Genomic DNA, 222,452 nt, shown 5'->3' on the forward strand with positions numbered 1-222,452 from the left:
CGATCTGCGCCGACTACGACGCGTACGTGGCCGCCGGCGTCATCGTCGAAACCGCCGACAAACTCGTCTCCGCCGAACACGAACGCACGCCCGCGCAATACCAGCTGCTCATCGGGGCGCTGCACGCGCTTGCCAGACATGCGCACGCGCCGGCCATGATCGGCGATTCGTACGTGCTGCGTGCGCTCTCGGTGGCCGGATGGATGCCGCGGCTCGCCAGTTGCGTGGTGTGCGGGGAGCCTGTGGGTGCGCCGGCGTACCTGTCCGTGGCGTCGGGCGGCGTGATGTGTGCGGCCGACCATACGCCGGACGCACACCGGGTCGAACCGGCGGTGCTGCGGCAGTTCGCGGCGCTGGCGCACGGGGACTGGACGGTGCTGGACGCCGGCGGTGCGGTCGGCGCGGCTGGCGTGAGCATTCCAACCGGCTCGACAGTCCCCACCGAAATCATGACCGGGAGCGTGAACGGGAGCGCGAACGTCGGTTCGACTGGTCCGTCCCGCCCCACCGGTCCGACCGAAATTGTGACCGGGAGCGCTCCCAGTCACGTTCCCGGTGCGGGCGGCGGCTCGGTCAACGGTGCGCTGCTGCCGGCCACGCGCCGCCTCGTGGAGGAGTGGAGTGAGTACTACATGGAACGGCCCATTCGTTCACTGCGCTTGCTAGATTAGCGTCTATGGCTTTTGAGAACGTCGACTACACGTCGCTTGACATTCCGGCGGCGCCTTTTTCCGACCCGTCCATCATCCCCGATTTCCCGAAGAACAAGGTGCCCCGCCATGTGGGCGTGATCATGGACGGCAACGGCCGGTGGGCCAAGCAGCGCGGCATGATCCGCACCAACGGGCATCAGGCCGCTGAGCCGGTGGTGTTCGACACGATCGCCGGCGCGATCGAGGCGGGCGTGCGCTACCTGTCGCTGTACACGTTCTCGACCGAGAACTGGAAGCGCTCCCCGCAGGAGGTGCGCTTCCTGATGGGCTTCTCGCGTGAGATCATCCACCGCCGCGTGGCGCAGATGGACGAGTGGGGCGTGCGCGTGCGCTGGTCGGGCCGCCGTCCGAAGCTGTGGAAGTCGGTGATCGACGAGCTTGAGGTGGCGCAGGAGCGCACCAAGAACAACAAGACGATCGACGTGATATTCTGCATCAACTACGGCGGCCGGGCCGAGATCGCGGACGCGTGCGCGGCGATCGCCCGTGAGGTGCGCGACGGCCGCATCTCCGGCGACCGCGTCACCGAGAAGATGATCGCCGATCACCTCTATCTGCCCGACGTACCCGACTGCGATCTGGTGATCCGCACCTCCGGCGAGCAGCGCACGTCCAACTTCCTGCCGTGGCAGGCCGCCTACGCCGAGTTGGACTTCGTGCCCGAGCTGTTCCCCGACTGCGGCCGTCAGGTCCTGTGGCGCTCCATCGACCACTATGTCCACCGCGACCGTCGCTTCGGCGGCGTGACCAAGTAACGCCCCTCGACTCCCACATCCTTACCGTATTTATGACGCGGAGCGTGACCGGGAGCGGGGTCGCAACATGGGACGAGCTTCAAAACCATTGGTAAATAAGGGTTTTGAAGCTCGTTGGTTTATTGCGGCCCCGCTCCCGGTCACGCTCCCCGTGCGGTGTTGGGTTCGTGCCTACTCCAGTCCGATGGACTTGAGGTGGTGGATCTTGAGGCTGTCGACCTTCAGCGACCCGGACTCGGCCACCAGCTTGACGGCGCGCGGGCCGTCGGACGCGTAGGAGTAGGAGCTCAGCACCTGATGACCGTGGTTCACATACACCTCGACCGAGCCGCGGTCCACGAACACGCGCAGCTCCAGCTTGCCGGTCAGCTCGTCCGCATCGAGCGGTGCGGCACGGTAGCCGCGGTCGCCGTGCTTCATCGCGCCGCGGTCGACCACCACGCGGCCGATCTGCTCATCGAAGCCGATCGCCGTGTATGCGCCATCCTCGGTCGCATGCACGCGCAGGCCCGCACGCTCGGCACTCGAGGCGTCCAAGTCGATCGTCATCTCGATCTCCACGGCCTCGGCATCGTCCAGCAACACCTTCTCGCCGTCCTGCTCGAGTTCGATCGCACCGAAGTCGATCGTGTCTTCGCGAAGTCCCTCGATCTCGGCAGCCGGCGCGGTGTGGATGTCGCCGCAACGCGAGCCGAGCGTGATCTCGCGGGGGAGCGTGAGCTGGCCGCACCAGCCGTCGTCCTCCATCGGGATCGGCTGGATGAACGGGCTCATCCAGCCGTACATGATCTGCCGGCCGTCACGGCCTGGCGCCTCGGTATCGCCGGCGGCGGTATTGAACGACTGCGGCGCGTAGTAGTTGTGGCCGCAGTCCCACAGACGGAACTCGGTTTCCGGCACGAACGCCTCGCCCGGCGTCCACGAGCCGATTTGGTAGCCGGCGGCTGACGTGCTGTGGCTGTCGAAACCATGCTTCTTCGCGCCCATCGCCGAGTAGCCGATGACCCACTTCTCGTTGCCTTCGGCGTCGCGGATCGGGAAGAAGTCGGGGCATTCGAGCATGAACACGTCCGGGTCCGGATGCTGGAACAAGACGGTCTCGAACGTCCAGTCGACCATGTCGCTGGAGGAGTACAGCCACATCTGGCCGCGCTGCTCGGCGGAGGAAACGCCGAACGTCATCCACCACTTGCCGGCGGTCTTCCAGACCTTCGGATCGCGGAAGTGCCAGTGGACCTGCTCGCGCGGGCAGTCGACCACCATGCCGCGCTTGGTGATGTGCGTGAGCGTGTCGTCGTCCGGCTCGGCGAGCATCTGCACCTGCCATTCGCCGCCGGTGTTGTCCACGCCGTTGGCCCAGCGGTGGCCGGTGTAGAAGAACTTGACCTTGCCGTCGTCGCCGATGACCGCGCCGCCGGAGAACACGCCGTTCTTCTCCTGCTCGAGGCTCGGGGCGAACGCGATCGGCTCGCGGCGCCAGGTCACCATGTCGGCGGAGGAGACGTGGCCCCAGTGCATCGGGCCCCACTGGGTGCCGTACGGGTGCAGCTGGTAGAAGACGTGCCAGCGGCCTTGGTAGTAGCACAGGCCGTTCGGGTCGTTGATCCAGCCGCCGTTCGAGGCGATGTGGAACTTCGGGTACCAGCGGTCGTTGCGGGTGGCGGCGAGCTTGGCGACGCCGGCTTCGGCCTTGGCGAGTTCGGCGTCGTGGTCGGCGATCGGGGTGAGGATGGGGGTTGCGCTCATCGTTGAGTTCCTTTCTGAAGTATGTGATGGTGAGGTGCGGATGGTGAATGCCGAGATACGGAATATGCGAGAAAGGGTGCCCGGAGCGAAAAAAGGGGAAAACGCCGCCGGGCACCACGATGATGTCGATCCGCCGTGCTGGCTGGTGCCGTCCGGCTGCGTGGCGTGTCGCAGGTGGAGACTCGCCACGCAGGAACCTGGTCGGGTTCGGTCAGATCAGTGGATGAGGAGGGGGAGAGGATCAGGCCTTAGCCGCTTCCATCTGACGCAGCTGCTTGTCGGTGTAGAACGGGTCGCCGCCGACCTCCTGATCGTCCTTCTTGATGATGAAGAAGCCGTAGATCAGCGCCGCGAGCACGATCGCGGAGATGACCCAGAAGGTGACGCGCGAGCCCATGTCGTTGTTCGGCAGCAGCTCCTTCATCTGGCCGTGGAACCAGCCCAACGGCGTGGAGAAGACGATCTGGCCGACCTGCGAGGCGATCTGGAAGCCGACCATGTACAGCGTGGCCGACAGCTTGGTGTCGAAGTGCAGGGTGAAGTAGCGGAACGCCGGCAGGCAGAACAGCGGCACCTCGATGGAGTGGAACAGCTTGACGATAGAGACGGTGACCGGATCGTGGAACACGCCGCACAGGCCGATGCGCAGGAACATGACGGTCGCGCCGAGCAGCAGGGAGTTGCGCACGCCGATCTTTTTCATGATGATCGGCACGACGCCCATCATCGCGGACTCGAGGAACACCTGGAAGCCGTTGAGCGTGCCGTAGGTCGCGTTGCCGATGGCGGCGGTGGGGAACAGGCCGGCGTAGTAGACCGGGAACATCTGCTGGTCGAACACGACGTAGAAGGTGTTGGTGAACAGCATGAAGACGATGAGCACCCACAGGGTCGGCATGCCGAGCACGTCCACCATCTCCTTGAACGTCGGGCCGGACTTCTCGGCCTTCGGATCGGTGGCCTTCTTGAGTTCGTCCTTCTGCTCGGCCGGAACCCAGAAGGCGTAGACGCCGAGCATGATCAGGCCGCAGATGGAGCCGACCCAGAAGTTGATCATCGGGTTGATGTTGAACATGAAGCCGGCGCACAGGGCGACGATCGCGTAGCCGAAGGAGCCCCAAGCGCGTGACTGGCCGTATTCGAAGTTGAACTTGCGCGAGTAGCGTTCGGTGACGGCCTCAAGCAGCGAGCATGCGGCCATGAAGCCGGCCGACAGCACGATGGAGCCGATGAGCGCGCCGACCCAGCGGATGGAGCCACCGGCGGCGATCATCGGATGGTAGACGAACTGGACGAACGGGCCGACCAGCGCGGCGATGACGGAGGTGACGATCACGAGGTTGCGCTTGATGCCGAGCTGATCCTGGATCGCGCCATATGCGAACATGATGATCATGGTCGCGGTGGAGTTGATGGCGTAGATGGTGCCGATCTCGGTGTCGTTCAGCTGAAGCGATTCCAGCCAGATACGGAAGAAGGACCACCAGACGCCCCATGAGCAGAAGAACATGAAGATGCCGAAGGAGCTTTGCAGGTAGGAAGGATTCTTCCATGCTGCGGTCTTGCCTGCTGCCATTGCATTCCCTTTTCTCTCGCGGCCGCTGCCATGCGGCCGTCTCTGTTTGATGTTGTGCTGTGTGTTGTGGTTATGGGGATTTCTCTCCGAGCTGCCGTGCCCTTGCGAGGAATCGTGATTTGAGTATAAAGCGTCAATCGATTTACGTCAATCGATTGACAAATATCGGCGTGTCGAGTCAATCGATTGACGTTTGGGTAACGTTAACAGTGATTCAGCAAGCGGGGATCGCGGCGGTTCCGGCATTGGTGCAGTGGGTCTCCGATGGTGCGTGGCGGTTCGTTCGCCGCCTTGGATGGGGTGAACGAACCGCCACGGGGTGTGAATGCAGGTCTTAGTCGATCGCATGGGCCTGGTCGCCCCGCACCGACTCCTTCTCGATCAGCGTGCAGTGGATCTTCGCCGGAATCGGTGCGTCGAGCGGCGGGATCGCAGCCGTCGTCTGCGGTCGGGCGAACGAACTCAGATCACGCTTCGGCTCAATCAGCGACACCAGCTTCAACGCGGCCCAGTATCCCATCTCGTAATGCGGCAGCGCCACCGTCGTCAGCTGCGGCGAGAGCGTCTCCGCCAGCACGCGGTGGTTGTCCACGCCGACCACCGACACGTCGCGCCCGATCTCGAGTCCTCGCCGAGCCGCGCACTCGTACACGTACCAGGCGCGCGCGTCGTTGAAGCAGAACACGCCGTCCGGCCTCGCCCGGTCGAACAGATCACTCACCGCACGCAGCGCGGGTCCGTTGTTGAGCACGTTCGCGACCAGCGACTCGTCGAACGTGCGCCCCGCATCCTCCAACGCCTGACGGTAGCCGGTCAACCGCCGATCCTGCGCAAGCAACGGTTCCGAACAGCCGACGTATGCGATGCGCTCGCGTCCCGCGTCGATCAGCCGCTTCGTCGCGTCGTACGCGATGAGGATCTCATCCGGCTCCACGCTCGGATACTCGCCCTTGTTGTCGGTCGCGTCCACCAGAACCAGTGGATAGTCGGTGAGCGTGTCCGGCACATCGATGTGCCGGTTCGACATCTTCGCGTACATGAACCCATCCACGCCGTAGCGTTTGAGCGTGGCGATCTCGTCGTTCTCGTTCGACGCGCCGTCCGTGTTCACCGTGAGCAGCATGTAGCCGAGCTGACTGGCCGCGTCCTGCGCGCCGAGGATGATGCCGCCCGCGTATGGCGTGGTGGCGACCTCCTCGCTGATGAAGCCAAGAATGCGCGTCTTGCCGGTACGCAGCGAACGCGCGAGCGGATTCGACCGGTAGCCGAGCCGTTGGGCCGTGGCGCGCACCTTCGCCGCGATCTCGGACTTCACGCGTCCCTGATCGCGGTTGTTGAGCACCAGCGACACCGTGGACACGGACACGCCCGTCTCGAGTGCAATCTCCTTCATCGTCGTCATACCGTCAAACGATACACCCGTTGCGGTATCGGCACATCATTTGGGCAAACGCTTTCCGTTTTTGCTTCCATGAAGAACTATTTCGTTGAAAAAATAGCATAAGAAGCGCCAAATCGCGGTAGCGACACGCCGAGGTCTCAAAAAAAGCGTTTTCCGGAGGAATGCGCGGGATGGGTTTCCCTTAATCTGATAGTGGCCCCTCCCTTTTTGGGCTGTGCTGGGGCGAGTTGTATGAGAGGGAGGTGTGTGGTGTCCTATATGGAACCGGTTCGAGAATCCGTGGTGCAGACGGCTGACCGTTTGGGCGCAATGTCGCGTCAGCGGATGTCGAGCACCCTGCACTGGCGTTCGATGATTAATGCGTTGCTGATGACGGTGGACGCCGTGATGTTCATGATCGCCGAGTTCTTGGTGCTGGGCTTGCGTCAGGAGACACTGCCCGCGTATTCGATTCGGCTCGACCGCCCGGTGATGGTGTCCGTCTGCCTGATCTGCTCCGCCTCGATCTGGATGGTCTGCCTGAACGTCGTGGGTATCTATCACCGTCATGTGATGGGCGACGGATACCGCGTCAACCTGATGATCGTCCAAGCGGGGGCGTTGTGCTGGTTGACCCTGTGCGCCCTGTGCTTCCTGCTTGATATGAACCTTTCGCTGACCGGACTGACCCTGACGGTGACTGTGGGCGCGGCGCTCACGATAATCGGACGCATGGTGGCTCGTCCGCTCATCCAGCGGCAGCGCGGCCGCGGCATGTTCACCTATAACACGGCGGTCGTCGGTTCGCCCGCGGGCATCATGGAAACCCTGCGATTCCTCGGGCAGCGGCAGCAGCTCAACTACAACCCGACCGTCATCTGCCCGGTGCGCTGGGATGAGGCCGGCGAATGCGTCGCAGCCGATCACGACACCAACCGGCTGATGACTTACCTCGAAGACCTTTCGGCGGGAAAGGGACGGTTCTCGCTGATCGAATACGGTGACGCCGGTCTCGCTGAGCGGTTCGTCGACATGGGCGTGCAGACCGTGATGGTGTGCGACGTGTTCCACCGGTTCTCAGACCAGTTCAACACGTTCTCGGTGCGCATGGAATCGATGGGGTTGGAGATCGCCCTCATCACTTCCGCGGCCGATGCGGCCGGCCATGAGACCCAGATCCGATCGATTCAGGACACGACCATCCTCACGTTGCGTCTGCCGCAATATTCCGCGGCGACCCGCATCGTCAAACGGCTGTTCGACGTGCTGCTGTCCTGCATCGCGCTGCTGATGTCGGCCATCGTCACCGTGCCCGTCGCCATCGCCATCAAGCTCACGGACGGCGGGCCGATCTTCTACACGCAGCGCCGTATCGGCTTGCGCGGCGAACCGTTCGACATGATCAAATTCCGGTCGATGGTGGTCAACGCCGACGAACTCAAGGCCGAACTGGCCAGACAGACCGGTCAGGAGGACCGTTTCATCTTCAAGATGAAGAACGACCCGCGCATCACGCCCGTAGGCCGCTTCATCCGGCGGTTCTCCATCGACGAGCTGCCACAGTTCCTCAACGTGCTCAAGGGCGACATGTCGATCGTCGGCCCGCGGCCGCCGCTGCCGGAGGAACACGCGCGGTACAACCAGATCTACGCCACACGCATGCTCGTCAAACCCGGCATCACCGGCCCCTGGCAGGTCTCCGGCAGATCCGATCTGTCCGCCGAGGAAAGCGAGCGGCTCGACGTCGCCTACGTACAGGACTGGTCGATCACCGGCGACCTCATCCTCATGCTGCGCACGGTGTCGGCCGTGCTCGCGCAGAAAGGCGCATACTGACGCTCCCGGTTCGTGCCGGCCAGCAACTCTCTCGCACTTCTCTCGCATACGACCCCAGAATAACGAAGGAATACACAGTGACCATAGCGGATATTCTCGGAACGTTGAAGAAGCACCTCGTCACGGAACTCGCGGTGCTGCTGGTCGTCCTGATCGGCGGGTTCGCCGTCGTCAGCCAGCAGACGCCCCAGTACACCGCCACCACGCAGATGTTCGCCAGCTTCAACCACAACGTGAGCGGTTCCGGATCGGATGACGCGACCACCGGCCCCGGATTCAACCAGATCCAGACCGAAAGCACGTACGTGACCTCCATGCTCGGCACGCTGCCGACCCTGGTGACTACTCCGGCCGTGCTGCAGCCGGTCATCGACGATCTGAAACTCAGCACGTCGGTCGCCGCACTGGGCGGCCAGATCGCCATCAGCACCACCTCGTCATACTTCGTGAACATTTCGGTGAACGATACCGATGCCGCACGCGCCGCAGCCATCGCGAACGCGGTCGGCGAGAGCCTCAAGACGCAGCTGTCGGACGACTCGTACTCGTCCGAGAAGACCTATGTGCTCAGCTACCTCAACCTGTCCGTCGTCAAGGAAGCGACCGCGCCTACTGCTCCGAGCTCGCCGAACGTGAAGTCGTTCATGTTCAAGATGGCGCTCATCGGACTCGTCGCCGCAGCCTGCGCCGGACTGCTGGTGGACGTGCTGGACAACCGTCTGCGCCAGATGGCCGACCTGCAGCGCCTCGTATCCGCCCCTGTGCTGGGCACGATCATGAAGGACGCCGTGTTCCGCGACAGCAAGCCGGTCGTGGTCAGCGAGCCGTCAGGCAACGCCGCGGAAAGCATCCGCCGACTCGCGCTGAACCTCGCGTTCATCTCGCCGGACCGTACCAGCCGCTCCAACGTGATCGTCATCACCTCCAGCGGCGCCCATGAAGGCAAGACCACCGTCGCCGTCAACCTCGCCGCCGCGCTCGCAGAACAAGGCGAGAAGGTGCTGCTCATCGACACCGATCTGCGCAAGCCTTCGGTCGCCCGTCACCTCGGCATCAACGGCGCGGTCGGCCTGAGCCATCTGATCACCGGACAGGTCAAGTCCACCGACGCCATCCAGCAGTACTGGAAGCCGAACCTGCACATCCTGCCGGCCGGTGACCAGACCACGAACCCGAGCATTCTCATCAACTCCAACGCCATGAAGACGCTGCTGGACGAGGTATCCGGCCTGTACGATCACGTGATCGTCGACACCACACCGCTGCGCGTGGCCAACGACGCCGCCGTGTTCGCCAAAGACGGCGCCCGTCTGCTGGTTGTTGCCAGCCAAGGCGTCACCATCAAGAAGCAGCTCAAGGATGCCATGCAGGAGCTCGCCATGATCGACGTGACGGTGGTCGGCAGCGTGTTCAACCAGATGCAGGTTCGCAAGGGAGGCAACGACTACTACTATTACGGCGGCTATGGCGACAAGCACGATCATGGTGCGCGTCGCGCGCGATCGACGTCGAGAAAGGCCCTGGCATGAGCCGAACCCGAGTATTGATCATTCAGGAGGCGATGGGCGGCTGCGGCCGCCATGTCGTCGATCTGGTCAACGGACTCGATCCGAACCGATTCGACGTCACCGTGATCTACGGTACGTCCCGCATCGACGATTACTATCGTGCCGCACTGCCGGCCATGTCCCGTCGTGCGCGGATGATCCCCTGCGCCGATCTGGTGCGCGAGATCAATCCGAACCACGAACGCCGCGCTCTGCGTATGGTGACGCGCGTGATGCGCGAGGTACGTCCGGATGTGGTGCACTGCCACAGCTCCAAGGCCGGTGTGATCGGCCGTCTGGCCGTGCTGCGCCGCGGCAGACGTTACGGCGTCAAGCGCGTGTTCTACACGCCGCACGCGTATTCGTTCCAGGCACCGGAGTTCGGCGGCGCCAAGCGCACGGCGTTCATCGACGTGGAACGATGGTTGAGCCGCAAGGTGACCGACATGACGTTCAACGTGTCGGCGGGAGAGCGGCAGGCAGCACTCGACGTGCGTCTTGACGATCCATCGAAGTTCGAGGTGGTGTACAACGGCATCGCCGACGAACCGGTGCCTACACGCGCGCAGGCGCTGGATTCATTGGGATTGACGGATGCCGTTCCGGCCGAAGCACCGATCGTTGGCGTGACCGCCCGGCTGGTCGAGCAGAAGGATCCGATGACGTCGCTGGCCGTGGTGCGGCGCGTGCTGGAACTGCGGCCCGATGTGCACGCGGTGTACGTTGGCGACGGGCCGTTCGAGGATCGGATGAGGAAGTACTGTGCCGAGGCCGGCATCGCCGACCGCGTGCATTTCACCGGGTATCGCACGGACGCCGAACGCATCGTGGCCGCATTCGACGTGTACCTGCTCACCTCGCTGTACGAGGGCATGCCGTATTCGCTGGTCGAGGCCCTGCGAGCCGGCGTGCCGATCGCGGCGACCGATACCGCCGGCAACGACGAGATCGTGCAGCCGACGATCAACGGACTGCTGTTCCCGGTGGGAGATGTTGAGGCCGGCGCCGGCATGGTGGTCGATCTTCTCAACTATCCGTTACCTGCCGAGCAGGTGCGGCGGACCTATCTCGACCGATTTACCGTGGATCGGATGTTGGATCGCATCAGCGCATATTACGAAGGCAGGGCAATGACCGGAAAGGAGACCGAACGATGATCTTGTTCAAAATCTGGTATCGTTTCACCGGTTTCCTGCTCAAGCTGATGTACCGTCTGGCCTATGGACGTCATCTGAGCTGGGGGCGTAACTTCCATGTGCGCAGGGGGTTCCTGGCGACCTGCGATCGTGCTGGGAACGGGAAGACCGGTGACATCGTGATCGGCGACAACGTGTTCTTCAACAACGACTGCGCCGTGCACGCGATGGACCTTATCGAGATCGGCGACGAGACGATCTTCGGCGAGAACGTGCGCATCTACGATCACAACCACCGGTTCGCCGATCCGACCCTTGCGATCAAGGAGCAGGGATATTCCACGGCTCCGGTACGCATCGGCAACCATTGCTGGATCGGCTCGAATGTGACGATCCTCAAAGGGTCGACCATCGGCGACAACTGCGTGATCGGCGCCGGCTGCGTCATCAGCGGCGACATCCCGGCCTATTCCGTGGTGCGGATGGACTCCTCGCTGCATATCGACCCGGTGCGTGTCGAATCGGCCGGCGAGCCGGCTGCTTCCGCGCATACCGTACGGGAGAAGCAGTCAGCGGATCCGGCTGAAGGATCGATCGAAACCGTAGCATCCGCCGCTTCCGTTTCATCAGCTGCACCCACCCGCGTCCTCGTGCTCGACACCGTCATGGACCGTGGCGGCGCGGAGACCATGATGATGAACTACCTGCGTCACATGGACCGGTCCAAGGTCACCTATGATTTCCTCGTCAACCGTGACTATCGTGCGGCCTACGAGGACGAGATCGAGGCGCTCGGCGGGCGCGTGTTCCGCATGTGCCCGATGTACCCGCAGTACTTCGGCCGGTACAAGAAGGAGATCCGCGCCTTCTTCAAGACGCACCCCGAGTATCGCATCGTCCACTCAAATCTCGAGGAGCGCAGCTACTTCGGTCTGCGTGAGGCCGCGAAGCTCGGCGTACCGGTGCGCATCGCCCACGCGCACAACCGTCCTGTCGGCTTCGACGTGAAATCCGTGTTCCGCGAATACTTCCGCCTACGTCTGCCGCGCTACGTGACGCATATGTTCGCATGCGGCGAGGAGGCTGGCGACTGGCTGTTCGGCGTCAGGAACCGCAGCCGCGTCATCCAGCAGCGCAACGCCATCGACGTGTCGCTCTACCGGTACGATCCGACTGTCGCCGGTGAGGTCCGCGCCGAACTCGGGACGTCCGACGACACGTTTGTGCTCGGCCACGTCGGTCGGTTCTTTCCGCAGAAGAACCATGAGTTCCTCATCGACATCTTCGCCGCGCTGCACAAGATCCGTCCGAACAGCGAACTGTGGCTGGTCGGCGGCGGCGAGCTGAACGACGAACTGAAGAACCGCATGCGCGAGAAGGTCGCTGGGCTCGGTCTGAGCGACGCGGTGCGGTTCCTCGGCGTGCGTTCGGACGTGAGCCGCATCATGCAGGGCATGGACGCGTTCGTGCTGCCGAGCCTGTTCGAGGGACTGCCTGTCACCATGATCGAGGCACAGGCCGCGGGACTGCCGTGCACGATTTCCGACCGTGTGCCGGTCCAGTGCGACGTCACCGGCAACGTGCAGGTCGTATCGCTGGACGCGACGCCAGATGAGTGGGCGAAGCGCATTCTTACGCAGGCCGAGACGTATTACGGCGGCAATGGCGTGGTCGCGGCTGACGGCGGTGCTGCGTATGCGGCCAAGCGCGAACAGGGGCCGGAACTGGTCACCAAGGCCGGATTCGATATCGTGGCCAATGCCGAGTGGTTGCAGCGCTTCTATCTAGACGAACTCGCCAAGGCGGAGCGTAGCGTGACGCCGGCACGAACGGGAACGGGCCGCCGATGAGCGCTACGGTTACCTCCGCCGCCATTCGCGGCATGACTCGTACGGAGCGCCGCCAGCGCAAGCTCGCCCTCGAGCTGCGCAACAAGAACACGCTCCTCGCGCTCGTCGTGCCGGTGATGATCGCCGCCAAGGTGATGGTGGCGTATGTGCTGCCCGACAAGTATTTCTACGACAACAACCGCATGCTCAACATGATGCTCGGCTCGGCTGGCGACAGCGCATGGGGCGGCAACTACGAGATCGCCGCGAACCTGTTCCGCAGCATCAACTTCGCCGATCTGGAGACGATGGTCGACTGGTCGATCTGTTTGGGCATTGTCTTCACCGCGCTGGTTGTATTGATGATCCTGCGGGCCGACGCTCCCGATTTCCTGCAATCACTGTTCATCCTCGCTACCGTCGGCCTGCTGAACATCTACATCTTCACGATCGGCAAGGACATCATCCAGTTCTCGTTCTTCCTTGCCGTGTACGTTATGCTGCTGCTGCCGATCAACAATTCGCTGGTCAAGATCCTGCTCAGTTGCGGCGTACTGTATTACGAAAGCACGTTCTTCCGCGAATACTATATTCTCATCGCCGCGCTGACCCTTGCCGTGTATGTGATCCTTGAGTTCTTCCGCAGCCGGCAGCAGCTGGGCATCGGCTCGATGCTGATCATCATTGCGCTGATGTTCGCCGTGATCTATGCGATGATGGTGACCGCGCAGCGCATCATGCCGGATGACTACCAGCAGATCATGGACTTGCGTGCCGGCTACGATATCGCGTTCGGCGACAGCGCCGATTCGGCAACGCTGATGCTCAACCTGATTCCCGGCGACGGGCTGCCGCTGTTCATGGTCAATTACGTCATCAACGCGTTCCGCATGATGATCCCGATCGAACTGGCCATGCGCGGCGCCTACTATCTGCCGTTCTTCGCGTTCCAGTGCATGGTGACCGCATACATGGTGAACCTGTTGCGTCAGATCAACAAGATCAACGAGCCGACGCTGTTCCTCGCGCTGTGCGTGTTCCTTGGCTACGTGCTCGGCTCGTTCATTTTCGAGCCGGATTTCGGCTCTTGGACCCGCCATGAGGCCGCCACATTCCCTGTGCTGCATTTGCTGGTGCTTAACAATTACCAAAAAGTACCGCTCACTCAGGAGGAACGTCTGCTGGTGAAAGGACTTGACTCATGACCCACGTTGCTTTTTTCTCCGGCGACATCACCCGTTCCGGCGGCACCGAAAACGTATCCATCATGCTTGCCAATGCCCTAGCATCCTCGGCACCCTCGGCTGGACCGAGCCGTAAAGAAAACGCCGGAGGTGTTGTTAGGCGAGGAACGAGCGACAGCGAGTCAGACAATGCCGCGCGTAGCGCGTCCGGAATTGCAGGACGGGCTGTCAGCCATAGGCTGACTGGGGGAGCGTGCACTCAGCCGGCCTTAAAGGTCAGCTTCATCAGCCTATTTGAGGAAAACTCGGAACCGTTCTTTCCGATCGGTCTGTGCATCACCCGATACACGGTGTACCCGACCATCACCCACGGCATCCAGCACTACTTCGACACGGTCCGTCGTCTCAAACGCATCGTCAAGGACCAGCACATCGATATCCTCGTCGACATCGACGGCATCCTTGACATGTACTCGCTGCCGCTCAAGCGTTCCACCGGCGTCAAGGTCATCTCGTGGGAGCATTTCAACTACCATCAGAACCCAGGAGTGCCCTACCGCAAGCTCACCCGCCGCTGGGCCGCCCGCAAGGCCGACGTCATCGTCACGCTCACCGAGGCGGATAAGAAGCTGTACGAAACTAATGCGCATCCCAAGTGCCCGGTCATCGCTATCCCCAATCCGATGCAGCAAGTCACGCCGGAACCGGTATACGAGGCCAATTCCCACACCATCATCAGCTCCGGCCGACTCACCCATCAGAAGGGTTTCGACATGCTGGTGGACGTCGCCGCACGCGTACTGCCGCAACATCCCGACTGGCAGTGGCTGGTTCTCGGCGAGGGCGAAGACCGTCCGATGCTCGAACAGAAGATCGAGCAGGCCGATCTTGGCAACCAGCTCATCCTCAAAGGCCGCGTCGACAACATGGCCGATTACTACCGTCAAGCCGCCATGTTCGTCATGACCTCCCGCTTCGAGGGGCTGCCGATGGTTTTGCTTGAAGCCAAGGCCCATAAGCTGCCCATCGTCAGCTTCGATTGCGAAACCGGCCCCGCCGAGATCGTGACCGACGGCGTGAACGGCGATCTAGTCGCTCCCGGCGACATCTCCGACATGGCCGACCGAATCGACCTGCTGATCGACGACGAAGAACGCCGTGCACGGTATGCGGAGCGATCAGAAGATGGAATGACACGTTTCGACCTTGATGCCATCGTCTTGCAGTGGCTATGTCTGTTGAAAGGAGATGAATAATGCAGAGCGCCGAGGTTTCTGGACCTGTCAAGCGGAGAATAGCTTGGGTTGATTATGGAAAAGGATTGGCGATATTGCTGGTCTTCTGGGGGCACACCATATGTCCCGAACCGGCTCTGATCTTCTTTTATGCATTCCATATTCCGTTGTTCTATGCGCTTTCGGGATTCGTCTTCTCCGTTCGTCGGTACCCGTCATTCGGATCCTTCGTATGGCGTAAATTCCGCACGCTTATTGTTCCCGGTGCCTTCTTTGGATGCATTATCAAAATATGCCAGTATGTACGGTCTTTGATTCATGGTGAAACTCCCATATCTCCCGTCAAGACGCTGATTGGTGTCTTCGTGGAGTTGAGAGGCGGGGCTTACGAGTTTTTGCCTTGGTTCTTTGTGAGCTTGTTCATCATCGAGCTTGTGGCATACTGGGTCATACGTGCGGGCATATCTCAGACACACATGCTGATAATGGCGTCGCTTGCGGCGCTGGTCGGTTATTGTTATGGCACTTATGTCGATCGTACGTTTCCATGGTGCTTGGACACCGCTTTGACGGGATCGTTCTTCTTCGTCATAGGATTCATCGCAAAACGTCATTGGTCATACATGGAAGAAAAAGAACTATTTGGGAATACCCTCCTCCTGTGTGCTGATCTGCGCGCTGTTGTTCATTTGCAGTGGTGTCATGAGCTGGGGCAATGTCACGTTCAGCGGAGAGTGGCTGGACGTGTACTCAAACACATTCGGGTGGATCGTGTTCTATATCCCCGCGGCACTATTCGGGATTGGTGCCGTCGTGACAGGATTGGTGGCATTATCGCGCTCGCCAGGATGGTCCGGTCTTCGTAAATCGTCGGATTACTTGGGAAAGAACTCCCTTGTATTCTATGCCATGAACCATGTCATGATTCACGCGTGGACGGATCTGTTCGACTATCTAGGCATCACTGATTCCAGTGGGACAACTGTCTGGTATACGCAATTGTGGCAAGGATTGCTGATCGTGACGTTGTCCGTCCTCTGCTGTTGGCCGATCGCCATGCTTATGAATCGCTATTTGCCGTCGGTACTTGGCAAATAAAACGTAGAACATTCTTGAAAGGAAGAATATGAAATCGGCTGCTTTGATCACCTATCATGCCGCTCATAACAACGGTTCGTTCCTGCAGGCATTCGCCACACAGCGTAAGATTCAACATCTCGGATACAAATGCGACATCATCGATTTTTCCACTCCCCGACAGCAGTATCTGTATGACGTATACAAAAAGGTGTCCGGACCGAAGGACGTAATGAAGAACGTCTATGCGCTGTTCCACCACAAGTTGATCCAACGCCGACATGACGACTTCGATCGGCTTATCCATTCGGCACTGTCGCTGACGCCGAAGTTCTACGAGAATCCCTTGCAGATGGGTGACTTGGAAGGTCAATACGACGTGTTCGTCTCCGGCAGCGATCAGATCTGGAACATGGATGCTTGGGATTACAGCGATGCATACTTCCTATCGTTCATCCAGAACAAGCCAAAAATCTCGTATGCGTCCAGCATGGGCGGACATATCCTTGACAAGCGTGGTGACAAGGCGCTCGCTGACCGGTATCGTCGGCTGCTGTCCGGTTATTCCGCGATTTCCGTACGTGAAAAGACCGCCCAAGAATATCTCACGCCGATCATCGACAAGACGGTCACTCAGGTCATCGACCCGACTCTGTTGCTGGAACAGCGGGATTACGCGGACATCACCGCGCCCCGACTGGTGGATGAGCCGTACATCTTCTACTATGCGATCGATTCGATCGAATTGAACGACAGTGCCGCTAAGGCCGTGCAACGATACTCCCAAGCCGTTGGTCTGCCGGTCTATGTGATGTTCACCGGCAATAAGTCGTATGGGCTGAAGAAGTATGGCTTCCACTTGTTGGAAGTCGCCGCGCCAAACCATTATCTGAGCTTGATCAAGAACGCCGAGCACGTGCTCACTGCATCTTTCCATGGCACCGCGTTCTCGATCCTGTTCGAAAAGCAGTTCCATGTGGTACGTGGCAAGCATAATGGCAAGGTCAACATGGATGACCGCATGAGCTCGCTGCTGTCCACCTGCGGTCTGGATGACCGCAACCTCATCGAGGGTGAAGCGTGGAGCAACGCCGTTGTCGACTACGCCGAAGTACGTCCGCGTCTGGATATCGAACGCCGGCGTTGCGCTGTTTTCCTCGAAATGGCGTTGAACAGCTGAACGATTGAACGGATGACGAAGGAGATGATGATGAAAAACATGCTGAAACAGCTGACTCCAGAACCGGCCATCGCATGGCTGCGCGGAGTCGAATCCGATCTGAAACTGTATCATGAGACGATACGTCAGATGCGACGATTCCGGCGCAGTTATGCGCGGCGTGGAACCACCGGAAAAACACAAGTGGAGAGCCGCCTCATCTTCTTCACCCATCAAATCGAAAAGGGTCTGAGCCATGAGCATTTCCGGTATGGATTCGGCAAAACAGTGCTGGCCCAATTCGCTCCGTTGCTCAAACAACTGAAGGATATGGATGCCAATGTGCAGTCCAATCCTGTGTGGATATCGGCACTTGACACATTGCATGAATACCGAGTTCGACATGAGAACGCGAACAAGGATCTTGCGTATGCCAGTAAGCTGTTCGATCCTGCCATCTGGGACGAGATCGGAGAAGCGGACGGTACACATGGCGGTATTATGGTCATCAAGGCCTCCGATAAGGTCGACAATGCATCCCGAACGTTCCGTGAGCTGTCCGAAAGCCGTCATTCGCTGCGTGAATTTGCTGATGAGCCGGTGTCGGCAGATGAGATCATGCGATGCATCGATGTCGCCATGCGCACGCCGTCCGTATGCAATCGACAGCCAACCCGTGTGCATGTCATCACCAACCCTAGTGTGATCGCAAAAGCCATGCCCCTGCAGGGTGGTTATCGTGGCTATGCCATGCCGCCGGCGCTCGTGCTTATCACCGCCGACAACCGTGCGTTCATGAGCCAGGACGAACGCAATGAAGGATTTGTGGATGGAGGCTTGTTTGGCATGTCATTGTTGTTGGCGTTGGAGGAAGCAGGATTGGCTGCATGCCCGCTCAACACCATGCTTCCTGCCAAGCGGGATAATGCGACCCGTAAACTGCTGCATATCCCTGACGGCGAATTCCTCGTCATGTACATCGCTGTCGGTCACTTTCTGCTCGAATCGAAGACCTGCCGTTCGCAGCGGTTCAAGGCTGCTGACATCACCACAGTGATAGCATGAACGGAGACGCGAACTTGGACACGGACAACCATCGGACTTATCCGCTGATCAGTGTGGACGTGCCGGTGTATCAGGGCGAACGATGGTTAGACCGGTGCATGGGCAGCATCGTCGACCAGACGTATCGGAATCTGGAGATCATTCTCGTTAACGACGGTTCGTCGGACGGATCGCCGGTAAAATGCGATGAGCGGGCGCAACGAGATTCGCGCGTTGTCGTATTGCATCGCGCAAACGCCGGCGTATCCGCCGTGCGTAATGCCGGTATGGATGCGGCGCAACGTCATGATGCGCAGATCGTGTTCTACGCTAACACGGACGACCATCAGTGTGAAGACGGCATGGTGTTGGACTCCGTGCCGCAGCCGGGGGTGGCGTTCGTGGCGACGACGGCATCTGAATTCACGGAACATTTTATTCAGCTCAGTCATGCGGAATACGTGTGCCCTCCGTGGAACAAGTTGTTGCTGACCGCGTTCGTGCGTGAAGTCGGCAGTCGGTTCTCGGAAGGCGTCATTGCCGGAGAGGATTCGGCGTTCAACTTCCCTCTGTATGCTTCTGCCGAACGCGTTGTGTCGCTGGACAGACCACTGTATCGGTATTCGATACGTTCCGGCAGTGCCATGAGCACGTATGATGCGCGTCTGCTGCATGATCGCACTGCCGTGTACGCGATGCTGCTGCCTATCGTCAGATCTTGGAATCCGGCGTATCTCAACATACATGAGAACCGTCTGATTGCCAACGTGTGGATCATGCTGTCGCTGCTTTACTCCGATGAACGGACGGCAGTCAAGATGAAGCGAGGCGTGATCGCCCGTACGATTCTCACGGACCCGGTTGTGCTCGATTGTGCGCGGAGAGTGCGGGGCATCGGCAGGCGTAACCAAATCATTGCCGCTCTGGTACGCAGTGGGAATGTATGGATGACACGCATATTGATGCGCGGCATCGTTCTGATCAAACGTATCGTAGCGAAACGAGCGACACGATGGTGAATCGGGATGCGCGTGCGTCTCTACTGGCGATCGTGACAGCGAATACGCTGGATTGCGGTCGTGAACGGTATCGCGATCCTGAGATCGTGCTCTAACCACGCGTGAATATACGAGAGGAGTATCTATATGGTTTCGCAGCGTAGGGCTGGTGCGGTTCTTGGATATGTGAATGTGTTTGCGAAAAATCTGGTGAATTTGCTGTATGTGCCTTTGCTCCTGCATTTTTTGGGACAGGGTGATTACGGCGTGTTCCAGATGACCAATTCGGTGGTTTTCGCTTTGGCCTTGCTGAGCGCCGGTTTCTATGGCAGCTATGTGCGCTTCTATATGAGAGAACGGGCACAAGGGAATGAGCAAGGTGTTCTTCGGCTGAATGGCATATTCTTGCTGGTCTATATCGTCGTCGCATGTGCGTGTCTTATTGGCGGGCTGCTGCTGGTCGTAAATGTGCATGCTCTGTTTTCCGGAGGCCTGACCGACCGCGAGGTGGGGCTGGCACGCGGACTGTTGCTGATCATGAGCATAAATGTTTCCGCGCAGTTGATGTCCACTCCATTCGATTCATATGTCGTGGCGCATGAACGGTTCACGTTCCAGCAAACCAGACAGTTGTTCACCACATTGGCGATGCCGTTGCTCGCGATCCTGCTCCTGTATGCGGGGATGGGCGCCGTGGGTGTGGCTTGCGCGCAGCTCGCCGTCAGCTTGGTGCTGTTGTTCCTTAATATTCGATATGCGGTGTTTTCCCTCAGCATGAGATTCACTTTCACCGGATTGCAGTGGAGCATGTTCAAGGCGATTGCCGCGTTTAGTTTTTGGATTTTTCTGAATCAGATCGTCGACATCGTAAACAATAACGTGCCTAATTTCCTGTTGGGCGCTATGGCCAGTTCCGGCGTGGTCGCCACGTTCGCCATCGCCTTGCAGATCAGGAACATCTTCTTCTCGATGAGCACCACCATGTCGAATGTGTTCGTTCCCCAGATCAACAGAATCGTTGCCGAGCATGATGACAATGGCGAACTCACTGAACTTATGACGCGGGTAGGCCGTTACCAGATGATCCTGTTTTGGTTCATTTATGGAGGATTCGTGGTCGTTGGTCAGAATTTCGTGAGAATCTGGGCGGGCGATGCCAATTCGGATGCCTATTGGCTGTGCCTGGTAATGACTTTGCCGGTTATGATTCCCTTGGCGCAGACCACCGGCATCGAAATACAGCGGGCGAAGAACCGGCACAAGGCGCGTAGCCTCATGTATATTCTTGCGGCCATAATCGATATCGCCATCAGTGTCCTGTTCATTCCAACAATCGGATACTGGGCTACTGCATGGGGATATGCGGTGAGCATTCTGCTTGGCACAGGACTGTTCATGAACTGGTACTACCACTACCAGATCGGTCTGGATATGAGGTATTTCTGGAGAACCATGATGCCGACGATCATTACCAGCGTCATGGTGATTGCATTGTGCTGGTTTGCCGTCCATATGATCATACTGCCCGATTTGGTGAGTTTGTTGGCGTTCGGTCTGCTGTATTGCATAGTCTATGCGGCGGCGACTTGGCTGTTTATCATTAACAGTCAGGAGCGAGACGCCATTCGGGACAAGGTCTTCCGACGGATGTCGCATAAATAACTGCTTCCTTGGACTTTACCTACTTGTAAGCATCATCAGATCAACAGACAGAGAGCTGTATGTTCCATGCTTGCACGTCCATCCCCCACCCATGAGTGCACCGCTTATCAGCAAGGCCCCCTATTATGATGTGGTTAGGAGTGTCCGACGTGTGCGACGGTAAGGGGTCGATGTGCTGGATGATGAGTGGAAGCCGGGAGAGAACGGTTTGGATGCCGATCTGCGGGCCGGATCGGCGGCGGGATTGAACGACGATCCTTCCGATGGGCGACTGGACGGTCTGGCCGATCTGGCTGATCTGTCGTCCGATGCGCTTGGGAAGACCGTGCCGATCGATCTGAGCTTCCCCTCCATTGAGTCCGATTCTGAACCCGGACTGATCGGTGGCCTGTCGTCCGGCGATGACGCGCCGGTCATCATCCCCGCAGGTCAGTCGGACGATGCTGATTCTGCTGATGATGAGTCCGACGGGGAATCGTTACCGGCGGCCAATTCCACGGCGACCGCTGCCGTGCCGCAGCCGTCCGCGCGTACGGCGTCGTCCGGCCGGGCATCGACGTCGAACGGTTCCGTCGTGGCATCGACTTCCGCGGCGAATGCCGGTGATCCGGTGCTTGCGGACGCGCCGACGATCACCATGCCGCTCGACCGTGAACCGTCCACTGATATACCCACGATCACGATTCCGCCGGTTTCGGGAACGTGGAACGCAAGTGACGCGTTGCCCGGCATTGGCCGGCATGACGGCGAGCCGCGGCACGACGCCGGTGATGCTGCAGCCGTCGCTTCGGCCGATGCACAGGATGCCGTCGAGGACGGCCAGACCCAGCTCATGCCCCCGGTTCCGCCGGTGCCCAACCCGCCCATCCCCGAATCGCTGCCGCTGAATCCCGTATCTTCGGACGCGGCCGGCGAGGCTCCGACCGTGGTCGGCGGCCCGACGATTCCGGTCGACTCGCTGGAGGATTTCTCCGAGATCTCGCAGACCGGACCGATCGCCGCGATCCCGTCGCTCAACGGTGCAGGTGCCGATGCGAGCGCACCCGCGAATGCCAATGCAACGGCCTCCGTCGCTGGCAAGCCGTTCAACGCCAAGTTCGTGATCGGCGGCATCGTGGCGGTCGCCGCCGTGGTGGCGCTGTCCGCCGGCGGGGCGTTCGCGTGGAACAATCATCAGGCCGGCCAGACCCAGGCGCAGAAGCTCGTGGCATGCCAGGCCGCATACCAGAAGTACCAGGATGCGGCGGACGCGCTGCAGTCCGCGCTCAGCAAGACTGCCAGCGCACAGAAGATCACCAAGAGCCAGGTCGCCGACGCGGCGACCGTCACGACCCTCGCGAGCGCGGTCAAGGACGCCAAGGCACTGGACGCGGTCGACGAATGTGGCACGAACGCCACCGTAAGCGTGCTGACCACGCAGACGGCCGCCGCCAACGACGCCGCCGATTCCGCGACCAAGCTGGCCAGTTCGCTTACCAAGGCGGCGGATGCGGTGACCGCCAGCCAGACCAAGAAGACCGACGCGGACCGCGACAAGGCCAAGAAGGATCTGGAGACCGCTGTGGCTGACGCGCAGACGCTGCTCGACAACACGGCCGGCGCGGTGATGGATGAGAGCACCCGCGACGCGTTGCAGACCGCGCTTGACACGGCGAACGGGCTTCTGAAGGAGGACAAGCCGAACATGCAATCGTTGCAGGATGCGCTCAAGGCGCTGCAGACGGCGAGCGACGATGTGAACGCGTCCGCCGAGGCGCTGACCGCATACAATGCGCAAGTGCTGCAGAACAACGGCACTCAGGATACGATGCCGATCACGCCGCAGAGCAACAATACCGGTACGGCGAACAACAACAATACGGGCAACACCGGGGCCGGGAACACGACGAATAACGGGAACTCCGGTAGCACCGACAACAGCGGTAATAATGGCGGCAGCAACAGTGATTCCGGCAATACCAACGGCGGGAATAATAGCGCCAATAACGGCAACAACGGCAATAACGGGAGCAATAACAATAACGGCAGCGACCAGAACAACCAAGGTGGCGACAACGGCAACTCGAATGATTCCAACGATTCCGGTGACACCAACGGGAACACCAGCAACGACGGCGACACCGGCGGCCAGTCCGACACCACCACTCCGTCCGACGGTCAGTGATCCGAAGCGGTAATGAATGGGCGGGGAAGACGTACGTCACGTTCTTCCCCGCCCATCGTTTATATAGCCGCTACCGAGCCGATTTGGCATGGCTGCGCACGCCTCGGACGATCAGCCGCACGATCAGCACCACGCCGTAGCCGAGATAGCCGGCGACGAGATACAGCACGAGGAACGACGGCACTGTATCGACCAGTGCGGTCCAATCGATCAGCCAGTTGCCGCCGATCGGCGTGCATACGCCGTTGATCGGGCATTCGTCCTGATACGGCGCAGCCAGCACGAACGTCGTCGCCGCGCCGATCAACGTACCGATCGCCGGGAACGTCAGCGAACGCAGCCAATCGGGCAGACCGTTGCCATGTCGGCCGGCCGATATCGCCGCGTCGCGGGTCGCGTACGCGCCGCACGCCACCAGCAGCACCGGCGGCACCACGAAATTGATCATCAACGCGCCGGCCATCGCCAGTTCGCCGCGTACCAGCGAGAACGTAAGCACCAATCCATAGGTGATCGCCAGTGTCAGCCAGCAGCCGAACCGTACCGCGTCACGCCGCGCCCACGCGACCATCCGGCCGCTCGCGCTCGTCTCGGACGGGGCGATGAACAGCCGGCGCAGCCCGTACCGGCCGATCGCGAAGCAGCAGAACGCCACCGCGGCGTACGCGAGCAGCAGTATCGCGCAACCGCCCAACGTCTGCACGGCCAGTTCGCCGCCGTGCTCGCGCATCAGCGTCAGCCAGTCGCCCCAACGGTAGTATTCGACGTAGCCGAGCATGCGCAGATGCGCCCAGCCGAAGCCTAGCGGTCCCATCAGCGCGCTGACCAGCGGGAACGAGAGCGAGCCGGATCGGATCGAACCGAGGACGAGGTTCGCGACGCCCAATCCGACCGGCCAATAGCCTGCCGTCATGACGGGCACCCATGTGAAACCGTCTGGAATCGGCCGGCCGTTGAGTTCGGGCAGGAACGTGGCGAGGCGGGAATACGAGATCAGCAGCAGGAGGACCGCAAGGGCGACGATGCCGATCCAGTGGGCGCGGTTCCATGTGCACTGCCGAGTGAAACGGCGTGTGAAACTATGCGTGAAAAGATGCGGCGTGCGACGGTCGGTGCCGTCGTCGGGAGTCATGTTCGGGCCTTGTGGGGAGGGACCGATGTGTACCGAGGTCATGATGGCCTCCTTTCCGGCCGGTTGAGACGACCGTCCAAGCCGGAGCGTGTATCGGCGGTCATGTATCGGCTGATCGGTACGATGACCGTCCGTTCGCTCGGCGTGTTGTGGTGATTCCAGTATGGAACAGACGCGATCGGTGGAATGATGGATGTCATAGTCCGTATGACGCGGTGCGACGAAGTGGCTGCGCGGACGCGCAAGATGGCAGGGAGGTGCGCATGGGCGGGAGACTTGGTGATTCGGTTGCTGCTGACAATGCAAACGCGCGTATTCACATCGGTATCGTCGACAACGATCCGTACGCGGTGGCCGTGCTGTCGACGATGATCGCGCGCATGGACGCGCGGTTCGACGTGGTCTGGACGTGCGAGCTCGGCGCGGTCGCGATCAGTCGATGCCTGAGCCGCACACAACGGCCGGACGTGCTCGTGACCGACATGTCGATGAACGACGTGCCCGGCATCGAGGTCTGCCGTGCGATCCGCGTCAAACGCGCGGATGTGGGCGTGGTCGGCGTGACCTCGTATGCGGTCGATTCGTTTCGTGATGAGGCGGTGCGCTGCGGCATGCAGGCGCTCGTCGGCAAAACCGATCTCGCCGGCATGGCCGTGGCGATACGCCGTGCGGCGCAAGGGCTGGCGACGAACGGCGACGACTATGAGACGGCGCGAACCGTTCCCGGTGACGCGAGCGCGGTGGCTGGTGCTGTTGCGCCGGACGACGCCGGATCGGGTACGCGGGCCGTGCCTGATGGGAGCGCGACTCATGCCGGGATGAGATTCCTCGATGCGGCCGAAGCGCACACCTTGCTGGAGGACGCGTCCTACGACGCCGGCCGCGGGGCGCTATCGCCCAAGGAACGGGACGTGCTGCGGCTGTACGCGGACGGGTTGACCACGCGCGAAATCGCGGACCGGCTCGGCGTCGGCACGCCCACGGTCGCCACATTCGAACGGCGTGCGCTCGCCAAACTCGGCGCGCGAAGCCGCGCCCACGCGATTTCGATCTGCGTGCGACGGCACGTGTTCTGATGCTTCCGTCATTTCGAGAGGATGCCAGATGAACGTGCCGTTCCAAGCGAGGATAACCTTACGGATGTGTCATTTCGAGCGAAGCTAACCCCATGAATGTGTCATTTCGAGCGAGGCGAAGCCGAGTCGAGAAATCTTTCTTGTCGTTGTCGCGCTGGAAAGATTGCTCCGCTCGCTTCGCTCGGTCGAAATGACATATATGTGAAAGCGAGGTGACGGATGATTGATACGTGGCTGGAACGGTTGGACGACGCCGATCGGCGGGCGGGCAACGCTTGGCTGCTAACCGCGGTGCTGGTCGTGGCGCTGGTCTGCGCCGGCGAAACCTTGGGAGCCGTGACCTCCGGCACGATACCGGCTGTGGACGCGGCGTGCGTGTTCGCGGTCGTGGCGGCGACGATACTCATGGCGTTCCGGCCGGTGACGGGCGCTTGCGCGGTCACGGTGCTGTGGTCGGCGCTCAGCGTCGCCTCGGTCGCCATGCCGTCGGCCATGCTGCTGTGCGTACTGATCGCTATCGGCATCCTCGGTTATGCCTGTCGTCGCGCGGCGGTGGCCGTCACCATCATCGCACTGTCGGTCTGGATCTTCACCCAAGGCGGCGTTGATCTGCCGGCGTGGACCACCGGAACCGGATCGTCGACAAGCAGCGTGCCGGACTCGTCGTCATCGGCGGACAGCCAATCGAACGAATCGGATCAGTCCGATCAGTCGGATCAATCACATCAAACAGATACATCGTCGCCGGACGATACCGCCAATCCGTCGAACAAGCCAGCCGAACCAAACAGTCACGTCCTGCTCGGCACCGTCGCCATGTCCGGCATCGCTCCGGTCGCCGTGTTGTTCGCGGGATTCCTGCTCGGCGGCATGGCGGCACGCTGGAACCACGAGCGGCACAGCGAGCGCATGGAACTCGCGTACCGCCGTCAACGCGCCCGCGCCGCGCAGGACATCCACGACTACGTGTCGAACGATCTCGCCTACTTGATCCTGCGATTGGACAAGGATATCGCCGACGGCAAGTCGCCCGGCGTCGAGGAGCTGCGCGAATTGCGCGACGTGGCGGCCGGCGCGCTCGACCGCACGCATCAGGTCATCGGCGTGATCGAGGGACGGGATGACGAGCATCGGGCGTCGGCGGCGGGCGGACGATCGGATGCCGATGCCGGAGCCACCGTGTCTCCGGCATCGGCATCGCCGGCCGACAGACGACCATCCGATGATCTCGGTTTGGCAACGTCGTCCATGAGCCGTCATGCGTGGCGCTCGTCTGTATCCGCCGGATCATCCGTCGTCAAACCGAACGCCGAACGTGACGACTGCCCGCTCGCCGCACAACTGCGTACGATTGCGCATGCCGGCGATCATCGGCTTGCGGAACTCGGATTCGACGGTCAGACGATCGTCACGAATGCGAACGATAGCGCCGAACCGGACGCACTGATCGCGGGCTTGCTCGAGGAACTCTACGGCAACATCGCCAAACATGCCGACCCCGCCGGCGGCTACGTGCTTACGATCGGCATCGGCCGCGACGCCGTGCAGATCGCGCTCGTGGACACAGCGCTGGACGGCGCGCAACACGCACGGCAACTGTCCGCCGGCACCGGTCTGCAACGCTACCGCGCCCGCATAGCCGAGCGCGGCGGCGCGCTGCGCATCGACCGCCACACCGCCGAATGGACCCTCAGCGCAACCATCCCATTGACTTGGCCATTGACCGGGCTAACGGCTTAGGCCGCTGAGCCCAAGCGCAGACGGCTACCAGCTCGATACGCTTACGGGGGTCGGGGATACCCCCTCAGCTGGCGTGATATTCCCGCTAGCAGGGGTTCTTACTGGCAGGATCATCACGCAAAAAGCCTTCTTTGCATGATGTTTTCGCTAGGCAGGGTTCTTACTAGCAAAAATGTCACGCAAAAGGGGTCTCTGGCGTGACAAATGGGCGAGCAGCGGCAAAGTGCTAGCGGAAATATCACGCGGAAGGCCCTACTGGCGTGATGATTTTGCTAGGAGAGGGCTGGCACTAGCGGAAACATCACGCTATAGGGAATAGGCGGGAGACGGTCAGAGGAGGAGAGAATATCTGCTTATCAAAGAAGAGAGGAATCTGCTGATGCAGAGAGAGGTGTTTGCCTATAGATATTCGTCTATGAGGGCGGCGCGTGGCGGTTCCTGCCCAGTCCGCTGTTCGTATGGTGAGGGTACATGGGCCGGGCGGCGGACCGATATTCGATCGGGCCGCCGGACAGCCCGGCCGGAAACCAGCAAAGGAGCGGATCATGGAGCGAGACACGGGCAGACTCGGATTCAAGAGCATCATCGCGGCGACCGTGGCGCTCGCCGTCATCGTGGCGGGCGTGGTGTGGATGAACCGCGGCCGCATCTTCGCCGCCAACAGGCCGCTGGTCATCGCGGTCAAACATAGCGCGAGCCAGCAGAACGCGGCCGGCAGCGCATGGGCGACAACCATCGCGGAAGCCTGCGGCTGCGAGATCGAATGGCATGACGTGACGCCCGGCACCAAGGAAAGCCAATACGCCTACCACATGGACAGCTATTCGCCCGACATCCTGCCCGGCGTCAACAAGCCGGACGTGTTCGTCAGCTTCGATGGCATCACCGACCGGTATTCGACGATCACGCAAGGAGCCGGCAACTATCTGAACCTGCGCGAATATCTCGCCGACATGCCGAACGTGAGTGAGTACTTCCGCACGGTGCCGGCCGCGTTCGTGGCCGCGCAGGAGGAGAACGGCGATATCCTGTCGATTCCCGGCGACTCCGGCGAAGACTTCGACGGTGCCGCAGCGTACATGTTCATCAACCGCACGTGGCTCGACCGGCTCGGCCTAGCGGTGCCGACGACGTGGAACGAACTGAAGGCGGTGCTCGTCGTGTTCCGCGACCGCGATCCGAACGGCAACGGCAAGGCCGACGAGACGCCGTTCGCGATCCGGCCGACCGTCGCGGATTCTACGCAGGATGACGATCCGCTGACCGCGCGGCCGGACGGTTGGCAGCTGCTGCTCAACTCGACCGGCATCGTCACCCAGCTGAACGAGTACCCCGGGCGGCAGGGATACGCCGTGCATGACGGCACGGTGAGCAGTTACGTCGATTCCGACAACCTGCGTCGCGTGGCCGCGTATCTGGCCGACTTGTCGGACGAGGGGCTGATCACGAAGAACTCGTTCCTGGCGACGTACATGCGCAAGCAGCGCAATGATCAGATGGCCGAACAGGTGCAGTCTGGCGGGTCGGTGGACGGCATCGCGTTGCGCTCGGCCGGGAGCGCGGCCGTCGGCTCCGCGCGCGACGTTGCCGATGATGACCGGTCGGCTGACTCGGTACGGACGTCGGCTGACTTGATCCGGATAGGTGGGGCCAGTCGGCGTGCCGATTCCGTCCAGACGATTGCCGATGATGAGCCGGTCGGTCTGACTGATGCGGCGTACTACCGGCTGTTGTCCGGCGATACGCCGACCGTGGGCGTGGCGTTCGCCGCGGACGCGTCGGCGTTCGGCGCCAACGCCGACCAGTATGAGGCGATTGCGGTGCCGGCCGAGAAGACCGGAACCAAGGCGACGTGGGATCGCACCGGGCGCGCGCGGTTCAACTTGACCGGCGTGTCGGTGCGGGCCGACACGCGCAAACGCGATCAGGCGTTGAAGGCCGTGGACGCGATGTTCCGCGAGGACGTGTCGCTGGCGCAATATTACGGCGATCGCAACGTCGACATCACCCGGGCCGGCGACCATTACGAGGTCACGGTGCACGACGGCGAGTCGAACGGATACGGCTACGGGTTCGCCGGCTGGATTCGGCCGGGCACGGTCGTCAACGGCGAGTCGCACCGCGATCTGCATCGCAAGGCCGACGCGCAGTATCGGGAACTGTACCGCAACGTCGGCGACGATGATCTCATGCCGTTGGGGTTCAATTTCCGAACGCAGGATTTCCTTGATGCCACGGCCTATGCGAGCGCCGACGACAACGCATACGTGGCGACGGTGCTCTACGAGCACGCGACCGGGGACGAGGCGGACTCTGAACCGCTGCCGGCCACGAATACCGACACCACGGGCATCCTGCAGCGGCAGTACGACACCTACGCCAAGCGCGATCAGACGTTGCCGTAACAGGTAGATGGTTCAGCAAGGCAGTTCCACGAAGACGCTGAAGACGCCGTGATCGCTGAACGTGTCCAGTGAGCCGCCGCGTTGCTCCACGGCGGCCCGCTGCCGATCCAGTCCGGTGCCGGAGCTGAGCGCTGCATCCATTCCGCGTTGCGGCGCGATGTCGTTTTCGCAGCGCACGCGCAGCTCATGGCCGCCGACGGCGACGGTCATCGCATACCAGCCGCCGTCTGACTGGCCGTGCGCCGCGATATTCGCGTACAGTTCGCCCAGCAGCGCGCGCAGGGTGTCGTAGAGCATGCCGTCGGTCGCGGTATCGGCGGCAGTGTCGATGCCGGCAGCGGTGCCGGTGTCAGCGTCGGCGTGCGGTGGAAAGCCGGTGTGGATGATGGTCGTCTCGCCGCGGAAACCGAGCGCATGCAGATCACGATCATGCCGTTGCGTGAACCGCGCGAGCGAATCCGGCGACGCGTTGCGGACGGACCGGCCATGCTGATCATCTGAGGATGCATCGGATAGGGCAATCGTCTGTTGGACAATACCGGCCGGCGTGGTCGACTGGCTGGATGTTGCCGACTGATTGGACGCCAACAGTTCGATGGCCTGACGCGTGGCGGTCAGCGCGGCCATGACGTGCTCGTGGATGATCGGGATACGCGGATCGGACGGTGTGGCTGCGGTCGCGGACGATGCCGAATCATGCGCTGGTTCGGCTGTCGCGGCGGATTCGGCCGGGCTGTCTGGCCGATACGACGGCCGGGTGATCAACGCGATGTACGTCAGCTCGCCGGTCACCGTATCATGGATCATGCGCTGCAGCGCGGCATCGTGCCGCATATGCCGCAACGCCTGCGAATCGGCGCGCAGCTGCGTCACCTCGCGTTCCGTCTGCGCCTGCCGCCGCAGTCGCTCGTTCAGCCGCAGCGCATATCCGGCCGCATAGGCGGCCAGACACATGACCACGCAGTCGTAATCCGGAAACATCAGCCCCGCATCCAGCAGATAGTGGCGGCGCGGAATGATATACGACAGGCAGACGATGACGACGCACGGCACCGACACCGCCGGCTTGGCCCGCTTCGCCAGCAATCCCATCGACCAAGCGATCGGCCAGGTCATCACGTACGAGATGAACGGTGACATGCCGTTCTTCCAGAACACCGCCACGGACGCGGCGCACAATGCGGTCACGAGCACGCCGCCGGCGATGGGCAGTGCCGCGCCGAGCGCGATGAACGAGGCGAGCAGCGTGTACGCCCACTGCAACGGCACGTTGGAGCCGATCATGGACGGCCAGTTGCTGGCGAACAGCGAGAACAGCCAGATCGCGATGCCGGCGCTGACCGTCATGCGGACGATGTTGCGGCGCAGATAAGCCGCGATACGGCGGGGCAGGGGATCGCTTGACTGTTGCTGGGATGCTGATTCGGCCGATGATGCCGCGGTATCGGGTGCCGATGAGGAATCTGCGGGAGATGATGCGTGCGGTGCGGCATCGTGATCGTCGTGGTGTCTCGCACCGGACCGATTGTGCGGATCGAACGGTGCGAATGGACGGCGTTGCGGAGCCGTCGCGCGATGCTTAGGCATGATCGATGCTCCTTGCGCGTTCCTGCCATGCGATGATCGCGGCCGCGGTGCTGACCGCGCCGAGCTTGGCCTTGGCGTGGGCCATCGTGTTGCGGGCCGTCGAATCGCTCATGCCGAGCGCTTTCGCGGTCGCCTTGTACGAGCCGGTGCGGGCGTAGCTGCGCAATACGGCCTCCTCGCGCTCGGTCAGTCGGGAATCGGCTCCGTCGCCGGTGGATGCGTTCGCTGCCGTATCGTCGTGCGCGGCACGGAACGCTTCGGCCGGCGTGCGGAACCGCACGGTCGGTACGGCCGGGCAGTAAGTCTGATTGGCGGCCACAGCGCGGATGCCGGCGAGCAGTTCGGCGTTCGCGTCCTTGGTTACGAGTCCCTGCGCGCCGGCGGCCGCAAGATCGGCCGCGTACTGCGACGGCGGGAACGCAGTGATGCCGAGAATGCGGATGTCGGCCAGTTTCCGTCGGATCGCACGGCACACCTCGACACCGGTCGTATCGGTCAGCGACATGTCGAGCAGCAGCACGTCCGGCCGGGTATCGGGCTGCAACGCCAGTCGCTGCGCGACATCCGCGTCCGAGCGGTCCCAGATCACCGGATAGTGCCCGTCCTGTTCGATGATCTGCCGCAACGCCTGCCGCGTGAACCGGTCATTGTCCACGATCGCCACCGTCGGCCGTGTCCCCTCCATCAGCGCCCCCTTGCCATTCGCCGTGATCTGCCATCCCCTTATTCTTTGCTCCCCCTGAAGGGGGAGCTGTCAGCAACGCTGACTGAGGGGGTGAAACGCCAATCGCGTTCAATCCGGCAGATCGATCTTCCAATGATTCTACCAACTGAATCGTATCAGTACAAGGATTGAGAAGGACTATATCAGCCAATAGACGTTCGTCTATCGACCGGCAGTACAGGGCGCACGCGAAGCGGCGACCGGATATCGTGAAGCCATGTGTTACGTGGATGTGCGCGATGTGGGGCACCGGTTCAACGGGACGGACGTGCTGTTCGAGCATGTGAGTTTCCGGATCGCGGCGGGGGAGACGATGGCGGTGTGCGGGCCTTCGGGCTGTGGCAAGTCCACGTTGCTGTCGATTCTCGCCGGATGGGTGGAACCGATGGCCGGCACCGTGGAACGTGTCGGCGTGGCCCGTACCGGTTGGGTGTTCCAGAACCCGTACGGCGTGCCAGAACGAACCGCACTGGACCACGTGACATTCCCTCTACTGGCGAAAGGCATGCTGCGCAGCGCCGCCGAACGCGAGGCATCGGAGGTGATGGCCATGTTCGATCTGCACGACGTGGCCGACCGTCCGTTCTTCGCGCTGTCCGGCGGCGAGGCGCAGCGGCTCATGCTGGCCCGTGCCGTATGCTCGCATCCCGACATGCTGCTCGTCGACGAGCCGACCGCGCAACTGGACACGCGCACCGCCAACGGGGTGAGCCATGTGCTTGGCGCGCTCGCTGGGCAAGGCATGATCGTGGTCGTGGCCACGCACAACGAGCAGACGCGCGACGCATGCCAGCGCGTGCTCGATCTGGAACAGTATGCGCCGTTGTCCTGAATGACGAGGTGATAGACATTCGTCTATCACCCGCCTTATCTCGCGTACAAGTCGGACAGGACGCGTCTACCGTATAAGCAACATCTCACAAGGACGGTGATTGCGATGAAGCACATGGCAGAACGCAGAGTATGGAGTTGCGTGCTCCTCTTAGTGGTACTTGTTGGCATTGCCGGATGTGATACTGCAGGAAATATCACGACCGGTACAGGTACGAACGATGCTTCGTCCGAACATATTGATCAACTATTCGCGCGTGATCGAGGACAGAAAATAGCGTCGTCATTTGATGAATTTATTAGCCAGACCATCGATAATGTCAACAATGACGGTGAATTGCAGCAGCTTGATCCCACTGGCGAATACAAGGAACGTAAGCTGCAGATTTTGGACCGAGCTAAACAGGACGGTTCGATGTCCGCCGCCGATTATGAAAGCATCTGGGCGAATTATAAACAATGCATGTTGGACCGTGGATATAAACAGATCATTCTTCTCAAACAAACGAATGGCGTATACATGGAAGCGGGCCATCGTTTCGAGCAGGGAAATCCGAAGGAACGAACCTATCAAAAGGACATGATGGAATGCGGCATCCTGAATACCGGATATCTAGACGGACTGTATAAGGTTCAGCAAGGCAACCCCAATCTGTTCAAAAACCAGTATGAAGGTGCACTGGATTGCATGCTCCGTAACGATTATGTTCCCAACGATTATTCCTTGGATGATCTTAAACACGATTTGTACGGTGTGAGAGATAAGAGCGAGATGAAAGCCGACATCTACAATGCGCGGATTCCCTCCTGCCTGATTGCGAACAATATCACCGTATTGCCTGAAAACAGCCCGCAAGAGGAATTGTGGTAATCATGTTGCGCCTGATATCACGCCATAGAGAGCATCCTTCAATCCACATCGGAGTCGCCTGTCTGGTGCTTGCGGTCACGCTGTCCGTCGCACTGACCGCGACCGCATGCGCACTGCTGCTGCCCGACCGCGAACCGGCCATCCTGTCGAATCCCGGCGAAGTGACCACGGTCACCGTAGCCACGCAACGGTATTCCGGCAGCCGGCAGGTCTCGCTCACGCCGGTGATCAGCGAATCGCAACAGTTGACCACGCAGGCGGCCGGCACCATCACCGCAACCATGTTCACGGGCGGCAAACTCGACAGCGGCACCGCGGTCATGCGCGTGGACGACAATCCGGTCGTCGCATTGCACACCGACATGCCGTTGTACCGCGATCTCGCGCTTGACATGACCGGCGCGGACGTGCAGGCGCTCAACCGCGAACTCGGCCGGCTCGGACTGTTCTCCCAGCATGGCGGCGACGCCGAATCCACGCAATACTCGTGGAGCACGCAGATGGCCGTACAGACGATGATGGCCAACGCCGGCCTCGCGGGCGACTATGACGGCAAGACCCTCGCCTTGCGCAACGTGCTGTGGCTGCCGGACCAGTCGGACACGGTCAGCGGATGGCAGCCCCGACGCGGCGGCACCGTGACGCCGGGCGCGACAGTCGGCACGATATCGGGAACGTTGACGAGACTCGACATGAGCGGCGTTGCGGCCGCGGATCAGGACCGGGCATTGTCCGTCGCCGGCGTGACCGTGACGTTGCCGGCCGGCAAGACCGGCATCGACGACCGCGAGGCGCTCGACCGGATTCAGGCCAGCGACCAGTACCGGCAGCAGATCGGCAACGCCACGGCGGTGGGCGGTGACGGTTCCGGCGCGTCCGGCGTGCAGCCGCTGACGGGCACGTTGAGTCTCGACAAGCCGATCGACGTGCTGCGGGTGCCGGCCGGCGCGGTATTCGGACTCGACGGGATGAACGGGTGCGTCGCCTCGGGCGGACGGTCGATCCGCGTGTCGGTCGTCGGCTCTGAGCTGGGCGTGAGTCTGGTGACGCTCGCCGGGAGCAAGGATGGCGAGGTTGCTTCGGCGACATTCCCGACAAGCGTGGACATCGGTTCGGCGATCGCCGGAAAACGATGCGGTGAGTAGCACTGTTGTCGGGTTTACACTGACTTTTTATTCTTGGCTCCCTCGGTTGAGGGAGCTGTCGGCAAAGCCGACTGAGGGAGCGTCAGGACCCATCACATTAGGCCAGTAGTGGCCTGTGGATGTGCCAGATGAACGCGGGGAGGTGTGTGATGCGACTGCGTATCCTGATCTCGGAAAGCTGGCGGAACATCGCCGCCGGCACCAGCCGGGCCGTCGTATTCATGCTGGCCGTCATGCTGTGCTCGCTGCTTGGCGCCGGATACGATCTGGTCACGATACTCGGGCAGGAGCGTGACGCGGCGGCCCGCATCGGCTCGCTGGCCGACGGCGTCAACATCACCGGGGCAAACAACATCGACGGCGCAGCATGCGATGCGCTGGCCACATTGCGCAACGGTCCATATGCGGCAGGAGCCATGCGCGACGGCACCGCGGTCACGCCGCTCGCCGCGCCCGGCAAATCGTTGACCCGATATCAGGTCTCGCCCGGCATGATCACGCTGATCGCCGGCAGTATCGCTGGCGGCAGTATTTCCGGCAGTGATACTGCCACGTCATCCGCGCGACGAGCGGACGTCTCCGGCATCTGGCTGCCGTCCGAACTCGCCGAGACGCTGGGAGCGCTCGCCGGCAGCGAGTTGCCGACCGATGCCGGCACGATGCGCGTCGCCGGCGTGTTCGACTGGCCCAACGACGGGCGGGACACGAGGTTCGCCTATTCGATCATCGAACCGGTGAGCGAGTCGGGCATGTTCGACGAATGTTGGGCAAGGCAATGGCCGGCGTCGTCGCAGACCGAATCGCTGCTGTTCTCCACGCTGGTGCTCGATAATGTGGACTCGGCCGCCGATCTGGGCGCCGTGGCCGCCACGCGTGCGATCAATGCGAATTACGGGCGGGACTATGACGCGCTGAGCCGGTACCGGCAACGGGTGACGCGGTGGATGCCGGTGGTGGGCGTGATGGTCGGGGCGCTGATCGGGGTGATCAGCGTGCGCCGGCGGCGGCTTGAATACGCGGGAGCGTTGCATTGCGGGCAGCGCAAGGCCGACATGCTGGCGGTGCTGGGATTGGAGACCGGCGTGTGGGCGGGCGTTGGCTCGGTTGCGGCGGGGTGCGTGGCGGCCGTGATCGCGTTGCGATGGGCGAATGATTCCGTCGTGATGGTGGCATTGGGCGTGGCACGCACGCCGCTCGCCGTGTACGGCGGGGTGATGCTGGGCGCGATGCTCGCCGGCGCATGCATCCGCGAGCGCTCCCTGTTCCGCTACTTCAAGAACCGGTAATCTCTGCGCAAACCAACGCGAATAGGCCTGCTGGCATTGGTTTGCGCAGAGAAGGGCGCAGATACTGTGCGCAAGCCGACGCGAATATAGGGATTTGCGTCGGCTTGCGTGATGTTTTGGATAGTTAGGGGCCGTTGTTGGCAGAAACATCACGCAAACAGGACCTTTTGCGTGATATCCGTGCGGGCATTCCTTTTTTACTATCAGAAATATCACGCAAAAAGCCCTGCTGGCGTGATATTCCCGCTAGTAACCGTTGGGTGCTATCAGAAATATCACGCAAAAAGCCCTGCTAGCGTGACATTTCTGCTAGTAAGGAAGATGATCTAGCGGAAATATCACGCCGGCAGGGCCATGAAGCCTTGGTTGTTCGGAAAGGATCAACGACCAGATCGGATCAGCAGACAGAACCAACCAGCCAGTCGGAGTGGATCAGCCGACGGAGCGCTGGGAGGTTTCGGCTCCGAAGAAGCCGACGATGAGCATCGAGAAGATGGCGATCACGCTGATCGACACGAAGATCGAGGTCGCGCCGAGCGCGGTGAGCATCCAGCCCACCACCATCGGCATAAGCACGTTGAGCAGCTTGGCGATCGCGTTCGCGAGGCCCACGCAACGGAAGCGGACCTTGGTGGCGAACAGTTCCGGCGCATACACGGCCACGACCGACGCCATGAGCGTGTACAGGCACATCATGAGCAGGAATCCGACGATGATCGCGCCGGCGGTCGAGGTCTGGAACGCGTACGCCATGCCGAACACGCCGGTGAACAGGAACGCGGGCACGATCGTGCGCTTGCGGCCGATGCGATCGATGAGCAGGGACCCGATCAGGCAGCCGACCGGGGCGCCGAGCATCATAAGCGTGGACGTGGTGAGCGACGAGGACAGGTTGATGCCGCGCTTGACGAGGATCGTCGGCACCCACGAGGTGAACGCGTACGAGCACACGTTGGTCGCGCCCACGGCCACGATCGCCACGAGCAGGCAGATGCCGAGCGAACGGCCGCCCGCGTTGCGGTTCTGTGCGGCCGCGTCGGCGGCGGTGTCGAATGCGGAGGCCGGTTCGGAACCGTTGGCCTCCATCTCCTTGACGATCTTGTCGGCCTCATCATAACGGCCGTGCACGGCGAGCCAGCGCGGGGATTCGGGGATGTCGCGACGCAGCCACCAGATCACGGCGGCCACCACGCCGATGCCGACGAACAGCGGACGCCAGCTCCAGCGCGGGATGATGAACGCGCACAGCAGCATGGCGATCGGCACGCCGCAGTTGGCGACGAGCGAGACGATCGCACACCAGTGGCCGCGGCGGTTCATCGGAGCGAACTCGTTGACCATCGCGAAGCCGGTCACGATCTCGGCGCCGAGGCCGAGGCCCGCGCCCAAGCGGCACAGAGAGAGCACGGCCATGTTCGGGGCGAACGCGCCGAGGAACGTGAAACCGCCGAACAGCAGCAGGTTGATCTGGTAGGCGGTGCGACGGCCCTTGAGATCGCCGACGAAGCCGGCCAGCAGTGAGCCGATGAGCAGACCGAGGAATCCGGCCGACATGAACGTCGAATTCTGCTTGACGGTGGACCAGCCGGTGGCCAGCGCGCTGGACGCGACGGCGGAGCCGATGTACACGTCGATGCTGTCCATCAGCATGCCGGCCGCGACGAGCGCGACGATGCGATGGAACATCGTGGTTTCATGGGCGCGGTCCACGCGCGAGATGATGTCCTGCACTTGTGCCGGGTCCGCGGTCGCCTCGCTGGTGCGGGTGGCCGCGGCGGCGGAAATCTGCTGTTCTGCAGCAGTCATGATACAAACCTCTACTTGGGAATCTTGGCTGGCGAATCGGCGTCCTAACGGTCCCATTGTGTGGGATGCGCGGTGTGCCTGAAAGCCGGCCTTGAACCCGGAACGCCCGCCTATTGTGTAGGCGAGCGTTGTCCTTGACGATAGATTAGGTTTGTGTGCGCCGGATGCCCGGCAACGGTCACATAGTGGACGCCGGTTCCCGGGATGTGCGGCGAACAATCCCGGGAACCAGCCGTGTGCGGTTTGGCCGATGACAGTCCCGGGATATCGCGGAAGATGAATGTGCGATTGTTTGATATTGTGCGTTTCGCGGTTCCCGGGATGATTACGGCAAATCCCGGGAACCGGCTATCGGACTACTTGCTTAAAATCTCGTCGACGATCTTGGGCTTTTCCGTCAGCTGCCCGGAGAATCCGGGGCGGATGTCCATGTGCAGTACGAGGCTCGTACGATACCCTTGCTCGGCGAGCTTCTTGGCGGCCTCGCCGGCGACGTGCAGCACCTCGTCAAGATCGCCTTCGACGTCGGTGAACAGGGCGTTCGTCTCCTGCGGAAGGCCGGATTCGCGGATCACCTGAATGGCCTGCGCCACGTATGGCGAGACTTCGGAGCCGGCGCCGGAGACGGACACCTGGATCGCGGCGACCGTGTTGAGGTACGGCTTGCCGGTCTTCGGGTCGATGGGGACCTCCTGCTTGACGGCATTGCGGTCAATGGGCATGATGATTGCTCCTTATATGCAAGGGTCATTTCGACCGAGCGCAGCGAGCGGAGAAATCTTTGGAAGAACTAGCTTCGGAAGATTTCTCCGCTCGCTGCGCTCGGTCGAAGTGACAAGAACTGCACGCGTTTAACGGCTCGGTCCTGCGATTATGGACGCGCCGTTGGCGCGGCTGGTTGTTGCCTTCGCTTGGCTTTCGCCTTGCTCAGGGCTCGCCTACAAGAAGCCCACTGGGCTTCTTGCTTAACGGCTCGGTCCTGCAATTGTGGACGCGCCGTTGGCGCGGCAGATTTTTTACCTTCGCTCGGCTTTCGCCTTGCTCAGGGCTCGCCTACAAGAAGCCCACTGGGCTTCTTGTTTAACGGCTCGCCCATGCATGGTCCATCGGGCCGGAACCGTGGCCGAGATCGAGCTGCGCGTTGAGCGCGCCGGTCAGATATTCCTTCGCGTGCCGGATCGCGTCGGGCAGCGGCTCGCCTTTGGCGAGGTTCGCGGCGATGGCCGACGACAGCGTGCACCCGGTGCCGTGCGTGTTCGGATTGTCGACGCGCGTTCCCGGGAACCATGTCGCGGTGCCGTCCGGCCCGACCAGCAGATCGTTCGCATCGGTCACGCCGTGACCGCCCTTGACGAGCACCGCACAGCCGTATCGGGCGGCCACGGTGCGGCCGGCCTGTTCCATCGCCGCATGCGTGTCATCGGCCTGTGCGAGCGGCGAGACGGCGGGGGAGGACCATTGCGCCGCGTCGAGCGCGGCGGACTGATGCTGGATCAATCCGACCAGCTCCTCGGTTTCGGGGATGTTCGGCGTGATCAGCGTCGCCAGCGGAAACAGCCGTTCGGTGAGGGCCGCGATCGCGTCATCGTCGATGAGTTTCGCGCCGGACGTGGCGACCATGACCGGGTCGAGCACGACGTTGCGCGCGTGATGCGCGGCGAGACGGTCGGCGATCGTTTCGATGATCTCGGCCGACGAGACCATGCCGATTTTGATGGCCGCCGGCGGGATGTCCTCGAACACCGCGTCGATCTGCGCGGCGACCATGCTCGCCGGCACGTTTTCGACCGCGGTGACGCCCATCGTGTTCTGCGCGGTGAGCGCCGTGATCGCGGACATGCCGAACACGCCGTTGGCGAGCATGGTTTTGAGATCGGCCTGCATGCCCGCCCCGCCGGACGAATCCGACCCGGAGATCGCAAGCACGGCGGGAAGCGTGGTGGGCATGCAGGTTCCTTTCATTAGTGTGGTGCGGGGCGTCGCTCCACCGGATGATTGCGGTGGCATTGTCACCCCCTCAGTCAGCTTCGCTGACAGCTCCCCCTTCAGGGGGAGCAGAGGTATCCATGTGTGAGGAGTTATTCCACCATAAGACCCCAGGCACGGGGCAGAGGAAGCGGTCAGGACGGATCTCACTCCGCGGTGGTGTAGAGCTTGCCGCCCTGCTCCTTGAACTTCTCGCTCATCGCGGCCATGCCCTTGGCGATCTCCTCGGCCGACTCGTTGACGATCTGCTCCTGCTGAGCGGCGTTGCCGAACTGCTTGCGGATGTTCTGCGAGATGGCCATCGAGCAGAACTTCGGGCCGCACATCGAGCAGAAGTGCGCCATCTTCGCCGGCTCGGCCGGCAGCGTGTCGTCGTGGAACGCGATCGCGGTGTCCGGATCGTAGCTCAGGTTGAACTGGTCGAGCCAGCGGAACTCGAAGCGGGCCTTCGAGATCGCGAGGTCGCGGTCCTGCGCGTGCGGGTGGTGCTTGGCGATGTCGGCCGCGTGGCAGGCGATCTTGTACGCGATCACGCCCTGCTTGACATCATCCTTGTTCGGCAGGCCCAGATGCTCCTTCGGCGTCACGTAGCACAGCATGGCCGTGCCGTAGCGGGCGATCTCCACGCCGCCGATCGCGGACGTGATGTGGTCGTAGCCCGGAGCGGTATCGGTCGTCAGGGGTCCGAGCGTGTAGAACGGCGCACCGTTGCAGATCGCCTTCTCCATCTCGATGTTCATGCGCACCGTGTCGAACGGGATGTGGCCCGGGCCCTCGATCATGACCTGCACGTCCTTGGCCCACGCGCGCTTGGTCAGCTCGCCCAGCGTCATCAGCTCGGCCAGCTGCGCCGGATCGTTCGCGTCCGCGAGGCAGCCCGGACGCAGGCCGTCGCCCAGCGAGAACGCGACGTCGTACTTGGCGAAGATGTCGCACAGTTCGTCGAAGTGCGTGTACAGGAAGCTTTCCTGATGATGCTGCAGGCACCATTCGGCCATGATCGAACCGCCGCGCGAGACGATGCCGGTCACGCGGTTCGCGGTCAGCGGCACGAAGCGCAGCAGCACGCCTGCGTGGATGGTCATGTAGTCGACGCCCTGCTCGCACTGTTCGATCACGGTGTCGCGGAACAGCTCCCAGCTCAGCTTCGACGCGTCGTCCTCGACCTTCTCCAGCGCCTGGTACATCGGCACGGTGCCGATCGGGACGGGGGAGTTGCGCAGAATCCACTCGCGCGTGGTGTGGATGTCATTGCCGGTGGACAGGTCCATGACGGTGTCCGCGCCCCACTTGGTGGCCCACGTCAGCTTCTCGACCTCCTCGTCGATGGACGAGGTGACGGCCGAGTTGCCCATGTTCGCGTTGAGCTTGGTGAGGAACGCGGAACCGATGATCATCGGCTCCGCCTCCGGGTGGTTGATGTTGCACGGCATGACCGCGCGGCCCGCGGCAAGCTCGGAACGCACCAGCTCGACGTCGCAGTTCTCGCGCTCGGCCACGTACTTCATCTCCGGGGTGATGATGCCGTGGCGGGCGTACCACATCTGCGTGATCGGGTGGTCCTTGGCCTTGAGCGGGTTGTGCTTGCGGCCGCGCCATTCCTTGGTGGCCTTGCCGCGCTTGATGGCGCGCTTGCCGTCGTCCGCGAGGTTGCGGCGGCGACCCTCGTACTCCTCCACGTCGCCGCGGTCGAGAATCCAGTCGAGGCGTAGGGGCTTCAGGCCTTCCTTCGGATCGCACTTGGGGCCTTCAGTGTTGTAATCGTGGAACGGCGGGTTCGGGCCGACGCCGGGCGTGTCGGACAGCTTGATCTCGGTGTACGGCACCTCGAGGTCGTAGGAGCCGAACTGGTTCTCGAAATGCACCGGCTTGGTTTTGCGGATGTGCGCCTTGTCGCGCTGCTTGGAACCGCGGGCGGCGATGTCGACGCGCTGCTGCTTGGCGAGCTTCTGCGCTTCCTTCGCTTCCTTCGCGTTGGTGAACTTCGGCTCGGCGGACTCGGCGGCCGCGCCCTCGGCCGGTTCGGCCTTGGCGATCACACGCTTGGCGTAGCCGTGCTTCGCGTCGCCGCGCACGGCCTTCCATCCCTCGACCATCGCGCGGGTCGCGGCCTGCGGATCATCCGCACCGGCGATCGCGGAGACGGCAAACCAGCCGGCGGCCTTGGTGTGCGCGAGCATGTCCATGTCGGCCGCGGTCACGCCGCCGCCGACCACGACCGGGAAGTCGCAGGCCGAGCAGATCGTGTTGATCTGGTCCGCGTCGAGCGTGCGACCGGAACCGTCGTTGCCGCCGACCGAAGCCTCGGGCTTGGTCGTGGAGACGTGCAGCGGGCCGGCGCCGATGTAGTCGATGCAGCCGTCGGGCAGCTCGTTGATGATCTTGACGAGGCTTTCGGTCTCGGCGGACAGACCGACGATCGCGTCGTCGCCGAGCATCGCGCGGGCTTCGCGCGGCTCCATGTCGGTCTGGCCGATGTGCACGCCGTCGACCTTGAGGCCCTTGTTGCGGCACTGCCACACGACATCCACGCGGTCGTCGATCACGAATGCGACCGAATCGGACTTGTCGTTGTCCTCGATGATCTGCGCGATGTCCTGCGCGAGCGAGGTGATCTCCTTGGCGTCCGCGTCCTTGGCGCGCAGCTGGATGAACGTCGCGCCGCCGCGCAGCGCCTCCTCGATCACGTCGGTGACCGGTCGGTCGTGCGTGTCCTGCGGGCCGACGACGAAATACGCGGACAGGTCGAACGAGTCGCGCATCGATGCGAATGGATAGTTGTTCATGTGGTTTCCTTTTGGGTTGATTAATAGGAAAGTCTTATATGTACCGATGTGATGCTGGCGGAGCCTCGGCTCCCTCGGCTGAGGGAGCTGTCAGCGAAGCTGACTGAGGGAGCGTAGACGGGGTGGCCTTAGGTTGCTTCTGACTGCCGGAAAACCGTTATCCCGTCACGATCTCAGACCCCGCCACCTGCTCGGGCGTGAGGTTCCACAGCGCGTCGAGGAAGTGCGGCTGGAACGTGCCCGGCCCGTCCGACTGCGCCTCGGCGATCTCGCCGGCGCGGTTGAACAGCAGCGAGGCGGCCAGCGCGGCCGTCAGCGGTTCGGCGACCGCCAGATACGTCGCGGTCACGCCGCCCAGCGAGCAGCCGGCGCCGGTGATCTTCGCCATCAGCGCGCTGCCGCCCGGCAGACGGTAGACCCGCTCGCCGTCGGTCACGAGATCGACCTTGCCGGATACGGCCACCGCCGCCGTACCGTTCGGCGCACTCTTCGCAAGGAATGCCGCCAGCGTCTTCGCCGGTTCGACCGCCGCGTCGACCTCATCCACCGACTCCACGCCGGCCGGCCGGCTCGTCTCGTCGGGGGAGGCCAGTCCCCACATGGTCGCCAGTGCGATGATCTCGGACGCGTTGCCGCGCACGATCGTCGGGGGAGCGGCGCGGAACGAGCGAAGGATCTCCGTGCGCGTCTTGCCGATGCCGGCCGCGACCGGGTCGAGCACCCACGGATGGCCGGATTTGCGGAACGCGCGGGCGATCTGCGGCAGCGCGTCCTTGTAGAACGGCAGCAGCGTGCCGACGTTGATGTAGTCCGCGCCCGAAATCGACGCGGTGTCGATCACGTCGTCCGGCAGGAAGCTCATCGCCGCGGTACCACCGGCCGCGAGCTGTGCGTTCGCGACGAGATTGATCGTCACGAAATTGGCGAACGACTGTGCCAACGGCGTGTGTTCCCTGACGTCACGCACGGCCTGTGCGATACGCTCGCGCAGATCGGCCAGATCGGTCGGCTCGGTGGCAGTTCGGTCGGTGACGGACTGATCAGTGCCTGACTGATCGACGCAACCGCAACAATGCGACTGCGTGTCGGTATGCGAATCATCGCTCATATCGCTGCTCCCTACGATGGTCTTAACCAACAGGTTCTAAGGGTCAGGCTCGCGCCTCTCTCAACCCGCCATACCGGCCGGGTTCCCCTGCATTACGTTCCCGACGCTATGCCCCAACGTGGACATATCCCCGTTCTTTCGTGTCCTTCCTCTGGCGTTTCTTGCCCGCCTGTGGTATTAAGGCGCACCTTATATCACTGTCACGCTGTGCCTATAGACTCGGGAACGCTAACTAGTCCCCAAACCGTTCAAACCAGAAGGTGCATTGTGGCTGTATCCAAACTCGATGAAGTCGTGTCCCTCGCGAAGCGTCGCGGGTTCGTGTTCCCCGCCGGAGAAATCTACGGCGGCACCCGCTCCGCGTGGGATTACGGTCCGCTCGGCGTCGCGCTGAAGGACAACATCAAGCGCGAATGGTGGCGTTCGATGGTCGTCACCCGTGGCGACGTGGTGGGCGTGGATACGTCCATCATCCTGCCGACCCCGGTGTGGGTCGCCTCCGGCCACGTGGCCGTGTTCAACGACCCGCTGGTCGAGTGCCTCAACTGCCACAAGCGCAACCGCGCCGACAAGCTGCAGGAGTCCTACGCCGAGAAGCACGGCGACAAGCTGCCGGAGAACGGCATGGCCGACATCGTGTGCCCCGACTGCGGCACCCGCGGCAAGTGGACCGAACCGCGCGACTTCAACATGATGCTGCGCACGCACCTCGGCCCGGTCGAGGACGAGAACAGCCTGCACTACCTGCGCCCGGAGACCGCGCAGGGCATCTTCGTGGACTTCAAGAACGTCATGACCTCGTCTCGTTCCAAGCCGCCGTTCGGCATCGCCAACATGGGCAAGTCCTTCCGTAACGAGATCACGCCGGGCAACTTCATCTTCCGCACCCGCGAGTTCGAGCAGATGGAGATGGAGTTCTTCGTCGAGCCGGGCACCGACGAGGACTGGCACCAGTATTGGATCGACGCGCGCACCCAGTGGTACCTCGACCTCGGCGTCAAGCCGGAGAACCTGCGCCACTACGAGCATCCGAAGGACAAGCTCGCCCACTACTCGAAGCGCACCGTCGACATCGAATACAAGTTCGGCTTCCAGGGCTCCGACTGGGGCGAGCTCGAAGGCATCGCGAACCGCACTGACTTCGACCTGTCCGCGCACGCCAAGCACTCCGGCGAGGATCTGAGCTACTTCAACCAGGCCACCGGCGAGAAGTACGTGCCGTACGTCATCGAGCCGGCCGCCGGCCTGACCCGTTCGCTCATGTGCTTCCTTGTGGACGCGTACGACGTGGACGAGGCCCCGAACACCAAAGGCGGCGTGGACAAGCGCACCGTCCTGCGCCTCGACCCGCGTCTGGCCCCGATCAAGGCCGCCGTGCTGCCGCTGAGCAAGAAGCCCGAGCTGCAGACCGTCGCGCAGAACCTCGCGTCCGACCTGCGCCAGCACGAGTGGATGATCGACTACGACGAGGCTGGTGCGATCGGCCGCCGCTACCGTCGCGAGGACGAGATCGGCACCCCGCTGTGCATCACCGTCGACTTCGACACGCTCGATGACCAGGCCGTGACGATTCGCGACCGCGACACCATGAACCAGGAGCGCATCGCCCTGGACAAGGTCGCCGAGTACGTCGACGCCCGCATCGGCGAGAAGCGCACGCACGTGCCGCAAAAGCCGGTCGCGATGGGCGGCGAGGCTTGGCCGGACTCCGTGAAGATCAACGAGGCCGGCGGCCTGTACTGATCCGCGCGGATACCGCAGGTACGTGAACAGCTGACTGAGGGGGTCGTCTGCCGTGGATGGCCCCCTCAGTCATGCCGTGGATGACAGCCGGTTATGTCAGGCTGTCAGACGCGAACGGGGTGTGCGCCCCCTCAGTCAGCTGCGCTGACAGCTCCCCCTGACGAGGGGGAGCAAAAGAATGGTGACAGTGGTCTTATGGCCGCTAACGACCCTGATGAGGGCCAAGAGGACAGGAACAACATATCGTGACGAACGTCAAGGATGCCGAAACCGTGATCGCCGCGCATGATCGCGAGCGACTCGACCCGCGCGGCGACATGGCCGCGGCGGCGACGACTGATGGATCGTCGCAGCCGGCGGCCGAACCGTCCGCGCCGGCCGAACCGGTGACGATCGCGCCGGTCAGGCTCGGCCCGATCACCGTGCCGACGCCGGTCGTGCTCTCGCCGATGGCCGGGGTCACCAACTGGCCGTTCCGCGTCATCTGCGAGGAATACGGTCCCGACGGCCTGTACGTGGCCGAAATGATCACCGCCCGCGCTCTGGTCGCCCGCAATCCGAAGGCGCTGCGCCTGTGCCGGTTCGCGCCGAGCGAGAAGATCCGCTCATTGCAGCTGTACGGCGTCAACCCGGCCATCGTCGAACAGGCCGCGCGCATCGTCGTCGACGAGCACATGGCCGACCATGTCGACCTCAATTTCGGCTGTCCGGTGCCCAAGGTGACCCGTCGCGGCGGCGGTTCGGCCCTGCCGTGGAAGACCGACCTGTTCCGCGAGATCATCCAGCGCGTCGTGCGCGTGTGCGGCGAGGCGGACATCCCCGTCACCGCGAAGATCCGCGTCGGCATCGACCACGAGCACGAGACGTTCATGGAGGCCGGGCATATCGCGCAGGAGGAGGGCTGCGCTGCCGTGACGCTGCACGCGCGCACCACCGCCGAATACTACGGCGGACACTCCGATTGGAGCCGTATCGGCGAGCTGGTCGAGGCGCTCGACATCCCGGTGTTCGGCAACGGCGACATCTGGGGCGCCGACGATGCGCTCGAGATGGTGCGCGAGACCGGCTGCGCGGGCGTCGCGATCGGGCGCGGCTGCCAGGGCCGTCCGTGGCTGTTCGCCGACATCAAGCATGCGTTCGCGGGCGACGGCACCCGCGTCAACCCGACGCTCGGCGAGGTCTGCAACGTTATCGAACGTCACGCCGAACTTCTGACCGAGTTCTACGACGGCGACGAGCGCATGGCCGTGCACGACCTGCGCAAGCACATCGCGTGGTATCTCAAGGGTTTCCCGGTCGGCGGCTCCACGCGCAAGGCGTTCATGGAATGCGAGAGCCTGGACGACGTGCGCCGCGAGATCGGCCGTCTCGACCCGGCGATGACCTTCCCCGAGCGGGTCAAGGACAAGCCGCGCGGCCGTGTGCGGTTCGCCAAGAAGGTGCATCTGCCGTATGGCTGGCTCGAGTCGCGCGAGACGACCCACGAACAGCGCGAGACGCTGTTCGGAGACGATCCGATGGACGCGAGCTACTGACGTTCGCGGCGGCCTTGCGGTGACGTCCCCGGCGAGTATCGTGTGGGATTGCGAAAGAATGGTGTATTCTGTGCGCGAAACGCCGATACACGATGAGAAAAGTGCCTTATTTATCAGGGGTTCTGCGATACAGTTATGCGTAACCGTGTGAGTGACAGGAGACAATGGTGAGCGAAATCGCCCAGAACGAGCAGCTTAGCGACAAGATCAACATCAAGGTCGTCGGCGTCGGTGGTGCGGGTGGCAATGCAGTCAACCGCATGATCGCCGAAGGTCTGCAGAACGTCGAATTCGTGGCGGTCAATACCGACGCGAAGGATTTGCTGCGCTCGGACGCCGATGTGAAGATTTCCCTTACCGATAACACCAGCCGTGGCCTCGGCGCGGGCGCCGACCCGGAGAAGGGTGCGAAGGCCGCGCAGGACCACCAGTCCGACATCGAGGAGTCGCTCAAGGGCGCCGACATGGTGTTCGTGACCTGCGGCGAGGGCGGCGGCACCGGCACCGGCGCCAGCCCGATCGTCGCGAAGGCCGCACACCAGCAGGGCGCACTCACCATCGCCGTCGTCACCCGCCCGTTCTCGTTCGAAGGCCCGCGCCGTTCCGCGTCCGCGAACCTCGGCATCGAGAACCTGCGCAAGGAAGTCGACGCGCTCATCGTCATCCCGAACGACCGTCTGCTCGCGCTGGCCGACCGCAACGTCAGCATCGTGGACGCCTTCAAGACCGCCGACAGCGCGTTGCTGGCCGGCGTGCAGGGCATCACCGATCTGATCGCGTCGAACGCATACATCCGCGTCGATTTCGCCGACGTCAACACCATCCTGCGCGGCGCCGGCACCGCGCTGTTCGGCATCGGCTCCGCCCGCGGCGAGGACCGCGCGACGCAGGCCGCCGAAATCGCCATCAGCTCCCCGCTGCTCGAGGAGAGCATCGAGGGCGCCCACGGTGCGCTCATCAACATCTGCGGCCCGACCGATCTCGGCATCCAGGAGGCCGCGGCCGCGGTCGAACTCGTGCGCAAGGCCATCCACCCCGAGGCCCAGATCATCTGGGGCCAGTCGCTCGACGACGCGTTCGGCGACGAGGTGCGCATCACCGTCATCGCCGCCGGCTTCGGCCCGACCGAAGGCCAGTCCGATGCGTCCGCCACCGCGACCCCGATCATCACGAAGTCCGCGGCGACTGCGGTCCAGCCGATCGTCCACACCGCTCCCGCAACGGCCGCCCCGGTCAACACGACTCCGGTCCAGCCGGTCACGCCGGTTCAGCCTGTCGCCGCCCAGCCCGCGCCCGTCCAGCAGCCGGTCTCCCAGCAGATTCCGGTCCAGCAGACCGCCGCACCGGCCGTCACGCCGCTGTCCAGCTACGCTGCCGCCGCCGGCAACCCGTCGCGCTCCTTCGACGAAACGTCGGAACACGAGGTCGTTTCCTCCAACGACCCCGGCGATCTCGACATCCCGGACTTCCTGCGCTGAACGGCCTGAAGACGAACCGTCGAGACTGACCGAAAGGAACTTTCATGGCAGGGTTTATGAAGAACGCGATGACCTACTTGGGCATGGCGGACGTGGCCGAAGACGACGACCAGTACGACGAGGAGCCGGAAGAGGACGCCTCGTTCGACTCGGATCATACCGTGGCTCCGATGGCCACGACCACGCCGGCCGCGTCAAGCACGTCCACGAGCGCATCGTCCTCGCGTGAGTCGAATCCGTTCCAGAGCCGGGTGACGCGCATCACGACGATCCACCCGAAGACCTATGACGACGCGCAGCTGGTCGGCCGCGCCCTGCGCGACGGCGTGCCGGTAGTGCTCAACCTCACCGGCGTGCCCGAGGCGATCGCGTATCGCATCGTGGACTTCTCCGCGGGCGTCGTCTTCGGCGTGCGCGGTTCGATCGAGCGCGTGACGCCGCGCGTCTTCCTGCTCAGCCCGGCGCAGGTCAACATCAAGGTCGAGGAGCCGCAGACGCCGTCCTCGGCGCACGACCTGTTCTCCGACTGACCTGTACACGGTTCCGGCCCGCCGCTCGCGCGATTCGTCATGATTCACCGAACGGCCGTTCGCGTTCAGCATGCCCCCAGCCTGCCTGATAGGCTGGGGGCATGCTGTTATATCTGCTCTCGTATGTCGTCAACCGCGTCATCGACGTGTACATCGCGATCCTGTTCATCCGCATGATCCTCGACTGGGCGTTCGTGCTGGCACCGCGATGGCGTCCGTCCGGCGTGGTGTATTCGCTGATCGACGTGATCTACCGGCTGACCGAGCCGCCGCTGAGATGGCTGCGGCGCTACATCAAGCCGATTCCGATGGGCGCGGTGTACTTCGACGTGAGTTTCATCGTGCTGTACTTCGCGCTGATCGTGCTGCGTATCCTGATCTGAGCGGGGCCGGCCGGGCATCGTGCGCTGGCCGCCGTGCCACCCGAAGTGCCTGTGTGCCGGCCGGCCGCCGGACCGTGCCGGTAACGCCCACAATGCGCCCAAAATGGCGTGGATCATACATGTTGGCATGGGGTCCGTGATAGCATCGTGAGTTGATACCAACACAGCGAGGCATGGCCCCAAAGCGAGGTGTAAAGATTTATGGCTTTGTTGACTCCGAAGGACATCAGGGAGCATACCTTCCAGACCGTTCGATTCAAGGAAGGCTATGACGTCGATGAGGTCGACGATTTTCTGGATCAGGTGACCGAGACCGTCGAGGCGCTCGGCAAGCAGGCCGTGGCGGCCGGTGCGGCGACGCAGTCGCTCGGCCCGGACGTGGCGAACCTGAACAAGAAGATCTCCGATCTGACCGCACAGGTGCAGACTCTGCAGAAGGAGAACGCGGACCTCAAGTCGCAGTCCGGCAACGCCGCCGCGCAGGGCGATCAGGCCGCCAAGGTCGCACAGGCCAAGCTCGGTGAGGCCGAGGAAAGCAACCGTGCGCTCACCGCGCAGAATGAGCAGCTCAAGGGCCAGGTCGATCAGCTCAACAAGCAGATCGACCAGCTGACCGCGCAGGCCGCCAAGGCGTCCGACAACGACGCGCTGGCCGAGCAGCTCGCCACCATCCAGAAGGAGCGCGACACCTTCCGCGCCAACAGCGAGGACCTGTCCCGCCAGCTCGCCTCCGCCCAGCAGCAGGTCGTGGCCGCCCAGCAGGCCGCCGCCCAGGTGCGCGAGCTCACCAAGCAGCTCGAGGAATCCAAGCAGCGCGAGAACCAGCTGCGCGAACAGGTCTCCAAGGTCGAGCCGAGCACCGAGACCGGCAGCCTGCAGAAGATCGCCGGCGCCGCGGCCTCCGCGAGCACCGAGCCGGAGCGCGCCACCGCGATGCTCACCCTCGCCATGCAGCTGCACGACCAGTACGTCGACAAGGGCAAGGCGCAGGCCAAGGAGATCACCGAAGCCAGCCAGGCCAAGTACAACGAGCTGATCACCAAGGCCAACGACTACTCCAGCCGCACCCGTTCCGAGGCTGACGAATACGGCAAGCGTACCCGTTCCGACGCGGACGCCTACTCCGATCGCGTGCGTGCGGACGCCGACGGCTACTCCGTCAAGACCCGTCAGGACGCTGACCTGTACTTGAAGAACAAGCACGAGGACGGCGACGCTTACGAGGCCGAGGTCCAGCGCCGCGCTTCCGACTACGACAAGAAGAAGCGCAACGAGGCCGACGAGTACAGCAAGAACACCCGTTCCGCCGCCGACGACTACGCACAGCAGGTGCGCGACAGCCTCACCGAGCAGTCGAAGGTCATCGAGGGCAACATCCAGGGCCTCAAGCAGTTCGAGAGCGCCTACCGTACCCGTCTGACCGAGTTCCTCACCGGTCTGATGAACCAGGTGGCCGATACGAACAGCTACAACAAGACCGAGCAGTCCGGCCAGTGATTCATAGGGCGGGTATTCGAATATGACTACTCGACAGGGACGGCCGCGCACGCGCGTGGCCGTCTTTGCATGTGTGGCGCTCGTCGCGCTGGTGATCGACCAGCTCACCAAGTTCTGGGCGCAGACCGCTCTTGCGGACGGCCGGACGATTCCGGTCGTGCCGCCGTTGCTGTCGTTGACGCTCGTGCATAACCCCGGCGCCTCGCTCGGGCTTGGCTCTTCGATGACGTGGGTGATCTCGCTGCTCGCGATCGCGGCCAGCATCGTGCTGATCGTGTTGGGCGTGCGCACCGTGTCGACCCGATGGTCGGTGATGTTCGCGTTGGCGTTCGCCGGCGCGTTCGGCAACCTGATCGACCGCGTGGCCTATGCTGACGGATTCCTCAACGGCAAGGTCGTGGACTTCCTCAACTACGGCTGGTCTGTGGGCAATGTGGCAGATATCTGGCTGATGGTCGCCGGTATCGGCATCGTCGTGCTGATCGTGCTGGGAACGCCGCTCGACCGTGAAGACGATGCCGTGGCGGCCACGGTCTCGGCCGCGGATGACGGAGCCGACGTGGCCTTGAGCGATGACGCGTCTGCATCAGCCACCGGATCGGATGCGCCCGCCGGCGCTGACGGGAGGGATGCGTCGAAAGGCGGCACCCTATGAGCCGCCTTGTTCCCGCACCCGACGCGCTGGTCGGCAAACGATTCGACGTGGCCGTCGCCAAAATGCTCGGCATCTCCCGCGCCAAGGCCGCCGACCTGATCGAAAGCGGACAGGCCCGCGTGCTCAACCGCGACATCGCCAAATCGGGAACGCTGCTGGCAGGGGAGACCGTCGAATTCGATCTGGTCGAGGAGCAGACGCAGCCCGAACCGGTGGCCGACGACATGGCCATCGTCTACGAGGACGACGACGTGGTCGTGGTCGACAAGCCGGTCGGCGTCGCCGCGCACGCCTCGGTCGGCTGGACCGGTCCGACGGTGCTCGGCAGTCTGCTGCAACGCGGCGTACACATCACCTCCTACGGGGCCGCTGGCCGTCAGGGCATCGTCTCCAGGCTCGACGTGGGCACGTCCGGCCTGATGCTGGTGTGCAAATCCGATCTCGCCTACGTCGAGATGCGCCGCCAATTCGCCGAGCACGAGGTCGTCAAAACCTATCATGCGCTGGTGCAGGGCGGTCTGAAGGAAGACAAGGCGACCATCGACGCACCGATCGGCCGCGCCAAGGTATCTGACTTCCGATTCTGCGTGACGCCGGCCGGCAAGCCCGCCATCACCCACTGGGATGTGATGGAGCGCTTCGGCAACGAGGCGACGCTCGTGTCCGTCAATCTGGAAACGGGACGCACCCATCAGATCCGCGTGCACTTCTCGTCCATCGGGCATCCGCTTGTCGGCGATCCGATGTACGGCGCAAACCCGGTACTCTCCGACGAACTCGGTCTTGACCGGCAGTGGCTGCACGCCATGAAACTCGAATTCCGCCATCCGCGCACCCGCGTATGGACGACCGTCACCTCGCAGTATCCGGCCGATCTCTCGCACGCGCTCGACCTGATGCGCTCACGGCATGAGGAGCGGTCGGCGGCTGCATAGACGATAGCGGTGCGGCTGCGACCGCCTGACGTTGGCGCCTGACTATAACCGCGGCGATGATCTGCAATACGACGCCGGTCGCCAGACACAACGGGCATCCCGCGATCAGGAGACATGCGGCCAGCAGCACCAGCGCGTCGAGCGGATTGTAGGTGCCGCGATCCAGATAGGTCATTGCGGCCCATCCGGCCAGAGCAAGGACCAGTCCCAGACACAGCAGCACGTCCCCTATGGTCCGCAGCACACGCGCCGGCGATGTGCGTGACGGCGTTCCGAAAGGCGGCTGCGTGTTCGGAGGAGCAGACGGCACCGAAGGCGAGGCCATCACCGGAGAGCCTTGCGGCGGCGGCGCGTGCGGCGGCACAGGCGATTGATGTTGCGGCACCGTCATCCTGACGAATGAGGTCGGTTTCAATGGCGGGGGCATCGTCGCTCCTTTCGGTGGGCGGGTATCGCACCATCATCCAGGACCATATGCGGGCAGCGCAAGCCGAACCGGGGTATGTGGACGCAACCTAAGGTTTCGGGCGTGTTGTGGATAACCGGTTGTCCACAACACGCCGGATACGCGGACGCCATCGTCCCGCTCGGATCTCACCGCAGCCGTCGCCGGCCATCATCCGTCAATTCATTCTCGCGAACGAACGCGCATGTGAAACACATACCCTACAATCGTGCATGAACTGTAGGGAAACGTCACGGAATCATGGGGAGATGGCGGTGCTGACACGCAATCAGATACGGGCATTGGTGAACGAGCACGGACACGACATCATCGAACACGAGCACATGCACATCGAACGCGGCTGCTACCAGCACGGCTGCATCACCACGTTCGCCCATTCGCTGCGCGTCGCGTGTCTCGCCGTATGGTTCGCCGACCGGCTGCACCTGTGGAACCGCGTCGACCTGCGCTCGCTCATCCGCGCCGCGCTGCTGCACGACTACTTCCTGTACGACTGGCACGACTGGGACAACGGCGACCACCGCCTGCACGGCTTCACCCACGGCAAGACCGCGCTGCGCAACGCGATGAGGGACTTCCGGCTCAACGCGATCGAACGCGACAGCATCGCCTGCCACATGTTCCCGATGACCCCCACGCCGCCCAGCTATCTCGAAGGCTATCTGGTGACGATGGCCGACAAGGTCAGCGCCACCCGCGAGACGGTCAGCCTCAAACGGTTCGGCCGCCCGCCCAAGCCCATCGTCGCGACATGCACATTCGACGCGCCTCACGGACACTCACATGACGAGCAAAGGAGCTGAACCATGCTGCTGATCGCGGAGAAACTCTTCCTGTGGTTCCTGTTCTACAGCTGCTGCGGCTGGGTATACGAGTCGATCCTCGTTTCGGTGCAGGAACGCCGCCCCGTCAACCGAGGCTTCCTCAACGGCCCGCTGTGCCCGATCTACGGCACCGGCGCGGTGCTCGGCGTCGTATTGCTCGGCCGTGTCCATAACCCCGTCGCGTTGTTCCTGCTGTCCGCGATCGGCGCGTCCGTACTCGAATACGCGACCTCATGGGCGATGGAACAGCTGTTCCACGCGCGATGGTGGGACTATTCGCATTTCAAATTCAACCTCAACGGCCGCATCTGCCTGCTCGGCGCGGTGGTGTTCGGCATCGGCGGCGTCGTGATCGTCGACGGCGTCCAGCCGCACGTCGCCGAAATCACCGACATGATGCCCGAACCGGTCATCCACTGGCTGTGTCTCGTGCTGTTCGTGCTGACCGTACTCGACACGGTGATCACCGTGGCCGGCATCGTCGACTTCGAGGACAGCCTCGACCAGCTGTCCGCGACCGTCGCCAAATACGGCGATGCGATGCGCGACCGGCTGGGCGACGCGGCGGACGCGGTCAGCGATGCATCCGGCAAGGTGAGCGAGCTGGTCGGCGGCGCGGTCAACGGACCGTTGCACTCCGGCCGTGAGATGTCGACCGAGCTCATGCTCAAGGTCAAGGAGACGGCCGACGGCATCTTCAACCGCCAGCAGCGCCGTATGATCGCCTCGTTCCCGCGTCTGCGCACCGACCGCAACAACGAGACGCTGCAGCAGCTGCGCGAGACGTTCGAGAAGCTGTACCACGGCCGCAAGTGACCGTTCGACGTGGGCCGGGTTCAGGTCGAGCCGTTCTGCGAGACTGATAGACGCATAAAACCCACAATTTGATAGGGAGAAACCACAGTTATGGCTCACGTCATCGATTTCAAGGAGGCCGGATTCGACTCCGTCCTCGATGAACTGGAATGGCGCGGGTTGATTTCGCAGTCCACCGACCGCGATCAGCTCGCCGCAGCGCTGAACGGAGAGCCGATCACCTATTATTGCGGGTTCGATCCGACCGCCGCGTCCCTGCACATCGGCAACCTCGTCCAGCTCATCAACATGCGCCACCTGCAGATGGCCGGGCACCATCCGATCGCGCTGGTCGGCGGCGCGACCGGCCTGATCGGCGACCCGCGCCAGTCCGGCGAGCGCACGCTCAACCCGAAGGACGTGGTGGCCGGCTGGGCCGAGCGTCTCAAGAACCAGATCGGCGGCATCCTCGAAACCGGCGGCGCCAACCCGGTGCGTTTCGTGTCGAACTACGACTGGACCGCGCAGATGTCCGTCATCGACTTCCTGCGCGACGTCGGCAAGAACTTCCGCCTCGGCACCATGCTCGCCAAGGACACGGTCGCGCGCCGTCTCAACTCCGAAGAGGGCATTTCGTTCACCGAGTTCAGCTATCAGGTGCTGCAGGGCAACGACTTCCTGCACCTGTTCGACGAGTACGGCTGCACGCTCGAGATCGGCGGCTCCGACCAGTGGGGCAACCTCACGTCCGGCATGGACCTGATCCGCAAGGTGCGCGGCGCCACGGTGAACGTGTTCACCAGCCCGATCATCACCGACGCGAACGGCAAGAAGTTCGGCAAGTCCGAAGGCAACGCCGTCTGGCTCGACGGCACCATGCTGAGCCCCTACAAGTTCTACCAGTTCTGGTTCAACCGCCCCGACGTGGAGATGGAAAGCCTGCTGAAGGCGTTCACGTTCCTGCCGAAGGCCGAGATCGAACGTCTGGTGGAGGAATCGAAGACCAATCCGGGCGCCCGCGAGGCGCAGCGGACGCTGGCTTGGGAGGTCACGAGCTTCGTGCACGGCGAGGCCGCGACGCAGGCCGCGATCGACGCGTCCGCCGCGTTGTTCGGCCGTGGCGGCGACCTCGGCACGATCGACGAGAGCACGTTGGAGGCCGCGATCGATGGTCTGAAGGTCGAAGACGAGGACGGTGTCAAGTCGTTCGCGGCCGTGGCGGCCGGCGACCGCGTGATCGAGGCCGGCGTGAAGGCCGGGCTGTTCAAGTCGATTTCCGAGGCGCGTCGCGCGGTCAAGTCCGGCGGCGTCTACCTCAACAACAGCCGTGTGGAGGACGAGGAGCAGACGCTGGGCGACGCCGACTTCCTGCACGGCCGTTTCGCGCTGATCCGCCGCGGCAAGAAGGCCCTCGGTGCGGTCGAAAAGCACTGATTCCGGTATTTTTTAGAGCACAGTAAGACAGTAAGACACAGCAAGGATCCCGGCTCTCCTGATTGCGGGGGAGCCGGGCATATCAGTGAAGGACATCAATGGCAGAAGAACAGGGCCGCTCGGGCGGCAAATCATACGGCAATCGCAAGTCCTACGGCTCCGGTCGTCCGGGTGGCCGCGGCGGCAACGGCGGCGGTCGTTCCTTCGGCGGCTCGCGCGGCGGCTACCGCAAGGACGGCAACGGCAAGTCCGGTGGCTTCCACAAGGGCGGATTCCATAAGGACGGCGGCTTCCGTCGCGACCGCGAGGGCACCGGCGAAGGCCGCGAATTCAACCGCGAGGGCGGCGAACGTCGCGACTTCCACCGTGACGGCGAGCGCGGCGGTTTCCGCGGCGGCAAGTCGGGCGGCTTCCACAAGGGCGGCTACCGCAAGGATGGCGAGCGCGGCGGCTACCGCGGTAACGGCGGCTTCCGTCGTGACGATGATCGCAAGGATTTCCATCGCGACGGTGAGCGTCGTGACGGCGATCGCCGCGATTTCAAGCGTACCGACGGCGAGCGTCGCGACTTCCACTGCGATGGCGACCGTCGTGATTTCCGTCGTGACGACCGTCGTCAGGGCGGCGACAATCCGCGCTACCGTCGCGATGACCGTCGTGACGGCGGCCGTTCGTTCCGCGGCGGCGATGACCGTCGTGACTTCCACCGCGATCATGATCGTCGTAACGATGGCGAGCGTCGCGACTTCCATCGTGACGGCGAGCACAAGGACTTCCGTCGCGATGATCGTCGCGACTTCAAGCGTGACGACCGCCGCAGCGAGCGCGGCGCCGAGCGTCGCGGTGACGGCGAACGTCGCGAGTTCACGCCGGAAGAGAAGCGCGAATACCGCGAGACGAAGCGCCGCGAATACATGGAGCGCGGCCCGCGCCGCAACTCCGACGGCACGATGAGCTTCCCGTCGCAGAACCCGTACACGGCGCGTCGCCCCGATGAGCCGAAGATGCCCAAGGGCATGGAATGGTCGATGTTGTCGACCGACGAGCGAGAACGTCTGCGTGGCCTGTCCAAGGAGCACGCCGAGAACATCGGTCTGCACATCCTCGCCGCCTACGCGCTCGAGGAGTCCAACCCGGAGCTGGCGCTGGCACACGCCAAGTGGGTGGCCCGTCAGGCGTCCCGCATCGACTTCGCCCGCGAGACGCTCGCATTCGTCGCGTACCGTCAGGGCGACTACAAGCTCGCGCTGCGCGAGTTCCGCACCGCCTACCGCATGAACGGATTCCCGGACTACCTGCCGTTCATCGCCGACTGCGAGCGCGGCACCGGCAACCCGAAGAAGGCCGTCGAAGTGGCGACCTCCGACGATGCCAAGCAGCTGCGCGGCGAGTCCAAGGTCGAGATGTTCCTCGTGTACGCGGGCGCCCTCGCCGACCTCGACCAGATCGACAAGGCCATCGAGATCGTGCACACGATCGGCCGTTCCAAGGGCCTGCCGGGCGAGTACCGCATGCGTGCCATCCAGGCCGAGCAGTACTTCCTCGAGGAGGCCGGCCGTGGCGAGGAAGCGGCCGATCTCGATCCGCTGCTCGACAAGCTCGAACTGCAGTACGCGGATGATGACGAGGCCGTCAACGACGCCGTGATCGACCACGATCTCGAACGGTTCAGCGACGACGAGCTCGACATGCTCGGCATCAGCGAGGACGACGCGCAGTACGCGCCGGCCGATGATGACGAGGATGCCGACGAGGCCGAAGGCGAGTCCGAGGACGACGGCACCGCTTCGGGCGACGAGGACTCGGACGATGCCGAGGACGTGAAGGAGGTCGCCGGTATGAGCGAATCCGCCGAGCACGAATCCGAGGATGCCGCTGACGCGGACGACGAGTCCGTGCTGCCGGCCCAGGAGGCGCAGGACGGCTCCGATTCCGCCGTCGAGCCGGAAACCGGCATCGATGACGCCGCCGACGCGGATGAGACCGCCGACGCTGACGAGGCGAACGATTCCTCCGACGCCGAGTGAGATGACGGGTATGCTCAAATCCACCGACAAGCCGATCGCGCAAGCCTATCGGCTTGCGCTGCTCGACCTCGACGGTGTGGTGTACCGGGGCAAGAACCCGGTCGAACACGCCGCCGAATCGATTCGCCAAGCCGAATCGGCCGGCATGACCATCGAATACACGACGAACAATTCGTCGCGCTTCCAGCGTGTGGTCGCGGACCAGCTGCGCGGTTTCGACCTTGAGGTCGAACCGCATCAGGTCATCACCTCATCGGTGGTCGCCGCGCGCATGGTGCGCCGTCACGTGCCGGCCGGCTCCAAGGTGCTGGTATTGGGCGCCGAGCATCTGCGCGAGGAGGTCTCCAAGCAGGGGCTGATCGTGGTCGACGGCGCGGCCGACGAGCCGGTGGCCGTGATCCAGGGCTGGTATCCGGACATGCGCTGGCAGGAGATGGCCGAGGTCGCGTTCGCCGTCGAGCGCGGCGCAACGTATTTCGTCACCAACCGGGACCTGACGATCCCGCGCGAGCTGGGCATCGCGCCCGGCTGCGGGTCGATGATCCAGGCCGTCATCAACGCGACCGGCGTCGAACCGGTCGCCTCGGCCGGCAAGCCCGAATCCGCGATGTACGACGAGGCGCGACTGCTCGCGGCCGGAGACGATACGGAACCGGTGGCCAAGGATGCGTGTCTGGCGATCGGCGACCGTCTCGACACCGATATCGAAGCCGGCAACCGCGGCGGCTACGATTCGCTGGCCGTGCTCACCGGCGTGACCAATCCGCACGAGCTGATGCTCGCGCCGGCGCATCTGCGACCGACCTACATCGTCAAGGACCTGCGCGGACTGCTCGAAGCACAACCGGCAGCCGTCGCCGCAGGTGACGACGGATCGTCGTGGACGTGCGGAGGGGCGTCCGCCACGCTGCGTGACGACGTGCTGACGGTCAGCGACACGACCAGCATGGACGTCCTGCGCGCGGCCTGCGCCCTCATGTGGGCGTACGCCGACAACGGCGGCGATACGGCGGCCGTCACGTTGCCTGATTTCGCGCTCTGACACTGGTTGGACTCTGATTGTGTTCCTCGCTGCTTTTGTCTCGGCTCCCTCGGTTGAGGGAGCCATCGGCAAAGCCGACTGAGGGAGCGTCAGACCCATCACATTAAACTCGACCAAGTATGAGGTCGGCAAAGCATTAAGCGGCCTCCTCCCCGTGAGGAGGCCGTCTGCGATGTTCACTTGTTCACTCGAAGGAGTTCCTCATGCCCGACGACCTGACCCAACGGCTGCCCGAACTGGCCGATCTGGACGCCAAGGACATGCCGCAGCGCATCGCCGCATTCCAAGACGTGCTCGACCGGCTCCAGCACGAACTCGACGACAACCGGTGACCTATGGCACGACTTGACTCCCTGCTGGTCGATCTCGGACTGGTCGACAGCCGTTCCAAAGCGCAGAAACTCATCAAAGCCGGCCATGTGACGGTCGGGGGAGCGGTCGCGTCCAAACCGTCCATGAACGTCGACGCGGATGCGTCGATCAGCGTCGACAAAGGCGACGACTACGTCTCGCGCGGCGCATACAAGCTGGTCGGCGCATTCGATGTGTTCGCCGCCGACGGGTTGCCGGCTCCGGACGGATTGCAATGCCTTGACATCGGTGCGTCCACGGGCGGATTCACGCAGGTGCTGCTGCGACGCGGCGCCGCACAGGTCATCGCGCTCGACGTCGGACACGACCAGCTCGACCCGCGCGTCGCCGACGATCCTCGCGTCATCCGCATGGACGGCGTCAACATCCGAGACGTGACCGCCGACAGTCTGCCATACCGTCCGCAGATGATCGTCTCCGACGTGTCGTTCATCTCACTGACCTACGTGATCCCGGTCATCGCACGCATAGCCGCACCCGGCGCGCATATCGTGCTGCTGGTCAAACCGCAGTTCGAGGTCGGGCGCGAGGGACTGGATCGTCACGGCATCGTGGAGGACCCGGCCCTGCGCGAACAGGCATTGCGCAAGGTCACGCAATGCGCCGCCGAACACGGACTGGACGTCGTCGCCACGGCCGACTCGCCCATCGAAGGCACCCACGGTAACGCCGAATACTTGCTGTACGCGTGGGTCTCGCTGTAATGCAGTGATCAGCAATGTTTCGATAGTGCGGTGTCCGGGTCGATCTGGCGTATGCGATGTCCGACACGCTCCGGGGCGCTCGCCCAAGTCTTACGGTCTGACATCGCATACGCCAGACCGACCCTCGCTGGGCTGGGTCAACTGTATCCAGATGGTGTTCGTGATGTTTCGTTAGAGGATGTATCTGACCAGCTTAGATACGCCAGTTTTGCTTGTCTTGGGTGCTTAACGACTGGTGTGGGGAGGCATCTGTGATGATCGACCGTAAGACTTGGGCGAGCGCCCCGGAGCGTGTCGAACATCACAGATACCGCCCCACACCAGCGACGGGATGACCGTGAAAAAATCAGCCGCGGATGAATTTGTCGATCTGGTCTTCCTTGCCCATGATGATGAGCTCGTCGTTGCGGTGCATGACCAGTTCCTTGGAACCGTACTGGAACTCCTTGCCGGGGGATTTGATGCCGACCACGGTGATGCCGTAGCGCTCATGCACCTTCGCGTCCTCGATGCTGTAGCCGACCACATGCTGCGGCGTGTGGATCTTGACGACCGTGTGCGCGCCCTCGATTTCGATGTAGTCGAGATAGTTGCCGGACACCAGATGGCCGACGCGTTTGCCGGCGTCCGTCTCCGCGTTGATGATGTGCCGTGCGCCGATGCGCTGCAGGATGCGCGCATGCTCCTTCGACACCGACTTCGCCCAGATGTCGGAGATGCCGGCGTCCAGCAGGTTGCCGGTGGCGATGACCGATGCCTCGACGCTGTCGCCGATCGCCACGATGGCCGTGTTGAAGTCGGACGCGTTGAGCTGTTCCAGCGCCAGCACGTCGGTCATGTCCGCCTGCACGGTCGGAATCTGCGACGACCAGCGGTTGACCAGTTCCGGGTCCTTGTCGACGGCCAGCACGTCCTGGCCCATCGCATCCAGCGTGGTCGCCACCGAACTGCCGAAACGGCCCAGTCCCACCACCAGAATGCTTCTGCCGTTGACTGCCATGACTGTGGTCCCTCATTTCCCGCGCACGCGCATCACTGATGAACAACTAACTTCCGGTTATGAATCATACCGTTCTTTTGGCGGTAGGCGAGCAGGCCGCGGAAGTTGCCGTTCGGCCGGATCAGCCCACCACCAGCGGTTCGGTGGGGTAGCGCACGGTTTCCAGCGCGCGCGGCCGGCTGATCGAATACGCGATCGTCATCGGGCCGAGACGGCCCACCACCATCGTGAACGCGAGGATGCCCAACGCGGCCGGATTGTCCTCACGGGCCACACCGACCGTATAGCCGCCAAGACCGAACGCCGAGCACGCGTCGAACAGCGCATTCGTCAGCGTCGCGTCGGACACGAGCATCAGAGCCATCGCCGCACCGAGCACCAGCATCAGGCATGTGGTGGTGATGCTCACGGCCGTCATCGCCACATCGGTGTGGATGCGGCGGCGAAACGCGTTGATGTCTTTATGACCGGTGAACGAGGCGCGGCACACCAGCAGGATCACCGCGAACGTGGTGACGCGGATGCCGCCCGCGGTCGACGTGCTGCCGCCGCCGATGAACATGACGATGCTCATGAACACCTTCGTGGCCTCGCTGACCTGCGGCACCCACGACAGATCGAATCCGGAGCTGCGCGGCATGACAGCCGCGACCACGGCGTGCCGCAGACGCGTTTCCACGTCGGCGTCCTTGAACAGGTACGGATTGTCCCATTCGACCGCTAGGAACCATGCCAGCGAGGCCGCGACGATCAGGAACGTCATCGTCAGCGTCACCTTCGTGTGCAGACTCCACCGGCGCGGCGGCACATGTTTGCGGGCGCAGCGCATGAGGTTCAGGATGACGGGGAATCCGAGCGTGCCGCAGAACGCGGACATCATGATTGGCATGCCCACGGCCCAGTTGTTCACATGCAGTCCCGCGCCGTCCGCCGTGAACCCGGCGTTGTTGTACGACATGACGGCGAAGAACAGCGCCTCCCACGCGGTTCGGCCCCAGTCGCCGCGGTTGATGGACCACAGGCCCGGGAACAGGGCGAAGAACGTGATCGTTTCGATGACGAACGTGGTCGTGATGACCACGGTCAATACGCCTCGGATCTCGGACAGCTTCGTGGTGCCCAGTTCCGTGGCGGTCAGCAGTCGTTGCGTCGCCTTCATATGATGGTTGATCGCCAGAGCGATCATCGAGGCGAAGGTCATGACGCCGAGGCCGCCCATCTGCACCGACACCAGCAGGATCGCCTGTCCGAACTCGGTCCAGTGGGTCGTGGAGTTGACGATCGAGATGCCGCAGGTGGACAGCGCGGAGATCGCCGTGAACAGTGCGGTCGAGAACGTCGTGGTCTCGTCGGGCGGCGTGGCCATCGGCAGCATCAGCATGCCGGTGGCGATGACGACCAGCACGGCGAAGTACAGGATCGTCAGTCGTCCCGGATGCGAAGTCATATGCTGGCGGAACGTGTGCTTGCGCGTGGCGCGACGTTCGTCGGCCGCGGCCTTCTCGAAGGTGTCTCCGGAGAACCACCAGGCGTAGCCGCGCGAGGATTCGCGGTTCGAGGAGGACTCGTCAAACACGAGATTCGACATGGCGCCCTCCTTATTCGCTAAATATGGCCTATGGTCCTGCTGCGGTATGCGTGAGGACATTCTATGCCCTGCGCGTGAGAACGAGGCGCGGCGAACCGGCCTCGCACGGCGTGGCGCAAGGTGGGCCGCGGCGTGTCATGCGAACATGTGTTCGATTTTTTCGGTCGGTTCGGTTAGGATAGGACCTGTTCATAGTTCCTGCGGGCAAGGGGGATGCGATGGTTGGCGTTCGACACGCGGTGGTGGTGACGCACACCCGTCTTCGCGAAAGCGGCACGGTCGTGGCCGAGGCCGTGGCGCAGCTGCGCGGTGCCGGTTTCGAGGTCTCGATCATCGACAACACGGAGGCTCCCCAGTTCGGCACGCGCCCCGCCGTGGTGCCCGACAACACGGAGATCGTGGTGGTGCTCGGCGGCGACGGCACGATCCTGCGCGCGGCGGAACTCGTGCATTGCACGCAGGTGCCGATCCTCGGCGTCAACCTCGGGCACGTCGGGTTCCTCGCGGAATTCGAAAGCTTCCAGATGAGCGAGGCGATCCGCCGCGTGGCCGCCCACGACTATTCGATCGACGAACGCATGATCGCGCACGTCGACGTCTGGCTGCCGGGAGCAGGCGAACCGCTGGGGGATTGGGCGCTCAATGACATCACGGTCGAACGTGCCGACCGCGGCAAGATGGTCGAGCTGTCGATCCGAGTCGATGACGTGGAGATGAGCTCGTTCGGATGCGACGGCGTGATCGTCTCCACGCCGACCGGTTCGACCGCCTACGCGTTCTCAGCGGGTGGCCCGATCATGTGGCCGAACGTGCAGGCCCTGCAGCTGGTGCCGTTGGCGGCCCACGCGCTGTTCGCGCGTCCGCTCATCATCGGGGCCGGCTCGACGTTCGCGATGGACATCCTCGACGATTCGATGTCGGACGGGTGGATCTGCTGCGACGGCCGCCGCCAGCGCGCATTGCCCAAGGGCACGCGCATCGAGGTGCGCCAGTCCAAGGACACCCTGCGTCTGGCGCGACTGTCCGGCGTGCCGTTCACCAACCGTCTCGTCACCAAATTCGATCTGCCGGTCGTCGGCTGGCGCGAGCAGGCCCGCGGCGGCCAGCCGGTGCATCACGGTCACGTCTTCCCGGACGGCGCCGACCATGCCGGGGGGAGCCGCTGATGCTGGAGGAACTGGAAATCCGAGATCTGGGGCCTATCCGGCACGCATTGCTGACGCCGGCCCCGGGCATGACCGCCATCACCGGCGAAACCGGTGCCGGCAAGTCGATGCTGCTGAGCGCCATCAAACTGATCTCCGGAGGCGCCGCTGATTCGGGGCGTGTCTCGCCCGGGGCGCAGAAGGCATGGGCGCAGGGCGTGTTCGCGATCGGCGGGGCTTCGCAGGCCGAGGTCTCGTCATCCGACGGTTCATCGGACGGTGCGGCCGATCCGGCGGTGGCCCGCATCTGCCGCGACGCGGGCATCGAACCGGAGGACGGGGAGCTGTTCCTGTCCCGTATCGTACCGGGATCGGGCCGTTCCCGGGCCGTGGTGAACGGGCGCAGCGTACCCCGTGCCCTGCTGGGAGACCTGTCCGGCGAGCTGGTCACCATCCATGGCCAGGCCGACCAGCTGCGCATCGCATCCGCGGCGCGACAGCGCGAATTCCTCGACATGGTGGCCGGCGACGGCAAGGAACTGGACGACTACCGGCGGGACTGGGACGCCCTGTGCTCATTGGACGAGCGTCTGCGGCGCATGGAGCATCAGGAGGCGTCCGCCCGTCAGCAGGCCGATTACCTGCGCGAGTCCATCGAACGCATCAACCGCGTCGACCCGCAGCCGGGCGAGGACGACGAGCTCAAGGCCAAGCGTTCCCGCATCGAGAACGCCGCCGACATCGCGCAGGGCGTGTCGGGCGCGCTTGCCGCACTGGACGCCTCGCAGGTGGGCGTCGACGGTGATGAGGCCGGTGCTGCGGAACTCATCAACCATGCGGCGCAGGCATTGCGTTCGATCCGCGCCGACGGCGATTTCGGCGAACTGGCCACCCGTCTCGAATCCATCAACGCCGACCTGTCGGACGTCGTGTATTCGCTCAGCCGTGAGCTTGACGTGGAAGACGACATGGACAACCTCGACGAGATCAACGCCCGCATCCACGAACTGGGGGAACTGACCCGCCGATGGGGGCCGACGCTGACCGACGTGATCGCATGGCGCGACAAGGCCGTGTTCGACATGGAGGACCTTGACGCGTCGCCGGAAAAGGTGGCGGAACTGCAACAGGAACGCGCCGAACTGTTCTCCAAGGCGAAGTCCGCCGCCGAACGGCTGCACGCCGCCCGTGCCGCCGCGGCCAAGTCCCTGGCCGCCACGGTGAGCGCAGAACTGACCTCGCTGGCGATGGACGGCGCCGAACTGAACATCACCGTCGTCGAACGCGCGGGAACCGGGAAAACGGCCACATGGCCACTCGATGCGACCGGCTGCGACGATATCGCGTTCATGTTCACCCCATATGAGGGCGCGCCGGCGCTGCCGATGGGCAAAAGCGCGTCCGGCGGCGAACTGAGCCGTCTCATGCTTGCCATGGAACTGTCGGCCGCCGACCGGCATGTCAACCAGACGTCCTCGATGACGTTCATCTTCGACGAGGTGGACGCCGGCGTGGGCGGCAAAACCGCCGTCGAACTGGGGCGTCGTCTCGCACGTCTCGCACGGACCTCGCAGGTCATCGTCGTCACGCATCTGGCGCAGGTCGCCAGCTGGGCGGACACGCAGTTCGTCGTCACCAAGGAGCCGCCGGACGCGGACGACGATGCGGTCGGCGTCGTCACCACCGTCGAACAGGTGCAGGGCGACGCGCGCGTACGCGAAATCGCCCGTATGCTCTCCGGATCGGAATCCGAAGCCTCGCTCGACCACGCGCGGGAACTGCTCGATTCGTCGACCCTATAGCGCCATGGACGGTTGCGCCAGCGTTTGAAACCATGACCGACACATGACATAGAGAAAGACATCCCAATGACGGTACAGAATACGACCGATAACACCGGCAAGGCCGCCATCTTCGACCTCGACGGCACGCTGCTCGATTCGATGGGCGTGTGGGATCAGGTGGACATCGACTTCCTTGCCCGCAGAGGCATCGAGGTCCCGGGCGATTACATGATCAAGGTCGCTGCCATGCAGTTCCGACAGATCGCCGAATACACGATCGCCCGGTTCGGCCTGACGGATACGCCAGAGGAACTGATGCAGGAATGGGACGACATGGCACGCGTCGCCTATTCCACCGTCGTGGAGGCCAAACCCCACGCCGTCGAATACCTGCGGTATCTCAAGGGCACCGGCGCCAAGCTGGCGGTCGCCACTTCGCTGCCCCCGGCGCTGCGCGAACCGGCGATGCAACACGTCGGCATCCTCGACCTTTTCGAGTGCGTCGTCAGCGTCGACGATGCGGGCGACGTCGGCAAGGACAGGCCGGACGTATACCTGCTGGCCGCGAGCCGGCTTGGCGTGCAGCCCGAGGACTGCACCGTGTTCGAGGATCTGCTGGTCGGCGTGCAATCGGCGAAATCCGCCGGCATGAGCGTGTGGGCCATGCACGACGACTCGTCGGACAGGGACTGGCCGGCTATCTGCGACATCGCGGACGGCGTGCTCTTCGACTTCGCCGACGCGCCGAAGAGACTGCAATCGTCCGGCCGGCCGGGCGACGCACGGGAATCCGGCGAACGCACGACGGTAAGGTAGGGTAGCGAATATGCCGATTTCCGCTGAAGTACTGGCCAATGTCAAGGCCGAACGCATCCGCCGCGCCGCGGATCTGACCAACCGCAAAACCCGCGAACGCTCCGGGCGGTTTCTCATCGAAGGACCGCAGTCCGTACGCGAAGCCGTGCTGTGGCATCCGGACGTGGTGCAGGACCTGTACGTCGAGGTCGACGGCGACCAGCCCGACTCCCCGTTCGCCAACCCAACAATCGCCAAGATCGCCGGCAAGGCGCTGCAATCCGGCGTCTACGTGCACAAGGCGACCCGCGCGGTCATGACGAAGATCAGCTCCGACGCGCAGGGCATCGCCGCCGTGGGCGATCTTCATGCCATGCGGGAGGCGCTGCGATACGACGACGTCAGGCATGACGACGACGGCGAGCCGTTCGTCGCCGCATTCTGGCAGGTACGCGACCCGGGCAACGCGGGCACGGTGATCCGTGCGGCCGACGCGGCCGGATGCGATGCGGTCGTGCTCGTCGACGAATGCGTGGACCCGTTCAACCCGAAGGTCATCCGTTCCACCGCCGGATCGCTGTTCCACCTGCCCATCGTGACGATGGGAACGGACGAATTCCTCGCATGGTCGCGCGAACAGGGCATGACGGTGGTCGCGGCCGACGTGTACGGCACGGATCGGCGCAGCCCCGAATCCTTGCCGGACGTGCTCGCCGAACGCCGCGACGCGCTGGCCTCCGGTGCAAGCCCGGCCGGCGAGGCGATCCTGTTCGGCAACGAGGCACGCGGACTGCCGCAAGCCGTGCTCGAACAGTGCGACCGTATCGTCTCCATCCCGCTATACGGCAAAGCAGAATCGCTCAACCTCAGTACCTCCGCCGCGGTGATGCTCATGAGCCTCGCCATGACCCGGTGACACGGCAGGGTGGCGGCAACACAACGCATGTGAGCCTTCACACGCCCCTATGTCGAGTCATATAGGGACAATGTGAAGTTGGTTTAATGCTTGAAAAATGCATGTTTTCGAACATGCGATGATGCAAGTCAAGGAAAGGGTGCTCGTGGCAGAAGTGCAATTCGATGCCCAAGCGGTGACCGACGCGGTCAACGACGGCATAGCGAAAATCGAGAACGCCTCCAGCTCGGAGGAACTGAAAGCCATCAAAAGCGAGGTCATCAGCGCGCTGACCCAGTCCAGCAAGGCCATCGGCTCGCTGCCGGTCGACCAGAAGAAGGACGCCGGCAAGCTCATGAGCAAGCTGCGCGCCGACTTCGGCCGCGCGTTCGGCGCGAAGGACGCACAGGTCAAGGCCGACGAGGAAGCCAAGGCGCTCGCCGCCGAAACCGTCGACATGACGCTGCCCGTCGAGCGCAAGCCGCTCGGCGCGCGCCACCCGATCTCCCGCGTGATCGAGGACATCGAAGACTTCTTCACCTCGATGGGCTGGCAGATCTCCGCCGGCCCCGAAGTGGAAACCGAATGGTACAACTTCGACGCCCTGAACTTCGGCCCCGACCATCCGGCCCGCCAGATGCAGGACACTTTCTACGTCAAGGGCAACCAGGCCAAGGACGCCGCCGGCTTCGTCGGAAGCAACATGGTCGTGCGCACGCAGACCTCCTCCGACCAGGTGCGCGCCCTCATCACCCGCGGCGTGCCGCTGTACATCGCGTCCCCGGGCCGCGTGTTCCGCACCGACGAACTCGACGCCACCCATACGCCGGTCTTCCACCAGTGCGAGGCGCTCGCCGTCGACAAGCACCTGACGATGGCCGATCTCAAGGGCGTGCTCGACAAGCTCGCCGTCGCCATGTTCGGCCCCGAAGCCAAGACGCGTCTGCGCCCGAGCTACTTCCCGTTCACCGAGCCGAGCGCCGAGCTCGACCTGTGGTTCCCCGACAAGAAGGGCGGTCCGGGCTGGCTCGAATGGGGCGGCTGCGGCATGGTCAACCCGAACGTGCTCAAGTCCGCCGGCATTGACCCGGACGTATACACCGGCTTCGCGTTCGGCGTCGGCGTGGAACGCACGCTGCTGCTGCGCCACGACATCAACGACATGCACGACCTCGTCGAAGGCGACGTGCGATTCAGCGAACAGTTTGTGATGGGGGAGTGAGATAGCCCATGCCCATGATTGATATCGATTGGCTCAAGGACCACGTCGAGGTCCCCGAAGACCTGACCTACGAGCAGCTCGCCAAGGACCTCGTCAAGGTCGGCCTTGAAGAAGAGGAGATCCACTCCTCGCAGGTCACCGGCCCGATCGTCGTCGGCTACGTCGTCGACGCGACCCCCGAACCGCAGAAGAACGGCAAGGTCATCAACTGGTGCCATGTCGACGTCGGCCCCGAATACAACGAGACCGACGAGAACGGCAACAAGGTGCCGCGCGGCATCATCTGCGGCGCGCCGAACATGGCAGCCGGCGAGAAGGTCGTCGTCACCTTGCCGGGAGCCGTGCTGCCCGGCGACTTCAAGATCGAACCGCGCAAGACCTACGGCCACATCTCCAACGGCATGTGCGCCTCTGAGCGCGAGCTGGGACTGGGCGACAACCACGACGGCATCATCCTGCTGCGCAACTACGGCTTCACCCCGGCCGAATACGAGGCCTTGAAGCCCGGCGACGACGCGATGCACCTGCTGCACCTCGACCAGCCGCTGCTCGAGATCAACATCACCCCGGACCGCGGCTACGCGTTCTCCTACCGTGGCGTCGCCCGCGAATACCATCATTCGACCGGCGCGACCTACGTCGACCCGGCGATCGAACTGAACGAGAAGGCTCCGGCCGTCACCGGCGACCCGAACGTCACCCCCGACATCGAAGTGCAGATCGAGGACGACAACCCGATCCACGGCGTGCCCGGCTGCGACCGCTACTACGCGCGCGCCGTGCGCGGCTTCAACCCGGCCGCACACACGCCCAACTGGATGCGTCGCCGTCTCGTGCGCGCCGGCATGCGTTCCATCTCGCTCGCCGTGGACGTCACCAACTACGTGATGCTCGACCTCGGCCAGCCGATGCACGCCTACGACCTTGACAAGATCGAAGGCCCGATCGTCGTGCGCCGCGCCCGCGAAGGCGAGAAGCTCACCACGCTCGACGGCAAGAACCACGATCTGAGCACCGAGGACCTGCTCATCACCGATTCGCCGAACGGCGACCGCGGCTCGCGCATCCTCGGCCTGGCCGGCGTGATGGGCGGCCTGTATGGCGAAGTCACCGCGGACACCAAGAACATCCTGCTCGAGGCCGCGCACTTCGACCAGGTGACGATCGCCCGCTCCGCGCGCCGCCACAAGATCCCGTCCGAGGCGTCCCGCCGCTTCGAGCGCGGCGTCGACTCGCAGCTGCAGCCGGCCGCCGCCCAGATGGCCGCCGAACTGCTGTCGCGCTATGGCGACGGCGAGCCGAGCGAACATCCGACCGACGTCAACAACGTCGTGTTCCGCCGCCCGATCCACTTCAAGGCGAGCGAGGTCGCCCGCGTGGCCGGCCTGAACCTCGACGTCAACCGCATCAGCGACATCCTCACCGACATCGGCTGCCGCGTGGCCGGCGGCGGCAACGGCGAATTCTCCGTCACCGCGCCGAGCTGGCGTCCGGACCTCAACGAGCCGTGCGATCTGGTCGAGGAAGTGGCCCGACTTGTCGGCTACGACGAGATCCCGATCACCGTGCCGCCGGCACCGGTCGAAGGCACCGTGGGACTGACCTCCGAGCAGCGTCATCGCCGCGAGGTCGCCAACGAACTGGCCGAATACGGCATGGTCGAAGCGCTGAGCTACCCGTTCGTCGGCGACGAGGAATACAAGGAGTTCTCGTACGATCCCGAGGCCATCAAGCCCGTGAGCGTCGAGGTCGCCAATCCTCTGGCCGGCAACCGCCCGTACCTGCGCCGCGACATCCTGCCGACCCTCGCCGGCACCGTGCAGCTCAACCTGCGCCGCGGCCTCGAGAACATCGCCCTGTACGAGATCGGCCACGTCTACCTGTGGGACCCGAACGCGCCCGCCATCCCGGCGCTGCCCGGCGGCGTCAAGCCGACCGACGAGCAGCTCGCCGCGCTCGACGCCGGCCTGCCCGCACAGCCGATGCACGTGGCCGGCATCCTGACCGGTCTGGCCGAGAACTCCGGCTGGCTCGGCGGCAAGCGCGCCGTCGACTGGAGCGACGCCGTCGAAGCGGTGCGCCGCATCGCCGACCGTCTGGGCGCCGACCTGACCTTCGACCAGCCGGCCGCCGCCGACGTGCCCGCCCAGTGGCATCCCGGCCGCGCCGCCCGTGTGATGGCCGGCGGCACGTTCGTCGGCATGGTCGGCGAACTGCACCCGCACGTCAACGAGGCGCTCGGATTCCCGGCGCACTCCGCCGCGTTCGAGCTTGACCTCGACGCGCTGTTCGCCACGCTCGACGGTAAGCCCGTGCAGGCCAAGCCGATCTCCACGTTCCCGCCCGTCAAGCAGGATCTGGCCTTCACCGTGCCGACCTCGGTGAGCGCCGCCCAGCTCGAGGCCGTGATCCGTGAGGCCGCAGGCGACGCGCTCGAATCGATCGAACTGTTCGACGTGTTCACCGGCGACCAGATCGGCGAGGGCCTGAAGTCGCTCGCATTCGCCGTCGTGTTCCGCGCGCCCGACAAGACGCTGACCGCCGACGACAGCGAGGCGATCCGCAAGGCGATCGTCAGCAAGGCCGCCGAACTCGGCGCCCAGCTGCGTGCGTGACCTCTAGACGCAAGGGGCTTCCCCGCCAACGGGAAGCCCCTTTTTTCAACCGACAGTAAGGACATCCCAGACCATGACCGATTCCCAGAACAGCACCGGCGACCAGCCGAACGACCAGCCGCAGTACGGGCAGTACCAGCAGCCGGAATACGGTGCTATGGCCAACCAATACCCGTCCGGATACGACCCATATGTCTACGGCAAGCCGGAAGCCAAGCCAGTCACCGACCAGCAGCAGACCCCGGCCGCGGCGAACGGACAGACCCAGCAGCCGGCGGCGAACCAGTATCCGGCCAACGCCAACCCGTCCGCACCGTACGGCCAGCCATATGGCCAACCGAACGCGCAGCCCAATCAGCAATACGGCCAGCCGAACCAATGGCAGCAGCCATACGGCAACATGCCCGGATACCAGCAGCCGGTTCCGCCGCATACGCCGCGATACGTCAACGGCATCGACATGGACGACCCGAACCAGAACCCGTTGTACGGGCACTGGGACATGCTGTCGGTCGTCTCGCTCGTATGCGCGCTGTTCTTCCCGCTGCCGGTCCTACCCGCCATCATGGGCGCCATCTCGATGCGCCGCACGCGACTGTTCCATATGAAGGGCTTCTGGCTTGCCTTCATCGCCGTGTTCGTCAACGTGTTCTTCACGATCATGGAAGTCTGGCTTGCGATCAACGGCATGAGCATGTTCGACTACTACCAGCAGATGCTCGACATGATGTCCGGCGGCTACAGCGGTAATTCGGACGGTTCGATCCGCGCCTGAAATGCCGGCTTGCGGACCGGCGAGCGATCTGGACATGCGGGGTGTCGCCTTTCGGACACCCCGCATTGCATAATTATGCAATGTACTGCATAAAGTGTATAGTGGCCTGTTGTTGACGTACGCAGAAGAAAAGAGCAACGATATGGCGAACTATACCGTGGCCGTGGCGGGGGCGACCGGATACGCGGGCGGAGAGGCGCTGCGCATCCTCGCGACGCACCCCGACTTCGAAGTGACCTGCGTGGCGGGCCACTCATCGGTCGGCGACAAGCTCGGCAAGCACATGCCGCATATTCCGCAACTCGCCGATCTGACGGTCGAGGATACGACCCCCGAAGTCCTCAACGGCCATGACGTGATCATACTCGCGCTGCCGCACGGCGCGTCGGGCGCACTGGCCGCGCAGCTCGACCCGAACGCCGTGGTGGTCGATCTGGGCGCGGACCACCGGCTGGAATGCAAGTCGGCATGGGACGAATACTATGGCGGCGACTTCTACGAGCACTGGACGTACGGCATGCCGGAACTGCTGCTCGGGCGAGCCTCCGACGGCTCCTACCGTCGCCAGCGTGAGCTGCTGCCGGGAACGAAGCGCATCGCCGGCCCGGGCTGCAACGTGACCGCCACGACGCTGGCCATGCAGCCGGGCGTCGCCGAAGGACTGGTCGAGCCAAAGGGACTGGTCGCCGATCTGGCGGTCGGCTATTCGGGCGCCGGCAAGAACCTCAAGCGCACCAACCTGCTCGCCGCCGAGGCATTCGGTTCGGCCGTGCCGTACGGCGTGGGCGGCACACACCGGCATATTCCCGAGATCCTGCAGAACTTCGCCCATGCGTCCGGCGAGGACGCCACGGCCGCCGATGGTTTCACGCTTGGTTTCACGCCGATTCTCGTGCCGATGTCGCGCGGCATCCTCGCCGTCGTCTCGGCTCCGATGACGGCCAAGGCCGCGGCGATGAGCGATGACGAGATTCGCAAGGTCTGGCTCGACGCCTACGCCGGGCAGGAATTCATCTCCGTGCTGCCGGAAGGCACGCTGCCGGCCACGGCCAACATCATCGGATCGAACGCGGCGCACGTCCAGGTCGTCACCGACCGCAAGGCCGGACGCCTGATCGCCTTCGCCGCCATCGACAATCTCAACCGCGGCACCGCCGGGCAAGCGGTGCAGTCACTGAACGTCGCATTGGGTCTGCCGGAGGATGCGGGCCTGACCAAGATTGGAGTAGCACCGTGAGCGTCACTTATGCACAAGGATTCTCTGCGGCCGGCGTGGTCGCCGGCATTTCCGCCGTCGAAGGCAAGAAGGATCTCGCCCTCGTCGTCAACAACGGCCCGCTGGATGCGGCGGCCGGCGTGTTCACGTCCAACCGCTTCTGCGCGGCGCCAGTGCAGTGGAGTCGCAAGGCCGTGGCCGACGGTCATATCAAGGCCGTGATTCTCAACTCGGGCGGCGCGAACGCATGCACCGGCGAAGCCGGATACCGCCAGTCGGAACAGACCGCGCAGACCGTCGCCGCACTGGTCGGCACTGAACCGGCCGATATCGCCGTCTGCTCCACCGGTCTGATCGGCGAGCTGCTGCCGCTCGACCACGTGCTCGCCGGGGCCAAGGTCGCCTATGAGACCTTGGCGAACACCGCCGAGGCCGGCTCGGACGCGTCCCACGCCATCATGACCACCGACACCAAGCCGAAGACCGTCACGCTCGACAGCAAGGCCGGATGGCGCATCGGCGGCATGGTCAAGGGCTCGGGCATGATCGCCCCGCAGCTGGCCACCATGCTGTGCGTCATCACCACCGACGCCGTCGTCTCCGCCGGCCAGCTGCAGGCCGCGCTGAACGCCGGCGTGAACACGTCGTTCAACCGCATCGACGTGGACGGATGCATGTCCACCAACGACACGGTGCTGCTGCTCGCCTCCGGCGCGTCCGGCGTCGAACCGGACCCCGACGAGTTCAACGACCTCGTCGCGGCCGTCTGCGCTTCGCTCGCCCGCCAGATCATCGGCGACGGAGAAGGCGCCAGCCATGACATCCGCATCACCGTCACCGGAGCCACCACCGAGGAAGCCGCACTGGCCTGCGGCCGTGCCGTCGCCGCATCGAACCTGCTCAAGTGCGCGATCAGCGGCAACGACCCGAACTGGGGCCGCATCGTCTCCTCGCTGGGCACCGTGCCGGTCGACGTCGCCCCGTACGACTCGACCAAGGTGACCGTCGACGTCAACGGCGTACGCATCTGCGAGAACGGCGGAGCCGGACGCGACCGCTCCGAAGTCGACATGACCCCGCGCGAGGTCCACATCGACATCGACCTGAACGCCGGCGACGCCGAGGCCACGGTCTGGACCGACGACCTGACCCACGAATACGTCCACATCAACGCCGACTACGAAAGCTGACGGGTCTGCCGGTTCGCCGGACGGTATCCGGTGCTCGACACGCTCCGGGGCGCTCGCCCAAGTCTTACGGTCGAGCACCGGACACCGTCCGACGAACCTCCGAGATACCAAGGGAAGCGCAAAAACCAGAAAGAAGACAATGGCTGATATCAAGGGACCTGGGTTCCATTTCGACGTGCACACCGATCTGCGCGCCGACCAGAAGGCCGAAGTGCTCATCGAGGCGCTGCCGTGGCTCGAGGAGTTCGCCGGCCAACGCATCGTCGTCAAATACGGCGGCAACGCGATGATCGACGACCATTTGAAGCAGTGCTTCGCGGAGGACATGGTGTTCCTGCGTCAGGTGGGCCTGCATCCGGTCGTCGTGCATGGCGGCGGCCCGCAGATCTCGCAGATGCTCAAGGCGCTCGGCATCAAATCCGAGTTCAAGGGCGGTCTGCGCGTCACCACGCCCGAGGCGATGGACGTGGTGCGCATGGTGCTCACCGGCAAGGTGTCGCGCGAGCTGGTCGGCCTGATCAACGCGCACGGCCCGCTTGCGGTCGGCCTGTCCGGTGAGGACGGCGGCCTGTTCTCGGCCATGCAGCGCAAGCCGGTCATCGACGGCAAGCCCACCGACGTCGGCCTTGTGGGCGACGTGGTGAGCGTCGACGCGTCGGCCGTCGAGGATCTGATCGCGGCCGGCCGTATCCCGGTCGTCTCCTCGGTCGCCCCGAACGAGGACGATCCGCGCGAGGTGCTCAACGTCAACGCCGATTCCGCCGCCGCCGCCCTTGCCGCGGCGCTCGGCGCGCGCAAGCTCGTGGTCCTGACCGACGTGGACGGCCTGTACGCCGACTGGCCGGACCGCAACTCGCTGATCGGACGCATCGGCGTGGAGAACCTGCGCGACATGCTGCCCGACCTTGAATCCGGCATGAGGCCGAAGATGGAGGCCTGCGTGCGTGCGATCGACGGCGGCGTGCCGCAGGCGCACATCATCGACGGGCGCAAGCCGCATTCCATCCTGAACGAGATTTTCACCAGCGCGGGCATCGGTACGATGGTCGTGCCCGAGGACGGTGTCGAAATGAGGAGTTCATATGGCTACTGAACAGAAGGAAACGCTGGGGTCCGAGGACTCCAAATGGCTGGGTGAGTACTCCCAGGTGCACATGAACGTGTTCGGCACGCCGCTGCGCGTGCTCGACCACGGCCAGGGCGCGCACGTATGGGACGTCGACGGCAACGAATACCTCGACTTCCTCGCCGGCATCGCCGTCAACTCGATCGGCTACGCGCATCCCAAGTGGGTCGAGGCCGTGAGCCGTCAGGCCGCGAAGGTGGCGCACACCAGCAACTACTTCGCCACCGAGCCGCAGATCACGCTCGCCGCCAAACTCGTCAAGCTCGCAGGAGCCCCGGAAGGCTCGCACGTCTACTTCGGCAACTCCGGCGCCGAAGGCAACGAGGCGGCCATCAAGCTCGCCAAACTGTACGGCCGCACGCTTCCGGGCGCGACCCCGTCGATCGGCGGCAAGCCGGCCCGCATTATCGCGATGACCAGCGGCTTCCACGGCCGCACGCTGGGCGCGCTGTCCGCGACGTGGAAGCCCGCCATCCGCACGCCGTTCGAACCGCTCGTGCCGAACATCGAATTCGTCAAGGCCGGCGACGTGCAGGCACTGCACGACGCGTTCATGCAGACCGGCCAGGGCAAGTACGGCAAGGGACCGGTCGCCGCCGTCATCATGGAACTCATCCAAGGCGAGGCGGGCGTGCGTCCGCTCGGCGCCGACTATGTCAAGACGGCACGCCAGATGTGCGACGAGCACGACGCGCTGCTCATCATCGACGAAGTCCAGACCGGCATGGGCCGCACCGGCGCATGGTTCGCGTTCCAGCGCGATGATCTGTCCGGAGGCGTCGTACCCGACATGGTCACGTTCGCCAAGGGCGTCGCCGGCGGTTTCCCGATGGGCGGCATGATCGCCTTCGGCCAGAAGCTCTCCAGCCTGTTCACGCCCGGCTCGCACGGCTCGACCTTCGCCGGCAACCCGCTCGGCGCGGCCGCCGCGCTCGCCACGATCGGCGTGATCGAGGACGAGCATCTCGTTGCCAACGCCGAGGAGCGCGGCAAGCAGCTGCGCGACGGCATCGCGGCATCGGGCAACCCGCTGTTCGCGTCTGTGCGCGGCAGCGGTCTGCTGGACGCGATCCAGCTGGCCCATCCGTGCGCCCATGCGGCGATGAACTGGGCGCTCGAACATGGCCTGATCGTCAATGCCGTCGCCCCCGACGCGCTGCGTCTCGCGCCGCCGCTGATCGTCACCGCCGAAGACGTCGATGCCGCGGTCGACATCCTCTCCCGTATCCCCAACGATCTTCCCAACGACTGAAACGAACCGAAACGAACGATAAGGAGCACACTCCATGACCGGTCAGCTTCGCCACATGCTGCGCGACGACGATCTTAACCATGAAGAACAGAAGCAGGTACTCGAACTCGGCATGAAGTTCCGTGAAAACCGCTTCTACAAGCAGCCGTTCGCCGGTCCCCAGGCCGTCGCCGTGCTGTTCGACAAGCCCAGCACCCGCACCCGTTCCAGCTTCTCCATCGGCGTCGCGGAACTCGGCGGCTACCCGCTCGTCATCGACAAGTCCGGCTCCCAGCTCGGCCGCGGCGAGCCGGTGGCCGACACCGCCCGCGTGCTCACCCGCATGGCGTACGGCATCGTCTGGCGCACCTTCGGCCAGGACCGTGTCGAGGAGATGGCCAAGTACGCCACCTGCCCGGTCGTCAACGCGCTGACCGACGACTTCCACCCCTGCCAGGTGCTCGCCGATTTCCTGACCATCGCGCAGTTCCGCGGCGGCGTGGACGCGCTCGCCGGCAAGACCATCGCCTACGTGGGCGACGCGGCCAACAACATGGCCAACTCGTATCTGCTGGCCGGTGCGGTCGCCGGCATGCACGTGCGCGTCGCCGGCCCGTACGGATACCTGCCGCGCAAGGACATCGTCGAGGACGCCGAGCGCATCGCCGCCGAGAACGGCGGTTCGATCCTCGTCACCATCGATCCGCGCGAGGCCGTGGCCGACGCCGACTGCGTCTTCACCGACACGTGGGTGTCGATGGGTGAGGAGGCCGAATACGCGATCCGTTCCAAGCCGTTCTGGGACTATCAGGTCAACGACGAGCTTATGGCGCTCGCCAAGCCGGACGCGCTGTTCCAGCACTGCCTGCCCGCCTATCGTGGCAAAGAGGTCACCGAGTCGGTGATCGACGGACCGCAGTCCGTGGTGTGGGATGAGGCCGAGAACCGTCTGCACGCGCAGAAGGCGCTGCTCACCTGGCTCGTCGGCCAGCAGCGCGGCGACGAAAGCCTGCTCGCATGAGTGACTCCAACACGCCGGTGCAGCGTCCCGCGACGCGTGCGGCGAGGTTGAGCGTGATCGAGGAGATCCTGCTCAACCACATCATCACGTCGCAGTCGCAGCTCTCCGGCATCCTTTCCGACGAGGGCATCGACGTGACTCAGGCCACGCTCAGTCGGGACCTCGACGAGATCAACGCGATGAAGACGCGGCTCAAGGACGGCACGATCGCCTACACCGTGGGCGATCATGCCGTCCATCAGGCCGCCGGCATCGGCGAGAAGGCCGAACAGCAGATGGCGAAGGTGCTGGGCGGCTTGGTCACGTCGGTCGCGGCGGCGAAGAACCTGATCGTCGTGCACACGCCGTCGGGCGCGGCCCAATATGTGGCCAGCGTGGTCGACAAGCAGCCGATCGACGGCGTGCTCGGCACGATCGCCGGAGACGATACCGTGATGGTGATCTGCTCCGACGACGACATCGCGGCCGCACGCGCGCAATGGCTGTTGTCCATCGCGTCCAAAAACTGAACTTGTTCGCCACGCCAATGCATAAATATACAGACTTGCGCATATACTTGCATCAGCTGACGTTTACAGAAAGGCAATCATGAGCGATAACAAGCGCATCGTACTCGCATACTCAGGCGGTCTAGACACCTCCGTCGCCATCTCGTACCTCAAGGAGCGCACTGGCAAGGACGTCGTGGCGGTCTCCCTCGACGTCGGCCAGGGTGGCGAAAGCCTCGAGACCATCAAGCAGCGCGCGCTCGCCTGCGGTGCCGTGGAATCCTACGTGGTCGACGCCCGCGACGAATTCGCCAACGAGTACTGCATGAAGGCCCTGAAGGCCAACGCCCTCTACGAAGGCGTGTACCCGCTGGTCTCCGCCATTTCCCGTCCGCTCATCTCCAAGCACCTCGTGCGCGCCGCCCACCAGTTCGGCGCCGACACGATCTCCCACGGCTGCACCGGCAAGGGCAACGACCAGGTCCGCTTCGAGGTGTCCATCGCTTCGATCGACCCGACGCTCAAGGCCATCAGCCCGATCCGCGACCTGTCGCTGACCCGTGACGTGGAGATCGCGTTCGCCAAGGAGCACAAGCTGCCGATCACCCAGACCGAGAAGTCGCCGTACTCCATCGACCAGAACGTGTGGGGCCGCGCCATCGAGACCGGCTTCCTCGAGGACCCGTGGAACGGTCCGACCAAGGACTGCTACTCCTACACCGACGATCCGGCCTTCCCGCCGGTCGAGGACGAGGTGACCATCGAATTCAAGCAGGGCATCCCGGTCAAGATCGACGGCCGCGACGTCACCCCGCTGCAGGCCATCGAAGAGCTCAACCGCCGCGCCGGCGCGCAGGGCATCGGCCGCATCGACCTGATCGAGGACCGTCTGGTCGGCATCAAGTCCCGCGAGCTGTACGAGGCCCCGGGCGCCATCGCGCTCATCACCGCCCACCAGGAGCTCGAGAACTGCTGCCTCGAGCGCGAGCAGCACCGCATCAAGCGCGACATCGACAAGCGCTGGGCCGAACTGGTCTACGACGCGCAGTGGTTCTCCCCGGCCGTGCGCTCGCTCAACGCGTTTATCGAGGAGACGCAGCAGTACGTCTCCGGTGAGATCCGCATGACCCTGCACGGTGGTCGCGCGGTCGTCACCGGCCGTCGCTCCGACGCCTCGCTGTACGACTACAAGCTCGCCACCTACGATTCCGGCGACACCTTCGATCAGAAGTCCTCCAACGGCTTCATCGACATCTACGGTCTGCCGTCCCGCGTCGCCGCCGCCCGCGACGTCCGCTTCGGCAACGGCATCGAAGTCCCGGACAACACCGTCGAGTGATGTGACGGCGATTCGCTGATCGGTCGTTCGGCTGATCGGCGGATCGCCCGAATATGAGTGAAGGTCCTCTCCACACATCCGTGGAGAGGACCTTCACTCATATCGCCGCCGTTGTGCCGTCGATCATGGCAACACCACGGCAGCGCGGGGTTGCCATGGCGCGGCTCAGCCGAGCGCGATCTTGTCGATGGCGGCGAGTTCCTCGTCGCTGAACGTGGTGTTCTTCAGGGCACCGATGTTGTCGAGGATCTGCTGCGGCTTGGACGCGCCGGCGAGCACGCTGGTCACCGTGTCGTCGCGCAGCAGCCACGCGAGGCTCATTTCCGCCAGCGTCTGACCGCGCTGGTAGGCGATCTCGTTGAGCGCGACGATCTTGTTATGCACGCGCTCGACGCTGTCCTCATGCAAGAAGCGCGGATCGTGCGCCACGCGCGAATCGGCCGGAATGCCGTTGAGGTAGCGGTCGGTGAGCAGACCCTGCTCGAGCGGGCAGAACGTGATCAGACCCTTGCCGAGCTTCTTGGCCGTGTCCTTCAAACCGTTGCGCTCCACCGTGCGGTCAAGAATGTTGTACTTGTTCTGGTTGATCACGAACGGCACGTGCAGCTCGTCGAGAATCGCGCTGGCCTTGGCGAGGCGCTCGCCGTCGTAGTTCGACAGGCCCACGTACAGCGCCTTGCCGCTTGCCACGATCTGCGCGAGCGCGCCCATCGTCTCCTCGAGCGGGGTGTCGTTATCCGGACGGTGATGGTAGAAGATGTCCACGTAGTCGAGGCCGAGCCGTTCGAGGCTCTGGTCGAGCGAGGCGATCAGGTACTTGCGCGAACCGCCGTCGCCGTAAGGTCCGGCCCACATCTCGTAGCCGGCCTTGGTGGAGACGATCAGCTCGTCGCGGTGCTTGGCGAAGTACTGATGGATCAGCCGGCCGGCGCTCTTCTCGGCCGCGCCCGGCTCGGGGCCGTAGTTGTTGGCGAGGTCGAAGTGCGTGATGCCGTTGTCGAACGCGGTGAAGACGAGCGACTTCATCTGCTCGTACGGCGTGATGTCGCCGAAGTTGTGCCAGAAGCCGAGCGAGATCGCCGGCAGCTTGAGTCCGCTGGTGCCGCAGCGGTTGTAGCGCATCTCGTTGTACCGGGTGGTGGCCGGTGCGTAGTCGTTGGTCGGTTCGAACATATCATCCTCCCATTGATGATCGCGGCGGTGATGCCGCGGTTGGTGTACGATCGTCGGCCGTCGTTCGCACGGTCTGCATCACGGTGGCAATTGTCATACGAAACGTGCGTCGGACAGCTGTTGGTACTATCATTACGCTTCAAGTGCGCTTGAACGCAAGTTCGGGCACGTCGACCGTCGATCAGCGTGTCGCAACGTTGCGGATAATGGTGTGCGTTACGGCAGATCGGTGGAACGGTCCGGCGGCGGCCGATCGCGGAGGATGCCGCGACGGTGCGCGTGCCGGATGCGCGGGGCGACGTACCGCGGACGATGATCGGAAGGACGAACGACGATGGGCGATGCCGGCAAGGACGAGACGTACACGATTCGGCAGATGGCCGACCGGTTCCACATGGAGCCGTCGACGCTGCGCTACTACGAGGATCAGGGCCTGCTGCCGAACGTCGGCCGCACCGCGACCGGCCAACGCATCTACCGGCGCGAGCACGTCGACCGGCTCGGCTCGATCTGCTGTTTCAAGGACGCCGGCATGACCATCGACGAACTCAAACGGTTCTTCACCTACGAGGCCGACGAGGCCGGCCACATCGACGAGATGATGGACCTGCTCGAGCACCGCCGTGAGGCGATCGAGGAACAGCGGCGCGCGCTCGACGCCGCCTATGATCACGTGCTGCGCAAGCTCGACTTCTACGGCGACGTGCGCACCAGCATCCGCGAGCACGAGCCGCGGCCGGATTGGGGCGTCTACGCGCGCCGCCGGTACGTGCAGTGAACGGAGTCGGGCCGCGTGCCGTGCGGTGACGCCAAAGATGTCTCCGCTCGCTGTCGCTCGGTCGACATGACAGGAACTGCGGCAGATCAGCCTGCATGACAGGAACTGCGGCGGATCGGTCGACATGACAAGGATCGCAGCACGCTCGTCAGGAAGAAACAAGGGGAAATGGGACAGTTCGAGATCGTGGTCGGCCAGTTGGTCGGCTTCTTCATCATGCTCATGGTCGGCTATATCTGCGTGCGATTGCGACTGTACGGCCAGACCGCGCTCAACGGCATGTGCTCGCTGCTGCTGAGCGTGCTCATTCCGCTGCTCGTGTTCTCGAACGCGGTGGACGGCACGACCCGCACGCAGCTCATCGACAACCGCGGCGACATCGTGCTCACGATCATCATGTACGCGCTGCTGATCGCCGTGTTCTTCGTCGTCGCGCACGTGCTGCGATTGCGCGGCAATCGTTCGCATATCTTCCAATGCTCGATGATCTTCGGCAACGCCGGCTTCATCGGCATTCCGATCCTGCTGTCGCTGTTCGGCAAGGAGGCCGCGCTGTTCGTCGCGCTCATGTCGTTCGTGGACCAGACGATCCTGTGGACGTACGGAGTATGGCTGTGCGAGCCGGTCAAGGACGACGATGGCAGCGCAAAGACGGCGCATGATGGTCAATCGGGCGCCGGGCGCGATGCGGACACCGGTGCCGGCAATGCGCGCGATGTTCGTGATCATTCCGTGACCGGGAGCGTGACACGGCGGCATGACGCCGCATCGGCAGATCGGCCGTCGATCGGCCGCCGCGTGCTCGCCCTGCTGCGACGGTTCGTCAACCCCGCGTTCATCGGCAACATGACCGCGCTGGCGCTGATTCTCATCGGCGTTCAGATTCCGCAGATCGTGCTCGCCCCGCTGCAGAGGATCGGCGCGATGGCGACCCCGATGTCGCTCATCTATCTCGGTGGCCTGTTCGCGCTCACGCGTTGGTGGACCGTGCTTACGCGCTACGAACTGTACGTGGGCATGCTGGTCAAGATGGTCGTGTTCCCGCTCGGCTTCTACGCGCTGCTCAACGCGATCGCCGGCTTCCTGCCCATGCCGATCACGCACGACATGATCCTCATGATCACGCTCGTCTCCGCCCTGCCGACCATGACCACGATCGCCATGTTCACCGGCCGCACCAACAACATGCCTGAATACGGCGTCGGCTTCGTGCTCGTGACCACGCTGTGCTCGCTGCTCACGCTCACCTTTGTTTCCGCGATCATTCTGTAGATGGGGCATCGCGCTTTGCGCGATATGGTGTTGTTGGCGGCCTAATGGCTGGGATGCTTGATTTGTCTGTTGCTGCGGATGTTGGTTTTGTTTGTGGGCTTGTGGATGGGCTTTGTCCGCGTTGGCGGCGGCGGATGGCGCCGCCAACGCCTCGACCTGTTCGGTCTGCAATTGTGGACGGCCTGACAGCCGCGTTATTTAAGCGGCTTCGCCGCGAGTACCCCATCCCGGCGCTTCGCGCCACCCGTCCTGCAATTATGGACGGACTTCGTCCGCGCTGTTGCCGGCTCGCCTGTCGGCTCGCACTTCGCCTACAAACGCCGCCGGCGCTTGCTTTACGGCGAAGTCCCTAAAGAGGGGAGGGAAAAACATACGAAGAGCAGGGACGCGTCGCGAAGCACCCCCTGAAAAGGAGGGAGATGTTCCGCCCTTTCTCCCCCCTGAGTGTTCCGTTCTTTCCCTCCCCTTTCAGGGGAGGGTGGCGCGAAGCGCCGGGTTGGGGTACTCGCGGCGAAGCCGCCAATAGAATGGCATCGCGCGAAGCGCGATACCATTTCTCACGGTGTGGACGTGCTCGATCAGGATTCGATCTGGCCGGAGTCGGTGCCGGTGTAGCTGCTTGAATCGTTGGACGAGCTGCTGCCGGACTGGCCGTCAGAGCTGGAACCGCCATTGGAAGACTCGCTGGAACCGTTGGAATTGCTCGAATCGCTGCCGGGCATGCTCGGCGGTTCGCCCATCTGGCCGTTGGAGTTGTCGGACTGGCCGCCGTTCGACTGTCCGCCCTGGCCACCCATGCCGCCTCCCGGCATCTGCATCTGCTGGCTCGAACCGCTATCGCCGTTGCCGCTGACCGCGTTCACGATCGCCGCACCGGCCGCGCCGCCGACCAGACCGCACACCAGCGACACGCCGGCCACGATCGCCCAGAACTTGGTCTTCGGATTGGTCTGATGCGGGGCCGGAACCTGACCTTGCATCGGCTGGCCGGGCTGGCCGTACTGCTGGCCGTTCGGCGCGAACGGGTTACCGCCGTTCGCCTGACTTGGCTGCGCATACTGCTGGCCATACTGTCCGTATGGCTGCTGGCCGTAGGCCTGACCGTACTGCTGTCCGTACGCGTTGCCGTAAGCCTGATCGGACGATGCTGCCTGGCCGGGCTGCGCATACTGCGGCGTGGACTGCGCATGCGGATCGGGCTGGCCGTACTGCGTCGTCTGCTCGGCCGAGGCTTCGGTCGCGGCGGCGGTCTGCGCGGCCGGCTGCTGGACCTGTGCCTCCTCCTGCTGCCACTGCCAATCGGTGCGCTTCGCGGATTCGATCGGGGTCGTGGCCTCGGTGTCGGTGGTGGCGTCGGTGATCTTGGTGGTGTTCTCGTTGCTCATGATGATTCCTTTGGTGTGAAACAGTGTGATGGGGTGCGTTGAATACTGTGTCATTTCGAGCGGAGCGAAGCGGAGTCGAGAAATCTTGCGGATGCAGTACCGTCGTATAGATTTCTCCGTTCGCTTCGCTCAGTCGAAATGACAGGGGAAGCCGTGTAGCTCAATCGAAATGACAGGGGAGGGGCATTCGGTCGAATGACAGAGGGAGTCAAGATCTCTGCTGACTAGTGCTTCGTCGGGCTTAATGTGATGGGTTTGACGCTCCCCCAGTCGGCTTCGCCGACAGCCCCCTCAGCCGAGGGGGCCGAGAATAAAGACGCGTCAGTTTAGGTCCGACAAAGTACTAGTGCTTCGTCGGGCTTAATGTGATGGGTTTGACGCTCCCTCAGTCCGCTTCGCGGACAGCTCCCTCGGCCGAGGGAGCCGAGATCGCCGCGGACTATGCCATCGTCCAGCTGGTGCTGGTGCCGAACTGGCTGTCGAAATCGGAGCGGTCGATCGTCTCGTCCGCAAGCTCCGTGTCGGAGTCGGCGTCCACGGTCGTGGAATACGAGCTGGTCACGGTCACGGTGATGTCGCTGTCGCCGGACACCACGGTCTTGCCGTTCGCGACGATCGTCACCGTCTTGCCGTTCGAATCGACGATCTTGCCGCCGGACGCGACGTTCAGCGCGGAGATCGTCGTATCCTTGGTGACCACCCAGACGGACGTTCCGTCAACGTTCACGGTGATCGGCGCGTCGCTGGTCGAACCGTTCGCCGCCGACGCGTTCTCGGTGATCGAAGCCGCGCCCGTCCACGTCGAACCTTCCAGCAGGTACAGGTCGACCGACGAGATCGTGTCCGCCGTCACGTCGCCCTCCAGCGTCTGGTCTCGCCCGGTGAACGTGACCGTCGCGCCGTTCGAGCCGGCCGAACCCCAGTTGTTCGCGTCGTTGCCGGACGCGTTGATCAACGTGGCCTTGCTCGTGTCGAAGTCGAGCGTCGTGTTGGACAGCACCACGTCGGCCGTCGTGTTCGTGAAGTAGAACATCGAACCGGATTCGATCGCGGACTTCAGCGTGGAGTCCTTCGCCTGGAACGTCGCGTGCTCGCCGGTGGAGGACTCGGCGTCGCCGGACGTGGACTGGTAGATGATCACGCCGTTGGCGATCGGATCGGAGCCGGTTTTGCCGGTGTTCGTGCTTTCCAGCGTGGAGTTGTTGATGAGAATCGTGTTGTAGCCCTCCATGCCGGCGATCTGGCTGCCGGACGCGGTGCCGGTCACGTTGTTGACCTGCACGTCGCCGGTCGAGTACAGCAGCGGCGAGCCGGAACCGGCCGTGCTCAGTTCGGAATCGGTGACGGACACGTTGCCGCCGCCGCGGTCGGTCGCCACGGTCGCGCTGTGGTCGCCCTGCGTGTCGGCAGTGACCTTGCCGGCGAGGATCGTGCCGGAGTAGGTCGCGTCGAGCGCTCGCGAATTGTCGGACGTGGTGCTGATCGTCGTGTCGTAGACGAGCGCGGTGCCCGAGTCGGTGGCGAACACGCCGTTCGAACCGGAGCTGGACGCGGTGAGCTTGCTGCCGGAGATGACGGTTTTCGAGCCGTCGCCGACGGTCAGCGAGATCGAATTGGTGCCGTAGAAGTTGTTGTTGTCGGCGTTGTCGGAGTCGCCGGACTTGGTGAGCGTGGCGCCGTCGATCGTAAGCGTGCCGCCGTTCTGGGCGAGGGCGACGTTCTGGTCGGAATCCGTGGCCGTGACGTCGTCGGAGGAGGTGACCTCCTTGCCGTCCGCGGTGAGCGCGGCGGTGTAGGAGCCGGCGTAGTCGTAACTCATGGTGTTCGCGCCGCCGCCCATGCCGCCGGGCGCGTTCATGGTGATGCTGTTGGCGGAGGAGCCGTTGGAGCGGCGGACGGCGTATGCGGTGCCGGCTCCAGCGGCCATGCCGCCGGCGAGCGAGACGGCCGCGGCGATGGCGATGAGTTTATAGGTGGCGAGCGTCGGTCGTGCGGCAAGTGCTGCGCGGGTTGCGGTGCCGTTACGACGGGCTGCTGTGCGCTTGATCTTGTTCATGATCGCATCCTTTCGCTTGGATGACTCCAGTAAACGACGCTTTCTGTGGAGCGCTCTGGAGTGTCGCGAAAGGACGGCTGACGGCTGTGGCAACAGCCTCTGGAAGTTTTCTGGACGCTTCCTGAATGTGATTACACGAGCGTTGTGTTCGTTTCGACCGAGCTTGGCCTTGTTCTATCGTTTCGACCGAGCAATGCCTTCACATGTCATTTCGACCGAGCACAGCGAGCGGAGAAATCTTGCGGCGGGTGTGGCTTCTTAAGATTTCTCCACTCGCTACCGCTCAGTCGAAATGACGGGAAGGGGAAACGCCGTCGATGCTGTGATTACTGTGCCAACATGGCTCGGATGCGGGCGGTGACGTGGCTGACGGTCAGGCCGTAGCGCTCGTTGAGTTCGGCGAGCGGGACACGATCGGTGAACTCCTTGGTCGCACCGAAGTTGAGCACGCGCATGGGCGCGGTCGCGGGGGAGCCGGCGTGATTCGCGTACCATGCGGTGATCTTCTCGCCCCAGCCGCCTTCGAGCTGGCCATCCTCCAGCGTGACGACGAGACGGTGATGCTCGGCCAGTGCGGTGAGCGTTGCGTCGTCGATCGTGGAGAACTGCTGCGGGTCGATCAGCGTCGCGTCGATCGGGGAGCTGTTTGTCTCGCGACCGTCGGCCAGTGCGGAGACGATCCGCCGTCCCAGCGGATACTCGTTGCCGAGCGCGAGAATCGCGACCCCGGAACCCGCATGATCGATGCGGTACCGTTCCCACGGTTGGGTTGCGTTGGGTGCGGTCAGACCGTTGCGTTCGGCGGCGAGGATCGTGTCGCCGGGCACGCGGATGACGACGGGGGAGTCGTTGGCAGCGCTTGTGGACCATGCGAGCATGTCGAGGAACGACTGGCCGGAAGTCGGTGCGAGACAGGTGAGGCCGGGGATGTTGCCGAACATCGCGATGTCGAACGCGCCCGAATGCGTGTTGTCCGCACCGGACAGGCCGCCGCCGAAGTCGAGCAGCGTCACCGGCGTGTGGTTGAGCGACAGTTCCTGCTGCAACTGGTCGAACGTGCGCTGGAAGAACGTGGCCGACGTGGCCAGCACCGGGCGTCCGCCCGCGCGGGCGATGCCGGACGCGAACGCAACCGCATGCTCTTCGGTGATGCCGGTGTCGACGTAATGCGCCCCGGCACGGGCGCGGAAGGCGCGCGTGATGCCGTTCGAGCCAGGCGTGGCGGGGGAGATGACCACAAGGCCCGGTTCGGAGGCGAACCGGCGTTCCAGCTGGGCCATCGCCAGCTGGCCGTAATGTTTGCGCGCGCCGAGCGGACGGCCGGCGGCGCTGTCGGGGTTGATCCAATGGTTCGCTTCGCAACGGCCTTCGGTGATCGCCAGATCCTCGGCGGCCACGATGGCATCGCCGGAATCGCTGTCATCGTCGTCATCGTCGGACGTCAGCGCAGCCGACGAATCCGTCGTATTCGTACCGTTCGCAGTCGCATCGTCCGTGGTCGCATCGGCAACATCGGCAGTATCAGCTGTATCGCCGGCACTGTCCACAGCGTCCGTCGCACCGTCGGCAACCGGCAATCCCAGACCTTTACGCGTATGGATATGCACGACGACCGGATGATCGATGTCACGCACCGCAGCGAACGCATCCACGAGCGCGGCCACGTCGTTGCCGTCCTCCACATACCGGTAGTCCAAGCCGAACGCCTTGAAAATATTCGGTTCCGCGCTGCCGCCGGACTCGCGCAGACGCGCGAGCGGACCGTACATGCCACCGTAATCCTCCGTGATCGACATCTCGTTGTCGTTGAACACGATGATGAGATTGCCGCCCTGCACAGCCGCGTTGTTCAGTCCCTCGAACGCGATGGCCGAGCTGAGCGAACCGTCGCCGATCACCGCGATCACGTTCTCACGGCCGCCGTTCATGTCGCGTGTCTTCGCCAGACCGCACGCGAGCGAAATCGACGTGCCGGTGTGGCCCAGCACGAACTGGTCGTGCGCGGACTCGTCCGGATTGGTGAAGCCGGTCACCTCGTCGCCCCGGGCCGGGTCAAGATATGCGTCCGCGCGGCCGGTGAGCATCTTGTGCACGTAGCTTTGGTGCGACACGTCGAACACGATCTTGTCGCGTGGCGAATCGAACACGCGATGCAACGCGACCGTGGCCTCCACCATGCCGAGGTTCGAGCCGATATGGCCGCCGTGATGATGGCCGTATGCGATCAGCGTGCGTCTGATTTCCGCGCACAGGGCGGGCAGTTGCGAGGCATCAAGGGCATGCAGGTCGGCGGGTCCGTGAATCGTATGCAACATCCCACCACGCATAACGCAGTTGCCCCTTTCTCGCTGTTCCAAAAGCACCACCCTAACGCATGGTCTGCCATACGGCCCGGCGATTCTCGCAAATACCCGCAACATCTCCGTATATTCGTGCGGTATCCGTGCGTCGCATTCGCTAGACTGGTCCGTGACTCGTGGAATACCGACGACAAGGAGGGCCAATGAAGGCCGTATATGCAGCAGACGTCAACGCCGAACATCCGCTGGACGCGCTCGCGGTGGGCGAGCGCCCCGAACCCGAGCCGCGCCCGTTCTGGTCGACCGTCTCGGTCAAGGCCGCCACCGTCAACCATCACGACATCTGGAGCCTCAAAGGCGTGGGACTGGCCGCCGAGCAGACGCCGATGATCCTCGGCACCGACGCGGCCGGCATCCTCGACGACGACATCCCCGTGCGCAAAGGACTCAAGGCCGGCAGCGAAGTCGTGCTCTACACCGTCGTCGGCACCGACAACGCCGGCGTCATGCCCGGCGAACGCCGCACGATCCTCTCCGAGCACTATCAGGGCACGATGGCCGAGAAAACGCAGGTGCCCAGCGCCAACGTGTTCGCCAAACCCGCCAACCTGAGCCTCGAAGAGGCCGCCGCGCTCGGCACAAGCTGGCTGACCGCCTACTCGCTCGTGTTCACATCCGCAAACGTCAAACCCGGCGACACGATCCTCGTGCAGGGCGCGGGCGGCGGCGTGTCCACCGCGGCCATCCAGCTCGCGCATGCGGCCGGACTCGAGGTGTTCGTCACCTCGCGCGACGCCGGCAAACGTGAGCGCGCGCTCGGCCTCGGCGCGGACGCGGCGTTCGAGGCGGGCGCGAGGCTGCCGCGCAAGGTCGATGCGGTCATCGAATCGGTCGGCGCGGCAACGTGGAGTCATTCGGTCAAATCCGTGCGTCCGAGCGGCACGATCGCGATCTGCGGTGCGACGACCGGCGACCAGCCCGGCGCCGAACTCACCCGCATCTTCTTCCAGGACATCCGCGTGCAAGGCACCACGATGGGATCGCGCGACGACTTCGCGCGGCTGCTGCGCTTCGTGGAACACGCCGACCTGCATCCGGCGATCGACTCGACATATGCGCTCGCCGATGCGCCGGCCGCGTTCGCCAAGGTGGCCGGCGGCGACGTGTTCGGCAAGGTCGTGCTGCGCGTGTGAGCGACGGACGCTGGGCGCGCTGCGCTCGCGGTTGAATATAGCGAGGCCCCGAATCTGAATCGATTCGGGGCCTCACCGGTCATATGCGTGAATTACGGGGCTTATCGCGAACCTATTGAGGTTCGTGGAGCGCGCCGCGGCTAGCGGTCCAGACGGAAGCCCTGCGCGGCGACCGGCTTTGCCATCGCGTGACCGGCCATATCGGCCGTCGCATTCTTCGCGATCTGGTCGCTGAACGCGTCCACCGGGCGGTCGGCGTGACGCAGATCGTAATACTGGTGCACCGCGGCGTCGAACTCGGCGAGCGGTTCGAGCGTCGCCTCATCGTCGGACGGATACGTGTTCTCAAAGAACTGCATCGAACGCGGCATGCGCGGCTTCAAAGCCGGCTCCTGATCCGGCTTGCCGATCGCCAGACCCAGCACCGGGTACGTGTATTCGGGCAGGTTCAGCGAATCGATCAGGCCGTTCACGTCGTTGAGCAGCGAGCCGAGGATCACGCAACCGAGACCGAGCGATTCGGCCGCCGTTTCCATCGTGTGCAAGGCGAGCACGGCGTCGTTCTGCGCCTGCGCGAAGCGGTAGCTGGTCTTGAGCGTGAACTCGTCGGCATCCGTGTCGATGCCCTTCGCCTTGGCGATGGCGGCGTTGCGGTGCTCGTCCAGCACGAACACGTACAGCAGGGGAGCGGTGGCGATGTACGCCTGATGGCCGTATTCTGCCATCTTGCGCTTGAGATCGGGGTCGGTGATACGGATCGCGGACCAGTCGTTGAGGAACTGGCTGGACGCGGCATGCTGCGCGACCGTCTCGAGCGTGGCGATGGTCCGCTCGTCGATCGGCTCCGGCTTGAACGCGCGGATCGAGCGACGGTTGAGGAGGGTGTCGATGGTGTCGTTATGGATCAGATCTGTGGTCATGACTGTATTGTCACGCGAGCGTTGGGCGACACGCCATAGGTATGCTGTGAGGTAACTTCCAGCCGAACGTTTCGCATCGTTGCGAGCTGGATTAGACTGGTACGTGCGATGGACTAGTACTTTGTCGGACCTAAACTGACACGTCTCTATTCTCGGCCCCCTCGGCTGAGGGCCGAGCCGTGAAGCAAACGCCGGCGGCGTTTGTAGGCGAGGTGCGAGCGACAGCGAGCCGACAGAACGCGGCCACAGGCCGTCCACAATTGCGGGACGCTGTCGGCGAAGCCGACTGGGGGAGCGTCAAACCCATCACATTAAGTCCGACAAAGTACTAGGTGCGGTTGTGTCCGCTGCCTTGTTGTGGCGTGATGAAGTTGGCGGAGGACCTGTCGCCCTGAGTTCGATCGCATGCTGATATCGCGGATGATCGCATGAATGAAGGGGATGTGATGGCTGATACGACTGGTGATGCCAGGATGCAAGTTGCCGAAGCTGCAGGCTCGCGTGACGATTGGCTGCTGCCCGATCCGTTCAAGGGGCCGGACGGCGAGCGGATTCGGACACGGGAGCAGTGGCCGGTGCAACGCGAGTACTTGGTCGGCCTGGTGTTGCGGGAATTGTATGGCACCATGCCGCCCGCGCCGGCGGCTGGCGGTATGGCGGCCGAGTTTGTGAACCGTGCGCCGGTGCTGGACGGGGATGCCGTATTCGAGTTGGTGCGGTTGACGATCGTGGACACGCCGGGCGGGGTTCCGATCGCGTTCAACGTGCGCGTGTGTCGGCCCGCGGATGGCAGGGAGCCGGTTGGCGCGCTGGTGCTGCCGAATTATCGCTCTCCCGACCATTGTTGCGGACTGTGCGTCGAGGAGAGCATGCTGCGCGAGGCGGTGCGCCGCGGGTATGCGGTCGCCGGATTCGAGATCGACGAGGCCGCGCCGGACGATGCGGAACGATTCTTCGTGAGTCCGTGCCTCCGCGCGTATCCGGGGTATACGTGGCATGCGTTCGCCGTATGGGCGTGGCTGCAAAGCCGGGTGATCGACTGGTTGACGACCCGGGATTGCATCGATGCGAATCGGATCGTCGCCACCGGACACTCCCGGTTCGGCAAAACCGCGTTGTGCTGCGGTCTGACCGACACGCGAGTGGCCGTGACCGCTCCGGCCGGCTCCGGCTGCGGCGGCATGGGATCGATGCGCTTGCAAGGCAACCGGTTCGGTGAGGGCCATGGTCATTTCGAACGCATCGGGCGCATGGCGAACTGGTTCCCGCACTGGGTCGTGCCCGAAGCGGCCGCGTACGGTTCCTCGGATGGCGAGCGGCCGTATCGTGAGTGCGAGATGCCGTTCGATGCGAATACGCTCGCCGCATGCACCGCGCCGCGAGGGCTGATCGTGGTGGAGGGGTTGGATGACGGCGCGGCCAACCAGTTCGGCACGCAGACGGCGTGGTTGGCGGCCAGCGAGGTCTACCGGTTCCTCGGCGTGCCCGAGCGCTGCGGCATCCACTACCGCGAAGGCGGCCACGCCTACACGCCCGAGGATTGGTCCGTGATACTCGACTTCTGCGATGCGGTGCTCGGCGGCAAACCGGTCCACACCACTTACAAGACCCGCTGCGACGGCGACGCCCCCGTCGGCTACGCGTGGATCGCTCCGGATGCCGAGTAGTCATTTGGCGGGGTGGTTCGTCGGCCTCTTCCGCGTTTTGCCCCGCTATAGGAGCATGGAGCGAGGCGATTCGCTGGATTCTTCTGCTATGCGCCTCGCGGGGGAACTTCTCAGCGGGGCGAGTTGCGAGGTATTCCGCGTTTTGCCCCGCTATTGGCATGCTGAGTGGGGCGATTCGTAGGGTTTTCCGTGATTTGCCCCACTGGGAAGCCGCCAGCGGGGCAGAACGCGGATTCCTCTGGATTTGCCTCGCTGCAGAGGCGCTTAGCGAAGCGGAAGGTGGGATTCTTCCGTGATTGACCCCGCTGAAGGTGTGCTTAGCGAGGCGGGAAGAGGGGTTCTTCCTCGATTTGCCCCGCTAATGGTGCTGCTTGCGGGGCAGAACGCGGAACTATCAGATGAATGGCAACGCAACCAGCGCGGCGATATATATCACGGTAATCACGGCAAACGTCACATCGGCCGGCTGAATACGCAACTCATGCCAATGGGTCCGACGCACGCCCTCCTCATAACACCGTGCGTCGAGCGCAAGGCTGAGATTATCGGCGTGCCGTATCGCGCCGGCGAACATCGGCACGCACAACGCGGTCATCGCCTTGAGCCGAGCCGCAGGAGAACCGGTCTCAATGCTACCGCCACGGGCCGCCTGCGCGTCGGCGATCGCCTTCGCCTCCGCACCGAGCGTCGGCAGGAACCGCAATGCCAGACTCATCACCAGCGCGATCTCCTGCGTATGCAGACCGATCTTCGACAGCGGCGAGAGCAGCGAACCGAATCCGTCGGTCAGTGCGGTCGGCGTGGTCGTCTCCAGCATGACCGCACCGAGGATGATCACCAGCGCGAATCGCAGCGCGTACAGGATGGCAATCGTCACGCCGTCGTCGGTGATCGGTATCGGGCCGAGTCGTGCGAGCGTGGTGCCGGTGCGCACGAAGAAGATGTTGAGCGCGCCCATGACGACGAACATCGCGAGGAACATGTGCACGGATGCAAGCAATCGCAGCGGATTGATGCGCGACGCCGCGACGATGCCCGCGACCAGCACCGCGCCGAGCGCGAGCTGTGCCGGCGTGTTGATCGCGAATGCGGTGAACATCATTGCGAGGAAGGTCACCATCTTCACACGCGGGTCGAGTTTGGCGATGAACGATGATGCCGTTCGTGCGGGATGCACGGACGATGAAGGTGCGGTGGGCTCTGTGGATGCAGGGGGAGCGGGATGAGAAAGATTTCTCCGCTCGCTGCGTTCGGTCGAAATGACAGAGGATGATCGCTCGGCCGGGACGATAGAGGGGGATTGCTTGGTCGGGCCGACAGAGGATGGTTGAGTGGCTGGGGCCGCGGAAGGGTACTGTTCCGGTGATGCTGTGGAGGAGACGTGTTCCTGACGTTCCCGGTTTTCCTGCACGGGAAGCTTGTTGGCTGTACTCGTTGAAAGGATGGCTGATGGCACGGTTGAACTGTGACCGCTTGCATGCGCGTTCAACGTGATGATGCGGTCGGCTACGGCGTGGGCTTCATCGAGCGAATGGGTGATGATGAGCACGGTCACGCCCTGCGACTTGAGCGTGCGGATCAACTCGTGAATACGCGCGTTTGCATCGGCATCAAGACTCGCGGTCGGCTCATCCATCACCAGCACGCGCGGTCGGCATGCGATCACACCGGCGATCGCCGCAAGCCGCTGCTGGCCGCCCGACAGACTGAACGGCGAACGATCGGCCAGATCCTCGATATGCAACATTCGCATCGCCTCGTCCACGCGGGCGGCGACTTCAGGTTCGCCCAGCCGTTGATTGCGCGGCCCATACGCCACGTCTTCGGCAACCGTATCTGCAAACAATTGCCGTTCAGGATGCTGCATCACGAATCCGACCTCGCGGCGCAACGCCTCGCGCTGCTTGCGGCCGAGCGTGCGAGACGAGCGACGCGTATGGATATGGCGAGACCGGCTGCCGTCAGGACTTTCCGCAGTGATTGTTCGTGAATCGGCTGGAACCGACGGATCGGTTGCCACGGGAATCCCGACGACGCTGATCGACCCGTGTTGCGGCTGCTCGAGTGCGCAGATCAGGCGTGCCAGCGTGGATTTGCCGGCACCGTTCTCGCCCATGATCGCCACGACCTCGCTGGCTTTCACCGTCAGCGACAGGTCGTCCAGCGCGGGGGTGTCGGCCCCCGGATATTGGTAGGTCACATGGCTGACGACGATGGCGTTCCCGGTACCTTTGGATGAGGCCGTGTCGTTGTTCGATGCTTTATCGTTGTCATTTCGAGCGGAGCGCAGCGAAGTCGAGAAATCTTTTGGAGTGGTTGCCTGTGAAAGATTTCTCCGCTCGCTTTGCTCGGTCGAAATGACAGGAGGGCGGTGCTCGGTCGAAATGACAGGGGAGGGCGGCAACGGAGCCGCATCGGCGACAATCCGTCCGCGCTCCAGTCGCACTACGCGGGTCGCGCGCGCCACCTCGTCCTCATGATGCGTCACATGCACGATCGTCGTGCCCTGCGCATGCAGCTCGTCCAGAATCCGCATCACTTCGGCCCTCGCGGCCGGGTCGAGCATCGCGGTCGGCTCGTCCAGCACCAGCATGGACGGGTGCATCGCCAGCATGCCGGCGATCGCCACGCGCTGCTGCTGCCCGCCGCTCATCCTTGTCGGATCATCGAACCGATGCGCGGTCATGCCGACCGCATCCAACGATTCGTCGATCCGCGAACCGATCGTCGGACGGTCCAATCCCAGGTTTTCCGGGCCGAACGCCACGTCGTCCTCGCTCACGGTGGTGACGAGCTGGTCCTCCGGATTCTGGAACACTGCGCCGATGCCGCGCCGGGCCGCCCGGTATTCCGCCGGATTCGCACCGAAATCGGACTCACCCGTCGAATCGGCCATGGTATCGTCTTGCGAGTCGCCCTCGCCGGTAATCGCACTGTCCGCGTCTGTCGAATCGGTCGATACTGCGGAACTGCCAGACATCCCGAGCGAGAACACATGATGGCCGAGCAGCGTGATATCGCCGGCGTCGGGCGCGGCGAGTCCCGCGATCAGACGGGCCAGCGTGGATTTGCCCGACCCGTTCGCGCCGGTCAGGCACACGTATTCGCCGGGCGTGATGTCGAGGCTCACGCCGTCCAGCGCCCAGGTCGCGCCGCCGTCATAGCTGAAGCGGATGCTGGTGAGCGTTGCTGCGAGTTCGGTCATGAATGATCCTTGTATATAAGTAGGTTGCGTACGGAGGCGGATTGTCGGACGGCTCCATCTTAGACATGCGGCTTCTGCTGATTGGTTCGTCGATGGATATCTGTGGGCCGTTGGTGGCTCTATCAGTGGGTGATTCCGGACAGAAAGCTCATTGGTGGGCGTATGCGGACGTTTGAACGGCTGCGCCGATGGACGATCGTGAGCGTGAAATCGTCAAGTGGGCGTTTACCTACCACAGAGGTGCTTCATAAGTGGGTGTTTCCGGACACGGAATTCGGAAGTGGGTGTTTGCCTACCATATAGAGCCTTCCGTAAGTGGACAAACACCTACCATGAACATATAAGTGGGTGTTCACCTACCACGAAAAGACCGGAATCACGGTTTTCATGGTAGGCAAACACCCACTTACGGATTGTTGCGTCCGGGATGACCCACTATTGAACCGTAAGTGGGCGTCGGCGGACTACTTGTCGAGCAGCGTGGTGATCGGCTTGTAGATCAGGAACGTGACAACGCCGTGGATCACGAACTTGAGCAGGTTGAACGGCAGCAGGGCCGGCACGATGAGCGCCGCGACCTGTGCGACGGTCATGTGCGCGTAGATCGGGGTGACGATGAGGTTGCCGACGATCGCGACGGCCAGCGCGCACACCGCGCCGACGATCAGGCCGATGATCGCGCCGTTGCGCGTGCGGTTCTTGCGGTAGATGATCGCGGCCGGGACCGAGAGGAACAGCGCGACGAGCACGGCCATGAGCGTGCCCCACGGGTCCATGAACAGGTGCGGCACGAAGCCGAGCACGCTCACGATCGCGGCGGCGGCCGGGCCGAACGCGAAGCCGGCGATCAGCGCCACGATGCCGGACGGGTCGTACTTGAGCCACTGGATGCCCGGAATGATCGGGAACTCCACGAAACTGGTGGCCATCGCGAGCGCGACGAACAACGCGTACATGGCGATGCGGCGGGTGGACCAGCGGCCCGAATCGGCCACGCCGGTCGAGTGCGCGGTGTCCGGGCGCGACGAGGTTGCGCTGCCGGCGGCGGTAGAAGTGGCGTTGGTGGTATGCGAAGAGACACTCATATCGAGCTCCGTTTCTTCCATCCGGACTGTAACCGTTGGCCCCGGATTCTCACCGGATCAGCCGCTTGCGCGGGTCGCGGGCTTGCGCGTGACGGCCGTTATGATGTCGGCCGCGCGTTTACCGCCAGTAAGGATTTTCACCTTCCCTGAAACTTACGTGCCTATGTATACGCCCACCCCCGGATTTGTGCCGGCAGCGTAGTCATTCGTTTTCGAGCAGCCCGATCGTATAAATCGGAGCATATAGGATTTTCCCTTCTCGGGAGATATTGCAGGGGCCGAAGACATATCCGGTATCGAGATGATATTTGGGTTCCGACAGCACATTACCCATTGCATGGTGGCGTTTGTATGATTTGCCGGATTTGATTTCTATGGGCAGTACGTTGTCGTTACGATCCTGAACAAGGAAATCGAGCTCGCCAAGTTTCTTGCTGTTGAAGTAGTACAGTTTGAAGCCTTGTGCCGCCAGTGCCTGTGCGGCGGCGTTTTCGTATATGGACCCATAGTTGATGTCGGGATTTCCATTGAGTACTTCAATGGATGTCTTCCGTAGGAACGAGCCGGTGAGCAGTCCGACGTCATTATAGAAGAGCTTGAACAGGTTTCGTTCTTTGCTCATTTCCAGAGGAGCACACGGCTCGTCCACGTTGTATGCCGCGAGGGCAACATTGGCTCCGACAAGCCAGTCGAAATCGGAGGCGAGAGCCTGGAATCGCGCCGATTTATTTATCTTGGAAAAAGTGAACCGCTTATTGGGGTTGTTCAGTTCGCTGGGGACGAGATCATAGATGGTGCGAATGTGCAGACGGTCCTCCCGGTGCGCGTATTGGCTGATATCACGTCGATATTCCCGCTTGATGTTTTCCTGTATGGTTCGCACGTCCAGGATGCTACCGTTGGTGCAGAAGGAATCGACTGCAGCGGGCATGCCGCCAATCACCATATATTTTGCATACAGATCCATGAGTCGTTGGTGGATGAACTCGTCGACTGTCTGTTGCTGTGTCAGATGATCGCGCAGACGACTGATTGCATTTTCAAACCATAATATGCAGAATAAATGACGTTTTCAAACCAAAAAATGATGGTTTTTCTACATTTTCCAACTAATTCGATGAACCTTGCTCGCCTGACTTGCCCGTTGTCGTAGATGAGGATGCGGGGCGCGTGCGCCACCTGGATTTTGCGCGAGGGGTGTTCGCTATGCGGGATAGGGGTCGGTGGGCGATCGGGGAATCGGGGGGACGGCGTGTCGCCTAGATCACATTCTGAATACGTGTGCAGGAGATAGTTGACACTTATATATCAATCGTCTCGAACGGGTTTGGCTTATCAAGATAAGTAGCCGATGGCAAGCGCTTGCCAAATGTTGCATTGGAGGATTGAAAACGTTTGCGTACTGATTGCAAGACCTACGTAGCGATTGGATTTTCGGGCTGATTCTGTCTGGTTTTCGTGTCTCGGGGGGGTAATCATGGCATCGCATTCACGAAGAAGCGAACGTTGTTCGTGAGACTGAAAGGTGCGATGATGAGTCGGAAGTCCCGGAGCGTAAACCTCCGCAGGGGTGCCCGCAGTAAGGCTGGGCTGGACTTCGCGCCGTCGTACCTACGTCGTGGCATCGCTGCCATCGTCACTGTCGCCTTGTCGCTGACCTGCATGGTGCCGTCCGCATACGCGCAAAATGATAGCGTTCTCAATTCGATCGGTGATTCCGGTGTGACCGTCATCTCCAACGGCAAGGTCGTGACCGATAATACGGTCGTGTCCGCGGCGGAATCGCTTGCGCAGCAGCGTGCGTCCGGGACGGTCGATGCCGATACGGCCGATACGGCTACCGCAAACAATACTGTCGGTACGAACGATACGGCCGATTCGGCGGACAGCTCGGCTCAGACCGATACGAATACGAACGATGCCACCGGCGGCACAGGCCAGACCGGTACGAACGGCTCACTCGGCAACGGCAATAATACGGTATTCACGAACAACAACATCTTTGATTCCAGCAACGGTCTGACCGCCGGTGCAAAGACCGTGCAGACCAACGACGACTCGGCCGATACCACTGACGCCAACGCCCAGACCTCCGATGAGGCGACCTCCGACCAGAACAATGGTGGCCCCCAATCCTCATCCGACGCATCCACCCAGTCCAACGACACCGCCGCCGATGCTCCCGCCGCTCAGGCCGATGCCTCCGATTCCCTCGACGGCCGCGACTTCGCCGGCCAGATCACCAAGACCATCAACGGCAAAACCTACATCCTCATCGGCAACGAACAACAGCTGCGCGCGATTGGCACGGGTAAGAAGGTTATTGGTCGCGTCTGGCAAATTCGACAGAGCCGGAAAACTATCTTCCGCCAATGGGTAGATGAAGGCAATCCCCGTGTCGCTTATTCCGGCGATGCCGATTTAAGCGAGCAGGGGACACTCATCGACAAGGAGTATTCCAACCCGGTTATTGAACTGCTGAGCCGCACTTATTATTTCACTATCGATGCTGACGGCAACCGCCATGATGTGAACGATACTAAGGACGCCAACACGGGCTTGACTTATACGTCCACAAACAACTACATCATCTTCCGCGACATCGACCTGTCCAGAAACGCGGCCGACACGAGCAACACGAACTGGACTCCGCTCATGTTCTCCGCGATCATGCTCGGCGCAAAGTCGCAGAATCCCGATACTGCACAAACGTTGTGGAACGGCATCAACGCTGAAGGCGATGCGGTGGACACGACGAAGGTGGACCGGCCGACCATCTCGAACGTAATGGTTCGGCAGACCGGTCAGATGGACCAGTCGAAGCAGTCCGGAGTTGGCTTCTTCGCGACGATTAGCAACCAGGTGAATATCGCCGAGAAGAATATCAGCAGTGCGGGGGAGACCGTCGTCTCGAACATCCGGCTGTACAACGTCGATGTGCGTAACGAGTCGGATTCCTTTAAAAAGCAGACGACTGTCATCGGCGTGGTCTTTGACATCCTCAAAGGCTTGCTTTCCGGCGTCGGTGGATTGCTTGATATTCTGCTCAATACGCTTATTCCCGGGCTGAACATCAGTCTGGAGGATGCGATCAGCGGTCTGCTGACATTGCGTGAAACGGATCCTTCATCGTTCGCCACCGGCGGCTTTGCCGGTCGTGTGGACGGTGAGGTTACGGTGTCTGACTGCGTGGTCGAGAACGTCACCGTATCTAATGTCAAGGGCATGACGGGAGGCTTTGTCGGCTACTCGACTGGTCAGACGCAGTACGAGCTGTTGTCCGCTCTGCTCGGAGACACGGTTAGCGTATTGAGCAAGCTGCTCAATGCAATTCCGGGATTAGGATTGGGCGACCTGGTCAACTGGCTGCTAAACAGCAAGGTCGTCGCTCTGAAGGATCTGCTTCCGATCGGATATTACAATCCGACCTTCACCAATGACGCAGTGAAGACTTTCACGACGGCGAACATGGTCATCGGTTCCGAGACGCAGGATTACGCGGGTGGTTTCATCGGCAATCAGATCGGCACGATCATTGAGCATTCGTCTGTGGAGAGCGGCAACGCGTACATCGTGAAGGCGAATTATTACGCGGGTGGTTTTTCCGGTGTGATGCGCAATGGCGTGATGCAAGGTCTGCTGAGCGATCTGGGCGTTCAACTGCCGAAGATCAAGGCGGCTCCGCAAAGCCTTGTCGAATCGTCGACTGTTGCGGCGAACGTTACCGTGAAGTCAGGTACATATGCAGGCGGTTTCGCCGGTGCTATGGCGAATAGCTTCGCCGTCAACGACACCGTTCAGGGAACGGTGAACGTGAACGCGTCCGGTGTAACGCTCACCAAGAAAACAGGCACGCTGAAGGTCGGCGACGTGATCGCCTTCGCGGGTGGTTTCACTGGTGCCGCCACGCTTGGCTGGGCGACTGATCTTGGCCTTGCGGATGAGGAAGGGAACAGTACTAATCTGCTATCAACCGTTAAGGATTTGCTGGGCGGCGTTCTGGGCGGCGATCAGGATATTTCGGCACTGCTGAGTCTGGTCGGTATCGACGAGTCCATAATTCTTGGCGTGACGATGGATGACGGCACGATTACCGTATCCTCTGGCAACAACTATGCTGGCGGCATCATGGGGCGCGGCGATGGCGCGATCCTCGCCGCATCCGATGCTGCTCACCTAGGCGGATTCTCGTTCTGGAAGAACGGTCGCCCGCTGCCTGAAGCACGTAATAATACGGTATCCGGTTTGAAATCCGTGACCGCGAAGGGCTCGTATGCCGGTGGTATCGCGGGTCAGTTGGGCACTGCATCGATCGGAGGTCTTGTCAATGACACGATCGGTCTCGGCGGCTATCTGCCGTTCGAAGTGAGCGCGCTGACTGTCGACGGTGCCGTAGACAGTGGCCTTGCAGTCACGGCGGGTGACGAGTACGCGGCGGCCGGCATTGGCAAGGCGACCGGCGGACGCATCGGTAAGGCCACGACCGCATACAAGGCGAAGGATTCGTCCGGTAACGACATCAACCCCGTACCTGAAACGGCGGGCGTGAAGATCGACAATGTCGCGACTGTCTCGGCAGACAACTACGCCGGCGGCTTCATCGGCGTCTCCGGTCCGGGCGATCTTGTCGGATCGGAGGGGCTGAACCTGCTCGGCTTGGGCGCATTGAAGATCAGCGGCCTACTGTCCGCGGCCCAAGGCGTGATGGTCGAAATCGAAGCGGCAAACGTCAGCGGCATCGACTCCGGTATGACTGTCGTCGCCAATGGCGAGCATCTTCAGACCTCGACGGAGCGTTCCGCGGCCGGTGGCTTCCTCGGGCGCTCCAACAGCACGCAGGTGACTGATTCTCACGTCACCAATCTGTACGTGGTGCGTTCACACACCTCGCACGGTGATGCGGGTGGATTTGTCGGAGTTTCCGAGACCGGCGGCCTAGCTGATGTTGCGGATGACGCGTCGATCCTGAAACTGGTCGAAGTGAAAGGCTTGGTCGATGCGGTCGGATATCTGGTTCCGAAATATACGAACGTGGACGTCCGTTACGTCAACGGCGGCCATGTGACTGCGGACATTGCGGGCGGATTTGCCGGCGACTTCCGCAGCGGCAAGGTTGATGACAGTGCGAAGACGACCTCGGATGGTGCAAAGGATCTGTGGGCCGTCTACAATATCGACACGGTGACCGGTGGCTCCTATGCCGGCGGCTTCGGCGGCAAGGTGTATTCCGGCGCGCTGGCCGATGCAGGCAAGGGACTGAGCATTCTCGGTGGCTTGGGCGACAAACTGGCCGGATTGAACCTGAGCATTGATGTAACGCAACTCGCATCCGTTGCCGCACTGTATGTACCGGTTATCACCGGTGCCGGTGTGAAGTCTGATGGAACCACTCTGGAAAAGACGAGTGGCCGAGATATCACCGACCCAAGCAATCCTGGATTGAAGGTGTCCGCGACCACCTTGGTGCCGACCGATAGTCATTCAGGTTCGGCCGGCGGCTATATCGGGTTCGGCTCCGGCGTACAGGTCTCCAAGTCGAACTTGACCCAGTTGCGTCATACGGATGTGAAGGCACCAAAGGATCTCGAAACGACTGGTTCCATTGATGACACGTACCTGTCCACGGCCAGCGCGTACGCGGTGACGGGCGCCCGGTATGCGGGCGGTTACATTGGCGACATGGAGCTTGGATCGGCCGCATCCGTCGGTAGCGGTCTCAAGGTGCTGGGAGACAGCCTGACCTTGACGAACATCTCCGACGTCCTGTCGGTGGTTGTTTCCACGATCGAACATTCCGACGTGACCGGCGGCATCGGCGGCTACAGCGTGCTCGCCTCTGATACGAGCGATAAGGCCAACGCGTTGGGCATGGCTGGTGGCTTTGCCGGTCATGTCAAGGGCGGTCACATTCAGGACTCCAGTTCGCATGAATTCGTGTACATGATCGGCCAGGTATCAGCCGGTGGCTACGCAGGTACGGTGGAACCGGGCGCTGCTGCCGATGTGCTTGGCGATGGTACTGTTCTCGACAAGTTCAAGGTTCTGAAGGTCGACAATCTGGCAAGCCTCGTCCAGGATTTCGTACCCACCATCCGCAACTCGTCCACCGATGCGGCGATCTGCGGTGGCGCTGTCCGGGCGCAGGGAACCTCCGACTCGTCGGAACGTCGCGGCATGGCTGGCGGCTATGTCGGACGCAACCGTGGCGGTCAGATCTGGGGCAAGAGCACCGATACGTGGAAGAGCGAGAACACGAACGGCGTGCTCGGCAGCTATACCGGCCCGACCAAGGCCGCATACGCCGCACGTATCCGCAGCGTATTCGGCCATGAGATCGCCGGCGGTTATACGGGTCTCATGGAATCGGCCGATACTGCTGAAACCGGTGGTCTGTCCCTGCTGGGTGGCTTGGTTCAGGCCGGCAATGTGGTTGGTGCGCTCTCTGTCGTGTATCCGACCGAACGACACACCAAGGTCACAGGTCCGCTGCGCAACGCCAGCTATGACCAGTGGAAGACGTGGGTCGAGAACATCGGCAAGTACGGCGCGTACGGTAAGGAATTCACTGATGTCGCCAAGGCTGGTGTCGCTGACGTTCACGATCAGGATTCGCTGAACAAGTTCCTTGAGAACTACGTGTTTGGCTTCAACGTGGTCGCGGGGCGTGGTGTGTTCGCGAACGCCTCGGACGAGATTAAGACGTGCCAAAACAGTGCGGATACGGATGAGAAGAAGGCCAAGTGTTACGAACTCGGCGCGAACCTGCGCGATTCCGGCGTCGCCGGCGGCCATGTGGGTCTGATGCGCACCGGCACGATCACCGACGGCCAGTCGGAGGACGTGCGCAACGTGACCGCCATGCGTGCGGCCGGCGGCTACGCGGGCACGATGGAATCCGGTACCGCCGCCACGTTCGGCAGCGTCAATATCCTTGGCTTGAAACTCGATCTCGGCCAGCTGCTCAACGTAGCGAGCGTGTTCGTGCCTGTCGTCAAGTCGTCGAGCGTGATCGGCTATCGTCGCGGTATGCGGGTTTCCGCAACCGGCAGTGATATCACGCACGGTACCGGCAATGCCGGCGGTTACGTCGGACTTGCCGTGGGCGCCCAGATTTGGGGCGACCGCGACGCCAACGGCGATGAACTCGCCAAGAACGCCGCCGCAAGCACGGCTGTGGGTGCGAATGTGAAGAACCTGCGCAAGGTGTCCGGCCGCAACAACATCGGCGGATTCGTGGGTGCGGCGACCGCCGGTGCGGTGGCCGACGTCGATACGAATGCGACGAGCGGATTCCTAAGCAAGGTACTTGGCTCGCTGGTCTCTAACCCGGCAAGCCTGGTACAGGTGTTGCAGGCTACAATCGTGACCATCCGTGGTGCGCATGTGAGCGCGGATGATGCCGCATGGGGTTACACGGTCGAGGGAGCGTATCAGAACGCGGATAACAAGACGCTGTATGCGTTGAACGCCGGCGGGTTCGCAGGTTCCCTGCAGGCGGCGATCCTTGGCGATAAGGATTCTGCTAAGGGCACCGGCATTGAGATCGAGACCTCGAACGATCCGGCCTCGCTCACTGTGAACGGTCTGCGAGCCGTGGAAGGCGGCCAGTACGCCGGTGGTTTCTTCGGCCTGGCTGACATCTCGTCCGTCGCATCCGTGGGAGGCGGCAACGCCGCGACCGGCACAGACGTGGAGAACGGGACCAACACGAACCTGCTGCTCTCGCTGCTGAAACTCGGCAACGTGGGTGTACTCGAAGCGTTCCGCACGTTCCTGTACGACGGTCAGGTGATCGGTGTCGCCGACGGTATTCAGATCAAAGCTCATGTCTCCGCCGTCAGTGGCATGCTTGACTCCAAGCGATTCACCGGTTCCGCAGGTGGCTTCGGCGGCGGCCTCATCAACGGGTCCGTCAAAAAGAGCGGCGTTACGAATCTCAACAGTGTGACCGGAGTGAACTACGTGGGCGGTTTTATCGGCCATCTCGGCAAGTCCGGCACGATCGCCGCCGACAACGCGCAGCTCGGCACCGACTGGGTTAACCTACTCGGTGCCACCGCCGGTGTGCTTGACATCTGGGGTTCGCATGTGAGCGACTCCTCGGTTTCCGGCATCAAGGCCGGTTACACGGTTACCGCCACGCATAATGGCGATGACTACCAGAAGGCCACCGAGAAGGCGACCGGCCGTGAAGTGGCCGGTGGATTCACCGGCTATGCCGACCTTGCGCGCGTGAAGAACTGCAAAGCGACCGGATTGAAGAAAGTCACCAGCGGTGAACTCGCCGGCGGTTTCGTCGGCGAGACAAAGCGCGCCTATCTGGTGAATGCGCAGGTCAACTCGGTGCTGCTTGAGGTCATACTCGGTATAGTCAACGCATTGGTCAAGCTGCTGTATTTGGACAATGCTCAGGATCTCGGTGTTATCAACATCGGCCAGTGGCTTAAGTTCCTGCTGCCGACCGCGAACGTCGACAAGGTCTTTGATCTCAAGGTGCTGGCCGACGGTGATCTGCTGTACGTGAACCTGTTTGGTCTGAAGATCAGCGTCGCGCTGTCCAAAGCCGATGCCGAGAACAAGCAGCAGACCGATGTGGCAATCATCACCATCGGTGATTCCGTCATCAAGTTGCCTTGCAACAAGGACGGTATCATCAAGGACAATAAGACCGAGTCGAACCTCACCGTTGAGCTCATCAAGGGCAACCGCACGAAGGTGGTTTCCTCCTTAGTGCAGGGTATCGCCGACGGCTACGACGTGTTCGGCGGGGGAGCGACGCAGGGTGTCGACGGTTCGGGCGAGACCGGTTATGCGGGTGGCTTCGTCGCGCTGAACGATGAAGGTCTGTTCGAGAACGACGACATGACCTATGCGGACACGATTCGCGGCACCGCGGAGCGGGTCGGACCGTTCAGCGGCTGGACCAAGTTGAAGTCCAGTTATGACTTCAACGATGTGTACGACATCGAGGGCAACACCAACACGTACCACATCTACCGTGACGTGCCGTCCACGTGGAGCTATGCGCTGACCGCCGATCGGAAGCAGTTCACGTACGGTTCGCACATGGACAACGCAACGAAGACCGACGGTACCTCGAGCAACACGGCAGGTGTGCTCAAGCTCAATCTCAACCGCTACGATGTCGCGCATCTTGCCAATACGCAGGACCAATGGGGCAAGCCCATCGTGACGCCGTACATCCAGAAGTTCGCCGACTACAAGGATGCCGTGATGTCCAACAACGAGGGCGGTGCCAATACCGGTAGCGCGTCCAATGTGAAGAACGAGGCCAAGCCTCTGGGCGTCTACGTGTCCGCCGCACAGGCCGACCTCATGCTCGGCAAGGCGACAGCCGACAACAACGGCGGCATCACCCCCGAGCCTGACGACGGCCAGGACGCCTGCGGTCTGGAAGGCTGCGGCGACGTGAGTCTGACGCTGCGCAAGGTGTGGCGCGACAACGCCAAGAACCGTCCGCAGGGAATCACGGTCGTGCTCACCGCCACCTACACGAACAAGGATGGCGAGAAGATCACGCCGGTCTCGATCCAGTGCAGCGACTCGGATTGCAAAGAAAGCGCGCAGCCGAACCCGCGTACCGTGACGATGACCGCCGCCGCCAACGCCTCCGCGTGGAGCAACACGTGGCGCATGACGATCGACGGCCTGCCGGTTGGATTCCTTGACACCGAGGAACCGAACGATGGGGACACGAACGGCACGTTCCGCTACTACACGTACACCGTGCAGGAAGCCACGCTGATCTACTCCAACGGCAAGAGTTCGACCGAGAAGACCCCGGACGAGGCCGGCTATTCGGTGGCGACAAGCTATGCGACCGAATACGATCCGTCCGACAAGGGAACTGACACGAACGGCACCGGCAAGGAGTACGTGGCGACGATTACCAACTACATTCCGGGACTGCCGAACACCGGCGGCTCGGGCACGCAGTGGATCGCGATGCTCGCCGTGATCATCCTCGGACTCGGCACCGCATGGTACCTGCATGACACCGGCAAGACCGGCACTCGCCGAAAGCGAGGCCGCCATGTCGCCTAACAAGATTTCCGCCGCTTCGGTGGCGGGCAACCCAATGTCCAATCCGTCCTTTCCGGCAGACCGCCGGGAATCATGGGAAACCAAGGAGAAAGGAACAGTGATGAAGTCACTGATCAAGAAACTCGCCGCGGTGATCATCGCCGCTGCGACCATGCTCGGCCTCGCCGGGCTCGGCGCCGTCACCGCCACCGCGGCCGGCAACGCTACGCTGACGGTCACCTCTGCTCAGAGTGCATTTGTTGGCAAGACCGTAAAGTACGTGAAGATGTTCACGGCCACGGATGATAACAACGATGGTACCTATGAGTATGCGCTGGATAATGACTGGAAGGAATTCTTCAAAGCGTCCAAGGATAAGGGCGGTCCTGGCATTGAGGGCGTGACGGATGCCAACGTGTCCGAGAAGGCCGAGGCTTACATCAAGGGCCTGTCCGAAGAGGACCTTGCCACGTTCGCCGATCTTGCTTCCGCTTGGGCGAAGGATTCCGGCATTACGCTGACTGAAAGCTCTGCAGCTGCTGCTGTTACTAACAGCACTGCTAAGGCGGCAGTCACTATCGAGAATCTTGATCTTGGCTACTACCTTGTTGTGCCGCCGACCACTCCGGCGGGTATCGATGGCAAGTCTCACGCGATTCTCGCAAACGTGACCGATCCGAACGTGTCGATCAACCTGAAGAAGGAATTCCCGACCGTTGACAAGACCATCACCAACACCGACGCCAAGGAATACAACAAGGCCGACGACAAGAACATCGGTGACACGGTCAACTTCACGCTGACCTCCACCATTCCGGACATGACCGAGTACACCACGTACAAGTTCCTGTTCCACGATACCCTGTCCAAGGGCCTCACCTACACCGCCGATTCGCTGAAGGTTAAGGTTGACGACACCGAACTTACGAACGCTAATGACAAGTACTATACGGTGGATGCTCCGTCTGCGGCGAACGGCAACAAGCTGACCGTTACGATGAACGACTTCAAGGCCAACTTCGGCGATAAGGACACTTATGCTGGCAAGTCGATCACCGTCGAGTATTCCGCGACTCTGAACGAGTATGCGGAGATCGGCAACACCGGTAACCAGAACTCTGCGACCGTCGAGTACAGCAACGATCCGAAGTCTGATGGCACCGGTACCTCCGTGCCGAGCATCGTCAAGGTTCACACCTTCGGTTTCACCGTGGACAAGTACACCGGTGACACGTACAACGAGTCTTCTCTGCGTCTTGCTGGTGCCAAGTTCAAGCTCTACAAGAGTGATGCTGGCGCGACTCCGATCGAGTTTGTTGTGGATGCCGGTACTGGCTCCACCGCCACGACCGCGCGCCTTGCCACGGCTGATGATAGGAAAGATAATTCTGCTAACAAGAATAAGATTCAGTCCGAAATCGAGACCCCGGCTTACGGTCGTATCACTTACTCCGGCCTCGAAGCGGGAACGTACTACCTTGAGGAATCCGCAGCGCCTGCCGGTGGTTACACCAAGCAGGATCACAAGATCAAGGTCGTGATCACTGCTAATTACGATAAGGACACGAAGCGTCTGACCGACTGGAAGATTGATTACTTCACTCCGAAGTCTGATGGCACCTATCCGGATAGCGCTACCGGCACCGACACCAAGGACAAGCCGGTTGTGCCGTTCCTGAACAAGAAGGGCTTCACCCTCCCTTCCACCGGTGGTATGGGTACGATCCTGTTCTCCGTGTTCGGCGTGCTGATCGTGGCGCTGGGTACGGCTTGGTACGTCAAGTCGAACCGCAAGTCGACCAAGTGAGGTAGACGATGCCTTGGCTCCCCTGCATAACACTAGGGGAGCCAAGGGGTTGCTTCGCAGGGTGATGCAGCGGGATGGGCACGCCTGTGTATTGGGATCGTCCGCACTGGCGTGCGGCCGATGCTGTGTTGTTGCGGCGCGATAGCGCCGCGAGTACCCCACCCGCCCGGCCTTCGCCGGGCACCCTCCCCTGAGAGGGGAGGGAAGTGTTCGGCCTTTCCCTCCCCTCTCAGGGGAGGGTGGCGCGAAGCGCCGGGTTGGGGTACCGCGGCGCCTCGCGCCGCCAACAACAGCGCGGTCGTAGGTCGTCCGCTCCTGCCGAGGAACGCAAGAGGAGATTCATGATCAAGAAGTTGCGCGGCTTGATGCCGTTAGTCGTCATCGTGGTGGGACTGCTCGTGCTGTTCTATCCGACGATCAGCAACTTCCTCGTCATGAAGAACGCGTCCCGCGTCGTCGGCAACTACGATTCCAAGATCGACTCGCTGACCGACGAACAGTATCAGCAGATACTCGCCGCCGCTCACAAATACAACGAGCAGCTCGCGGCCGAAAGCTCCGGGCTAACTGACGCCCTTGCCGGCGCGGTCGGCACCGAGGCGACGGACATCGAGTACATGAAGCTCCTCAACGTGAACGGCGACGGCATGATGGGCTACCTCACCATCCCGCGGCTCAAGGAAACCATGCCGATCTACCACGGCACCTCCGAGGAGGTGCTGCAGGTCGGCGTCGGCCACCTCGAACGGACTTCGTTGCCGGTCGGCGGCGCATCCACGCATGCGGCGCTCTCTGGGCATCGCGGGCTTCCCACGGCGAAACTGTTCACCGACCTGAATCTGATGAAGAAGGGCGACAAGTTCTACATCAAGATTCTCAAAGACACCTACGCCTACCAGGTCGACAAGATCACCACCGTATTACCCACCGACACCAAGGAACTCGCCATCGAAGACGGCAAGGACCTAGTCACGCTGATCACGTGCACGCCGTACGCGGTCAACACGCACCGGCTGCTCGTGCGTGCGCACCGCATCCCGTACACGCCTGATCAGGCCGACGACGCGAAACCGACGTTCCACGTCGACATTCCGCTGCAGTATCTGTTGCCGTCGATCGGGCTGATCGTGCTGCTCATCGGATGGCGCGTGTACCGGTGGAGAAGCGAGCGGCATACCATCGCGCGCCACAGCGCACAATAACTTTCTTGGCTCCCTCGGTTGAGGGGGCTGTCAGCGAAGCTGACTGGGGGAGCGTCGAAGTTATGGAACGTTCCTTGGCTTCTACGCTCCCTCAGTCATGCTATGCATGACAGCTCCCTCAGCCGAGGGAGCCAAGGCTCCGCCAGCTTTTACGCCGAACACAATAAATACTTGATTGAAAGGAGAGCCACACATGGCTGAGATGGATGGGCGACGAGGCGTTGCCGTGCGCCTGTGCGGCGTGCTCCTTGCCATCGCCACGGCACTGTCCGTGCTCACGTTCGCACTCATCGCGGCGCCCGCGCGCACCGCGCAGGCCGCCACGGTCTACGGCAGCATCACCATCGACGCGCAATGGGATCGCGACACCGCGGACCAGACCGCGCTCGCCGGCGACACGTATGCCATCGTGCGCATCGCATCCGCCGATCTCGATGCCGACACCGGCACGATCCGCGCATTCCACACGCTCAAGTCGTTCTCGTCATTCGACCGGAACTGGGCGAAACTCACGTCGTCCGAACTCAACACGGCCGCCAAGCAACTCGACGCATACGCTGTCAAACACAAGCTGTATGCCGCCAGCGACACCACCAACGCCGCCGGCCGCGCATATTTCACCGATCTCGAACCCGGCATCTATCTGATCTCCCGCACCGCCGCAGCATCGGCCAAACAAACGCTACAGCTGCGATCCGTTCCTCATCGCCGTCCCCGAATCCAACAGCGGCACGCCAACGTTGGCAGTCACCGCCGAACCCAAATTCTCCGACAACGGCACCGTCACCCCGCCGAACCCGACCCCGCAGCCCGAACCGTGCAATCCCGCAGAACCAACTCAGCCAACCACCCCGTCCACGCCAAAGACCCCCGCCAACACCGGCGCCGCCGTCAGCATCATCGCCCTCGCCGCCATCGCCCTGACCGTAGCCGCCCTCATCATCCGCGACCTGCGCCGCGGGCGGCAATCCGGCACCGAGATAAACGAATAACATATGTTGAGGTACAGGTTCCGCGCGGCGTAGACCACGCGAAACCGCCCGGTTACTTCCGGCTCAACCAGTCAACGACAAGACCGTATATGACGATCACGCCGAGAAAAACCGTCAGCCATGCCTGATCGGCATAGCCGGCAAGTACGATCAGCGCAACGATCGCGATGGTTGAGTTATGTCCGGGTTTGCCCGGTTCTTGAGAAGCCATAGCGGCTCCCTTCTATCGAAAACGGCGACCGGACCGGTTGATCCGGTCGATCGCCCCATGCGTTTTGGAATCTCGGTTCAATGAGATTCGGCCGCGCATGGTGCGGTAAGAAGCCATGCTACCGGTAAAACTTGGTTTGTCGGAATCATCGGCGAGCCGTATACTGGAAGGGCTGGCGAGGAATCGGTTCAACTTCGGAATACTTTGAGGTGGCCACTTGAACGTTCGATTCCGTTGGGTTCCGAGCCGGTAGGGCGATCTTGCGTCCTCTATCGAACGGCGAAGGGTGCTGGCGCGTAGAAGCCGCACCCTTCTCGCTTTTCGAAGCTAACACGCCGATCGTACGCAGCCGTGTGCATACAATGGAACTTATGAGCGAAAAGCATGCCGCAAAGAAGAGTATCGAGAAACTGGCGATCGTGGTCGTCACGTACAAGCGCCAGCAGCTGCTGACCAAGCTGTTCGATTCGATCGAGCAGCTGACCGTCGCGCCGTGGCGCATCGTCATCGTCGACAACGAGCACTCCGGCGAGACGCGCGGCATGGTCGAAGACTTCTCCGCACGCATCACCCGCCAGTGGGGCACCACCGTGGCCGACGCGAGCGGCAACGAGACGCGCGTCGTGTACGCGCCGCAGACCGCCAACCTCGGCGGCGCGGGCGGCTTCTCGGCCGGCGTGAAGAAGGCGTACGAGCTCGGCGCCGAATGGTTCTGGGTGATGGACGACGACGTGGCCGTCGAACCCGACGGCATCGAAAAACTCGCCAAGTGGACGCCGCGCCACGACGTGATCCAAGGCAGCCGCTACGACTTCGACGGCGGCCCGTTCTACTGGCAGTACGACTTCATCGTGCCGCTCGGCATCCCGAACCCGATCGCGCCCGCCGCATTCGGCCGCGCCGGCTACCGCGTCATGGACACGCTATGCTTCGAAGGCGGCCTGTTCCGCCGTCGCGTCGTCGAGAAGATCGGTTTCCCGGACCCGCGCTTCTTCATCTACTGGGACGACACGATCTACGGCTACCTCGCCAGCAAGGTCACCAATCCGATCATCGTGCCCGACGTCGTGCTGCGCCGCACGCGCGAAATCGGCAACTGGGACATCGCGGGGCTGCGCCAGCTCAACTCGACCTCCGACATGAACCGGTACCACATCATGCGCAACCGCGGCTACATGGCCCGCTACTTCATGGCGCACGGCGACTTCCGCCCGTTCCTGTTCGCGCTCGGCACGGTCGCGACCGCCGCGAAGGAGGTCATTCGCTTGGTGATGGTCGACCGCGAGCATGTGAAGACCGGCCTGGTGCAGATCGCCAAGGGCTGGTGGAATTCGCGTAAGCTCATGCACGATCCGAACTGGAAGCCGATGCCGCCGCTCAAGTAATCGCTTATGATGGTCGGTCGGGTCACGACGCGAGACGCATACGGTACTTCAGCGTCATGACCCGTTCCGCCGACCGCGTGACCTTGGCCGCAAAACCGGCGTCCGCGCGGGCCTTGGCCAGCAGGCCGTCAAGAATCGGCTGCACATAGGCGCTGTTACCGATGCAGGCAAGATCGCCGCCGGCCTCCACCAGCCGCACGCCGAGCTGATCCGCGGCAATCCCGCTCACCGCGGTCGCGGACAGTGAATCCGACGTCACCACACCGTCGTATCCGGCACGGCCGCGCAGCATCCCGTCGATGATCGTGGATGAAAACGCGGCCGGCGACGAGGCGTCAAGCTGCTGGTACGTGGCCAGCGACATCATCACCATGCCCGGATTCGCATCACGGATGGTCTGCGCAAACGCAGCCATCTCCGGACCATCCTGCGTGGTGGTCGTATCCAGCACGCCTTCCGCGGTGAAGTCGGTGTTGCCGCTGACCGCACCCAAACCGGGGTAGTGCTTCACGCTGGATTCGACGCCGGCGTCGCGCATGCCGTCGACGAACGCGGTGCCATGCGCGGCGTTGCCGGCCGCGTCCAAGCCGAAATCACGATCCAACGCGCCGATCGGGGCGTTGACCGCGCGTTCGCCGACGACGGTGCCCAGCACCGGTGCCAGATCGACGTTGATGCCGGCCTGCTTGAGCTGCGCGCCCCACGTGGCCGCTGACGTGCGCAGCGCATCCGTCGTCATCGCGCCCTGTTCCACCGCCGACGGCATGGCATCGAACCCCGGCCCCTGCAAATGCTGGACCAATCCGCCCTCCTGATCGGTCGTCATCAGCAGACGGTTGTTCGTGGGAGCATACGATTGCAGCGCGTCGGTCGCCGTGCGTACGGACTCGACTCCGTCGTTCCAGTTGCCGATGATCAGCACCGATCCCACATGCTGGTTGGTGATCAGATCCTGCAATGCGGACGGATCGGTCCCGGCGAACAGAGGAGCCATGATCAGCTGGCCGACCCGTTCCTCCAACGACATCGCGGCGACGGCCCGCTTCGCCTTGTCCTGCGGCCGATCGGCCGGTTTCGGCGTGGTCTTGCGGTTGAGCTGGTCGGCGTTGGGCGTGGTCGATGGCGATGCGGAAGACGACGGCGTGGGGGAGCCGGATTCGGAGGCATCCGGCCGATTGACATACCAGTGCGCGACCAGTGCCAGCACCAGCGCCACGCAGACCGGCAGGATCAGAAGAACAAACGGAATACGGGAACGATGGGATGGATGAACGGTGGAGTGCCTCACGGTACGGCATTATGCCACTTGCGGCGCTCACGACGGCGACACGCGTCACCGTGTGACCGGAACGTGCTCGAGGCTGAGGTCTTTTCGTCATTTCGAGCGAGACGCAGCCGAGTCGAGCGATCTGTTGGAGGCGGTGAGACTTTGGAAGATTTCTCCGCTCGCTGCGCTCGGTCGAAATGACAGGGAAAGGCGCGTCAGACGGCCGTCACTTGTGGATGAACAGGCCGCCGTCGCCCCACGCCCACTCGCCGGAACCGGCGCCGATCTGGAAATGCAGTTTCGCGATGCCCAGGTCGTTCAGCGTCTCGCGATAATCCTCGTTCGGGTCCAGATGCGCCGCCACCGTATCGTCCGCCGCATGGTACGTGAACGTGACCGGCTGACGGTTCATCGCGCTCGGCGCCTTCATCGCCGCCTCGACGCCCGCCCTGAACCAGTCCGGCGCGGCCGCGCGTTCGGCATCGCTCATGCCGGCCGTGAACTGCTCGTACGACTTCGTCGGCCGGTGCGAACGCTGGAACTCGGTCAGCTCGTCATACGACTTCGCCTGATACGACAGGTGATGTTTCGGATAGCCGACCACCACGCACAGATACAGTTCCTCGTTCTTCCTGATCCGGCAGTGCTTCGCCGCCTCCTCGCGATCCCAGCTGCCGCCGACCCACAGCGTGCCCAGACCGCGCAACGTGGCCGCCAGCGTGACCCGTTCGGCGTAGAAACCGGCGCGCTCGCGGGCCTCGGGATCGTCCTTCGGTTCGACCAGCGCGATATAGTTCGCCGCGTTCTTGAGATGTCCGGATTCGTTCGCGGCCGCGAACACTTTCGGCTGGTTCAGGATCAGCTGCATGTTGGTTTCGGCGAGCGTGTTCACCGCGTCGATCGTCATGGTCAGCTGCCGGGCCGTATCGTCGTCGATCGGGTCCTTGTCGTACGCGCGCACCGCGGTGCGGATATTGACTGCGTCAATCAGTTGGGTATGTTCCATACATCCTGATTATTCCACGGTCGTCCACGGTTTGAATCGATTCGGCCGTGGACTCAATGACGCGTGTCGGCCGGCGCGCGTTATACAATGCCCATACCGGTTCGATATCGTTGTTCCGTTTTCACGGAAAAGTCACGGAAAGAGAGGTCAATGATGATTGAGACAGCGCAGGCTTTCGGCGTGGACATCGGCGGTTCCGGCATCAAGGCGGCTCCGGTCGATCTCGAGAAGGGCGAATTCGCCGAGCCTCGTCTGAAGATCCTCACCCCGGCGGTTTCCACCCCGCAGGCGGTCGCGGCGATCGTGCGCCAGCAGCTTGACCACTTCGAGGTGCCGGCCTCCGCGCCAGTCGGCATCGCGTTCCCGGCCCCGATCAAGCCCGGCCAGAAGCTCGACTTCATGGCCAACCTCGACCAGTCGTGGATCGGCGTGGACGTGACCGAAGTGTTCTCCGAGGCGTGCGGTCGTCCGGTCGTCGTCGTCAACGACGCGGACGCGGCGGGCTTGGCCGAGCAGCAGTACGGTGCGGCCAAGGGCCAGAACGGTCTCGTAATCGCGACCACGCTGGGCACCGGCATCGGCACCGCGCTCATCATGAACGGCGTGCTCGTGCCGAACACCGAACTCGGCCACATCATTCTCGACGAGAAGCACCTCGACGCCGAGAAGTACGCGTCCTCCGGCATCCGCGAGCAGAAGGAGCTCGGCTACAAGAAGTGGGCCAAGCGCCTGACCAAGTACTATGGCCTCATGGAGAAGTACTTCAACCCGGACCTGTTCGTGGTCGGCGGCGGCGTGAGCCGTCAGAGCGACAAGTTCCTGCCGTACATCGACATCAAGACGCCGATCGTGCCCGCCAAGCTGCGTAACGAGGCCGGCATCGTCGGCGCCGCGTACTACGCCAGCACCAAGCAGTGACGACGGTTCGTGCGTGAATCCTTACCGGCTCCTCCCTTGTGGGGGAGCCTTTTTGCTGCCATATGGACGATGCCGCTCTCCCTCGTGGCGGAAAACGCTCGCTCGAGGCGATCTCAGTGAGCGTTTTCCGCCACGAGTGATTGACGGGTTTTCGTGATGCGTGGCTAGACTGACAGTCATGCGATTTTCCTCACGAGTCGACATCAGCGCGCCCAATCCGATCGCCGCGGCCGAGGCCCGGTGCAAGCGGGACGGCGTGAAGCTCGGCAAACTCAACGATTCCAACCCCACGCGGCATGGTCTGGCCCCGGCGTTGGTGCCGGAGGTCTACACCGCCGACCCGCGCGGGCAGCGTGCGGTGCGTGAGGCGCTGGCCTCGTTCCTGAGTGCGACTTACGGTGGCGAGCCGGTTGACCAGGATCGCCTGTACATCCTCAGCTCCACGTCGGAAGCCTACTCGTGGCTCATCAAACTGCTGTGCGACGCGGGCGACGCGGTGCTCGCCCCGAAGCCCGGATACCCGCTCATCGAGTCGATCGCACGGCTCGAATGCGTGGACACGGTCGAATACCAGCAGCGATTCGACGGCTCCTGGTACATCGACGTCGCCGAACTGGAATCGTTGTTGGACGGCGAGAACGGCGAACGTATTCGTGCGCTGGTGCTCATCAACCCGAACAATCCGACCGGCTCGTACGTGAAGCCTTCGGAACGCGAACGGATCGTGTCGTTGTGCCGCGAGCATGACATCGCGATCATCGCCGACGAGGTGTTCTACGACTATGTGCTCGAGCCGTTCGACGGCAACGCGCGGCTTGCTGGGGAGCCGGGAGTGCTCACGTTCGCATTGGACGGGTTCTCGAAGATGCTCGCCGCCCCGCACGCGAAGGTCGGCTGGATTCAGGTGTCCGGCCCGGATGCGGACGTGGCCGAGGCGCAGCGACGGTTGGACGTGATCGCCGACGACTATCTGCCGATGAGCGATATCATCGCGCGGCAGATCCCGGCATTGCTGGACGATGCCGCGGCGCAGACGGACCGTGTGCGCGAACGCGTGCGCGGCAATCTCGCGTTGCTGCATCGGCTGCTTGATTCGGACGAGCAGGGACTGGTGAGCGTGCTGCGTGCCGAAGGCGGCTGGAACGTGCTGCTGCGCGTGCCGAGTGTGATCGACGAGAACGAGCTGGTGCTGGCGATGATCGACCGGCATGGCGTCTCCGGCCAGCCCGGATACTTCTTCGACATGACGTCGAACGGGTATCTGGCGATTTCGCTGCTGCCGGAGCCGGACGAGTTCGAATGCAACGTGCGCGTCGTGCTCGACACGGTCAACGGGATGTTGGGGTAGGTATCGCGTTGCCACGCGATGCCGTATTGTGGCGCGGCGACGATGCGCCACGAGTACCCCAACCCGCCCGGCCTTCGCCGGGCACCCTCCCCTACAAGGGGAGGGAATCCCCTCTTCCCTCCCCTTGTAGGGGAGGGTGGCGCGCAGCGCCGGGTTGGGGTACTGGCGAACGACGAAGTCGTGAGCGATGCCAACAGCATCGGCCGAAGGCCGATTCGATACGCACGGGAACGTCAAAACTCAACCCGCTGTCAACAAGTCAAGGATCGTTGGCTCACTCCCGTCCCGCTTTGGCAGCTTCGTACTTGCTGCGAATGAGATCGGTGTAGAAGGCGGCTGCATCGGCGGGGGAGCCGTCGAAGACGAGTTCGTGGTCATCCAGCACAAGCGTGCGGTCGATCGCGTATTCCGGGCGCTGGATCAGATCGATGTCGTGCGTGGCGAACACGACCTGCTTGTCATAGCCGAACAATGCGCGCGCCACATGCGCCGACCCAATCTCGTCCAGTCCCTTGGTCGGCTCGTCGGCCACTATCACGGCGGGGGAGAAGCTCAACGCGGACGCGATCGCCAGCAGATGCCGTTTCTCGCTGTCCAACGCGCTGGCCGGCTCGCGCGCCACCGACGTCAGATCGAAATGCGCGAACAGGTCGCCGATGATCTGCTCGCGTTCCGACTCGGGCACCTTATGCTTCTTCAACGGTTGGTCGATCGCCTCGCGAATATCGGCGGCCTGATAGTAGCTGTTCGGGATCTCCTCGCGCCGCACGCGGCCGACCAGATCCTCGATGCGCTTCAGATCGCGCTTGACGGCCGGATTGAGCACGTCGCCGTCACCGGCCGAGCTGGAGGCACCGTCGTCGGCCGGCGCACCATCGCGATGCGTCATCACCGCCACCGTGCCCGCGCTCGCGGTCAGCGCGCCGTCGAGCAGTTTGAGCAGCGTCGTCTTGCCGGACCCGTTCAGTCCGATCACCGCCACGCGCCGCGTATCCGGCCCGATCGTGAGCGTCGTCGGCAGCAACCCGACGTTGCCGTCCTCATAACGGTGCCCGGCCCCGTCCATCACGAACGTCACCGACGACGAGCGGTCGGCCGCCGCGCGTCCCCCAAACAACGAATCAAACAGTCCCATGCCACTCAAGTGTAGTCGGCGGAGGGCCGTTGCAGTACACGATGCAGCGGTCCTGACCTCCTCGCGACGCGGAGCGTGACCGGGAGCGGACCGTGAGTCATGGTCGAGTTCCCAAATCGTTGGAAAATAAGGGTTTTGCGGGATCAACGGTTTGCCCCGCCCGCTCCCGGTCACGCTCCGCGTCACGAAACAAGATCATGTTGCGAATAGAGGTGCGAACGGAACGGGAACGTCACAGGATGGGCGGAGCGTGACCGGGAGCGCCCCCGCGCGTTACGCGAAGTAGAAGCCCTTGAAATCGTACTGATACACGCGATAGATGTACGCCGTGTTGAGCGCCATCCTGTACTGCGCGAGCAGCTCGCCGTCGGCCGTGTACGTGCCGAACAGGCCCTGCATGCCCGTGTCGATCAGGATGTTCCCGTTCGAAAGTTCCTGCGCCGAGCTCACATACGGCGAGTACGGCACGTCGAACGACGCGACCTCCGTGTACGTGCCCGCGTTCTCGTCGATCAGATAGCGGCGGTACTGCGAGCGCGAGTCCTTGTCCTTGGACGAGCCGGCGGTGCTGATCCCGTCGACCACGGTCCAGTCGTAGTCGGGACGGGTCATCGCGTAGCCGTAGTTGTTGTCGAACATGTACAGGTAGTACTGGCCGTCCGCCAGCGAGTCGTCGGCCACGTACGTGATCGAATGCTGGCCGCCGGTGTCGCCGAAGTCGCCGTCTTTGGTGAGGAACAGGTCGGCGTATGCGGTGCCGTCCCATACGCTCTGCTCGCCGATCATGTACGCGACGCTCGGCGTGCCTTCGAGGTCGTTCACCTTGATGATGGTGGACGTCTCGCGCGCGGAGAACAGCGCGGAGCCGTCGGGCAGCAGTTGGATGGTGTTGCAGTGCAGCCAGTCCCAACGGTTCGTGGCGGTCGGATCGGATTCGTCGATGCCGGAGTGGTCGGTGGTGGACTTGTAGTCGGCGAACATGGTGCCGAAGTCGAGCAGCAGCGTGGTCTTGCCGGTATCGGTGTCGAGTTTGACGACCTGATCCTGCACGGCGTGGTCGTCTCGGCTCAGATCAGTGGCGAGCAGCACGATGTTGCCGTCCGAGTCGAGCGCGTAATCGTGGTGGAGGATGAAGTCGCCGCCGAGATCGTAGATCTTCTCGAGTTTGCCGAGCCGGTTCATGCCGACCATCGTGTGCGTGGACGCGGAGAACCACATGAGCCCGTCGTCGTCGAACAGCAGACGGTGCGAACGGTAGTACTTGACCGGCACTTCGCCGCGCAGCACGCCGTACGCGTCGTAGTAGTACATGAAGTCCTGCTCGTCGCTGTCGTTGCCGAGGATCGCGTACAGGCCGTTGCCGAGCTGCTGTGCGATCTCGGACGCGGCGGACGATGCGGCGGCGGACGAGCCGGTGGATGTGATGGAGGTCGCCGACGTGAACGCGGCGGTCGTGTCGAGGCTGCCATCGGTCTGTTCGAGGCGCACGGCCTCGGTGCCGAGCAGCGACGCGCCCTTGTGCGTGATCGTGTACTCGGTGCTCACGCCGCCCGAATCGGTGAGCGTGAACGTGATCGTGTTCTCCACGTCCGGGATGAGGCCGAGGACGAGGAACTCGTGTTCGGTGGTGTAGTCCTTGCCTTGGTTGGCGGTGGCGGTGAAGTCCGGGTAGCCGGCGGCGGAGACGGTGTATGTGACGGCGGTCTCGTAGCGCGAGTTGAAGTAGACGTACAGGGACGTGGTGTTCGTGCCGTACGGATTGTCGGCGACGAAGATGTTGTCGACGTCGTGATATTCGGCGTCGCGCTTCTTGGCGAGGGTTTCGTCGGCCATCTGCTGATAGTCGGCGGTGTATACGTTCTCGATCTGCGCGTTGAGGCGTTCGATGCGGTTCTGTTTGATCGTGGCGCTCACGTTGTCCTGCGTGAGCAGACACAGTGCGATGGTGACGATAGCGGCGGCGACGGCCGCGGTGCCGCGGATGATGTTGGTTCTGACGGTCGGATTGGGACGGGTTGCGTTCTTCATGAGGGCGGGTCTTCGTTTCGTAACAGATGATCGGATGATGCGCTATCGTCCATTAGTATGACTCGAGTCTTGGAGAACGGCCGGTGAACTGCGGGGAAACTGCCGGTGGTTTGCTGATGGTTTGCTGGATGACGTGCTTGGCGCAATGAGTGTGCGCCCCCTCAGTCAGCTTCGCTGACAGCTCCCCCTGACAAGGGGGAGCAGAGATCCTCACGAAGGATGTCGGTTTGCCCGAACGACAGTTCCCCTCCTGAAAAGGGGCAAGGCCGTCGGATTCGTCATGAAACCGCCTTGCATCGCAGCTTCCCCCTGACAAGGGGGGAGCAGAGAGCCGCGTAATGCGAGCGGTCAGTCGAGGCCGAGGAGGGTGAACCAGGAGCGGATGTCGTAGAAGAAGCCCGGATTGTTGTGGTCGAGCGAGTCGTCACGTCCCGGCACGAAGCATGACAGGATCGTCGCCGCGATCGTCGCGACCATCACCAGCATGATCAGCAGACGGATGCCGCGCCGCCAGATCGGCGTCCGGTTGAACGGCGAATCCTCCAGATTCTCGTCCACGTGCCGGTCGAACGCGTCCGCACCCTCCAGCAGACGCACCATCGCGGGCATCGCGGCCAGCGCGATCAACCAACCGAAATCGCACATGTACCGCCAGCCCATGCCGCCCTCGACGATGTCGACCACCACGAGCAGCAGCCCGAGTATCAGCGCGGTCATCAACGTCATCCAATACGGATTCGCGACGCGCCGGCGCATCCGTGGCAGCATGAACGCGAGCAACGCCAGCGGGCAGGTGACGAACAGGCCGCCGACCATCGCCTCGGTGAACCCCCATTCGGGCAACGGCGTCGGCTGGATCGACAGATATGGGAACACGCCGGTGAATCGCAACGGCAGGAACAGATAATAGGCGATCATATACGGCACGTCGACGGACGGCAGACGGAAGTTCGTCATGTCGGTGACCGTCATCTGATACGTGCTGCCGAAATCGAACACGCTGCCGAACCGCGCCTTGTTATAGGCCATCAGTGGCAGCACGACGATGATCGCCGGAATGATGATCGCCAGCGGGGCGACCAGTGCGTGCCGCCACGTGACCGTGCGCTGACGCAGACCGTCGACCAATGCGCGGATTTGCGGCCAGAACAGCGGGATCGCCAGCAGTGCGGCCAGCGAGAACGGCGGACGGCATCCGAAGTTCAATGCGATGCACAACGCGCCGCCGGCCAAATGCGGCAGCGACAGGGCAGCAGTGTCGCCGCCGGCCGACCACAGCATGCGGCTGCCGTGAGCCGACGCGCGCTCGCGGCCGGCCGGCCGGATCGCGCCCATCCACAGCCACAGGCCAAGGCAGGTGAACATCATCGACGCGGCGATCGGCACCGAATAGAAGTTCGTGCGGAACCACAGATAGCAGGCGTTCGAGCACACGAGGAACAGGGCCATCGCCATCGACGTGCTCGCGACCGACGCGCGCGGCGCGACACGATGCACGAGACGGACGACCATCAGACACGCGAACACGAGGAAGCCGTACATGAGCAGCAGATCGGCGGCGCCGGTCGGCAGCATCCGGCCGTTCGCGCCAAACGGGTCGCCGTCCGCCAGCCATGCGGTGAACGCCTGATACGGCACGAACAGCAGCAGCGCCGGAACCACGCCGAAATACGAATACCAATGACCGTCGAAATACGCGTAATCCCAGTAGATCGGCTTGACTCCGTCGGCCATCAGCCCGGACCGCGTGACGATGCTGTGCGGTGCGTCGGCCGCGGCCAGCTCGGCCGGCACCTTCAGATCAAGCCATGTGCGCCCGTGCAGCAGCGCGTCGGCCACATGCGCGTACTGGTCGTAATCGTACGTGTATCCGTTCGTGTTCTGAAACACCAGCGGGCCGGCGGTGGCGATCTGCCAGACCACGCTGCTCATCGTCGGAATCGCGGCGGCGAGCAGCATCGCGGTCAAGCCGATGCGCTGCCGGCGGTCGGACGGGTCGAGCGGCGTGCGCCACAGCCGCGAACCGGGGCGCCACAGCAGCAACAGCAGCACCGCGGCGGCGAGCACGACCACCCGCGTCCAACTCCACTGGAACGGCACGCGAACGTTCGCACGCATCGCGTCGATCGGAACGATCGTCCCCTTCGGCTCCTGCACCCACGCGCGGATCACGCCCGACGCGTCGCCGGTGTTGAGATACAGCGAACGCGGCGACCACAATGACATCGATTGCGTACGCCCCGCGGTGCCATGCGCGTCAAGCCGCAGATGGAACACGACGGCCGGTTTGGCGGAATCGACCAGCGTCTTGGATTTGGTCAGCCGCATCGTGGCGTCGGCCAGATCGACGCGGACGTACGGCGACGTGCCGTCCGCCTTGACTTCAAGCCAGGCGCCGGTCGAGTCGGTGACGCGCAGCAGGCCGTCCTCGGTGCGTTCCAGACCGGGGCCGATCGTGTTGGCCGCGGCCGATGTGTCGGTGCTGGCGGACAGGGTCGTCCAGAACGGCAGGTTGAACGCGAAACATTCGAGCGCGACGATGAACAGCATCGCCACGCAGGCGAGGAACACCGTGCGCGGACGGACGATGGGGCGACGAAATGTTGAAGGCACGTCATTATTCTATCGGCTTCATGTCGGGCTGGATTGGAAGAATGTGGGTCATGTTCCAACGCACACCACACCACAGTCATGGCCGCGGCGTGCCGGCCGCGATCGGACGGCTGGTGCGCTCGCTCGGCGGTGCCGTCATCGGCGGCAAGACGCCGCTCGCGCCGTTCGCCGCGACGCATACGAAGGACGCGGGCAAGAACATGCCTGACGGTCTGTCCTCGCACGCGGTGGTCCTCGGGCCGCTCGTCAAACGGCATGTGTTCGATTCCCTGACCCTGCAGCAGGACGATTCGCTGCGATTCGGCTGGGCGCAGCTGCCCGGACGGCAGGGCAGCGTGCTCGCGTTGGGCGCGTTCAGCGACAACGACCATTTCTCGCAGGTCGCCATCGCGGACGACAAGGGACGCGTGTTCGCCGGCGACGATCCCGCGATGGACACCTATAACATGCAGGCCCGGTTCCTGTTCGGCAAGGAGAACGAACTGAATCTGCCGGACGGGCCGCGATTCGGTCACCGTGCGGCCGCGTCGGGGACGGGTGCCGGGGCTGACGGCGGCACCACTGGTTCCGCGCATGATAACGGCCCGCACATGCTCAAATGCGTGCAGGGCGGCATCGTCGGCCGCGACGATTCCGGCCGCATGAGCTGGCTGGCATCATGGCTCAAAACCGGCAACCGGTACACGCTTGAGCAGATGCGCGTCGACCTGCCCGCCTCCATGCGCCACGATCTCGAATACCGCGACGCGATCGCCATCGCGTTCTTTGCCACGTACTTCCTGCCGCAGATGAACGGCCTGCTCATCGGCTTCGGCTCGGGCAACATCTTCCGCCGGCTCAACCGCGAGGCGCCGATCGGTGCGATCCGCCGCAGCATGCGCGACACGCTCGACGCACGCGCCCACGGCATGCGCGCATCCGGCCTCGAAGACCATTTCGCCGATCTCATGCATGAGGCCGGCGCGCTCGACCCGGCCACCGGACTCGACGCGGTGCACGGCGCGGAACCGCTGCACCTGTACACGTCCCCGTACTCGGGCAGCTATTTCCTGACCTGGGATTCGGAACTCCAGTTCCCGGCCGTATTGCAGGCGCTGCGCATCGAAGGCAACCTCAACCGGTTCGCGAACGTGAGCGCATGGCTGGAACGCAACGCGCGGCTCGGCCTGACGCCCATCGAGGACACGGTCACGCGCGCCCAGGCCGCGCAGATCGACTGGATGCTGCTGGAAGACCCGGCGCTGGGTGTGTTGCAGCCCGACCCGTCTCTTATGTACGGGGCCGTCGACGATCGCGGACTGGCCGCGGGAGCCATGCACGACGGGGCCGGCGCGAGTTCCGCGGATGCCGCGGAGGCATACGACGACCGGCATGCCATCCTGCATGTGGCGGATGAGGCCCGTGCGCTCGCCGCACGTCTGGCGAGCCAGCATCCCGATCCGTTCGGCCGCAACGTACATTCGAGCGAATGGCTGTACCGGCAGACCGTGTCCACGCTGCTGCGCAGCCTGCGACTGCCGTTCCGGTTCGACGTCGAATTCCGCTCCAACCTGGAGGCGGGGGAGGCGGCGCTCGGATTCACCACGTCCGGCCCGTCGATGATGCCCACCAGCCGCTACGACGACGCCAAGCACATGTGGGTGCCGTTGGACGACAAGGCCCGCGGCGCGATGAGCGCGGCATACAACCTGCGCGTCGGCCTGATCATGGCGGCGCTGCTGTTCGGCGCGGACGAGCATATCCGTCGCGTCTCGCTGCACATCGATTCGATCGGCCTTGAGGAGGCCGTCGCGGAGCAGGATTCCGCGATCTCCGACATGATGGGCCGTATGTTGCGCACGTTCGAGAAGGTGCAGTTCGGCGACGTCGGACTGGGCGGCGCGAAGGGTGATCCGAAGGACGGCGATTTCCACGGCGACCCGTCGCGGTCCCTGCCTCCCGGCGTGGAGGAGCGCGGTTCGTCGTCCGTTGCGCAGGGCGATATGGCCGCGGGATCGCAGCCGGACGCCGATGCCGGCCGGTCCGGTCAGTTTGACCAGCCGGACCAGCCGGACCAATCCGATCCGGCCGATCAGGCGAGCGTGGACAGCCAGTTCGAGGATCTCATGCGCGGCATCGACTTGGACGAGGTGGCGTTCAGCACGCCGGGCGACAATCCCGGCAACGATTCCGTGGACGACGATCAGGATGCGGCGGCGAATCCGCTCGCCGGACTTGCCGGCCGTGACGATGCGAACGCCGCCGGCGATGACGCGCAGTCGTCCGATCCGATGAACGCGCTGCGCACCAGCCCGACCGTACGCACGATGGTCACCGTCACGTTTGACCGCGACGAACTGCTGGCCCGACTGTACGAGGACGGGCTGCGCCATCCGATCGACACCTATCGCCGCTTCGACGCGACGATGAGGCTGGACGACCACGGCGGACTGCTGCCCACCGAATCCACGTTCGACCTGCGCGACAAGCGGTTCGCGCCGCTCGGCGCACAGGAAGAGCCGGAACTGTCCGACACGACGTTCACGCCGCAGGTCGCACAGGTATTCGGCACGACGGACGAAACGGGACTGTCGATCCAACGTGGCGACCTGCTGCAACGGTGCGTGGCCGAATTCCACCGTCTCGCGGACGACGAGCATATGCCGTCCGTCGAGAAGGCGCAGCGTGCGATGCGGCTGATCGACCGGATCGCTGATCCCGAACTCACGCAACTCGCGCCGCAGGTCACCAGTGCGCTGATCGACGGACGGGACACGCCCGACATCAGCTTCACGCTGAGCGACGATATGGACCGCGAACGCTCCAAGGCGCACGATCTGCTGTTCTCCGGCCAGATCGAGAAGGCGATCGACATCGTCGAAGCCGAAATCGAACGACAGGATCTCATGTACGCCAACAACGCCGGCGTGCCGCGGTACTTCAACTCGTACGCCGAACGCGTGGTCTACAACCGGCTGTTCGCCACGCCGGGGGAGCAGACCGTGCTCATCCCGGACAACCTGTTCTACTCGCACATGGAGATAGCCGACATCCTCGCGCAGATCAAGGGCGCGAAGGCCGCGCTGCCGCATCTGAACGCGATGGTGTCCTACGCGCCGTCCTACCCGTTGTCGCATCTGAAACTCGCCGTGCAGCTCGCGCGGCTCGAGGATTGGGATTCGGCGCGGGCGGCATGCCTGAACGCGCTGCGCGTCGCGCTCGACCGTGACGACGCCGCGTTCGCCTACTACCGGCTCGCCTACTGCGAGTGGATGCACGACCAGTTCGCGACCGCCGCGGCCGCATACATCATGAGCGACCATATCGCGCCCGGCCAGATCGGCGCGTTGGAAGGCGAGCTGCGCGAACTCGTGGCGCGCGCCGACTCGCAGTGCATCCCCGTGCCCGACAGCGTCGAGGCGGCCAAGTCGGTGCTTGCCGCGCACGATCTGCCGGTCTGGCCGCACAGCGAGGTCGGGACGATCATCAGTGATGCGGCGCGCGTGAGCGTGGACGAGGGCATGTTCGTGCCCGCGCGCACGCTGTCGGTGGCATGCGGACGCATGGCCGACGAGGACGCCACCGGCATGGACGTGATCCAGGCCCAGTTCCTGCGCTCGCTCAACGCGTGAACGGCGGCGGTGCGGCTGGTTCACGGCGGCCGCACCGCTGAACGTCAGTGGAGGATCATCGGCAGGAACGGCAGGATGACGGCGGCGACCAACGCTATGACGCCGCCGATCCTGGTCATCGTGATATAGAAGTCGGTCGGCTCACCGCCACGCACGCTCAGGACATGCTCGATGCGCCACATCGTGTTCGGCGCGAACAGGCAGCCGATGCCGATCGCGATCAGCACGATCTCCAGCAGAACGAACAGCAGAATGGTGGGGATGTCCATGTGAGCCTCCTTTGGCCGGTAATGTCAGTCTAATACTCTGCTGGGCTTAAATTGGCGCATTGTCATTCTCAGCTCCCTCGGCCGAGGAAGCTGTCAACCGTAGTTTGACTGAGGGAGCGTCAGACCCATCACATTAAATCCGACAGACCACTAGTACTTTGTCGGACCTAAACCGACGCGTTGTTATTCTCGGCTCCCTCGGCTGAGGGAGCTGTCAACCGTAGGTTGACTGAGGGAGCGTCAAACCCATCACATTAAATCCAGCAAAATACCAGTCGATCTCTGAGGGTACACCGAACAATCCCAGCCGAAACCGGGCAACCCTCAGTTCGGCGCGGACAAACTTTGCACGTCCACCGGTAGACTGGTGTGCGATCGATCATTATGGAGGGTACATGACGGACGAACAACTGGCATGGGATTTTGACACGCCCGCGAACGGCGACGGCGGTGACGCCGCTGCTCCGGCCGTGGTGGAGGACACCGGTCTGAACCGGTTCGCGCCCGGCAGCGAGCCGTGGATCGCCGCGTTGCAGCCGACCGACGACGACGCGATGCGGCTCGACCGGCTCGACGTCGCCGCGATGTCGTCCGAGGCCGCCGCGCGACTGTGGGCGCGGGTGGCCGCATGGGTCGAATCAGACCAGATCGCCTACTACATCGACGACTCGCCCGTCTCGTCCGACGCCGCCTATGACGCGCGGCTGCGCTGCCTGCAGCGTCTCGAGGCCGAATTCCCGTCGCTTGACTCGCCGCAGAGTCCCACGCATCGTGTCGGCGGCACGTTCTCCAACGACTTCGCGTCCGTACGTCATCCGTCGCGCATGATGAGCCTCGACGACGTGTTCTCGATCGAGGAACTGCGAGACTGGTACGATTCGGTCATCCGCGACCTCGACTGGCCCGAATCCAAGCCGCTGCCGATGAGCTGCGAGGTCAAGATCGACGGCCTCGCGTTGAACCTCATCTACCGCAACGGCGTGCTCGAACAGGGACTCACGCGCGGAGACGGCGTGACCGGCGAGGACATCACCCTGAACGTGCGCACCATCGGCTCCATCCCCGCGAACCTCGGAGGCCCGGCCGAAGACATCCCCGAATTCGTGGAGATCCGCGGCGAGGTGTTCATGCGCTGGGACGATTTCCGCACGTTGAACGACGAACAGGAGGACGCCGGCCGCGCCCCGTTCGCCAACCCGCGCAACGCGGCCGCCGGCTCGCTTCGCCAGAAGGACCCTCGCATCACCGCGACCAGGCGACTCAGCTTCTACGCGCACGGCATCGGCACGCTGCGCTGGGGCGCGGGGCGCGCCGCCGGCTCGCACGACGTGGTCAACGACCAGTCCGAGGCGTACGAACTGTACACCAAGTGGGGCGTGCCGGTCTCGCCGCACAACCGCACCGTCACGAACTTCCGGCAGATCCTCGACATGATCGACTACTACGGCGAGCATCGCGGCGACATCGAGCACGCGCTCGACGGCATCGTCGTCAAGGTCGACGACCTCGGTCTTCAGCGTGCGCTCGGCGCGACATCGCGCGCGCCGCGCTGGGCGATCGCCTACAAGTACCCGCCCGAGGAGGTTAACACCGAACTGCTCGACATCACCGTGCAGGTCGGCCGCACCGGACGTGTCACGCCGGTCGCCGTCCTGAAGCCCGTGTACGTGGCCGGCTCGACCGTCGCGCGAACCACGCTGCACAACCCGTCCGAAGTCAAACGCAAGGGCGTGCTCATCGGCGACACGGTCGTCGTGCGCAAAGCCGGCGACGTGATCCCCGAACTGGTCGGGCCGGTGCTGGAACGCCGCAAGGGGCGCGAGGACAAGCTGCGCGAGTTCGTCATGCCTTCGGTCTGCCCATCGTGCGGGGCGAAACTCGCGCCGGCCAAGGAAGGCGACAAGGACATCCGCTGCCCGAACGTGGAAAGCTGCCCCGCGCAGCTGACCGAACGCATCATCAACCTCGCTTCGCGCAAGGCGTTCGACATCGAGCATCTGGGCGACCAGTCGGCCATCGCCTTGACCAATCCGGAGGAGAACCGGCCGGATACGGTCGCGACCTACGCGCCGAACATCACCGAGATTCTCGTCAAACCGGGCGAGGAGCCGGACCCGTACGACCCGGTCGCAGGGCTGGAACTGCCACCCGTGCAGACGCCGGCGCTCTCCAGCGAAGCCGGACTGTTCGATCTGACCGCCGCGGATTTGCGAGACGTGCGCGTGTGGCGCGAGGCCGCGATCATCGAAGTGCATGAGACGGTTGACGCCGACGGGCGCAAGAAGAAGGTGCGCAAGCGGATCGGCGGCTCGGGGCTGTGGCATCAGGTGCCCGCGTTCTGGACCGCGCCCACTGCGACGAAGAGGCTCACGGCCAAGCAGTTGGCCGAGCGCGGCGAGACAACGGCCGAGGCCGACGCGATCTATCCAGACTATGACGTGCCGGCCGACGCGGTCGTCGTGCGCGTCGACCACAAGACCACGCGTACGGGCGAGACCGACGTGCCGGTCATCATCCGGCCCGGTGAGAACACGCGCAAGATGTTCGACGAAATGGACAAGGCACGCCACGCCGACCTGTGGCGCGTGCTCGTCGCGCTGTCCATCCGCCGGCTCGGCCCGCCCACCGCGCGGCTTATCGCCTCTGCTTTTGGCTCGCTGGACGCGATCGAGCAGGCGAGTGAGGAGGATCTGTCCGCCATCGACGGTATCGGGCCGGAGATCGCTCAGTCCGTGGTGACATGGTTCGCCGAGGCGCGCGAGCCGGGCAATTGGCGCGGTGCCGTGCTCGACGCGTGGAAGCGTGCCGGCGTGGGTGTGGGCGCGGCCGAGGTGAGCGACCTGCCGCAGACCCTAGCCGGCAAAACCGTCGTCGTGACCGGTTCGCTGGAAGGCTACTCGCGCGACTCCGCCAAGGAGGCGATCATCGAACGCGGCGGCAAGGCGGCCGGGTCGGTCAGCAAAAAGACCGACTACGTGGTCGTCGGCGCCAACGCCGGTTCCAAGGCCGCCAAGGCCGAGGAGCTCGGCATCCCCATGCTCGACGAGGCCCAGTTCGCCACGCTGCTGGCATCGGGCGAGGTCTGATCGTCCGCTGTCGGTTCCCGGGATTGTGGGGCAGGAGATCCCGGGAACTGGGTATGTGTGGTTTGTTGGGGCAGATCCGCTATTTTCCGCCAAAGTGCTATGTGCGTTTGTGCATAAATGTGAGTTTGCCGGTTCCCGGGATTGTTCCGTCCGATCTTGGGAACCAGCTTATGTGGATAACTCGAGCGTTCGACCACATACCCCGGTTGGGCTTGCCTGATTGGCCGTCGGCCTGTAGCCTCGCCGCATGAGTTCTTTCATGTACGATGAGGCGCTGCAACTGATGCAGCAACGTCGAGGTCAGTGTGCCGTCCTTGCAGCTGATCTGGATATCGTCCCCGTATTTTCGCACTGCAGCGCACTGGAGTATTGGGGTACATCCCCGCCTCCTGACTGCGGACTGTCCGTCGACCGGCATCACATCGTTTTTGCAGATAAATCCAGGCGACGTCGGTACGACAACGTGATTACGCACTCGTGGAAAGGCAGGTTCCTGATTCAGCAGACAGACACCTATGGTGTGACGCGTCCGGCCATGACATGGGCGCAGATGTCTCGATATTGCAGCGAGGAGAGTCTGGCGGTTATCGCAGGATCATTTGCATGCAGGGATCGTCGCCGTAGGGTCGCCTCCATAGACGATCTCGTACGGTATGCAACGGATGTCAAAGGATTCCAAGGGCGTACGAAATGCCTGAGCATAGCGCCGTTTCTCGCGGCGAATACAGACTCGCCTCCGGAATCCCAAGTCTATGTTCTGGTCATGAGGAATGGACTGGGCACGCCGTCGGTCAATCATCGCGTTGTGTTTGGGCCGAACGATTACTGCTTCATAGATATAGCGTATCCGGATATCAAGCTTGGCATAGAGTATCAGGGTGGATATCATGCCGGTGCCGGTCAGATGCGTGCGGATGCCAGACGGCTCAACAGACTGAGATTGGCTGGCTGGGAGACCATATTGGTCACGGCGGCCGATCTGGTTGATGATATTGCGCGTCAGCGGATCGTGCAGGTCATCAGGCTGATGATGGAGCGACAGATGCGTCTGCTGGGACTGGCCAAGGTGTTTATATGATCTCTCTGGTTCCCGGGATTGTGGGCTGGAAATCCCGGGAACTGGGTATGTGCGGTTTGCTGGTTTAAATCCGCTGTTTTCCGCCAAAGTGCTATGTGCGTTTGTGCGCAAATGTGAGTTTTCCGGTTCCCGGGATGCGCGAGCCCAATCCCGGGAACCGGGGGACTGCCTCTGGCATGCCGCGCGATCTCACGCTAGTCTAGGTGAGGCAATAAGGAGGACGACATATGACAGCAGACACCCGGCATATTGAGGCGGCCATCTATGACCGGCTCAGCAGAGTCATCGACCCCGAACTGGGACGGTCGGTCACCGATCTGGGCATGATCGCGGCGATCAACGCGGTGCCGGCAGATGCGGCCGAGTCGACGGCCGACGGCCAGCCGGCCTATGACGTGACCATCCAAGTCGAACTGACCGTGCCCGGCTGCCCGCTCTCGGAGACGATCACCAACCAGATCAACGGCGCGGTCGCCTCCTACCCGGACGCGAGCCTCACCCCGCACATCGAGGTCACGTCGATGAGCCACGACAAGCTCGCCGACCTCGTCGCCGATCTCAAGGCCGAACGCAAGCAGAACCCGTTCAACAAACCCGGCATCAAGACGCGCATCTTTGCGATCGCTTCCGGCAAGGGCGGCGTCGGCAAGTCGTCGGTCACCGCGAACCTCGCCGCCACGTTCGCCGCGCTCGGATACGACACGGCCGCCATCGATGCGGACATCTACGGTTTCTCGCTGCCGAAACTGTTCGGCGTGCACACGCAGCCCACGAACCTGAACGGCATGCTTATGCCGGTGACCGCGTGGGGCGTCAAGCTGATCTCGATCGGCATGTTCGCGGGCGCCGACCGGGCGATCCTGTGGCGTGGCCCGCGACTGCAGCGGTCTTTGGAACAGTTCCTCGCCGACGTGTGGTGGGGCGAACCGGACGTGCTGCTGCTCGACCTCGCGCCCGGCACCGGCGACATGGCGATCTCCGTGGCGCAGACGTTGCCGAACGCCGAACTCGTGGTCGTCACCACCCCGCAGCCGAGCGCGTCCGATGTGGCCGTGCGGTCTGGTCTGGTCGCGTTGCAGGTGCCGATGAAGGTGCGCGGCGTGGTCGAGAACATGAGCTGGTACGAACACAAAGGCGAAAAACTGCGCATCTTCGGCGAAGGCGGCGGCCAGCGGGTGAGCGAGCAGCTCACCGACGCGCTCGGCTACGATGTGCCGCTTATGGCCCAGCTGCCGCTCGAACCGGAACTGCGCGAGACGGGGGAGGGTGGCCGGCCGGCCGTGCTCACGCCCGAAGGCGCGTTGCGGACCGACGGCATCGGCCGGGAATTCCGCGCGCTCGCCGAACGACTGATGCGCTGACCGGCGTGGGATACCCATCTCGCGCCATTTTGTAACGCGGAGCGTGACCGGGCGCGGCGTGCGGTTTTGGTTGTGTGTTCAAAAGGTTGATTTTTCAACGTTTTGAACATGGATATATCAGACCGATGCGCTCCCTGTCACGCTCCACGTCACAAAGCGCAAGAAGCCCCCGGCCGATTAATATCGGTCGGGGGCTTCTTCAGATCACACCATCAGATCATAAGGATCAGATGTGGAAGTACAGCTCGTACTCCAGCGGGGTCGGGGCCAGACGGGCCTGATCGATCTCGCCGCGCTTGATGTCGATCCACGTCTCGATCAGGTCGTCGGTGAACACGTCGCCGGCGGTCAGGAAGTCGTGGTCGGCCTCAAGGGCGTCCATCGCCTCGGCGAGCGAGCTCGGGACCTGCTTGATGCCGGCGTGCTCTTCCGGCGGCAGCTCGTAGAGGTCCTTGTCGACCGGCTCCGGCGGTTCGATGTGGTTGAGGATGCCGTCCAGGCCAGCCATGAGCTGGGCGGAGAAGGCCAGGAACGGGTTGCAGGACGGGTCCGGAGCGCGGAACTCGATACGCTTGGCAGCCGGGGAGGTGCCGGCCAGCGGGATACGGATGGCCGCGGAACGGTTGCGGGCCGAGTACACGAGGTTGACCGGGGCCTCGAAGCCCGGGACCAGACGGTGGTAGGAGTTCAGCGACGGGTTGGTGAAGGCCAGCACGGAGGAGGAGTGCTTGATCAGGCCGCCGATGTACCAACGGGCGATGTCCGAGAGGCCACCGTAGTTCTTCTCATCGTAGAACAGCGGCTTGCCATCCTTCCACAGGGACTGGTGGCAGTGCATGCCGGTGCCGTTGTCGCCGGCGAGCGGCTTCGGCATGAAGGTCGCGGCCTTGCCGGCCAGAGCGGCGGTCTCGTGCACGACGTACTTGTACTTCATCAGGTCGTCGCCCGCGTGCTGCAGGGAGTTGAAGCGGTAGTTGATCTCCTGCTGGCCGGCGCCGGCGACCTCGTGGTGGGAACGCTCGAGGATCAGACCGACCTTCTGCAGGTTGGCGACCATGTCGTCGCGCAGGTCCTGGGTGTGGTCGATCGGCGGAACCGGGAAATAGCCGCGCTTGACGCGGTTCTTGAACGCGATGTTCGGGGTGCCGTCCTCTTCGGTGTCAAGGCCGGTGTTCCACGGGGCCTCGATGGAGTCGACCTCGTAGAAGGAACGCTGCATGGAGTTCTCGTAGCGGACCTTGTCGAAGATGAAGAACTCGGCCTCCGGCGCGAAGGACGCGGTGTCGGCGATGCCGGTGGACTTCAGATAGGCCTCGGCCTTGCCGGCGACCTGACGCGGGTCGCGCGAGTACGGCTCGTCGGTCAGCGGGTCGACGATGGAGAAGGCCACGTCGAGGGTCTTGTGCTTGCGGAACGGATCGACGAAGGCGGTCGTGACGTCCGGCACGAGCTTCATGTCGGACTCGTTGATGGCCTGGAAGCCTTCGACGGAGGAACCATCGAACGGCATGCCGTCGGTGAACGCGTCCTTGAGGAACTCGCTCGCCGGCACGGTGAAGTGCTGCTGCACGCCGATCAGATCAGTGAAACGGACGGAGACATACTCGATGCCTTCCTTGTTGATAAGGGCCTCGGCGTCTTCCTTGGACTTGAGTTCGGTCACGGGACCGCTCCTTTCGTGAAGTTACTTACAGGCTTACAGTCTAGGAACGTGCGTTTCGCCCGCTCGTCGTTTCGGTTACGAGAATGTTTCGAGACGGCGAATCGACGATGTGTGGACGGGCTGTGCCGCGGAATCATGCGATTGCCGTGTTACGACATGTTACGTGAGCGGTCACGGACGTGTTCGATTAGTGAGATCAGGGGAGCGGTGACGTGGCGGTGAATGGCTGCGAAATCCCGCTACGACACGGATGGTACGAAAAAAGGGTTGCGATCGCAATGATCGCAACCCCTAAAAAGTTGGACTCAAGATCAGCGGCCGCGCATGGCGCGACGGCTCACGCGCTGCGGGCGCGTCGGGTCGATGCCCTTCGGAATACCGTAGCCAGCCTTGGTCTGCAGCGTGTCAAGACGCTTGTTCAGCGTCTCCAGCTCGCTCTTGGTAAGGATGAAGCGCGTGGTCGGCTTGATCTTGTACCACATCGTGTCCCACCAGCCGGTCGGCTGGGACTTGGGCTGGTACGCCTTCTGCTTGACGACGGTCTTGCGCAGGTCCTTGAGACGGGTCTGGTTCGCGCCGGTGCCCACGTAGATGCGGTAGACCGGGATCTTCGAGCCGGCGGTGACGCCCTTGATGCTCTGCTCCTGACGGTTCATCGCATGCTTGACGCGCTCGTAGTCGCCTTCGCCGAGCAGGTAGATGCCGTTGTATCCGGTGCCGCGCCAGATCATGTCCTTGGTCCTCGGATCAACCCACACCGGCTGCTCGGGGAAGTTGAAACCGGCCTTGTTGATGTTCTTGAGCACGCTGACCGCCGCGCCCGGACGGCCTTCGAGCTTGGCGTAGCCGACCTTGTCGGCACGGTTGGTGAGCATCATGGTGGCGAACAGCATGGCGAGCATGATCGCGGTGATCATCAGGAAGATCCACGAGAGCACCGACCAGTGGAACACGATGCCCAGAATGATGAACAGCACGATCGGCGCGGCGACGACGCCGGCGATCAGCCACGGCAGTGACTTGTCTTCCGCGGCCGTGTACTTGTAGATCTGCTTGATCTGGTCGATCGTCGTGCCCATTCGCGAGAAAAAGCCGGTCTTCTTCGGCTTCGCTTCCTTCTCAGCCATGTAATTCCTTTACCTTTCCAAGGGTTGACACACTATCTCACCACTTTACCAGCACCATTGCCCCGACAGGGCCGTGCCACCGCGGTATCCGCCGTGGCACGTCAGCGCGTGTGCAGCGGTCTCCCGTCGGCCTTGAGCAGCGCCTCGCCGAGCGTTTCGGAGAACGTGGGATGCGGATGGATGAGCCGCGCCGCCTCGCTTAGCGGCACCCGGTTGCCGACGATCTGTTCGGCCTCCGCGATCAGGTCGGACGCCAGCGGCGAGATGATATGCACGCCGAGCACGACCGGCGTATCCGGATCGGACGCATACGTGCCCGACACGATCGACAGCGAACCGGCGGAACCGGACATGAGCATGCGGGCGTTGCCGAGCATCGGATACACGGTCTCCGACACGGACTCCAGATCGTCGCGAGACTGCGCCTGATCAAGCGTCAGGCCGACGCTCGCCGCTTCCGGTGAGGAGAACACGACCTGCGGCACCGTCGTATCGTCCACCGGCTTCGGATTGAGTCCGGCGATCGATTCGGCCACGACGATGCCCTGTTCGAACGCGCGATGCGCCATCGCGGGGCCTTCGGTGATGTCGCCGAGCGCCCACACGCCTGGCAGGTTCGTGCGTCCGAAGTCGTCGGTGACGACCATGCCGGCATTATCCAGCGTAAGTCCGCTCCGCGCGATCCAACCGGCGTCGGTGATCGGGTCGCGACCGATCGCGGCCAGCGCGATCTCGCCCCACACCGTCAGCTGCTCGGACTGATCGGCACTGGTCTGCCGCGTGTAGTGCACGGTCGCGCCGAGGTTCGCCCCGGTATCGACCTGCGTGACGGACGTGTGCGTGACGATCTTCACGCCATGCCGCTTCAGCTCTCGCGTGAGCGTGACCGCCGCGCGCCGATCCCAGTTCGACAGCACGCGGTCCTTGCGGATGAGCAGCGTCACGTCGCAGCCGGCCGTCGCCCACATGGACGCGAATTCGAGCGCGACCGCGCCTGAACCGATGATGACCGCGCTGGCCGGGAACTCGTCGAGTTCGAGCGCCTGCGTGGAGTCGATGAGCGCGCCGCGGAAGTCGATGCCCGGCAGCGGACGTGGACGCGAACCGGTCGCGACGACGACCTCGTTCGCCGAGATCGTGACGATCGGCTCGAGCGGCTGGGGAACACCGGCCTTGATGAACCGTTCGACGGGGGAGCCGTCGCGGCCGGTGACGGTGAGCGTGTGTTGGGCGGGGGAGGATTGTGAGGGCACGGGCTGTGTCGGATCGGCTGATGGCGCGCCGGCCGGCGTATCGTCCAGTCCGGTGACCTCGCCGTGGAAGACCGTCACGCCGCGGTGCGCGAGCAGTCCGGCCAGGCCCTTGGTCATCGTGTCGACGATGTGCAGACGATAGTCGTGCAGTCGGCCGAAGTCGATGCCGTCGACCGACGCGTTCACGCCAAGCTCGGCCGCGCGATGCACGGTGTCGATCGTGTGCGTGGCGGTGATGAGCGCCTTCGACGGAATGCAGCCGCGGTTGAGGCACGTGCCGCCGAGCGTCGCGTCGCGTTCGATCAGCGCGACCGTGCGTCCCAGTTGCGCGGCGCGCAGCGCGGTCGAATAGCCTCCTGGACCGGCTCCGACGATCGCGATGTCAAATTGTTCCACACGCTGTTCCACGTTGTGCCTCCTTGCTGTTTCTTGGCCCCTACGGCTGAGGGGTCAAGAAAAAACGAATAACAAAAATGGCTCCCATGAAGGGAGCCATAACGATCACTCGGGGAAGTGCCCGCGCTTGGGATAGCGCGGCTTCGGCAGCCTCCAGCGGCGCACCTGAATCGCGCGGCTCCACGCGTACGAGCCGGAACGCATGCCCTTGGCGACGGAACGCTCGCCGAACTTCTCGACCAGCTTCACCTTGAGCTTGCGCCACATCAGCCACACGTCGATGATCACGGCGAACAGGTACACGTACATGAGGATCATGAGCGGCAGCGACAGCTGCGGCGCCACGGTCGTCACCAGAATCGACGCGAACATGATGACCACGGCCACCGGAATGAAGAACTCGCCCAGGTTGAAACGTGCGTCCACGTAATCGCGGATGTAGATGCGCCACGGCAGACGCTCGGCCTTCGGCATGTGGGCCACATCGCCCTTCTGCATCGCCTCGTACTCGGCGTCCTCACGGGCGCGGATGCGGGCCTTGGCCTCCTTTGCGCTGGCCTTGCGGTCGGCCGGCACCAGCGGGCGGATGTTCTGCGCCTGCGCCTGCTTCATCTTCGGAGTCGGTCGACCCTTCTTCTCCTGCGGGGACTTCGCGGCAGCGGCCTTGGCCTGCGCGTCCGCGGGCTGATCGGCTTCTTCCTTCTTCTTGAATGGATTCCATGTCATGTCAGCCCACAGTACGGCCACGCCTCGACGCGGCCGGCCCGCGGCCGGGCCGCTACAATGGCTTGAGACATACCGTTTGCACGCACTATATAAAGGAGCATCATGGCATCAGTCACCGCCGATGAGATCCGTTCGCGCGTCGAAGCCGACTTCGGACGCATCGTCGATCTGCTCGGACGCAAGATCGCGCTCAAATCCGTCTCCGCACAGGGCATCACTGGAGAACATATGAAGCGTTCCGCCGAATTCGTGGCCGAGGAGCTGCGCGAGGTCGGCGTCGACGCGAAGGTCGTCCAGTCGCACAATCCGGATGGCACGCCCGGCGCATGGGAGGTCATCGGCTCGCACATCGTCGACCCGGCGGCCCCGACCGTGCTCCTCTACGCGCACCACGACGTGCAGCCCGTGCCGGACGCGTCCGCGTGGGACACCGACCCGTTCGTCGCCACCACCGTCGGCGACCGCCTGTACGGCCGCGGCTCGGCGGACGACGGCGGCGGCATCGCCATCCACTCCGGCGCGCTCAAGGCCCTGGGCGACGATCTCAAGGTGAACATCAAGGTGTTCATCGAAGGCGAGGAGGAGATGGGTTCCGCCAGCTTCATCCCGTTCATAGAGGAGCACAAGAGCGACTTCGAATCCGACGTGATCATCGTCGCCGACTCGGGCAACTGGTCCGCGGAAATCCCGTCACTGACCACCTCCCTGCGCGGCAACACCGGCGTGGACGTGACCGTGCGGTCCCTGACCCATCCAGTCCACTCCGGCCAGTACGGCGGCCCGATCCTCGACGCGAACACGCTCGCCGCGATGCTCATCGCCTCCATGTACGACGCCAACGGCGACCTCGCCATCCCCGGCGTGCTCGCGCAGGAGCCGGTCGGCGGCTTGCAGCAGGACGTGGACGAGGGCGGCGTGCGCGCCGACGCGGGCGTGGTCGACGGCTATCGTCTCGCCGGCACCGGATCGCTCGCCTCGCGCCTGTGGACCAAGCCGAGCATCACCGTGATCGGCTTCGACGCGCACCCGGTCGAAGGCTCGTTCAACGTGATCGCCCCCGAAACCACGTTCCGCCTGTCCCTGCGCACCGCGCCGGGCCAGCGTCCCGAAGAGGCGCAGGCCGCGCTCGCGGACTTCCTGCGCGAGCACGCCCCGTTCGGCGCCGAGGTCGAGGTCAAGCCCACCGACAACGGCATGGGTTGGGCGATGGACCCGAACGCGGAGGCCACCAAGGACGCGCTCGAGGCCATGCGCGAGGCGTTCGGCGTGGAACCGATCAACCAGGGCCAGGGTGGTTCCATCCCGTTCATCCCCGAACTGCAGCGCATCTTCCCGTCCGCGCAGGTGCTCGTCACCGGCCCGGAGGACCCGAAGGCCAACGCGCACAGCCCGAATGAGTCCATCAGCCTCTACGGTTTAAAGCACAACGTCATCACCGAGGCGCTCCTGCTCGCCAAACTCGGCAAGTAGGCGGTTGGTGGCCGGCTGCGGGGCAAATCGCGGACATCGTCGGTGATCTGCCCCGCAACCGACCGTCCTAGCGGGGCGAGTCGTGCATGACATCAGTGATCTGCCCCGCAATCATCCGTCTAAGCGAGGCAAAGCGCCGAAGATATCCGGGAATTGCCCCGCAAACGACCCTCTAAACGGGGCAAGTCACTGAACTTATCCGGGGCTGCCCCGCGGCGGGGCTGCTGGTGGAGCGAGTTACTGACTATGCCAGAGATTTGCCCCGCAATCGGTCGGCGTGAAGGTGGAAACGGATATTGGTCTCGGGATGGGTTATGCTCGTGGGGTTGACACGGGAGCTGTGAACGGTTGCGGATACTGACCGCAACGGCATGGCTGAGATGGGATGCGTCCCGACCGATTGAACGTGACCGGGTAATGCCGGCGCACGGACGTCGCCTTCCCGTGCCTGATATTCGTTGGCGTTCGGCCCTCAGGCCGGCGTCCCAGAGGAAAGGCGCGATCCAATGGTCGAGCACTCGATGACCGGTTCTTCCCTTGCTGATCCTGTGGCCGACGGTGCGTCTGACATCACGGCCGATACCATGTCTGCCATCGCATCGACTCCGCAAACCGGCATCGCGCCGGCGGCGGTCAGCGCTCGCGGCTGGGGATGGCGGCACACCACGCGGCGCGACTTCGCGCTGCGACACGTAGACTTCGACATCCGTCCCGGCGAGCGCGTGCTGCTGCTTGGCGCGTCCGGCGCGGGCAAATCGACGCTGATGGCCGCGCTCGCCGGCGTGCTCGGCGGTGCCGACGACGGCGAAGAGGAAGGCACGCTCACCGTTGACGGCATGGACGCTCGTGCCGCGCGAGGCCGCGCCGGACTGGTATTGCAGGACCCCGATTCGCAGATCATCCTCGAACGGGTCGGCGACGACGCCGCATTCGGCTGCGAAAGCCTCGGCGTGCCGCGCGACGAGATCTGGAAACGCGTGCACGAATCATTGGATATCGTCGGGCTCGGCGACCTTGCGCTCGACCGATCCACGCAACACATGTCCGGCGGCCAGCGTCAGCGGCTCGCATTGGCCGGCGTGCTCGCCATGCATCCGGGACTGCTGCTGCTCGACGAACCGACCGCGAACCTCGACCCGGCCGGCGTGCGCGAGGTGCATGACGCGGTCAAGCAGGTGCTCGAGCGCACGCATGAGACGATGATCGTCGTCGAACATCACATCGACGTGTGGCTCGACCTGATCGACCGGGTGATCGTGCTCGGCAAACCCGACCCGGACGATCTGACCGGCGGCGTGATCGCCGACGGCACGCCCGACGAGGTGTTCTCCACGGTCGGCGACGTGCTCGCGGCCGGCGGCGCGTGGGTGCCCGGCCGTCGCATCCCCACTGAGTATCGCGACCCGGACGGGGCAATGCGGCCGCTGAACCCGGCATCCCATATCGACCCCGAACATGCCGGCGAGCCGGTGCTGCGCGCCGACGACCTCTCGTTCGGTCGTGGCAAGGCGCTCGGCGAACACGTGAACCTCGAGTTCCACGGCGGCGAGGTGTATGCGCTCATGGGGCCGAACGGCGCGGGAAAATCCACGCTCGCGCTCACCTTGGCAGGACTGCTGCCGCCGATCGCGGGGCATGTGCGTGTGGGCGCCGGCATGGTGCCGGACGGGCGCGGCGACGACCCGCATGAATGGAAGAGCCGCGAACTGCTGGGGCGCGTAGGCATGGTGTTCCAGGAACCGGAGCACCAGTTCGCCACGGCGAGCGTGCGCGCCGAAGTGGCGCTCGGCCCCACATCGATGGGCAAGACGGACGAGGACGCGAACCGCATCGCCGACGACATGCTCGCCCGGCTCGGCCTGACCCGCTTCGCACCCGCCAACCCGTACACGCTCTCGGGCGGCGAAAAACGGAGGCTCTCGGTCGCATCCATGCTGGCCGCCGCGCCGCGCGTGCTCATCATGGACGAACCCACGTTCGGCCAGGATTTCGCCACATGGACCGAAATGATGCGGCTCATCGCCATCGCACGAGACGAAGGCTCCGCCGTCATCATGGTCACGCACGACGAACCGCTCGTCGAGGCGCTCGGAGCCCGCCGCATCATGTTCACGCAGGACGGATTGCGCATTGGCATTTCGCGCGAGCATGGCTCCCGTCCTGTCACTCGTGATGAGGGAGCCTCCCATCCTGTCATTTCGAACGAGTGTAGCGAGTCGAGAAATCTTCGTTCGGGTGATGATGGGCGGAAAGATTTCTCCGCTCCGCTCCGCTCCGGTCGAAATGACGTGGATGGGGCGGACTCCCATGACGGAGACATCGTCGCGACCGTGCACGTCACGCCGACGAACGAACGCGTGGAGGCGGCCAAACCGGCGTCGCCGTCATGGTTCGTCGCCAAACTCAACCCGGTCACCCGTTTCGCGATGGGCCTGATCATGTGCATCCCCATGTTCTTCAGCCTCGACGTGGTGAGCGCATCCATCGCACTCGGCCTCGAATTCGCGCTGCTGTGGATCGGCGGCGTGAACCCGCTCGCCGTGTGCCGCAAGACCTGGCCGATCTGGGTCGGCGCGGCCGGCGCGTTCATCTCCATCGTCCTGTACGGCCAGGCATCCGGCGCGAGTTATTTCCAACTTGGCGTCATCCACGTCACGCAAGGCTCCCTGTACCTCGGCTGCGCGATGTTCCTGCGCGTGCTCGCCATCGCCATGCCCTCGGTCATCCTCATCCTCGGCCTCGACCCGACCGATCTGGCCGACGGGCTCGTCCAGCTCGTGCACTTGCCGTCCCGCTTCGTATACGGCGGCCTGGCCGGCATGCGCATGTTCACCCTCCTGCAGGACGACTGGCGCGCATTGGGCCTGTCGCGCCGGTCGCGCGGCCTCGGCGACGAAGGCGCGGTCAAGCGTGCGATGGCGCAGGCCTTCGGCCTTCTGGTGCTTTCGATCCGCCGCGCCACCAAACTCGCCACCGCGATGGAGGCCCGCGGCTTCGGCTCGGACCGGCCGCGCTCGCAGGCCCGCGTCTCCCGCCTGCACGCGATCGATGCGGTCGGCTATGTGATCGCCGTGGTCGTGCCGGTGTTCGCGCTGGCGGTCGCCATCAAGACCGGCTTCTGGAACCAGCCGTTGCTCTCGTAACGCTGGCAGACATCGGCGTCGATGTCTGCCAAACCCTGTTTGACGATTGAGAGGCTGATATCGTGAGTCGTCTGGGTCGGCTTGACGATCGAGAGGCTGTCAATCGCTCCGCCGACCCCAAATATCGGTTGAAGAACGGTATGTAACCGTTTCAATAATGGGGCTAAGACAAACGTCTAGCCTCTCGATCGTCAAACCGACTTGAGCGAAGGGACAAATCTGCCTCTCAAACGGCAAACTCCTTGCGAGAACATGTTCTCGCAAGGAGTTATGGCATGCGCGCAAACCCGGTCAGCGATGGCGGCGCAACGGGGCCAGTTCGAACACCTCGTCGGAGGCTGCGGCCACCTCGGGGCTGTGGGTGACGATGATCACGCAGCGGTCCTCGTCGTGGGCCAGCGACCGGAAGATCGACATGATGTCGTCCTGCGTGGCCATGTCAAGGTTGCCGGTCGGCTCGTCCGCCACCACGACCTTCGGGTCGTAGCTCAACGCCCGGGCGATCGCCACGCGCTGCTGCTCGCCGCCCGACAGGTGCAGGATGCGCTCGTTCGCGTATTCGGCCGGCAGATGCACCTGTTCGAGCAGCTGCACCGCGATGTCCTTCTTCGGCTTGCCGAACGTCTTGCCCGAAGCGTCCATCGACAGGATGATGTTCTCCGCCACCGTCAGCTGCGGCAGCAGGTTGAAGCTCTGGAAGATCACGCCGATGTCGTGGCTGCGATAGTCGTAGCGGTCCTGCTTGGCGAGGTCCTTGCCGTTGTAGACGACCTTGCCGCCGGTGGGGGAAGTCAGGCCCGAGATGAGCGAGAGCATCGTGGTCTTGCCCGCGCCGGACGGGCCGGTGATCGAATACACCTCGCCGGTGCGGAAGGTGTGGCTGATGCCGTTCAGCACCTTCTTGCCGCCTTTGGTGTACGAGTAGCTGACGTTGTCGAGTTCGAGGATGGGGGTTGGTTCGGTCATGATGACAGTCCTTGTGTGATGAAGTGTGATGGGTGGGCTCCCCTCGGCGGGAGGGGAGCCGTGAGCCGGGAAATTACGAGCGGTCCGCGAGGATCTGCAGCGGCTCGTAGCGCATGACGAATACGACGGCGACGAGTGCGGCGACCAAGGTCAGGCCGAGGCCGATGAGCAGGAGCTGGCCGACGATCTTGAGGTTCACGGTCGCGTTCACGCTGGAGACGTAGTTCACGGCCTGGCCCATCATGCCGCGCGGTCCGTTGCCGCTCGGCTGGCTCGGAGCATTGTTCGAGTTCGATTCGGAGGGCGACGAGCTGGACGAGTCGGAAGATGAATCGGAATCGGACGAGCTGCTCGACGAGGCGGACGAGCTGTCCGACGAGCCACCCTGCGCGCCCGGCCCCTGCATATCGCGGCCGAACTGCGCGTTCTGGCTGGACGCCTGCGATTCCTGCTGCTCGACCTGCGCGGCCAGCAGCTGGTTCGACACCGGCACCGAGGCGACCGCGCCGCCCGCCGCGCCGAGCGCCAGGCCGATCATCGTGACCACGAGCAGCTCGAACGTGAACTGCGCCGCCACCTTGACCTTCTTCACGCCGATCGCCGTGAGCACGCCGACCTCGTACTTGCGTTCGCGCACGTTGAACAGGGTGAGCACCACGAGCACCACCGCACCCACGCCGAGCACGATCCACAGCAGGGTCAGCGCGAACTGCGCGAGGTTGTCGAGTGGCACGAGGCTGGACTCGTACTGTTCCACGTCGGCGGAGGAGACGGTGTAGTCGTCGCTCAGGCCGGCCTTCTCGACGTCGGAGACGAACTGCTCGTAATCGTCCTTGCTGGAGAACACGTACGTGTAGTTGAGCTGTGCGGCCGCGGTCTCGGTCGTGTTGCCGCTCGAGTCGGTGGATGAGGTGGTCGAATCGGCATCGAGTCCGAGCGACTTCAGCGTGGAGACGGACGTGTAGATCGCGTTCGCCGGGTCGGAGGCGGTCGAGCCCATCGGGCCGCCCATCTGGTTGGACGATTCGGTGCTGTTCTCGTAGATGCCGACGATGGTGAACGTGTAGGTGGTGTCCGCGTCGCTCGTGTTCTCGAGCGTGAACGTGTCGCCGACCTTGAGGTTGTTGAAGTCGGCGAGTTCCTTGGAGATGATCACGTTGCCGTCCGAATCGGAGTCGTAGCCGAAGACCTCGCCGTCGCTCATGGTGAACGTGCCGTTCTCGGCGTTGGCCACGGCCTCGTCGGAGGAGAAGCCGACGAGAGAGAAGTCGCCGGAGGTCATGGTCATGCCGCCCATGCCACCGCCCATACCGCCGCCGGGCTGGCCCTGCTGGCCGTCGCCGGACTGCTTGTTGTCGCCGTTGGAGTCGGAGGAGTCGGAGGAGTCGGACGAGTTGGAAGAGTTAGACGAGTCTGATGATGACGACGAGGACGAGCTGGACGACGAAGACGACGAGGAATCCTCGACCGGCTGCACGTCATCGGTTTCGGCCAATCCCGCGGTTTCCGTGTAGTACGTCGACTTCACCGCGCTGGACGCCTTCGCGTACTTCTCGTAGTCGGACAACGAGAGCTGCTTGTCGCTCATCGCCTCGCGCATAGCATCGAAGTCCGGCTTGGAATCGGACGAACTGGACGAGTCGGAGCTGTCTGATGAATCGGAGGACGACGAGCTGGACGATTCGCGCATCTCGCTGATCGCCTTGCTGCGGTCGAAACTGATCTGCGCGGTGATGGTGGTGTTCTCGAGACCGGTCTCGCGCGCGGTGACCGCCGCCTGCCGGATGGCCAGACCGATGGTGGCCGCCGCAGCGATGATCGCGACGATGATGGCGATCAGGATATTGCGCCCCTTGTTGCGTATGACGTTTCGCCATGCGTTTTTCACTACGAACATGATGATCCTCTTGTCTGGTCGCGCGGCTCCTGCGTGAACCGGGGATCGCGCGACTGGTGTTATTGCCTTGGATGGGGTCGAACTTGGCGACCCGATACCGTTATGAAACCGCGCGTTCGTGGCAGGGCGCTGTGCCGCGGCTGGAACGGCTCTGGCCGGTTCGTACGATGTTCGTGGAAGTTTCCTGAATGTCGGCTGAAGGTGGATGACCTGCTTTTGATCGTGATGCGAAGTCCGGCGTGTCGCCCGCTTTACTTCAAGTGCTCGAAGTTCCTAGCGTGGAGCATGTTCAAAAACACTGTTTCCGTTGATGAAGGAGCAAGACGATGAGCGCAACGATGAAGGCCGCGATCTTCGTGGAACCGGGCCGCATGGCCGTCGAGGAGGTGCCGAAGGCGCGTATTGAAGCCGATACCGACGCCGTGGTGCGTGTGGTGCGTGCCTGTGTGTGCGGTTCGGACCTGTGGTATTTCCGCGGGCTGTCCGACCATCCGCGGCACTCGCAGATCGGCCACGAGTCGATCGGCGTGGTCGAGGAGGTCGGTGCCGCGGTGACCTCGGTCAAGCCTGGCGACTTCGTGGTGCTGCCGTTCCCGTACAGCTGCGGCACCTGCCCGGTGTGCAAGGCCGGATTCGAATCCGTCTGCCCGCACGGCGGCTATTTCGGCGCGAGCCAGGCCGAGTACGTGCGCGTGCCGGAGGCGGACGGCACGGTCGTCGTCGTGCCCGGTTCGCCGGAGGACTATGATGACGCGACGCTCGCCTCGCTGCTGACCATCGCCGACGTGATGTCGACCGGATACCATGCGGCCGTTTCGGCCGAGGTCAAACCGGGCGACACCGCCGTGGTGATGGGCGACGGCGCGGTCGGCCTGTGCGGCGTGCTGTCGGCGCATATGCTCGGCGCGAAGCGCATCATCGCGATGAGCCGGCACGAGGACCGCGCGGCAGTCGCGCGCGAGTTCGGCGCAACCGACATCGTCGCCGAACGCGATCAGGCCGCGATCGACAAGGTGCTGGGGATGACCGGCGGCTACGGCGCGGACGCCGTGCTCGAATGCGTCGGATCGAAGCAGTCGTTCGATACTGCGATCGGCCTGATCCGCCGCGGCGGCGTGATCGGCCGTGTCGGTCTGCCGCATGATGTCGAGATCAGCGCGCAGGGCACGTTCTACGGCAACATCGGCATCAAGGGCGGCCCGGCACCGGTTCGCCATTACGATCTCGCCTCCGGTCTGCTCGACGCGGTGCTCGGGCACGAGATCAACCCCGGCCGCGTGTTCACCGGCGAATACGATCTCGACCACATCCAGGACGCCTACGAGGCGATGGACCAGCGCAAGGTCATCAAGTCCCTCATCCGCTTCTGAACCGATTCGTTTCCTCCTTCCGCATTCGCCGCCACGTTGCAGCCATTGCGTATGATGGCGACAGTGCGGAAGGAGGAACGTCATGACGGTGCCCGAAATCGAACAGCGGTGGATCGACAAGTTCCAAGAGAATCTGTCGATCATACGCAAGGTCGCCGGATGGACCACGCAGGAACTCGCTGATGAACTCGGCGTGGCCCGGCAAACCGTCTCCAATCTTGAGACCGGTAAAACGCCGATGAGCAAACTGCAATATCTCGCCTTGCGCACCGTGTTCAACGCGGAAATCGCAGAACACGACAACCGTGATCTCGCCCGAGTCATCACTACGTTGGTCGACGAGCCGCTGCGTGTGGAAGCCGTCCAACAGGTAGCGTTCGACGGCAATGGTGCCAGCATGTCCGATATCAACGCGGTATCGGACAACGCGTCGAAACATGTCAGCGGGAATGATGAGGGTGCGCGTTCCGGCACGAGGGCGGGACTTGTTTCTCCTGGCGCGGCCATGCGCGTCCTCACCGTCGTCACCGGTGCGCTCGCCAGCGGTGCCGCAGCCGGTGCGCTCGCCTTCCTCATGTTTCCGGACGGGGGCAAGCGCTAACGGTCACAGGCCCAGAATCTGGCGTTTCTTCGCCTCGAATTCGTCTTTGGACAGGATTCCGGCATCCAGCAGTTCTTTGAGCTTCTTCACTGCGTCCAGCTGCTCGTTCACCGACATGGCATTATCTCCGGCGGACGCTGCGGTTGATGGTGCATCCTGTGCCGGAGACGTGGTCGGCTGAGCCTGCATCGCCGGAACCGGGGGTGCAGAATATGCCAACGGTGCTGCGTTCAGCGGATTGACGGATTGCGCCACGGCCATGCCCAGCATCATGCCGCCTCCGTCGCCGAAGCCATGCTCGCCGATGCCGGCCGCGATGCGTTGCTGTGCGGCCATATTCCCGGCTTGGGCCGACACATGCTCATAGGCTGCGACATCCATCCTGTTCGAAGAGAACCGTTTCACCAGCTCGCGCGATTCGTCTGTGAACTCGATGCTTTCGATGCCCACGTTGGTGACCTCAAAGCCGAATCGAGATCCCCACGTGCCTGCGTTCGCGGCGTCGGAACGGACCGTGCGGGCGATCTCGTTCGACTGTCCCGGCAGCTGAGAGATCCGATATTCGTCGGATAGGGAGTTGATGGCGACGCTGAACGACTGGATGAACTCCGACAGGATTTGACGTCGGGCACCGGGATCGTCGAACGAATACGAAGCCATATTCGCCGGTACGAAATTACGTACGAACCGCAACGGATCAATGACCTTAAGCGACATCGCCCCTCGTGCGCGGATCTCCAGATCGGTATCGTAGAACCGGTCATGATAGACCAGCGGCGACGGGGTGCCAAACTTGACCCCTCGGATCTCGCGCAGGTTGATGAACGCCACGTATTTCGTGACGCCGGGCTGGCCTCCGAACGTAAACCGTTCGGCCACCTGATCGAGAATCGAGCCCAAACCATCGCCGGCGAGCACGCTTTTCTCCCCGTTGCGGTACTCGTATCCACCGGGTTCGCGAATCACGTTTTCAATGCCCGATTGGCTGAAGATGAACGCCGCCGTGTTTTCGGGCACATAGATGCGCGATCCGTTAGATATCACGCCTTCGGAACCGCTGTCGTTCGACCCGCGGCCGTTGTTGGCGCTCCGCGGAACGCCCGGAGAGACGACCGTATGCTCGGCGAACGTGCCGGCGGTTATGATGTCTTTCCATAGATCGGCGAACGTGCCGCCGAGTGCGCCGGAGAAGGCTCTGATGATTGCCATGTTCGATTCCTTACGTTGGTGGTTGGAGTTCGGCTCCCATATGCGTTTGGTTGTTCGACCGATGTCGTTATGCCGCGGTTGTGATTACGGAAGTTGGGTTTCCCGGTCGCAATATGCGCAACGTACCGTTTCGTGACGTGCCCCTGCCAGCGGTGCTCCGCATCCTTCGCAAGTGGCGGTCGAACGTGATTCCGGCATGCCCAATCCGGTGCGGAACGCGCCGAAGGTGTCCTTGAGGGTTCCGGCCAGCTGCTCGGTGCCCGGAATGGCTCGGGTGAACGTTGGCTTGTCGTCTTCGTGACGGTCGAACAATCCCATGTCTGCTCCTTAGGGTTGGTTGAGACTGTTGCGATCTGGTCGGGTGGCCGACGGTCATGCCGGCGACCCGACCAGATCAGCGGTTATTGGATGGATGCGAGCTTCTCGTTCACGCGCGTCTGCACTTCGATGTAGTACTGCTGTTCCTCCGGGGTGAGCGTGCCTTCGCCGATCTCGTTGAACTTCTTCGTCATGTCGTTGTATTTGACGAGCATCTTCGCATAGTCGGCGGCCATGCTTAAGGGTTTGTCTTCGGAGTCGTACTTGGTCATGAAGTCCACGTATTCGTTCATGAACGATTCGTAACTGTCCATCGCGGTCTTGAAGTCGGATTCCGATGTGCCGGACTGTGCGGAGTTGGTGTTCGTGTCCGTGGACTGATTCGCGTCGGACTGATCATTGCCCGACTGATCGTTGTCCGACTGATTCGTCGAGTTTGAGTCGGTGCCGGTCTGGTCGTCAGGCTGCTGTTCCGTCGTGCCGGATGACTTGCCATCCGGCGGATAGATGAAGATGTCCATGACGTTCGTGTTGTGGTCGTTCACCGTCACCTGCACGCTGTAACCGGCCTTGTTCTTGCCGCTGAACGATGTGTCTGACTTGTAGTAGTCGACGTTGAATCCTTTCTCCTGCACGGACTTGACATATGCCGCGTACTGTGAGGCGTCGGTGTCGCAGACGGAGACGGAGAAGGAGCTCGAACTTTCGCTCTTGATCTCGCCCGTGCCGGATTGAGGCTGCGGCAGTTGCGCAACGAGGTCGGACGACGGCCACGTGTACTCCTTGCAGGTGACCTTCAGCGACTCCTGATAGGCTTTTTCGTCAGCTTGATGCTTGAGTCCGGCGCGAACGGCTCCCACGCCTCCGACGATCAACGCCACGACGGTGATGCCGGCCGCGATCAGCGCGAGGATGCGCTCCTTGTGCTGATCGTTCTTGCGGGTGACGTATACGGAGTATCCGGATAGCAGCGCCGGAAGCACCGTAAGCATCGCGAGCGTTCCCCATGAAGGGCTGGCGAACGTGCATAGCAGGAACAGCACGGCCGCTATGATGGCGAGCCTTACCGTCTTGGATGGTCGGCGAGGTTCTGCGGTGCCGGATTCGGTCGCCGTGCCGGCCGTCGGCGTGCGGGAGGCGCTGGGATTCGTGGCATGTGCTGCCGAGTGTGCCGCGACGGAGTCGAGATTCGCGTAGAATTCGGCGGTGCGCTTGCCGGTGTGATCGCCTTCGGCGTACAGTTTTGCCTCGGTGCCGCCGCCCGGCGCGGCGGTCAGATGTAATGTGAACCGCGCGTCCTCGTAGTCGTGAAAGGCAATGGTGCCCGAAGCGGCGTCTTCGCTGTCCAGTGTGAACGTCGCGCCGGTAGACAATACATCGTGGGCCAATCGGAGTGTCTGCATAGGGTCGATCGGATAGATGCGGTCGGCGGCTGATGCCGCTGCCGGGTTGGTGCCCGCGGGTGTTTCGGATGGTTGCGTTATCGGTGTCGGGTCGGGAGAGGATGCCGGTTGGTTGATCGGATTGGTCATGTCCTGTTCTTTCTCTTCAGCAGCAGCATGGTGATCGTGGAGGCGGCGAGTCCGGCGGCGGTCACTGTCAAACCGACCGCGATGGCGGTTTTCCAACGTTCGCTCATATTCCTCGTCCCTTCGTGCGTGCGACGTGCCGCTGCACGTCATCTTCAATGTAATACCATGTGAAAATGTAATCAAATTAGCATAATGTTAAAATAATGGCGACAATGTAGAGTGGGTCCTTCCATATCGGGAATGCTGATACGCGGTCATTATCACGACCGCCCAGTGTCGCCGCATCAGTTGTCAACTGATTTTTTGACATATTCGCGGCAGTCGTATGTGACCATGCGGTACAGATGACTGCCGGGCGGTATAAATGAAGGCATGGCAATGAATGGGATCGATCATGAACGACTGCTCACCGAAGAGCTGCTGGAACGATTGCTGGCCAGCGACGCCATCGAGACGTATCTCGACGAGGAACGGATCGGCGATCACACGTTGATCGACTACCTGCGGTTCCTGCTGGATCGGCATGGCGTGAAACGTGCGGCGGTGGCACGGGCATCCGGCATCAATCCAACGGTCATCTACGACGTCTTCGCAGGCAAAAGCCGTCCCGGGCGCGATCATGCGATTCGCATCGCCTTCGGAATCGGCTGTGATCTGCGTGAGACGCAACGGCTGTTGCGCTGTGCCGGAGTGTCGGAACTGTGGTGCCGCCAACGTCGAGATGCGATCATCATCTGGTGCATACGCAACGGTTGCGATCTCGCCAGTGTCGACGACGAACTCTACCGATTCGGCGAGCCGACGTTGGTGCCGGCCGACTGAAAGCGTCGATGCGTATGGATGATGTACAGACGTTGCATGCAATGGGATTGGACGACGCATACCATGTTGAGCGGACGCTCGCCGATGGTCCTTCGGGGCTGACGGAACTGGTGAGCTTGGATGGGGCCGGGCCGTTCGTCCGCAAAAAGATACCGCTGCAAATGGCGCGACGCCGTCTATGGTCCGCGCTTGCCGAATGTCGTTCTCCCAGACTGCCGCACATCGAAGCCTCGTATGAATTGCCGGATCGTTTCGTAATCGTCTATGACTGGGTTCCCGGCGTCACGCTCGACCGGTATGTGCGGGAGCGGGACTCGTTGGAAGAATCCGAAACGACCCGCATTGCCGTGCAAATATGCGAGGCCGTTGACGAACTGCACGCGCACGGCATCATTCATCGTGACATCACGCCCTCGAACATCATCATCGCGCAAGACGGTGCGCACCTCATTGATTTCGGCATTGCCCGGGAGGAAACCGGCGATGGTCGGCATCGAGCGCGAGACACGACCACACTGGGCACCTGGGGGTACGCCGCGCCCGAACAGTACGGTTTTGCGGCCACCGATGCGCGTACCGACATCTATGCGTTGGGCCGATTGATCGGCTACATGATGACCGGGGTCCAGCCCGCCGACGCGTCGTATGAGCGTGCGCTCGCCGGCTGCCAGATGACATCAGGCCTGCGCGCCATCGTCGACAAGGCGTGTGCGTTCGAGCCGAGTGCACGAATGCAGACCGTGACTGAACTGCGCGACGATCTGGAACGAGGATATGGAGATGGCGAGGCGTCGCATCGATCGGACTTAACTGAATCGACGTACCGACGCACAGCGTTGTCTCGCCGGGGCGTCGCGTGGATCGCCGCTGGCCTTGTTGCGTTGTTGGCTGCCGGTGGAATTGGATATGCGGCGCTTCACGTTCGGAAAGATGCGGTCGATGGCGGTGATGCCGAAACGATCGGCGCCATGCAAACGCAGTCCGGAGCCGGAGGACAGTCCGGCGAAAATACAGGTGATGGCTCGATTCTGAAACGGAATCCTCTCGAGCTGGCCGAATACGGATGGTCCGCGACTGGTGGATATGTCGAATACGCCGTTGCGTTGCGCAATACGGACACCGAATATGCCGTGCGTTTCCCGAAAGTCACCATTACGGGCAAGGACGGCGACGGTTCGGTTATATTTTCCGATACTCCGGTATTTCCGTTGCTGTATGCCGGGCAGCGTGCGTATTTTGCCGGTCAGATTGGGAATGGAGAGCGTCCGGTGTCCGTGGACTTTACGGTCGAAATGCCGACGGCATCGGACGTCGTGGACACTGACGGGACAGAGGAGTTCTCCGTGCGTGGTGTGCGCCGAAGCGACGGCGGTTCGGGAATCGTCACGTTCGGCGGCGAAGTGTATACGAAACGAGATGACGACAACGGGAATGGTATCTATCTTGCCGATACCGTTGTTGTCGTGCTTGTGCTGAGAGACAAGAACGGGCGCATCGTCTACGGGCGTGATACGCAGATCTCCAAACCCGCATTGGGAAAGACTCGTGCGTTCTCCATCGAAACCTATGGGTTGCCTGACTATGAGTCCTACGAGGTGTATGCGCATGGCGCATAACGGGGTATGCGACCGGCTCTAAGAGATGTGGATGAGAGGCGGTTCTACAATTGACCGCATGGCATATGAGCAGGGGGATGAGATGTCGGAAACGGAAGTTTTGGCGGCGGATGGCAAGCGGCGGGCGTCGGCGCCCAAGGTGATTGAGGTGCGTGGGGCGCGGGTGCATAATCTGAAGAACGTCGATGTGGATGTGCCGTTGGGACAGATGGTCGGCGTTGCGGGCGTGTCCGGGTCGGGCAAGTCGTCGCTGGCATTGGGTGTGCTGTATGCGGAAGGATCGCGGCGGTATCTTGAGGCGCTGTCGACCTATACGAGGCGACGTCTGACGCAGGCGAGCCGTGCGCAGGTGGACGACGTGCGCTATGTGCCGGCTGCGCTGGCGTTGCATCAGCGGCCGAGCGTGCCCGGCATCCGCTCCACATTCGGCACGATGAGCGAACTGCTCAACAGTCTGCGGCTCCTGTTCTCACGCTGCGGCACCCACGTATGCCCGCACTGCGGCGCGCGCAACGAGCCGACGCTCGATGTGGCCGCCGGGCTGCCGGTCGTCTGCTCGTCATGCGGCGAACGGTTCTACGCGCCCGGCGCCGAGGATCTCGCCTTCAATTCGGGCGGCGCATGCCCGACCTGTTCCGGCACCGGCATCGTGCGCGAGGTGAACCGGGCGGCGCTCGTGCCTGATGAGTCGAAATCCATCGACGACGGGGCGGTGCTGCCATGGGGTTCGCTCATGTGGGACCTCATGAAGCAGGTGTGCGGTGCGATGGGCGTGCGCACCAACGTGCCGTTCCGGGAATTGACACCCAAGGAACGCGACATCGTCTTCAACGGTCCTGCCGTCAAGAAGCATATCCTCTACCGGTCCAAAAAGTCGGATGACTTCGCGGAACTGGACTTCACGTACTACAACGCCGTATACACCGTCGAAAACGCGCTCGCCAAAGCCAAGGACGAAAAGGGTCTGAAACGCGTGGCACGGTTCCTGATCGAACGCCCATGCCGCGACTGCGACGGCACCAGACTGAGCGACTCCGCGCGTGCGCCGCAGGTGCGCGGATTGAACCTGGCACAGGCGATCGGCATGGCGTTGGACGACGCCGTGGCATGGGTGCGCGGCGTGCCGGACACGGTGCCGCCCGACATGCGGCCGATGGCGACGAACATCTGCGAATCGTTCCTCGACGTGGCGAAACGGCTGCTGGAACTCGGCCTTAGCTACCTGTCGCTCGACCGTGCCGGCTCCACGCTGTCGACCGGCGAACGCCAGCGCGTGCAGTTGGCCCGCGCGGTACGCAACCGCACCACCGGCGTGCTGTACGTGCTCGACGAACCGTCCATCGGATTGCACCCGTCGAATGTCGACGGACTGCTCGGAGTGATGCATGATCTCATCGACGATGGCAATTCCGTGGTGGTGGTCGACCATGACGTGCGCGTACTCGCCGCGGCCGACCACCTGATCGAAATGGGTCCGGTCGCCGGCGCGGACGGCGGCCATGTTATCGCACAGGGGTCGGTGCCCGAAGTCGAACGGAACCCTGACAGCCGCATCGCGCCGTTCCTGAACGAACACGGCCAGACGCGGGTGCGTGCTTCCATCGCGCCGGAACGGGTGTTCGATCTCGGCCGTATTCATATGGAGACCGGTCCGATACACACCGTCAAACCGCTGAGCGTGGACGTTCCCCGCGGCCGACTGATCGCGGTGACCGGCGTCTCCGGCTCCGGCAAGACCACGCTCGTACTGGAAACACTGATCCCCGCCCTGCAGGCCAATGCCGAAGGAACCACGCCGCCAGAGCAGGTGCGATCCATATCCGTGGACGGCGTCAGCCGAGTCAACCTGATCGACGCCACGCCGATCGGCGCGAACGTGAGGTCCACCGTCGCCACCTATTCAAGCGTGCACGACGAGCTGCGCCGCGCCTTCGCGCGCACCGAAGAAGCCAAGACGGCCGGATACAAGGCCGGCGACTTCTCCTACAACACGGGACGTCTGCGCTGCCCGACCTGCGACGGCACCGGCTCGATTTCGCTTGATGTGCAGTTCCTGCCCGACGTGACCATCGCATGCCCGGATTGCCGAGGCAGCCGGTACGCGCCGGCCGCAAACGGCATCCACTGGGGCGCCGACAAGCCGATGACCTTGCCGCAGATGATGGCCATGAGCGTGGACGAGGCGCTTGCCGTGACGGAACCCCTGCGCAAGGCGCACGCATCGCTGGCCACGTTGCATGATCTCGGATTGGGATATCTCACGCTGGGGGAGCCGACCCCATCCCTGTCGGGCGGAGAGGCACAACGTCTGAAACTGGCCAGCGAGATGGGCCGGACGCAGTCAGACGCCGTGTTCGTGTTCGATGAGCCGACCATCGGCTTGCATCCGCTCGACGTGCGCGTGCTGCTGTCCGTGTTCGACCGTCTGGTAGCGGCGGGCGCGACCGTGGTGGTCATCGAGCATGACCTTGACATGATCGCCAACGCCGATTGGATCATCGACATGGGGCCGGGCGGCGGCGAACACGGCGGGCGCATCGTGGCCACCGGCACGCCCGATCAGATCGCCGCCAATCCCGCCAGCATCACCGGCCGATACCTGTCCGCTCACGACTGACCGTGCCGATGCGTGGCGCGGATTGCGATTCCTCCACCGCATCATGGGCGCTTTGGTCGAACAGACGGACCTCGCCGATGGGATACCAACTGGCCTGGGCTATCACCTCCTTCGCATGTTCGGTTGGCAACGTGACGAAATCGCTCACCTCGGCGTCGGGGAACGCGACATCGTCATACGGCGGCATCACATATCGCGGCACGATGCCGACGCGATCCTCGCCGCGCACCGCTCGAAGCATGGTGCCGGCATGGGGAACGGTCAACGGCCATCCCGCGTCGTGCAGCGCCAGCGCCACGCCGATGGCGTTCGCGCAGATCGGATACGCCGCACCATCCAGCACCAGCGTCCACCCGGACTCGTCGTGCATCGGCGTCAGTGTGATCCACGAGAAACCCGGACCAGGCAGTATCTCCCACATGTGCCGGTTGCCGCACCCATCCTCGATCCATGACAGGAACTGCTCGGGGGAGTCCCGGTCAAGAAGCATGTCCGCCGCCCGGCCGCGTGGATTCGCATAGGTTCTATGCCAGTCTTCGGGCAAGGCCTCCGCCGAAGGAGAGGGAAACCGTGCCGCCGCATAGGCGTCTGCGCACGCCCGGTAATAATCGTTCAGACTCAGCTCGTGCAACTGGTGCTCGGTGCCCGGCCGTTTTGCCGATCCCAAGGACGGGCGTACGAACAATCGGTCGAACCGTTCGAGTTCGTCCCCGTGTACGGTGGCGCGGATATAGGCAAGGCTTTCCGGGAAAATCTCCCAGTACGTCTTGCGCGGCATCGACCCCATACGCATGTCGACCGGAAGTCGTTCGTCCACCCATGCGTTGTATGTGCCTTGGGCGCAACGGCGCACGCAATCCTCCACGCCAGCGATCAGCCATGACATCAGCTGCATGACGAACGCAGGGTCGGCGTTATCCGGCGCATCGCGTACGAACCTCACCGAAAACCGATCGTTGACCGTCAACAGCCGCAGGTCGTCCCGTTCCTCGTACGTCAGCCGATACCACTGCACCTTGTCGGGGTAGCAGTCCCGCCAATGCGCATCGAACTGCTCATATGAATCGAACACGCCGTCCGCATGCAGCGTCTCATAGGTACCGAACGCCTCGATGGGCCCTCGCTCGGCCGTGATCCACAGGGCGCGAAGCCCTGCCAGCGGCACGATATTGTGCAACAGCGCGATCAACGTTTGCACACGTAGGTCGATCGGAAGGATCAGATCGGGCGAGTTCGAATTCCGTATGCGCATCAGACCATCCACTTCAGGCGCATACAAGGTTGCGGTCGTCATGGTCGCTCCTTTCCGGACAGGACACTACGTCGTGTGTGATATCACTATTGATATCACAACGGTCGTACAAATGTTCGATTGAGGAGATCGGCGTGTCGATGCGGTTTTCGGCCGTTGCCGGCATGCGATATGGTGGGCGTAGCAGTGGTTCAGGGAGGTGTGCGATGACTGATGAAAGCGACCGATATGTCTATCGAATCCATTGGTCGAACGAGGACGACGGATTCGTCGCGACGGTGGCCGAACTGCCCGATCTGAGGTTCATCGCGCAGTCCTCGCTGGACGCGCTCGCCGGACTACGCGTGCTGGCCTCCGAACGCGTGGCCGCGATGCATTCCAAAGGCCAGACCGTGCCCGAACCGTTCGAGGACCGCCACTATTCCGGTCATATCATGGTGCGGGTTCCTCCGGAGGTCCATCGTCGGCTCACCATCGAAGCCGCCGAGCAAGGCGTTTCGCTCAATCGTCTGGTGCAATCCCGCCTGACGCAGCCGTCCAAGGAATAGCGGTCGGCCGCGAAATGCGTGCACAGCTCGGCATCTGATGCATGTCTGGCGCAAGCTATTGAAAGCGATAGACCGAAGTCCCCGCTTATGTGACAGGTGCCACATCAACGGCGGAAAAAAGAGTGAGTCCTCAGCGATATCGAATGAATGCGAAAGTTCTGGCGCATGACACCAGGGCAACGCATAGACTGCAACTCCATACCGCATGATCCCCGTCCCGTCTGTCCAGAAAGGAGGAAGACATCGATGGCGGGCGTTCGTTAGAATCCAATGAAGAGATTCATGAGGCGCGGTCCCGCCCACGATATGAGCCATGCCAAATATCAAGACAAGGGATACAATTTCGGCGTATGGGTGGAACGGTGCGCCGACACCGAGTCCGTGCGCATACTCACCGACCCCGACGAGTATGCGCACGGTCGAACGAATCTGTGACAACGAGGTCTGGTTTACCCATGAACTCGAGGTTAATGTGCGAATCATCCGCACATACTGCGAATGGCTTCACGACACCATGAGCGAGCAAAGGAGAAGATCATGGTCAGAGAAAACACATCATCTGATCCGGTGACCCAGATCATCGACACCACCGTGTCGGATGCCGCATTGCCGAAGCCGACCGGCCTGCCCGTCACGTTGCCGCCGCCCGGAGACGGGAGCAATGGCAACGGCGGGCAGTCCAGCAAACACAGGAAGAAAGGCGGATGGCGGCGAATACTAAGGATCTTCGCGTGGACAGTCGCGTTCCTGTTCACGCTTCTGCTCGGCGTAGGCGTAGGCGGCGCGTCAACCGCTGATCCGACCACGTCCACTCAGTACAAGGATCTCCAGCAGCAACTCACTAGCCAGCAGGAGCAGACCCAGGACGTGCAGAAGCAGCTCGACGCCCTGAATGAAAAGGTCGGCGACCTCGATTCGCTCCAAAAGCAGCTGGACGAGCAGAAGAACACTCAGGAGCAGACGCAGAAGGACCTCGACAAGCAGAAGTCTGAGCAGGAGCGGACCCAGAAGCAGCTCGACGAGAAGCAGAAGGTCCAGGAGCAGAAGCAGTCCGAACTCGACGAGCGCGAGAAGAACATCGCCCAGCGTGAGGCCGAGAAGAAACGCAAGGAACAGGAGGCCATCCAAGCCGCCCAGCAGCAGGCCCAAGCCGAACAGCAGCAGACGCAGCAGCAGGCCGCGGCCGCGCCGCAGTCACCGCAGACCGACGGCAGTGGGGTGTTGGTGGCCGTTTGCAAGGATGGCACGCAATCCACTTCCTCGCCGGGAGCACGTGACTATAGGGGGATGTGTTCGCATCATGGCGGCATTGCCCAACGGCTGGGCCACCAGTGACAGGGTATAGGTGATAAACGGCACATGCTCTCCCGCACGCCAATGCGGGAGAGCATGTGACGGGGATACTGCAACATCCGGTTTCGGCGGTTGAAACAGGCCATACAAAAGAAGGAGGGCCGCTTCCTCATCGCGGTACCGTGAGCACGGCCATGGCATGGGCGAAGCTACCTGTTATGCGGTCAGTCATCTTCTATTTGGATGGGCGTGTACAGGTACAGGTGGTCCGTTGCCGTCGGAGTGAAGGTCTTCGACCAGATGTGGTATTCCGGATCGTTCTCGTCCTGGCCTTCGTCCTCGAAGCCGAGGTCGGAGAACAGGTGGATGCTGGCGGTGTTCCGCGGGTCGATCTGTGTCAGCACATAGGGTTCGCGTCCGTTTCGTGCGGCGTCGTTGGCCATCCATCGCAGCACGCAGTCCAAGAGGACTGCGCCGAGATGCCTGCCGTGTTCGCTCAGCGCAGTCGCGATGAACGAGATCGCATAACCGCTGGCCTGTGGGGATGCCGGATCGTATCCGAATTCGCAGCACCCGACGATGGACGATCCAGGAGTCTCTCCGTATTGGAGAACCATGCGGTACAGTCCCGGTTCGTCCTTGATCCGCAGGTCGCGAATGTAGCGTTGCACGTCCATGGCGTATTCCGGGGCATTCGGCTTGCAGCAGACGAAACGTCGCAGCGCGAGCTGATCGCCGGAATCGCACAGACGGCTAGTGACGATCGCTATTCGCAAGATTCTCGGTCTTCTTTGCGAGACGGACGGGACGGTTCAGCATCGCCCGGTGCAACCTCATCCATTTCGCATCCGCCTCGTTGCGCGGTTTGCCGTCGGCCGGCGGCACGTAAGTCGGAATGGGCTTCACCCCGGTTGCCGTCAAGGTCGTCATGGCCGCCTCCTTTCAACATGAATCAGATTAGAGGAACAAACTTACCTCTGATCAGTAGTCAATGCAATTCCTATGCTATCCCGACGGCACATCGAAGACACGCGACGTAAAGAGACATTATGACAAGCCTTGAGAATTCCGAGACGAAGAACGACGTGCGGCTGCATGGTGGGCTATAGGAAGCCGAACGGCATGCCCGACAAGCGGCTTCAAGAGGAGTAGCGGTTTGCATTGCAGGACAGTGGCCTCGAGCCGGTCCGAGCGGGGAGTACAGTAGCCAGACGTGGGGCAGATTCATACGATCAGACGCGCGAGCGCGGACGCGAAATACCGGCAGATGACCAGCCAGCCGATCCGCCCGCTCATCCTCAAGTTGTGCATTCCGGCCGTGATCTCGAATCTGGTCACCACCGCGTACAATCTGACGGACACGTTCTTCATTGGCCAGCTCGGCACCGCGCAATCCGGCGCGATCGGCATCGCGTTCTCCGTCATGACCGTCCTGCAGGCCATCGGATTCTTTTTCGGCAACGGCGCGGGCAATTCCATGAGCCGCGAACTGGGCAAGCAGAACAACGAACGCGCTGCCAAGCTGCTCGCCATCGGCTTCACCGGCGCGCTCGTGTGCGGCCTGACCGTCGCCGTCCTCGGTCTGCTGACCCTGCGCTGGCTGGTCGTCGCGCTCGGTTCGACCGCCACCATCGCGCCGTATGCCGTGCAATACCTCACGCCGATCCTCGCCGCCGCGCCCTGCGTGTGCGGATCGTTCGCGCTCAACGGCCTGCTGCGCTACCAGGGCCAGTCCGCGTTCGGCATGACCGGCCTCGTCTCGGGCGCGCTGCTCAACTTCCTGCTCGCGCCGCTGTTCATCTTCGTGCTTGACCTCGGCATCTTCGGCGCGGGACTGGCGACCGGCATCTGCCAGACGCTGAGCTTCGTGATCCTGACCACGCTGAGCCGCAAATTCGGCGTGATGAAGCTCTCCCTGCGCAACTGCCGACCCGACGTGCTGCTCATGCGCGAGATCGTCGGCGGCGGCCTGCCGTCGCTCATCCGCCAAGGCGCAGGCTCGATCGCGACCACCTGCGTGAACATCGCCGCCAACCCGTTCGGAGACGCGGCCATCGCCGGCATGGCCATCGTCATGCGCATCATGCTCGGCGCGAACTCGGTGATCGTCGGTCTTGGCCAGGGCTTCCAACCGGTGTGCGGCTACAACTACGGCGCCGGCAAATACGACCGCGTCAAACAGGCGTACTGGTTCTGCGTCAGACTGTCGACCGCCGTGCTCATCGTGCTCGGCGCGCTGATCTGGACGTTCGCGCCGCAGCTGGTCGAGATCTTCCGTTCCGATCCGGCCGTGGTCGAGGTCGGCGTGGCCGCGCTGCACTTCGAATGCGTCACGGTCGCGCTCAACGGCGTCAACATGATGGGCAACATGTCCACGCAGACGATGGGCAAAACCGGCGTCGCCTCGTTCCTCGCCGTATGCCGTATGGGCCTGTTCCTCGCCCCGGCCGTGCTGATCCTGCCGCACTTTTTCGGCGTGCTCGGCGTGGAGGTGGCCCAGTCCGTGTCCGACGTGCTTTCGTTCGCGGTGACCATTCCGTTCCAGCGCAGGATATTGCGCGGATTGTCACGGTGACGCTCACGGTGTCGCGATGTGCCCGCCCGGTGAGACGACTGACGCGACGTATGACGACCGCCGGTTACGCGCTGGGATGACGCGATGCTGATATATGTCGAAACGAGATATACTGTCACGCATGAGCGTGATCGAAACGATGATTCTGGGCTTCCTGTCGGAGCGTTCCATGTGCGGCTACGAGTTGCGCAAGAAGATGGAACAGCTGCAGGGATCGAGCCGTAAGTTCAGCGACGGCGCGATCTACCCGGCGACCGCCCGGCTCGTCGACGCCGGCCTGATCGCGGAGGAGTCCGAGATGCGCGACGGCCGCCAGCGTCGCCTGTTCACGCTGCTTGACGAGGGACGCGCCCGGCTGATCGACGAGCTGAAGAACACGAGCGGGTTCGACGTCAGCGATTTCACCCGTTGGACGGTCGTGCTCACGTTCCTGTCCGTCATCCCCGACAAGACCGACCGCGACGCGGTCCTGCGCCGCCGCTACGACCTGCTCAGCCGCGGCGACATCCACTTCTTCTATTGTGACGCCGGCAATCCGCTCTCGTCCGACCAGATCGCGGACCCGTACCGGCGCGGCATCATCACCGTGCATGACGCGCAGATCGCGGCCGAACTCGACTGGCTGCGCGCGATGCTCGACATCGACGCCTGAATTGATGTACGAAGAGGCGAGGGCGGCGGTCTGACGCAATGCAAACCGCCGCCCCTCGCCTATGAACGCTCCCTTGACTCTCGGCTTACAGCGCTCGCAACCCCGCGAACAGCCGCGCGAATCCCTCGCGCATCCGCACCCGCGGGCAGGCGACGTTGATGCGGATGAACGAGCTCCCGTTGCCGCCGAATTGCGCGCCGGAGGAGAACATCACCTTATGCTCGCGTTTGAGCCAGTCGCACAGCTCGGTGGTGGTCGCGAACCGCGACCCGTCCCCGACGAACGCCGAGCAATCCAGCCACAGCAGATACGTGGCCGGGCCGCTCACCAGCGTGACGTGACGGTTGGCCGCAGCCGAACCATTGTATTTGTCGATCAGCCGCGCCGCCTCATGCTTGTTGCCGGCCAGATACTCGCGCAGCGCGTCCAGCCATGCGCCGCCGTGCCCGAACGCGGCGATCGCCGCATCGATGGCGAACGCGTTCGGCTCTGCCACCTCGTCGGTGTTGAGCCCGCGCCACACCTTGTGCCGCAGCGTCGGATCGGGCACCATCACGGCCGCCGTATGCAGACCGGCGATGTTGAACGCCTTCGTCGGCGCCATGCACGTCACCGAAATCGCCGCGCACCGTTCGTCAACGGACGCGAACGGCACGTACGAGACACCCGGGTCGGTCAGATCACAGTGGATCTCATCGCTGATCACCGTGACGTGATGTCGCCAACACAGCTCGCCGATCCGCGCAAGCGTGGCGCGATCCCAGACCATGCCGGTCGGATTGTGCGGGTTGCACAGGATCATCAGCGAGGTCTGCGGGTCCGCGAGCTTCGCTTCCAGATCGGCCCAGTCGATCGCATACCGCCCGGCGGCCGAGTCGTAGACGAGCGGCGACTGGAGCGCATTGCGACCGTTGTTGAGAATCGAATTGAAGAAGATGTTGTACACGGGCGTCATGATGACCACGTTCTCGGCCGGCGTCGTCAGCTTGCGCACCATGCTCGAGATCGCCGGAATCACGCCCGTCGTGAAGATCAGCGACTCGGGGTCGATCGCAAGACCATGCCGCGAACCCCACCAGTCGACGTACGCGCGGCCCCACTCGTCCGGCACGATCGAATAGCCGAACACGCCGTGCGCGACGCGCCGTTCCAGCGCATCACGCAAGGCTGGCGCGGTCGGAAAGTCCATGTCCGCCACCCACATCGGCAGCGCGTCGCCGGCCTCCTCCCACTTGAGCGACCACGTGCCGGCACGATCCACCGGCGTATCGAAATCGAACGTGCCGCCGGCCGCGTCGGTTGCTCCGGTCTCGTTGATCGTGCCGGTCTCGTTGATCACGCCAGTCGTCCCGCTCATGCCGCACGCTCCCCGGTCAGAATCGTCGTCTTCGACGGGTCGATGCGATCCGCCTCCAACGTGAGCGTGCCGATCTCGTCGGCGCGGATCACGCCGCCGGTCGGATTGACGATGCTGTCGATCGTGCCATGCGCGTCCACATCCACCGTCGAATACTCGAACGCGCGCGTCGTATTGACCAGCCGGCAGTTCTTCATGACAAGGTTGTCGATATAGCACAGTCCCTGCAGGCTCTCGATCGTACAGTTGACGAACGTGAGATTGCGCGAGTTCCAGCCGAGATACTCACCGGAGATATACGAGTTCTCGACCGTCACGTTTTCCGTGTTCCAGAACGCGTCCTTGGAGATGAGCCGCGAATCGCGCACCGTGATGTCGCGCGCTCCGTCGAACGGATAGTTGCCGACCAGACGGAACCGTTCGGCGGTCACATGCTCGCAGTTCATGCCGAAATAATCGCCGCGGGCGACAACGTTGTCCAACGTCACGTTCGTGCAGCTCCAGAACGTCTCCTCGGCGTTCGTCAGATCGACGTTGCGCAGCGTGACATCGCTCGCCCGACGGAAGTTCTTCGGCGCCTCGATCGTGGAATCCTCCACCAGCATGCGGCTCGTGTACCACACGCCGGCGCGGCCCATCTCGAACCACGTCGAATTGCGCACGGTGATGTCGTTCGCGTACCACAGCGGATACTTCCACTGGAACGAGCAGTTGTCCAGCGTGATGTTGCGCGCGTGCTTGAGCGGCGACTCGCCGTCCGCGAAGATCGTATCGATATAGGTCATGTCGTGCGCGAAGAACTCCGCGCGCTCGCCGGTCAGCCGCGCCTGGCGAATGATGCCGGGCTGGTTCGTTGCAGGTTCGTTCATGAAACGTCCTCTATGCTCTGATGCTCTCGTCGTCTTGTCCGGTCGCCGGAGACGACGGCCGCCGATATCGATTGTGGTAACTTCAAGTGCTTGAAGTCAACGTTCACTCGTATAGCGAACAGGCGGCCGTGCGCACGTTCGCGTCGTCGGTTAGCGCAGCCTAAGTCGGCGCCCCGTATCGTGACTGCCATGATCACCACAGTGCTCGCAACCACACAGCCTCTGACCACGCTCGCGCAAGGTTCCGCCCCCGGCGTCACGGCCATCGTCTCCTGCCCGGTCTCCACGGGCGGCTTCATCGGCGCGATCACCGACTGGCTCGTCGGCCTCATGTCCACGATGGGCTGGCTCGGCACCGGCGTCGCCGTGTTCCTCGAAAACCTGTTCCCGCCCATCCCCAGCGAGGTCATCCTGCCGCTCGCCGGATTCACCGCCGCGCAGGGCCGCATGACCCTGTTCGAGGCGATCGGCGGCGCGACGCTCGGCTCCGTCGTCGGCGCGCTCGTGCTCTACGACATCGCCTATGCGATCGGCGCGGACCGTATGCGCCGCCTGTTTGACGCGATGCCGCTCACGGATGCGAGCGACATCGACAGGGCGAACGACTGGTTCGCCCGCTACGGATTGTGGTCGGTGCTCATCGGCCGCGTCATCCCGATCGTGCGTTCGCTGATCTCCATCCCGGCCGGCATCGCGCGCACCAACCTGCTGCGGTTCACGCTGCTCACCGCGTTCGGTTCGCTCGTATGGAACACGATTCTCGTGATGGCCGGTTACCTGCTGGGTTCGCAATGGTGCGGTATCCTTGGCGTGCTCGACCGGTTTCAATACGCGGTGGCGGCGGTGATCGTCGTGCTGTGCGTCTGGTACGTGGTCGTCAAGGTGCGCTCGCGGATGCGCGTGGCGGACTGAGCGGTCGGTGATCGGCTACCGGCCGTTCTCCTCCTCCGTATGTTCGTACGATCACGAATACGACGCGAATATACAGAGGATACAGAAGACAACAACGTCCGTATGTTCGCGCGGCCGTCGTGATCGCGCGAACATACGGACGTTGTGCGTTGCGGATGCGCGCCTACGCGCCTACCGCCGCCAGGTGCGACGGCGGTAGTTGACGATGCGCTTGCCGCCGACGCCCGCCTTGCCGCCCGGACCCCATGGGCCGCGCGCCTCGGCCTTGAGCTGCGTGAGATGATGCTTCATCGCGAGCAGCATGATGTGCGTGTCCTCAAGACCCAGATGGCGTTCGGCGTCGTCCTCGTGCAGCGCGCCCTGACGCTTCGCGTACGCGTCCAGCGTGTTGTCGCCGTCCGGGTGCCCTTCGCACGGAATCGACCCCTCGTCCCACAGGCGGCTCATCGGCAGCGTGTCGATGATCGTCACATGCCCGTTGCGGTAGGCTTCCGCGTAGCCGGCCACGTTGAGCATGAAGAAGCTGTGCTCGAAGGTGGCCATATGCGCCACGAACGGCTGCGACGTGAGCCGGTGCAGCAGGTCGGCCTGCGCGGCCGGGTCCTCGTCGAACAGCGGGAATTCCGCGCCGGTGCGCTGGCTGATGTCGATGCCGGTCAGCTGGATGATGAACGCGTTGCCGTGCCGCGCCGCCTCGGGCGTCACGCCGAACGAGAAGCGGTGCTGGTCGTACGCGTCGCCGGACTCGTAATAGTCCTTGTCGTACCGGTAGTCGTCGGGCAGCGAGGTCGGACGAGGCGACTTCATGTTCATGTATTCGAAGCCGACATCGATGATGTACGCGCGGTACGGTTCGGTGCCGTTCGTCTCCAAGTCGATGCCCATCACGTTGTCCACGTCGCGGCCGGGCAGGTAGACCTCGCGCCAGTAGTCCTTCGGCGCGGCGGCCTGGCGGGCGGCCACATGCTCGGCGGCCGCATGACGCGACTTCTCGTAGCGCATCTCCGGCACGGCCGTCTCGTTCGTACGCACCTGTTCGATGCTCGGCACGGCCGGATTGTCGTCGTTGATGATCTGCGGGCCTTCGACCAGATCGTCCGCGCTGTTCGCGTCCGAACTCGAGTCGGCCGGCGCAGACTCGTCGGGGCCGGCCTCGACGGAACCGTACTGCTTCTCGTCAGCCGCGAACAGGGCCATCTGACGTTCGTGCTTGGCCGCCTCGCGCTTCTCACGGTCGGCCTTGCGCTGTTCGGCGCGTGCGTTGACGATCTCGGCGGTGCGATCCTGCACGTCGGCCAGATCGTCGTCGGTTAGCAGACCGCCCTCGACCGCGTGCAATACCGGCACGGTGACGCGCTGACGGTCCTCGTCGCTGACCGTCCACAGGCCCTCCGCGACGCCGCGGTCGCGCAGCAGATCGATCTGATCGGTCAGGCGACGGTCCGCGTACGCGAGCGCACGCGGCAGTTCGTATGTCTTGATATGACGGTCGAAGTCGCGCATGAACACCATGCTCATCTTCGCGATGATCGCCTCGAGCCGGTCGCGGATCGCAAGATCGGCCTTGAGCAGGTCATGCACGTTGCTCGCCGCGCCCGGTTCGAGATCGACCGGCTGGGCGACGCCGATGCCGTGCTCGAGGTCGAGCGAGCGCACCCACTCCCAGTCGATGTCGTGGTCGTCGGCGTCCTTCAACATGATGTACGCCCACTGGTCGATCGTGTCCTTGGCTTTGGTGAGCCACGTGCGGTCGACGGTCGCGGCGGCTGGCGTGTCGGTCGCGGCGGTGGTTCCGGTGTCGGCGTCGGTGGCGTGCTGATCGTTGTCCTGATTGCTGATATCTGTCTGTTCGCTACTCATACTGTCATTCATATCGTTCATATCACTCATAGTCATCATCATGGAAATATTGTTCCCCACGTCTCCTATGGTAGCGCTCACAGCCGATGGATGCTGACGGTCCGCACGCGATCGTCAGTGATCCGCGAACCGCTGGTTGAGCGCGGCGATCCGCGCGACGAACGCGGCGACCTGCGGGGCGGGGGAGAGCGGGTAGAGCAGACCGTACTGCATGCCCACCGGTTCGGGCCAGTCGATGGGCACGTTGGCGAGCTGCGGATGCACGTCGCTCCACATCGGCTTGGAGATGAGCAGATCGCCGGATTCGGCGCAGTCGTTGAACAGATCGAGGTCATACTGCTCGATGTCGACCAGCGTGACGCCCGGGTTGCGCTCGAGCAGGTCGCGGGCGATGTCGTCGGTGCCGTTGCCGCGCGGCAGGATGCGGATGCGCTCGCCGGCCAGATCGTCGATGGTGAGCTTCGCCCGTCGCGAGAGCGGATTGGCATGTGGTATGGCGAGGCACAGCGGCTCATATGACAGGGGGAGCGTGCCGCAGGTGCCGGCCCAATGTGCCGGCACGAACGCGGTGGCGATCACGTCGATGTCCTCGCCCAGATGCGCGATGATGTCCTCGATTGATATGTCGTTGTCCGGCATCGACATGAGTTCCAGCCGGATGCCCGGTTGGCCGGACCGCTGCCACAGGTCGAGGATGAAGCGGGCGGGGCGCAAGATGGAGATGCCCAGACGCACGGGCGCCGCATGTTGGTGCATACGTTGGCGGGTTCTGCGGATGATCTCGTTCGATTCGCTCACGAGCGAGCGCGCGTCGTCGATGAATTTCGCTCCAGCTTGGGTGGGGGTGACTCCCGAGCGGGAACGATCGAAGATCGTTAGGCCATACTCCTGCTCGAACGTGGTGATCTGCTTGGCGACGGCCGGCGTGGACAGGTGCAATCGGCGCGCGGCCTGTGCGAAGCTACCGGTGTCCGCCGCGGCGATGATCGCGTCGAGTCTGCGGTCGTACATGGGCGGCTCCCTGGATGCGTGTAAACCTATGGCTTATATATCGTAAACCATAATCATTCATAAACCTATCTATTGCAACGTTTCTGCGTCCTATCATAGTCATCGCAACAACGTATAGATAACGAATATATAGATAGTACAGATAGGATACGCATGGGTCGCACTGCATCCTCATCCTCTTCGGTGGCCGTCACCGTCGTCGCATCGGTCGCATCGTTCCTCGCCGGCATGGACGTGCTCATCGTCAACGTCGCCCTGCCCACCATCGCAGCCGATCTCGGCGGCGACATGGCCGTTCAACAGTGGGTCGTGGACGGCTATACGCTGCTGTTCGCCGCACTGCTCCTGCTCGCCGGGAGCCTCGCGGACCGGTTCGGCGCGAAACGCGTGTTCGCGATCGGCACGGCGCTGTTCGGCTTCGCGTCCCTGTTCTGTTCGTTCGCATGGTCGATGGCGGCGCTCGTGGCCGGCCGCTGCGTGCTCGGCGTCGCCTCGGCGCTGATCCTGCCGGCGTCCATGTCGCTGATCAACGAGACGAACCCCGACCCGCGCCGGCGTGCATGGGCGCTCGCCCTGTGGGGTGCGGGCGGCGCGTCGGCCTCCGCGGTCGGCCCCCTGCTCGGCGGCTTGCTCACGCCGATCCACTGGAGCCTCGTATTCGCGATCAACGTGCCGTTCTGCCTGTTCATCCTCTCCCTCGTGCCGCGCATCGCGCCGTCCCCGTGCCGGTCCATCCGCTTCGACTGGATCGGCCAGACGCTCGCGCTCGTCGGTTTGAGCACGCTCGTGGCCGGCATCATCGAAGTCGGCGCGATCGGCTTCGCCGCGCCCGCGACGCTCGTGCTGCTGGGCGTCGGACTGCTTGCGCTCGGCCTGTTCGTCATCTCCCAGACCAAGGTTCCCGCCCCGATGATGCCGCTCGGCCTGTTTCGCATCCGCGGCATGCAGGTCGCGTTGCAGATCGGCTTCATCATGATCTTCAACTGGTACGGCATGGTCTTCATCTGCACCATGTTCCTGCAGAACGAGCGCCATATGGGCGCGTTCGCGGCCGGACTCGTGTTTGTGCCGTCCGCGTTCGTCACGATCGTCGGCAACCTGATCGGCGGGCGCATTATCACCGCCCGCGGCTCACGGTTCTCGATCACGCTGGGATTGGCGATCATGATCGCCGGCTTCCTGTTCGAATTCCTGACCCCCGCGCCGATCCCCATATGGGTCATCGCGACGGGCCTGAGCGTCGTCGGCTTCGGTGCGGCCATCACCACGCCCGCCGCGGCCGGTGTCGTGCTGCGATCCGTCGACCCGGCGCAGGCCGGCATCGCGTCGGCCATGTTCAACACGTTCCGTCAGGTCGGCGGCGCGATCGGCGTGGCCGTGTTCGGCGTCATCGCCACGTTCCTGCCCTCGCTTGACACGGCCCTGCGTTCCGTGTTCCTTGCCTCCGCCCTGCTGCTCGTCTACGTGCTCGTCTTCGAGCTGACCCGCTGGCGCGAGCGGTGACCAATCGGCCGTAACCGAATCACGTGACGAAACATGGACTCGGATGCGGCCGGTACCGTCGGTTGATGACCGTCGTCTGTCAACGGTCATCAGCCATCGGATAAACCGATGGAAACGCGCGGTCGACTACTCGGTGCGTATGATTGTCGGCTCGCGTTGATAGTGTGCGGAGCCATGTGTTCTTTGTGTTGCATGATGAGGGGCGACCGCCCGCAGACAGGCGGTCTGCCCGGAAGGATCTAACGGGTCGGCGGAGCCATGCCCGAAGCCGGGTACGGCCGAATCCGCATGATCTGGCGATCCCATCATTCGCATCATAATTTCGTCGACATCTGCCGTCTTGTACTGATTCGCAATCGATTTGCAAGCCGGCCGGCCTTGCGCTGTATGCGGGCTGGCGCGGTTGCCTGAACGATGACGGCAATGTCCTAGTGGAAAGCAAGAACACCTCACCTATGTCTCAATCCGTATCCCATAACGCACCATCCGCATCGGCGTTCCCCTCCGACACCGACCCGCGCGAAACCGGCTGGATGCCGCGCGTCGCACTGTTGCTCACCGGTCAGGCCTTCTCCCTGCTCGGCTCCAGCATTGTCCAATACGCCCTGTGGTGGTGGATCGCACTCGAATGGAAATCCGGCTGGTCCATGCTGTTCGCCACCGTATTCGGCGTGCTGCCGCAGGGTATCGTTTCGATCTTCGGCGGCTCGATGGCCGACCGCTACCGTCGCAAGCCGCTCATCATGCTGCCCGACCTGATCATCGCGGCCGTCACCATCGTCCTGTCGTTCGCGTTCTCCCACGGCTGGGCCGGACTGACGCTGCTGTTCGTCGTCCTGTTCATCCGTTCGGCCGGCGGCGGCGTGCAGACGCCCGCCGTCCAGTCGTTCATCCCCGACATCACGCCATCCGGCAAACTGCTGCGCGTCAACTCGGTGTTCGGCATGATCAACTCGGCCAACATGATCGTCGCGCCGGCCGTCGCCGCGGTGCTCGTCAATATCATGCCGCTATGGTCGATCCTGCTGATCGACGTGACGACCGCGGTGATCGGCGTTGGATTCGTCGCGCTGATTCGCGTGCCAAACAAGCGTACCGCGGTGAACGGTGATGTCTCGCCGGCCGGCCGCGACGCTGACTCCACCGAGACCGGGCGACATCCGCTCATCGCCGGCATCCGCCGCACGGTGGACGATCTCAAGGCCGGATTCGCGTACACGATGCGCCACAACCACTTGAAGGGCGTGGTGCTCGGCGATGGCATGACCTGCCTGATGTCCGTCGCGCCGCTCAACCTCACGTTGCTGCTCATGACCCGCGAATACGAGGGCATCGACCTGAACCTCGGCTTCTTGAACCTGACCACGGCCGCCGACAAACTCGCCGCCAACGAGCTGAGCCTGAGCATCGGCATGCTGCTCGGCGGCGTGTTCATGTCGACGATCGGCGTGAAGATCATCCGCAACAATATGCATATGATCGCGGGCGGCATTGCCGCGGTCGGCATCACGGTCGTGGGGCTGGGGCTTGCTCCGGGGCTGCTCAGCTATCTCATCATCAACGCGTTGTGCGGCGTCGCGTCGGCCGTCTGTGTCGGGCCGATGCGCACCGTCATCCAGTCCGAGGCGGACGAGTCGATGGTCGGACGCGTGTTCGGCCTCGACACCACGCTTGCCACGTTCGGCATGCCGGTGGGCATGCTCATCTTCGCGCCGCTCGCCGATATCATCCCGATCATGTGGGTGTTCGTCGCCGGCGGCCTGCTGACCCTGCCGGTCGCGTGGTACGTGTGGCGGCTGTCGAAATGAGCCGCGATTGACGGTCGCCGATATCGTCGAACAATGAATATGGCCGGTTTTTCGGGGATCTCGCAATGGAGAATCCCGAAAAACCGGCCATATCTGTGATGCAGGAAGACGCCGCCTTACTTGGCCAGCAGCTCCTTATACGCCTTTGCAGCCTCGGCCAGCGCCTCATCGGTGATGCCGAACGCGCCGAAGGTCACGAACGGCTTGACCCACGTCGCGCCGATGTAGTTCGCGGTGCCTTGGAACGGGACCAGCACCTGGTCGATCACGAACTTGTTCGCGCCGTCCGGCTGGTAGTTCGCCTCCGGGGAGCCGGTGGAGACGGCCACCTGGAACTCCTTGCCCTCGAACGCGTGGCCCTCGGAGCCATACGCCCAGCCGTGCTGCAGCACCTCGTCCTCCCAGGTCTTGAGCAGCGCGGGGGAGGAGAACCACCACAGCGGGAACTGGAACACGATGCGGTCGGCGGCCTCGATCGCGGCCTGCTCGGCGGCCACATCGATCTTGCCGTCCGGGTACAGCGCGTACTCGTCGCGCACGGTCACGTTGTCCAGCTCGGCGGCCGCGTCGGCCAGCGTCTTGTTGACGCGGGACTGGGTGTTGAGGCCCGGGTGGAACACGAGCACCAGCGTCTTCATGATGATCTCCTTATCTATATGAATGATCGTACTTGCGTCGTTTCGTGATATCCCGGTTCGGAATATCACGAAACGAGCTATGTGATATCGATACTACTTTCGCAGACGACGTGCCGTTTGACGAGCGGCTACGTTCTGGGCGAACAGCATTGTGTGCCGACGGCAAGGCTGCGGGTCGGCGATCGTGCGGAAGGGCTGCGGTCCATATGGCGATCCGGTGGGTGCGCATGGTGCTGGAATCTGCGCCTTCGTAACGGTTTTCCGTGCCGCGACCGCTGTGTCGAAACGGTTTGACACGCCGTGCGGCAATCGATTGACGGCAATTGATTGCCATGTTATATTTTCTGATATCCGAGGACGGCAAAGCTACCCAGTCAAAAACAACGAAGTATTTGAGTCCTTCGGCACAGGAGAACACATGGTTAAGGAGAACTCATGGAACGCCGTGGTTTGTGTATCAACAGACTCGTCGCTGCCGTCGCGGTCGTTGCCGCGATGTGCGCGCCACTGGCTGGATGCGGCAAAAGCAAACCCACCGTCGATGCGGACGGCAAGCCGATCGTCACCATTCGCGTGCGTCGCAACGTCACCGACAATCCGATGAAGGACACCGAATATTCCAAACAGCTGGAGGAAGCCTGCGACTGCACCATCAACTGGGAGGAAATCGCCGATAACTCGTGGGGGCAGCAGAAGGCCCCGAAAATGGTCGCCAATGACTTTTCGGACATTGGATTGGCGCTCTACGATCCCACTGACGTAAGCCGATATCCCAACCAATTCGAGGACATCGGCGCGCACCTCGACGAGCTGCCGAACGTCAAGCGCTTCTTCGAGGCGCATCCGGTGGCCCGCAAGATGGCCGAAAACAGCGACGGGCAGATCAAGCTGCTGCCATCCGACCGCGGCAAGGGCTACCGCGTCTCCGCCACGCACATGTTCATCAACAAGCAGTGGCTTGACAAGCTCGGCCTGAAGGTGCCGACCACGTGGGACGAGCTGGAAACCGTGCTGGAAGCATTCAAGACCAAGGACCCCAACGGCAACGGCAAAGCCGACGAGGTGCCGATGAACATCCGTGGCCTCGGCTTCGGCCTCTGGAGCCCGCTGGTCCTGCTCAACTCGACTGGAGTCGTCACCAACTTCATGGGCTCGAGCGCGTCCACGCAGGGCTACTACGTGCGCAACGGCAAGGTGCAAAGCTACTATACCGCCAGCGAGCTTAAGGATGTGATCTCGTTCCTGCACGAGCTGATGTCCAAAGGACTGATCCCCAAGGACACTTTCACCCGTGACGGTTCGCAGTACGTTGCGCAAGCCGTCAATGATGGCAAGACCGCAATCACCGGCGTCACCTTCGGCTGGTCTGCATACAGTGAGTTCGGCAACGGTCTTGCCAAGGAATACATCAGCCTCCCGCCGCTTAAGCAGCATGCGTCCACGCCGATCGAAGACGTCACATGGGACTACTCGCAGGACGCCACCGAATTCGCCTACAGTCTGTCCGTCAGCCCAAAGGCCGCAAACAAGCAGGCCGTGTACAAGATCATCAACGCGATGTACGGCGAGAAGCTGTCGGTCGAAGGCTACTTCGGCTCCATCCCGACCACGCTGTCCGACGACGGCAATCACACATACACCATCGACCGTGAGAAGGCGTACGCCGAATACCCCGACACGCGAGCCATCGCATTGCAGGACCGTTTCGCCGGCTGGGTGCCGGACGGCGCGACCATCGTCAACGACGACAACGCCGATCAGGTGACCGAATCCAACAAGGCCGTCGAGGAGGCGCTCAGCCGCGTCGACCCGACCGGCGACGTGATCCCGATCTACGTGCGTCCCAGCAGCGACGATCTCGACATCCTGTCGGACAACAACACATCCATCGGCAACTACGCCAACAACCAGTTGGCGAAATGGGTGCAACGCGGCGGCATCGACAAGGAATGGGATGCGTACCTCAAGAACATCGCCGAGCCCACGCTCGGTCTCGAGGAGAACATCGCGATCTGGCAGAAGTACTACGACCAAGCCGTCAAATAACTGTGACGCATAACCGCGACGGCGGCCAGCCAACCTCCGTCATCGTCAACGCTTGCGTCGGTTTTCCCTTTTCCCGACGCAACCATCGCGGGTCCGTCGGCCGTGACCGCCGATCCGGCCGACAGGCCCCACCCTCTTCCGTGCGCGGCCGCATCGTTCAGCGGCCGTCATCATCCATGATTCCGTCACCATCGAAAGCGTCATCATGTCAACCAACACCATTTCGGCCGCCAGCCGGCCCGTACAGGAACCGACCAACGAGCCAAGCCCGCTTGCCCGTATCGCCGAACATTTCCGCCGTTACTGGGAACTGTGGCTGCTCGCCCTGCCCGCACTTGTGTTCGTGGGTCTGTTCGCCTACGTGCCGATGTGGGGCATCCAACTCGCCTTCCGCGAGTTCGACCCCGACAAGGGGCTGACCGGCGGCGATTTCGTCGGATTCAAATACTTCAACAAGTTCTTCCGCTCGCCGCTGTTCGGCGAGATCATGACGAACACGGTCCGCATCAGCCTGTGGACGCTGGTCATGGGCTTCATCTTCCCGATCATCCTCGCCCTGCTCATCAACCAGATCCACTCGGCTAGGATCAAGGGCTTCGTGCAGACCATCACGTACATGCCGCACTTCATCTCGATCGTGGTCATCGTGTCCATGCTCAACATCTTCCTTGCGCCGAACACCGGCATCATCGGCCAGTTCTTCGGCGACGAAAGCCTCATGGGCAGCACGGGCGCGATCACCGCCGTCTACTGGATCTCCGAGGTCTGGCAGCACTGCGGCTGGAACGCGATCATCTACCTCGCCGCGCTGAGCTCCGTGGACACATCCCTGTACGAGGCCGCCAAACTCGACGGCGCCGGCCGTCTGCAGCTCATCCGCTACGTCGACTTCCCGGCGATCCTGCCGACCTGCGGCGTGCTGCTCATCCTCAACATGGGCTCCGTGCTCAACGTCGGCTTCGACAAGATCTTCCTCATGCAGAACACGCTGAACCTACCGGCCACCGAGGTGATTTCCACCTACGTGTACAAGATCGGCATGATCAACTTCCAGTTCTCCTACTCCACGGCCATCGGCCTGTTCAACACAGTCGTCAACTTCGTCTTCCTGGTCGCGGCCAACGCGATCTCGAAGCGAGTGTCCAACGCGAGCATCTTCTAAGACGAGAAGGAGCATCATCATGAGCGCATCAATCGCCACGACCGTGGCCCAGGCCCCCAAGCCCAACGGCAACGACATCCCATGGAACACAAAGCAGCGAGAACGGCGCACAGTCGGAGACTGGATCACCCTTGGCGTTATCGACGGCCTGATCCTGCTCGTCGTGCTGATCGTGCTGTACCCGCTGTGGTTCGTCGTCATATCCTCGTTCTCCGACCCGAACAGCGTCGCCTCCGGCCAGACGCGACTGCTGCCCTCCGGCATCACGTTCGCCGGCTATGCGAAGATCTTCGCCAACGCGCAGATCTGGCGCGGCTACTGGAACACCATCGTCTACTCGGTGGTCGGCACCGCGGTCAATATGGCGGTGACCATCCCGTGCGCATTCGCCCTGTCCCGCCCCGAATTCAAACCGCGCCGCGTCATCCTGTTCCTGTTCACCGTCACCATGTTCTTCGCCGGCGGCCTCGTGCCAAACTACCTGCTGTTCCAGCAGCTCGGCATCATCGACACGATGTGGGTGTTCATCCTGCCCGGCGCGGTGAGCGTATACAACGTGATCGTCGCCCGCTCGTTCTTCGAGTCGTCCATTCCCGAGGAGCTGCACGACGCGGCGCAGATCGACGGACTCGGCTATCTCGGCTACTTCTTCAAGGTCGTGTTGCCATTGAGCCCTGCCATCCTCGCCGTGATCGGACTGTACTATTTCGTCGGCCACTGGAACGACTTCATGACCGGCCTGATCTACATCTCCGACCAGAACAAACAGCCGCTGCAGGTCGTGCTCCAGCAGATCCTGCTCGTCTCGCAATCCGTCGCCTCGAACCTCAACGCCGCCGCGCAGCAGCAGCTCGCCGACCAGATCAAGTTCGGCGTGATCATCGTCGCCACGATCCCGCTGCTCGTGCTGTACCCCTGCCTGCAGAAGTACTTCAACAAGGGCGTGATGCTCGGCGCGGTCAAGGGCTGAGCCGAGTCGGAAGACAAAACGTGAGCCGGAGCGAGGAACGCGTGATCGCGCGAGCGGCTCCGGCTTCCGCCGTCCCCATATGACGCCGGCGCTTGGCGCATAACATGGCGGACAGTGAACGGAACGGGGCACGTTACTATGAACGGTGCTACATCGACATCGACGCAACGGGGAATGCATATGGTCACGATGAAGGATATTGCGCTCAAGACCGGGGTCTCCACGGCGACGGTCTCCCGTGTGCTCAACGGCAAAGGGCAGGGGCGCATCAAGCCCGAGATCGCCCGCGAGATACGCGAGCAGGCCGAGGCGATGGGGTATGTGATCAACCCCATCGCACGCGGACTGCGTACCAATCGCAGCCATATGCTCGGCCTGATCGGCGACGACGTCGCCACCACGCCGTACGCCGGACGCATCATTTTGGGCGCACAGGATGCGGCCCGCACGTTCGGCTATCTGCTGACGGTCGTCAACACCGGCAACGATGCGGAACTCGAACGCGAGCAGATCGCCATGCTGCGCCGGTACGGCGTCGACGGATTCCTCTACGCGGCCATGTACGACCGGGTGATGACACTGCCGGACACGCTCGACGGATGCCCCACGGTGATGGTGGACGCCGAGGACGAGGCCGGCCGGTGCCCGTCCATCGCTCCGGACGAGCAGGGGATAGGCGAGGACGCGACGGCGCGGCTGCTGGACGCCGGATGCTGCCGCATTGCGTACTACGGCTCGCCGCCGACGATCATCGCGCAGCCGAGGCGACTCGCCGGATACTACGCGGCGTTGGATCGGGCCGGCGTCGCGCGAGACGAACGGCTCGTGTTCGACCCGGAGAAGATCGATGCAGACGAGCAGGCCGAGGCGCTGCTCGACACGGGCGCCGACGGCGTGTTCTGCTTCAACGACGTGCGTACGCGGTTCATCTACGAGGCGGCCGCACGGCGCGGCCTGTGCGTCGGACGGGATCTGTCGGTGGTCAGCGTGGACAATTTTGAGCTGCTGTCCGTGTTCTTCGAACCGCGGCTGACATCCATCGAACTGCCGCATTATGAAATGGGCTATTGGGGCGCGTGCAAGCTGATCTCGATGATCGAAGGACGCGAGTTGCCCGATGCGCTTGACGCGGTGTCGACCCGTGCCGTACTGCCTGCTCTGTCCGTGAAGCAGGGGCGGATCAGGTGTGCTCTGGTGGAGAAAGGGTCGGTGGCGACAAGACGAGATTGACTTCGAGCGCTCGAAGTCTCTAACGTCGATGACGAGGCCGCGATCATGACGATGCTGTCGACATGGCCACGGCGCGAAACAGGGACAAGGGCCAACAAGGAGGCATCATGGACAATCCGAGCGCATTCCCGCTGGGCGAGCCGAACGACGCGTACGCGCAGTATTTCGAAGGCCAGAGCTATCTCGCGCCGCTTGCGGCGGACGGTCAGGTGTCGGTGGCGAACGTGACGTTCGAGCCGGGTTGCACGAACCACTGGCACATCCATCACGGCGTGTGCCAGATCCTGCTCGCCGTGGGCGGGCGCGGCTACTACCAGATCGAGGGGCAGGAGCCGGTCGAAATGAAGCCCGGCGACGTGGCCTACATTCCGCCGGAGACGAAGCATTGGCACGGCGCGGCGCCGACCGAGTCGTTCGCGCACGTGGCCATCATGCCCAAGGCCGAGGGTGCGTCGAACGAGTGGCTCGAGCCGGTGGACGAGGACGCCTACCGCGCCCTGGCGTGAGTTTTCCGGTTCCCGGGATTGTCTGGCGAAAATCCCGGGAACCGGCGCATGTTCATATGAACACGCAAAACCGCGCCATGCCAACGATCCGTGGCATGGCGCGTGTGCGTACTTGTGAGGTTTCCGGTTCCCGGGATTCGTGCGGGGAATCCCGGGAACCGAGGATGTTACTTGACGACCTTGAAGCCGCCGGTCCACGGGGTCTGCTCGGTCACGCCGAGGATGATCTGCAGCGCGCCGTAGCCCTCGAGGTACTGCGCGCGCTTGAGAGCGCCCGCATCCACGGTCTTGAGGCCCGCGCCCTCGATGAGCGCGGCGACGGCCTTCTTGGCATCCTCGTTGTCGGAGGCGAGCTGCACGACGGTCGGCGCGCCGTCGTTTTCGCCGGTGGCCAGCGTGGCGGCGAAGGTGGTGTTGAAGCCCTTGACGACGGTGCTGTTCGGCAGCTTGGCGGCCACGTATTCGGCGGCGGACTGGTAGCCGGCCGGCAGGGCGAGATCGAAGGTGGTGAAGTCGATCGGGTTGGACACGTCGACCACGGTCTTGCCGGCCAGCTGGTCGGCATAGGCGGCGAGCGCCTCGTCGTATGCCGGGAACGGCAGGGCGAGCACTACGATGTCGCCGGTGATCGTGGCCTCGCCGAACTTGGCGCCGGTGACGCCCTCGGCCGCGGCGGCGGCCTTGTCCGGGTTGCGGTCGATGACCTGCACGTTCGCGCCGGACTTGACGGCGATTCCCGCGACCGCGGAGCCGATGTTGCCTGCGCCGAAGATGGTGATGGTGCTCATGGTGATGTTCCTTTCGGTGGTGCCGTTTGCCGTGTGAAGTGCTGTTGGGTGGCTTGCGGCGGTTGTGGTGTTTTTGTCTGGTTCGGTTATGGACTGTGCGACCGTTGCGGTGGAGGTTTGCCGTCCGCTGCGTTCGCGCTGATGCCAGTATGCACCTCAGAAAGAGATATTTCAAACTGAGATATATCAGAAAGATTTATGGATGGTGCAAAACCGGCGTGATTCCACCGATGATGCGCGATTCCAATATGTTCGCCATCGGCGTGTCGTTCCGAGATATCTCGGATTGAGATATCATGAATCTATGATGAACACGATAGAACTCATGACTCTAGGTTTCCTGAGCGAGGAACCATTGTGCGGCTACCGGCTGCGCAAGAAGATGGAGCAGCTGCAGGGCTACATGCAGGCCGTCTCCGATGGCACGCTGCATACGGTGACCAACAAATTCGTCAAAGCCGGCTACATCGGTGAAACCTTCAATGTGGTCAACGGACGCCGCCTGCGCGAATTCCATCTCGAACCCGTCGGCCGCGAGAAGCTGATCGAGGAGCTCAAGAACACTAGCGGCTATAATCTCACCAACATCACCAAATGGGCGGTCGTCATGTCGTTCCTGTCCGTCATCCCCGACGAAGCCGACCGACGTGCCGTGCTGCGCCGCCGGCTCGACCTGCTCGAACCCGACGTGCGCCGCCTGTACAGCGACGGCGAAGGACCGATCGACAACGACAAGGTCGCCGACAAGTACCGCCGCGCGATCATCGCGGTGCATGACGCGGAAATCGACGCCGAACGCCAATGGCTCCAACAAGAACTCGGCGAGTGACCGCTGCGGGCGGCCAGGCCGGCAACGCCGGCTCGCCCGCCCGTGTGCCGACCTCGGCCGATATTGTCTCGCTGTACGACCTGATGGAGCGCGAGCTCGGCCCCACGAACTGGTGGCCGGCCGAGACGCTGTTCGAGATCATGGTCGGTGCCGTGCTCACCCAGAACACCGCGTGGGGCAACGTCGACCGCTCGCTTACGGCGCTGAAGGCCGCCGACGCGCTCGACCCGCACGCCATCGCCGCGTTGGAGCCGGAATCGTTGCAGGATCTCATCCGGCCGTCTGGCTTCTACCGCAACAAGGCGACCGCCCTGCGCTCGCTCAGCCGCTGGTATGTCGAGCGTTGCGGCGCGGACCCCAACGGTGTGCGCGACGTCGCGGACGACGAGCTGCGCGCCGAACTGCTGTCGCTGTTCGGTGTCGGCGGTGAAACGGCCGACGACCTGATGCTCTACGTCTTCTCACGCCGCACATTCGTCGCCGACACCTACGCACGCCGCCTGTTCGCGTTCCTCGGATTCGCCGTTCCGGCCGGTTATCCGGCCTTCCACAAGACGTTCGCACCGGCAGTGCTCGCCTCAGACCTGACCGTCTCCCAACTCCAGGAATTCCACGGCCTCATCGACGAATACGGCAAGGCGTACCGCGACGACGCGGCCAAAGCCGCATCATTCCTCGCCGATTGGCGGCGCGCCTGAAGCATCCCGCATCGTGCGTCGTGACGTCTGCGATTAGAGTCGACCGTCGCGTACGAACAGCGACAGCGCGAACGCGACGACCGACACGACGGTCGAAACGACGAACACCGCATCCACACCGTGCGCCAGCCCCGCCGCAGCCGAACCAGCGAGTGACGCGGGCCGCGTGTTCGTCGTCATGACTGTGAAACAGATCGCGATGCCGATCGCCGCGCACGTCTGCCGCAACGTGTTGTTCATCGCCGTGCCATGCGGGATGAGCGGTCCGGTGAGCTGGTTGAGCGCGGTCGTCGTCAACGGCATCAGACAGAACGCGACGCCGGCCATCATCAACGTGAAAAACACGGCCGGATACCACGCCGGCGTGCCCGCACCCATCCGCGACAATGCGAACGAGGCCAACGCGACGATACCGATCGCAGGAGGAGCGATGCGACGTATGCCGACCCGGTCGAACAGACGGCCGGCGACCGGATTGAACACGCCCTCGGCAATGCCGCCGCCCGCCAACAGCAAGCCGGACTGCAGCGCGGTCATCCCCAACACGTTCTGAATGAACATCGGCAGGATGTTCATCGTCGAGATGAACGTGACGAACACCAGCACGATCACGATCATCGGCAACGTGAACATCGGCCGCGCGAACACGCGGAAGTTGAGCAGCGGGCGCGGCAAACGCAGCTGACGTACGACGAACGCGACCAGCGACGCCGCGCCGATCACCAGCGAGACAAGCGTGTCGGCCGCCGTCCAACCGGACTGGCCGGCCAGTGAGAACCCAAGCAGCAGACCGCCGAAGCCGAGCGTCGACAGCGCGACCGACGGCACGTCGATCGTCGGATCGGTCTGCGGCGTGACGTTGCGCACCGTCGGGATCGCGGCGGCGAGCACGGCCACGGCGATCACCGCGAGCGGTACGAACAGGAAACGCCACGGCAACATGTCGATGATCAGGCCGGACAGGGTCGGGCCGATCGCCGGCGCGAACGCGATGACCATGCCGAACCAGCCCATCGCCGTGCCGCGCTGACTCGGCGGAAACGTGAGGAACAGCACGGTCTGCAGCAGCGGCATGAGGATGCCGGCGCCGCTGGCCTGCAACACGCGGCCGGCCAGCAGTACCCAGAAGCCGGGTGCGCACAGGCACACGAGCGTGCCGAACAGGAACATGCCGATCGCATAGAAGAACAGCTGGCGTGTCGTGAACCGCTGGATGAGGAACGCGGTGACCGGGATCATGATGCCGTTGGTAAGCATGAACCCGGTGCTTAGCCACTGCGCGGTGTTGCTGGTGACGCCGAAGTCGAGCATGAGATGCGGCAGCGCGCTTGTCATGAGCGTCTGGTTGAGGATGGCGGTGAACGAGCCGATCATCATGATGGCGATCGGCAGGATCGGGTGGTCGGCGGAGGGTGCGGGGGATGATTGCGCGGATGACGGTCGCGTATGGGTCGCCTGCACGGGCGCAGGGTGCGTGGCCGCGGGTGTGCGTTGCTGCGATGCGTGCTGCGACGTGCTCGAATCGGGCATGATTGTTCCTTTCAGCTGCGGTGCGATTTGGTTCCAGCTGATTTCGGTCAACGTCATGATGTTCGGATGATCGCCTTCGCGTGATTCGATGACGGATCATCCGGCGACGCCGTAGCCCCTGCCGGTCGATGTCATGGCCAGTCTACCTCGATCACGGACATCGACCGGCGGACTTGGTTTCTCGGCGACACGACGGGAAAGCGCTTACCGTTTGTGGTGCGGTATGCTGGGGGACTGATACAAGGAGGTAAAACCATGATCGTCAATCACAGCAACCCGACCCGCGCCGACATGCTCGCACACATGGGCAGCCTGCAGCAGGCCGCCTACACGCGTCCGATCGAATACCAGGAGGGCCGCTCGCACGGACTCAAGGGCATCGAGGTCAAGAACGGCCCGCTTCGTTTCATGTCGATGGCCGACCGCGCGCTCGACATCGCGCAGATCGAATACCGTGGCGAGAACCTCACGTTCCTGTCCAAGCCGGGCTTGAACGGCCGCAACCAGTTCGACACCAATGGTGCCGAAGCGCAGCGTTCCATCATGGGTGGCCTGTTCTTCACCTGCGGCTTCGAGAACATCTGCGCCCCGTACGTGACCCCCGAAGGCTCCAAGTACCCGGCCGGCAGCTACCCGATGCACGGCCGCATCCGCACCACGCCCGCCGAACACGTCTCCTCCGACGCGTACTGGAACGAGCGCGACCAGTACGTGCTCGAGGTGTCCGGCGAGATGCGCGAGGCCGAATTGTTCGGCGAGAACATGGTGCTGCGCCGCCGCATCACCAGCGTGTACGGCACGTCCACGATCACGGTCGAGGACGAGGTGACCAACGAAAGCTTCCGCGAAGAACCGCTCATGTGGATGTACCACTGCAACTTCGGCTGGCCGCTGCTCGCCGAGGGCGCCGAGGTCGTGATCCCGAGCCGCAAGGCCACGCCGCGCGACGAGACGACCGCCGCCGACACCACCCCGTGGAACGAGATCGGCGCACCGGTCGCGAACAAGCCGGAAAGCGTGTACCTGCATGATCTGGTCGCGGATGCGAACGGTCGCAGCTTCGCCGCCGTCGTCAACCGCACGCTCGGCCTCGGCGTCGTGATCGAATTCGATGCGGCCGACTTCCCGTACTTCATGGAATGGAAATCGATGGGTTCCGGCGACTACGTCGTCGGCCTCGAGCCGTCCAACTCCAGCGTGCACGGCCGCGGCTGGCACGAACAGCGCGGCGACCTGCACACGATCGCACCGCAGACCACCGAGCGCAAGACCATCACGTTCACCGTCATCGAAGGCGACGCCGCGATCGACCGGCTTGTCGCCCGCCGCGACTCCATGCTCGCCGCCTGAGTGGTCGCGCGAGCGTGCGGTACGGACGTTCCGTGGATGCGGTTTGACGATTGAGAGGCAATAATCGGCTGTTGCAATGGTCGGTTTGACGATCGAGAGGTTCCTAGGGTACGGCCGACGCGACTCTACGACCGTTTTTCCGGCGTATTGGCGGATCTTCGGTGGTACAGGCGCCTCTCGATCGTCGAACTGATGTCTGCAGAGGCGAACAACAGCCTCTCGATCGTCGAACTGATTGGATCAGATGGTAAACCGGCCGGTTGAGGATTCGTTGCTGACATCGGCATCTTTCGATGAATAATCTCCGTTGCGCAACGAGTTGATGAGCTGGGAGACGATGTTCGGCAGCGGGGAATGGGCAAGCCATTCAATGGCTTGCGGAGTGAACAGGGTTTGCGCCTTGCTGAGAATGCCGATCATGCCGCTGGCCGCGTATTCCAGCACGATGCGCTGGCCGGGGTTGAGCGTTGTTTCGTCGATGCCGAGGACCGACAGCCAAATGCCGCTGACATAGCTTTTCAGCTGCGCTGCCAAGCCGGTCGAACCGTGCGGTCCGGCGATCAGCGACAGTCGATGGATGCTGACGAGATGCTCCGTCGTGCTCGCGAAATCAAGCGCATACTCGCGTAGTGCACTCAGATCGCTGTCCTGCCGGATGACGTGCGCGATGAACTCGGTCACGCCCGGCTCCTCGTAGATCGCTGCGATCGCGTCGTCGGCCAGCTCGGGGATGTTGGCGTAATGGTAGTAGAACGCGCTGCGGTTGAGCCCGCTTGCGCGCGTGATGTCGCTGATGGTGATCTGCGCGTACGGTTTCTCATCCAACAGTCGCCAGAACGCGTCCTGCATTTTCTCGGGTGCGCCCGGCTCGTCGGCCTTCGGTCGTGCCATGTCGATTCCTCTCCTGATGCGATCGGTACTAACTCGACAGCGTATCGTGTTTTTCGCTCGTATGTCGCCATGCTCGGCCAATAACCCTACACAATGTCGAATTGCGTGGATTTATTTACCCGACAGACTGATGTATTCCTTGGAACCGCACATATCCAGCCAGTGCATCAGTCAATCGCAAAGAGAGGCACGATCGACATGTCATTCCTTGAATTCCATGACGTGGTCCGCCAATACGGCACCGGCGAATCCGCCGTGCTGGCGCTCAACCACGCCACCTTCGACATCGAACGGGGCGAACTTGCCGTCATCCTCGGCGCATCCGGCGCCGGCAAATCCACCACGCTCAACATCCTCGGCGGCATGGACCGCGCCACATCCGGCTCCGTCAAGCTCGACGGCAAAGACATCACCACGTTCAACGAGGCGCAGCTGACGGACTACCGTCGCTTCGACGTCGGCTTCGTGTTCCAGTTCTACAACCTCGTGCCCAACCTCACCGCGCTCGAGAACGTCGAACTCGCCAGCCAGATCTGCCCTGATGCGCTCGACGCGCGTGAGACGCTCGCCAAAGTCGGCCTGGGAGAACGGCTCAACAACTTCCCTGCGCAACTTTCCGGCGGCGAGCAGCAGCGCGTGTCCATCGCCCGCGCGCTCGCCAAAAACCCGAAACTGCTGTTGTGTGACGAGCCGACCGGCGCGCTCGACTACAACACCGGCAAGGAAGTGCTCCAGCTACTGCAGGATTCCTGCCGCCAACGCGGCATCACCGTCGCGCTTGTCACGCACAATTCCGCGCTCGCACCGATGGGCGACCGCTTGATCCGGTTCCGTTCCGGCAAGGTCACCGAGGTCACGACGAACCCGAATCCGACACCGATCGCAGACATCGAATGGTAGGGGAGCGGATATGAAGAAAACGGCACTGTGGAAGGACGCCTGGCGCGCGATCCGTGGCAACGGCAAGCGCTTCGCCGCGATGATGGTGATTGTTGCGGTCGGCGTGATGATGCTCGGCGGGCTCAACTCGGTCGGCCGCGACATCCGCGCCGGACTTGACGCATTCTTCGACGAAACGACCATGCATGACATCATGATCGTCTCCACGCTCGGCCTCGATGACGACGACATCGCCGCACTGCGCAAGGTGAGCGGCGTCAAGGACGCGGCCGGCGAATACTCGGCCAGCGTGACCACGACGGTCGACGGCAGACAGGCATCCGCCACCGTCACCGCGCTCAACGACCGCGGCATCGACCGTCCGTATGTGACCGACGGCAGCCTGCCGAACGCTGATCACGAGATCGCCGTGACCCGGCAGTATATGGACGACTCCGGCAAATCGATCGGCGACACGCTCGAGTTCAAACCGGACGATTCGATGACGACGGCCGCGGCGGCCGGTTCGTCGCAGGATGATGCGTCCGACAATGCGTCGGCTGACGCAACGGATACGACCGACTCAGTTGGCACGTTCGCGGCCGGCAAGTACACGATCGTCGGCACGATCATCGATCCGAACGACATCGTCAACCCTGCCGGCCCGCTCGCGCTCGTCTCCGGCAGCAAAACCGTGTATCCGATGGTCGTCTCGCCCGATTCACTCGCCGCGAGCGACGACGGAACAACACCTGACCTGCCGTACACGTCCGCCGTGATCACCGTCGCCGGCGCGGCCGCGATGAACACGTACGACGACGACTACCTCGACACGGTTGCCGATGCGCGCGCCGCGATCGAGGCCATACAGCAGACCCGCGAACAGGCGCGCACTGACACCGTGCACCAAACCGCGCTCGACACGGCGATGCGTGCGCTTGACGAACAGAAGTCCAGGATCGACGCGCTGCCGGACGGCCTGCCGGCCAAAACCGCCGCCGAAGAGCAACTCGCCAAGGCCGAGACGGCCATCAAGGACAAGGTCGACGTGCTGCCAAGCGCGAAGTGGATCATCCGCGACCGCAGCGCCGTCACCAGCTACGAGGACGTGAAAACCCAAAGCGAGATGATCACGCGTCTCGGCACGCTGTTCCCGGTGCTGTTCCTCGTCATCGCGCTGCTGGTGAGCCTGACCGCCGTCACACGCATGGTGGAGGAGGACCGCCAGCTCATCGGCACGTACAAGGCGCTCGGCTACACGCGCCACGAAATCATGCTCAAATACCTCGTGTACGCCGGTGCGGCATGCCTGTTCGGCGGTCTGCTCGGCGACGCGCTCGGCCTGATCGGACTGCCGTTCGTGTTCACGCGCCGCCTGATCTCGCGCATCTACGTGCTGCCCGGCTATCCGCTGCTGGTCGACTGGCGGATTGCGGTGGGCGGCGTGCTGCTGTTCGTTGTCGTGATCACCGGCGCGGCCGCGGCTGCGACCGCCGGGTCGCTCAGGCTCGAACCCGCCGAACTCATGCGTCCGAAAGCCCCGAAAGCCGGCCGCACGATCATGCTGCAACATGTCGGTTTGATCTGGAACCATCTGAGTTTCCTCGGCAAGGTGACCGCCCGCAACCTGTTCCGTTACAAGTCGCGTGCGCTCATGGTCATCATCGGCGTGCTCGGCTGCACCGCGCTCATGACCGCCGGTTTCGGCATGGGATCGTCCGCGCTCACGCTGATGCCGCGGCAACATCACGACATCGCGCCGTACGACGTGCTTGCCGTCACGTCCGCTGCCGACCACGACATCGCGCAGCGGAAACTGGACGACGACTCTCGCGTGTCCTCCACGTTGCCGCTGCAGCTGGGCAGCGTGACGCTGACCGCGGGCGACGGCACGGATTCGCGCGGCGGTGCGAACGGTACGGATGATACGAAAATCACCGCGCAGCTCATGGTCATACCGGACGGCAGATCGCTGGACGGATACATCGATCTGCACACTGCGGACGGCGATCCGATCACGCTGCCGGATGCCGGTCCGCAGCACAACGGTTCCGGCAGCGGTACCGTTGCCGCGGTCATCACGGTCAATGCGGCCAGCAAACTCGCGCTCGCGGATGGAGCCAAGGTCAATGTGACCGACGCGATGGCCACCAGTGCGGACGTTACCGTCGCCGGCATCGCGCAGTACTATACCGGCAATCTCGTCGTCATGACCGAATCCGCATACGAGCGTGCGTTCGCCGCGGACTTCGCCGCGAACGCCGACCTTGTCAGCGTGAAGTCCGGTGATGCGGACGAGAAGATCGCATTCGCGGACGATATCGCTGGAAACGACATCTATCTGTCCGTGATGAGCTCCGCCAAACAGGAGCGTGACTTCTCGAAGAGCTTCCTCATCTTCTTCGTGATGATCGGCTTCATCGTCGTCATGGCCGCGGTGCTCGCGATCGTCGTGCTGTACACGCTCGCCTCCACGAACATCTCCGAGCGCGAGCGCGAACTCGCCACCATCAAGGTGCTCGGCTTCCGCAGGCGCGAGGTGCATGGCTACGTGAACAAGGAGATGCTGCTGCTTGCGGCGTTCGGCATCGCGATCGGCCTGCCGTGCGGGCGCGGATTGCTGGGATTCCTCATCGGCAAACTTGACCTGCCGGGCATGAATATCGTGCCGAACGTGGCCTGGTACTGCTACGCGGCCGCCGCGGCGCTCGCGCTCGCGTTCACGGTGCTGGTCGAAGCGGCGACGAACCGTTCGCTCGACCGCATCGACATGGTCGGCGCGCTCAAAAGCCCGGAGTGAGCGGAGCCCGGCGTTTCGTCGGGAACGCGGCGGCATCGCGGTATCGCGCGGGGCTGGGCAAGCTCTGGGCATAAGCGGTTCCCTACCTGACGATACGCTGGGGAACATGTCATTTTTCGATGCGTTTGGTCCATTGTTCGACGGCTCACAAAGCGGCGACCGCCGGGAAGACGACGATGATCCGGTGATCATCGACGTTCAGGCGGACGGCGACGACACCACATCGCGCCCTGCCGGCGGCTCATCGCAACCGCCGCGCCGACCGAGCAACGGGCCGCGCATCACGCGCCGCCCGAGCCAGCCGAGCTCGGGCCGCGGGTCGAAGATCCTCATCGGCGTCGCGCTCGCGCTCGTCGTCATCGTCGGACTGTTCTTCGGCCTCGCCCAGTTCATCACCGATCTCATGTGGTACGGCCAGCTCGGCTTCCAGAGCGTCGTGTGGACGCAGCTGGGCACCAAGGTCGGCCTGTGGATCGCCTATGCGCTGCTCATGGCCCTGACCGGCTTCGTCTCCGCCGTGCTCGCGATCCGCGCGCGCCCCGACTCGGACGACGGTTCCACGATCCGCATCAACGGCGACGTGATCGAGATCGGCAAAGGCGTCGCTTCGAAGACCGCCCGCCGCGTCGCCGTCGTGGTTTCCCTGATCGTCGGCGCCGTGTTCGGCGCGCAGTTCAACGCGAACTGGGCCGACGTGCTGCTCATGTTCAACGCGCAGTCCTTCGGCACCACCGATCCGCAGTTCGGGCTCGACAACGGCTTCTACGTGTTCGTGCTGCCCGGCTTGAAGCTCGTGGTCGCCGCCGTGTCCATGCTGCTCGGCGTGGGATTCGTGTTCTCCGTCGTCTCCCACGTGCTTATGGGAGGCATCCGGTTCACCATGCCCGTGCACGGCCGCGGCATCCTCGCCGTCACCAAGCGCGCCCGCCGTCAGGTCGCCATCTGGCTCATCCTCAACATGCTCGCATGGTCCGCGCGCCAGGTGCTCGGCGTGTTCACCCATCTGACCGAACAGGGCAGCCGCATCACCGGCGCGACCTACACCACCGTCAACGCCACCATTCCGGTCACGTTCATCATGGCCGCGATCACCGCGATCCTCGGCATCTTCCTCGGCATCTGGCTCATGCGCTCGCACGCGCTCGAAGGCCCGGCCAAACCCACCGTCCGCGCCGTGGCCGCGCTCAAGGCGTGGCGCACGCCGGTCGTGGCCATCGCCGCCGCGCTCGTCGTGTCGATGGTGCTCACGGTCGCCTGGCCGATGCTGCTGCAGCGCTTCAAGGTCAACCCGAACGCGCAGGAGATGGAATCGACGTACATCCAGCGCAACATCAAGGCCACGCAGCAGGCGTACGGTCTGAACGACGTGAAGGTTGAACAGTATCAGGCCACCACCAAGGGCGAATCCGGGGCGCTGTCCGGCGAAGCCGACACCACCGCGCAGATCCGACTGCTCGACCCGCAGATCGTCTCGCCGACGTTCAAGCAGCTGCAGCAGTCCAAGCAGTACTACACGTTCGCCGATACGCTCGCTGTCGACAAGTACGACGTGGACGGCGAAAGCCAGGACACCGTGATCGCCGCGCGCGAACTCGACCTCGACGGACTCGACAACCGCAACTGGGTCAACGACCATACCGTGTACACGCACGGCTATGGCATCGTCGCCGCGTACGGCAACAAGGTGACCGCCGACGGCCAGCCGAAGTTCTTCGAATCCGGCATCCCCACCCAGGGCAAGCTCACGGATTCCGAAAAGTACGAGCCGCGCATCTACTTCTCGCCGAACGCCACCGAATATTCGATCGTCGGTGCGCCGGAAGGCACCAAGTCGTGGGAGTTCGACTATCCGACCGGCTCGGAGGGCGCGACCACCACGTTCACGGGCGACGGCGGCCCGTCGGTCGGCAACATCTTCTCCCGACTGCTGTACGCGATCCGTTTCGGCTCCGACCAGATCCTGTTCTCCGACCGCGTGACCTCCGCCTCGCAGATCCTCTACAACCGTTCCCCGAAGGAGCGCGTCGCCAAAGTCGCGCCGTACCTGACGCTCGACGGCCGCGTCTACCCGGCCGTGGTGGACGGCCGCGTCAAGTGGATCGTCGACGGCTACACGACCTCCGACGCCTACCCGTACTCGCAGATGACCGATCTGGGGTCGGCCACCGCCGACTCGACCACCGAAACGTCGGACACGGTCAAGGGCCTCGGTTCGCAGCAGGCCAACTACATCCGCAATTCGGTCAAGGCCACCGTCGATGCGTACGACGGCTCCGTCGACCTGTACGTGTGGGACGAGAACGATCCGGTCATCAAGGCATGGCAGCAGATCTTCCCCGGACAGTACCACTCGGTCGCCGATATCTCCGGCGACCTCATGAGCCACCTGCGTTACCCGGAGAACCTGTTCAAGGTGCAGCGCGAACTGCTCGCCAAATACCATGTGACCTCCGCGAACCAGTTCTTCTCCGGCGAGGACTTCTGGCAGACGCCGGTCGACCCGACCGAATCCGAGGCCGATCAGGCCAAGGACATCCTGCAGCCGCCGTACTACCTGACGTTGCAGACCGGCGGCACGAACGAGCCGATCTTCTCGCTGACCTCCTCGTACATCCCCGCCGGCACGTCCACGCGCGAGATCCTCACCGGCTTCCTGTCGGTCGACTCCGACGCGGGGTCCGAGAAGGGCGTGATCGGCAAGAACTACGGCACGATCCGGTTGCAGGAACTGCCCAAGGATTCCAACGTGCCCGGTCCCGGCCAGGCGCAGAACAACTTCAACGCGGACGCCGACGTGTCGAAGGAACTGAACCTGCTGCAATCCGGCTCCACGAACGTGGTGCGCGGCAACCTGCTCACCCTGCCGCTCGGCGGCGGCCTCGTGTACGTGCAGCCGGTGTACGTGAAGTCGAGCGGTTCGACCTCGTTCCCGCTGCTCAAGAAGGTGCTCGTCGCGTTCGGCGACCAGGTTGGGTTCGCGGATACGCTCGACGAGGCGCTCGACCAGGTGTTCGGCGGCGATTCCGGCGCGGCCGCGGGAGACGCGGAGAACGTGGCCGGTGGTTCGGATACGAACGGTTCCGGCGACGGTTCGTCCGATCAGAACGGCTCCGATGGATCGGGTTCCGGTACGAACGGCGGCGGCAAGGATAACGGCGCGTCCGGCAACCAATCGAACGGATCGAACCAGAACGGTTCGGGTTCCGGCTCGTCGTCCGCAAACGCCGATCTCAAGGCCGCGCTTGAGGACGCCGCACAGGCCATGAAGGACGCCGATTCGGCCATGAAGAACGGCGACTGGACCGCCTACGGCGAAGCCCAGAAGCAGCTGCAGGAAGCCCTCAACAAGGCCCTCGAACTCGAGCAGTAGCCTGCGGTCCAAAACCATTGAAACGGCGAGGGCCGTGGTTCGTTAATCACACGAACCACGGCCCTCGCCGTTTCACGATATCCGCCAGTGAACGTTACGATCACTCGTCCGGATTCTCATCGTTCTCCACCGGGCCGAGCAGCACGCGCTCGCACACGTTCACGATGGCCATGAGCAGCACGGTCAGGGCCACGATCACGATCGTCGCCGAGAAGATCAGCGGCGTGCGGAACGAGTTGTAGGCGGCCTGCAGCCAAATGCCGAGGCCCCGGCGCGCGCCCAGGTATTCGGCCGTGGTCGCCGTGGCGAAAATATACGCGGCGCTGATGCGCACGCCGCCGAAGATCTGCCGGGCCGCGACACGCAGCTTCACATGCCACAGCGTCCACACCGGGGTCGCGCCGCAGGTGAGCGCCACATCCGAATAGAACTGGGGCACCGCCTTCAATCCGCGAATCGTCTGCACGGCGATCGGGAATAGCCCCCAGAACGCGGTGATGACGATCTTGCCGGAGATCTCGAACCCGAACCAGATCAGGAACAGCGGGGCGATCGTGATCAGCGGCATCGTCTGCGCCGCGTACAGCAACGGATACAAGGCTGCGTTCAACGTGCGGAAACAGTAGAACCCGATGCCGACCAGAATGCCGGCCAGCACGGCGAACGCGAATCCGACGAATCCTTCGAACGCGGTCACCTGCGTCGCCGGCCACAACGTCGGCCACGCGTCGATCGTCGCCTGCACGATCTGCGTGGGGGAGGAAAACATGCTCGCCGGCACATGCGCGAGCCGCACCCAACCCTCCCATACGGCCAACAGCACGATCACGGCCGTCGTCGTCGCGATCCGGTCCTTGATGCGCTCGCGGCGCTCTTCCCGGTCCTTGCGCTGAATATCCATCGTCACCTTCCCCTTTCCCTGGGGTGTCTCGTTCACCAAGACGAAAGGCGACCTGCGGTAAGGTGAGGAGCCCGCGCGCCATTCCGTCCGAAATTCAAAAAAGCCCTATGCGTACGGCCATATGGCCATGACCCATTATGAACAATTCGCGGACTTTCTCCGGCCCTGTTCCGGATTGTCTGGCGAACCGGTACAATGGCAGTGCTTCAGCGCCAATGTGTGGCAAACCGATCGGGCCGGCAATACGCGGCCAGTTCGCAATCGCTGCTGCGAGCGACGGTCGGGGGCATTGGGCAAGCGGAATCAGGCCCTCAGATCGTTCTCTGCCGAAATCCGCTTGAAAGCGTCCCAGAGAGCGATGCGTAGCGATACGTCAGAGAAGAAACTGATTTAGGGAATCATCATGACTTTCATGTCAACCATGCGTAAAACCGTCACCCATGTGCTCGCGGTCACCGCTGCCGCCGCGATGGCGCTCGCCGTCGCCGGCTGCGGCAACACCACCAACACCGCTTCCGACAGCTCCTCGAACGACAAGCTCACCAAGGTCACGTTCATGCTCGCGTGGACGGCCGACACCAACCACATCGGCGTCTACGTGGCCAAGAACAAGGGCTACTTCAAGAACGCCGGCCTCGACGTCGACATCGTCGCCGTCGCTCAGGCGGGCGCCGAACAGGCCGTGAACAACGGCGTCGCCGAATTCGCGCTGTCCAACCTGTACAACGCGGCCAGCTACACCGACCTGAAGGGCGCTCACATCAAGCAGGTCCTGCAGGTCCAGCAGAAGCCGAGCGCCATCTGGTGCGCGCTCGCCAGCAACACCGCCATCAAGTCCCCGAAGGACTTCGACGGCAAGACGTTCGCCACGTTCGGCGGCAACGAGTCCGACATCGTCATCAAGCGCATGATCCAGAACGACGGCGGCAAGGGCGAGTTCGACAAGGTCACCGTCGGCACGTCCACGTTCAAGACGCTTGAATCCGGCAAGGCCGACTTCGGCGGCTTCTATGCCACGTGGGAGGGCGTGCAGGCCGAAATGTACGGTCCGAAGCTCAACTGCTTCAGCGAGCCCGACTACGGCGTGCCCGGCAACGGCGACGCGATCGGCATCATCACCAGCGACAAGATGATCAAGGAGAAGCCGGACGTCGTGCGCAAGTTCGTGCAGGCCGCCCAGCAGGGCTACGAGTACGCGTACTCGAACCCGGACGATGCCGCTGCCATCCTCGCCAAGGACGCCGCCGACTACAACCTCGAGGAGGCGTTCGTCAAGAAGAGCATGCATGTGATCGTCGACGGCCAGTACTGGGGCGACCCGGCCAAGATCAAGGACGGTTCGTTCGTGCTTGGCACCAACGACTTCGTCGAGACGCAGAAGCGCTTCGACTTCCTCGGCGAGGGCCACGCCTACACCGACGCCAACGGCAACCCGACCGACAAGGTCCCGCAGTCCAAGGACGGCGCCACCAACGAATTCCTGAAGGGAGCCAAGTAACCATGACCCGCCTCGTGCTCGACGTCGACACCGGCATCGACGACACCCTCGCCCTGTGCTATCTGCTTGCCTCTCCCGAGGCCGAGCTCATGGGCGTCGTCGGTACGTACGGCAACGTGACCGCGCGCGATTCCGTGCGCAACAACCGTGCCGTGCTGCGACTGTTCGGGCGCGAGGACATCCCGGTCATGCTCGGATGCGAGGCGCCGTCCTGGGCCGACCTGTTCGAGGTCGACGAGGGCTGCGCCCGTTTCCACGGCTCCAACGGACTCGGCAACGTCGATCCGGCACGGTATCTGCCGGACGATGTTGCCGCATCCGGCGACGCACACGTGATCGCCGATGCGGCCGCGGACGGTGAGCGGCCGACGGCCGGTCGCCGGTCCAGCGCCGCGTTCCGCGCGCGACTGACCAAGTCGGTCGGCGGCGAGCACGTCGATATCGACGCCACCGCGGATGAGGCCGCGCTTGCGGATGCCGCCGCCGCGTCGCGCGAAGGCGAAGGCGTGCGGTTCATCATCGACGCGGTGCGCGCATACGGCTCCGACGTGACGATCGCCGCCACCGGGCCACTTACCGATGTGGATGCGGCCATCCGGCTCGCGCCCGACATCGTGCCGAACCTGCGACTCGTCATCATGGGCGGCTCGCTCACGCAGGAAGGCAACTGTTACGACCTGATCTGCGAAACCAACATCTTCCAGGACCCCGAGGCCGCGAACCGCGTGTTCCGCTCCGGCGCGGACGTGACCATGATCGGCCTCGATGTGACCCACCAGTGTCTGATGACGCGCGCGGACGCCGACCGGTGGCGTGCGACCGGCACGCGGCGCGGCGCGTTCCTCGCCGACATGGTCCGTTTCTACATCAACGCGAACGAGGCCAGCGATCCGATTTTCCTCGCCGGCAGCCCGCTGCACGATCCGCTCGCCGTGGCCGTCGCGCTCGACCCGACATTCGTCGGACTGTTCGACGTGAACATGATGACCGAAACGGTCACCGGCAACGGGCATGGCTTCCGCGGGCGCACGATCGGCGATCCGATGCGGCTTCGCGAACCGCGCAAGACCTCGCACGTCGCGCTCACCGTCGATGCGCCGCGATTCACCAAGCAGTTCTGCGACCGGCTCGTCGGATTGTGCACGGCATGACGTCATGTGCCCGACGGCGTGTTCGGCCATATCCGGTTACGGCTACGGCCGAACATGCGGTGATGCGCACGTGCGCAGCCGGGTGCTACTCTCGGTAACCATGCTGCATCATGTCATCCGGCCGGCCGAGGAACGCGACCTACAGGCCATTACCGACATCTACAATGAGGCGGTGATCCGCGGGGGAGCGTCCGCCGATCTTGAACCGGTCTCGCTCGAGGCGCGTCGCGCATGGGTCGACTCGCACCAGCCGCGCACGAAGTATCCGGTCGTCGTCATCGACGTGATCGATGAGGCGACCGGCGAACACACGACCGCCGGATTCGGCTCGCTGTCGAAGTTCCACCAGCGTGCCGGCTACGACGGCATCACGGAACTCAGCTATTACATCGCACGGCGATTCCACGGGCAGGGACTCGGCACCGCGATGGTCGACTGGCTGCTGTCCGCCGCCCGCGAACGCGGCTTCCGTCATGCCGCGACCATCATATACGCCGACAACGCCGGTTCGGTCGCGCTCATGCGCCGGTTCGGATTCACCCGGTTCGGTCTGCTGCCCGCCGCCGTCGCCACGGCCGGCAGCGACGAACTGCATGATATGAGCTATTGGTACAGGAAACTGTGAAGGCCGCGGTCTTTGCTTCGCTCGCGTGACCGACGTTGCCGTGAATGCCGCCGATGACGGCGGGAACGGGTATGATTCGTGTGTTTGCGTACGGTCGACATGCCGTGACGATACGGCGAATACGACGATATGAAGAGGACAAGGGGATAGGAATGGCATCCGATTTCTGGCTGATCGTAGGACTGGGCAACCCGGGCAAGAAGTACGAGGATACGCGGCACAACATGGGCTTCATGACCGCCGACGTGCTCGCCGAACGCTGGTCCGTTGCTTTCTCCGACCACAAGGGACTCGCCATGCTCGGCAAGGGTGCGATGAACCTGAACGGCCGCACCGTCAAGTTCTTCCTCGCCAAGCCCCTGACGTACATGAACGATTCGGGCAACGCGGTCGCATCCATCAGCGCCTACTACCAGATCCAGCCCGACCATGTCGTCGTCATCCACGACGACATGGACCTGGAATTCGGCCGCATCAAGGTCAAGGCCGGCGGCTCCGCAGGCGGACACAACGGCATCAAATCCATCGACAAGGCATTGAACACGCCCAAGTACGCGCGCGTGCGCATGGGCGTCGGCCACGCCAAGCGCGGCGCGAACGCGCACGACAACACCATCAACTGGGTGCTCGGCGGCTTCGGCCCCGACCAGCGCAAGCAGCTGCCCGACTTCCTCGCCGACGGCGCGGACGCCGCCGAGGACATCATCTTCAACGGATTGGCGAAGACCCAGGAGAAGTTCAATGGCCGCTGACGCCCAAGCGACGCACAACGCGCTGGTCCACGGGTCGCTGGCCGGCGTGCTCGCCGCGCTCGAGCGCGACGACACCTTCCACAAGCTCGCCGCCGGCGACATCGAAGCGTATACCGACCGCAACACCAGCCCGATCATCACCGTCGGAGCCCCCGAAGGATTGCGCCCGGCGCTCGCCGCGGCCGTCGCGCACCGCAAGCCGGTCGTGCTCGTCGTCGCCTCGGGCCGCGAAGCCGAGGAAACCGTCGACTCGCTGCGCTCCTGGTATGACGGCGACCCGAACGAGATCGCCCAGCTCGAAGCATGGGAGACGCTGCCGCACGAACGGTTGAGCCCGCGCGCCGACACCGTCGCCAGCCGCATGGCCGTCTTCCGCCGGCTTACTCATCCGAGCGAGACCGATCCGATGTTCGGCCCCATCCGCATCCTCGTCATGCCGGTGCGATCGCTCATCCAGCCGGTCGTCAAAGGACTCGGCGACGTCGAACCGCTCGTGTTCACCCAAGGCGAGGAACTGCCGCTCGACGAAGCCTCGCAGCGGCTCGTCGAAAACGCGTACACGCGCGTCGACCTCGTCATGGACCGCGGCGAATTCGCCGTGCGCGGCGGCATCATCGACGTTTTTCCTCCCACCGCACCCCACCCGGTGCGCATCGAGTTCTTCGGCGACGAGATCGACACGATCCGCGAATTCCACGCCTCCGACCAGCGCACCTACGGCGACGGCATCCGCACCATCTGGGCCACCCCCTGCCGCGAACTGCAACTGACGCAAGCCGTGCGCGACCGCGCGAAGAGCCTCATCGGGCAGATCCCGAACGCCGACGACATGCTCGAATCCATCGCCAACGCGATTCCCGTCGAAGGCATGGAATCGCTCATGCCCGCGCTCATCGACGACATGGAACCGGTCACCGGCATGCTCGACAAGCATGCGGCCGTCATGCTGTCCGACCCCGAAAAACTGCGCCGTGCCGCCGAGGACCTCGCGAAAACCGCGAACGAGTTCCTCGCCGCCAGCTGGCACGTCGCCGCATCCGGCCACGGCGCGGGCGCGCCGATCACCTTCGACCAGGCCAGCTTCCTCGACTTCGAAGGAACCGTCAACGCGCTCGCGTATTCGGAACACGACGTGTGGAACCTGTCCAGCTTCGGCGTGGACACGAGCATGCCGAACCATGTGCAGCTCGCCGCACAGAACCCCGGCGAATACCGCGGCGACGAAGCGAAGGCCGCAGCCGGCATCGAAGGACTGATCGACGCCGGATACCACGTCACCGTCACCGCCGCCGCACAGGGCACGCTCGCCAGACTCAAGCGCGCGATCAACGAGACCGGCATCGCCTCGTTCGACATCATCCGTTCGCAGGCCATCGACGGATTCGTCGACACGGCCGCGCAGACCGCGCTGCTCACCGAACGTGACCTGACCGGCCGCTCATCCGCCGCCGGTCAGGCGAAAACGCCGAAACGCCGCCGCAAGGCCATCGACCTGATGGAATTGAAGCCCGGCGACTTCGTCGTGCACGAACAGCACGGCATCGGCCGGTTCGTCGGCATGAAGCAGCGCGAGATCGGCACGGGCGCGAACAAGAGCACGCGCGAATACCTCGTCATCGAATACGCGCCGAGCAAACGCGGCGCACCTGCCGACAAACTGTTCATCCCCACCGACCAGCTCGACCAGATCAGCAAATACATCGGCGCGGAAGTCCCCAAACTCAACAAACTCGGCGGCTCCGACTGGGCCGAGACCAAGGCGAAGGCGCGCAAGCACGTGCATGAGATCGCCGAGGACCTGGTCAAGCTGTATTCGGCCCGCCAGCGTACGCCCGGCTTCGCGTTCAGCCCGGACACCCCGTGGCAGAAGGAGCTGGAGGACGCGTTCCCGTACCAGGAGACGGCCGACCAGCTGACCACGATCGACGAGGTCAAGGCCGACATGGAGAAGCCGGTGCCGATGGACCGCCTGATCTGCGGCGACGTGGGCTTCGGCAAGACCGAGATCGCCGTGCGCGCCGCGTTCAAGGCGATTCAGGACGGCAAGCAGGTGGCCGTGCTCGTGCCGACCACACTGCTCGTCCAGCAGCATTACGAGACGTTCACCGAACGCTACGAGGGCTTCCCGGTCACGGTCGCGGCGATGAGCCGCTTCCAGACGACCAAGGAGATCAACGAGACGATCGAAGGGCTTGAGACCGGCGCGGTCGACGTGGTGATCGGCACGCACAAGCTCTTGAATCCGAAGATCAAGTTCAAGGATCTCGGCCTCGTCATCATCGACGAGGAGCAGCGCTTCGGCGTCGAACACAAGGAGACGCTCAAGGCGCTGCGCACGAACGTGGACGTGCTGTCGCTGTCCGCGACGCCTATCCCGCGCACGCTGGAAATGGCCGTGACCGGCATCCGCGAGATGTCGACGCTGGCGACCCCGCCGGAGGACCGGCTGCCGGTGCTCACCTACGTCGGCGCGTACGAGGACGCGCAGATCACCGCGGCCATACGACGCGAGCTGCTGCGCGGCGGCCAGGTGTTCTTCGTACACAACCGCGTGCAGGACATTTCGAAGACCGCGGCGAAGATCCACGAGCTCGTGCCCGAGGCTCATGTCGGCATCGCGCACGGCAAGATGGGGGAGAAGCAGCTCGACCAGATCATCCGCGACTTCTGGCATCGCGACATCGACGTGCTCGTGTGCACGACGATCATCGAAACCGGACTGGATATCTCGAACGCGAACACGCTGATCGTCGACAACGCCGACAAGTTCGGCCTCTCGCAGCTGCACCAGCTGCGCGGACGCGTCGGCCGCGGCAGGGAGCGCGCGTACGCGTACTTCCTGTACGATCCGACCAAGCCGATGACCCAGCAGTCGCACGATCGACTCGCCACCATCGCGCAGAACACGGCGCTTGGATCAGGCTTCGACGTGGCCATGAAGGACCTCGAACTGCGCGGCACCGGCAACCTGCTCGGCGACGAACAGTCCGGGCACATCGAAGGCGTCGGCTTCGACCTGTACATCCGCATGGTCTCCGAGGCCGTCGAGGCGTACAAGGCGCCCGAGGTCAGCGTCGAGCCGCTGGCCGTGACCATCGACCTGCCGATCGAGGCGTCGATTCCGGTCGACTACATCGACTCCGACAAGCTCAGGCTCGAAGCGTACCGCAAGCTCGCCGCCGCCCACACCGAGGACGACCTGCGTGAACTGGCGGAAGAGCTGACGGACCGCTACGGCAAGCTGCCCGAGGAGTTCGAGACGCTGTTCGGCGTGGCCAGGCTGCGCATGAAGGCCCGCAAGCTCGGCATCTCGGAGATCATCGCGCAAGGCAAGAACGTGCGCGTCGGCAAGATCGACCCGCCCGAGTCCATCCAGATGCGCATCAATCGCATCTACCGGGGCGCGCAGTACCGTCCGCTCACGCACACGTACACGATCCCCGCGCCGTTCGCCGGCTCGCTCGGTTCCGGCCCCATGAGCGGCGAAATGGTCATGGACTGGACCAGCGACCTCCTCAACGATTTTGCGTGGACACCGGGCGGTCGCGAACGGCGGAGCCGTTCGTAGTCCGGTGTGCGAACCGACAGGCGAGCTGGCAAAGCGCGGCCGTAAGGCTGTCCGAAATTGCGGGACGTCCTAAAAGGAGAGAGGTAGTACGGCAGAACCGTTCGTAGCTCGGCACGCGAGTGGCAGAGCGCTGCCGCAGGATGCCCTCAAGACAGAAAGTAGTGTGGGCCTCCCGCCGTCACATACAGCGTTGGGGTCGTTCCCGCAAAGGATCGACCCCAACGAACTGGACGTGGTCCAGCTTATGTCGTCATCATGCTACCTCTTGGTGCAGGAGAGTGCAATAAAAGTCGGGATAGGACTCTCATCTGGTTAGAGTTGTCTATGCATCTTGTCGTACTGCTGATAGTCTTTGCCGGGACAAGGCATTAAGCCTGTTCAAGTACGGGTGAGTGTCAGGATTGACAGTTGTAAAAGAGACTCTTGCATTTTGGCGTGCGTGGGTGCGCCGGGTCTTCGATGTTGGGATGAGTCTGGTTGACACCGGTGCCGTCCGATGTTGCCACGCAATGGAATATTTGGGCATTGTTAGCAAGGTGTGTCAGCCAATCTGTCACGCATTATGAGGAAAATCGTGCGAGAACGCGGCGTGACAACCCCGATAATCCATAAAACCTTGAGATTCCAAGCAAAACGGTTCGTCTACCGGGAATCAGCTGACGCGGCATCTTGTCACGTTTGGCAAATATCTGGGAAAAATCCCAAGTATGACACCAGATCATGCCATGCCTTGACAACTTCGCACTTATTTATCGAAGCGTGACATCATTCTCAAGTGAAAGGGCATGTGAGCGTTCTGGGAGCGACTCTATTTCATAATTTCGCATATACGGTACCGGTATGATCATCGAACGTTGAAGGGCTGATGATGAACTCGTATCGATGGGTCTTCCTGATATCTTGAGGAATATGACGCGTTCTGCGACGGTCAGGATTTCTGATGCCGCGTCGCGAATGATGCCGACCGTTGAATGGCTGTGCGTGGTGTGCTGGTGGCCTCAGCAATGGCAAGTGCATCGCGATGTTTGTGTCAGGGGTCGAGGTCATATCAGGCCTGTGCTATCTCCACTTTCCTGATCGGCCGTAAAAATTGGTCGGCGTCGATATACAGATCGGCAAGCACTGATGCTAGGTCAATGTATTCTTCCTCGGGTTCGGCATTATGCCTGTATTCCGCGTACACGACAAGGTATCCGTTGTCCCATTGTCTGACATCGGTATACCGTTCCAACGAGTAGGGTGCGCGGAATCGTATGCGTGTCTTACCGTACTCAAACACAGTAAAACCGTTCTCTGCACTCAGATATGCGGTATGGTTTGTCTGCTGTGTGGCGCTTTCTGTCGCGTTCAAACTATCTCCTTCCGCTAATAGTGAGTGTTGGCCAGTGCTGATTCCGATTATAAGAGGAAAATGCTGATCATCCCAGATACCTTTGGTGCGATGCCTTCACGTTGTTTTGACTGACGAGGGCGTATTGCATGGTGGTATCTATCTTGACGTGTCCCAGCAGTTTTTTGCACCTGTTCGACTGGCATGTCGCGGTTAATGGCGTTGGTAGCCATAGTGCTTTGTCGGGCTTAGTGTGATAGGTTTTGACACTCCCTCAGTCGGCTTCGCCGACAGCTCCCTCAACCGAGGGAGCCGAGAATAAGCACGCGTCAGTTTAAGCCCGACAAAATAATAGTTTGACGGAACTTATGCGGATGGATACGGGGGTGAAGCTTCCTGCCAAGGGCGCGGAGCTGGCTTTCCGCAGAACAGATGGCAATGCGATCGTGGTTGCCGCTGAGACTGACGAATAGTGCGGGATTATCGTCGCCGCGACCTTGCAGTGATTGTGGGGCAAGAATCTGTTGGTTCTTGCCCCACAATCAGCCGTGACTCAGCCGATCTTGTCGAAGCGGAATCCGCCGGCGGCCTTGGTGTCGTTGGTCGGGGTGAAGCGAATCCAGCTTTTCTCGCCGGCGTCGGTGACGGTCATGTCGATGGTGTCGCTCGCCACGCCGTCCGGCGTACAGCTGATCGTCTGGTGCTGCGTGCTCGCTTCGTCGACGGTCAGTTCGGCGTCGAAGCCGCCGGTGCCGGAGCAGACCATCGTCAGCCGGTATTTGCCGACCGGCACCGGGGCCAGCGACATGATGGCGGTCGCGGCCGGCGGCACGGCATCGCCGTTCTTGTCCACGGTAGTGGTCGACCACCACGACGCCTTCGACGAATTGACCACATCGGCATCGTCGTCGTGTTCCACGTCGTCATCGAATCCGACCGCCTGATTGACGGCGGCCATGCGCTTGACATCGTCGTCGCTGACCGGCTCGGACACGGTCAGCTTGTGCTCGTCCGCGACGCCGAGCTTGACGGCGATCGCAGCGGACAGCGGGAACGAGCCGTCCGCGTTGCGGATGTTCGTCGGCGTGTTCCGCTCGGCGTCCTTCACCTCGAACGTGCTGAGCGCGGGCGTCAGCTGCGCGTACGTGCCGTCGTGGTAGGAGAGGAAGAACACGTACTCGCCGCCGACGGCGAGCTTGCCGGCACCGGAGCCGGAGGCGGTATAGCCGTGCATGCTGATGACGTCTCCGGATTGCTGCAGTCCGTCCGTGGAATCCGCGTCGTTGCCGTTGATGGCGCCGAGCACTTCGGCTTTGATCGTGGTGTCGTATCCGTCGTCCTGCGCCGGCGGTTCGGAGCACGAGACGATGCGCGCGTAGACGATCCGGTCGGATGACGCCGTCAGATCCTCGATCGTGTCGAACCACTGCCAGTCGTATTGCACATGCTCGTCGCGTCCTTTGCATGTGGTGCCGGCGGTCGTGCCGGTCTGTGATGGCGTGGTGGATGGCGGGGCGGACGGCGTGCCGCAGCCGGCAAGTCCCGTGCACAACAGTGTCGCGGTCAGTGCGGCGACAGTACGGACGATGCGTGATGGGCGTGCGGTGAGGTTGTTCATGACGACTCCTTTGTCCCGCGGAACCCGGTATGGGTCCTTCTTGTCTTCCATTGTCCGCCGTCCGCCGTGCTGATGCGAGCGTCTGTAATGCCGAGCATTACACTGGACGGTTATGAACAACGAACCCGATGACGTGATCAACGAAGTCTCCGGAAGCGTCGACGGCGGCGAACCGCAGCCCGCCGCGGACGGCGCGCACATCCGCCGCGCCGAGACGCGCGACATCCCGCAGCTGCACAAGCTCCTGCGCGAGGTGCTGGAGGTCCACCACCGGGGCCGTCCGGACCTGTTCAACACCGGCGTCACCAAATACACGGACGACGAACTGGCCGATATTCTCTCAAATGACGAGACCCCGGTGTTCGGCATGTTCGCCGCCGACGACGCGACGCTGTACGGCTACGCGTTCTGCATCTTCGAACGGCACGAGAACAGCCATATCCTCACCGACATCACGACGCTGTACATCGACGACATCTGCGTGGACGAGTCGGCCCGCGGCCGGCACGTCGGCACCGCACTGTACCGGCACGCGCTCAATTTTGCGCGCCGGTCCGGCTGCTACAACGTGACGCTCAACGTGTGGTCGTGCAATCCGGGGGCACAGGCGTTCTATGAGCGTATGGGACTCAAACCATATAAGATCGGCATGGAGCAGATCCTGTAAGAGCGGACGGCCGCATAGATACGGCGATCCGACCGGTTCTCGGGCGTAGTGCGAACGATGTGACACGTAGGCGCGGGTGCAGGCATACGGGGCGCATATGAACGGGATATGAATGGCCGGTAACCGCCAGTATGGCGGAGCCGCAATGATGTGAGCGCTCACATAATCGTGTCGCGTCATCTTGCGCGTCGTCCACAAAGCCCGGTATTCTTAAGGCTGTCATCACAACCTATACGTTAAAGGAGTAGTTGTGGCAGCAATTGAAAGCGTGTACGCGCGTCAGATTCTCGATTCCCGTGGCAACCCGACCGTTCAGGTCGTCCTCGACACCGAAGACGGCGCCCGCGGCCTGGGTCTGGTCCCGTCCGGTGCTTCCACCGGTGAGGCCGAGGCTTGGGAGCGTCGCGATGGCGACAAGTCCGTCTACGGCGGCAAGGGTGTTCTGAACGCGGTCAAGGCCGTCAACGAGGAGATCGCTCCGAAGGTCATCGGCATGGATGCCTCCGACCAGCGCGCTCTCGACGACCTGATGATCGAGCTCGACGGCACCCCGAACAAGGGCCGTCTGGGCGCCAACGCCATCCTCGGTGTCTCCCTGGCTGCCCTGTACGCCGCCGCCGAGTCCGCCGACGAACCGCTGTACCGCTACATCGGCGGCACCAACGGCCACATCCTGCCGGTTCCGAACATGAACATCATGAACGGCGGCGCCCACGCCGACTTCGCGACCGACATCCAGGAGTACATGATCTCCCCGTACGGCTTCGACTCCTACTCCGAGGCTCTGCAGGCCGGCGTCGAGGTCTACCACACCCTGAAGAACGTCCTCAAGAAGCAGGGCCTGAACACCGGCCTCGGCGACGAGGGCGGCTTCGCCCCGAAGATGAAGTCCAACAAGGACTCCCTGAACTACATCATGGACGCCATCTCCGCCGCCGGCTACGAGCCGGGCAAGCAGATCGGCATCTCCCTCGACGTCGCCTCCTCCGAGTTCTACAACAAGGAGACCGGCAAGTACCACTTCGAGGGTGACGAGCGCGACTCCCAGTACATGCTCGACTTCTACGAGCAGCTCATCGAGGAGTACCCGATCGTCTCCATCGAGGATCCGTTCAACGAAGAGGGCTGGGAAGACTGGACCGCCATCACCAAGCTGCTCGGCGATCGTCTGCAGTTCGTCGGCGACGACCTGCTGGTGACCAACCCGGCTCGTCTGGCCAAGGCCATCGAGCTCGGCGCCGCCAACTCCCTGCTGGTCAAGCTCAACCAGATCGGCACCGTCACCGAGACCCTCGACGCCATCGAGCTGGCCACGGCCAACGGCTACACCTCCATGGTCTCCCACCGTTCCGGCGAGACCCCGGACACCACCATCTCCGACCTCGCGGTTGCCAAGAACACCCGCCAGATCAAGACCGGTGCCCCGGCCCGTGGCGAGCGCGTTGCCAAGTACAACCGCCTGCTGGAGATCGAGGAGGAGCTCGGCTCCACCGCGAAGTACGCCGGCTACAGCGCGTTCAAGGCCTGCAAGAAGTACCTGGCCAAGTGAGCCTGTGCCGAACCGTTCATGAGACTCCGCGTTTCGTGAAGGTCGCGTAGCGTTCGATACCCGTCACATTCCCAGTCGAATGTGACGGGTATTTTTGTTGCCTATGAGATCACGATCGAATCCCGGCACATCCCGTGGCGCGGCCGGCAAAGCCAAGACGACGGCCACAACGCGGAACGGTCGCACATCCCAACCCACGGCGACCCGTCGGCGGACCGCCAAGGCGAAAACCCGCAGCAGCGGTCCGATCGTGTTCTTCATCGCGCTGTTCATCGTCGCCTTGGGCGCCATCCAGCTGCTGTCCACGTTCTACACGTACGCGATCAGCGTGTCCGAACTCAACGGACTCAAGCGCGAGGAGGCCGCACTCATCGCGAAAAAACAGGATCTCGAAAACGAGATCGCCCGCTGGAACGACAAGGCCTACGTGGCCGCGCAGGCCCGCGAGAAACTCGGATTCGTCTTCCCCGGCGAACAGGTCGTCCACGTGCTGCATCCGGAGGCGGTAACCGGCTCGACCCACAGCGAATCCAAGGATTCGGACACCGACGGCGACAGCGAGAAGAAAACCCTGCCGTGGTACAGCGAACTTGCGTACTCGTTCGAACAGGCCGACACCAAGTCGGCTGACAAGACTGCGGACAGCGGTACCGGCAAGACATCCAACGACACCAGCAAGAACACCACCGACGGCGCAAACGGCACCGACGGCACGACAACGGAGGAACAACAGCAGTGACGAACCAAGACGAGATCATCCAGCAGGCCAAAACCCTGGTGGACCGTTGCCTGAACGATCCCGCCACCGACCATGACATCACCATCGTCGAACGTCAGCTCGGACGCTACCCGCGCGGCATGGTCGCGGTCGGCGCGCGCTGCGTATGCGGTCGTCCGCTCGCCGTCGTGACACGTCCGGTGCTGCCGGGCGGCATCCCGTTCCCCACCACCTGCTACCTGACCAGCCCGGAAGCCGTCAAAGCCGTCTCTCACGTGGAAGCGAACGGCGTGATGGGCGAATACAACGAACTGCTCGCCGCATCCGACGAAGCGGGGGAGCGGCTGCGTGCCGACTACCGTCGCGCGCATGACCTGTACCTCGCCTTCCGGCACGAGCTGGCCGAACGATTGGGCGACAGCGAAGAGCATATCGCCGGCATCAGCGCGGGCGGCATGCCCGTGCGCGTCAAGTGCCTGCACGCGTTGCTCGCGCAGACTCTCGTGATGGGCGCCGGCGCGAACCCGATCGGCGACATGACCCTGGCCCGCATTGCCGACGAATTCGATCCGACCGTATGCCGGTGCGCGGTCGACGCCGAGTAAGCCAGTCCGACTGCGTGACGTGCGAGAGCCGGATCGCGTGAACCAGACAGTGCAAGGAAAGGAAGTTCGATGAGCGACGAACAGCGTTCGGTGACCGTGGCCGGCATCGACTGCGGCACCAATTCGATCCGTTTGAAGATCGCGCGGGTGGACGAACACGGCATGCACGACATCGTGCCGCGCACGTTGCGCGTGATCAGGCTTGGACAGGATGTCGACAAGACGCACCGCTTCGCCGACGAGGCGCTGGAACGGGCCTACGCGGCGGCCACCGAGTTCGCCGCGATTCTCGCCCAGCATCAGGTGGACGGACTGCGGTTCGTCGCGACCTCGGCCACGCGCGATGCGGACAACCGCGAGGAGTTCGAGGACCGCATCGAACAGATCCTCGGCGTGCGCCCCGAAGTCATCCCTGGCACCGAAGAGGCCGACCTGAGCTTCCTCGGCGCGACCAGCGTCGTGCCGCGCGGCGATCTGCCCGCGCCGTTTCTCGTGGTCGATCTCGGCGGAGGCTCGACCGAACTCGTGCTCGGCGGCGACGGCGCGACCGCGCCCGACACGCAGGTGCAGGCCGCGTATTCGATGAACATCGGCTCGGTGCGCATGACCGAACGTCACCTGCACACCGACCCGCCGACCGAAGACGAGATCGCCGGGGCGATCGCCGACATCGACGAACACATCGACGAGGCGTTCCGCACGGTGCCGGCCGGCAGGACGCGCACGATCATCGGCGTGTCGGGAACCGTCACCACGATGACCGCGCTCACGCTCGGCCTCAAGGAATACGATCACCGGGCGGTCGACGGCGTGCGCGTGCGCAACGAGGATGCCTATGCGGTGGACGACCGGTTCCTGCGCATGACCCGTGCCGAGCGCCGCGAATACAAGACCATCCACCCCGGGCGCATCGACGTGGTGGGCGGCGGCGCGCTCGTCTGGAACCGCGTGCTCGCCAAGGTGTCCGCAGCCGCGGCCGCCGACCACGGCGAGCCGATCGACTCGTTCGTCGCCAGCGAGCACGGTCTGCTCGACGGCATCGTGCTCGACTACGGCCGACGGCTGCTCGCGCAACGAGCCTGACGACGGCGGACGCCGCTTGTCGGCATCCGCCGAAAGATGGCGTACAATAATACGGTTGGCTTGTTCATGGGCCAACGCCCCTGTGGCGAAATGGTATACGCAGTCGACTTAAAATCGATCGCTTCGGCTTGCGGGTTCGAGTCCCGCCAGGGGCACCTTATCCAATCGGAAACACGGCGTTTTCTTTTGGCCGGTAGACTGGCCGGCGTTGTTGCCGGACGGCTGTGTGCAGCCGGGGAGTAAAGGAACGGATATGGCCGGTTGGTTGGATGTACGCCGTGAATCGAAGGACTCGCTGCCCACGATGCTGGTGCAGGCGATCGTCATCGCCGTCGCGTTGTGCATATGCGAGCTGGTCAGCGCCCCGATCTACGTGAAGATGGCCGGCGGCGCGTTCAACGCCCTGCCGTGGGTCCTCGTCGCATGCCTGTTCGCCGCCGCGTTCTCCTACACGGTCGGATTCGTGCTGCTGTGGACCGTCGAATCCTTGACCGACCGGCTGACCATCCCCAAACTGCTGCCGTTCGTCTACGCCCTGGCCGGACTGATCGGATTCGCCGCATGGGGATACGCCGTGTTCCCCGCCGTCATCGACTCGATCATCACCCCAGCGAACGGCGTCTCGCTCACCGCGGCCGCCAAACTCGGTATCGGCGTCAACTGCGCGGCCGCCGGTTTCGTCTCCTTCTTCTTCGGCGCGATCCTGCCCGGCAAACTGGCGAGCCGACGCACCGCGGTCATCGCGGCCGGCGTCGTGACGCTCGTGCTTGCCGTCCTCGGCGGCGTCATCTACGGACTGACCCTGTCCGCACTGTCCTGACCGGCCGTCGGCATACGGCCGACCGTCGTCTCATATCGCTCGGATACCCGCCGCACAAAGCCGTCACCCTACTCAAACGTGACGTCGCGGCATTGCGACATCGCGATACAAACCGCCGCTATACTTGCAGCTGATGTTCAGTATTCTCGATATGTTCAAAATCGGCGTCGGACCGAGTTCGTCCCACACCGTCGGCCCGATGGCCGCCGGAGCGCGCTTCGCGTCCTCGCTCGAGCAGACCGGCGTGCTCGGGAGGGTGGCGCGCATCCGCGTCGTCCTGTACGGCTCCCTCGCCCTGACCGGACTCGGCCACGGCACCGACCGCGCGATCATGGCCGGACTCGAAGGCGGGCTGCCGGCCACCGTCAACACCGATCACGTGCTCACCATCCGTCAGGAATGCGAAGTGACCGGCACGCTCGACCTCGCCGGCCGTCATCCCGTCGCATTCGACTACGAGCGCGACATCGTCTTCGAACGCTGGCAGCGCATGGCCGCACACCCCAACGGCATGCGGTTCCAAGCCTTTGACGCCGCCGGCAACCGCATCGACGAACAGGTCTGGTATTCGATCGGCGGCGGATTCATCCGCCAAGGCCATGCGAATGACCTCATGATCGGCATCCACGACCGTCCGCCGGCAGGCACCTCGTTCGCGGACGGCGACGAATCGTCCTCCACCGACTTCGGACCCGGCACCCCCTACGACTTCACCACCGGCGACCAGCTCGTCGCGCTGTGCCGGGAGCACGACCTGTCCATCGCCGAACTCGTCTGGGCCAACGAAACGGCCGTCCGCCCCGCCGACGACGTGCGCGCCGATTTGCTCAAGGTCTGGCACACCATGCGCGACTGCGTGTCCAACGGCTGCACCAGCCAGCTCGCCGTGCTGCCCGGCGGACTTGACGTGCCGCGCCGCGCCCCGAAAATGTACGCGCGGCTCGCCGCCAACAGCGACGTGCTCAAGCGCAGTCACCGACTCGACGCCGCGCTCGAAGCCTCCGACGCCGCATGGGTGGACCTGTTCGCGCTCGCCGTCTCCGAGGAGAACGCCGGGGGAGGGCGCATCGTGACCGCCCCGACCAACGGTTCGGCCGGCATCATCCCCGCCGTCCTGCAGTACTACTGGCATTTCGTCGACTCCGCGAACGAGGACGGCGTGGTCACGTTCCTGCTGACCGCCGGCGCGATCGGCTACCTGTTCAAACGCAACGCGTCGATCTCCGGTGCGGAGGTCGGCTGCCAGGGCGAGGTGGGCGTCGCCTGCTCGATGGCGGCGGCCGGCCTGTGCGCGGTGATGGGCGGCACGCCGGCGCAGGTCGAGAACGCGGCCGAAATCGGCATCGAACACAACCTGGGACTGACCTGCGACCCGGTGGGCGGACTCGTGCAGATCCCGTGCATCGAACGCAACGCGATGGCCGCGAACACCGCCATCAACGCGGTGCGCATGGCCATGCTCGGCGACGGTTCGCACATCGTCAGCCTCGACCAAGCCATCAAGACCATGAAGGACACCGGCGAGGACATGATGGCCAAGTACAAGGAGACCTCGGAAGGCGGCCTCGCCGTCAACGTGGTCGAATGCTGACACGGCCGGGGCGGCGTTGCGGCGACTGTCGCGCCCGCGGTTGCGTGCCCGCGCGTCGGCGGGTATCCTCGTGTACATTGTGCGTCACTAAGGAGGAACACATGGCGAATATGCCCAAGGTCAACGCCGAATTCGGCGCCGCTCCGGTCATCGAATTCGAAGGCGAGGCTCCGGCCGGACTCAAGGCCGTGGAACTGGTCGAAGGCGACGGCCCGATGGTGCGTCGCGGCGACACCGTGACCGTGAACTACCACGGCGTCGTCTGGGGCAAGTCCGAGCCGTTCGACTCGAGCTTCGACCGTCACCAGCCGGCCAGCTTCGGCATCGGCGTCGGCCAGGTCATCAAGGGCTGGGACCAGACCGTGCCGGGCCACAACGTTGGCTCCCGTCTGGTCGTCTCCATCCCGCCGGAGTACGGCTACGGCTCGCGTGGCGTCCCGCAGGCCGGTATCGGCGGCGGCGACACGCTCGTGTTCGTGATCGACATCATCTCGACCCGCTGACCTTCACGGGTTCCGTTCGATCGCGTTTCGCCCGAAACGTGGACGCGCCGGCGCAAGTCGGCGCTTTTTTCGTACGATACAACATCGTTGGCAGACTTTGACCAAGGAGGACACATGGCTGAAGAGAAAGTCGTCCCGCTCACGCAGGACGCCTACGACAAGCTGAAGAACGAACTCGCCTACCGCGAAGGCCAGTACCGCGACGAGATCACCAAGCGCATCGCCGCGGCCCGCGCCGAGGGCGATCTGTCCGAAAACGGCGGCTATCAGGCCGCCCGCGAGGAGCAGAGCAAGAACGAGGGCCGTATCAACGAGCTGATCGTCAAGCTGCGCAACGCGAAGATCGTCGAGGCTCCGAAGGCCGGCATCGTCGGCAACGGCTCGCTCGTGACGATCGAACTCGCCGGCAACGAGATGACGTACGTGCTCGGCGCGCGCGACATGGCGTCCGTCACCGAATACGACGTGCTGAGCGAGGATTCGCCGATCGGCAAGGCCATCATGGGCGCGAAGGCCGGCGACACCGTCAGCTACCAGGCCCCCAACGGCCGCACGATCAGCGTGACCGTCAAGGAAGCCAAGCCGCTCGAGTAAATCTCGGCTGATCGTCTGGATATATATGCGAACGTCCCGTTCTATGCATGCTGTTGGTGCGTGGAACGGGACGTTCGCATATCTTGCATGTATAGCGAATAGCTGGTGCTGGCCGGTGGCTGGTCGATCACGTTGGGTGTGTCACCCCCTCAGTCAGCTTTGCTGACAGCTCCCCCTTCAGGGGGAGCAAATGACGAGGCGGCGGAATGGTGGCAGCTCCCCTTTCAGCAAATACTAAAGGAAACGGACAACCCCGATCCTCGGACCTTGCGTCCCCTTCAGAGGGAGCAAATGCAGACGGTCAATGCCACAGGCTGACGATCACCATGTAGATGGCAACCATGTGGCACGCGTATCCGGCGACGGTGCCGGTGTGGAAGATCTCGTGGAAGCCGAACACGCGCGGCCACGGATCGGGCTTGCGCAGCCCGTATACGATCGCGCCGGCGATGTAGCACGCGCCGCCCGAGCCGAGCAGGATCACCACGGCCGGCCCCGCGTACGGCGACGTCCAGAACAGGCTCATGAACGCCACGCCGGACACGCCGAACACGATGTACACGATCACGTACAGCCAGCGCGGCGCGCCGATCCAGATCACGTGGATGACGAGCGCCACCAGCGTGCATATCCACATGCCGGCGATGATCGCGTTGCGCCAGCGCGGCGCGAGCGCGAACGAGACGGGCGTGTAGGTGCCGGCGATGAGCAGGAAGATGTTCATGTGGTCGATGCGCCGCAGCACGTCGGTGACGCGCGGCGACCAGTCGCCCAGATGATAGGCGGCCGAATTGCCAAACAGGACCAGCGAGCAGGTCATGAACACGGCGCACGCCCATTTGAGGCCGGCGCCCTGCGCCAGACAGATCAGCACGATGCCGGCCGCCAGCGCGAGCGGCGCGGTCACGGCATGAATCCAGCCACGCAGCAGCGGCTTCGGGCGACCGTGCACGTCGAGGCGGATCTTGCGTTCGACTTCGGCGGGGGAGATGCCTTCGAGCCGGGCGGCGCGGGTCTCGGCCTTGGCGATCACGGACAATGCGTGCTCTTCTCCGCGGCGGCGGATGCGTTCGGCCTTGGCCTGCGCCTTGACGCGCACCGCGTCGGCCTTGGCCTTGAGCGCCGCCTCCCTCGCCTTGGTCGCGGCGTCGCGCGCCGCCTGTATCGCCGCGCGTTTGCGGGCGACTTCCTCCTCGGAGACTGCCATGATTCCTCCCCGTCATCATTCGCCGGCACGTCCGTCCGGCTGTCCACTATCATCTTAACCTACGCTAACGTAACCTACGTTAACGTAAGTTGTATTTTTGTCAAGAAACGCCGGTCGCGTGGTCGCGATTCGATCCGACGACGACCGCCGGCATGACGGTTCGGCGTTCGGCATGTTCGTGCCGGTTCGCGTCGGACGAACGGCACGGCATTGCGTATGATGGACGGCATGGCAGATTTCACACAAGTACTTGCAACGCGGCCCGACTTCGACAGCGCCGATCGAGAATGGCTGCATCATCTGGTGGCCGACTGGCAGGTCATCGCCGACCTGAGCTTCGCCGACCTGCTGCTCATCCTGCAGAACGGCAACGGGGAATACGTGGTGGCCGAACAGTGCCGTCCGTCCACGGTGGCGACGCTGCGCGCCGAGGACGTGGTCGGCAAGCCGGTTCCCGAGGACATGATCGGCGAACTCGACGCGGCGATGCGTTCGGCCGTCGTGTTCCGCTCCACCGTGCTGCGCAGCGTCGGCAAATCCACGGTGTGCAACGTGTACGCGCCGGTGCGCCACAACGGCAAGACGCTCGGCCTGGTGGTGCGCGAAACGAATATGGCGACCCGCGAATCCAACGGCCGCAACGAGTCCGAAAGCATCAACGCCGGCAAGCAGCTCTACGAGATGATCCCGCGCGGCCAGTTCCCGTACATGGATTCGGTGATGAGCCAGCGACACAACGCGCGCGTGGCCGACGGCTTCATCGTACTGGCCGCCGACGGCGTGGTGCGCTACGCCTCGCCGAACGCGATCAGCTGCTTCCGCCGTCTCGGCTCGCTCGACCCGATGCAGGGCAAGCTGCTGAGCGAAGTCGGCACCCAGCTGCTGCATGAGAACGACCCGCTGCCCGAATCCCTGCCGCTGGTCCTGAGCGGCAAGGCGGCCGTGGACTCCGAACTCAACGCGAACAACTCCGCCGTATCCATGCGCTCCATGCCGTTGTTCGACGCGAACGGACGTACCGGCGCGATCGTGCTGTGCCGCGACGTGACCGAGCTGCGCCGGCGCGAGCAGGAGCTGCAGACCAAGGACGCGACGATCTCCGAGATCCACCACCGAGTCAAGAACAACCTGCAGGCTGTCTCCGCGCTGCTGCGTCTTCAGGCGCGCAAGACCAAGTCGGAGGAGGTCAAGAAGGAGCTGGAGGAGGCCCAGCGCCGCGTGCAGACCATCGCGATGGTGCACGAGGGCCTGAGCCAGACCGCCGACGAGATCGTCGACTTCGACAAGGTGATCTCCAACCTGCTCAAGATGAGTGTCGACCTGGCCACGATGCGAGACCAGCACATCAACATCGAATACGTCGGCCAGTTCGGCATGATGCCCGCGCAGGACGCCACGCCGCTGTCGCTCGTGCTCACCGAGCTCATCACCAACGCGGTCGAACACGGTTTCGAGGGGCGCAAGGAAGGCCACATCGTGATCTCCGTGGGCCGTTCGGGCGCGAACCTCAACGTGGTGGTCGAGGACGACGGCTCGGGCCTGGCCAACGAGGAAAGCCACGGCATGGCGCGTTCCTCCGGTTCCGGACTCGGCACGCAGATCATCAACACGTTCGTCACCAACGACTTCGGCGGCAGCGTGCGTTGGGAGCCGCGCCGCGAGGGCGGCACGCGCGTGGTGCTCGAGATGAAGCTGCGCGCGGCGCAGGAGGAGTAACCTCGCAGGATGCGAAAAAGGCCTCGGAACCCAAATGGGTTCCGAGGCCTTCTATGTTTGTCGCGGTTGCTTGCGGCGGTGACGCCGGCGCGATCAGAGGTTCTGCAGCGCCTGCGAACGGCGGGCGCGCATCGCGCGACGCTTCAGGGCGCGGCGCTCGTCCTCGCTCAGACCGCCCCACACGCCGTAATCCTGATTGGTGTCCAGCGCGCACTTGAGGCATGCGTCGATCACCTTGCAGGTGCGGCACACGGCCTTGGCCTCCTCGATCTGCTGGTATGCGGCTCCCGTGTTGCCCACCGGGAAGAACAACTCCGGATCCTTATCACGGCATGCTGCCTTGGCACGCCAGTCAAAAGCACTGCTCATCGTCTCGCCTTCCTTGAGACCCATCGGGTCCTGAATGAAATCCATTACACAGATAACCACGAACCATACGACTTTTCAAGGGGTTTCGCCAACGGATTGCAAAAGGAAGCATTGCACCGGCATGGCGCGGCCCTTCTCCAGCAATACGGCACGGCCCGGCGTGTCCAGATCGTCATGGGAGAGCCGGGCGAGAACGTCCGAGGGAATGCCGTCCATCAGATCGGCGGAACGGTCGCCGGTCGGAAACACGATCCGCGTCGTGCAATGCTCCGGCACCCGCACATGCCGCGACGAGCGCACGGCGAAGATCACCGTCGTCGCGGCGTCCTGCAACGCCCGATGGAAATCCGCGTGCGAATCGTCCATGCCGAGCGGATCAAGCAGCATATCCGCATCGTCGACCAGCCAGACGGCGTGTGCCGGAGCCGGCGGGGGAGCGGAGAATGGCGGCGAAACGCCCGTGGCCGTGCCGCAGCTTACCGTACGCGTGACCATGCGGCGGCCGGATCGACGGCCGCATCGCAACGCGACGCCGTCCACAGATCGCAGCATGCGTTCGATCACCGCCAGCAGCATCGTCTTGCCTCGGCCATGCTGGCCGATGATCGCGACATTGCCGTCTCCCAATCGAAGCACTGCCGTATCCAACGTGACGCCGTTGTCCGCAAGGCCGAACGGCACGACTATCCGACCGGTACCCATACCGATCCGCGCACCCGGCATGTCTGCCGTCTCCGATTGCGGCAGCGGCACCGACCGTGGCAATGGCGGACTGAACAGTTGCGTGGCCGCAGGCAGCCCGTGGAACCGTTGCGCCGCGCATACGGCGTCCGCCAGCGCGTCGATGTCCCGCACAAGCGCGCATATGAACGGATGCAGCGACTCCCCGTCGGCGCAGTAGGCCGCGCCGGGCGTCGCCGGGCCGATCGAAGCGGCAAGGGACGAGCCGAGCAGTTCGGTCGACTGCATCGCGTCGCGCACTCGCAGACAGATGTTGACCGCGATGTTCGCCTTCATGTCGGCGCTGACCTGACCGGACGGATTCTGCGTGCACGCCACCAGATGCATGCCCAGCGACCGGCCAAGCGCCGCGATGCGCACCAGTCGGTCGACATAATCCGGCAACTGGCTGCGCAGCGCGTGGAATTCGTCCACGACGATCATCAGTCGCGCGGGAGGCGAGTCGAGCTGGCCGATGTCGCCGGCGTGATGCTCGGCTACCAACCGTTCGCGCCGGCGCAGCTCATGCTCCAATGACGCCAGGGCGCGCGTCGCATGGGCGAGATCCAGATCACATACGTTGCCGACCACATGCGGCAGCCGCGCCAGCCGGTTGAACGCGGAGCCGCCCTTGAAATCGAGGAACACGAAATTGAGCCGGTCGGGCGGATTGCGGCACGCCAACGCCATGCACCATGTCTGCAACAGCACCGATTTGCCTGATCCGGTCGTGCCCGCGACCAGCGCATGGGGACCGTGCCGCGTCAGATCCAATCGGAACGGCCGTCCATCGGTTCCCAAGCCAAGCAGCGCCTCCATACCGGTCTCGCTCAGCCATGCGCGCACGATATGCCGCCACAGGATCGGCTCCTCGGCCGGCGCCGGCAAGGCGAGCGTCTCCCACGCGGGGCAGTCGACCGACATGAAATCCGCGAGACCTTCCCGTCCTGTGCCATCGGACATGTTCGTCCCGCGTCTGTCTGCGTCGGTCGTCGGCATCGCGCCATCATCGGCGCGCCGACGCGACACCGACAGCAGCATCGACGCGAGACAGCCGATCAGACCGGGCACCGTCATCATGGCGAACAGCCATCGTCCATCGACGGCCATCACCGCGAACATGATCGCCTGCGTCGCGGCGGGTGCCGCGGCGGCGATCAACGCCAGACGATCGTATGGGAACCGTCTGCGCCGCTTCGATGCGGGGTCATGCCGTGTGCGTGATGAGTCTGCCATATGCCGAGTGTGCCGTCAGCCTGCGGCATGTGCAAGCCAAACCGAGGTATGTGGTCAAACGGTCACTCGACGGCGTGTCGCAGCGAAAACCGCACATTGGCAGCGCAACCATGCACGCATCGCGGACAATCATGAACAAACGAGCACAAGCCGTCCACAGACACGCAGTCATACCGGCCACAAACAACGCGGCGGCGCTCGTCAGCTTTCCGCGAGCGTGCCCACCTCGCCGGCCGCATGCTTGCCGGACGCCAACTGGCTGAACAGCTCGGTGTTCGCGTTGTCGTCCAACAGCACCGACGAACCGACCCCATCGACGTAATAGTCGGGATTCGACCAGTACAGGCTGCCGGTCACGCCGCTGCCGCCGGTCGCATCCCGGAACGCGAACGCCATCGACGCCAATGTGGCCGGATTCGTATCCTCGTCCACGGTCAGCGACGCCAGCCCGGCGTTCATCAGCTTGACGACCTTGGCCGGGTTGAGCAGGGTCGCCGGGCTCAGCGTCTTCTTCATCACCGCGGCGATCACCTGACGCTGGCGCGCCGCACGGCCGAAATCGCCCTGCGCATCCGAATAGCGCATACGGGAGAACGCCAGCGCCGTCGTACCGTCCGCATCATGGCATCCGGCCGTCCACTTCAGTCCGGAATACGCGTCGTCCACGGTCTGGTCATAGCACAGGTTCACGCCGCCGACCGCATCGACCAGATCCTTCAGACCGCCGAACTGGATCTCGGCCACATGGTCGATCTTCTGGCCGGTGATCTGCTCGATCTCGCTGGTCAACGCCTTGTTGCCATACACCTGCGCCACCGAATTGATCTTCATGTACTGGCCTTCGACCTCGACCAGCGAATCGCGCGGCACCGAGATCAGCGAACTCGGCCCGTTCTTCGGCTTGGTGAGCACCAGCAGCGTGTCGGTACGGAATCCGGTCACCGTCTGATCGTCGGCTCCGGCGACGCCCGCGGTGTTGTCGCGTTTGTCCGAGCCGACCAGCAGCCATGAGATCGCACCGGACGAATCCGCCATGCTGGTCAGCCATTTGTCGCGGCCGATCTTCGCATCGACCCAGTTCCAAGTGCCGAACACCAGCAGGATGATCGCGGCGATCAGCACCGCGAACGTGACGGCGACGATGTGCGCGGGCCTGTGTTTGCGCACATGCGTTCGGTGGTTCCCGTTTGGCAGGGGAGTGGCGGCGCGGGAACCGTTCGGCTGCCGGTGTCCTCCGGAGAATGAGGACGGTGCGGATGCGGGGCGATCGTATTGCGCGGCGCCGGCATGGGACGCGGGACGCGATGCCGAGGAAGGTCGATATGCGGCGGAGGAACCCGCACTGCTGGTCGAGCCGGAGGAGCGGCGGGCCGACCGGGCAGCGGATGATGCAGGTGCGTAGCTTGCCGGTTGGCCGACGGGCGCGGGGCGGGCCTGCGGGGATGCCGCGGGCGCCGTGGCACGGGAACGTTGCGCCACAGACGGGGAGAACGATGGCGGGGCTCCGGCGTTTGCGGAGGACGGCCGGGCTGAGGACGATGCCGGCTGCGACGCCGCGGCGGCCGGTCCCTGTTCGGGACGGGTCGCGCGACGCCTATGGGAAGGCGGGGTGAAACTCGGGGGAGTCGCCTGACCCATATCGTCCTTGCCGTCAACCATCGTGATAGTGTCCTTACGTCGAAATCGTGCACATCGCCATGCGCGGTCATGTCATTGCGTGGCGGCCGCATTCATGGCACTGAGACACCACTTTGACACAGGGGCACGGCAAACCGGCCCTATGCGGCCGAATCCTGCGCAGGAACGGCACAATGAACATGGCGTGCAGCGGCTGCAAATCGGCCAAGAACCCCCATCCGGCGTACCTCCACGCGTCGCCGCATCGCGCATCGCGCCGCCAGGACGGCCGATAGCACATGCGACGGCACATCAACGGTAATGACACGGCTTTTATGATCGGATGATTTGACAAATTCCAAGTCGCATGTGTGTAATTTAACGGTTGACCATAAGTTCATCGGTAAGGAGGAGACGAATGTGGGGCGTCGTCGATGATTCCGCCGAAGAAGCGTGGAAGGAACTGTGGGGGCTGTTCCACACGGACGAGGACCTGTCGTGGCAGCACAAGGCGTTGTGCTCGCAGACCGATCCGGAGGCGTTCTTCCCCGAAAAAGGCGGTTCGACCCGTGACGCCAAACGCGTGTGCGCGCAATGCGAGGTACGCGCCCAATGCCTTCAATGGGCCATTGACCACGACGAACGATTCGGCATCTGGGGCGGCATGAGCGAACGCGAGCGCCGCCGATACAAGAAGGAGCACAGGGAGCAGGCCTGAACGGGCGCTTCCGCATCCATGCGTACACTGGAAACCATGAATTCCACAGGCAGCAGCGACATTCAACAGACACTGGCATCACTGTTGGCGGCACGACCCTATTCCCATCGGCAAACCGTGGACCCCGCGCTCGCGGCGGCCATCACCGTCGAACGGGACCTGAGGTTCTTCCCCGACACGATGAGCGCGGTGCTCGCGCAAACCGTGCTGCCCGGACTCATCGTCATCATCGACTGCGGCGGCGGCACCAAGCAGCCGGTCACGACCAGCTTCGAAGTCATCCCCGCGCCGGCAGGACCATTGCAGTCCATGCCGGACGCCCAAACCGTCGAAATCCGCATCATTGCGGTCAAAGGGGCGACCTCGTTCGCCGACGCCGTCACCAAGGGCATGTCCCGCGCGGGACTGCCCGCGACCGTGACCGCATGGTGGCTGCTGCACGACGATTCACGCCCCGCGGACGACGACTGCCTCGCCAGACTCGCCGACGCATGGCGCAACAATCCTGCCGCCTCGCTGCTGGGAGCCAAACAACTCGACTGGCAGGCGCACGACCTGCACGACGTCGGCCTGTACGCCGCGCACCACCGTCTCGAATCATTGGTCGTCGACGGCGAAGAAGACCAGGAACAGTACGATTCGCGTCAGGACGTGTTCGCCGTGTCCCTCGCCGGCGCGCTGCTGCCGGTGCACACGCTGCACGACATGGAAGGCATCAACCGCTGGTTCACCACCTATGGCGAATCGGCTGACTTCTGCCGGCGCATCTGCCTCGACGGCGGTCGAGTCGTCGTCGTGCCCGCCGCACGCATCGCCCACCGCCGCGCACGATACGAAGGCATCCGCACCCGCGGCGGCGAACCGGTCGAAGACCGCACGCGCCTCAACTCCTCAATGGCCGTGATGAGCGCGGCCCAGCGCTACCTGTACACCGACATCCGCATGCTCTGGTGGCCGCTGCTGTGGCTGTGGCGGTTCGTGCGAGCCTTCGGCATGGCCCTGTCGCAACTGTTCTCCAAGCGCCCCTACGCGGCATGGTGCGAACTATGCCTGCCATGGAAGGCGCTGATCGCCATGCCCAAAGCCATATCGGCGCGTCGCCTCGTCGCCCGGCACAGCACCGTCGCGATGAATCGGCTCAACACGCTCAGCGTCACCCGCCAGCAACTGGACCAGTGGAAAGACCGTGCCCAGGCGCTCGAAGACCAGCACCACACCGTCCTGCTCAGCCCGCTGGCGCGCGCCCACCTGCGCCGTCAACGTGCACGCCGGTGGGGACTGGCAACGGCAATGGCCCTGATCGCATTCCTCGCCATCGCCATCGCCTACCGCGACTCGTTCACCGCCGCGTTCGCAGCCGGCGCATCCCTGTCCTCCGACCAGCTCCTGCCCACCTCCGCCAGCTTCGGACAACTCGCCCAAGCGGCCACCACCCCGTGGGTCTTCGGAGCCGGCACCGGCATACCGGCGCCGCCTGCGCCATGGCTGCTCGTCTGGCTTGCCGCATCCATCATCACCATCGGCCACCCCGCAGCCGCGCTCACCGCGATCTTCTTCACCGCAGCCCCCCTGGCCGCGCTTTCGTTCTGGGCGCTCGCCGGCATCTTCACCCGTTCGAACGGCGTGCGCGTCACCACAGGACTGCTCTGGGTATCCCTCGCCATCGCCACCGGACTATTCGACACCGCCAACCTGCCCATGCTCACCGTCATGGTCTTCATGCCGGCCGCCTTCGCCTTCGCGTTCCGCGCAGTCGGCATGTACCGCACCGAAGACCAGCTGCACCCGCACAAATCCGTCCAATCCGCGGCCGTCGGCTCCCTGTGCTTCATCCCCGTCGTCGCGGCCGAACCGCAACTGCTGCTGCCTCTCATCGCCAGCTTCCTTGTGTTCCTGCTGTTCGTGCGACGTCACCGCATCATGCTGCTGCTCATGCCGGTGCCAGCCGCCTTCGCCGTCGCCCCCACGCTCGTCAACTCGATCAAATACGCCCACGAAGGCGCATGGAGGCAGCTCTTCGGCGACATGACCGTCCCCTCGACCACCACCAACGGCACACCCGCCGGCACCAACCTGATCGACGTGGCCGAACAGGCCTTCGCGTCCGAATTCGACGCCACCGCCATCACCCAAGGCCACGCCACGCCTGCCGCCGTCATGACCATGACGGTGCTGGCCATCATCCTCATCCTCGCCGTCGCCTCGCTCGCACTGCCCTTCGCTTTGCGCGCCTCCCGCCTCATGTGGGTCACCAGCATCACCGGCGGTCTGCTCACCCTTGCCGCAAGCCGCATCGCCATCGCCGCGGACACGCAAGGCAGCCTCGCCGCATCCATCCTGCCCGGCTTCATGATGACGATGCTCGGCCTGATCTCCTGCGTCTGCCTCGTCGCCGGAGCCGCGGTCAAACGATTCGTGCCGCTGCGCCGATCCATCACCGTCGAACAGGACGGCCATCCCATGCCCGACAGTCCGATCCGCCGGGCGCTCGCCAACGGCATGGACTCCGATCTTGCGGTGGACGCCGCCGACCACAAGCCGGTCGCCGTACGCATCGGCCGCGCACTGCTGATCGCGGCGCTCGCCGTATCGGTCGTCGCGGCCGGCTGGGCCGGGCTGAGCCACAGCGAACGACGCAGCGTGCGCATCTCCGGCTCCGGACTGCCGATGGCGGCCTCCGACTATCTGGCCCAAGGCGCGGACCATCGCATCCTCGCCCTGCACGCGACGTCGAACAACACCGTCGAATTCACGGTGATGCGCAGCGCGAGAGGCGACCTCGTCGACAGCTCGCCGGCGCAGCGGGTGCGCCTCGCGCTCGACAACGGAACAGGGACCACGGCCGGAGCCTCGAACACGGCTGACGGCGATGCCGGCAACACCGACGCATCGGCCAACACGAACGCGGATCAGATCCTCGCCCAGGCCGCGGCCAAACTGCTGGCCGGATCGGACGCACAGTCCATCCACGACATCAGCCAGCTCGGATTCGGCGGCCTGTTCGTCGCCGTCGACCCGGCCGATGACGCGGACAGCGCCGCGCAACGGCTGGTAAGCAACGTCACCGCATCGGAAGGCACGCAGTCGGTCGTCGCCGCCGACAACGGCACGTATTACCGGCTGACCATCAACAGCGCGGACAGCCAGAACATCGACACCTCATGGCAGCGGCGCGCGCAGTCCAGCCACTGGCGGTACGCATGGCTCACCTGCCTCGGCGTGATCGTCGCACTGTACTGTCTGGTCGCACTGCCGCACCGCACCTATCGTTACTCCGGGGAGGAAGCATGAGCGAACAAGCACCACGCCATCGCGCCGCACGTACCGGACTGACCGTCGCGGCAGCGGCCGCCACCATGCTGATCGTCGTGGCGATGTTCGCGGCCATGCTGATCGTCAAGCCGTTCTCCGGACTCGTCGACCAGACCGGTTCCAAGGGAACGGCCGTATCCCAGACCGTCAGCCAGCTGCAGTCGATCGCATACTGTCCGGCACGAATGAGCCTTGCTGACAGCGACTCCTTCGGCGACAGCGAATTCCACGTGTCGGCCGGCGACATCACCTCCTCGGCACGCTACGCCGCGTTCGGCTCCGTCTACCGCTCGACCGTGAACACGCTCGCCGGCACGGCGGACGACGTCACGCTCGGCAGCAGCCAGGATCAGGATTCCGATGTGCTGACCGCATCCGGCGACGTGAACGACTCATCGTCACTGGTCACGACCCGTCTGCTCGAATCGAAATCCGGCACCGGCACCGCGGCGGCCATCGCGTCACGGGCCACCGACGGCGATCTGAAAGGCGTTTCCGCCGCGTCCTGCATCAGCCCGTCGCTCGATCACGCGTTCCTGCTGCCGGACACGAAAACCGGCACCACGCAGCAGCTCGTCATCGCCAACCCGTCCAACAAATCCACCACCGTGCAAGTGCGGGCGTGGGGCACCGAACGCAGCGGCCGACTCAACCTGTCCACGGCGGAGGGCATCACCGTCAAGGCCGCCGGCGAAACGACGGTCGACCTGTCCGCGGCCGCGCCGAACCAGAACGGACTGTACGTGACCGTCGCCAGCAAGCAGACGCCGGTCGCCGCGGTGGTCAGAACCGTGACGATGGACGGGCTGACCTCGGCCGGCTCCGAATACGCGACGCCGCTTGCCGCGGCCGGAACATCGGCGATCATCCCGTCCGTGGAGGAGGGGGAGCAGACGACGTTGTTCGCGTTCGCGGCGAAGCAGTCCACGGCCTCGCTGTCGTGGGTCACCGACAAGGGACTGGTATCGATCGGCGACAAGTCGGTCGAAGCCGGCAAGGTCACGGTGATCGATCTGGGCAAGGCCCCCGACGGAGCACTGGCTTTGGCCAGCACGTCGGATGAACGGGTATCGGTGATGGTGCGCGCGACACGGACCGGCAAGGACGGACAGCGCGACTTCGCGTTCGGCTCGGCCGCCGGCTCGTCTGCGGCTTCGGCCATCGCGATTCCCGATCGGCTTGACGCGACCGTCACGGTGGCGAACACGGGTGCGGACCATGCCAGCGGTACCATCAAGGCATATGATGACTCCGGCAACCTCGTCGGCCAGCACGACATCGATCTCGACAAGAACATGGCGACTTCGCTGGACATCGCCGACATCGCGCGCGACGCGGCGATTGTGCGGCTCGACGTGAGCGATGGCGACCTGACGTGGGGTGCGACGCTCACCAGCCCGGACGTCGACGACGCGCGGGCTGCGGGCGTCGCCTACCTGCCGGCGAGCGCGCTCGACGCGGTCACCGAACAGATCTGGGCCAGCCAGAACCCGTTCATCGTGCGCTGAGCGGGCGAAGCCGTGATCGGCTGTGATGTGGCGGGCCGGGGGCTATCGGCCGATCACATCACAGTCCCCGGATCACAGTCCCCAGTCCGGATCGATTTCCTCCGGCCGACGCCCGTACAGGTCCGCGATACGGCCCACCAGCTCGTCGCGGATGATCAGCTGCATGTCCATGCGGCTCGTGGCCATCGTCTGAATCGGCATGCGGTACAGCACGATGCGGGCCGGCACGCCGTGCGACGCCGGGAAATACTGCGAGTTCAGGTTCGGTTCCGGCTCCCACGGCGCTGGCTGCGACGGCGGCACATCCTCCACGGCGAACTGCACCGGTTTGATGAGCTGCGGCCATGCGCCGTTGAGCCGTCTGAGCTGCGCGGCCACCATGTCGTCGAACATGCCGCTGCGGGTGCGGTAACGGGGCAGACGGGTGCCGAACATGGGCGTGCGCGTGCCGCGGCCGTGACGGTTGCGGTACACGGGGGCGTTCCAGGGAGCTTCGATCATGCCTTCCACCATAGGTCAAGGCAACGGCATTGCCTGGCATCGAGGTGCCTCATTTGAAAATGAGCGCGTAATCCGGAGTGGTGCCTCACCTGTGGTGAGCGTGAAATCCTAGTCCGCGTCGGCTTGTGGGGTTTCGTCGTCTTCCGGTTCGA

The 222,452-nt window shown here is 63.4% G+C and carries 161 protein-coding genes, 1 tRNA gene, 5 pseudogenes and 2 riboswitches (1 of these 169 only partly in view); of the genes and pseudogenes, 112 read left to right on the plus strand and 55 right to left on the minus strand.

The genetic code is table 11. The annotated features are described in order from the left end of the window. A pseudogene (recO, locus tag AC1A0G_RS00215) lies at positions 1-386 on the plus strand (DNA repair protein RecO) (its annotated part extends 244 nt beyond the left edge of the window); the annotation flags it as partial. A gap of 290 nt (positions 387-676) precedes the next feature. After that, positions 677-1,468, plus strand: coding sequence for an isoprenyl transferase (locus AC1A0G_RS00220; RefSeq protein ID WP_476526648.1), 792 nt, complete (start codon positions 677-679; stop codon positions 1,466-1,468). 171 nt (positions 1,469-1,639) lie between these two features. Here the strand turns inward: AC1A0G_RS00220 and AC1A0G_RS00225 are convergent, their stop codons facing one another. The 3 genes from AC1A0G_RS00225 to AC1A0G_RS00235 all read right to left on the minus strand — a co-directional run bounded on the left by AC1A0G_RS00225 (position 1,640) and on the right by AC1A0G_RS00235 (position 6,192). After that, on the minus strand, positions 1,640-3,214 hold the full coding sequence (locus AC1A0G_RS00225) for a glycoside hydrolase family 32 protein (RefSeq protein ID WP_476526649.1): 1,575 nt from the start codon (positions 3,212-3,214) through the stop codon (positions 1,640-1,642). A gap of 241 nt (positions 3,215-3,455) precedes the next feature. Then, complete coding sequence (locus AC1A0G_RS00230) at positions 3,456-4,790, minus strand: oligosaccharide MFS transporter (RefSeq protein ID WP_476526650.1); 1,335 nt, start codon at positions 4,788-4,790, stop codon at positions 3,456-3,458. Positions 4,791-5,124: 334 nt separating this feature from the next. Next, positions 5,125-6,192, minus strand: a complete 1,068-nt coding sequence (locus AC1A0G_RS00235) for a LacI family DNA-binding transcriptional regulator (RefSeq protein WP_476526651.1) — start codon at positions 6,190-6,192, stop codon at positions 5,125-5,127. A 258-nt stretch (positions 6,193-6,450) separates the two neighbouring features. Here AC1A0G_RS00235 and AC1A0G_RS00240 point away from each other — a divergent pair, with 258 nt between their 5' ends. The 13 genes and pseudogenes from AC1A0G_RS00240 (at position 6,451) to AC1A0G_RS00300 (ending at position 23,042) form a co-directional block, all read left to right on the plus strand. Continuing rightward, positions 6,451-8,007: a sugar transferase gene (locus tag AC1A0G_RS00240; RefSeq protein WP_476526826.1), complete on the plus strand. Its 1,557-nt coding sequence runs from the start codon at positions 6,451-6,453 to the stop codon at positions 8,005-8,007. A 77-nt stretch (positions 8,008-8,084) separates the two neighbouring features. After that, the gene (locus tag AC1A0G_RS00245) at positions 8,085-9,536 is read left to right on the plus strand and encodes a tyrosine-protein kinase domain-containing protein (protein WP_476526652.1); all 1,452 of its coding nucleotides are present in this window, start codon (positions 8,085-8,087) and stop codon (positions 9,534-9,536) included. After that, positions 9,533-10,711, plus strand: a complete 1,179-nt coding sequence (locus AC1A0G_RS00250) for a glycosyltransferase (protein WP_476526653.1) — start codon at positions 9,533-9,535, stop codon at positions 10,709-10,711. The genes AC1A0G_RS00245 and AC1A0G_RS00250 overlap by 4 nt, the downstream gene beginning before the upstream one ends. Beyond that, entirely contained in the window at positions 10,708-12,540 is a 1,833-nt protein-coding gene (locus AC1A0G_RS00255; RefSeq protein ID WP_476526654.1) for a glycosyltransferase, read from the plus strand. The genes AC1A0G_RS00250 and AC1A0G_RS00255 overlap by 4 nt, the downstream gene beginning before the upstream one ends. Continuing rightward, on the plus strand, positions 12,537-13,724 hold the full coding sequence (locus AC1A0G_RS00260) for a hypothetical protein (protein ID WP_476526655.1): 1,188 nt from the start codon (positions 12,537-12,539) through the stop codon (positions 13,722-13,724). Before AC1A0G_RS00255 ends, AC1A0G_RS00260 begins: the two co-directional genes overlap by 4 nt. Then, a complete protein-coding gene (locus tag AC1A0G_RS00265; RefSeq protein ID WP_476526656.1) occupies positions 13,721-14,959 on the plus strand; it encodes a glycosyltransferase family 4 protein in 1,239 nt (412 codons plus the stop codon). Before AC1A0G_RS00260 ends, AC1A0G_RS00265 begins: the two co-directional genes overlap by 4 nt. Then, positions 14,959-15,543, plus strand: a pseudogene (locus tag AC1A0G_RS00270) (acyltransferase family protein); the annotation flags it as partial. The gene AC1A0G_RS00265 and the pseudogene AC1A0G_RS00270, both read left to right, overlap by 1 nt. 58 nt (positions 15,544-15,601) lie before the next feature. Next, positions 15,602-16,036, plus strand: a complete 435-nt coding sequence (locus tag AC1A0G_RS00275; RefSeq protein ID WP_476526657.1) for a hypothetical protein — start codon at positions 15,602-15,604, stop codon at positions 16,034-16,036. Between the two features lie 28 nt (positions 16,037-16,064). Further along, entirely contained in the window at positions 16,065-17,195 is a 1,131-nt protein-coding gene (locus tag AC1A0G_RS00280) for a polysaccharide pyruvyl transferase family protein (protein WP_476526658.1), read from the plus strand. A gap of 12 nt (positions 17,196-17,207) precedes the next feature. Further along, positions 17,208-18,239, plus strand: a complete 1,032-nt coding sequence (locus AC1A0G_RS00285; protein ID WP_476526659.1) for a nitroreductase family protein — start codon at positions 17,208-17,210, stop codon at positions 18,237-18,239. Between the two features lie 14 nt (positions 18,240-18,253). Continuing rightward, positions 18,254-19,237, plus strand: a complete 984-nt coding sequence (locus tag AC1A0G_RS00290; RefSeq protein WP_476526660.1) for a glycosyltransferase family 2 protein — start codon at positions 18,254-18,256, stop codon at positions 19,235-19,237. Between the two features lie 126 nt (positions 19,238-19,363). Beyond that, entirely contained in the window at positions 19,364-20,878 is a 1,515-nt protein-coding gene (locus AC1A0G_RS00295; protein WP_476526661.1) for a lipopolysaccharide biosynthesis protein, read from the plus strand. A gap of 172 nt (positions 20,879-21,050) precedes the next feature. After that, a complete protein-coding gene (locus tag AC1A0G_RS00300) occupies positions 21,051-23,042 on the plus strand; it encodes a hypothetical protein (protein ID WP_476526662.1) in 1,992 nt (663 codons plus the stop codon). Between the two features lie 70 nt (positions 23,043-23,112). Here the strand turns inward: AC1A0G_RS00300 and AC1A0G_RS00305 are convergent, their stop codons facing one another. Beyond that, a complete protein-coding gene (locus tag AC1A0G_RS00305; RefSeq protein WP_476526663.1) occupies positions 23,113-24,216 on the minus strand; it encodes a hypothetical protein in 1,104 nt (367 codons plus the stop codon). A 221-nt stretch (positions 24,217-24,437) separates the two neighbouring features. Between AC1A0G_RS00305 and AC1A0G_RS00310 the strand changes: the two genes are divergently transcribed. The 3 genes from AC1A0G_RS00310 to AC1A0G_RS00320 all read left to right on the plus strand — a co-directional run bounded on the left by AC1A0G_RS00310 (position 24,438) and on the right by AC1A0G_RS00320 (position 29,395). Continuing rightward, positions 24,438-25,250 carry a LuxR C-terminal-related transcriptional regulator gene (locus AC1A0G_RS00310; protein WP_476526664.1) on the plus strand — a complete coding sequence of 271 codons (813 nt, stop codon included), beginning with the start codon at positions 24,438-24,440 and terminating at the stop codon, positions 25,248-25,250. Between the two features lie 219 nt (positions 25,251-25,469). Continuing rightward, positions 25,470-26,990, plus strand: a complete 1,521-nt coding sequence (locus AC1A0G_RS00315; protein ID WP_476526665.1) for a serpin regulatory histidine kinase SerK — start codon at positions 25,470-25,472, stop codon at positions 26,988-26,990. A 545-nt stretch (positions 26,991-27,535) separates the two neighbouring features. Continuing rightward, positions 27,536-29,395 (plus strand): type 2 periplasmic-binding domain-containing protein, encoded by a 1,860-nt coding sequence (locus AC1A0G_RS00320; RefSeq protein WP_476526666.1) that lies wholly within the window; start codon positions 27,536-27,538, stop codon positions 29,393-29,395. A gap of 12 nt (positions 29,396-29,407) precedes the next feature. On the opposite strand, the gene AC1A0G_RS00325 is transcribed toward AC1A0G_RS00320, so the two are convergent. Beyond that, positions 29,408-30,982 carry a hypothetical protein gene (locus AC1A0G_RS00325; RefSeq protein WP_476526667.1) on the minus strand — a complete coding sequence of 525 codons (1,575 nt, stop codon included), beginning with the start codon at positions 30,980-30,982 and terminating at the stop codon, positions 29,408-29,410. Continuing rightward, the gene (locus AC1A0G_RS00330; RefSeq protein ID WP_476526668.1) at positions 30,975-31,667 is read right to left on the minus strand and encodes a response regulator; all 693 of its coding nucleotides are present in this window, start codon (positions 31,665-31,667) and stop codon (positions 30,975-30,977) included. Before AC1A0G_RS00330 ends, AC1A0G_RS00325 begins: the two co-directional genes overlap by 8 nt. Before the next feature lie 256 nt (positions 31,668-31,923). Here AC1A0G_RS00330 and AC1A0G_RS00335 point away from each other — a divergent pair, with 256 nt between their 5' ends. The 4 genes from AC1A0G_RS00335 (at position 31,924) to AC1A0G_RS00350 (ending at position 35,839) form a co-directional block, all read left to right on the plus strand. Beyond that, positions 31,924-32,538, plus strand: a complete 615-nt coding sequence (locus AC1A0G_RS00335) for an ABC transporter ATP-binding protein (protein ID WP_476526669.1) — start codon at positions 31,924-31,926, stop codon at positions 32,536-32,538. Between the two features lie 105 nt (positions 32,539-32,643). Further along, entirely contained in the window at positions 32,644-33,408 is a 765-nt protein-coding gene (locus AC1A0G_RS00340) for a hypothetical protein (protein WP_476526670.1), read from the plus strand. A gap of 2 nt (positions 33,409-33,410) precedes the next feature. Next, complete coding sequence (locus tag AC1A0G_RS00345; protein ID WP_476526671.1) at positions 33,411-34,553, plus strand: hypothetical protein; 1,143 nt, start codon at positions 33,411-33,413, stop codon at positions 34,551-34,553. Positions 34,554-34,702: 149 nt separating this feature from the next. Beyond that, the gene (locus AC1A0G_RS00350; protein ID WP_476526672.1) at positions 34,703-35,839 is read left to right on the plus strand and encodes a hypothetical protein; all 1,137 of its coding nucleotides are present in this window, start codon (positions 34,703-34,705) and stop codon (positions 35,837-35,839) included. 432 nt (positions 35,840-36,271) lie between these two features. On the opposite strand, the gene AC1A0G_RS00355 is transcribed toward AC1A0G_RS00350, so the two are convergent. The 5 genes from AC1A0G_RS00355 to thiM all read right to left on the minus strand — a co-directional run bounded on the left by AC1A0G_RS00355 (position 36,272) and on the right by thiM (position 43,525). Next, on the minus strand, positions 36,272-37,645 hold the full coding sequence (locus AC1A0G_RS00355) for an MFS transporter (protein ID WP_476526673.1): 1,374 nt from the start codon (positions 37,643-37,645) through the stop codon (positions 36,272-36,274). A 356-nt stretch (positions 37,646-38,001) separates the two neighbouring features. Continuing rightward, positions 38,002-38,367, minus strand: coding sequence for a thiamine-binding protein (locus tag AC1A0G_RS00360; RefSeq protein WP_476526674.1), 366 nt, complete (start codon positions 38,365-38,367; stop codon positions 38,002-38,004). A 358-nt stretch (positions 38,368-38,725) separates the two neighbouring features. Next, positions 38,726-39,592, minus strand: coding sequence for a bifunctional hydroxymethylpyrimidine kinase/phosphomethylpyrimidine kinase (gene thiD / locus AC1A0G_RS00365; RefSeq protein WP_476526675.1), 867 nt, complete (start codon positions 39,590-39,592; stop codon positions 38,726-38,728). Between the two features lie 185 nt (positions 39,593-39,777). After that, positions 39,778-42,417: a phosphomethylpyrimidine synthase ThiC gene (thiC, locus tag AC1A0G_RS00370; RefSeq protein ID WP_476526676.1), complete on the minus strand. Its 2,640-nt coding sequence runs from the start codon at positions 42,415-42,417 to the stop codon at positions 39,778-39,780. A 157-nt stretch (positions 42,418-42,574) separates the two neighbouring features. Beyond that, positions 42,575-43,525 carry a hydroxyethylthiazole kinase gene (gene thiM / locus AC1A0G_RS00375; protein WP_476526677.1) on the minus strand — a complete coding sequence of 317 codons (951 nt, stop codon included), beginning with the start codon at positions 43,523-43,525 and terminating at the stop codon, positions 42,575-42,577. After that, positions 43,517-43,624: riboswitch (TPP riboswitch) on the minus strand. It overlaps the preceding gene by 9 nt. Positions 43,625-43,792: 168 nt before the next feature. Here thiM and AC1A0G_RS00380 point away from each other — a divergent pair. The 16 genes from AC1A0G_RS00380 (at position 43,793) to AC1A0G_RS00455 (ending at position 59,945) form a co-directional block, all read left to right on the plus strand. After that, on the plus strand, positions 43,793-45,268 hold the full coding sequence (locus tag AC1A0G_RS00380; RefSeq protein ID WP_476526678.1) for a glycine--tRNA ligase: 1,476 nt from the start codon (positions 43,793-43,795) through the stop codon (positions 45,266-45,268). A gap of 317 nt (positions 45,269-45,585) precedes the next feature. Then, positions 45,586-46,803, plus strand: coding sequence for a tRNA dihydrouridine synthase DusB (gene dusB / locus AC1A0G_RS00385; RefSeq protein WP_476526827.1), 1,218 nt, complete (start codon positions 45,586-45,588; stop codon positions 46,801-46,803). A 167-nt stretch (positions 46,804-46,970) separates the two neighbouring features. Next, complete coding sequence (gene ftsZ / locus AC1A0G_RS00390) at positions 46,971-48,281, plus strand: cell division protein FtsZ (protein WP_476526829.1); 1,311 nt, start codon at positions 46,971-46,973, stop codon at positions 48,279-48,281. 44 nt (positions 48,282-48,325) lie between these two features. Next, positions 48,326-48,811, plus strand: coding sequence for a cell division protein SepF (locus AC1A0G_RS00395; RefSeq protein ID WP_476526679.1), 486 nt, complete (start codon positions 48,326-48,328; stop codon positions 48,809-48,811). Positions 48,812-48,912: 101 nt separating this feature from the next. Then, entirely contained in the window at positions 48,913-49,194 is a 282-nt protein-coding gene (locus tag AC1A0G_RS00400) for a YggT family protein (protein WP_476526680.1), read from the plus strand. Between the two features lie 201 nt (positions 49,195-49,395). Beyond that, a complete protein-coding gene (locus AC1A0G_RS00405; RefSeq protein WP_476526681.1) occupies positions 49,396-50,691 on the plus strand; it encodes a DivIVA domain-containing protein in 1,296 nt (431 codons plus the stop codon). Between the two features lie 22 nt (positions 50,692-50,713). Continuing rightward, positions 50,714-51,346: a signal peptidase II gene (locus tag AC1A0G_RS00410; protein WP_476526682.1), complete on the plus strand. Its 633-nt coding sequence runs from the start codon at positions 50,714-50,716 to the stop codon at positions 51,344-51,346. Further along, entirely contained in the window at positions 51,343-52,281 is a 939-nt protein-coding gene (locus AC1A0G_RS00415; RefSeq protein WP_476526683.1) for an RluA family pseudouridine synthase, read from the plus strand. Before AC1A0G_RS00410 ends, AC1A0G_RS00415 begins: the two co-directional genes overlap by 4 nt. Positions 52,282-52,511: 230 nt before the next feature. Further along, positions 52,512-52,655: a hypothetical protein gene (locus tag AC1A0G_RS00420; RefSeq protein ID WP_476526684.1), complete on the plus strand. Its 144-nt coding sequence runs from the start codon at positions 52,512-52,514 to the stop codon at positions 52,653-52,655. Positions 52,656-53,001: 346 nt separating this feature from the next. Further along, positions 53,002-53,550: an HD domain-containing protein gene (locus tag AC1A0G_RS00425; RefSeq protein ID WP_476526830.1), complete on the plus strand. Its 549-nt coding sequence runs from the start codon at positions 53,002-53,004 to the stop codon at positions 53,548-53,550. A gap of 3 nt (positions 53,551-53,553) precedes the next feature. Beyond that, positions 53,554-54,387, plus strand: coding sequence for a putative ABC transporter permease (locus AC1A0G_RS00430; protein ID WP_476526685.1), 834 nt, complete (start codon positions 53,554-53,556; stop codon positions 54,385-54,387). Positions 54,388-54,477: 90 nt separating this feature from the next. Beyond that, positions 54,478-55,800 (plus strand): tyrosine--tRNA ligase, encoded by a 1,323-nt coding sequence (gene tyrS, locus AC1A0G_RS00435; RefSeq protein WP_476526686.1) that lies wholly within the window; start codon positions 54,478-54,480, stop codon positions 55,798-55,800. 98 nt (positions 55,801-55,898) lie between these two features. Continuing rightward, on the plus strand, positions 55,899-57,827 hold the full coding sequence (locus AC1A0G_RS00440; RefSeq protein WP_476526687.1) for a tetratricopeptide repeat protein: 1,929 nt from the start codon (positions 55,899-55,901) through the stop codon (positions 57,825-57,827). Position 57,828: 1 nt separating this feature from the next. Further along, positions 57,829-58,869, plus strand: coding sequence for an HAD-IIA family hydrolase (locus AC1A0G_RS00445; protein WP_476526688.1), 1,041 nt, complete (start codon positions 57,829-57,831; stop codon positions 58,867-58,869). Between the two features lie 203 nt (positions 58,870-59,072). Then, on the plus strand, positions 59,073-59,201 hold the full coding sequence (locus tag AC1A0G_RS00450) for a hypothetical protein (RefSeq protein ID WP_476526689.1): 129 nt from the start codon (positions 59,073-59,075) through the stop codon (positions 59,199-59,201). A 3-nt stretch (positions 59,202-59,204) separates the two neighbouring features. After that, positions 59,205-59,945, plus strand: coding sequence for a TlyA family RNA methyltransferase (locus tag AC1A0G_RS00455; protein ID WP_476526690.1), 741 nt, complete (start codon positions 59,205-59,207; stop codon positions 59,943-59,945). Positions 59,946-60,291: 346 nt separating this feature from the next. Here AC1A0G_RS00455 and AC1A0G_RS00460 read toward each other — a convergent pair whose 3' ends face one another. Both AC1A0G_RS00460 and AC1A0G_RS00465 read right to left on the minus strand, forming a co-directional pair. Beyond that, complete coding sequence (locus AC1A0G_RS00460) at positions 60,292-60,945, minus strand: potassium channel family protein (RefSeq protein WP_214373280.1); 654 nt, start codon at positions 60,943-60,945, stop codon at positions 60,292-60,294. Between the two features lie 121 nt (positions 60,946-61,066). After that, positions 61,067-62,533 (minus strand): TrkH family potassium uptake protein, encoded by a 1,467-nt coding sequence (locus AC1A0G_RS00465; RefSeq protein ID WP_476526691.1) that lies wholly within the window; start codon positions 62,531-62,533, stop codon positions 61,067-61,069. Positions 62,534-62,751: 218 nt separating this feature from the next. Between AC1A0G_RS00465 and AC1A0G_RS00470 the strand changes: the two genes are divergently transcribed. The 14 genes and pseudogenes from AC1A0G_RS00470 (at position 62,752) to AC1A0G_RS00535 (ending at position 79,375) form a co-directional block, all read left to right on the plus strand. Further along, positions 62,752-63,699, plus strand: a complete 948-nt coding sequence (locus AC1A0G_RS00470; protein ID WP_476526692.1) for an NAD kinase — start codon at positions 62,752-62,754, stop codon at positions 63,697-63,699. Continuing rightward, on the plus strand, positions 63,699-65,480 hold the full coding sequence (gene recN / locus AC1A0G_RS00475) for a DNA repair protein RecN (RefSeq protein WP_476526693.1): 1,782 nt from the start codon (positions 63,699-63,701) through the stop codon (positions 65,478-65,480). The genes AC1A0G_RS00470 and recN overlap by 1 nt, the downstream gene beginning before the upstream one ends. Before the next feature lie 66 nt (positions 65,481-65,546). Beyond that, positions 65,547-66,218 (plus strand): annotated as a pseudogene (locus AC1A0G_RS00480) (HAD family hydrolase); the annotation flags it as partial. A 70-nt stretch (positions 66,219-66,288) separates the two neighbouring features. Beyond that, on the plus strand, positions 66,289-67,173 hold the full coding sequence (locus tag AC1A0G_RS00485) for a TrmH family RNA methyltransferase (protein WP_476526694.1): 885 nt from the start codon (positions 66,289-66,291) through the stop codon (positions 67,171-67,173). A gap of 121 nt (positions 67,174-67,294) precedes the next feature. Continuing rightward, entirely contained in the window at positions 67,295-68,374 is a 1,080-nt protein-coding gene (gene pheS, locus AC1A0G_RS00490; RefSeq protein ID WP_476526831.1) for a phenylalanine--tRNA ligase subunit alpha, read from the plus strand. A gap of 8 nt (positions 68,375-68,382) precedes the next feature. Continuing rightward, positions 68,383-70,989, plus strand: a complete 2,607-nt coding sequence (gene pheT / locus AC1A0G_RS00495; RefSeq protein ID WP_476526695.1) for a phenylalanine--tRNA ligase subunit beta — start codon at positions 68,383-68,385, stop codon at positions 70,987-70,989. A 73-nt stretch (positions 70,990-71,062) separates the two neighbouring features. Beyond that, positions 71,063-71,764, plus strand: coding sequence for a hypothetical protein (locus tag AC1A0G_RS00500; RefSeq protein WP_476526696.1), 702 nt, complete (start codon positions 71,063-71,065; stop codon positions 71,762-71,764). Between the two features lie 142 nt (positions 71,765-71,906). Continuing rightward, the gene (gene argC / locus AC1A0G_RS00505) at positions 71,907-73,001 is read left to right on the plus strand and encodes an N-acetyl-gamma-glutamyl-phosphate reductase (RefSeq protein WP_476526697.1); all 1,095 of its coding nucleotides are present in this window, start codon (positions 71,907-71,909) and stop codon (positions 72,999-73,001) included. Beyond that, the gene (gene argJ, locus AC1A0G_RS00510; RefSeq protein WP_476526698.1) at positions 72,998-74,170 is read left to right on the plus strand and encodes a bifunctional glutamate N-acetyltransferase/amino-acid acetyltransferase ArgJ; all 1,173 of its coding nucleotides are present in this window, start codon (positions 72,998-73,000) and stop codon (positions 74,168-74,170) included. Before argC ends, argJ begins: the two co-directional genes overlap by 4 nt. A gap of 139 nt (positions 74,171-74,309) precedes the next feature. Continuing rightward, positions 74,310-75,263: an acetylglutamate kinase gene (gene argB / locus AC1A0G_RS00515; protein WP_476526699.1), complete on the plus strand. Its 954-nt coding sequence runs from the start codon at positions 74,310-74,312 to the stop codon at positions 75,261-75,263. Continuing rightward, entirely contained in the window at positions 75,253-76,548 is a 1,296-nt protein-coding gene (locus AC1A0G_RS00520; RefSeq protein WP_476526700.1) for an acetylornithine transaminase, read from the plus strand. The genes argB and AC1A0G_RS00520 overlap by 11 nt, the downstream gene beginning before the upstream one ends. A 34-nt stretch (positions 76,549-76,582) precedes the next feature. Further along, a complete protein-coding gene (gene argF, locus AC1A0G_RS00525) occupies positions 76,583-77,548 on the plus strand; it encodes an ornithine carbamoyltransferase (protein ID WP_476526701.1) in 966 nt (321 codons plus the stop codon). Further along, positions 77,545-78,057 carry an arginine repressor gene (argR, locus tag AC1A0G_RS00530; RefSeq protein WP_476526702.1) on the plus strand — a complete coding sequence of 171 codons (513 nt, stop codon included), beginning with the start codon at positions 77,545-77,547 and terminating at the stop codon, positions 78,055-78,057. The genes argF and argR overlap by 4 nt, the downstream gene beginning before the upstream one ends. Positions 78,058-78,136: 79 nt before the next feature. Next, the gene (locus AC1A0G_RS00535; RefSeq protein ID WP_476526703.1) at positions 78,137-79,375 is read left to right on the plus strand and encodes an argininosuccinate synthase; all 1,239 of its coding nucleotides are present in this window, start codon (positions 78,137-78,139) and stop codon (positions 79,373-79,375) included. A gap of 165 nt (positions 79,376-79,540) precedes the next feature. Here the strand turns inward: AC1A0G_RS00535 and AC1A0G_RS00540 are convergent, their stop codons facing one another. Then, complete coding sequence (locus tag AC1A0G_RS00540) at positions 79,541-80,548, minus strand: aldo/keto reductase (RefSeq protein ID WP_476526704.1); 1,008 nt, start codon at positions 80,546-80,548, stop codon at positions 79,541-79,543. Positions 80,549-80,882: 334 nt separating this feature from the next. Here AC1A0G_RS00540 and AC1A0G_RS00545 point away from each other — a divergent pair, with 334 nt between their 5' ends. Together AC1A0G_RS00545 and AC1A0G_RS00550 are read left to right on the plus strand one after the other, a co-directional pair. Next, positions 80,883-81,326: a MerR family transcriptional regulator gene (locus AC1A0G_RS00545; RefSeq protein ID WP_476526705.1), complete on the plus strand. Its 444-nt coding sequence runs from the start codon at positions 80,883-80,885 to the stop codon at positions 81,324-81,326. Positions 81,327-81,494: 168 nt separating this feature from the next. Then, complete coding sequence (locus tag AC1A0G_RS00550) at positions 81,495-82,598, plus strand: AEC family transporter (protein WP_476526706.1); 1,104 nt, start codon at positions 81,495-81,497, stop codon at positions 82,596-82,598. A 578-nt stretch (positions 82,599-83,176) separates the two neighbouring features. Here AC1A0G_RS00550 and AC1A0G_RS00555 read toward each other — a convergent pair. The 3 genes from AC1A0G_RS00555 to AC1A0G_RS00565 form a co-directional block, all read right to left on the minus strand. Next, the gene (locus AC1A0G_RS00555; protein WP_476526707.1) at positions 83,177-83,983 is read right to left on the minus strand and encodes a hypothetical protein; all 807 of its coding nucleotides are present in this window, start codon (positions 83,981-83,983) and stop codon (positions 83,177-83,179) included. 439 nt (positions 83,984-84,422) lie between these two features. After that, positions 84,423-86,039, minus strand: a complete 1,617-nt coding sequence (locus AC1A0G_RS00560; protein WP_476526708.1) for a beta strand repeat-containing protein — start codon at positions 86,037-86,039, stop codon at positions 84,423-84,425. 326 nt (positions 86,040-86,365) lie between these two features. Further along, the gene (locus AC1A0G_RS00565; RefSeq protein ID WP_476526709.1) at positions 86,366-88,366 is read right to left on the minus strand and encodes a 1-deoxy-D-xylulose-5-phosphate synthase; all 2,001 of its coding nucleotides are present in this window, start codon (positions 88,364-88,366) and stop codon (positions 86,366-86,368) included. Between the two features lie 176 nt (positions 88,367-88,542). Between AC1A0G_RS00565 and AC1A0G_RS00570 the strand changes: the two genes are divergently transcribed. Next, positions 88,543-89,532 carry a zinc-binding dehydrogenase gene (locus AC1A0G_RS00570; RefSeq protein WP_476526710.1) on the plus strand — a complete coding sequence of 330 codons (990 nt, stop codon included), beginning with the start codon at positions 88,543-88,545 and terminating at the stop codon, positions 89,530-89,532. Between the two features lie 140 nt (positions 89,533-89,672). On the opposite strand, the gene AC1A0G_RS00575 is transcribed toward AC1A0G_RS00570, so the two are convergent. Continuing rightward, entirely contained in the window at positions 89,673-90,440 is a 768-nt protein-coding gene (locus AC1A0G_RS00575) for a nitroreductase family protein (protein ID WP_476526833.1), read from the minus strand. 458 nt (positions 90,441-90,898) lie between these two features. Between AC1A0G_RS00575 and AC1A0G_RS00580 the strand changes: the two genes are divergently transcribed. After that, entirely contained in the window at positions 90,899-92,119 is a 1,221-nt protein-coding gene (locus AC1A0G_RS00580) for a glucuronyl esterase domain-containing protein (protein WP_476526711.1), read from the plus strand. Positions 92,120-92,513: 394 nt separating this feature from the next. Here AC1A0G_RS00580 and AC1A0G_RS00585 read toward each other — a convergent pair whose 3' ends face one another. From AC1A0G_RS00585 to AC1A0G_RS00595, 3 genes and pseudogenes are all read right to left on the minus strand, one after another. Further along, positions 92,514-95,324: an energy-coupling factor transporter ATPase gene (locus AC1A0G_RS00585; RefSeq protein WP_476526712.1), complete on the minus strand. Its 2,811-nt coding sequence runs from the start codon at positions 95,322-95,324 to the stop codon at positions 92,514-92,516. Between the two features lie 464 nt (positions 95,325-95,788). Next, positions 95,789-96,409 carry an ECF transporter S component gene (locus AC1A0G_RS00590; protein WP_476526713.1) on the minus strand — a complete coding sequence of 207 codons (621 nt, stop codon included), beginning with the start codon at positions 96,407-96,409 and terminating at the stop codon, positions 95,789-95,791. 5 nt (positions 96,410-96,414) lie between these two features. Beyond that, a riboswitch (FMN riboswitch) is annotated at positions 96,415-96,567 on the minus strand. 44 nt (positions 96,568-96,611) lie between these two features. Then, positions 96,612-97,409, minus strand: a pseudogene (locus tag AC1A0G_RS00595) (DUF4143 domain-containing protein); the annotation flags it as partial. Between the two features lie 533 nt (positions 97,410-97,942). On the opposite strand from AC1A0G_RS00595, the gene AC1A0G_RS00600 reads away from it, so the two are divergent. From AC1A0G_RS00600 to AC1A0G_RS00620, 5 genes and pseudogenes are all read left to right on the plus strand, one after another. Continuing rightward, positions 97,943-106,474, plus strand: coding sequence for a cell surface protein (locus AC1A0G_RS00600; RefSeq protein WP_476526714.1), 8,532 nt, complete (start codon positions 97,943-97,945; stop codon positions 106,472-106,474). Beyond that, the gene (locus tag AC1A0G_RS00605) at positions 106,422-108,260 is read left to right on the plus strand and encodes a SpaH/EbpB family LPXTG-anchored major pilin (RefSeq protein WP_476526715.1); all 1,839 of its coding nucleotides are present in this window, start codon (positions 106,422-106,424) and stop codon (positions 108,258-108,260) included. Before AC1A0G_RS00600 ends, AC1A0G_RS00605 begins: the two co-directional genes overlap by 53 nt. A gap of 341 nt (positions 108,261-108,601) precedes the next feature. Continuing rightward, positions 108,602-109,459 (plus strand): annotated as a pseudogene (locus tag AC1A0G_RS00610) (class C sortase); the annotation flags it as partial. A 196-nt stretch (positions 109,460-109,655) separates the two neighbouring features. Then, complete coding sequence (locus tag AC1A0G_RS00615; RefSeq protein ID WP_476526716.1) at positions 109,656-110,582, plus strand: hypothetical protein; 927 nt, start codon at positions 109,656-109,658, stop codon at positions 110,580-110,582. A gap of 454 nt (positions 110,583-111,036) precedes the next feature. Continuing rightward, entirely contained in the window at positions 111,037-112,050 is a 1,014-nt protein-coding gene (locus AC1A0G_RS00620) for a glycosyltransferase family 2 protein (RefSeq protein ID WP_476526717.1), read from the plus strand. Between the two features lie 22 nt (positions 112,051-112,072). Here the strand turns inward: AC1A0G_RS00620 and AC1A0G_RS00625 are convergent, their stop codons facing one another. Together AC1A0G_RS00625 and AC1A0G_RS00630 are read right to left on the minus strand one after the other, a co-directional pair. Further along, positions 112,073-113,077: a glycoside hydrolase family 3 N-terminal domain-containing protein gene (locus AC1A0G_RS00625; protein WP_476526835.1), complete on the minus strand. Its 1,005-nt coding sequence runs from the start codon at positions 113,075-113,077 to the stop codon at positions 112,073-112,075. Positions 113,078-113,543: 466 nt separating this feature from the next. After that, positions 113,544-114,323 (minus strand): nitroreductase family protein, encoded by a 780-nt coding sequence (locus AC1A0G_RS00630; protein ID WP_476526718.1) that lies wholly within the window; start codon positions 114,321-114,323, stop codon positions 113,544-113,546. Between the two features lie 153 nt (positions 114,324-114,476). On the opposite strand from AC1A0G_RS00630, the gene ppgK reads away from it, so the two are divergent. Beyond that, positions 114,477-115,241, plus strand: a complete 765-nt coding sequence (gene ppgK / locus AC1A0G_RS00635; protein WP_476526836.1) for a polyphosphate--glucose phosphotransferase — start codon at positions 114,477-114,479, stop codon at positions 115,239-115,241. Between the two features lie 178 nt (positions 115,242-115,419). Then, positions 115,420-116,589 (plus strand): pyridoxal phosphate-dependent aminotransferase, encoded by a 1,170-nt coding sequence (locus AC1A0G_RS00640; protein WP_476526719.1) that lies wholly within the window; start codon positions 115,420-115,422, stop codon positions 116,587-116,589. Positions 116,590-116,863: 274 nt separating this feature from the next. On the opposite strand, the gene AC1A0G_RS00645 is transcribed toward AC1A0G_RS00640, so the two are convergent. The 3 genes from AC1A0G_RS00645 to AC1A0G_RS00655 all read right to left on the minus strand — a co-directional run bounded on the left by AC1A0G_RS00645 (position 116,864) and on the right by AC1A0G_RS00655 (position 122,302). Continuing rightward, complete coding sequence (locus AC1A0G_RS00645; RefSeq protein ID WP_476526720.1) at positions 116,864-117,724, minus strand: ATP-binding cassette domain-containing protein; 861 nt, start codon at positions 117,722-117,724, stop codon at positions 116,864-116,866. Positions 117,725-117,997: 273 nt separating this feature from the next. Then, entirely contained in the window at positions 117,998-119,752 is a 1,755-nt protein-coding gene (locus AC1A0G_RS00650; RefSeq protein ID WP_476526721.1) for an aryl-sulfate sulfotransferase, read from the minus strand. A gap of 348 nt (positions 119,753-120,100) precedes the next feature. Further along, positions 120,101-122,302 (minus strand): glycosyltransferase, encoded by a 2,202-nt coding sequence (locus tag AC1A0G_RS00655; protein ID WP_476526837.1) that lies wholly within the window; start codon positions 122,300-122,302, stop codon positions 120,101-120,103. Positions 122,303-122,415: 113 nt separating this feature from the next. On the opposite strand from AC1A0G_RS00655, the gene AC1A0G_RS00660 reads away from it, so the two are divergent. After that, positions 122,416-125,976, plus strand: coding sequence for a tetratricopeptide repeat protein (locus tag AC1A0G_RS00660; protein WP_476526722.1), 3,561 nt, complete (start codon positions 122,416-122,418; stop codon positions 125,974-125,976). 44 nt (positions 125,977-126,020) lie between these two features. On the opposite strand, the gene AC1A0G_RS00665 is transcribed toward AC1A0G_RS00660, so the two are convergent. Then, positions 126,021-126,245, minus strand: coding sequence for a DUF6199 family natural product biosynthesis protein (locus AC1A0G_RS00665; protein WP_476526723.1), 225 nt, complete (start codon positions 126,243-126,245; stop codon positions 126,021-126,023). A gap of 395 nt (positions 126,246-126,640) precedes the next feature. Between AC1A0G_RS00665 and ligA the strand changes: the two genes are divergently transcribed. The 3 genes from ligA to AC1A0G_RS00680 all read left to right on the plus strand — a co-directional run bounded on the left by ligA (position 126,641) and on the right by AC1A0G_RS00680 (position 131,770). Further along, positions 126,641-129,331, plus strand: a complete 2,691-nt coding sequence (gene ligA / locus AC1A0G_RS00670) for an NAD-dependent DNA ligase LigA (protein WP_476526724.1) — start codon at positions 126,641-126,643, stop codon at positions 129,329-129,331. Between the two features lie 259 nt (positions 129,332-129,590). Further along, entirely contained in the window at positions 129,591-130,409 is an 819-nt protein-coding gene (locus tag AC1A0G_RS00675; RefSeq protein ID WP_476526725.1) for an endonuclease domain-containing protein, read from the plus strand. 227 nt (positions 130,410-130,636) lie between these two features. Further along, positions 130,637-131,770 carry an Mrp/NBP35 family ATP-binding protein gene (locus tag AC1A0G_RS00680; RefSeq protein ID WP_476526726.1) on the plus strand — a complete coding sequence of 378 codons (1,134 nt, stop codon included), beginning with the start codon at positions 130,637-130,639 and terminating at the stop codon, positions 131,768-131,770. A 226-nt stretch (positions 131,771-131,996) separates the two neighbouring features. On the opposite strand, the gene glnA is transcribed toward AC1A0G_RS00680, so the two are convergent. The 4 genes from glnA to AC1A0G_RS00700 form a co-directional block, all read right to left on the minus strand. Next, positions 131,997-133,433 carry a type I glutamate--ammonia ligase gene (glnA, locus tag AC1A0G_RS00685; protein ID WP_163229209.1) on the minus strand — a complete coding sequence of 479 codons (1,437 nt, stop codon included), beginning with the start codon at positions 133,431-133,433 and terminating at the stop codon, positions 131,997-131,999. Positions 133,434-133,744: 311 nt separating this feature from the next. After that, a complete protein-coding gene (locus AC1A0G_RS00690) occupies positions 133,745-134,560 on the minus strand; it encodes a DUF4191 domain-containing protein (RefSeq protein ID WP_476526728.1) in 816 nt (271 codons plus the stop codon). 101 nt (positions 134,561-134,661) lie between these two features. Next, complete coding sequence (locus tag AC1A0G_RS00695) at positions 134,662-136,221, minus strand: FAD-dependent oxidoreductase (RefSeq protein ID WP_476526730.1); 1,560 nt, start codon at positions 136,219-136,221, stop codon at positions 134,662-134,664. A gap of 93 nt (positions 136,222-136,314) precedes the next feature. After that, positions 136,315-136,935 (minus strand): DUF3043 domain-containing protein, encoded by a 621-nt coding sequence (locus AC1A0G_RS00700; protein ID WP_476526731.1) that lies wholly within the window; start codon positions 136,933-136,935, stop codon positions 136,315-136,317. Between the two features lie 102 nt (positions 136,936-137,037). Between AC1A0G_RS00700 and AC1A0G_RS00705 the strand changes: the two genes are divergently transcribed. Next, positions 137,038-138,405: a M20/M25/M40 family metallo-hydrolase gene (locus AC1A0G_RS00705; protein ID WP_476526733.1), complete on the plus strand. Its 1,368-nt coding sequence runs from the start codon at positions 137,038-137,040 to the stop codon at positions 138,403-138,405. A 584-nt stretch (positions 138,406-138,989) separates the two neighbouring features. Beyond that, entirely contained in the window at positions 138,990-141,548 is a 2,559-nt protein-coding gene (locus AC1A0G_RS00710; RefSeq protein WP_476526838.1) for an ATP-binding cassette domain-containing protein, read from the plus strand. A gap of 291 nt (positions 141,549-141,839) precedes the next feature. Here the strand turns inward: AC1A0G_RS00710 and AC1A0G_RS00715 are convergent, their stop codons facing one another. Both AC1A0G_RS00715 and AC1A0G_RS00720 read right to left on the minus strand, forming a co-directional pair. Further along, a complete protein-coding gene (locus AC1A0G_RS00715) occupies positions 141,840-142,514 on the minus strand; it encodes an ABC transporter ATP-binding protein (protein WP_476526734.1) in 675 nt (224 codons plus the stop codon). 73 nt (positions 142,515-142,587) lie between these two features. Beyond that, positions 142,588-144,411: an FtsX-like permease family protein gene (locus AC1A0G_RS00720; protein WP_476526735.1), complete on the minus strand. Its 1,824-nt coding sequence runs from the start codon at positions 144,409-144,411 to the stop codon at positions 142,588-142,590. 326 nt (positions 144,412-144,737) lie between these two features. Between AC1A0G_RS00720 and AC1A0G_RS00725 the strand changes: the two genes are divergently transcribed. After that, the gene (locus AC1A0G_RS00725) at positions 144,738-145,781 is read left to right on the plus strand and encodes a zinc-dependent alcohol dehydrogenase family protein (RefSeq protein ID WP_476526736.1); all 1,044 of its coding nucleotides are present in this window, start codon (positions 144,738-144,740) and stop codon (positions 145,779-145,781) included. An 82-nt stretch (positions 145,782-145,863) separates the two neighbouring features. Next, complete coding sequence (locus AC1A0G_RS00730) at positions 145,864-146,382, plus strand: helix-turn-helix transcriptional regulator (protein ID WP_476526737.1); 519 nt, start codon at positions 145,864-145,866, stop codon at positions 146,380-146,382. Positions 146,383-146,385: 3 nt separating this feature from the next. Here the strand turns inward: AC1A0G_RS00730 and AC1A0G_RS00735 are convergent, their stop codons facing one another. The 3 genes from AC1A0G_RS00735 to AC1A0G_RS00745 form a co-directional block, all read right to left on the minus strand. Beyond that, positions 146,386-147,591: an SPFH domain-containing protein gene (locus AC1A0G_RS00735; protein WP_476526738.1), complete on the minus strand. Its 1,206-nt coding sequence runs from the start codon at positions 147,589-147,591 to the stop codon at positions 146,386-146,388. Positions 147,592-147,675: 84 nt separating this feature from the next. Beyond that, positions 147,676-147,909, minus strand: coding sequence for a hypothetical protein (locus tag AC1A0G_RS00740; protein ID WP_476526740.1), 234 nt, complete (start codon positions 147,907-147,909; stop codon positions 147,676-147,678). A gap of 83 nt (positions 147,910-147,992) precedes the next feature. Beyond that, positions 147,993-149,441: a DUF6591 domain-containing protein gene (locus AC1A0G_RS00745; RefSeq protein WP_476526741.1), complete on the minus strand. Its 1,449-nt coding sequence runs from the start codon at positions 149,439-149,441 to the stop codon at positions 147,993-147,995. 378 nt (positions 149,442-149,819) lie between these two features. On the opposite strand from AC1A0G_RS00745, the gene AC1A0G_RS00750 reads away from it, so the two are divergent. From AC1A0G_RS00750 to AC1A0G_RS00760, 3 genes are all read left to right on the plus strand, one after another. Then, positions 149,820-150,263, plus strand: coding sequence for a helix-turn-helix domain-containing protein (locus AC1A0G_RS00750; RefSeq protein ID WP_476526742.1), 444 nt, complete (start codon positions 149,820-149,822; stop codon positions 150,261-150,263). Between the two features lie 14 nt (positions 150,264-150,277). Beyond that, complete coding sequence (locus tag AC1A0G_RS00755; protein ID WP_476526743.1) at positions 150,278-151,879, plus strand: serine/threonine-protein kinase; 1,602 nt, start codon at positions 150,278-150,280, stop codon at positions 151,877-151,879. Positions 151,880-151,961: 82 nt separating this feature from the next. Then, complete coding sequence (locus AC1A0G_RS00760) at positions 151,962-154,496, plus strand: excinuclease ABC subunit UvrA (RefSeq protein WP_476526744.1); 2,535 nt, start codon at positions 151,962-151,964, stop codon at positions 154,494-154,496. Here the strand turns inward: AC1A0G_RS00760 and AC1A0G_RS00765 are convergent. After that, on the minus strand, positions 154,465-155,790 hold the full coding sequence (locus tag AC1A0G_RS00765) for a hypothetical protein (protein ID WP_476526745.1): 1,326 nt from the start codon (positions 155,788-155,790) through the stop codon (positions 154,465-154,467). The two genes, AC1A0G_RS00760 and AC1A0G_RS00765, sit on opposite strands and share 32 nt — an antisense overlap. Positions 155,791-155,954: 164 nt before the next feature. Between AC1A0G_RS00765 and AC1A0G_RS00770 the strand changes: the two genes are divergently transcribed. The 3 genes from AC1A0G_RS00770 (at position 155,955) to AC1A0G_RS00780 (ending at position 157,631) form a co-directional block, all read left to right on the plus strand. Further along, a complete protein-coding gene (locus AC1A0G_RS00770) occupies positions 155,955-156,296 on the plus strand; it encodes a type II toxin-antitoxin system HicB family antitoxin (protein WP_476526746.1) in 342 nt (113 codons plus the stop codon). Positions 156,297-156,578: 282 nt separating this feature from the next. Beyond that, positions 156,579-156,731: a hypothetical protein gene (locus AC1A0G_RS00775; RefSeq protein ID WP_476526747.1), complete on the plus strand. Its 153-nt coding sequence runs from the start codon at positions 156,579-156,581 to the stop codon at positions 156,729-156,731. A gap of 102 nt (positions 156,732-156,833) precedes the next feature. After that, complete coding sequence (locus tag AC1A0G_RS00780) at positions 156,834-157,631, plus strand: hypothetical protein (RefSeq protein WP_476526748.1); 798 nt, start codon at positions 156,834-156,836, stop codon at positions 157,629-157,631. A 182-nt stretch (positions 157,632-157,813) separates the two neighbouring features. Here AC1A0G_RS00780 and AC1A0G_RS00785 read toward each other — a convergent pair whose 3' ends face one another. Together AC1A0G_RS00785 and AC1A0G_RS00790 are read right to left on the minus strand one after the other, a co-directional pair. Next, positions 157,814-158,266 (minus strand): N-acetyltransferase family protein, encoded by a 453-nt coding sequence (locus AC1A0G_RS00785; protein ID WP_476526749.1) that lies wholly within the window; start codon positions 158,264-158,266, stop codon positions 157,814-157,816. Positions 158,267-158,342: 76 nt separating this feature from the next. Continuing rightward, positions 158,343-158,519, minus strand: coding sequence for a hypothetical protein (locus tag AC1A0G_RS00790; RefSeq protein WP_476526750.1), 177 nt, complete (start codon positions 158,517-158,519; stop codon positions 158,343-158,345). Positions 158,520-158,802: 283 nt separating this feature from the next. Between AC1A0G_RS00790 and AC1A0G_RS00795 the strand changes: the two genes are divergently transcribed. Next, a complete protein-coding gene (locus tag AC1A0G_RS00795) occupies positions 158,803-160,164 on the plus strand; it encodes an MATE family efflux transporter (protein WP_476526751.1) in 1,362 nt (453 codons plus the stop codon). Between the two features lie 121 nt (positions 160,165-160,285). Next, complete coding sequence (locus AC1A0G_RS00800) at positions 160,286-160,816, plus strand: PadR family transcriptional regulator (protein ID WP_476526752.1); 531 nt, start codon at positions 160,286-160,288, stop codon at positions 160,814-160,816. A gap of 85 nt (positions 160,817-160,901) precedes the next feature. Here AC1A0G_RS00800 and AC1A0G_RS00805 read toward each other — a convergent pair whose 3' ends face one another. Together AC1A0G_RS00805 and AC1A0G_RS00810 are read right to left on the minus strand one after the other, a co-directional pair. Beyond that, positions 160,902-162,173: a MalY/PatB family protein gene (locus AC1A0G_RS00805; protein ID WP_476526753.1), complete on the minus strand. Its 1,272-nt coding sequence runs from the start codon at positions 162,171-162,173 to the stop codon at positions 160,902-160,904. Beyond that, positions 162,170-163,042, minus strand: a complete 873-nt coding sequence (locus tag AC1A0G_RS00810; protein WP_476526754.1) for a DUF3737 family protein — start codon at positions 163,040-163,042, stop codon at positions 162,170-162,172. Before AC1A0G_RS00810 ends, AC1A0G_RS00805 begins: the two co-directional genes overlap by 4 nt. A gap of 189 nt (positions 163,043-163,231) precedes the next feature. Here AC1A0G_RS00810 and AC1A0G_RS00815 point away from each other — a divergent pair, with 189 nt between their 5' ends. Next, positions 163,232-163,954 carry a DedA family protein gene (locus AC1A0G_RS00815; protein ID WP_476526755.1) on the plus strand — a complete coding sequence of 241 codons (723 nt, stop codon included), beginning with the start codon at positions 163,232-163,234 and terminating at the stop codon, positions 163,952-163,954. A gap of 171 nt (positions 163,955-164,125) precedes the next feature. Here AC1A0G_RS00815 and AC1A0G_RS00820 read toward each other — a convergent pair whose 3' ends face one another. Together AC1A0G_RS00820 and AC1A0G_RS00825 are read right to left on the minus strand one after the other, a co-directional pair. Beyond that, on the minus strand, positions 164,126-165,814 hold the full coding sequence (locus tag AC1A0G_RS00820) for a DNA polymerase III subunit epsilon (protein WP_476526757.1): 1,689 nt from the start codon (positions 165,812-165,814) through the stop codon (positions 164,126-164,128). 114 nt (positions 165,815-165,928) lie between these two features. Beyond that, positions 165,929-166,825 (minus strand): LysR family transcriptional regulator, encoded by an 897-nt coding sequence (locus AC1A0G_RS00825; protein ID WP_476526759.1) that lies wholly within the window; start codon positions 166,823-166,825, stop codon positions 165,929-165,931. A 153-nt stretch (positions 166,826-166,978) separates the two neighbouring features. Here AC1A0G_RS00825 and AC1A0G_RS00830 point away from each other — a divergent pair, with 153 nt between their 5' ends. After that, on the plus strand, positions 166,979-168,328 hold the full coding sequence (locus AC1A0G_RS00830; protein WP_476526761.1) for an MFS transporter: 1,350 nt from the start codon (positions 166,979-166,981) through the stop codon (positions 168,326-168,328). Between the two features lie 455 nt (positions 168,329-168,783). Further along, a complete protein-coding gene (locus tag AC1A0G_RS00835) occupies positions 168,784-170,136 on the plus strand; it encodes an MFS transporter (protein ID WP_476526762.1) in 1,353 nt (450 codons plus the stop codon). Between the two features lie 116 nt (positions 170,137-170,252). Here AC1A0G_RS00835 and AC1A0G_RS00840 read toward each other — a convergent pair whose 3' ends face one another. Continuing rightward, the gene (locus AC1A0G_RS00840; protein ID WP_476526763.1) at positions 170,253-170,774 is read right to left on the minus strand and encodes an NAD(P)H-dependent oxidoreductase; all 522 of its coding nucleotides are present in this window, start codon (positions 170,772-170,774) and stop codon (positions 170,253-170,255) included. Positions 170,775-171,209: 435 nt separating this feature from the next. Between AC1A0G_RS00840 and AC1A0G_RS00845 the strand changes: the two genes are divergently transcribed. The 5 genes from AC1A0G_RS00845 to AC1A0G_RS00865 all read left to right on the plus strand — a co-directional run bounded on the left by AC1A0G_RS00845 (position 171,210) and on the right by AC1A0G_RS00865 (position 176,688). Next, on the plus strand, positions 171,210-172,820 hold the full coding sequence (locus AC1A0G_RS00845; protein ID WP_476526765.1) for a type 2 periplasmic-binding domain-containing protein: 1,611 nt from the start codon (positions 171,210-171,212) through the stop codon (positions 172,818-172,820). 205 nt (positions 172,821-173,025) lie between these two features. Next, entirely contained in the window at positions 173,026-173,982 is a 957-nt protein-coding gene (locus AC1A0G_RS00850) for an ABC transporter permease (protein WP_476526767.1), read from the plus strand. A 19-nt stretch (positions 173,983-174,001) separates the two neighbouring features. After that, entirely contained in the window at positions 174,002-174,952 is a 951-nt protein-coding gene (locus tag AC1A0G_RS00855) for a carbohydrate ABC transporter permease (RefSeq protein WP_476526768.1), read from the plus strand. Between the two features lie 180 nt (positions 174,953-175,132). After that, positions 175,133-176,182: a LacI family DNA-binding transcriptional regulator gene (locus AC1A0G_RS00860; RefSeq protein WP_476526770.1), complete on the plus strand. Its 1,050-nt coding sequence runs from the start codon at positions 175,133-175,135 to the stop codon at positions 176,180-176,182. 107 nt (positions 176,183-176,289) lie between these two features. Continuing rightward, positions 176,290-176,688 (plus strand): cupin domain-containing protein, encoded by a 399-nt coding sequence (locus AC1A0G_RS00865; RefSeq protein ID WP_476526771.1) that lies wholly within the window; start codon positions 176,290-176,292, stop codon positions 176,686-176,688. Positions 176,689-176,855: 167 nt separating this feature from the next. Here the strand turns inward: AC1A0G_RS00865 and AC1A0G_RS00870 are convergent, their stop codons facing one another. Next, on the minus strand, positions 176,856-177,566 hold the full coding sequence (locus AC1A0G_RS00870) for an NADPH-dependent F420 reductase (RefSeq protein WP_476526839.1): 711 nt from the start codon (positions 177,564-177,566) through the stop codon (positions 176,856-176,858). A gap of 214 nt (positions 177,567-177,780) precedes the next feature. On the opposite strand from AC1A0G_RS00870, the gene AC1A0G_RS00875 reads away from it, so the two are divergent. Together AC1A0G_RS00875 and AC1A0G_RS00880 are read left to right on the plus strand one after the other, a co-directional pair. Continuing rightward, positions 177,781-178,305 carry a PadR family transcriptional regulator gene (locus tag AC1A0G_RS00875; RefSeq protein WP_476526773.1) on the plus strand — a complete coding sequence of 175 codons (525 nt, stop codon included), beginning with the start codon at positions 177,781-177,783 and terminating at the stop codon, positions 178,303-178,305. Between the two features lie 83 nt (positions 178,306-178,388). Next, on the plus strand, positions 178,389-179,003 hold the full coding sequence (locus AC1A0G_RS00880; protein ID WP_476526841.1) for an endonuclease III domain-containing protein: 615 nt from the start codon (positions 178,389-178,391) through the stop codon (positions 179,001-179,003). A gap of 33 nt (positions 179,004-179,036) precedes the next feature. Here AC1A0G_RS00880 and AC1A0G_RS00885 read toward each other — a convergent pair whose 3' ends face one another. Beyond that, positions 179,037-180,533 (minus strand): MDR family MFS transporter, encoded by a 1,497-nt coding sequence (locus tag AC1A0G_RS00885; protein ID WP_476526775.1) that lies wholly within the window; start codon positions 180,531-180,533, stop codon positions 179,037-179,039. A 255-nt stretch (positions 180,534-180,788) separates the two neighbouring features. Here AC1A0G_RS00885 and AC1A0G_RS00890 point away from each other — a divergent pair, with 255 nt between their 5' ends. Continuing rightward, entirely contained in the window at positions 180,789-181,883 is a 1,095-nt protein-coding gene (locus AC1A0G_RS00890; protein ID WP_476526777.1) for an aldose 1-epimerase family protein, read from the plus strand. Positions 181,884-182,123: 240 nt separating this feature from the next. Here the strand turns inward: AC1A0G_RS00890 and AC1A0G_RS00895 are convergent, their stop codons facing one another. Next, positions 182,124-182,774, minus strand: a complete 651-nt coding sequence (locus AC1A0G_RS00895) for a TetR/AcrR family transcriptional regulator (RefSeq protein WP_476526779.1) — start codon at positions 182,772-182,774, stop codon at positions 182,124-182,126. A 198-nt stretch (positions 182,775-182,972) separates the two neighbouring features. Here AC1A0G_RS00895 and AC1A0G_RS00900 point away from each other — a divergent pair, with 198 nt between their 5' ends. The 3 genes from AC1A0G_RS00900 (at position 182,973) to AC1A0G_RS00910 (ending at position 189,823) form a co-directional block, all read left to right on the plus strand. Next, positions 182,973-183,674 (plus strand): ABC transporter ATP-binding protein, encoded by a 702-nt coding sequence (locus tag AC1A0G_RS00900; RefSeq protein ID WP_476526780.1) that lies wholly within the window; start codon positions 182,973-182,975, stop codon positions 183,672-183,674. Positions 183,675-183,684: 10 nt separating this feature from the next. Beyond that, positions 183,685-186,453, plus strand: coding sequence for an FtsX-like permease family protein (locus AC1A0G_RS00905; RefSeq protein ID WP_476526782.1), 2,769 nt, complete (start codon positions 183,685-183,687; stop codon positions 186,451-186,453). A 106-nt stretch (positions 186,454-186,559) separates the two neighbouring features. Then, positions 186,560-189,823 (plus strand): UPF0182 family membrane protein, encoded by a 3,264-nt coding sequence (locus AC1A0G_RS00910; RefSeq protein ID WP_476526784.1) that lies wholly within the window; start codon positions 186,560-186,562, stop codon positions 189,821-189,823. A 100-nt stretch (positions 189,824-189,923) separates the two neighbouring features. Here AC1A0G_RS00910 and AC1A0G_RS00915 read toward each other — a convergent pair whose 3' ends face one another. Then, positions 189,924-190,724, minus strand: coding sequence for an ABC transporter permease (locus AC1A0G_RS00915; protein WP_476526786.1), 801 nt, complete (start codon positions 190,722-190,724; stop codon positions 189,924-189,926). Between the two features lie 421 nt (positions 190,725-191,145). Between AC1A0G_RS00915 and AC1A0G_RS00920 the strand changes: the two genes are divergently transcribed. From AC1A0G_RS00920 to mfd, 5 genes are all read left to right on the plus strand, one after another. Next, positions 191,146-192,222 (plus strand): ABC transporter substrate-binding protein, encoded by a 1,077-nt coding sequence (locus AC1A0G_RS00920; RefSeq protein WP_476526842.1) that lies wholly within the window; start codon positions 191,146-191,148, stop codon positions 192,220-192,222. A gap of 2 nt (positions 192,223-192,224) precedes the next feature. Further along, a complete protein-coding gene (locus tag AC1A0G_RS00925; RefSeq protein ID WP_476526787.1) occupies positions 192,225-193,373 on the plus strand; it encodes a nucleoside hydrolase in 1,149 nt (382 codons plus the stop codon). 100 nt (positions 193,374-193,473) lie between these two features. Continuing rightward, positions 193,474-193,998 carry an N-acetyltransferase family protein gene (locus tag AC1A0G_RS00930; protein WP_476526789.1) on the plus strand — a complete coding sequence of 175 codons (525 nt, stop codon included), beginning with the start codon at positions 193,474-193,476 and terminating at the stop codon, positions 193,996-193,998. Positions 193,999-194,150: 152 nt separating this feature from the next. Next, positions 194,151-194,750, plus strand: a complete 600-nt coding sequence (gene pth, locus AC1A0G_RS00935) for an aminoacyl-tRNA hydrolase (RefSeq protein WP_476526791.1) — start codon at positions 194,151-194,153, stop codon at positions 194,748-194,750. After that, positions 194,740-198,318, plus strand: a complete 3,579-nt coding sequence (gene mfd / locus AC1A0G_RS00940; protein WP_476526793.1) for a transcription-repair coupling factor — start codon at positions 194,740-194,742, stop codon at positions 198,316-198,318. Before pth ends, mfd begins: the two co-directional genes overlap by 11 nt. Positions 198,319-199,366: 1,048 nt before the next feature. Here mfd and AC1A0G_RS00945 read toward each other — a convergent pair. Next, positions 199,367-199,669, minus strand: a complete 303-nt coding sequence (locus tag AC1A0G_RS00945) for a DUF7724 family protein (protein WP_476526794.1) — start codon at positions 199,667-199,669, stop codon at positions 199,367-199,369. 532 nt (positions 199,670-200,201) lie between these two features. Continuing rightward, positions 200,202-201,266: a hypothetical protein gene (locus tag AC1A0G_RS00950; protein WP_476526796.1), complete on the minus strand. Its 1,065-nt coding sequence runs from the start codon at positions 201,264-201,266 to the stop codon at positions 200,202-200,204. A gap of 112 nt (positions 201,267-201,378) precedes the next feature. On the opposite strand from AC1A0G_RS00950, the gene AC1A0G_RS00955 reads away from it, so the two are divergent. The 10 genes from AC1A0G_RS00955 to AC1A0G_RS01000 all read left to right on the plus strand — a co-directional run bounded on the left by AC1A0G_RS00955 (position 201,379) and on the right by AC1A0G_RS01000 (position 209,396). Continuing rightward, positions 201,379-201,933 (plus strand): GNAT family N-acetyltransferase, encoded by a 555-nt coding sequence (locus AC1A0G_RS00955; protein ID WP_476526798.1) that lies wholly within the window; start codon positions 201,379-201,381, stop codon positions 201,931-201,933. Between the two features lie 250 nt (positions 201,934-202,183). Further along, positions 202,184-203,482, plus strand: coding sequence for a phosphopyruvate hydratase (eno, locus tag AC1A0G_RS00960; protein ID WP_163230630.1), 1,299 nt, complete (start codon positions 202,184-202,186; stop codon positions 203,480-203,482). A 103-nt stretch (positions 203,483-203,585) separates the two neighbouring features. Next, the gene (locus AC1A0G_RS00965; protein ID WP_476526800.1) at positions 203,586-204,221 is read left to right on the plus strand and encodes an FtsB family cell division protein; all 636 of its coding nucleotides are present in this window, start codon (positions 203,586-203,588) and stop codon (positions 204,219-204,221) included. Next, the gene (locus AC1A0G_RS00970; protein ID WP_476526802.1) at positions 204,218-204,805 is read left to right on the plus strand and encodes a DUF501 domain-containing protein; all 588 of its coding nucleotides are present in this window, start codon (positions 204,218-204,220) and stop codon (positions 204,803-204,805) included. The genes AC1A0G_RS00965 and AC1A0G_RS00970 overlap by 4 nt, the downstream gene beginning before the upstream one ends. 69 nt (positions 204,806-204,874) lie before the next feature. After that, positions 204,875-205,888, plus strand: a complete 1,014-nt coding sequence (locus AC1A0G_RS00975; protein WP_476526804.1) for a Ppx/GppA phosphatase family protein — start codon at positions 204,875-204,877, stop codon at positions 205,886-205,888. Between the two features lie 76 nt (positions 205,889-205,964). Then, a tRNA-Leu gene (locus tag AC1A0G_RS00980) sits at positions 205,965-206,043 on the plus strand. 98 nt (positions 206,044-206,141) lie between these two features. Further along, a complete protein-coding gene (locus AC1A0G_RS00985) occupies positions 206,142-206,708 on the plus strand; it encodes a 4-hydroxybenzoate polyprenyltransferase (protein ID WP_476526806.1) in 567 nt (188 codons plus the stop codon). 133 nt (positions 206,709-206,841) lie between these two features. Next, the gene (locus AC1A0G_RS00990) at positions 206,842-208,299 is read left to right on the plus strand and encodes an L-serine ammonia-lyase (RefSeq protein WP_476526807.1); all 1,458 of its coding nucleotides are present in this window, start codon (positions 206,842-206,844) and stop codon (positions 208,297-208,299) included. A 101-nt stretch (positions 208,300-208,400) separates the two neighbouring features. Beyond that, the gene (locus AC1A0G_RS00995; protein WP_214374631.1) at positions 208,401-208,802 is read left to right on the plus strand and encodes an FKBP-type peptidyl-prolyl cis-trans isomerase; all 402 of its coding nucleotides are present in this window, start codon (positions 208,401-208,403) and stop codon (positions 208,800-208,802) included. A gap of 114 nt (positions 208,803-208,916) precedes the next feature. Continuing rightward, a complete protein-coding gene (locus AC1A0G_RS01000; RefSeq protein ID WP_476526808.1) occupies positions 208,917-209,396 on the plus strand; it encodes a GreA/GreB family elongation factor in 480 nt (159 codons plus the stop codon). Positions 209,397-209,697: 301 nt separating this feature from the next. Here AC1A0G_RS01000 and trhA read toward each other — a convergent pair whose 3' ends face one another. Beyond that, positions 209,698-210,603, minus strand: a complete 906-nt coding sequence (gene trhA / locus AC1A0G_RS01005) for a PAQR family membrane homeostasis protein TrhA (RefSeq protein WP_476526809.1) — start codon at positions 210,601-210,603, stop codon at positions 209,698-209,700. A gap of 228 nt (positions 210,604-210,831) precedes the next feature. On the opposite strand from trhA, the gene AC1A0G_RS01010 reads away from it, so the two are divergent. After that, positions 210,832-212,319 (plus strand): sensor histidine kinase, encoded by a 1,488-nt coding sequence (locus AC1A0G_RS01010; RefSeq protein WP_476526810.1) that lies wholly within the window; start codon positions 210,832-210,834, stop codon positions 212,317-212,319. A gap of 93 nt (positions 212,320-212,412) precedes the next feature. Here AC1A0G_RS01010 and AC1A0G_RS01015 read toward each other — a convergent pair whose 3' ends face one another. The 3 genes from AC1A0G_RS01015 to AC1A0G_RS01025 all read right to left on the minus strand — a co-directional run bounded on the left by AC1A0G_RS01015 (position 212,413) and on the right by AC1A0G_RS01025 (position 216,282). Then, on the minus strand, positions 212,413-212,688 hold the full coding sequence (locus tag AC1A0G_RS01015; protein ID WP_163230610.1) for a WhiB family transcriptional regulator: 276 nt from the start codon (positions 212,686-212,688) through the stop codon (positions 212,413-212,415). A 75-nt stretch (positions 212,689-212,763) separates the two neighbouring features. Beyond that, complete coding sequence (locus AC1A0G_RS01020) at positions 212,764-214,644, minus strand: FtsK/SpoIIIE domain-containing protein (protein ID WP_476526811.1); 1,881 nt, start codon at positions 214,642-214,644, stop codon at positions 212,764-212,766. A 201-nt stretch (positions 214,645-214,845) separates the two neighbouring features. Beyond that, positions 214,846-216,282 carry an LCP family protein gene (locus AC1A0G_RS01025; protein ID WP_476526843.1) on the minus strand — a complete coding sequence of 479 codons (1,437 nt, stop codon included), beginning with the start codon at positions 216,280-216,282 and terminating at the stop codon, positions 214,846-214,848. 397 nt (positions 216,283-216,679) lie between these two features. Between AC1A0G_RS01025 and AC1A0G_RS01030 the strand changes: the two genes are divergently transcribed. From AC1A0G_RS01030 to AC1A0G_RS01040, 3 genes are read left to right on the plus strand one after another with little or no spacing between them, the layout of a single operon-like run. Further along, complete coding sequence (locus AC1A0G_RS01030) at positions 216,680-216,979, plus strand: WhiB family transcriptional regulator (RefSeq protein ID WP_476526812.1); 300 nt, start codon at positions 216,680-216,682, stop codon at positions 216,977-216,979. Positions 216,980-217,015: 36 nt separating this feature from the next. Further along, a complete protein-coding gene (locus tag AC1A0G_RS01035; RefSeq protein WP_476526814.1) occupies positions 217,016-220,270 on the plus strand; it encodes a glycosyltransferase family 2 protein in 3,255 nt (1,084 codons plus the stop codon). Then, a complete protein-coding gene (locus AC1A0G_RS01040) occupies positions 220,267-221,799 on the plus strand; it encodes a DUF5719 family protein (protein ID WP_476526815.1) in 1,533 nt (510 codons plus the stop codon). The genes AC1A0G_RS01035 and AC1A0G_RS01040 overlap by 4 nt, the downstream gene beginning before the upstream one ends. A 72-nt stretch (positions 221,800-221,871) precedes the next feature. Here AC1A0G_RS01040 and AC1A0G_RS01045 read toward each other — a convergent pair whose 3' ends face one another. Next, on the minus strand, positions 221,872-222,300 hold the full coding sequence (locus tag AC1A0G_RS01045) for a metallopeptidase family protein (protein ID WP_476526817.1): 429 nt from the start codon (positions 222,298-222,300) through the stop codon (positions 221,872-221,874). Positions 222,301-222,452: the final 152 nt, after the last annotated feature.

The organism is Bifidobacterium sp. LH_230, from assembly GCF_056357555.1.

Excerpts from the sequence above, each read along its gene's own strand:
- AC1A0G_RS00220 (WP_476526648.1), top strand. The coding sequence starts at position 677 with ATGGCTTTTGAGAACGTCGACTACACGTCGCTTGACATTCCGGCGGCG.
- AC1A0G_RS00225 (WP_476526649.1), bottom strand. The coding sequence starts at position 3,214 with ATGAGCGCAACCCCCATCCTCACCCCGATCGCCGACCACGACGCCGAA.
- AC1A0G_RS00230 (WP_476526650.1), bottom strand. The coding sequence starts at position 4,790 with ATGGCAGCAGGCAAGACCGCAGCATGGAAGAATCCTTCCTACCTGCAA.
- AC1A0G_RS00235 (WP_476526651.1), bottom strand. The coding sequence starts at position 6,192 with ATGACGACGATGAAGGAGATTGCACTCGAGACGGGCGTGTCCGTGTCC.
- AC1A0G_RS00240 (WP_476526826.1), top strand. The coding sequence starts at position 6,451 with ATGGAACCGGTTCGAGAATCCGTGGTGCAGACGGCTGACCGTTTGGGC.
- AC1A0G_RS00250 (WP_476526653.1), top strand. The coding sequence starts at position 9,533 with ATGAGCCGAACCCGAGTATTGATCATTCAGGAGGCGATGGGCGGCTGC.
- AC1A0G_RS00255 (WP_476526654.1), top strand. The coding sequence starts at position 10,708 with ATGATCTTGTTCAAAATCTGGTATCGTTTCACCGGTTTCCTGCTCAAG.
- AC1A0G_RS00260 (WP_476526655.1), top strand. The coding sequence starts at position 12,537 with ATGAGCGCTACGGTTACCTCCGCCGCCATTCGCGGCATGACTCGTACG.
- AC1A0G_RS00265 (WP_476526656.1), top strand. The coding sequence starts at position 13,721 with ATGACCCACGTTGCTTTTTTCTCCGGCGACATCACCCGTTCCGGCGGC.
- AC1A0G_RS00280 (WP_476526658.1), top strand. The coding sequence starts at position 16,065 with ATGAAATCGGCTGCTTTGATCACCTATCATGCCGCTCATAACAACGGT.
- AC1A0G_RS00285 (WP_476526659.1), top strand. The coding sequence starts at position 17,208 with ATGACGAAGGAGATGATGATGAAAAACATGCTGAAACAGCTGACTCCA.
- AC1A0G_RS00295 (WP_476526661.1), top strand. The coding sequence starts at position 19,364 with ATGGTTTCGCAGCGTAGGGCTGGTGCGGTTCTTGGATATGTGAATGTG.
- AC1A0G_RS00305 (WP_476526663.1), bottom strand. The coding sequence starts at position 24,216 with ATGACCTCGGTACACATCGGTCCCTCCCCACAAGGCCCGAACATGACT.
- AC1A0G_RS00310 (WP_476526664.1), top strand. The coding sequence starts at position 24,438 with ATGGGCGGGAGACTTGGTGATTCGGTTGCTGCTGACAATGCAAACGCG.
- AC1A0G_RS00315 (WP_476526665.1), top strand. The coding sequence starts at position 25,470 with ATGATTGATACGTGGCTGGAACGGTTGGACGACGCCGATCGGCGGGCG.
- AC1A0G_RS00320 (WP_476526666.1), top strand. The coding sequence starts at position 27,536 with ATGGAGCGAGACACGGGCAGACTCGGATTCAAGAGCATCATCGCGGCG.
- AC1A0G_RS00325 (WP_476526667.1), bottom strand. The coding sequence starts at position 30,982 with ATGCCTAAGCATCGCGCGACGGCTCCGCAACGCCGTCCATTCGCACCG.
- AC1A0G_RS00330 (WP_476526668.1), bottom strand. The coding sequence starts at position 31,667 with ATGGAGGGGACACGGCCGACGGTGGCGATCGTGGACAATGACCGGTTC.
- AC1A0G_RS00335 (WP_476526669.1), top strand. The coding sequence starts at position 31,924 with ATGTGTTACGTGGATGTGCGCGATGTGGGGCACCGGTTCAACGGGACG.
- AC1A0G_RS00340 (WP_476526670.1), top strand. The coding sequence starts at position 32,644 with ATGAAGCACATGGCAGAACGCAGAGTATGGAGTTGCGTGCTCCTCTTA.
- AC1A0G_RS00345 (WP_476526671.1), top strand. The coding sequence starts at position 33,411 with ATGTTGCGCCTGATATCACGCCATAGAGAGCATCCTTCAATCCACATC.
- AC1A0G_RS00350 (WP_476526672.1), top strand. The coding sequence starts at position 34,703 with ATGCGACTGCGTATCCTGATCTCGGAAAGCTGGCGGAACATCGCCGCC.
- AC1A0G_RS00355 (WP_476526673.1), bottom strand. The coding sequence starts at position 37,645 with ATGACTGCTGCAGAACAGCAGATTTCCGCCGCCGCGGCCACCCGCACC.
- AC1A0G_RS00360 (WP_476526674.1), bottom strand. The coding sequence starts at position 38,367 with ATGCCCATTGACCGCAATGCCGTCAAGCAGGAGGTCCCCATCGACCCG.
- thiD (WP_476526675.1), bottom strand. The coding sequence starts at position 39,592 with ATGCCCACCACGCTTCCCGCCGTGCTTGCGATCTCCGGGTCGGATTCG.
- thiC (WP_476526676.1), bottom strand. The coding sequence starts at position 42,417 with ATGAACAACTATCCATTCGCATCGATGCGCGACTCGTTCGACCTGTCC.
- thiM (WP_476526677.1), bottom strand. The coding sequence starts at position 43,525 with ATGAGCGATGATTCGCATACCGACACGCAGTCGCATTGTTGCGGTTGC.
- dusB (WP_476526827.1), top strand. The coding sequence starts at position 45,586 with ATGGCCGCGGCGGCGACGACTGATGGATCGTCGCAGCCGGCGGCCGAA.
- AC1A0G_RS00395 (WP_476526679.1), top strand. The coding sequence starts at position 48,326 with ATGGCAGGGTTTATGAAGAACGCGATGACCTACTTGGGCATGGCGGAC.
- AC1A0G_RS00400 (WP_476526680.1), top strand. The coding sequence starts at position 48,913 with ATGCTGTTATATCTGCTCTCGTATGTCGTCAACCGCGTCATCGACGTG.
- AC1A0G_RS00405 (WP_476526681.1), top strand. The coding sequence starts at position 49,396 with ATGGCTTTGTTGACTCCGAAGGACATCAGGGAGCATACCTTCCAGACC.
- AC1A0G_RS00410 (WP_476526682.1), top strand. The coding sequence starts at position 50,714 with ATGACTACTCGACAGGGACGGCCGCGCACGCGCGTGGCCGTCTTTGCA.
- AC1A0G_RS00415 (WP_476526683.1), top strand. The coding sequence starts at position 51,343 with ATGAGCCGCCTTGTTCCCGCACCCGACGCGCTGGTCGGCAAACGATTC.
- AC1A0G_RS00420 (WP_476526684.1), top strand. The coding sequence starts at position 52,512 with ATGGTCCGCAGCACACGCGCCGGCGATGTGCGTGACGGCGTTCCGAAA.
- AC1A0G_RS00430 (WP_476526685.1), top strand. The coding sequence starts at position 53,554 with ATGCTGCTGATCGCGGAGAAACTCTTCCTGTGGTTCCTGTTCTACAGC.
- tyrS (WP_476526686.1), top strand. The coding sequence starts at position 54,478 with ATGGCTCACGTCATCGATTTCAAGGAGGCCGGATTCGACTCCGTCCTC.
- AC1A0G_RS00440 (WP_476526687.1), top strand. The coding sequence starts at position 55,899 with ATGGCAGAAGAACAGGGCCGCTCGGGCGGCAAATCATACGGCAATCGC.
- AC1A0G_RS00445 (WP_476526688.1), top strand. The coding sequence starts at position 57,829 with ATGACGGGTATGCTCAAATCCACCGACAAGCCGATCGCGCAAGCCTAT.
- AC1A0G_RS00450 (WP_476526689.1), top strand. The coding sequence starts at position 59,073 with ATGCCCGACGACCTGACCCAACGGCTGCCCGAACTGGCCGATCTGGAC.
- AC1A0G_RS00455 (WP_476526690.1), top strand. The coding sequence starts at position 59,205 with ATGGCACGACTTGACTCCCTGCTGGTCGATCTCGGACTGGTCGACAGC.
- AC1A0G_RS00460 (WP_214373280.1), bottom strand. The coding sequence starts at position 60,945 with ATGGCAGTCAACGGCAGAAGCATTCTGGTGGTGGGACTGGGCCGTTTC.
- AC1A0G_RS00465 (WP_476526691.1), bottom strand. The coding sequence starts at position 62,533 with ATGTCGAATCTCGTGTTTGACGAGTCCTCCTCGAACCGCGAATCCTCG.
- AC1A0G_RS00470 (WP_476526692.1), top strand. The coding sequence starts at position 62,752 with ATGGTTGGCGTTCGACACGCGGTGGTGGTGACGCACACCCGTCTTCGC.
- recN (WP_476526693.1), top strand. The coding sequence starts at position 63,699 with ATGCTGGAGGAACTGGAAATCCGAGATCTGGGGCCTATCCGGCACGCA.
- AC1A0G_RS00485 (WP_476526694.1), top strand. The coding sequence starts at position 66,289 with ATGCCGATTTCCGCTGAAGTACTGGCCAATGTCAAGGCCGAACGCATC.
- pheS (WP_476526831.1), top strand. The coding sequence starts at position 67,295 with ATGCAAGTCAAGGAAAGGGTGCTCGTGGCAGAAGTGCAATTCGATGCC.
- pheT (WP_476526695.1), top strand. The coding sequence starts at position 68,383 with ATGCCCATGATTGATATCGATTGGCTCAAGGACCACGTCGAGGTCCCC.
- AC1A0G_RS00500 (WP_476526696.1), top strand. The coding sequence starts at position 71,063 with ATGACCGATTCCCAGAACAGCACCGGCGACCAGCCGAACGACCAGCCG.
- argC (WP_476526697.1), top strand. The coding sequence starts at position 71,907 with ATGGCGAACTATACCGTGGCCGTGGCGGGGGCGACCGGATACGCGGGC.
- argB (WP_476526699.1), top strand. The coding sequence starts at position 74,310 with ATGGCTGATATCAAGGGACCTGGGTTCCATTTCGACGTGCACACCGAT.
- AC1A0G_RS00520 (WP_476526700.1), top strand. The coding sequence starts at position 75,253 with ATGGCTACTGAACAGAAGGAAACGCTGGGGTCCGAGGACTCCAAATGG.
- argF (WP_476526701.1), top strand. The coding sequence starts at position 76,583 with ATGACCGGTCAGCTTCGCCACATGCTGCGCGACGACGATCTTAACCAT.
- argR (WP_476526702.1), top strand. The coding sequence starts at position 77,545 with ATGAGTGACTCCAACACGCCGGTGCAGCGTCCCGCGACGCGTGCGGCG.
- AC1A0G_RS00535 (WP_476526703.1), top strand. The coding sequence starts at position 78,137 with ATGAGCGATAACAAGCGCATCGTACTCGCATACTCAGGCGGTCTAGAC.
- AC1A0G_RS00540 (WP_476526704.1), bottom strand. The coding sequence starts at position 80,548 with ATGTTCGAACCGACCAACGACTACGCACCGGCCACCACCCGGTACAAC.
- AC1A0G_RS00545 (WP_476526705.1), top strand. The coding sequence starts at position 80,883 with ATGGGCGATGCCGGCAAGGACGAGACGTACACGATTCGGCAGATGGCC.
- AC1A0G_RS00550 (WP_476526706.1), top strand. The coding sequence starts at position 81,495 with ATGGGACAGTTCGAGATCGTGGTCGGCCAGTTGGTCGGCTTCTTCATC.
- AC1A0G_RS00555 (WP_476526707.1), bottom strand. The coding sequence starts at position 83,983 with ATGAGCAACGAGAACACCACCAAGATCACCGACGCCACCACCGACACC.
- AC1A0G_RS00560 (WP_476526708.1), bottom strand. The coding sequence starts at position 86,039 with ATGAACAAGATCAAGCGCACAGCAGCCCGTCGTAACGGCACCGCAACC.
- AC1A0G_RS00565 (WP_476526709.1), bottom strand. The coding sequence starts at position 88,366 with ATGCGTGGTGGGATGTTGCATACGATTCACGGACCCGCCGACCTGCAT.
- AC1A0G_RS00570 (WP_476526710.1), top strand. The coding sequence starts at position 88,543 with ATGAAGGCCGTATATGCAGCAGACGTCAACGCCGAACATCCGCTGGAC.
- AC1A0G_RS00580 (WP_476526711.1), top strand. The coding sequence starts at position 90,899 with ATGGCTGATACGACTGGTGATGCCAGGATGCAAGTTGCCGAAGCTGCA.
- AC1A0G_RS00585 (WP_476526712.1), bottom strand. The coding sequence starts at position 95,324 with ATGACCGAACTCGCAGCAACGCTCACCAGCATCCGCTTCAGCTATGAC.
- AC1A0G_RS00590 (WP_476526713.1), bottom strand. The coding sequence starts at position 96,409 with ATGAGTGTCTCTTCGCATACCACCAACGCCACTTCTACCGCCGCCGGC.
- AC1A0G_RS00600 (WP_476526714.1), top strand. The coding sequence starts at position 97,943 with ATGAGTCGGAAGTCCCGGAGCGTAAACCTCCGCAGGGGTGCCCGCAGT.
- AC1A0G_RS00605 (WP_476526715.1), top strand. The coding sequence starts at position 106,422 with ATGACACCGGCAAGACCGGCACTCGCCGAAAGCGAGGCCGCCATGTCG.
- AC1A0G_RS00615 (WP_476526716.1), top strand. The coding sequence starts at position 109,656 with ATGGCTGAGATGGATGGGCGACGAGGCGTTGCCGTGCGCCTGTGCGGC.
- AC1A0G_RS00620 (WP_476526717.1), top strand. The coding sequence starts at position 111,037 with ATGAGCGAAAAGCATGCCGCAAAGAAGAGTATCGAGAAACTGGCGATC.
- AC1A0G_RS00625 (WP_476526835.1), bottom strand. The coding sequence starts at position 113,077 with ATGTCGTTGGAGGAACGGGTCGGCCAGCTGATCATGGCTCCTCTGTTC.
- AC1A0G_RS00630 (WP_476526718.1), bottom strand. The coding sequence starts at position 114,323 with ATGGAACATACCCAACTGATTGACGCAGTCAATATCCGCACCGCGGTG.
- ppgK (WP_476526836.1), top strand. The coding sequence starts at position 114,477 with ATGATTGAGACAGCGCAGGCTTTCGGCGTGGACATCGGCGGTTCCGGC.
- AC1A0G_RS00640 (WP_476526719.1), top strand. The coding sequence starts at position 115,420 with ATGCGATTTTCCTCACGAGTCGACATCAGCGCGCCCAATCCGATCGCC.
- AC1A0G_RS00645 (WP_476526720.1), bottom strand. The coding sequence starts at position 117,724 with ATGGGACTGTTTGATTCGTTGTTTGGGGGACGCGCGGCGGCCGACCGC.
- AC1A0G_RS00650 (WP_476526721.1), bottom strand. The coding sequence starts at position 119,752 with ATGAAGAACGCAACCCGTCCCAATCCGACCGTCAGAACCAACATCATC.
- AC1A0G_RS00655 (WP_476526837.1), bottom strand. The coding sequence starts at position 122,302 with ATGCTGTTCATCGTCGCGCTCGAATGTTTCGCGTTCAACCTGCCGTTC.
- AC1A0G_RS00660 (WP_476526722.1), top strand. The coding sequence starts at position 122,416 with ATGTTCCAACGCACACCACACCACAGTCATGGCCGCGGCGTGCCGGCC.
- AC1A0G_RS00665 (WP_476526723.1), bottom strand. The coding sequence starts at position 126,245 with ATGGACATCCCCACCATTCTGCTGTTCGTTCTGCTGGAGATCGTGCTG.
- ligA (WP_476526724.1), top strand. The coding sequence starts at position 126,641 with ATGACGGACGAACAACTGGCATGGGATTTTGACACGCCCGCGAACGGC.
- AC1A0G_RS00675 (WP_476526725.1), top strand. The coding sequence starts at position 129,591 with ATGTACGATGAGGCGCTGCAACTGATGCAGCAACGTCGAGGTCAGTGT.
- AC1A0G_RS00680 (WP_476526726.1), top strand. The coding sequence starts at position 130,637 with ATGACAGCAGACACCCGGCATATTGAGGCGGCCATCTATGACCGGCTC.
- AC1A0G_RS00690 (WP_476526728.1), bottom strand. The coding sequence starts at position 134,560 with ATGGCTGAGAAGGAAGCGAAGCCGAAGAAGACCGGCTTTTTCTCGCGA.
- AC1A0G_RS00700 (WP_476526731.1), bottom strand. The coding sequence starts at position 136,935 with ATGACATGGAATCCATTCAAGAAGAAGGAAGAAGCCGATCAGCCCGCG.
- AC1A0G_RS00705 (WP_476526733.1), top strand. The coding sequence starts at position 137,038 with ATGGCATCAGTCACCGCCGATGAGATCCGTTCGCGCGTCGAAGCCGAC.
- AC1A0G_RS00710 (WP_476526838.1), top strand. The coding sequence starts at position 138,990 with ATGTCTGCCATCGCATCGACTCCGCAAACCGGCATCGCGCCGGCGGCG.
- AC1A0G_RS00715 (WP_476526734.1), bottom strand. The coding sequence starts at position 142,514 with ATGACCGAACCAACCCCCATCCTCGAACTCGACAACGTCAGCTACTCG.
- AC1A0G_RS00720 (WP_476526735.1), bottom strand. The coding sequence starts at position 144,411 with ATGTTCGTAGTGAAAAACGCATGGCGAAACGTCATACGCAACAAGGGG.
- AC1A0G_RS00725 (WP_476526736.1), top strand. The coding sequence starts at position 144,738 with ATGAGCGCAACGATGAAGGCCGCGATCTTCGTGGAACCGGGCCGCATG.
- AC1A0G_RS00730 (WP_476526737.1), top strand. The coding sequence starts at position 145,864 with ATGACGGTGCCCGAAATCGAACAGCGGTGGATCGACAAGTTCCAAGAG.
- AC1A0G_RS00735 (WP_476526738.1), bottom strand. The coding sequence starts at position 147,591 with ATGGCAATCATCAGAGCCTTCTCCGGCGCACTCGGCGGCACGTTCGCC.
- AC1A0G_RS00740 (WP_476526740.1), bottom strand. The coding sequence starts at position 147,909 with ATGGGATTGTTCGACCGTCACGAAGACGACAAGCCAACGTTCACCCGA.
- AC1A0G_RS00745 (WP_476526741.1), bottom strand. The coding sequence starts at position 149,441 with ATGACCAATCCGATCAACCAACCGGCATCCTCTCCCGACCCGACACCG.
- AC1A0G_RS00750 (WP_476526742.1), top strand. The coding sequence starts at position 149,820 with ATGAATGGGATCGATCATGAACGACTGCTCACCGAAGAGCTGCTGGAA.
- AC1A0G_RS00755 (WP_476526743.1), top strand. The coding sequence starts at position 150,278 with ATGGATGATGTACAGACGTTGCATGCAATGGGATTGGACGACGCATAC.
- AC1A0G_RS00760 (WP_476526744.1), top strand. The coding sequence starts at position 151,962 with ATGTCGGAAACGGAAGTTTTGGCGGCGGATGGCAAGCGGCGGGCGTCG.
- AC1A0G_RS00765 (WP_476526745.1), bottom strand. The coding sequence starts at position 155,790 with ATGACGACCGCAACCTTGTATGCGCCTGAAGTGGATGGTCTGATGCGC.
- AC1A0G_RS00770 (WP_476526746.1), top strand. The coding sequence starts at position 155,955 with ATGACTGATGAAAGCGACCGATATGTCTATCGAATCCATTGGTCGAAC.
- AC1A0G_RS00775 (WP_476526747.1), top strand. The coding sequence starts at position 156,579 with ATGAGGCGCGGTCCCGCCCACGATATGAGCCATGCCAAATATCAAGAC.
- AC1A0G_RS00780 (WP_476526748.1), top strand. The coding sequence starts at position 156,834 with ATGGTCAGAGAAAACACATCATCTGATCCGGTGACCCAGATCATCGAC.
- AC1A0G_RS00785 (WP_476526749.1), bottom strand. The coding sequence starts at position 158,266 with ATGGACGTGCAACGCTACATTCGCGACCTGCGGATCAAGGACGAACCG.
- AC1A0G_RS00790 (WP_476526750.1), bottom strand. The coding sequence starts at position 158,519 with ATGACGACCTTGACGGCAACCGGGGTGAAGCCCATTCCGACTTACGTG.
- AC1A0G_RS00800 (WP_476526752.1), top strand. The coding sequence starts at position 160,286 with ATGAGCGTGATCGAAACGATGATTCTGGGCTTCCTGTCGGAGCGTTCC.
- AC1A0G_RS00805 (WP_476526753.1), bottom strand. The coding sequence starts at position 162,173 with ATGAGCGGGACGACTGGCGTGATCAACGAGACCGGCACGATCAACGAG.
- AC1A0G_RS00810 (WP_476526754.1), bottom strand. The coding sequence starts at position 163,042 with ATGAACGAACCTGCAACGAACCAGCCCGGCATCATTCGCCAGGCGCGG.
- AC1A0G_RS00815 (WP_476526755.1), top strand. The coding sequence starts at position 163,232 with ATGATCACCACAGTGCTCGCAACCACACAGCCTCTGACCACGCTCGCG.
- AC1A0G_RS00820 (WP_476526757.1), bottom strand. The coding sequence starts at position 165,814 with ATGAGTAGCGAACAGACAGATATCAGCAATCAGGACAACGATCAGCAC.
- AC1A0G_RS00825 (WP_476526759.1), bottom strand. The coding sequence starts at position 166,825 with ATGTACGACCGCAGACTCGACGCGATCATCGCCGCGGCGGACACCGGT.
- AC1A0G_RS00830 (WP_476526761.1), top strand. The coding sequence starts at position 166,979 with ATGGGTCGCACTGCATCCTCATCCTCTTCGGTGGCCGTCACCGTCGTC.
- AC1A0G_RS00835 (WP_476526762.1), top strand. The coding sequence starts at position 168,784 with ATGTCTCAATCCGTATCCCATAACGCACCATCCGCATCGGCGTTCCCC.
- AC1A0G_RS00840 (WP_476526763.1), bottom strand. The coding sequence starts at position 170,774 with ATGAAGACGCTGGTGCTCGTGTTCCACCCGGGCCTCAACACCCAGTCC.
- AC1A0G_RS00845 (WP_476526765.1), top strand. The coding sequence starts at position 171,210 with ATGGAACGCCGTGGTTTGTGTATCAACAGACTCGTCGCTGCCGTCGCG.
- AC1A0G_RS00850 (WP_476526767.1), top strand. The coding sequence starts at position 173,026 with ATGTCAACCAACACCATTTCGGCCGCCAGCCGGCCCGTACAGGAACCG.
- AC1A0G_RS00855 (WP_476526768.1), top strand. The coding sequence starts at position 174,002 with ATGAGCGCATCAATCGCCACGACCGTGGCCCAGGCCCCCAAGCCCAAC.
- AC1A0G_RS00860 (WP_476526770.1), top strand. The coding sequence starts at position 175,133 with ATGGTCACGATGAAGGATATTGCGCTCAAGACCGGGGTCTCCACGGCG.
- AC1A0G_RS00865 (WP_476526771.1), top strand. The coding sequence starts at position 176,290 with ATGGACAATCCGAGCGCATTCCCGCTGGGCGAGCCGAACGACGCGTAC.
- AC1A0G_RS00875 (WP_476526773.1), top strand. The coding sequence starts at position 177,781 with ATGATGAACACGATAGAACTCATGACTCTAGGTTTCCTGAGCGAGGAA.
- AC1A0G_RS00880 (WP_476526841.1), top strand. The coding sequence starts at position 178,389 with ATGGAGCGCGAGCTCGGCCCCACGAACTGGTGGCCGGCCGAGACGCTG.
- AC1A0G_RS00885 (WP_476526775.1), bottom strand. The coding sequence starts at position 180,533 with ATGCCCGATTCGAGCACGTCGCAGCACGCATCGCAGCAACGCACACCC.
- AC1A0G_RS00890 (WP_476526777.1), top strand. The coding sequence starts at position 180,789 with ATGATCGTCAATCACAGCAACCCGACCCGCGCCGACATGCTCGCACAC.
- AC1A0G_RS00895 (WP_476526779.1), bottom strand. The coding sequence starts at position 182,774 with ATGGCACGACCGAAGGCCGACGAGCCGGGCGCACCCGAGAAAATGCAG.
- AC1A0G_RS00900 (WP_476526780.1), top strand. The coding sequence starts at position 182,973 with ATGTCATTCCTTGAATTCCATGACGTGGTCCGCCAATACGGCACCGGC.
- AC1A0G_RS00905 (WP_476526782.1), top strand. The coding sequence starts at position 183,685 with ATGAAGAAAACGGCACTGTGGAAGGACGCCTGGCGCGCGATCCGTGGC.
- AC1A0G_RS00910 (WP_476526784.1), top strand. The coding sequence starts at position 186,560 with ATGTCATTTTTCGATGCGTTTGGTCCATTGTTCGACGGCTCACAAAGC.
- AC1A0G_RS00915 (WP_476526786.1), bottom strand. The coding sequence starts at position 190,724 with ATGGATATTCAGCGCAAGGACCGGGAAGAGCGCCGCGAGCGCATCAAG.
- AC1A0G_RS00920 (WP_476526842.1), top strand. The coding sequence starts at position 191,146 with ATGCGTAAAACCGTCACCCATGTGCTCGCGGTCACCGCTGCCGCCGCG.
- AC1A0G_RS00925 (WP_476526787.1), top strand. The coding sequence starts at position 192,225 with ATGACCCGCCTCGTGCTCGACGTCGACACCGGCATCGACGACACCCTC.
- AC1A0G_RS00930 (WP_476526789.1), top strand. The coding sequence starts at position 193,474 with ATGCTGCATCATGTCATCCGGCCGGCCGAGGAACGCGACCTACAGGCC.
- pth (WP_476526791.1), top strand. The coding sequence starts at position 194,151 with ATGGCATCCGATTTCTGGCTGATCGTAGGACTGGGCAACCCGGGCAAG.
- mfd (WP_476526793.1), top strand. The coding sequence starts at position 194,740 with ATGGCCGCTGACGCCCAAGCGACGCACAACGCGCTGGTCCACGGGTCG.
- AC1A0G_RS00950 (WP_476526796.1), bottom strand. The coding sequence starts at position 201,266 with ATGAACAACCTCACCGCACGCCCATCACGCATCGTCCGTACTGTCGCC.
- AC1A0G_RS00955 (WP_476526798.1), top strand. The coding sequence starts at position 201,379 with ATGAACAACGAACCCGATGACGTGATCAACGAAGTCTCCGGAAGCGTC.
- AC1A0G_RS00965 (WP_476526800.1), top strand. The coding sequence starts at position 203,586 with ATGAGATCACGATCGAATCCCGGCACATCCCGTGGCGCGGCCGGCAAA.
- AC1A0G_RS00975 (WP_476526804.1), top strand. The coding sequence starts at position 204,875 with ATGAGCGACGAACAGCGTTCGGTGACCGTGGCCGGCATCGACTGCGGC.
- AC1A0G_RS00985 (WP_476526806.1), top strand. The coding sequence starts at position 206,142 with ATGGCCGGTTGGTTGGATGTACGCCGTGAATCGAAGGACTCGCTGCCC.
- AC1A0G_RS00990 (WP_476526807.1), top strand. The coding sequence starts at position 206,842 with ATGTTCAGTATTCTCGATATGTTCAAAATCGGCGTCGGACCGAGTTCG.
- AC1A0G_RS00995 (WP_214374631.1), top strand. The coding sequence starts at position 208,401 with ATGGCGAATATGCCCAAGGTCAACGCCGAATTCGGCGCCGCTCCGGTC.
- AC1A0G_RS01000 (WP_476526808.1), top strand. The coding sequence starts at position 208,917 with ATGGCTGAAGAGAAAGTCGTCCCGCTCACGCAGGACGCCTACGACAAG.
- trhA (WP_476526809.1), bottom strand. The coding sequence starts at position 210,603 with ATGGCAGTCTCCGAGGAGGAAGTCGCCCGCAAACGCGCGGCGATACAG.
- AC1A0G_RS01010 (WP_476526810.1), top strand. The coding sequence starts at position 210,832 with ATGGCAGATTTCACACAAGTACTTGCAACGCGGCCCGACTTCGACAGC.
- AC1A0G_RS01015 (WP_163230610.1), bottom strand. The coding sequence starts at position 212,688 with ATGAGCAGTGCTTTTGACTGGCGTGCCAAGGCAGCATGCCGTGATAAG.
- AC1A0G_RS01020 (WP_476526811.1), bottom strand. The coding sequence starts at position 214,644 with ATGGCAGACTCATCACGCACACGGCATGACCCCGCATCGAAGCGGCGC.
- AC1A0G_RS01025 (WP_476526843.1), bottom strand. The coding sequence starts at position 216,282 with ATGGGTCAGGCGACTCCCCCGAGTTTCACCCCGCCTTCCCATAGGCGT.
- AC1A0G_RS01030 (WP_476526812.1), top strand. The coding sequence starts at position 216,680 with ATGTGGGGCGTCGTCGATGATTCCGCCGAAGAAGCGTGGAAGGAACTG.
- AC1A0G_RS01035 (WP_476526814.1), top strand. The coding sequence starts at position 217,016 with ATGAATTCCACAGGCAGCAGCGACATTCAACAGACACTGGCATCACTG.
- AC1A0G_RS01040 (WP_476526815.1), top strand. The coding sequence starts at position 220,267 with ATGAGCGAACAAGCACCACGCCATCGCGCCGCACGTACCGGACTGACC.
- AC1A0G_RS01045 (WP_476526817.1), bottom strand. The coding sequence starts at position 222,300 with ATGATCGAAGCTCCCTGGAACGCCCCCGTGTACCGCAACCGTCACGGC.